General features: G+C 71.3%; 205 protein-coding genes, 1 tRNA gene and 8 pseudogenes (1 of these 214 cut by a window edge). 91 read left to right on the top strand and 123 right to left on the bottom strand.

Going from position 1 to position 226,239, the window contains the following annotated elements; translation table 11 throughout:
* Nucleotides 1–178: the beginning of a sigma-70 family RNA polymerase sigma factor gene (locus tag BLV72_RS20970; RefSeq protein WP_059148800.1), read on the bottom strand. 827 nt of this gene lie to the left of the window's left edge; the window shows 178 of its 1,005 coding nt (coding positions 1–178); it begins with the start codon at nt 176–178; its stop codon lies off the left edge, out of view.
* 373 nt (nt 179–551) lie between these two features.
* On the opposite strand from BLV72_RS20970, the gene BLV72_RS20965 reads away from it, so the two are divergent.
* Together BLV72_RS20965 and BLV72_RS20960 are read left to right on the top strand one after the other, a co-directional pair.
* A complete protein-coding gene (locus BLV72_RS20965) occupies nt 552–968 on the top strand; it encodes a hypothetical protein (protein WP_093464070.1) in 417 nt (138 codons plus the stop codon).
* Nucleotides 969–1,124: 156 nt separating this feature from the next.
* Complete coding sequence (locus BLV72_RS20960; RefSeq protein ID WP_093464068.1) at nt 1,125–2,249, top strand: questin oxidase family protein; 1,125 nt, start codon at nt 1,125–1,127, stop codon at nt 2,247–2,249.
* Nucleotides 2,250–2,319: 70 nt separating this feature from the next.
* Here the strand turns inward: BLV72_RS20960 and BLV72_RS20955 are convergent, their stop codons facing one another.
* Complete coding sequence (locus tag BLV72_RS20955) at nt 2,320–3,102, bottom strand: dioxygenase family protein (RefSeq protein WP_093464067.1); 783 nt, start codon at nt 3,100–3,102, stop codon at nt 2,320–2,322.
* 120 nt (nt 3,103–3,222) lie between these two features.
* Between BLV72_RS20955 and BLV72_RS20950 the strand changes: the two genes are divergently transcribed.
* The gene (locus BLV72_RS20950) at nt 3,223–3,723 is read left to right on the top strand and encodes a MarR family winged helix-turn-helix transcriptional regulator (RefSeq protein WP_093470460.1); all 501 of its coding nucleotides are present in this window, start codon (nt 3,223–3,225) and stop codon (nt 3,721–3,723) included.
* 213 nt (nt 3,724–3,936) lie between these two features.
* Here the strand turns inward: BLV72_RS20950 and BLV72_RS20945 are convergent, their stop codons facing one another.
* Complete coding sequence (locus tag BLV72_RS20945) at nt 3,937–5,445, bottom strand: MFS transporter (RefSeq protein WP_093464065.1); 1,509 nt, start codon at nt 5,443–5,445, stop codon at nt 3,937–3,939.
* A 176-nt stretch (nt 5,446–5,621) separates the two neighbouring features.
* Nucleotides 5,622–6,272: a TetR/AcrR family transcriptional regulator gene (locus tag BLV72_RS20940; RefSeq protein WP_093464063.1), complete on the bottom strand. Its 651-nt coding sequence runs from the start codon at nt 6,270–6,272 to the stop codon at nt 5,622–5,624.
* Between the two features lie 289 nt (nt 6,273–6,561).
* Here BLV72_RS20940 and BLV72_RS20935 point away from each other — a divergent pair.
* A pseudogene (locus BLV72_RS20935) lies at nt 6,562–7,892 on the top strand (M6 family metalloprotease domain-containing protein).
* Here BLV72_RS20935 and BLV72_RS20930 read toward each other — a convergent pair.
* Nucleotides 7,858–8,487 (bottom strand): TetR family transcriptional regulator, encoded by a 630-nt coding sequence (locus tag BLV72_RS20930; protein WP_093464062.1) that lies wholly within the window; start codon nt 8,485–8,487, stop codon nt 7,858–7,860. The pseudogene BLV72_RS20935 and the gene BLV72_RS20930 sit on opposite strands and share 35 nt — an antisense overlap.
* Nucleotides 8,488–8,637: 150 nt before the next feature.
* On the opposite strand from BLV72_RS20930, the gene BLV72_RS48000 reads away from it, so the two are divergent.
* From BLV72_RS48000 to BLV72_RS20865, 13 genes are all read left to right on the top strand, one after another.
* Nucleotides 8,638–8,793 (top strand): hypothetical protein, encoded by a 156-nt coding sequence (locus BLV72_RS48000; protein WP_086709795.1) that lies wholly within the window; start codon nt 8,638–8,640, stop codon nt 8,791–8,793.
* A 5-nt stretch (nt 8,794–8,798) separates the two neighbouring features.
* Entirely contained in the window at nt 8,799–9,077 is a 279-nt protein-coding gene (locus BLV72_RS20920; protein WP_059148808.1) for a DUF4190 domain-containing protein, read from the top strand.
* 96 nt (nt 9,078–9,173) lie between these two features.
* Complete coding sequence (locus BLV72_RS20915; protein WP_093470459.1) at nt 9,174–10,235, top strand: aromatic ring-hydroxylating oxygenase subunit alpha; 1,062 nt, start codon at nt 9,174–9,176, stop codon at nt 10,233–10,235.
* Nucleotides 10,236–10,267: 32 nt separating this feature from the next.
* The gene (locus BLV72_RS20910) at nt 10,268–10,468 is read left to right on the top strand and encodes a hypothetical protein (protein WP_093464060.1); all 201 of its coding nucleotides are present in this window, start codon (nt 10,268–10,270) and stop codon (nt 10,466–10,468) included.
* Entirely contained in the window at nt 10,465–11,436 is a 972-nt protein-coding gene (locus BLV72_RS20905) for a PDR/VanB family oxidoreductase (RefSeq protein ID WP_093464058.1), read from the top strand. Before BLV72_RS20910 ends, BLV72_RS20905 begins: the two co-directional genes overlap by 4 nt.
* Before the next feature lie 152 nt (nt 11,437–11,588).
* Nucleotides 11,589–12,611, top strand: coding sequence for an ABC transporter substrate-binding protein (locus tag BLV72_RS20900; protein ID WP_093464057.1), 1,023 nt, complete (start codon nt 11,589–11,591; stop codon nt 12,609–12,611).
* 61 nt (nt 12,612–12,672) lie between these two features.
* Nucleotides 12,673–13,563, top strand: coding sequence for a siderophore-interacting protein (locus tag BLV72_RS20895; RefSeq protein WP_093464055.1), 891 nt, complete (start codon nt 12,673–12,675; stop codon nt 13,561–13,563).
* Between the two features lie 240 nt (nt 13,564–13,803).
* The gene (locus BLV72_RS20890; protein ID WP_280143013.1) at nt 13,804–15,390 is read left to right on the top strand and encodes a pyridoxal phosphate-dependent decarboxylase family protein; all 1,587 of its coding nucleotides are present in this window, start codon (nt 13,804–13,806) and stop codon (nt 15,388–15,390) included.
* Between the two features lie 26 nt (nt 15,391–15,416).
* Nucleotides 15,417–16,724 (top strand): lysine N(6)-hydroxylase/L-ornithine N(5)-oxygenase family protein, encoded by a 1,308-nt coding sequence (locus BLV72_RS20885; RefSeq protein ID WP_093464053.1) that lies wholly within the window; start codon nt 15,417–15,419, stop codon nt 16,722–16,724.
* Entirely contained in the window at nt 16,721–17,320 is a 600-nt protein-coding gene (locus BLV72_RS20880; protein ID WP_093464051.1) for a GNAT family N-acetyltransferase, read from the top strand. Before BLV72_RS20885 ends, BLV72_RS20880 begins: the two co-directional genes overlap by 4 nt.
* Nucleotides 17,317–19,107: an IucA/IucC family protein gene (locus BLV72_RS20875; RefSeq protein ID WP_093464050.1), complete on the top strand. Its 1,791-nt coding sequence runs from the start codon at nt 17,317–17,319 to the stop codon at nt 19,105–19,107. The genes BLV72_RS20880 and BLV72_RS20875 overlap by 4 nt, the downstream gene beginning before the upstream one ends.
* Before the next feature lie 211 nt (nt 19,108–19,318).
* A tRNA-Arg gene (locus tag BLV72_RS20870) sits at nt 19,319–19,394 on the top strand.
* A 183-nt stretch (nt 19,395–19,577) separates the two neighbouring features.
* Nucleotides 19,578–19,799 (top strand): hypothetical protein, encoded by a 222-nt coding sequence (locus tag BLV72_RS20865; RefSeq protein WP_093464048.1) that lies wholly within the window; start codon nt 19,578–19,580, stop codon nt 19,797–19,799.
* Nucleotides 19,800–20,066: 267 nt separating this feature from the next.
* Here the strand turns inward: BLV72_RS20865 and BLV72_RS20855 are convergent, their stop codons facing one another.
* The gene (locus BLV72_RS20855; RefSeq protein ID WP_093464045.1) at nt 20,067–21,011 is read right to left on the bottom strand and encodes an NAD-dependent epimerase/dehydratase family protein; all 945 of its coding nucleotides are present in this window, start codon (nt 21,009–21,011) and stop codon (nt 20,067–20,069) included.
* Nucleotides 21,012–21,230: 219 nt separating this feature from the next.
* On the opposite strand from BLV72_RS20855, the gene BLV72_RS20850 reads away from it, so the two are divergent.
* Nucleotides 21,231–21,821 (top strand): TetR/AcrR family transcriptional regulator, encoded by a 591-nt coding sequence (locus tag BLV72_RS20850; RefSeq protein ID WP_093470457.1) that lies wholly within the window; start codon nt 21,231–21,233, stop codon nt 21,819–21,821.
* Here the strand turns inward: BLV72_RS20850 and BLV72_RS20845 are convergent.
* Complete coding sequence (locus BLV72_RS20845) at nt 21,784–22,668, bottom strand: helix-turn-helix transcriptional regulator (protein ID WP_093464044.1); 885 nt, start codon at nt 22,666–22,668, stop codon at nt 21,784–21,786. The two genes, BLV72_RS20850 and BLV72_RS20845, sit on opposite strands and share 38 nt — an antisense overlap.
* A 56-nt stretch (nt 22,669–22,724) precedes the next feature.
* Here BLV72_RS20845 and BLV72_RS47995 point away from each other — a divergent pair, with 56 nt between their 5' ends.
* Nucleotides 22,725–22,865 (top strand): hypothetical protein, encoded by a 141-nt coding sequence (locus BLV72_RS47995; protein WP_167746386.1) that lies wholly within the window; start codon nt 22,725–22,727, stop codon nt 22,863–22,865.
* Here the strand turns inward: BLV72_RS47995 and BLV72_RS20840 are convergent.
* Nucleotides 22,862–24,043 carry a 4-hydroxybenzoate 3-monooxygenase gene (locus BLV72_RS20840; RefSeq protein ID WP_093464042.1) on the bottom strand — a complete coding sequence of 394 codons (1,182 nt, stop codon included), beginning with the start codon at nt 24,041–24,043 and terminating at the stop codon, nt 22,862–22,864. The two genes, BLV72_RS47995 and BLV72_RS20840, sit on opposite strands and share 4 nt — an antisense overlap.
* 167 nt (nt 24,044–24,210) lie before the next feature.
* Here BLV72_RS20840 and BLV72_RS20835 point away from each other — a divergent pair, with 167 nt between their 5' ends.
* Nucleotides 24,211–24,765: a TetR/AcrR family transcriptional regulator gene (locus BLV72_RS20835; RefSeq protein ID WP_093464041.1), complete on the top strand. Its 555-nt coding sequence runs from the start codon at nt 24,211–24,213 to the stop codon at nt 24,763–24,765.
* A 508-nt stretch (nt 24,766–25,273) separates the two neighbouring features.
* Nucleotides 25,274–26,707, top strand: a complete 1,434-nt coding sequence (locus BLV72_RS20830) for an FG-GAP and VCBS repeat-containing protein (protein WP_244320886.1) — start codon at nt 25,274–25,276, stop codon at nt 26,705–26,707.
* A gap of 349 nt (nt 26,708–27,056) precedes the next feature.
* Here BLV72_RS20830 and BLV72_RS20825 read toward each other — a convergent pair whose 3' ends face one another.
* Nucleotides 27,057–27,353, bottom strand: a complete 297-nt coding sequence (locus BLV72_RS20825; RefSeq protein ID WP_093464038.1) for a GYD domain-containing protein — start codon at nt 27,351–27,353, stop codon at nt 27,057–27,059.
* Nucleotides 27,354–27,563: 210 nt separating this feature from the next.
* On the opposite strand from BLV72_RS20825, the gene BLV72_RS20820 reads away from it, so the two are divergent.
* Nucleotides 27,564–28,550, top strand: coding sequence for an alpha/beta fold hydrolase (locus BLV72_RS20820; RefSeq protein WP_093464037.1), 987 nt, complete (start codon nt 27,564–27,566; stop codon nt 28,548–28,550).
* A 7-nt stretch (nt 28,551–28,557) separates the two neighbouring features.
* Here BLV72_RS20820 and BLV72_RS20815 read toward each other — a convergent pair whose 3' ends face one another.
* Nucleotides 28,558–29,817 (bottom strand): hypothetical protein, encoded by a 1,260-nt coding sequence (locus BLV72_RS20815; RefSeq protein WP_093464035.1) that lies wholly within the window; start codon nt 29,815–29,817, stop codon nt 28,558–28,560.
* A gap of 139 nt (nt 29,818–29,956) precedes the next feature.
* Nucleotides 29,957–31,603 carry a serine/threonine-protein kinase gene (locus tag BLV72_RS20810; protein WP_167746385.1) on the bottom strand — a complete coding sequence of 549 codons (1,647 nt, stop codon included), beginning with the start codon at nt 31,601–31,603 and terminating at the stop codon, nt 29,957–29,959.
* 188 nt (nt 31,604–31,791) lie between these two features.
* Here BLV72_RS20810 and BLV72_RS20805 point away from each other — a divergent pair, with 188 nt between their 5' ends.
* The 5 genes from BLV72_RS20805 to BLV72_RS20785 all read left to right on the top strand — a co-directional run bounded on the left by BLV72_RS20805 (nt 31,792) and on the right by BLV72_RS20785 (nt 36,286).
* The gene (locus BLV72_RS20805) at nt 31,792–32,721 is read left to right on the top strand and encodes a TetR/AcrR family transcriptional regulator (protein WP_093464032.1); all 930 of its coding nucleotides are present in this window, start codon (nt 31,792–31,794) and stop codon (nt 32,719–32,721) included.
* A gap of 65 nt (nt 32,722–32,786) precedes the next feature.
* Nucleotides 32,787–33,680, top strand: coding sequence for a beta-keto acid cleavage family enzyme (locus tag BLV72_RS20800; protein ID WP_093464031.1), 894 nt, complete (start codon nt 32,787–32,789; stop codon nt 33,678–33,680).
* Between the two features lie 60 nt (nt 33,681–33,740).
* Entirely contained in the window at nt 33,741–34,754 is a 1,014-nt protein-coding gene (locus BLV72_RS20795; protein ID WP_093464029.1) for a 3-hydroxyacyl-CoA dehydrogenase NAD-binding domain-containing protein, read from the top strand.
* A complete protein-coding gene (locus tag BLV72_RS20790) occupies nt 34,751–35,224 on the top strand; it encodes a thioesterase family protein (RefSeq protein ID WP_093464027.1) in 474 nt (157 codons plus the stop codon). The genes BLV72_RS20795 and BLV72_RS20790 overlap by 4 nt, the downstream gene beginning before the upstream one ends.
* 150 nt (nt 35,225–35,374) lie before the next feature.
* Nucleotides 35,375–36,286: a class I SAM-dependent methyltransferase gene (locus BLV72_RS20785; RefSeq protein WP_244320884.1), complete on the top strand. Its 912-nt coding sequence runs from the start codon at nt 35,375–35,377 to the stop codon at nt 36,284–36,286.
* Nucleotides 36,287–36,303: 17 nt separating this feature from the next.
* Here BLV72_RS20785 and BLV72_RS20780 read toward each other — a convergent pair whose 3' ends face one another.
* Both BLV72_RS20780 and BLV72_RS20775 read right to left on the bottom strand, forming a co-directional pair.
* Nucleotides 36,304–36,723, bottom strand: coding sequence for an SRPBCC family protein (locus BLV72_RS20780; protein WP_093464026.1), 420 nt, complete (start codon nt 36,721–36,723; stop codon nt 36,304–36,306).
* Nucleotides 36,720–37,031: an ArsR/SmtB family transcription factor gene (locus tag BLV72_RS20775; RefSeq protein WP_093464024.1), complete on the bottom strand. Its 312-nt coding sequence runs from the start codon at nt 37,029–37,031 to the stop codon at nt 36,720–36,722. The genes BLV72_RS20780 and BLV72_RS20775 overlap by 4 nt, the downstream gene beginning before the upstream one ends.
* A 97-nt stretch (nt 37,032–37,128) precedes the next feature.
* On the opposite strand from BLV72_RS20775, the gene BLV72_RS48805 reads away from it, so the two are divergent.
* Nucleotides 37,129–37,890 carry a recombinase family protein gene (locus tag BLV72_RS48805; protein WP_093464023.1) on the top strand — a complete coding sequence of 254 codons (762 nt, stop codon included), beginning with the start codon at nt 37,129–37,131 and terminating at the stop codon, nt 37,888–37,890.
* 194 nt (nt 37,891–38,084) lie between these two features.
* Here the strand turns inward: BLV72_RS48805 and BLV72_RS20765 are convergent.
* Nucleotides 38,085–38,883, bottom strand: a pseudogene (locus BLV72_RS20765) (IS5 family transposase).
* A 345-nt stretch (nt 38,884–39,228) separates the two neighbouring features.
* Here BLV72_RS20765 and BLV72_RS20760 point away from each other — a divergent pair.
* Nucleotides 39,229–41,046: an IS481 family transposase gene (locus BLV72_RS20760; RefSeq protein ID WP_425288529.1), complete on the top strand. Its 1,818-nt coding sequence runs from the start codon at nt 39,229–39,231 to the stop codon at nt 41,044–41,046.
* Between the two features lie 117 nt (nt 41,047–41,163).
* Here the strand turns inward: BLV72_RS20760 and BLV72_RS20755 are convergent, their stop codons facing one another.
* Nucleotides 41,164–41,943 (bottom strand): helix-turn-helix transcriptional regulator, encoded by a 780-nt coding sequence (locus BLV72_RS20755; protein WP_093470455.1) that lies wholly within the window; start codon nt 41,941–41,943, stop codon nt 41,164–41,166.
* A 381-nt stretch (nt 41,944–42,324) separates the two neighbouring features.
* Here BLV72_RS20755 and BLV72_RS20745 point away from each other — a divergent pair, with 381 nt between their 5' ends.
* Nucleotides 42,325–43,353, top strand: coding sequence for a 1-aminocyclopropane-1-carboxylate deaminase/D-cysteine desulfhydrase (locus BLV72_RS20745; protein ID WP_167746384.1), 1,029 nt, complete (start codon nt 42,325–42,327; stop codon nt 43,351–43,353).
* Here BLV72_RS20745 and BLV72_RS20740 read toward each other — a convergent pair.
* Complete coding sequence (locus tag BLV72_RS20740; protein WP_208905677.1) at nt 43,328–44,266, bottom strand: ATP-dependent DNA ligase; 939 nt, start codon at nt 44,264–44,266, stop codon at nt 43,328–43,330. The genes BLV72_RS20745 and BLV72_RS20740 overlap by 26 nt on opposite strands.
* Nucleotides 44,263–45,219 carry a non-homologous end-joining DNA ligase gene (gene ligD, locus BLV72_RS20735; protein WP_093464020.1) on the bottom strand — a complete coding sequence of 319 codons (957 nt, stop codon included), beginning with the start codon at nt 45,217–45,219 and terminating at the stop codon, nt 44,263–44,265. The genes BLV72_RS20740 and ligD overlap by 4 nt, the downstream gene beginning before the upstream one ends.
* Before the next feature lie 30 nt (nt 45,220–45,249).
* On the opposite strand from ligD, the gene ku reads away from it, so the two are divergent.
* Nucleotides 45,250–46,359, top strand: coding sequence for a non-homologous end joining protein Ku (ku, locus tag BLV72_RS20730; protein ID WP_093464018.1), 1,110 nt, complete (start codon nt 45,250–45,252; stop codon nt 46,357–46,359).
* A gap of 290 nt (nt 46,360–46,649) precedes the next feature.
* Here ku and BLV72_RS20720 read toward each other — a convergent pair whose 3' ends face one another.
* A complete protein-coding gene (locus BLV72_RS20720) occupies nt 46,650–47,477 on the bottom strand; it encodes an NAD(P)H-binding protein (RefSeq protein ID WP_093464015.1) in 828 nt (275 codons plus the stop codon).
* Between the two features lie 135 nt (nt 47,478–47,612).
* Between BLV72_RS20720 and BLV72_RS20715 the strand changes: the two genes are divergently transcribed.
* On the top strand, nt 47,613–48,224 hold the full coding sequence (locus BLV72_RS20715) for a TetR/AcrR family transcriptional regulator (protein ID WP_244320882.1): 612 nt from the start codon (nt 47,613–47,615) through the stop codon (nt 48,222–48,224).
* 10 nt (nt 48,225–48,234) lie between these two features.
* Here the strand turns inward: BLV72_RS20715 and BLV72_RS20710 are convergent.
* Together BLV72_RS20710 and BLV72_RS20705 are read right to left on the bottom strand one after the other, a co-directional pair.
* Nucleotides 48,235–48,519: pseudogene (locus BLV72_RS20710) on the bottom strand (beta-1,6-galactanase); the annotation flags it as partial.
* 200 nt (nt 48,520–48,719) lie between these two features.
* Nucleotides 48,720–49,037, bottom strand: a pseudogene (locus BLV72_RS20705) (helix-turn-helix domain-containing protein); the annotation flags it as partial.
* 215 nt (nt 49,038–49,252) lie between these two features.
* Between BLV72_RS20705 and BLV72_RS20700 the strand changes: the two are divergent.
* Nucleotides 49,253–51,252, top strand: a pseudogene (locus tag BLV72_RS20700) (GTP-binding protein).
* Between the two features lie 6 nt (nt 51,253–51,258).
* Here the strand turns inward: BLV72_RS20700 and BLV72_RS51085 are convergent.
* The gene (locus BLV72_RS51085) at nt 51,259–51,813 is read right to left on the bottom strand and encodes an IPT/TIG domain-containing protein (protein WP_093464014.1); all 555 of its coding nucleotides are present in this window, start codon (nt 51,811–51,813) and stop codon (nt 51,259–51,261) included.
* Nucleotides 51,814–52,052: 239 nt separating this feature from the next.
* Here BLV72_RS51085 and BLV72_RS49980 point away from each other — a divergent pair, with 239 nt between their 5' ends.
* Genes BLV72_RS49980 through BLV72_RS20670 form a run of 4 tightly spaced genes read left to right on the top strand, consistent with a single transcriptional unit; the run spans nt 52,053 to nt 60,043 of the window.
* Nucleotides 52,053–56,300, top strand: coding sequence for a tetratricopeptide repeat protein (locus tag BLV72_RS49980; RefSeq protein WP_244320880.1), 4,248 nt, complete (start codon nt 52,053–52,055; stop codon nt 56,298–56,300).
* Nucleotides 56,301–56,319: 19 nt separating this feature from the next.
* Nucleotides 56,320–57,831 (top strand): VWA domain-containing protein, encoded by a 1,512-nt coding sequence (locus BLV72_RS20680; protein WP_093464012.1) that lies wholly within the window; start codon nt 56,320–56,322, stop codon nt 57,829–57,831.
* On the top strand, nt 57,828–58,760 hold the full coding sequence (locus tag BLV72_RS20675; RefSeq protein ID WP_093464011.1) for a hypothetical protein: 933 nt from the start codon (nt 57,828–57,830) through the stop codon (nt 58,758–58,760). The genes BLV72_RS20680 and BLV72_RS20675 overlap by 4 nt, the downstream gene beginning before the upstream one ends.
* Nucleotides 58,757–60,043 (top strand): ABC transporter substrate-binding protein, encoded by a 1,287-nt coding sequence (locus tag BLV72_RS20670; protein WP_093464010.1) that lies wholly within the window; start codon nt 58,757–58,759, stop codon nt 60,041–60,043. Before BLV72_RS20675 ends, BLV72_RS20670 begins: the two co-directional genes overlap by 4 nt.
* Nucleotides 60,044–60,049: 6 nt before the next feature.
* Here BLV72_RS20670 and BLV72_RS20665 read toward each other — a convergent pair whose 3' ends face one another.
* Both BLV72_RS20665 and BLV72_RS20660 read right to left on the bottom strand, forming a co-directional pair.
* Nucleotides 60,050–61,948, bottom strand: coding sequence for an MFS transporter (locus tag BLV72_RS20665; protein WP_093464009.1), 1,899 nt, complete (start codon nt 61,946–61,948; stop codon nt 60,050–60,052).
* A 201-nt stretch (nt 61,949–62,149) separates the two neighbouring features.
* Nucleotides 62,150–64,666, bottom strand: a complete 2,517-nt coding sequence (locus tag BLV72_RS20660; protein ID WP_093464008.1) for a D-alanyl-D-alanine carboxypeptidase family protein — start codon at nt 64,664–64,666, stop codon at nt 62,150–62,152.
* Nucleotides 64,667–64,921: 255 nt separating this feature from the next.
* Between BLV72_RS20660 and BLV72_RS20655 the strand changes: the two genes are divergently transcribed.
* From BLV72_RS20655 to BLV72_RS20645, 3 genes are all read left to right on the top strand, one after another.
* Complete coding sequence (locus BLV72_RS20655) at nt 64,922–65,671, top strand: GOLPH3/VPS74 family protein (RefSeq protein WP_093464007.1); 750 nt, start codon at nt 64,922–64,924, stop codon at nt 65,669–65,671.
* Between the two features lie 380 nt (nt 65,672–66,051).
* Entirely contained in the window at nt 66,052–66,945 is an 894-nt protein-coding gene (locus BLV72_RS20650) for a helix-turn-helix domain-containing protein (RefSeq protein ID WP_093464005.1), read from the top strand.
* Nucleotides 66,946–67,138: 193 nt separating this feature from the next.
* A complete protein-coding gene (locus tag BLV72_RS20645) occupies nt 67,139–67,348 on the top strand; it encodes a DUF397 domain-containing protein (protein ID WP_059148857.1) in 210 nt (69 codons plus the stop codon).
* A gap of 133 nt (nt 67,349–67,481) precedes the next feature.
* Here BLV72_RS20645 and BLV72_RS20640 read toward each other — a convergent pair whose 3' ends face one another.
* Nucleotides 67,482–68,309 (bottom strand): hypothetical protein, encoded by an 828-nt coding sequence (locus tag BLV72_RS20640; RefSeq protein WP_093464004.1) that lies wholly within the window; start codon nt 68,307–68,309, stop codon nt 67,482–67,484.
* 185 nt (nt 68,310–68,494) lie between these two features.
* On the opposite strand from BLV72_RS20640, the gene BLV72_RS20635 reads away from it, so the two are divergent.
* Nucleotides 68,495–69,277 (top strand): SDR family oxidoreductase, encoded by a 783-nt coding sequence (locus BLV72_RS20635; RefSeq protein WP_093464002.1) that lies wholly within the window; start codon nt 68,495–68,497, stop codon nt 69,275–69,277.
* 313 nt (nt 69,278–69,590) lie between these two features.
* A complete protein-coding gene (locus BLV72_RS20630) occupies nt 69,591–71,162 on the top strand; it encodes a sodium:solute symporter family protein (RefSeq protein ID WP_093464001.1) in 1,572 nt (523 codons plus the stop codon).
* A 36-nt stretch (nt 71,163–71,198) separates the two neighbouring features.
* Here the strand turns inward: BLV72_RS20630 and BLV72_RS20625 are convergent, their stop codons facing one another.
* Nucleotides 71,199–71,795, bottom strand: a complete 597-nt coding sequence (locus tag BLV72_RS20625; RefSeq protein ID WP_093463999.1) for a GNAT family N-acetyltransferase — start codon at nt 71,793–71,795, stop codon at nt 71,199–71,201.
* A gap of 265 nt (nt 71,796–72,060) precedes the next feature.
* Here BLV72_RS20625 and BLV72_RS20620 point away from each other — a divergent pair, with 265 nt between their 5' ends.
* Complete coding sequence (locus BLV72_RS20620) at nt 72,061–73,485, top strand: glycosyltransferase 87 family protein (RefSeq protein WP_093463998.1); 1,425 nt, start codon at nt 72,061–72,063, stop codon at nt 73,483–73,485.
* On the opposite strand, the gene BLV72_RS20615 is transcribed toward BLV72_RS20620, so the two are convergent.
* The 3 genes from BLV72_RS20615 to BLV72_RS20605 form a co-directional block, all read right to left on the bottom strand.
* On the bottom strand, nt 73,470–74,594 hold the full coding sequence (locus tag BLV72_RS20615) for an ADP-ribosylglycohydrolase family protein (protein WP_093463996.1): 1,125 nt from the start codon (nt 74,592–74,594) through the stop codon (nt 73,470–73,472). The genes BLV72_RS20620 and BLV72_RS20615 overlap by 16 nt on opposite strands.
* Before the next feature lie 182 nt (nt 74,595–74,776).
* Nucleotides 74,777–77,791 carry a tetratricopeptide repeat protein gene (locus BLV72_RS20610; protein WP_093463995.1) on the bottom strand — a complete coding sequence of 1,005 codons (3,015 nt, stop codon included), beginning with the start codon at nt 77,789–77,791 and terminating at the stop codon, nt 74,777–74,779.
* Nucleotides 77,792–77,860: 69 nt separating this feature from the next.
* Entirely contained in the window at nt 77,861–80,473 is a 2,613-nt protein-coding gene (locus BLV72_RS20605) for a bifunctional FO biosynthesis protein CofGH (protein ID WP_093463993.1), read from the bottom strand.
* Between the two features lie 323 nt (nt 80,474–80,796).
* Between BLV72_RS20605 and BLV72_RS20600 the strand changes: the two genes are divergently transcribed.
* On the top strand, nt 80,797–82,344 hold the full coding sequence (locus tag BLV72_RS20600; protein WP_093463992.1) for a CehA/McbA family metallohydrolase: 1,548 nt from the start codon (nt 80,797–80,799) through the stop codon (nt 82,342–82,344).
* A gap of 160 nt (nt 82,345–82,504) precedes the next feature.
* On the opposite strand, the gene BLV72_RS20595 is transcribed toward BLV72_RS20600, so the two are convergent.
* Nucleotides 82,505–83,401: an SDR family oxidoreductase gene (locus BLV72_RS20595; protein ID WP_093463990.1), complete on the bottom strand. Its 897-nt coding sequence runs from the start codon at nt 83,399–83,401 to the stop codon at nt 82,505–82,507.
* A gap of 147 nt (nt 83,402–83,548) precedes the next feature.
* Entirely contained in the window at nt 83,549–84,208 is a 660-nt protein-coding gene (locus BLV72_RS20590) for an O-methyltransferase (RefSeq protein WP_093463989.1), read from the bottom strand.
* An 87-nt stretch (nt 84,209–84,295) separates the two neighbouring features.
* Between BLV72_RS20590 and BLV72_RS20585 the strand changes: the two genes are divergently transcribed.
* Complete coding sequence (locus BLV72_RS20585) at nt 84,296–84,946, top strand: TetR/AcrR family transcriptional regulator (RefSeq protein WP_093463987.1); 651 nt, start codon at nt 84,296–84,298, stop codon at nt 84,944–84,946.
* Between the two features lie 60 nt (nt 84,947–85,006).
* Here the strand turns inward: BLV72_RS20585 and BLV72_RS20580 are convergent, their stop codons facing one another.
* The 5 genes from BLV72_RS20580 to BLV72_RS20560 all read right to left on the bottom strand — a co-directional run bounded on the left by BLV72_RS20580 (nt 85,007) and on the right by BLV72_RS20560 (nt 90,505).
* On the bottom strand, nt 85,007–85,750 hold the full coding sequence (locus BLV72_RS20580) for an SDR family oxidoreductase (RefSeq protein WP_093463986.1): 744 nt from the start codon (nt 85,748–85,750) through the stop codon (nt 85,007–85,009).
* 4 nt (nt 85,751–85,754) lie between these two features.
* Nucleotides 85,755–87,497, bottom strand: coding sequence for an N-acyl-D-amino-acid deacylase family protein (locus tag BLV72_RS20575; RefSeq protein ID WP_093463984.1), 1,743 nt, complete (start codon nt 87,495–87,497; stop codon nt 85,755–85,757).
* Between the two features lie 26 nt (nt 87,498–87,523).
* Nucleotides 87,524–88,651, bottom strand: a complete 1,128-nt coding sequence (locus BLV72_RS20570; RefSeq protein ID WP_093463983.1) for an LLM class flavin-dependent oxidoreductase — start codon at nt 88,649–88,651, stop codon at nt 87,524–87,526.
* 113 nt (nt 88,652–88,764) lie between these two features.
* Entirely contained in the window at nt 88,765–89,547 is a 783-nt protein-coding gene (locus BLV72_RS20565) for an SDR family NAD(P)-dependent oxidoreductase (RefSeq protein WP_093463982.1), read from the bottom strand.
* Nucleotides 89,548–89,557: 10 nt separating this feature from the next.
* Nucleotides 89,558–90,505: an LLM class F420-dependent oxidoreductase gene (locus BLV72_RS20560; protein ID WP_093463980.1), complete on the bottom strand. Its 948-nt coding sequence runs from the start codon at nt 90,503–90,505 to the stop codon at nt 89,558–89,560.
* Between the two features lie 212 nt (nt 90,506–90,717).
* On the opposite strand from BLV72_RS20560, the gene BLV72_RS20555 reads away from it, so the two are divergent.
* A complete protein-coding gene (locus BLV72_RS20555) occupies nt 90,718–91,764 on the top strand; it encodes an AraC family transcriptional regulator (RefSeq protein WP_093463979.1) in 1,047 nt (348 codons plus the stop codon).
* Nucleotides 91,765–91,957: 193 nt separating this feature from the next.
* Here the strand turns inward: BLV72_RS20555 and BLV72_RS20550 are convergent, their stop codons facing one another.
* A complete protein-coding gene (locus BLV72_RS20550) occupies nt 91,958–93,184 on the bottom strand; it encodes an amidohydrolase family protein (protein WP_093463977.1) in 1,227 nt (408 codons plus the stop codon).
* Nucleotides 93,185–93,341: 157 nt separating this feature from the next.
* On the opposite strand from BLV72_RS20550, the gene BLV72_RS20545 reads away from it, so the two are divergent.
* From BLV72_RS20545 to BLV72_RS20535, 3 genes are all read left to right on the top strand, one after another.
* Nucleotides 93,342–95,804, top strand: a complete 2,463-nt coding sequence (locus BLV72_RS20545) for an ATP-binding protein (protein ID WP_093463976.1) — start codon at nt 93,342–93,344, stop codon at nt 95,802–95,804.
* 128 nt (nt 95,805–95,932) lie between these two features.
* Nucleotides 95,933–98,857 (top strand): SARP-family global regulator AfsR, encoded by a 2,925-nt coding sequence (gene afsR / locus BLV72_RS20540; protein WP_093463974.1) that lies wholly within the window; start codon nt 95,933–95,935, stop codon nt 98,855–98,857.
* 214 nt (nt 98,858–99,071) lie between these two features.
* Nucleotides 99,072–99,434, top strand: coding sequence for a hypothetical protein (locus BLV72_RS20535; RefSeq protein WP_143059794.1), 363 nt, complete (start codon nt 99,072–99,074; stop codon nt 99,432–99,434).
* A 548-nt stretch (nt 99,435–99,982) separates the two neighbouring features.
* Here BLV72_RS20535 and BLV72_RS20530 read toward each other — a convergent pair.
* Both BLV72_RS20530 and BLV72_RS49975 read right to left on the bottom strand, forming a co-directional pair.
* Complete coding sequence (locus BLV72_RS20530; protein WP_093463971.1) at nt 99,983–101,593, bottom strand: FadD3 family acyl-CoA ligase; 1,611 nt, start codon at nt 101,591–101,593, stop codon at nt 99,983–99,985.
* Nucleotides 101,594–101,654: 61 nt separating this feature from the next.
* Nucleotides 101,655–101,801: a hypothetical protein gene (locus tag BLV72_RS49975; protein ID WP_244320879.1), complete on the bottom strand. Its 147-nt coding sequence runs from the start codon at nt 101,799–101,801 to the stop codon at nt 101,655–101,657.
* On the opposite strand from BLV72_RS49975, the gene BLV72_RS20525 reads away from it, so the two are divergent.
* Genes BLV72_RS20525 through BLV72_RS20515 form a run of 3 tightly spaced genes read left to right on the top strand, consistent with a single transcriptional unit; the run spans nt 101,773 to nt 104,218 of the window.
* A complete protein-coding gene (locus tag BLV72_RS20525; RefSeq protein WP_244320877.1) occupies nt 101,773–102,912 on the top strand; it encodes a lipid-transfer protein in 1,140 nt (379 codons plus the stop codon). The genes BLV72_RS49975 and BLV72_RS20525 overlap by 29 nt on opposite strands.
* 8 nt (nt 102,913–102,920) lie before the next feature.
* Nucleotides 102,921–103,454 carry a Zn-ribbon domain-containing OB-fold protein gene (locus BLV72_RS20520; RefSeq protein ID WP_244320876.1) on the top strand — a complete coding sequence of 178 codons (534 nt, stop codon included), beginning with the start codon at nt 102,921–102,923 and terminating at the stop codon, nt 103,452–103,454.
* On the top strand, nt 103,451–104,218 hold the full coding sequence (locus BLV72_RS20515) for an enoyl-CoA hydratase/isomerase family protein (RefSeq protein WP_093463968.1): 768 nt from the start codon (nt 103,451–103,453) through the stop codon (nt 104,216–104,218). The genes BLV72_RS20520 and BLV72_RS20515 overlap by 4 nt, the downstream gene beginning before the upstream one ends.
* A gap of 29 nt (nt 104,219–104,247) precedes the next feature.
* Here the strand turns inward: BLV72_RS20515 and BLV72_RS20510 are convergent, their stop codons facing one another.
* From BLV72_RS20510 to BLV72_RS20495, 4 genes are all read right to left on the bottom strand, one after another.
* Entirely contained in the window at nt 104,248–104,811 is a 564-nt protein-coding gene (locus BLV72_RS20510; RefSeq protein WP_093463967.1) for a hypothetical protein, read from the bottom strand.
* A gap of 120 nt (nt 104,812–104,931) precedes the next feature.
* Entirely contained in the window at nt 104,932–105,480 is a 549-nt protein-coding gene (locus tag BLV72_RS20505) for a hypothetical protein (protein ID WP_093463965.1), read from the bottom strand.
* A gap of 157 nt (nt 105,481–105,637) precedes the next feature.
* A complete protein-coding gene (gene afsK, locus BLV72_RS20500) occupies nt 105,638–108,277 on the bottom strand; it encodes a protein serine/threonine kinase AfsK (RefSeq protein WP_093463964.1) in 2,640 nt (879 codons plus the stop codon).
* Between the two features lie 230 nt (nt 108,278–108,507).
* Nucleotides 108,508–109,293: a VOC family protein gene (locus tag BLV72_RS20495; RefSeq protein ID WP_093463962.1), complete on the bottom strand. Its 786-nt coding sequence runs from the start codon at nt 109,291–109,293 to the stop codon at nt 108,508–108,510.
* A 398-nt stretch (nt 109,294–109,691) separates the two neighbouring features.
* On the opposite strand from BLV72_RS20495, the gene BLV72_RS20490 reads away from it, so the two are divergent.
* Nucleotides 109,692–110,339, top strand: a complete 648-nt coding sequence (locus tag BLV72_RS20490; protein WP_078643001.1) for a TetR family transcriptional regulator — start codon at nt 109,692–109,694, stop codon at nt 110,337–110,339.
* 313 nt (nt 110,340–110,652) lie between these two features.
* Here the strand turns inward: BLV72_RS20490 and BLV72_RS20485 are convergent, their stop codons facing one another.
* Both BLV72_RS20485 and BLV72_RS20480 read right to left on the bottom strand, forming a co-directional pair.
* On the bottom strand, nt 110,653–111,135 hold the full coding sequence (locus BLV72_RS20485; protein ID WP_093463961.1) for a nitroreductase family deazaflavin-dependent oxidoreductase: 483 nt from the start codon (nt 111,133–111,135) through the stop codon (nt 110,653–110,655).
* Nucleotides 111,135–112,549 (bottom strand): annotated as a pseudogene (locus BLV72_RS20480) (acyl-CoA dehydrogenase family protein). The gene BLV72_RS20485 and the pseudogene BLV72_RS20480 overlap by 1 nt, the downstream one beginning before the upstream one ends.
* A gap of 187 nt (nt 112,550–112,736) precedes the next feature.
* Here BLV72_RS20480 and BLV72_RS51080 point away from each other — a divergent pair.
* The 3 genes from BLV72_RS51080 to BLV72_RS20470 all read left to right on the top strand — a co-directional run bounded on the left by BLV72_RS51080 (nt 112,737) and on the right by BLV72_RS20470 (nt 115,101).
* The gene (locus BLV72_RS51080) at nt 112,737–112,865 is read left to right on the top strand and encodes a hypothetical protein (RefSeq protein WP_014054266.1); all 129 of its coding nucleotides are present in this window, start codon (nt 112,737–112,739) and stop codon (nt 112,863–112,865) included.
* Nucleotides 112,866–113,035: 170 nt separating this feature from the next.
* On the top strand, nt 113,036–114,214 hold the full coding sequence (locus BLV72_RS20475; protein WP_093463959.1) for a thiolase C-terminal domain-containing protein: 1,179 nt from the start codon (nt 113,036–113,038) through the stop codon (nt 114,212–114,214).
* A 182-nt stretch (nt 114,215–114,396) separates the two neighbouring features.
* Nucleotides 114,397–115,101, top strand: a complete 705-nt coding sequence (locus BLV72_RS20470; protein ID WP_093463958.1) for a pyridoxine/pyridoxamine 5'-phosphate oxidase — start codon at nt 114,397–114,399, stop codon at nt 115,099–115,101.
* 129 nt (nt 115,102–115,230) lie between these two features.
* Here the strand turns inward: BLV72_RS20470 and BLV72_RS20465 are convergent, their stop codons facing one another.
* Nucleotides 115,231–115,689 (bottom strand): Zn-ribbon domain-containing OB-fold protein, encoded by a 459-nt coding sequence (locus BLV72_RS20465; protein WP_093463956.1) that lies wholly within the window; start codon nt 115,687–115,689, stop codon nt 115,231–115,233.
* Nucleotides 115,671–116,123, bottom strand: a complete 453-nt coding sequence (locus BLV72_RS20460; RefSeq protein WP_093463955.1) for a DoxX family protein — start codon at nt 116,121–116,123, stop codon at nt 115,671–115,673. Before BLV72_RS20460 ends, BLV72_RS20465 begins: the two co-directional genes overlap by 19 nt.
* A 235-nt stretch (nt 116,124–116,358) precedes the next feature.
* On the opposite strand from BLV72_RS20460, the gene BLV72_RS20455 reads away from it, so the two are divergent.
* The 4 genes from BLV72_RS20455 to BLV72_RS20440 all read left to right on the top strand — a co-directional run bounded on the left by BLV72_RS20455 (nt 116,359) and on the right by BLV72_RS20440 (nt 121,580).
* Nucleotides 116,359–117,513: a flavin-containing monooxygenase gene (locus BLV72_RS20455; RefSeq protein ID WP_093463953.1), complete on the top strand. Its 1,155-nt coding sequence runs from the start codon at nt 116,359–116,361 to the stop codon at nt 117,511–117,513.
* A 257-nt stretch (nt 117,514–117,770) separates the two neighbouring features.
* Entirely contained in the window at nt 117,771–120,020 is a 2,250-nt protein-coding gene (locus BLV72_RS20450; protein WP_093463952.1) for an acetate--CoA ligase family protein, read from the top strand.
* A 3-nt stretch (nt 120,021–120,023) separates the two neighbouring features.
* Nucleotides 120,024–120,851 carry an enoyl-CoA hydratase/isomerase family protein gene (locus BLV72_RS20445; protein ID WP_093463950.1) on the top strand — a complete coding sequence of 276 codons (828 nt, stop codon included), beginning with the start codon at nt 120,024–120,026 and terminating at the stop codon, nt 120,849–120,851.
* Nucleotides 120,852–120,944: 93 nt separating this feature from the next.
* A complete protein-coding gene (locus BLV72_RS20440; RefSeq protein WP_244320874.1) occupies nt 120,945–121,580 on the top strand; it encodes a flavin reductase family protein in 636 nt (211 codons plus the stop codon).
* Nucleotides 121,581–121,686: 106 nt separating this feature from the next.
* On the opposite strand, the gene BLV72_RS20435 is transcribed toward BLV72_RS20440, so the two are convergent.
* Complete coding sequence (locus tag BLV72_RS20435) at nt 121,687–123,075, bottom strand: MFS transporter (protein WP_093463949.1); 1,389 nt, start codon at nt 123,073–123,075, stop codon at nt 121,687–121,689.
* A gap of 58 nt (nt 123,076–123,133) precedes the next feature.
* Between BLV72_RS20435 and BLV72_RS20430 the strand changes: the two genes are divergently transcribed.
* Complete coding sequence (locus BLV72_RS20430; RefSeq protein WP_093463947.1) at nt 123,134–124,156, top strand: GlxA family transcriptional regulator; 1,023 nt, start codon at nt 123,134–123,136, stop codon at nt 124,154–124,156.
* 148 nt (nt 124,157–124,304) lie between these two features.
* On the opposite strand, the gene BLV72_RS20425 is transcribed toward BLV72_RS20430, so the two are convergent.
* The 4 genes from BLV72_RS20425 to BLV72_RS20410 are packed head-to-tail and all read right to left on the bottom strand — an operon-like array spanning nt 124,305 to nt 129,171.
* Nucleotides 124,305–125,354, bottom strand: a complete 1,050-nt coding sequence (locus BLV72_RS20425) for a Zn-dependent alcohol dehydrogenase (RefSeq protein WP_093463946.1) — start codon at nt 125,352–125,354, stop codon at nt 124,305–124,307.
* A 21-nt stretch (nt 125,355–125,375) separates the two neighbouring features.
* The gene (locus tag BLV72_RS20420) at nt 125,376–126,842 is read right to left on the bottom strand and encodes an aldehyde dehydrogenase family protein (RefSeq protein ID WP_093463944.1); all 1,467 of its coding nucleotides are present in this window, start codon (nt 126,840–126,842) and stop codon (nt 125,376–125,378) included.
* Nucleotides 126,839–128,203 carry an acyl-CoA dehydrogenase family protein gene (locus BLV72_RS20415; RefSeq protein WP_093463943.1) on the bottom strand — a complete coding sequence of 455 codons (1,365 nt, stop codon included), beginning with the start codon at nt 128,201–128,203 and terminating at the stop codon, nt 126,839–126,841. Before BLV72_RS20415 ends, BLV72_RS20420 begins: the two co-directional genes overlap by 4 nt.
* 56 nt (nt 128,204–128,259) lie before the next feature.
* Nucleotides 128,260–129,171, bottom strand: a complete 912-nt coding sequence (locus BLV72_RS20410; protein WP_093463941.1) for an SDR family oxidoreductase — start codon at nt 129,169–129,171, stop codon at nt 128,260–128,262.
* A gap of 110 nt (nt 129,172–129,281) precedes the next feature.
* Here BLV72_RS20410 and BLV72_RS20405 point away from each other — a divergent pair, with 110 nt between their 5' ends.
* Nucleotides 129,282–130,208 (top strand): cyclase family protein, encoded by a 927-nt coding sequence (locus tag BLV72_RS20405; RefSeq protein WP_093463940.1) that lies wholly within the window; start codon nt 129,282–129,284, stop codon nt 130,206–130,208.
* 322 nt (nt 130,209–130,530) lie between these two features.
* Here BLV72_RS20405 and BLV72_RS20400 read toward each other — a convergent pair whose 3' ends face one another.
* The 3 genes from BLV72_RS20400 to BLV72_RS20390 form a co-directional block, all read right to left on the bottom strand.
* A complete protein-coding gene (locus BLV72_RS20400) occupies nt 130,531–131,106 on the bottom strand; it encodes an ATP-binding protein (RefSeq protein ID WP_093463938.1) in 576 nt (191 codons plus the stop codon).
* A gap of 465 nt (nt 131,107–131,571) precedes the next feature.
* Nucleotides 131,572–132,627, bottom strand: a complete 1,056-nt coding sequence (locus BLV72_RS20395) for an acyl-CoA dehydrogenase family protein (RefSeq protein ID WP_093470448.1) — start codon at nt 132,625–132,627, stop codon at nt 131,572–131,574.
* Nucleotides 132,628–132,635: 8 nt separating this feature from the next.
* Nucleotides 132,636–133,799, bottom strand: coding sequence for an acyl-CoA dehydrogenase family protein (locus BLV72_RS20390; RefSeq protein WP_093463937.1), 1,164 nt, complete (start codon nt 133,797–133,799; stop codon nt 132,636–132,638).
* A 272-nt stretch (nt 133,800–134,071) separates the two neighbouring features.
* Here BLV72_RS20390 and BLV72_RS20385 point away from each other — a divergent pair, with 272 nt between their 5' ends.
* Nucleotides 134,072–135,670 carry an AMP-binding protein gene (locus tag BLV72_RS20385; protein ID WP_093463935.1) on the top strand — a complete coding sequence of 533 codons (1,599 nt, stop codon included), beginning with the start codon at nt 134,072–134,074 and terminating at the stop codon, nt 135,668–135,670.
* A gap of 45 nt (nt 135,671–135,715) precedes the next feature.
* Here the strand turns inward: BLV72_RS20385 and BLV72_RS20380 are convergent, their stop codons facing one another.
* Together BLV72_RS20380 and BLV72_RS20375 are read right to left on the bottom strand one after the other, a co-directional pair.
* Nucleotides 135,716–138,535 (bottom strand): protein kinase, encoded by a 2,820-nt coding sequence (locus BLV72_RS20380; RefSeq protein WP_093463934.1) that lies wholly within the window; start codon nt 138,533–138,535, stop codon nt 135,716–135,718.
* Nucleotides 138,536–138,692: 157 nt separating this feature from the next.
* Nucleotides 138,693–140,708, bottom strand: coding sequence for a serine/threonine-protein kinase (locus tag BLV72_RS20375; RefSeq protein WP_093463932.1), 2,016 nt, complete (start codon nt 140,706–140,708; stop codon nt 138,693–138,695).
* A gap of 200 nt (nt 140,709–140,908) precedes the next feature.
* Between BLV72_RS20375 and BLV72_RS20370 the strand changes: the two genes are divergently transcribed.
* Nucleotides 140,909–142,066, top strand: a complete 1,158-nt coding sequence (locus BLV72_RS20370) for a serine hydrolase domain-containing protein (RefSeq protein ID WP_244320870.1) — start codon at nt 140,909–140,911, stop codon at nt 142,064–142,066.
* A 124-nt stretch (nt 142,067–142,190) separates the two neighbouring features.
* Here BLV72_RS20370 and BLV72_RS20365 read toward each other — a convergent pair whose 3' ends face one another.
* On the bottom strand, nt 142,191–143,897 hold the full coding sequence (locus tag BLV72_RS20365) for a glycerol-3-phosphate dehydrogenase/oxidase (protein WP_093463929.1): 1,707 nt from the start codon (nt 143,895–143,897) through the stop codon (nt 142,191–142,193).
* Nucleotides 143,898–144,103: 206 nt separating this feature from the next.
* Between BLV72_RS20365 and BLV72_RS20360 the strand changes: the two genes are divergently transcribed.
* Nucleotides 144,104–145,378 (top strand): nucleotide sugar dehydrogenase, encoded by a 1,275-nt coding sequence (locus BLV72_RS20360; protein WP_093463928.1) that lies wholly within the window; start codon nt 144,104–144,106, stop codon nt 145,376–145,378.
* Nucleotides 145,379–145,399: 21 nt separating this feature from the next.
* Here the strand turns inward: BLV72_RS20360 and BLV72_RS20355 are convergent, their stop codons facing one another.
* Both BLV72_RS20355 and BLV72_RS20350 read right to left on the bottom strand, forming a co-directional pair.
* Nucleotides 145,400–147,670: a DUF6049 family protein gene (locus BLV72_RS20355; RefSeq protein ID WP_093470447.1), complete on the bottom strand. Its 2,271-nt coding sequence runs from the start codon at nt 147,668–147,670 to the stop codon at nt 145,400–145,402.
* A 228-nt stretch (nt 147,671–147,898) separates the two neighbouring features.
* On the bottom strand, nt 147,899–149,056 hold the full coding sequence (locus BLV72_RS20350) for a rod shape-determining protein (RefSeq protein ID WP_093463926.1): 1,158 nt from the start codon (nt 149,054–149,056) through the stop codon (nt 147,899–147,901).
* An 89-nt stretch (nt 149,057–149,145) separates the two neighbouring features.
* Here BLV72_RS20350 and BLV72_RS20345 point away from each other — a divergent pair, with 89 nt between their 5' ends.
* Both BLV72_RS20345 and BLV72_RS20340 read left to right on the top strand, forming a co-directional pair.
* Entirely contained in the window at nt 149,146–149,589 is a 444-nt protein-coding gene (locus BLV72_RS20345) for a hypothetical protein (protein ID WP_093463924.1), read from the top strand.
* Between the two features lie 209 nt (nt 149,590–149,798).
* The gene (locus BLV72_RS20340) at nt 149,799–150,482 is read left to right on the top strand and encodes a hypothetical protein (RefSeq protein ID WP_093463923.1); all 684 of its coding nucleotides are present in this window, start codon (nt 149,799–149,801) and stop codon (nt 150,480–150,482) included.
* 100 nt (nt 150,483–150,582) lie between these two features.
* Here the strand turns inward: BLV72_RS20340 and BLV72_RS20335 are convergent, their stop codons facing one another.
* The 4 genes from BLV72_RS20335 to BLV72_RS20320 form a co-directional block, all read right to left on the bottom strand.
* Nucleotides 150,583–151,710 (bottom strand): GuaB3 family IMP dehydrogenase-related protein, encoded by a 1,128-nt coding sequence (locus tag BLV72_RS20335; protein WP_059148916.1) that lies wholly within the window; start codon nt 151,708–151,710, stop codon nt 150,583–150,585.
* Between the two features lie 84 nt (nt 151,711–151,794).
* Entirely contained in the window at nt 151,795–153,297 is a 1,503-nt protein-coding gene (guaB, locus tag BLV72_RS20330) for an IMP dehydrogenase (protein WP_014054235.1), read from the bottom strand.
* Between the two features lie 156 nt (nt 153,298–153,453).
* Nucleotides 153,454–154,065 (bottom strand): sigma-70 family RNA polymerase sigma factor, encoded by a 612-nt coding sequence (locus tag BLV72_RS20325; protein WP_093463921.1) that lies wholly within the window; start codon nt 154,063–154,065, stop codon nt 153,454–153,456.
* Nucleotides 154,066–154,355: 290 nt separating this feature from the next.
* A complete protein-coding gene (locus tag BLV72_RS20320) occupies nt 154,356–154,967 on the bottom strand; it encodes a response regulator transcription factor (RefSeq protein WP_003948568.1) in 612 nt (203 codons plus the stop codon).
* Between the two features lie 408 nt (nt 154,968–155,375).
* Between BLV72_RS20320 and BLV72_RS20315 the strand changes: the two genes are divergently transcribed.
* On the top strand, nt 155,376–155,690 hold the full coding sequence (locus tag BLV72_RS20315) for a WhiB family transcriptional regulator (protein WP_014054233.1): 315 nt from the start codon (nt 155,376–155,378) through the stop codon (nt 155,688–155,690).
* A 70-nt stretch (nt 155,691–155,760) separates the two neighbouring features.
* On the opposite strand, the gene BLV72_RS20310 is transcribed toward BLV72_RS20315, so the two are convergent.
* A complete protein-coding gene (locus tag BLV72_RS20310; protein ID WP_093470446.1) occupies nt 155,761–156,663 on the bottom strand; it encodes a LysR family transcriptional regulator in 903 nt (300 codons plus the stop codon).
* Nucleotides 156,664–156,743: 80 nt separating this feature from the next.
* Here BLV72_RS20310 and BLV72_RS20305 point away from each other — a divergent pair.
* Both BLV72_RS20305 and BLV72_RS20300 read left to right on the top strand, forming a co-directional pair.
* A pseudogene (locus tag BLV72_RS20305) lies at nt 156,744–157,420 on the top strand (MOSC domain-containing protein).
* Nucleotides 157,421–157,504: 84 nt separating this feature from the next.
* On the top strand, nt 157,505–158,278 hold the full coding sequence (locus tag BLV72_RS20300) for an SDR family NAD(P)-dependent oxidoreductase (RefSeq protein ID WP_093463920.1): 774 nt from the start codon (nt 157,505–157,507) through the stop codon (nt 158,276–158,278).
* A 573-nt stretch (nt 158,279–158,851) separates the two neighbouring features.
* Here the strand turns inward: BLV72_RS20300 and groL are convergent.
* The 3 genes from groL to BLV72_RS20285 form a co-directional block, all read right to left on the bottom strand.
* A complete protein-coding gene (gene groL, locus BLV72_RS20295) occupies nt 158,852–160,477 on the bottom strand; it encodes a chaperonin GroEL (protein WP_093463918.1) in 1,626 nt (541 codons plus the stop codon).
* A 91-nt stretch (nt 160,478–160,568) separates the two neighbouring features.
* A complete protein-coding gene (groES, locus tag BLV72_RS20290) occupies nt 160,569–160,877 on the bottom strand; it encodes a co-chaperone GroES (protein ID WP_014054228.1) in 309 nt (102 codons plus the stop codon).
* A gap of 318 nt (nt 160,878–161,195) precedes the next feature.
* The gene (locus tag BLV72_RS20285) at nt 161,196–162,275 is read right to left on the bottom strand and encodes a polysaccharide deacetylase family protein (protein WP_244320869.1); all 1,080 of its coding nucleotides are present in this window, start codon (nt 162,273–162,275) and stop codon (nt 161,196–161,198) included.
* Nucleotides 162,276–162,352: 77 nt separating this feature from the next.
* Here BLV72_RS20285 and BLV72_RS20280 point away from each other — a divergent pair, with 77 nt between their 5' ends.
* Together BLV72_RS20280 and BLV72_RS20275 are read left to right on the top strand one after the other, a co-directional pair.
* On the top strand, nt 162,353–163,534 hold the full coding sequence (locus BLV72_RS20280) for a class I SAM-dependent methyltransferase (RefSeq protein WP_093463915.1): 1,182 nt from the start codon (nt 162,353–162,355) through the stop codon (nt 163,532–163,534).
* 321 nt (nt 163,535–163,855) lie between these two features.
* Complete coding sequence (locus BLV72_RS20275; protein ID WP_093463914.1) at nt 163,856–165,265, top strand: acyltransferase; 1,410 nt, start codon at nt 163,856–163,858, stop codon at nt 165,263–165,265.
* 9 nt (nt 165,266–165,274) lie between these two features.
* On the opposite strand, the gene BLV72_RS20270 is transcribed toward BLV72_RS20275, so the two are convergent.
* Entirely contained in the window at nt 165,275–165,766 is a 492-nt protein-coding gene (locus tag BLV72_RS20270; protein ID WP_093463912.1) for an ATP-binding protein, read from the bottom strand.
* Nucleotides 165,767–165,924: 158 nt separating this feature from the next.
* Between BLV72_RS20270 and BLV72_RS20265 the strand changes: the two genes are divergently transcribed.
* The 4 genes from BLV72_RS20265 to BLV72_RS20250 all read left to right on the top strand — a co-directional run bounded on the left by BLV72_RS20265 (nt 165,925) and on the right by BLV72_RS20250 (nt 168,351).
* Nucleotides 165,925–166,776 (top strand): helix-turn-helix domain-containing protein, encoded by an 852-nt coding sequence (locus BLV72_RS20265; protein ID WP_093463911.1) that lies wholly within the window; start codon nt 165,925–165,927, stop codon nt 166,774–166,776.
* A gap of 10 nt (nt 166,777–166,786) precedes the next feature.
* On the top strand, nt 166,787–166,999 hold the full coding sequence (locus BLV72_RS20260) for a DUF397 domain-containing protein (protein ID WP_093463909.1): 213 nt from the start codon (nt 166,787–166,789) through the stop codon (nt 166,997–166,999).
* Nucleotides 167,000–167,081: 82 nt separating this feature from the next.
* The gene (locus BLV72_RS20255) at nt 167,082–167,918 is read left to right on the top strand and encodes an arylamine N-acetyltransferase family protein (RefSeq protein ID WP_093463908.1); all 837 of its coding nucleotides are present in this window, start codon (nt 167,082–167,084) and stop codon (nt 167,916–167,918) included.
* A 100-nt stretch (nt 167,919–168,018) separates the two neighbouring features.
* Complete coding sequence (locus BLV72_RS20250) at nt 168,019–168,351, top strand: hypothetical protein (protein WP_093463906.1); 333 nt, start codon at nt 168,019–168,021, stop codon at nt 168,349–168,351.
* Here BLV72_RS20250 and BLV72_RS20245 read toward each other — a convergent pair.
* On the bottom strand, nt 168,309–169,019 hold the full coding sequence (locus tag BLV72_RS20245; RefSeq protein ID WP_093463905.1) for a hypothetical protein: 711 nt from the start codon (nt 169,017–169,019) through the stop codon (nt 168,309–168,311). The two genes, BLV72_RS20250 and BLV72_RS20245, sit on opposite strands and share 43 nt — an antisense overlap.
* A 208-nt stretch (nt 169,020–169,227) precedes the next feature.
* On the opposite strand from BLV72_RS20245, the gene BLV72_RS20240 reads away from it, so the two are divergent.
* Nucleotides 169,228–170,085, top strand: coding sequence for a polysaccharide deacetylase family protein (locus BLV72_RS20240; protein WP_093463903.1), 858 nt, complete (start codon nt 169,228–169,230; stop codon nt 170,083–170,085).
* A gap of 16 nt (nt 170,086–170,101) precedes the next feature.
* Here BLV72_RS20240 and BLV72_RS20235 read toward each other — a convergent pair whose 3' ends face one another.
* Nucleotides 170,102–171,280, bottom strand: coding sequence for a sensor histidine kinase (locus BLV72_RS20235; RefSeq protein ID WP_342030668.1), 1,179 nt, complete (start codon nt 171,278–171,280; stop codon nt 170,102–170,104).
* Nucleotides 171,277–172,080, bottom strand: coding sequence for a response regulator transcription factor (locus BLV72_RS20230; RefSeq protein WP_093463900.1), 804 nt, complete (start codon nt 172,078–172,080; stop codon nt 171,277–171,279). Before BLV72_RS20230 ends, BLV72_RS20235 begins: the two co-directional genes overlap by 4 nt.
* A gap of 219 nt (nt 172,081–172,299) precedes the next feature.
* Between BLV72_RS20230 and BLV72_RS20225 the strand changes: the two genes are divergently transcribed.
* The 4 genes from BLV72_RS20225 (at nt 172,300) to BLV72_RS20210 (ending at nt 175,854) form a co-directional block, all read left to right on the top strand.
* The gene (locus BLV72_RS20225; RefSeq protein ID WP_093463899.1) at nt 172,300–172,833 is read left to right on the top strand and encodes a hypothetical protein; all 534 of its coding nucleotides are present in this window, start codon (nt 172,300–172,302) and stop codon (nt 172,831–172,833) included.
* Nucleotides 172,830–173,894: an efflux RND transporter periplasmic adaptor subunit gene (locus tag BLV72_RS20220; RefSeq protein WP_093463897.1), complete on the top strand. Its 1,065-nt coding sequence runs from the start codon at nt 172,830–172,832 to the stop codon at nt 173,892–173,894. The genes BLV72_RS20225 and BLV72_RS20220 overlap by 4 nt, the downstream gene beginning before the upstream one ends.
* A complete protein-coding gene (locus BLV72_RS20215; protein WP_093463896.1) occupies nt 173,891–174,652 on the top strand; it encodes an ABC transporter ATP-binding protein in 762 nt (253 codons plus the stop codon). Before BLV72_RS20220 ends, BLV72_RS20215 begins: the two co-directional genes overlap by 4 nt.
* Nucleotides 174,653–174,714: 62 nt before the next feature.
* Entirely contained in the window at nt 174,715–175,854 is a 1,140-nt protein-coding gene (locus tag BLV72_RS20210) for an ABC transporter permease (protein ID WP_093470445.1), read from the top strand.
* A 27-nt stretch (nt 175,855–175,881) separates the two neighbouring features.
* Here BLV72_RS20210 and BLV72_RS20205 read toward each other — a convergent pair whose 3' ends face one another.
* The gene (locus tag BLV72_RS20205; RefSeq protein ID WP_093470444.1) at nt 175,882–176,787 is read right to left on the bottom strand and encodes an alpha/beta fold hydrolase; all 906 of its coding nucleotides are present in this window, start codon (nt 176,785–176,787) and stop codon (nt 175,882–175,884) included.
* A 94-nt stretch (nt 176,788–176,881) separates the two neighbouring features.
* Here BLV72_RS20205 and BLV72_RS20200 point away from each other — a divergent pair, with 94 nt between their 5' ends.
* Nucleotides 176,882–178,888 carry an AfsR/SARP family transcriptional regulator gene (locus tag BLV72_RS20200; RefSeq protein WP_093463894.1) on the top strand — a complete coding sequence of 669 codons (2,007 nt, stop codon included), beginning with the start codon at nt 176,882–176,884 and terminating at the stop codon, nt 178,886–178,888.
* Nucleotides 178,889–179,146: 258 nt separating this feature from the next.
* Here the strand turns inward: BLV72_RS20200 and BLV72_RS20195 are convergent, their stop codons facing one another.
* From BLV72_RS20195 to tsaB, 4 genes and pseudogenes are all read right to left on the bottom strand, one after another.
* Nucleotides 179,147–179,410, bottom strand: a complete 264-nt coding sequence (locus BLV72_RS20195) for a hypothetical protein (RefSeq protein ID WP_093463893.1) — start codon at nt 179,408–179,410, stop codon at nt 179,147–179,149.
* Entirely contained in the window at nt 179,407–180,513 is a 1,107-nt protein-coding gene (tsaD, locus tag BLV72_RS20190; protein ID WP_093463891.1) for a tRNA (adenosine(37)-N6)-threonylcarbamoyltransferase complex transferase subunit TsaD, read from the bottom strand. The genes BLV72_RS20195 and tsaD overlap by 4 nt, the downstream gene beginning before the upstream one ends.
* A gap of 256 nt (nt 180,514–180,769) precedes the next feature.
* Nucleotides 180,770–181,216: pseudogene (rimI, locus tag BLV72_RS20185) on the bottom strand (ribosomal protein S18-alanine N-acetyltransferase); the annotation flags it as partial.
* A 26-nt stretch (nt 181,217–181,242) separates the two neighbouring features.
* Nucleotides 181,243–181,911, bottom strand: coding sequence for a tRNA (adenosine(37)-N6)-threonylcarbamoyltransferase complex dimerization subunit type 1 TsaB (gene tsaB / locus BLV72_RS20180; protein WP_093463889.1), 669 nt, complete (start codon nt 181,909–181,911; stop codon nt 181,243–181,245).
* A 206-nt stretch (nt 181,912–182,117) separates the two neighbouring features.
* Here tsaB and BLV72_RS20175 point away from each other — a divergent pair, with 206 nt between their 5' ends.
* A complete protein-coding gene (locus tag BLV72_RS20175) occupies nt 182,118–182,657 on the top strand; it encodes a hypothetical protein (protein ID WP_244320868.1) in 540 nt (179 codons plus the stop codon).
* 57 nt (nt 182,658–182,714) lie between these two features.
* On the opposite strand, the gene BLV72_RS20170 is transcribed toward BLV72_RS20175, so the two are convergent.
* From BLV72_RS20170 to alr, 4 genes are all read right to left on the bottom strand, one after another.
* Nucleotides 182,715–182,933, bottom strand: coding sequence for a hypothetical protein (locus tag BLV72_RS20170; RefSeq protein WP_093463887.1), 219 nt, complete (start codon nt 182,931–182,933; stop codon nt 182,715–182,717).
* 188 nt (nt 182,934–183,121) lie between these two features.
* Nucleotides 183,122–183,640: a tRNA (adenosine(37)-N6)-threonylcarbamoyltransferase complex ATPase subunit type 1 TsaE gene (gene tsaE, locus BLV72_RS20165; protein WP_093463886.1), complete on the bottom strand. Its 519-nt coding sequence runs from the start codon at nt 183,638–183,640 to the stop codon at nt 183,122–183,124.
* Between the two features lie 252 nt (nt 183,641–183,892).
* On the bottom strand, nt 183,893–185,137 hold the full coding sequence (locus BLV72_RS20160) for an alpha/beta fold hydrolase (protein ID WP_093463884.1): 1,245 nt from the start codon (nt 185,135–185,137) through the stop codon (nt 183,893–183,895).
* 2 nt (nt 185,138–185,139) lie between these two features.
* Complete coding sequence (gene alr / locus BLV72_RS20155) at nt 185,140–186,294, bottom strand: alanine racemase (protein ID WP_093463883.1); 1,155 nt, start codon at nt 186,292–186,294, stop codon at nt 185,140–185,142.
* An 83-nt stretch (nt 186,295–186,377) separates the two neighbouring features.
* Here alr and BLV72_RS20150 point away from each other — a divergent pair, with 83 nt between their 5' ends.
* The gene (locus BLV72_RS20150; protein ID WP_093463881.1) at nt 186,378–187,862 is read left to right on the top strand and encodes an NAD(P)H-hydrate dehydratase; all 1,485 of its coding nucleotides are present in this window, start codon (nt 186,378–186,380) and stop codon (nt 187,860–187,862) included.
* Between the two features lie 179 nt (nt 187,863–188,041).
* Here BLV72_RS20150 and BLV72_RS20145 read toward each other — a convergent pair whose 3' ends face one another.
* Together BLV72_RS20145 and glmS are read right to left on the bottom strand one after the other, a co-directional pair.
* Nucleotides 188,042–188,410: a holo-ACP synthase gene (locus BLV72_RS20145; RefSeq protein ID WP_059148944.1), complete on the bottom strand. Its 369-nt coding sequence runs from the start codon at nt 188,408–188,410 to the stop codon at nt 188,042–188,044.
* A 16-nt stretch (nt 188,411–188,426) separates the two neighbouring features.
* Nucleotides 188,427–190,274, bottom strand: a complete 1,848-nt coding sequence (glmS, locus tag BLV72_RS20140) for a glutamine--fructose-6-phosphate transaminase (isomerizing) (protein ID WP_093470443.1) — start codon at nt 190,272–190,274, stop codon at nt 188,427–188,429.
* 95 nt (nt 190,275–190,369) lie between these two features.
* Here glmS and coaA point away from each other — a divergent pair, with 95 nt between their 5' ends.
* Together coaA and BLV72_RS20130 are read left to right on the top strand one after the other, a co-directional pair.
* Complete coding sequence (gene coaA, locus BLV72_RS20135) at nt 190,370–191,380, top strand: type I pantothenate kinase (RefSeq protein ID WP_093463879.1); 1,011 nt, start codon at nt 190,370–190,372, stop codon at nt 191,378–191,380.
* 16 nt (nt 191,381–191,396) lie between these two features.
* On the top strand, nt 191,397–192,317 hold the full coding sequence (locus BLV72_RS20130) for a DUF389 domain-containing protein (protein ID WP_093463878.1): 921 nt from the start codon (nt 191,397–191,399) through the stop codon (nt 192,315–192,317).
* 343 nt (nt 192,318–192,660) lie between these two features.
* On the opposite strand, the gene glmM is transcribed toward BLV72_RS20130, so the two are convergent.
* The 3 genes from glmM to rplM all read right to left on the bottom strand — a co-directional run bounded on the left by glmM (nt 192,661) and on the right by rplM (nt 195,148).
* Nucleotides 192,661–194,019 (bottom strand): phosphoglucosamine mutase, encoded by a 1,359-nt coding sequence (glmM, locus tag BLV72_RS20125; protein WP_093463876.1) that lies wholly within the window; start codon nt 194,017–194,019, stop codon nt 192,661–192,663.
* Nucleotides 194,020–194,159: 140 nt separating this feature from the next.
* Nucleotides 194,160–194,663 (bottom strand): 30S ribosomal protein S9, encoded by a 504-nt coding sequence (gene rpsI / locus BLV72_RS20120; protein WP_059148950.1) that lies wholly within the window; start codon nt 194,661–194,663, stop codon nt 194,160–194,162.
* A gap of 41 nt (nt 194,664–194,704) precedes the next feature.
* Entirely contained in the window at nt 194,705–195,148 is a 444-nt protein-coding gene (gene rplM / locus BLV72_RS20115; protein ID WP_059148951.1) for a 50S ribosomal protein L13, read from the bottom strand.
* 359 nt (nt 195,149–195,507) lie between these two features.
* On the opposite strand from rplM, the gene BLV72_RS20110 reads away from it, so the two are divergent.
* Entirely contained in the window at nt 195,508–196,368 is an 861-nt protein-coding gene (locus BLV72_RS20110; RefSeq protein WP_093463875.1) for a hypothetical protein, read from the top strand.
* 76 nt (nt 196,369–196,444) lie between these two features.
* Here the strand turns inward: BLV72_RS20110 and BLV72_RS20105 are convergent, their stop codons facing one another.
* On the bottom strand, nt 196,445–197,200 hold the full coding sequence (locus BLV72_RS20105) for a hypothetical protein (protein ID WP_093463874.1): 756 nt from the start codon (nt 197,198–197,200) through the stop codon (nt 196,445–196,447).
* A gap of 306 nt (nt 197,201–197,506) precedes the next feature.
* Between BLV72_RS20105 and BLV72_RS20100 the strand changes: the two genes are divergently transcribed.
* Both BLV72_RS20100 and BLV72_RS20095 read left to right on the top strand, forming a co-directional pair.
* Nucleotides 197,507–199,591 (top strand): glycosyltransferase family 4 protein, encoded by a 2,085-nt coding sequence (locus tag BLV72_RS20100; protein WP_093463872.1) that lies wholly within the window; start codon nt 197,507–197,509, stop codon nt 199,589–199,591.
* Between the two features lie 98 nt (nt 199,592–199,689).
* Entirely contained in the window at nt 199,690–200,235 is a 546-nt protein-coding gene (locus BLV72_RS20095) for a hypothetical protein (protein WP_093463871.1), read from the top strand.
* Here the strand turns inward: BLV72_RS20095 and BLV72_RS20090 are convergent.
* The 37 genes from BLV72_RS20090 to rpsJ all read right to left on the bottom strand — a co-directional run bounded on the left by BLV72_RS20090 (nt 200,229) and on the right by rpsJ (nt 222,158).
* Nucleotides 200,229–201,434 (bottom strand): PP2C family protein-serine/threonine phosphatase, encoded by a 1,206-nt coding sequence (locus BLV72_RS20090; RefSeq protein WP_093463869.1) that lies wholly within the window; start codon nt 201,432–201,434, stop codon nt 200,229–200,231. The two genes, BLV72_RS20095 and BLV72_RS20090, sit on opposite strands and share 7 nt — an antisense overlap.
* Entirely contained in the window at nt 201,431–202,450 is a 1,020-nt protein-coding gene (locus BLV72_RS20085) for a SpoIIE family protein phosphatase (RefSeq protein ID WP_093463868.1), read from the bottom strand. Before BLV72_RS20085 ends, BLV72_RS20090 begins: the two co-directional genes overlap by 4 nt.
* Nucleotides 202,447–202,875, bottom strand: coding sequence for an anti-sigma regulatory factor (locus BLV72_RS20080; protein WP_167746603.1), 429 nt, complete (start codon nt 202,873–202,875; stop codon nt 202,447–202,449). Before BLV72_RS20080 ends, BLV72_RS20085 begins: the two co-directional genes overlap by 4 nt.
* Nucleotides 202,876–202,909: 34 nt before the next feature.
* A complete protein-coding gene (locus BLV72_RS20075) occupies nt 202,910–203,320 on the bottom strand; it encodes an STAS domain-containing protein (RefSeq protein ID WP_093463866.1) in 411 nt (136 codons plus the stop codon).
* Entirely contained in the window at nt 203,317–204,195 is an 879-nt protein-coding gene (locus BLV72_RS20070; RefSeq protein ID WP_093463865.1) for an STAS domain-containing protein, read from the bottom strand. The genes BLV72_RS20075 and BLV72_RS20070 overlap by 4 nt, the downstream gene beginning before the upstream one ends.
* 174 nt (nt 204,196–204,369) lie before the next feature.
* Nucleotides 204,370–205,236, bottom strand: a complete 867-nt coding sequence (gene truA, locus BLV72_RS20065; RefSeq protein WP_093463863.1) for a tRNA pseudouridine(38-40) synthase TruA — start codon at nt 205,234–205,236, stop codon at nt 204,370–204,372.
* 86 nt (nt 205,237–205,322) lie between these two features.
* The gene (rplQ, locus tag BLV72_RS20060) at nt 205,323–205,865 is read right to left on the bottom strand and encodes a 50S ribosomal protein L17 (protein WP_093463862.1); all 543 of its coding nucleotides are present in this window, start codon (nt 205,863–205,865) and stop codon (nt 205,323–205,325) included.
* 175 nt (nt 205,866–206,040) lie between these two features.
* Nucleotides 206,041–207,063: a DNA-directed RNA polymerase subunit alpha gene (locus BLV72_RS20055; RefSeq protein ID WP_009715858.1), complete on the bottom strand. Its 1,023-nt coding sequence runs from the start codon at nt 207,061–207,063 to the stop codon at nt 206,041–206,043.
* Nucleotides 207,064–207,170: 107 nt separating this feature from the next.
* Nucleotides 207,171–207,797 carry a 30S ribosomal protein S4 gene (rpsD, locus tag BLV72_RS20050; RefSeq protein WP_059148963.1) on the bottom strand — a complete coding sequence of 209 codons (627 nt, stop codon included), beginning with the start codon at nt 207,795–207,797 and terminating at the stop codon, nt 207,171–207,173.
* 28 nt (nt 207,798–207,825) lie between these two features.
* Nucleotides 207,826–208,230 carry a 30S ribosomal protein S11 gene (gene rpsK, locus BLV72_RS20045; RefSeq protein WP_009715860.1) on the bottom strand — a complete coding sequence of 135 codons (405 nt, stop codon included), beginning with the start codon at nt 208,228–208,230 and terminating at the stop codon, nt 207,826–207,828.
* Nucleotides 208,231–208,296: 66 nt separating this feature from the next.
* On the bottom strand, nt 208,297–208,677 hold the full coding sequence (gene rpsM, locus BLV72_RS20040; RefSeq protein WP_014054183.1) for a 30S ribosomal protein S13: 381 nt from the start codon (nt 208,675–208,677) through the stop codon (nt 208,297–208,299).
* Between the two features lie 196 nt (nt 208,678–208,873).
* Complete coding sequence (rpmJ, locus tag BLV72_RS20035) at nt 208,874–208,987, bottom strand: 50S ribosomal protein L36 (RefSeq protein WP_003956441.1); 114 nt, start codon at nt 208,985–208,987, stop codon at nt 208,874–208,876.
* A 27-nt stretch (nt 208,988–209,014) separates the two neighbouring features.
* Complete coding sequence (gene infA / locus BLV72_RS20030) at nt 209,015–209,236, bottom strand: translation initiation factor IF-1 (RefSeq protein ID WP_003956442.1); 222 nt, start codon at nt 209,234–209,236, stop codon at nt 209,015–209,017.
* Between the two features lie 150 nt (nt 209,237–209,386).
* The gene (gene map / locus BLV72_RS20025; protein WP_059148964.1) at nt 209,387–210,223 is read right to left on the bottom strand and encodes a type I methionyl aminopeptidase; all 837 of its coding nucleotides are present in this window, start codon (nt 210,221–210,223) and stop codon (nt 209,387–209,389) included.
* 87 nt (nt 210,224–210,310) lie between these two features.
* Nucleotides 210,311–210,967, bottom strand: a complete 657-nt coding sequence (locus tag BLV72_RS20020) for an adenylate kinase (RefSeq protein ID WP_093463860.1) — start codon at nt 210,965–210,967, stop codon at nt 210,311–210,313.
* The gene (gene secY, locus BLV72_RS20015) at nt 210,967–212,280 is read right to left on the bottom strand and encodes a preprotein translocase subunit SecY (RefSeq protein ID WP_093463859.1); all 1,314 of its coding nucleotides are present in this window, start codon (nt 212,278–212,280) and stop codon (nt 210,967–210,969) included. The genes BLV72_RS20020 and secY overlap by 1 nt, the downstream gene beginning before the upstream one ends.
* A gap of 204 nt (nt 212,281–212,484) precedes the next feature.
* A complete protein-coding gene (gene rplO, locus BLV72_RS20010; protein ID WP_059148967.1) occupies nt 212,485–212,940 on the bottom strand; it encodes a 50S ribosomal protein L15 in 456 nt (151 codons plus the stop codon).
* 1 nt (nt 212,941) lies between these two features.
* Nucleotides 212,942–213,124: a 50S ribosomal protein L30 gene (gene rpmD / locus BLV72_RS20005; RefSeq protein ID WP_009715866.1), complete on the bottom strand. Its 183-nt coding sequence runs from the start codon at nt 213,122–213,124 to the stop codon at nt 212,942–212,944.
* A gap of 2 nt (nt 213,125–213,126) precedes the next feature.
* On the bottom strand, nt 213,127–213,732 hold the full coding sequence (rpsE, locus tag BLV72_RS20000; protein ID WP_093463857.1) for a 30S ribosomal protein S5: 606 nt from the start codon (nt 213,730–213,732) through the stop codon (nt 213,127–213,129).
* Between the two features lie 43 nt (nt 213,733–213,775).
* Complete coding sequence (gene rplR / locus BLV72_RS19995; RefSeq protein WP_059148968.1) at nt 213,776–214,159, bottom strand: 50S ribosomal protein L18; 384 nt, start codon at nt 214,157–214,159, stop codon at nt 213,776–213,778.
* 3 nt (nt 214,160–214,162) lie between these two features.
* Nucleotides 214,163–214,702 (bottom strand): 50S ribosomal protein L6, encoded by a 540-nt coding sequence (gene rplF, locus BLV72_RS19990; protein WP_093463856.1) that lies wholly within the window; start codon nt 214,700–214,702, stop codon nt 214,163–214,165.
* 20 nt (nt 214,703–214,722) lie between these two features.
* A complete protein-coding gene (rpsH, locus tag BLV72_RS19985; RefSeq protein WP_093463854.1) occupies nt 214,723–215,121 on the bottom strand; it encodes a 30S ribosomal protein S8 in 399 nt (132 codons plus the stop codon).
* Nucleotides 215,122–215,329: 208 nt separating this feature from the next.
* Nucleotides 215,330–215,515 (bottom strand): type Z 30S ribosomal protein S14, encoded by a 186-nt coding sequence (locus BLV72_RS19975; protein WP_003948630.1) that lies wholly within the window; start codon nt 215,513–215,515, stop codon nt 215,330–215,332.
* A 3-nt stretch (nt 215,516–215,518) separates the two neighbouring features.
* Nucleotides 215,519–216,079 carry a 50S ribosomal protein L5 gene (gene rplE / locus BLV72_RS19970; protein ID WP_014054174.1) on the bottom strand — a complete coding sequence of 187 codons (561 nt, stop codon included), beginning with the start codon at nt 216,077–216,079 and terminating at the stop codon, nt 215,519–215,521.
* Nucleotides 216,079–216,402, bottom strand: a complete 324-nt coding sequence (gene rplX / locus BLV72_RS19965) for a 50S ribosomal protein L24 (protein ID WP_014054173.1) — start codon at nt 216,400–216,402, stop codon at nt 216,079–216,081. The genes rplE and rplX overlap by 1 nt, the downstream gene beginning before the upstream one ends.
* A gap of 3 nt (nt 216,403–216,405) precedes the next feature.
* The gene (rplN, locus tag BLV72_RS19960; RefSeq protein ID WP_003998823.1) at nt 216,406–216,774 is read right to left on the bottom strand and encodes a 50S ribosomal protein L14; all 369 of its coding nucleotides are present in this window, start codon (nt 216,772–216,774) and stop codon (nt 216,406–216,408) included.
* A 100-nt stretch (nt 216,775–216,874) separates the two neighbouring features.
* Nucleotides 216,875–217,162, bottom strand: coding sequence for a 30S ribosomal protein S17 (gene rpsQ, locus BLV72_RS19955; RefSeq protein ID WP_014054172.1), 288 nt, complete (start codon nt 217,160–217,162; stop codon nt 216,875–216,877).
* Nucleotides 217,162–217,386: a 50S ribosomal protein L29 gene (gene rpmC / locus BLV72_RS19950; protein WP_009715874.1), complete on the bottom strand. Its 225-nt coding sequence runs from the start codon at nt 217,384–217,386 to the stop codon at nt 217,162–217,164. Before rpmC ends, rpsQ begins: the two co-directional genes overlap by 1 nt.
* Nucleotides 217,386–217,805, bottom strand: a complete 420-nt coding sequence (rplP, locus tag BLV72_RS19945; RefSeq protein WP_014054170.1) for a 50S ribosomal protein L16 — start codon at nt 217,803–217,805, stop codon at nt 217,386–217,388. The genes rpmC and rplP overlap by 1 nt, the downstream gene beginning before the upstream one ends.
* Nucleotides 217,806–217,810: 5 nt before the next feature.
* Nucleotides 217,811–218,638 (bottom strand): 30S ribosomal protein S3, encoded by an 828-nt coding sequence (gene rpsC / locus BLV72_RS19940; protein WP_014054169.1) that lies wholly within the window; start codon nt 218,636–218,638, stop codon nt 217,811–217,813.
* Nucleotides 218,638–218,985 (bottom strand): 50S ribosomal protein L22, encoded by a 348-nt coding sequence (rplV, locus tag BLV72_RS19935; RefSeq protein WP_059148970.1) that lies wholly within the window; start codon nt 218,983–218,985, stop codon nt 218,638–218,640. The genes rpsC and rplV overlap by 1 nt, the downstream gene beginning before the upstream one ends.
* Before the next feature lie 40 nt (nt 218,986–219,025).
* Nucleotides 219,026–219,307 (bottom strand): 30S ribosomal protein S19, encoded by a 282-nt coding sequence (rpsS, locus tag BLV72_RS19930; protein ID WP_014178772.1) that lies wholly within the window; start codon nt 219,305–219,307, stop codon nt 219,026–219,028.
* 12 nt (nt 219,308–219,319) lie between these two features.
* Nucleotides 219,320–220,156 carry a 50S ribosomal protein L2 gene (rplB, locus tag BLV72_RS19925; protein ID WP_059148971.1) on the bottom strand — a complete coding sequence of 279 codons (837 nt, stop codon included), beginning with the start codon at nt 220,154–220,156 and terminating at the stop codon, nt 219,320–219,322.
* A gap of 47 nt (nt 220,157–220,203) precedes the next feature.
* Nucleotides 220,204–220,530, bottom strand: coding sequence for a 50S ribosomal protein L23 (gene rplW / locus BLV72_RS19920; protein ID WP_020869260.1), 327 nt, complete (start codon nt 220,528–220,530; stop codon nt 220,204–220,206).
* Nucleotides 220,530–221,183, bottom strand: a complete 654-nt coding sequence (gene rplD, locus BLV72_RS19915) for a 50S ribosomal protein L4 (RefSeq protein ID WP_093463853.1) — start codon at nt 221,181–221,183, stop codon at nt 220,530–220,532. Before rplD ends, rplW begins: the two co-directional genes overlap by 1 nt.
* Before the next feature lie 8 nt (nt 221,184–221,191).
* Nucleotides 221,192–221,836, bottom strand: coding sequence for a 50S ribosomal protein L3 (rplC, locus tag BLV72_RS19910; protein ID WP_093470442.1), 645 nt, complete (start codon nt 221,834–221,836; stop codon nt 221,192–221,194).
* A gap of 13 nt (nt 221,837–221,849) precedes the next feature.
* Complete coding sequence (rpsJ, locus tag BLV72_RS19905) at nt 221,850–222,158, bottom strand: 30S ribosomal protein S10 (RefSeq protein ID WP_003948644.1); 309 nt, start codon at nt 222,156–222,158, stop codon at nt 221,850–221,852.
* Between the two features lie 481 nt (nt 222,159–222,639).
* Between rpsJ and BLV72_RS19900 the strand changes: the two genes are divergently transcribed.
* On the top strand, nt 222,640–223,644 hold the full coding sequence (locus tag BLV72_RS19900; protein WP_093463851.1) for a GNAT family N-acetyltransferase: 1,005 nt from the start codon (nt 222,640–222,642) through the stop codon (nt 223,642–223,644).
* 224 nt (nt 223,645–223,868) lie between these two features.
* Nucleotides 223,869–226,025 (top strand): PIG-L family deacetylase, encoded by a 2,157-nt coding sequence (locus BLV72_RS19895; RefSeq protein ID WP_244320866.1) that lies wholly within the window; start codon nt 223,869–223,871, stop codon nt 226,023–226,025.
* Nucleotides 226,026–226,239 lie beyond the last annotated feature (214 nt).

The following is a 226,239-nucleotide window of genomic DNA, read 5'->3' as shown; positions in this document are numbered from 1 at the left end:
ACTGGGACAGCTCGACCTCCTTCGCCGCGTCCAGCAGCGGGGTACGAGCGATCTCGTCGAGATACATGCCGACCAGGTCGCGATCGGCGATCTCCCCGCCTGAGGCGCGAACGCTGTTGGCCCCATCAGCGCCACCAGCGGCGGCGGACTGATTACGGGCGACGGCACGGGTTGCCATGCGTGCTCCCTTACAGATGGATCGGGCGCGGACTATGGACGGACTCTCCGGTGTCGGGTGCCCCGTCCGAAGGAAACAACGACTGGAATCAGGACAGAATTCCCATCAGGCCCCCACCTTTTTACGATCATGCAGTATCCTGTCCACCCACACGGGGCTCAGCGCACTGCCGAAGCGGCGGGAAGCGCAGGTCAGACCCCCTATGCCGGCGTCTCCTCCGGCTCTCCCGCCCGTCTCTCATCTGTCAAGACGAATCTCGGGGGCTCCCGGTTGCCCGGATGGCCCATCGCGCCGGGTTGCCCTGCCCTCCGCATGGGTGTGCGCTGGAAAGTGACAGGTCAGGGCGGGGACGCGGCGACGAGGAGGTTCGGTCATGAATGCCCCCACAGCCCCGGTGAGCCACCGCCACCATCCACGGCTCCACCTCCCACTGCACCCCTCCGCCTCCTGGGGCATCCCCGTCGTCCTGGCGGTGCTCTTCGGCGGCTGGGTGATGTTCGTGGACCACAATCAAGGCTCCACCATCCCCGCGTCCGCCGTCCTCGGCGTGGTGTCGGCGGTGGTGGTCGGAGCGCTCTGCTACGCCCTCGGCAGGATGACGCCGGGCCTGATCCCGGAGATCCGGGCCGTGCTCTACGGGACGCTCCTGGGCTGTGCGCTCGGCTTTCTGCACGCGGTGAGCGGAGGCTCGGTATACCGGTCCGCGGGGATCGGGCTCGGGGCGGGGCTGGCGATGACAGGCATAGCGTTCTACGTCTTCCACGTACGCGAGGAGCGCCCCCCGCAGTAGCCCGTCAGCCCGCCCTGGCCCTCCGCAGCCCCCGCCCCAGACCTCCGGCTGAGGTCCCCGGGGCCCCCGCCCCGGCCCCGGCTTAGGTCGTTGGTCCCCGCACGCTTCCGTCCCCGGCCCGATTCGGGGCCGCCCCGCCCTCCCTAGCGTGAGGCCATGACAGACGACACGAGTGGAACCCTCGACGAAGCCCTCGAGCGACTGCACGCCTCCGGCCCCGAGCATGAGGGGTGGCTGAGCAATCACGCACCGATGGCCGTCGAGGCGCTGGTGCGTCACGGCCAGGGGCGCACCGTGCACCGGTGGCTGGACCGCTATCGCGACAAGCTGGAGGAGATGCCGAGCTCGTACGCCCGGATCACCGAGGAGAACTGGCGCGAGGCGCTCGGCGATCCACGCCGTCTCGCCGACTGGCCCGCCTACTTCGACCGCGAGCTCGCCGGCCGCCCCTGGCGGGACGTGCTCGCCGTGTGGTGGCCACGGCTGCTGCCGGGCATCGCAGGCGGCGCGACACATCCGGTGATCCGGGTCGGCCACGCCGTACGGACCCTCCTGGACGACCCGGGCACGACGACCGCTCCCCGCACCGCCGAACTGGCCCACGCCCTCGGCTACTGGGCCGCCCGGCACGCCCCGCTGCCGCCGCTCCGGCAGCAGCCGGGCCCCGCCTCGGGGTCTGCGGCCGACGCTCTGGCCGCCGTGGAGCCGGTCGCGGACCAGAGCGGTGGCATACGGGCGCGGCTGGCCCGGCTCACCGCCTTCCCCACCTGGCCGCCCACCCCGCCGCTCGATCAGCCGCCCGCCTCGCAGCCCACCAGCCGGACGACCGCCCCCGACGCCCCCGACGCCCCCGACGCCGCCGACCCGGCGGAGGAGGCGCGCCGGCGGCTGACCGAGCTCGTACGGGCCGCGACCCATCGCTACGCCACCCACGGCCACGGCTCACCGGTCATGCTGGTCCACGCCGCGACCGCGCCCAACGCCGTACTGCGCGTCCTGCCCGCGCTGCCGCGGGAGTTGTGGGCACCGAGTCTGGACGCGGCATGGGCGGCGAGCGCCGCGGTCACGGCGGTGTACGCGCCGCAGGAGCCGCTCCCGGCCGACCGGCTGCCGTCCGCGACGGGCGTCACCCCCGAGGAGGTCTTCGCCCGCGCCGCCGCGCACGGCGATGAGCACGCCATCAAGCTCACCGACACCGCCCTCGACGTCGCTCAGGGCCCCGACGCCCTGGCCCTGGCCGCGGCACTCCACGCCTGCGCGATGATCGACCCGGCGCTCTGAGGCGGGCACGAACCGGTCCGTCCCCGACGAGCCGATCCGTCCAGGCTCACCCCCTCACCGAGCGCCCCACTCACCCGAACTGCAGCGACCGCTTCGCCAACCCCATCCAGAAGCCGTCGATCACGCTCCGCTGGCTGCGCAACTCCGCCTCCGCCGCGCCCAGCGTGACGAACAACGGCGCGAAGTGTTCGGTGCGCGGGTGGGCCAGCCGTCCCGCCGGGGCCGTGTGCTCGAAGTCCAGCAGCGCGTCGATGTCCTGCGCGTCCAGGGCCCGTTGCCCCCAGTCGTCGAACTCGGTCGACCAACTGGGCGGCGTCGGGCCCGTCTGCCGCATCGCGGCCAGGTTGTGGGTGAAGAAGCCGCTGCCGACGATCAGGACGCCCTCGTCGCGCAGCGGCGCGAGCTTCCGCCCGATCTCCATCAGCTTCCGCGGGTCGAGGGTCGGCATCGAGACCTGCAGAACCGGGATGTCAGCCTCCGGATACATTTCGACCAGGGGCACATACGCCCCGTGGTCCAGCCCTCGCTCGGGGATGTCCTGGACCGGTGTACCCGCCGTGCGCAGCGTCTTACGGAGCCGCTCGGCGAGCTCGGGGGCGCCCGGCGCCCCGTACCGCACCTGGTAGTAGTGCTGGGGGAATCCCCAGAAGTCATAGACCAGCGGGACCTGTTGGGTGGCCCCGATCGCCAGGGGCGCCTCCTCCCAGTGAGCGGAGATCATGAGAATGGCCTGGGGCCGGGGCAGGCCCGCGGCCCAGGCGGCGAGTTGTCCGGGCCAGATCGGATCGTCGGCGAGTGGCGGAGCACCATGGCTGAGGTAGAGGGCGGGCATACGCCCGTCGAGCACGGACATGAAGTCTCCTCGGCAGAGCCTGACAAGGTACTTGAAGTCTCAAGCAAGCATTCATCACTGTACCGCACACTTGTTTAAAGTTCAAAAAGTGTTCTCTAGAATGGACGCGTGGACAACGCCATGAAGACCCCCTCAGACACCGACGAACCGCGTTGGCTGACCGATGACGAGCAGCGCAGCTGGCTGGCGTACCGCCACGCACACATGCTTCTGGAGGATCACCTCGACCGGCAGCTGCAGCGGGACGCCGGCATGCCCCACGTCTACTACGGCCTGCTGGTGAAGCTCTCCTGGGCGCCACGCCACCGGATGCGGATGACCGAACTGGCCGAGGCCGCCAAGATCACCCGATCCCGGCTGTCCCATGCCGTCGCGCGCATGGAGAAGGACGGCTGGGTCCGACGCGAGGACTGCCCCGACGACAAGCGCGGGCAGAACGCGGTCCTCACCGACAAGGGGCTCAAGGTGCTGGAGGAGACCGCCCCCGGCCATGTGTCCGCCGTGCGGACGGCCGTCTTCGACCGGCTCACCCCCGAGCAGATCGAGCAGTTCGGCACCATCTGCCGGATCATCGCGGACGGTCTGCAGCCGGAGGGCGCCGACCTGCCCTGGCTGCGCTGACGCCTCCGCCCCCGGCACGCCGAGGACCGACGAACAAAGGACGGACGAGGGACGGACAAAGGACGGACGAGGGACGGACAAAGGACGGACGAGGGACGGACGAAGGACGACCGCAGGACGGACGAAGGCCCCGCTCCCCCGGGATTCTCCCCAGGGGAACGGGGCCTTCTCCTCTGTACGGATGATCTCCGCTGTACGAACTGCCTCAGCGCGTCAGTGCGCCATGACCGGAATGGCGTCCTCCGCCGCTCCTTCATCGGAGCCGGCCACCGCGCCGCCGCCTCCCTGATGTCCGGCGTTGACCATCGTGATGGCGATCACGCCGGCCGCCACCAGGATGCCGACCGCCCACCAGATGGCGGCCGTGTAGCCGTGCACCATCGACTGCAGCTGCAGCGCCGTGCGGGAAGGGGCGCCCGCCGCATGCGACTTGGCGTACGCGGTGGTGGCGCTCGCCGCGATGGTGTTCAGGAGCGCGGTGCCGATGGCGCCGCCCACCTGCTGCGAGGTGTTGACCATCGCCGAGGCGACACCCGCGTCACGCGGCTCGACGCCATGCGTGGCCAGGCTCATCGCCGGCATGAAGGCGGTACCCATGCCGAGGCCGAGCAGCAGGAACCCGGGCAGGATCAGCGCGGGGTACGAGGTGTCCAGGTCGATCTGGGTCAGCAGCAACATGCCCACCGAGGCGACCAGGAAGCCCGGCCCCATCAGCAGCCGCGCCGGGACCCGGGTCATCAGCCGGGCGCCGATCTGCGTCGAGCCGGTGATCATGCCCGCGACCATCGGCAGGAAGGCGAAGCCGGTCCTGACCGGGCTGTACCCCTTGACGACCTGCATGTAGTAGGTGAGGAAGAGGAACAGGCCGAACATGCCGATGATGGCGAGGCCCAGCGAGGCATAGACCCCGCCCCGGTTCCGGTCGGTGACCACGCGCAGCGGCAGCAGCGGCGCCTTCACCCGCGACTCGACGGCCACGAAGGCGATCAGCAGCACGGCCGCGGCGACGAACAGACCGATGGTCAGGCCCGCGGACCAGCCGTCGGACTCGGCGCGGGTGAAGCCGTAGACCAGTGAGACCAGACCCGAGGTGGCCAGGAGCACACCGGGGACGTCCAGCCGGGAGGTGTTGCGGCTCTCCACCGGGTCGCGGATCACGGCGACCGCGCCGATCGCGGCGACGATGGCGAACGGGATGTTCACGAAGAAGGTCCAGCGCCAGTCCATGTACTCGGTGAGCACACCGCCGAGGATCAGACCGACGGCACCGCCACCACCCGCGATGGCACCGAAGACACCGAACGCCTTGGCGCGCTCCTTGGGGTCGGTGAACATCACCGCGAGCAGCGAGAGCGCGGAGGGGGCGAGCAGCGCGCCGAACACACCCTGCAGCGCACGCGCACCCAGCAGCACACCGGTGTTCAGCGCGGCACCGCCGATGGCCGAGGCGGCCGCGAAGCCGGCCAGGCCGACGATGAAGGTCCGCTTACGTCCCCACAGGTCGGCGATCCGGCCGCCGAAGAGCAGCAGTCCACCGAAGGCGAGGGCGTAGGCCGTGATGACCCACTGCCGGTTGCCGTCGGAGATGCCGAGGTCGGCCTGGGCGCTGGGCAGCGCGATGTTCACGATGGTCGCGTCGAGCACGACCATCAGCTGGGCGAGGGCGATGAATATCAGCGCTTTCCAGCGCCGGGGATCCACGAATGGTGCCGTTTCAGGCATGGGTGAGCCTACCTAGCGGTGCAGAGAGTGATAAATGGGACGAGTGGGGCCGACCGAAGTCAGGCCGGCGCAGGGCGTTGGGTAACAGGTAGCGAGAGGCGTCGACGCACGTACGGAAGACTTGTGAACGCGCGCGAAATAAGCGGTGCTCCGGGATCGGCCGGGTGCGATCTATGTCACGGCCGGTGCTGCAGATCCTCCAAGGTCACGGACTTGCCGGGTAGTTCGGAGCGCGCCGGGGCCTGCAATCCGTCCAGGAACAGCTGCAGATGCCGGTGCACAAAGGCGTCGAAGTCCACACAGAAGCTGCCGGGCAGCGGCCGGGTGAGCTGGTTGAGCGCGACCATCAGGTCACCGACACCGATGTCGGTGCGCAGTCGGCCGTCGGCTTTCGCGGCCCCCATCAGGGCCTCGACTCCGGCGGACAGACGGTCGCGGACGGCAATGAGGTCAGGGTGCTCCTTGTCGAGGCCGTCGGAGAGCAGAAGGCACAGCGCGCCGATGCGCTCATCCGCCGCGGCATGGACGAAGCGCCGCAGCGCCGAGAAGGAGTCCGCCTCCTCGGCCATGGCGACTTCGGCCTGGTCGGCGACGCCGGACATCACCGAGAGCGCCACATGGTGGATGAGCTCACGGCGGTCCGTGAAGTGCCGATAGATCGTGGCATTCCCGACCCCTGCCCGTCGAGCGATTTCATCGAGGGGGGTTTGCGCCCCGGATTCGACGATCACCTCGCGGGCGGCCACGACAATGCGCTCCCGATTGCGCAGGGCGTCCGCACGCAGCCGGGGCTGCGCGGACTTCGCGGTCATCGTGTCGGCGGCCATGACAGCACTCCTTTCCGCGTACGGCATCCATGCGTACGGTTCTCCGGCGACTTGGTGGCGACACCAGGCCCCGGCCCAGACGTTCGAGCTTCAACATTTCCGGGGAGTCAGTCCCCGTTTATGCGGTCATCCGGTTAAACGGGGAATCACTCCCCGGAATTTCCGCGTCCGCAGGTGACCTGCCTCACACCTACTCGGCACCCCTCGCCACCCAAACGGAGCAGGTCATTCCCTCACTCGGCGGCACCCCACGAGCGCCCCGGCCCCAGCCGTCACACCGTGGTCGGCAATGGGACAGACGCATGGGACCACCCGCCACCGCATACGAATACGCCGGCCCCGCAGAGGCAGCGCATTCGCCACTGTCGCCGTGCTGACGGTGGCGGTGGTCGCCCCGGCGGCGACTCCGCGCCCCGCGTCCCCCACACCCCCGAGCTGGCCCCGGCGCCCTCCGGACGACCGGCCTTCGGCTCGCTCGCGCCCTGCGCCCTGGTCTCAGGACCGGGGCTGCAGATGTCCGAGGGCATACCCACCGGCCGCGGCTACAGCCGCAGCACCGGCACGGTCCACGCCCTCAACCTCATGATCGACTTCCCGGATGTGCGCGGCCAGGGCACCGCCCGCCAGCGCTTCGAGGAGTTCTTCCCCCAGACCACCCGGTGGTTCGCGCAGAGTTCGTACGGACGGCTGGACTACCGCCCCGAGATGCCGATCACCCACTGGCTGCGGATGCCGCGCTCGTTCCGCGCCTACGGCATCAAGCGCGGCAGCCCCTTCGACCCGGGCTATCGCAGACTGGTGGCCGACATCGCCAAGGCCGCCGACCCCAAGGTGGACTTCCGCCGCTACGACCTGGTGAACGTCCTGGTCACCCCGAACGCCGGGCCGCCGGCCGCGCATGCCGTGCTGTCCGTCACCTACGCCGACAACCAGCAGGCCCCGACCGCCGACGGCGTGCCGCTGGCCAATGTCTCCTTCGTCTACAGCCGCCAGGACGACGGCTCCGGTTCGCTGCGCCGCACCGGCTTCCGCGTCCTGCCCCATGAGAACGGCCATGTCTTCGGGCTGCCCGACCTCTACACCCGGGGCGGCGGCGACAAGGCCGGCCACTGGGATGTGATGTCCGAGGACTGGGGCGCCGGCAACGACCTGCTTGCCTGGCACAAGTGGAAGCTGGGCTGGCTCGGCCCGCGGCAGATCGCCTGCGCCGCCCGCTCCGGGGTCTTCGCGCACGCCCTGTCCCCGCTGAACCGGCCGGAGGGCACCAAGCTGGTCTTTATCCCCGTCTCGCCGTCCACCGGCTACGCGATCGAGGCGCGCGCGAGCGGCGGCAACGACGAGGCCATCTGCAAGCCAGGCGTGCTGATCTCCCGGGTGGACACCGGTGTGGACTCCGGCGGCGGCCCCGTCACCATCATGGACTCCACCCCCCACGGCCGCGGCTGCACCCGGGAGCGCAATGTCCACCCCGGACTCAGCGACGCGGCCTACGCGCCCGGCGAGACCTTCCGCACGGAGACCAACGGCCTGCGGATACGCGTCCGCGTCACCGGCCGGGACGCGGCCGGGGACTTCGGTGTGGAGATCACCCGTCGCGCCAGTGGCGGCGCCCGAGGCTGATCAGCATCAGCTGCTTGCGCGCGGTGTCGGCGACCCGCCGCTCCAGCCGCGGCTGATCCGGCTGCGCCTCCAGGAACGCCGTCGCCGTCATCACCATGTGGTCCACATACAGCTCCGCAAGCATCCGGACATCTTCCGGCGGCCAGCCGTCCGGCGTCAGCCGCGGGGAGAAGTCGGCGGCCACCTCATCGGCGAATCGGTCCAGCTCGGCGGCGATGGCCTCGCGCACCGCACGTACCCCGCCATGCCGCTCACGTGCGATGAAGCGGATATGCGCGGGATAGCGGCGGACATGCTCGGCGACCGCCTCGACGGTGGCGTCGATCCGCTCCTCGTCACCGTCCTGACCTGCGAGTATCGCGCCGATCATATGGTGCAGGCTGCCCAGGGACTCCTCGACCAGCGCGACCCCGAGGTCGCTCAGATCCCGGAAGTGCCGGTAGAAGGCGGCCGGCGCCACTCCCACCACCCGCGTGACCTCACGCAGCCCCAGACTGCTCAGGCTCTGGTCCTCCAGCAGCCCCAACGCCGCGTCCATCAGGGCGCGCCGGGTCTTCTCCTTCTGGGCCTGCCGGACCCCGGACGTGTGACTCATATCATTCAGTAAACAGCTGTTCGCTGAATTTTTCCAGGGGTGGGAGGGGTACTCTAGAACTCAGTGAACAGTTGTGATTCCAACTGTTCACCGAACAACTACCATCCGCACGCCAACCGCATCCCGATCGTCACTTCGAGAGAGGCTCACATGCTCTTCATCGTCGCGGCACTCGCCCTGATGGGAGTTCTTCTGGGGGCGGCGGCGCACACTCCGCTCCCCCTGTTCCTCGCCGCCGCGGGCGCCATCAGCGCCTGGCTGCTGATCTTCTTCATCCGCGAACGCACCGGCCACAAGGGGAGCTGAGACCCATGGCACTCACCGCACCGTCCCGCACCTCACCGGTCCGGGCGCGCAGGGACGCCGACGGCATGGCCGTCGCCTCCTTCGTGCTCGGTCTGATCGGCCTGCTGCTCTTCAACGCGGTCTTCGGGCCCTGCGCGATCGTCCTGGGGACGCTCGCCCTCGCCCGGGAGACCCGCCGCAGGGGCCGGGCGCTGCTCGGACTCGCACTCGGCATCGCCGATGTGGTCGTGCTCATCGTCCTGCTGACGCTGAACCAGTCCGTCTTCTGGCAGTTCGGGAGCTGATCCGCCCGGCAGTTCACCGGTACCGTCCCGCGCGGCCCTTCCACTCAGTGGAAGGGCCGTTGCCCGTACGTGACGGGCGTCACCACGCTGGCACGCATGACCGCCTTCGCGAGAAACCAGTGGTACGTCGCCGCCTACGGCCGCGAGATCGGCCGTGAGCTGCTGGGGCGCACCATCCTGAACGAGCCCATCGCCTTCTACCGCGCCGAGTCCGACGACACGGTCATCGCGCTCGCCGACCGCTGCGTCCACCGCCGCTATCCGCTCACCGCCGGCCGTCTCGACGGCGACACGGTCGTCTGCGGCTACCACGGCTTCACCTACGACACCGGCGGCGCCTGTGTGTTCGTACCGGGCCAAAAGCGCGTCCCGCGCACCGCCCGGGTCCGCTCCTATCCCGTCGTCGAGCAGGACTCGCTGGTGTGGGTGTGGATCGGGGACCCGGCGCTCGCCGATCCCGGCTCGGTGCCGCGCGCGCCCTGGCTGGCCGATCCGCGCTGGACGACCGTGGGCGGCATGGAGCCGATCGACGCCGACTACGGCCTGCTCGTGGACAATCTGCTGGACCTGTCCCACGAGACATATCTGCACAGCGGCTATATCGGCACCCCCGAGGTCGCCGAGACCCCGATCACCACGGAGGTCGACGAGGGCGCGGGCGTCGTACGGGTCAGCCGGCATATGGACGACGCCGAGTGCCCGCCGTTCTACGCCCGTTCCACCGGCATCGACGGCCGCATCACCCGCTGGCAGGACATCGAGTACCACGCGCCCTGTCTCTATCTCCTGCACAGCCGGATCGCCCCGGTCGGGGTGCTGCCGGCGCCGGACGGCTCCGATCCGGACGCCTTCCATGTGGAGATCACCTACGCCATCACCCCGTCCACCGACCACCATGTGTACGACTTCTGGGCCGTCTCACGGGACTTCGCGCAGGACGACGAGGAGGTGACCACCTTCCTCCACGACCTCAACCGGACCGTGGTGCTGCAGGACGTGGCCGCACTCAACTTGCTCCAGAAGGCCCTGGACACCGAGCGCGAGGGCTATCAGGAGCTCAGCATCAACATCGACACCGGCGGTCTGGCCGCGCGCCGCATCCTCGCCCGCCTCGCCGCCGAAGGAGAGCGGACCTCGGCCGTGGCGGCGACGAAATGAGGCGCGAGCAGCGCGCAGCGCCTCCGTTGAGGGTGGCGGGCGACGGGTGGGCGAGCGGCGCGCCCACGGCCGAGGTGTACCGGATCGACTGGCTGCCCGGCACCGATGTGCTGCACGGGGTCTGCCACTGCGGCGCCGAACACGACGCCGAGGACCCGGTCGAGCTGTGGCAGTGGATGCTCGCCCACCCCACCGGGCACCATCCCGCCGGCCACCGTAAGGAGATGACGTGACGAACCCCGGCGGCGAGTACGAGGACACCCTGCTGGTGGCCCGCCGGGAGGAGGTGGCCTCGGACGTGGTGGCGCTCACCCTGCGCCATCCGACGGGCCGCGAACTCCCCGCCTGGGAGCCCGGCGCCCATCTCGATCTCGTCCTCGACCCGGGCCCGACCCGGCAGTACTCGCTGTGCGGCGACCCCGCCGACCGCGCCTCCTGGCGGATCGCGGTGCTCCGCGCACCCGCCGGGCGCGGCGGCTCCGCCCGGGTGCACGACACCCTCACCGAGGGCAGCGCGGTGCGGGTGCGCGGGCCGCGCAACCACTTCGCGCTGCGCCCGGCGGCCCGCTATCTGTTCATCGCGGGCGGCATCGGCATCACGCCCCTCCTCCCCATGACGGCCGCCGCCGAGGCCGCGGGCGCCGACTGGCGGCTGCTGTACGGCGGGCGCACCCGTGCCTCGATGGCCTTCGCGGACCAACTCGCCGCCCGTTACGGCGGCAAGGTGCGCCTGGTGCCGCAGGACGAGGAGGGGCTGCTCGACCTCACGCCGTATCTCGACGCCCCGGCCGACCCCGGCACCCTCGTCTACTGCTGCGGTCCCGAACCGCTGCTCCAGGTCGTTGAGGAGGCGTGCCGCGGGTGGCCGGACGGGGCCCTGCGCACCGAGCGCTTCCAGCCTCGTACGGACGCGGCGGGCGCCGAACCGGCGGTCGGAGCCTTCGAGTTGGTGCTCACTCGCTCCGGGCTGACCCTCACCGTGGAGCCGGGGCGCAGTGTGCTGCGCACGGTCGAGGAGGCGGGGGTACCGGTTTTGTACTCCTGCGAGGAGGGCACGTGTGGGACGTGCGAGACGGATGTCGTCGAAGGAGAGGTGGACCACCACGACTCCGTGCTCACCGACGAGGAGCGGGCCTCGGGCGAGACCATGATGATCTGCGTCTCACGCTGCCGTGGCCGCCGCTTGGTGCTGGACCTGTGAATCCGCCCTGAACCGCCGCGTGAGCCCCTCGATGTGAGGTTCGGAACGACCCCGCCCACTGGACAAACAGGTTGGTTAGGCTAACCTAACTACGTCCTCGGGTTGCCGTCCCGCGAACCACGTCCCCGTATGCATCGAGAGAGAGCACCTTCATGCGCCAGGCCAGAGCACTCCCCCTCTCCCGCCGCGGTCTGCTCGCCGCAGGCGGCGCCCTCGGACTCGGAGCCCTGGTCACCGCCTGTGGCGACAACGGCGGTTCGGGCTCCGGCGGCGATGGCGGCGGCTCCTGGTCGTTCACCGATGACCGTAAGAAGAAGATCAGCCTCGACGGCCGACCCCAGCACATCGTCGCCTACATCGCCGCGGCGGCCGCGCTCTACGACTTCGGCATCGAGAAGCAGATCACCGGCGTCTTCGGGCCGACCACGCTGAAGAACGGCAAGCCGGACGTCCAGGCGGGCGACTTCCCCGTCGACCAGGCCACCTCCCTCGGCAACACCTGGGGCCAGTTCAACGTCGAGAAGTACGCCTCGCTCAGCCCCGATCTGCTGATCACCAACATGTACGACCCGGGCGCGCTCTTCTACATCCCGGACGACAGCAAGAAGAAGATCCTCCAGCTCGCCCCCAGCGCCGCCATCGGCACCGGCCGGGTCTCCATGGTCGAGCCCATCAAGCGCTATGCCGCACTGGCCGAGGCGCTCGGCGCCGACCCGAAGGCCAAGAAGGTCACCGACGCCAAGGCGCGGTTCGAGAAGGCGTCCGAGACGCTGCGCAAAACCGTCAAATCGCACCGGGTCAAGGTGATGGCCTGCTCCGCCAGCGCCGATCTCTTCTATGTCTCCAACCCGAAGGTCAGTGCCGACCTGATCTACTTCAGCGAGCTGGGCGTCGACTTCGTCGTCCCCGAAAAGCCCGACAAGGGCGGCTACTTCGAGAGCCTCAGCTGGGAGAACGCCGACAAGTACGACGCGGATGTGCTCTTCCTCGACAACCGCACCGCGACCCTCCAGCCCGGCGCCCTGACCTCCAAGCCGACCTGGTCCAAGCTCGCCGCGGTCAAGGCCGGTCAGATCACCGCCTGGAGCAGCGAGCCGCGCTTCTCCTACGCCGGCGCCGCCCCGCTCGTCGAATCCCTCACCAAGGCCATCCAGGACGCGAAGAAGCTCAGCTGAACGGTCAGCGCGACCGGCCGGCCCGGCCTCCCCACGGCAAGCGAAGGGAAGACCCCCTGCCATGACCACCGCAGCCACCACGACCGCCCCCGCCACCACCGCCGTTCCGTTCCGATTCTTCGACGCGCGGGTCGTACGGACCCGCCCGCTCGGACCGTCCATGGCACGGATCACCTTCGGCGGCGCCTGTCTGAAGGACTTCACCAGCGGAGGCCGCGACCAGCGCTTCAAACTGTTCCTGCCGCACCCCGGCCAGGCCGCCCCGGTGGTCCCGGTCGAGGCGGGGGAAGGCTGGTTCGCCACCTGGCGGGCGATGGACCCGGCCGAACGCGGCATCATGCGCTCGTACACGGTGCGCCGGCAGCGCCACGACCCGGACGAGATCGACGTGGACTTCGCGCTGCACGACGACAGCGGCCCGGCCGCCCGCTGGGCCGCGCGCGCCGAGGCGGGCGACCGGGTGACCCTGCTGGGCCCGGTCGTGGAGGACAACGGCGGTGTCGACTTCCGGCCGCCGTCCGGCACCGACTGGGTGCTGATCACCGGCGACGAGACCGCGCTGCCCGCCATCGCGGGCATCCTCGAATGGCTGCCCGCAGACCTGCCCGCCAAGGTGTGGCTCGAGGTCCAGCACGCCGAGGACATCCAGGAGCTGCGCACCGCGGCGAAAGCCGAGATCACCTGGCTGGTCCGGGACGCCGTGACCCCCGGCACCCCGCGCTCCGCGCTGCTGCGGAACGCCGTGGGCGCCACCGAACTGCCCTCCGGCACGCCGTACGCCTGGATCGCGGGCGAGGCCGGGACCGTCAAGGAGCTGCGCCGCCATCTGGTGCGCGAACGCGGCTTCGACCGCAAGGCCGTGACCTTCACCGGCTACTGGCGCCTGGGCACCTGTGAGGAACAGCTCGTCGAGGAAGCCGTGTCGGGCACCGGCCCCGCGACCGACGACTGATCCCACGAAAACCGAGCCCCCACAACCGAACCGCCACAGCCGAATCCCCCCGCGGGACCGCGAGACCCACCCCTGGACGACGGGCGGCCGACCGCTCGGCGCACCCCCACGCGCCCTGTCGCCGCGTCCAGCGCCCCCGCACGCCCATCGGGCCGTCAGGCCGTGGGCGGCCGCTCCCCCCACCACCGCATGCCCGCGCCCTCCGCACGCCCGCATGCTCATTTCCAGAAGGGACAGACCGTGAGTTTCCTCGCGCAGACCGCTGAGGACCCGTCGCCGGAGCCGATACCCGGGGCGGCGGATGGCAGGGCCCACCTGTTCAACGGCCGTACGGCGGAACGCTATCGGCGCTCGGTGACCGACGGCGTCGGCCTGGTGGCCTCCACCGTCGCCCGCACCGAGCGCCCCTTCACCGGCGTCACCCCCGCCGAACTCGCCCCCGAGATCTCCGGGATCGACCTGGAGCGGCCGCTCGGCGATCCGGACGCCGCGCTCGAGGAGCTGGAGAGCGTCTACCTCAAGGACGCCGTCTACTTCCACCACCCGCGTTATCTCGCCCACCTCAACTGCCCCGTGGTGATCCCCGCACTGCTGGGCGAGGCCGTCCTCTCCGCCATCAACTCCTCCCTGGACACCTGGGACCAGAGCGCGGGCGGCACCCTCATCGAGCGCCGGCTGATCGACTGGACCACCGAGCGCATCGGCCTCGGCGAGGCCGCGGACGGCATCTTCACCAGCGGCGGCACCCAGTCCAATCTGCAGGCGATGCTGCTCGCCCGCGACGAGGCGTGCACGCTGGTGGAGAAGGAGGCCGCCGCGTCCGGCGAGACGGTCGCCAAATCCGCCATCCTGCCGCGGCTGCGCATCCTCACCTCCCAGGCCGGCCACTTCTCCATCCAGAAGGCCGCCGCCATCCTGGGACTCGGCTACGAGGCCGTCGTCCCGGTCCCCTGCGACCAGGACCGCCGGATGCGGACCGCCGCCCTCGCCCATGAGCTGAACCGCTGCCGTCGCGAGGGCCTGATCGTCATGGCCGTCGTGGCCACCGCGGGCACCACCGACTTCGGCTCCATCGACCCGCTGCCCGAGATCGCCGAGCTGTGCGACCGGCACGGCACCTGGATGCATGTGGACGCCGCGTACGGCTGCGGACTGCTGGCCTCCCCCACCCGCCGCGCGCTGCTCGACGGCATCGAGCGCGCCGACTCGGTGACGGTGGACTACCACAAGTCCTTCTTCCAGCCGGTCAGCTCCAGCGCCGTGCTGGTCCGCGACCGCGCCACGCTCAGCCACGCCACGTACCACGCCGACTATCTCAACCCCGAGCGCAGCGCCCGGAATCTCATCCCCAACCAGGTGGACAAGTCCATCCAGACCACCCGCCGCTTCGACGCGCTCAAGCTGTGGCTGACGCTGCGGATCATGGGCGCGGACGCCGTCGGCGCCCTCTTCGACGAGGTGGTGGACCGGGCCGCCGAGGCATGGGCCCTGCTGGACACCGATCCGCGCTACGAGGTCGTCACCGAGCCCCAGCTGTCCACGCTCGTCTTCCGCTATGTACCGCCGACCGACGGGCCGGGCGACCCGGACCTCGTCGACCGGGCCAATCTGCACGCCCGCGAGGCGCTGGCCGCCTCCGGTGCGGCGGTCGTCGCCGGAACCGTCGTCGACGGCCGTCACCACCTCAAGTTCACCCTGCTCAACCCGGAGACCTCGCTGAGCGACATCGCGTATGTCCTCGACCTCCTCGCCGAGCACGCCGGTCAGTATCTGGCCCTGCACATCGAGCCCGAACTCAGCGGCCCCCGCCACTCGCGCGCCAGTTGAGCCCCTTCACCCCGCCGGAGACCCTCGTGCCCACCCCGCACACCCACGACTTCATCGCGGTCGGGCTCGGCCCCTACAACCTGGGCCTTGCCTGCCTGACCGAGCCGATCGAGGAACTCGACGGGCTGTTCCTGGAGAGCAAGCCCGAGTTCGACTGGCATCCGGGCATGCTGCTGGACGGCGTCACCCTGCAGACCCCGTTCATGGCCGACCTGGTGACGCTGGCCGACCCCACCTCCCCGTACTCCTTCCTCAACTACCTCAAGGAATCCGGGCGGCTGTACTCCTTCTACATCCGCGAGATCTTCTATCCGCTGCGCGCCGAGTACAACGACTACTGCCGCTGGGCCGCCGCGAAGCTCTCGTCCGTCCGCTTCGGCCACGAGGTGACGAGCGTCGAGTACGCCGAGGCCGACGGGCTCTACACGGTGCGCGCCCTGCGTCCCGCCACCGGCGAGACCACCACCCACCGCGCCCGCCATCTGGTGCTGGGCACCGGCACCCCGCCGTTCCTCCCCGAGGTGTGCCGCGGCCTGGACGGCGATCTGGTGCACAACACGGACTACCTGGGGAACAAGGAGGCGCTGCAGTCCAAGGAGTCCATCACCATCGTCGGCAGCGGCCAGAGCGCGGCCGAGATCTACCAGGATCTGCTCGCCGACATCGACACCCACGGCTACCGGCTGAACTGGGTGACCCGCTCCCCGCGCTTCTTCCCGCTGGAGTACACCAAACTCACCCTGGAGATGACCTCGCCCGAGTACGTGGACTACTTCCACGCGCTCCCCGAGGACACCCGCTACCGGCTGGAGGGTGACCAGAAGGGCCTGTTCAAGGGGATCGACGCCGACCTCATCAACGGCATCTACGACCTCCTCTACCAGAAGAGCGTGAGCGGCCCGGTGCCCACACGGCTGCTGACCAACACCGCGCTCACCGACGCGGAGTACGACGATCTGTCCGGCACGTACACCCTGGGGCTGCGCCATGCGGAGCAGGAGCGGGACTTCTCGCTCACCACCCACGGGCTCGTCCTGGCCACCGGCTACCGCTACCAGGTGCCCGCCTTCCTGGACCCGGTACGCGACCGCATCCGCTGGGACGGCCACGGCCGCTTCGACGTCGCCCGCAACTACAGCATCGACACCACCGGGCGTGGCATCTTCCTCCAGAACGGCGCCACCCACGCCCACAGCCTGACCTCCCCGGACCTGGGCATGGGCCCGTACCGCAACTCGTGGATCATCCGCGAGCTGCTGGGGCGGGAGCACTACCCGGTGGAGAAGTCCATCGCCTTCCAGGAGTTCGGCGCACCGGAAGGAGCCATCGCATGACACCGTCGCCGGTTTTCGAGCACACGGACGCCCGCCTGGGCACCTTCACCCTGCGCACCCTGGACCCGGCGGCCGACGCCGGGCTGCTGCACGGCTGGGTGACCCACCCCAAGGCGTCCTACTGGATGATGCAGGGCGCGGACGAGGCGGAGGTCGCCGCCGAGTACCGCCGGATCCACGAGCATCCGCACCATGACGCGTTCATCGGCCTGCACGAGGGGCGCTCGGCGTTCCTGGCCGAGCGCTACGACCCGTCGCGGGTGGAACTCGAGGGGCTCTACCCCGCCCGGCCCGGCGACGTCGGCATGCACTTCCTCTGCGCGCCGACCGACGCCCCGGTGCACGGCTTCACGCTGGCCGTGATCACCGTCGTCATGGAGTTCTGCTTCGCCGATCCGCATGTCCGGCGCGTCGTCGTCGAGCCCGATGTGCGCAACGCGGCGGTGCACGCGCTCAACGCGGCCGTCGGCTTCGAGATCGTCGAGCGGATCGCCAAACCCGAGAAGGACGCCTACCTCAGCGTCTGCACCCGCGAGCGGTTCGAGGCCGCCCGCGCCGCCCTCGCCGCCCGCGCCGTCCAAGGAGTGACCCGATGAGCCCCCGCGACGCCGTCGCCCACCTCACCCCCGATCTGTGGGACCGGGCGGGCCGCCTCCTCATCCGCAAGGCCCTCGCCGAGTTCACCCACGAACGCCTGCTCGCCCCCGAGCTCGGCCCCGACGGCCGCTACGCCGTGACCAGCGACGACGGGGCGGTGACCTACCGCTTCGCCGCCCGGGTGCTCTCCCTGGACCACTGGCTGGTCGAGGCGGACAGCATCACCCGCCACGACCGGACCGGCGCCGACCTCCCGCTGGACGCCCTGGACTTCTTCATCGAGCTGAGCGAGCGGCTGGGCCTGAGCGAGGACGTCCTCCCCGTCTACCTCGAGGAGATCAGCTCCACCCTCTCCGGTACGGCCTTCAAACTGGCCGCCGAGCCGGTGGGCGCCGCCGAGCTGGCCAAATCCGGCTTCCAGGAGATCGAGACGGGGATGACCGAGGGCCACCCCTGCTTCGTCGCCAACAACGGCCGCCTCGGCTTCGGCATCCACGAATACCTCTCGTACGCCCCCGAGACCGCGAGCCCCGTCCACCTGATCTGGCTCGCCGCCCGCCGCGACCGCTCCACCTTCACGGCCTCCGCGGACCTGGACTACGACGCCCTGATCCACTCCGAACTGAGCGAGCAGACCCGGGCCCGCTTCGCGCAGACCCTCACCGACCTCGGCCTGGACCCGGCCGACTACCACCTGCTGCCGGTGCACCCCTGGCAGTGGTGGAACAAGCTGTCGGTCAGCTTCGCGGCCGAGGTCGCCCGGCGGCATCTGGTGTGCCTGGGCCCCGGCGACGACGAATACCTCGCCCAGCAGTCGATCCGCACCTTCTTCAACACCAGCGACCCGTCCAAGCACTATGTGAAAACCGCGCTGTCGGTGCTCAACATGGGCTTCATGCGGGGCCTCTCGGCCGCCTACATGGAGGCGACCCCGGCCATCAACGACTGGCTGGCGTCTCTGATCGCCTCGGACGAGACCTTCCGGTCCAAGGGCTTCTCCATCATCCGGGAACGAGCCGCCATCGGCTACCACCACCGCCAGTACGAGGCCACCACCGCGAAGGGCTCCCCGTACCGCAAAATGCTCGCCGCCCTGTGGCGCGAGAGCCCCGTCCCGACCCTGGAACCCGGCCAGCGCCTGGCCACCATGGCGTCCCTCCTCCATACGGACCCCGACGGCGCCTCCTTCGTCAGCGCCCTCATCGAGGAATCCGGCCTCACCCCCACCACCTGGCTGCGCCGCTACCTGGACGCCTACCTCACCCCGGTGCTGCACAGCTTCTACGCCTACGACCTGGTCTTCATGCCGCACGGCGAGAACGTCATCCTGGTGATCGAGGACGGCGCCGTCCAGCGCGTGATCTTCAAGGACATCGCCGAGGAAATCGCCGTCATGGACCCCACAGCGGTCCTCCCCCCGACCGTCGAACGCATCCGCGTGGACGTCCCCGAAGACAAGAAACTCCTCTCGATCTTCACCGACGTCTTCGACTGCTTCCTCCGCTTCCTCAACGGCATCCTCGTCACCGAGGGCCTCCTGGAGGAGGACACCTTCTGGCAGACGGTCGCCGACTCCGTCCAGTCCTACCAGCGATCCGCCCCCCACCTGGCGGACAAATTCGCCCAGTACGACATGTTCACCGAGGACTTCGCCCTCTCCTGCCTCAACCGCCTCCAGCTCCGAAACAACCGGGAGATGGTCGACCTCCAGGACCCGGCGGGGGCACTCCAACTGATCGGCACGCTGAGGAACCCGATCGCGGGATTGGGTCGAGCGGAGGACTGAGACGGCCGGCGGCGCTTCGGGCCGGGGCTTAGGGTCGGGGCTTCGGGTCCGGGGCTTCGGGTCCGGGGCTTCGGGTCCGGGGCTTCGGGTCCGGGGGCACCCCCGGACCCAAGCCTTCGGCGCCCCGGAGCACCCGAAACGATCCAAGTGCACGACCCGCTACACTGTGGCGGTGCGACGCGGCGGCACCACCATGCCGCCCTGACGCCGGGCCTCCGTAGCTCAGGGGATAGAGCACCGCTCTCCTAAAGCGGGTGTCGCAGGTTCGAATCCTGCCGGGGGCACCAGCCAAAACGCCCCGAGCCGATCATGGCCCGGGGCGTTCGACATCCGCTGGAGAGTCCGCAGGTCAGACCCTTGATCGCCCTACCTCGTCGCCAAAACGGTTGTGACGTCCGGGTCTATGCTGCGCAGAGGAACGTGAACAGCCGCAGCGAACTGGATAGACGTAGGCGCATACTGGAGGGCCAATGACAAAACCTGCTGCATCGAAGCGTCATCTGCCCACCAGCCCCTTCAAGGCTCCGGCCACACCGGCTCCCAAGCACTTCGCCGTGGGCGACCAGGTCACCCACGACATCTACGGCCTCGGCCGGGTGATCGGCGTCGAGGAGGGCATCGCGGCGCTTGTGGATTTCGGCTCGGCGCAAATGCGGATCTTGAGTCCGTACGCCAAGATGACCAAGCTGTAGGGTCCGCCGTGCCCGGTCACGGCACGCCAGGGCCCTTCAGGAACCTGCAACGAAAGAGAGCCCCTCTCATCGATCTCACCTCGCTGTTCTCCGCTCCGGAAGGGCAACCCCGCCGTTCCACTGCAGCAGCATTGCCGCCTCCGACAACCAGCCCGTTCCGGGCCCCGGACTTCGGGGAAGACGAGATCTTCCCGCTCGAGGGTGCACAAGGACCCGTTTCGGGCATGTGTGCGGCGCGTCCCAAGGCGGCTTAGCGCTGAGCCTTGGTCAGGTCTTGTTGCCTGCGCGCAGCCAGGCGATGTAGTCGGCGGCGGCTCGTTCGGTGTCGTATTCGGGCTGGTAGCCGGTGTCTTCCTGGAGGCGGCTGATGTCCAGGACCATGGGCGGTGTGTCGCCTCCCATGGGGAGGTCGACCTGGGCGTCGGGGGCCGCCTTTTTGATCGCTTCGGCGAGCTGGGCGTTGGTCGTGGCGCGGCCGGAGCCGACGTTGTACGTACGGTGGTTCAGCTTGTCCGCGAGCTGGAGGAGGGCGAGGGCGCGGCCGGTGTCCCGCACGTAGTTGAGGTCGATCCCGTCCTCGGCGAAGGCCGGGCGCGCGAGGTGGGAGAGGTCCGGGGCGGTGCCGCGGGCGGCGGCGTGGATGAGGGCGGGGGCGGCGAAGAACGGGTCGGGGTGGCCGAGCGGGCCCCAGGTGCCCGAGATGCGGTAGTTGACGATGTCGATGTCCGTGGTGTCGGCAAGGAAGCCGTTGAGCAGTTCACCGACCTTCTTGAAGGTGGGGATCGAGACGGGTGCGTTCAACGGCAGCGGAGCGTCCTCGCGTAGTGGTCCGTCGTTCTGGACCCCGAAGTAGACGCCGATCGTGCTGGCGACGCCCAGCCGTCGCACGCCCCACTCCCGCGCCGCCTGCGCGATGTTCAGCAGTCCGTCGAGCGACTGTCGCGTCGCCTCGACCGCCGCGTCGGGGGCCGGGGACCAGGGATAGGACGCTGCCATGTGCACGATGCCCGTGATGTCGTGGCGGCGGCCGATCGCGAGCAGGGCGTCGCGATCGGTGATGTCCGCCTGTTCCACCGCCACCCGCTCTCCGGCGAGTAGGGCCGGGAGTTCACGGGTGCGGCGCTGGGCCACGACGCAGTCTTCGCCCTGGTCGAGCAGGGCTCGCACGGTGTGGGAGCCGATGAAGCCGAGACCTCCGGTGACGAGGATCATCGCTTGTCCTTTCCGTTCTGTAGCGGTTCTGTTCTGTAGCGGCCTGATCGTTGGAGGGCTCTTTTACTTGCTCTGCAGCTTCCCCAGCAGGCGGGGGACGGCCTGGTCGCCCGTCCCCCGTGTCTGCCATCATGACTGAACCGGAACGTTGCTCCGCTAACAATACGGAGCGGTGTTCCGCTTTGCAAGGTCGGTCATGGAAGGAGCGCGAGTGCCGTGGTGAACGACAGCGGCCAGAGCGCGGGAAGCTCAGCCGGGTCCAAGCGCAAGGACGCCCGACGCAACCAGCAGACCCTGCTGGACGCGGCCGCCGCGGTCTTCGTCGCCTCGGGCGTGGAAGCACCGGTACGCGACATCGCGGCCGAGGCCGGCGTCGGGATGGGCACGATCTACCGCCACTTCCCCACCCGGGCGGACCTCATCATCGCCGTCTACCGCCACCAGGTCGAAGCCTGCGCCGAGGCGGGCCCGGCCCTGCTCGCCACCAGCCCGACACCGCACGCCGCCCTCGAAGCGTGGGTCGAGCTGTTCGTCGACTTCCTGGTCACCAAGCACGGCCTGGCCGCCGCGATGCAGGCCGACAACACCGGCTTCGAAACGCTGCACGCCTCCTTCGTCGACCGGCTCCTCCCGGTGTGCACCCAGCTCCTCGACGCTGCCGTCGCCTCCGGTGAGATCCGCTCCGGCCTCAACGCCATTCAACTCATGCGCGGCATCGGCAACCTCTGCATCGGTGCCGAGAGCGATCCCCACTACGACGCCCGCCAGCTGGTCAAGCTCCTTGTCGCGGGACTACGCCAACCACGCTGACCGTGTCCCCGGGGCCGTTCGATCCACTCGTCGATCCCTGGACGGCGCGGTCAGAGGGCAGGGCCGGGCCGGGCCGCCAGCCGCCGGGGTGCTCTTCCTCCCCCGCCTCGACGGCGTCGATCACCGCCGGCACCCCGATGTCCCGCAGCCGCTCGGCCCCGGCCGGGGAGATCCGGATCTCCGCCCGCCCCTGCCAGAGCGATTCCCGCAACTGCGCCGTGTGCGCCCGCCAGTACGATGCCAGGTCGAAGTCCGCGGGTGGCACGAACTCCTCGTCGAGTGCCCGGAGGTCCAGGATCTGGCTGATCCGGTAGGTGCGGGGGGTGTCGGCGCCGGCGTGCGCCACCACGTACCAGCGGCCCGCCTTGAGCACGATCCCGTACGGTTCGAGCCGCCGCTCCACGATCTGAGGGGCGTACCAGCGCCGGTAGCGCACGTGGACCGCCCGCCGCTGCCATACCGCCGTCGCGACCGCGGGCAGATGCGGGGCATCGTCCGCCTCTCGGTACCACCCGGGCGCGTCGAGGTGAAACCGCTCGCGGATGCGTCGCGCTTGGCGCCGCAGCTCGGCCGGCAGGGCGGCCTCCAGTTTGAGTTCGGCCGCGGTCAGCACCGAGCCGAGCCCCAGATCGGCCGCGGGCCCCGGCAACCCGGCCAGGAACAATGCCTCGGCCTCATCGGCGGTGAGCCCGGTCAAGCGGGTGCGGTAGCCGTCGACGAGCGCGTAACCGCCGTCGTGGCCCGGCTCTCCATAGATCGGGACGCCGGCGGCGGTCAGCGATTCCACGTCCCGGTAGACCGTACGGACGGACACCTCGCACTCCGCCGCGAGTTCGGCGGCGGTCATCCGGCCGCGATTCTGCAGCAGGAGCGAGCAAGCGCACCGGCACCCTCTTCCCGCCTGTGACCGGCCGTTTCGAGCCGGACGGCACAGGCGTCTTCCACGGCGACGACGAACACCTCGGACGCAAGGTGAAGGTCCGCTTCGTCTGGTCGGAGGTCACCGAGACCACCGCGCACTGGGAGCAGGCGTGCCGGTCCTAGTTCAGCCCGGTGAGGAATTCGCTGAACAGGCGGTTCGCCGATTCGGACGCGTAGAGGCGGTCGAACTCCGCCCGGGCGATCCGGCGCCGGAACGCGCCCTGGTAGGAGGCGTCTCCGGAGTCATGCATCAGGTCGGTGAACCATGCCGCGAATGCCTGGTAGTTCCACACATGCCGCAGGCAGGTCGACGAGTAGGTGTCGAGCAGGCTCGCGTCCTGCTCCTCGGCCTGGCGGATGACGGCCTTCGCGAACACGTCGGCGTCGTGGAGGGCCAGGTTCATTCCCTTCGCACTCATGGGAGGCACAATGTGGGCGGCGTCTCCGAGCAGATACAACCGCCCATGGCTCATCGGGTCGTAGACCACGCTGCGCAGCGGCACCAGCTGCTTGCTGGAGATTTCGCCCCGCGTCTTCACGGGTTCGCCGAAGCGGGTCTCGATCTCTTCCCAGATGCGCTCGTCCGTCCACTCCGCGGTGGAACTCTCCAGCGGACACTGGAGGTAGAAGCGGCTCACCTCGGGGCCGCGCGCGAACTGGCCGGCGAAACCACGGGAATGGATCGCCATCATGGACTGGTGGTTGGCGGGAACCTCGGCCAGGACGGTCAGCCATGCGTACCCGTAGTCGTGCGCGTAGCGGGTGAGATGGCCGCTGGGGATGGTCGCCCGGCTGACACCGCGGTCGCCGTCGCAGCCTGCGATGAAGTCGCAGCCGATCGTCCGTGTCGTACCGGCGCTGTCCCGGTAGCGCACGAGGGGGCGTTCGTCGCCGGAAAAGCTCTCCAGCGAGATGTCGGCGGCCTCGAACCGGAGGTCTCCGCCGTCGCTGACGAACACATCGATGAGGTGGCGAACGAGCACCTGCTGGGGGCAGAAGCGTCCGTCGCCGCCGTCGGCCGAGTACGCGTAGGGGCGCGTCTCGCCGTCGATCCGGAAGTTCAACACCGGCTCGAAGGGGACGCCGTCGAGCACCCTGTCCTCGAGTCCCCACTGTCTGAACATGCGTGCCGCGCGGTGGTCGATGACACCGGCCCGCTGCCGCTGCTCGACGTACGTACGGCTGCGCTTTTCCAGGACGACGCAGTCGATCCCGCTGCGCAGCAGGAAGTTGCCGAGGGCGAGCCCGGCGACTCCCGATCCCACGATCACCACCGTGGTGTTTTCGTCCACTACGGACATGGGTCGTACCCCTTCATTTTCGTGTGAGCGCGCCACGGAGCCGCCACGGAGCCGTTCCCCGGCATGCACGGGCCGCGCCACGGCGCGCCACGAGGGCATATCCTTAAGCGAAGTCGTGACTACGGATCATACGTAGTCTCCACTACGGATCACAAGGAGGAATCGGCATGCGCCGAGACGGGGCCGCCAACCGGGAGCGCGTTCTGCTCGCCGCCGAGCAGGTGTTCGCCGCGAGCGGGGCCGCGGGTTCCACGGAGGAGATCGCCCGGCAGGCGCAGGTCAGCATCGCCACGGTGTTCCGGCACTTCCCGACCAAGCAGGACCTGATCGAGGCCACCGCCGTGCGCTACCTCGAGAAGCTGACCGACGAGGCACGCCGGCTCGCCGATGACACGGACCCCGGCAGGGCGTTCGCGTCCTTGATGCGGACCCTCGTGTCGACCGGGGCCGTCAAGATGACCCTGCTGGATCTGCTGCCTCCCCACAGCGACGACGGCGAAGGCCTGTCCCAGCCGGTCACCGCGGCAGTCGACGCCTTCCGCGGAGCCCTCAGGTCGGCGCTCGAACGCGCCCAGACCGCCGGGGCCGCCCGACCGGATGCCACCGCCGACGACGTATCCGTACTGCTGCGCGCCCTGGCCCATGTGGCGACCCCCGGCGAGGGCGGGGGCGTCGACCGGGCCGTGGGAATCGTCCTCGACGGCCTCGGCGTACCGCGCTGACCCGAACTCGCCCACCGGGCGGGGGCGGTCGGCCGCCGGGCACAGGGAGACGGGCAGCGGTCTTGCGTTCGGATTGCGACGATGTGGTGCGCTGCGCACACGGGGCCCGCCGCTCCCCCACCGGTTCCCACACACGTCGGAGTCACCGGGCGGAAGGTCCCCTCAGATCCCCACGGGGAGGAGCGCCCCGCCGTCGCCCCGCCAGGCCCGCGCCACCGCCCTGCCGGACAGGACGATGCGTCATGCTCAGTTACGGGAGTCGGCGGGGGTGTCCGTACCTCGGGCGCCAAGTGCCGTACGTCACAAGGAAGTTGAGCCGGACGGCGGGAGATCACGGCCCGGTCTCGTTCTTCTTTGGTTGCGCAACCGTTCAGCTTCCAGACAACTCTACTTTGGCGACCCTTCCGTTCCGGCCGCCGGGGGAGACAGGTGGCAGTCGGGGCCCTAGGGCGACCAATGCGTTACTGATGGAGGATTTGTGCGCAATAGAACCCGAGGTGTGGTGGGTGTGGCGGTTGGCGCCGTCGTCACCGCCGCTGTGGCCGCCGGGGCCGGCGCCGTCGTGTCGAACGGCGACGGGACCGACCAGAAGCAGCCCTCCCCCAGGGCTGCCGCGGCAGGAAAGACCACGGGCGACTTCGACGGCGACGGATATGCCGACCTCGGCGTGGGCGCGCCCGACGGCACCGTTTCCGGGAAGTCCAAGTCGGGCTACGTGGGCGTGACCTACGGGGCCCAGAGCGGCGTGGACACCGGTCGGCACGGCACGTTGTCGCAGGCCAGCGCGGGGGTGCCCGGCACCCCGGAGGCCGGGGACCACTTCGGCTCGGCCGTGGTGCGCGGTGACGTGGACGGGGACGGGTACACCGATCTGATCGTGGCCGCGAACTACGAGGCCATCGGCACCGCCAAGCGGGCCGGTTCCGTGACGGTCGTCTTCGGCTCGAAGGACGGTCTGTCCAGCGACGCCATCGCCTTCCACGCGCCGAAGGCCACCGCCTACGCGATGTTCGGCGACACCATGGCCGTGGGCGACTACAACCACGACGGCCGCGATGACATCGCCATCTCCGACGGCACCGAGGTCCAGATCGTCAGCGGCGCGGCGAACCTGCGCGAGACGGCCACCCCGAAGATGTCCAGCGTCACCCCGCCCGGCGGCGGAGCGGGCATCCAGCATCTGTCCTCGGGCGACATCAACGGGGACGGCTTCGCCGACCTGGTCACCGTCGCCTACCAGGACGACCCCGCCGACGAGGGCACGCTCGGTGTGCTGCCCGGTTCGTCCGGCGGGCTGAAGAGCACGTCGCTGGGCGAGGACGTCGCGCTGCCGTTCGCCTCGTACCAGGCCGTGGTGGGTGACATCAACGGCGACGGCAAGGACGACGTCGTCACGGACACCGGCTTCGAGGACGGTCCGGAGGACCAGCGCCTGCGGACGTACCCGGGCACCGCCCAGGGGCTCGACACCGCGAACCCGGTGGACTGGAAGGGCGCGGCGCAGAGCGGCACCGCCTCCCAGCTCACCGACATCAACGGTGACGGCAATGACGACCTCGTCGTCAGCGACACGGCCGCCGAGGCCCCCGGCGGCTACAACGACGCCGGCGCCATCACCGTGCTCAAGGGCACCAAGGACTGGCTGACCGACGCCGGGGCGCAGACGTTCTCCCTCGACACCGAGGGCGTTCCCGGCGAGATGGCGGGCAACGACAAGTTCGGTGACGCCGTCTCGGCGGCCGACTACAACGGCGACGGCAAGCCCGACCTGGCCGTCGGGATCCCGAACCGCACCGAGGGCGCGGGCGCGGTGGCGCTCCTGTACGCGGGCGCCGACGGGATCACCGCCGAGGGTTCCGCCCTCATCGGGCCGGGCGACCTCGGCTCCCCGGCGGCCGATGCCGCCTTCGGCACGGAGCTGTCCGGCCCGGCCACGAAGTAGCACCACGGCACGGAGCACCACCCCGTTGTTGGTTCGATGGCCTGGTCCGGCTCTTCCGAGCCGGGCCGGGCCATCGGCCGCATACGACCAGCCGAACGCGACCATGAATTCATGGTGAGGCGCGGCCGACGGGACATCGTCGTCTCACCGCCGCCCGGCCAAACCTCCCTGGTCAGCAGAGCTTCGGCCGACCGTACGCGGCCGCGCACCGCACACCCCGTCGCACAACCAACCGCAAACCCCGCGAGTCACGGGGCCGGCCGCTCCCCTCTTCCTCGCCGGCACGGCGAGAGCCAGGACCCGTACGCCACCCTGAAGATGTCGCTCGGCGATGGCACGATACTGCCCCTCAGCCCGCGACCTTGGCGATGATGCCCCGCATCTCCTCGCGGCCGAAGGCCCGCAATGTCGTGGTGCGCACATTGCCCAACGCACCGAGCTGCAAGGACGCCGCGGTGGCGGTCTCGTCGTCGGGGGCCTCGATAATGCACACGATGTCGTACGGCCCGTCCGTCCAGTAGATGTCCACCAGCCTCGCCCCGAGCTTGTTCAGTGCCGCGGAGAAGTCCTCGGTGCGCTTCGTGGTGTCCTTGTAGGCGCGGACTCCCTGCTCGGTCCAGTTCAGCAGCGTGATGTAGGTCGCCACGCCCCTCACCTCCCAGGAGAAGAACCCCCTGAGGTCAATTCTGGGAGCGGGGTCCTGACTCCGCACCCCTGGCCCACCGGACGCGGTCGACGGCCACGGTCAGATTTGCCGAACCGGCAACAGGCATGGCCCGCGCCGCCCAGGTCACGGCAGGATCGGACCGTCGGCCGCCACGCAGAGTGCGTGCCCGAGCGCCCCCGGGAGAGAACCATGCCGCAGCCACCCACGACCGACCTCACCCACCGTCTGGTGTCCTCCCCCGCCGGGCGGATCCACTTCGTGGAGCAGGGCACCGGCCCACTGGTGCTGCTCGTCCACGGCTTCCCGGAGTCCTGGTACTCATGGCGCCACCAGCTACCGGCGCTGGCCGCGGCCGGGTACCGGGTGGCCGCCATCGATGTGCGCGGTTACGGGCGCTCGTCCAGGCCCGGGGCGGTGGACGCGTACCGGATGCGGGAGCTGGTGGCGGACAACGTCGCCGTGGTGGAGGCGCTCGGCGAGGAGTCCGCCGTGGTGATCGGTCACGACTGGGGCTCGCCCACCGCCGCCAACTCCGCGCTGCTGCGGCCGGATGTGTTCCGCGCGGTCGGGATGCTGAGCGTGCCGTACGCCCCCCGCGGCGGCCCCAGGCCCAGTGAGGTCTTCGCCGGGATGGGCGGGGAGGAGGAGTTCTACGTCTCCTACTTCCAGGAGCCGGGCCGGGCCGAGACGGAGATCGAACCGGATGTACGCGGCTGGCTCGCGGGCTTTTACGCCGCGCTGTCCGGCGACACCATGCCCGGCCCCGACCTGCCCGACCCGCACTTCCTCACGCGCGGCGCGACGCTGCGCGAGCGCTTCCCCGCCGGGCGGATGCCCGCCTGGCTGAGCGAGCGGGACCTCGATGTCTACGCCGGTGAGTTCGAGCGCACCGGAATGCGCGGGGCGCTGAACCGCTACCGCAACATGGACCGGGACTGGGAGGACCTGGCCGACTTCGACGGTGCGCCCCTCACCCAGCCGTCGCTCTTCATCGGCGGCGCCCTGGACGCGTCCACCACCTGGATGGGCGACGCGATCAAGGCATACCCGACCACGCTGCCCGGGCTCGTCGGCTCGCACATCCTCGAGGACTGCGGCCACTGGATCCAGCAGGAGCGCCCCGAGGAGATCAACAGGCTGCTGGTCGGCTGGCTGAATTCCCTTCCCGCGTCCTAGGACCGTCCTAGGACCCGCGGCGGTCCTGCTGCCGTTGGAGGGCTCGGAAGTCGTCGAAGAAACCGTAGGTGTGGGCCGGTGAGCCGTCGGCCGGGTGCTCGACGGTGCGGTTGGCGTAGAGGCTGTTCAGGAGCCAGGGCTGTTTGTCCGGGCCGAAGTTCTCTGTCATGGCGGCGCCTTGGGTGACTCCGTACGTCGCCACGGCGAGGCGCCCCGTGTCGCGGAAGTGGCCCACCTGGTCCCGCAGGAAGTGCTTGTTGCGCTCGAACCAGGGGCTCATGGCGAGGAAGTCGTGCCACTTCTGCTCCGGGAAGGGGTGCTCGATGGCATCCTTGATCAGCTTCCACACCGGAGTGTCCGACGGAAGGTGGTAGCGGCGGGCGAAACGGGTGGGGATCGTGTCGCTCAGGTGCTGCTTCCAGAGCTGTACCAGGGAGAACTCCGTGACGAGGAATTTCTGGTCGTCGCGGAGGCGGGGAAGGATGTAGTCGAGGTAGGGCTGCACCCGCTCCGGTGCGGCGACGTGGGGGTGGATGTCGACGCCCTCGATCTCCGGCGTGCGGCGCGCGAAGGACATCCAGCGGTCGGTGGCGGCCGTCCGCTTGTCCGGGTCGTCGAGGAAGTTGAGCGCGCCCATGTAGAGGTGGGTCCGGCAGTGCGCGCGGAAGTGCTTCTTCCGGTACGCGATGATGTGCCCTGCGACCGTCTCGTAGAACGTGTTCATCGCGCCCGAACCGCGGTCCTCCGGGAGGCTCTCGATGAAGGGCTCGTTGCCGATGGCCAGGACGTCGACGGTGTCGAGGGCGGTGTGCAACACCCGGTCGACCCGGGCGAGTTCCGCGGTCATGGCCGAGCCGCCCGGTCGGGGGACCGCCCGGTGGTTGTACGGGAACTTCAGCGAGAGCACCGTGCCATAGCCCTGGTGGTGGGCGTCCAGAAGCTCCTCGACGGCGCGCTGCCGGGAGGCGTCGGCCGTGACCTCGGGCATGGGGACGAAGCCCCGGAGCCAGCTCGCGGAGAGGTCCCGCAATTCGGCGAAGGTCACGCTGTCGGGGTCCTCGTTGAAGTTCGCTCCCAGCGCGCCGTCCGGACCCTCGGCCGGACCGTCGGCGGACGCTCTCTCCTCGGAGGCGTGGCTGGACTTGTCGGCGGGGCGTTGTTCGCCCTGTGTGCAGCCCGCGGCCATCAGCGCCCCACCCGTCAGGGCCAGAACACGCCGCCGTGACAGCGGCTTCTTCCTCGTCTCCGTATCCGTATCCGTATTCAAGTGACGTTCCCTGTTCGTGCTGGTTTCCCGGCCCGTACCGGCCGGACTGCCCGGGAGGATACGTCTGCGGGGGCTGCCAGTTGCCCAGGGCACCCACATTTTTCGCGGGGTCGGGTCCCCCGGGTGTGCCGTTGCCCGGTCAGTGGGTGATCTGGACGGTGACGGTGATGGCGCCCCTGTTGTCGTGGAGGCAGCCCTCGCCGTCGTTGATACGGAGTTGGAGGGCGCCCGGGCGGGTTGCCTGGAAGTGCCAGGCGCGGCCCACGGTGTGGGGGTTTCGGGGATTTCCCGGGTAGCGGCCCAGGAGGGCGCCGAAGGGGACGTCGGAGTTCACCTTGCAGTCCGTCCAGGCGAAGCGGAGGGCTTCGTCGTCGACGCGGGTGTGGCCGACCGGGCCGACCAGGGGCAGGTTGGCGGCGTCCACCGTCCAGGTGCCGGAGGTGTAGCGGACGCTCACCTTGTCGCCCTTGCGGACCGGGGTGGTCGTCGCGGACTGCCAGCCGCGTGTCGCGTCCACGGTCACCTTCGTCGTGCTGGTGGCGGGCTGGGGCGCCGCGTCGTCGTCGCTGTCGCTGCCGGACGGGGGGCCGAAGGTGAAGAAGAGCGCGGTGGCGAGGCCCGCCACCGCGAGCGTGACGCCCACCGTCCACCACCAGGTCCGGGCCCGGCCACGGGGCCGAGGGGGTGGCGGCCCGGCCGGGGCGACGAGCGTCGGTTCTCGGTCCAGGTCGGGAGTCCGGGCCGGGGACGAGATCAGCGTCGGGTCCCGGTCGAGGGTGGGGGTGCCGGTTGCGGTGTGGGGCGCGCCTGCGGTGGAGGCCGCGCTCGCCGTCGGGGGCGCGGTCATGGTGGGGGTGTCCGCCAGGTACGCGGAGGTGTCCGCGTCGCCGCCCGGGGTGGGTGCGGGCCCCGGAGCCCGTACGGGCTCCGTGGGCGCGGCCGGGGGCAGCGGGCCCGGGTCGTCCGCGCCGTCCGCGACGCGTTGCAGTGCGGTCCGGAGCGTGGCGGCGGAGGGGCGCTGGGCCGGGGACTTGTTCAGCAGGGCCAGGACGATGGGCCGCAGGGGGCCGACCCGTTCCGGGATGACCGGGTCCGCGAAGGTGACGGCGTGCAGCGCGGCGGCCCCGGTCGGGCGCTGGAAGGGCGGCACGCCGGAGGCCACCGCGGACAGAGTCGCGCCCAGCGACCACAGGTCGGATGGCGGGCCGACCTCCTCCGCGGTCAGCCGCTCGGGAGCCATGTAGCCGATGGAGCCGAGGAGTTCGCCGGTGGTGGTGAGCGACTCGTCGTCTTCCAGGGCGGCGATGCCGAAGTCGGTGAGGACGGCACTGCCGTCGCCACGCAGCAGGATGTTGGCGGGCTTGATGTCGCGGTGCAGCGCCCCGGCGGCGTGCACGGCCTCCAGCGCGCCGAGCAGTTGCAGCCCGAGGGCGGCGGCGTGGCGGGGCGGGAGGGGGCCGGAGTCGGCGATCCGGCGGGCCAGGGAGGGGCCGTCGATCAGCTCCATCACGATCCATAGCCGGTCGTCGTGTTCGACCAGGTCATGGACGCCCACGACGTGGGGGTGGCGGAGCCGGGCGACGGTCCGCGCCTCCCGCTGGGCGCGGCGCAGCCGTCGGTGGTGCTCGTGGTGGTCGCTCGCGACGTGCAGCTCCTTGGCGGCGACCTCGCGCGCCAGCATCTGGTCGTACGCGCGCCAGACCGTGCCCATGCCGCCGCGTCCGAGCCGGTCGCCCAGCTGGTAGCGGCCGGCGATCAGCCGCATGTCGTCCCCGCCCGATGTCACCCGATCTCTCCTGCTCTCACGCCCGGTGAGCATAGTCGGAAGTGTTCGAACACAATTGATCTCAACTGATTCGACAGTCAGTCTGCATCGCAACACGGGGGGCAATTTCCTCACGATTTAAGGAGGAAACGGGCATTCGGCATCCACATTCATTGCGCTTATCTCAACGCATCCGTACGGTGTCGGCCATGCGGCAACAGTTCGAGGTGGCGGAACGCGTGCGCGAGGTGATCGGCAAAGCCGGTTGTACCCAGCGCGAATTCGCCCGGCGGGTCGTGATGGACCCGTCCAAGCTCTCGCGTTCGCTCAGCGGGAGCCGGCGCTTCACCGTGGGCGAGCTGGCGCGGATCGCCGACGCCGGGAACGTGGACGCCGGATGGCTGCTCGGCACCACGGCGACCGGCGGCGCCGCCGACGCGCCGCGGCCGCCCGCCCCGGCCGCGCTCCCCGACAGCGGGCGGCCGCTGCAGATCGTGCGGGAGACGGTGCGGCTCATCGCCGAGCGCGGCTTCCACGCCGTACGCGTCGCCGACATCGCCGCCGCCTGCGACACCAGCACCGCCACCATCCACTACCACTTCCCGGGCCGCGCCGAGCTGCTCGAAGCCGCCGTGCGCTGGTGCATGGACGAGGACACCGCGCGCCGCGCCGCCCGGACCGCCATGGCCGACGACGCGCGCGAGGAGCTGCGGCAGCTGATCGCGCTGCAGGCGCCGTACACCGAGCGGCAGCGGCAGCAGTGGCTGGTGTGGATGGACCTGTGGGCCGAGGCGGCGCGGTCCACGGCCATCGGGCGGCTGCACGCCGACTTCTACCAGCAGTGGCGGCAGACCGTCGCCGAGGTGATCCGGCGCGGGATCGAGCAGGGGGTCTTCCGCGCCGTGGACCCGGAGTTCAGCGCGCTGCGCCTGACCGCGCTGATCGACGGACTCGCCATTCAGGTGCTGGCCACCGCGCCCGGAGAGGGCGGCACGACCGCCGAGGCCATGGACCTCGCCTGCAACGCGTACGTGGACTCCGAATTGACCGTACGCACGACCGCCCGACCGGCCGCACGACCGACCGCACGGCGCTCCGGCGCCGATGAGGCCGGGCCGCCCGACCAGCCCGGACCGTAGGACGGCCGACCGGCGCGGACCGTAGCTCCGCGCCGTTTCGCACCGTAAGAGAGGGAGAGAAGCCCATGCCCATGAACGACAGCGTCATCATCACCTGTGCCCTGACCGGCGCCGGTGACACTGTGGGCCGCAGCCCCCATGTCCCCGTCACCCCCGAGCAGATAGCCCGCTCCGCCGTCGAGGCCGCGGAGGCCGGGGCGGCCGTGGTTCATATCCACGTACGCGACCCCGAGACCGGCGCCCCCGCCCGCGATCCGCGGCTCTATCGCGAGGTCGTGGAGCGGGTCAAGGAGACCGGCACCGACGTCGTCATCAACCTCACCGCGGGCATGGGCGGCGACCTGGTCATCGACCCGGAGCACCCGCTCACCCACCTCCCCGGCACCGACCTGGTCAGCGGCCTGGACCGGCTCCCCCACGTCGAGGATCTGCTCCCCGACATCTGCACCCTGGACTGCGGCTCGCTCAACTTCGGCGACGGCAGCAACCTCTACGTCTCCACCCCCGACATGCTGCGCACCGGCGCCAAGCGCATCCAGGAGCTGGGCGTCCGCCCCGAGCTGGAGATCTTCGACACCGGGCAGCTGTGGTTCGCCAAGCAGCTCCTGGCCGAGGGGCTGCTGGACGACCCGACCGTCTTCCAGCTCTGCATGGGCGTCCCGTGGGGCGCCCCGGCCGAGCCGGGCGTGCTCCAGGCCATGGTCAACATGCTGCCCGAGGGCGCCCAGTGGGCCAGCTTCGCGCTGGGCCGCATGCAGATGCCGTGGGTGGCGCAGTCCATCCTGCTCGGCGGCAACGTACGGGTCGGGCTGGAGGACAACCTCTACCTCAGCCGGGGCGTCAAGGCCACCAACGGCCAGCTCGTCGAGCGCGCGGTCCAGATCACCGAACTGCTGGGCGCGAACGTCGCCACGCCGGACGAGGCCCGGCAGCGGCTCGGCCTCAAGCCCCGCGCGTAATCCCCCCACCAGCTCCCCTCGTCTCGCTCTTCTCCCTCCCCTCACACCCTTAGGACCACCATGCCCTCATCCCCCTGCGCCCCCGAAGAGGTACGCCGCGTCGCCTGCGTCGGCGCCGGAGTCATCGGCGGCGGCTGGGTCGCCCACTTCCTGGCGCGCGGCTACGACGTCACCGCCTGGGACCCGGCCCCCGACGCCGAGGAGAAGCTGCGCCGTCTCGTGGACGCCGCCTGGCCCGCCCTGACCCAGATCGGCCTGGCCGACGGCGCCTCCCCCGACCGGCTGACCGTCACCGCGACCGTCGAGGAGGCGGTGGCCGACGCGCAGTTCGTCCAGGAGAGCGCCCCCGAGAAGCTGGAGCTCAAGCGGTCGCTGCTGGCCCAGCTGGACGCGGCGGCCCCGCCCGGGGTCGTCATCGCGTCCTCCACCTCCGGCTATCCGATGACCGATATGCAGACCGGGGCCGCCGACCCCGGCCGCCTCGTCGTCGGCCACCCCTTCAACCCGCCGTATCTCATACCGCTGGTAGAGGTCGTCGGCGGGGAGAAGACCGACGCCGCGGCGGTCGAGTGGGCCTCGCGCTTCTACAAGGTGGCCGGCAAGTCCGTGATCACCATGGAGCGCGAGCTGCCCGGCTTCATCGCCAACCGGCTCCAGGAGGCGCTGTGGCGGGAGGCGCTGCACATGGTCGCAAGCGGTGAGGCCACGGTGAAGGAGATCGACGACTCGATCACCGAGGGGCCCGGACTGCGGTGGGCGTTCATGGGGCCCTGCCTCACGTTCGCCCTGGCGGGCGGCGAAGGAGGCATGGGACATATGCTCGACCACTTCGGACCCTCGTTGAAGTCTCCGTGGACCCGTCTCGAGGCGCCTGAGCTGGACGACACGCTGCGTGCGGCCATGGTCGACGGCTGTGACGAGGCGGCGGGCAGCCGTACCATCGCGCAGCTCGTCGCGGAGCGGGACCAGGGCGTCATCGACGTCCTGCGGGCGACTGGCCGACTGCCGCGGCAGCGCGCCGAGGGGACGGATGCCATCGCACATACCCCCAGCACCATGGGAGACGAGAAGTGAGCACCACGCTCCCCGACTACCGGCAGACCGTACGTCCCGAGTGGATCGACTACAACGGCCATATGAGCGAGGCGTTCTACGTCCTCGTCTTCGGCCACAGCACCGACGAGATGATGGTGGAGACCGGCCTGGACTCCGCCTACCGCGCCAAGACCGGCTGCTCCCTCTACACCGTGGAGTCGCACATCCGGTATCTGAGCGAGGTCGAGGAGGGCGCCGAACTCACCATCCGTACGCGCGTCATCGGCGTGGACGAGAAGAAGGTGCGGTTCACCCACGAGATGCATGTGGGCGAACCGGTCGGCGCCCCCGTGGCCACCACCGAGCTGCTCGCGCTGCACATCGACCAGAACGAGAGCCACTCGGCTCCCTTCCCCGATGAGATACGGGAGCGGCTGACGGACCTGCTGGAGCAGGCCCCCGGGTGGGCGGGCCGGGCCATCGGCCCGGTTCCGGCCGAGGCGGGTTGAACGACCGCCGTCCCTCCTGAACGCCCCGGCCCCGGCATCGTCCGGGGGCCGGGGCGTTCGCCGTTCCGGATGAGGACCGGGTGAGGTTGAATGGCGGTGGAGGCGGTGGCGGAAACGCCGAGGGACGCGTGTGCGAGGAGTGACGACGCCATGGCGGACGCCGGAGCGGACACCGGACCGGACGCCGGACCCGACGGCAACGGGAACGTGAACGGCAACGGGAGCGGGAACGGCAAGGGTGGTCGGCGCGTCGAGCTGAGCGAGGTGCCCGAGACCTTGCTGTGGAACCTCTATATGCGGGCCGCCGAGGCCCGCCGGGCCCGGACCGTGCTGGAGGACCCCAAGGCCGTGGAGCTGGTCGACCGCATCGACTACCCCTTCGAGGAGACCTTCGGCGCGCCCACCCCGCTGCTGGCCCAGGGCCACGCGCTGCGGGTCCGCACCTTCGACACCGCCGTACGGGCCTTCCTCGACGAGCATCCGGACGGCACGGTCGTCACGCTCGCCGAGGGTCTCGAGACGCAGTTCTGGCGGGTGGACAACGGGCGGGCGCGCTGGCTGTGCGTGGAGCTGCCGGAGACCGCCGAGGTGCGGCGGGCGCTGCTGCCGGACGAGGAGCGGCGGCGCACCCTCGCCCGCTCGGCGCTCGATCTGTCCTGGCGGGACGAGGTCGATCCGGCGCGCGGGGTACTGATCACCGCGCAGGGGCTGCTGATGTATCTGCGGCCGACCGAGGTGAAGGACGTGATAGCGGGTTGCGCCGAGCGGTTCCGGGGCGGGGCGCTGGTCTTCGACGCGGTGCCGCGCTGGTTCAGCGCCCGGACGATGCGCGGCGAGATGCGCACGGCGCAGGGCTATCACCCACCACCCATGCCGTGGGGCATGGACGCGGGCGAGCTGCCGAAGGTGCGGACGGCGCATCCGGCGATCACGGACGTACGCGAGGTGCCGCCGCCGCGCGGGCGCGGCTTCTACTACGGAGCGGTGGCGCCCTTGATGCGGTGGCTGCCCGCGGTGCGGAACCTGCGACCCACGATGACGGCGATAGCGCGCTTCTCGTAACGCTCGCGCCCCACTGGTCAGCCCGCCGCTTCGCCTTCGCCGAGGACCGTCGCGAGGTGCCGGAGGAGCGAGGGCCAGCCGCGGCCCATCCCCTCGATCGCCGACCTGCCCATCGGGGTGTCGAGGTCGAATCCGGCGTGCTCGAGGAAGAGCCGGGTGCCGTTGCCCTCCGGTTCGAGGCGCCAGGTGATGGTGGTGTCGATGGTGGTCCGGGCGAAGCGGTAGCTCAGCAGCCGCTCCGGCTCGACCTCGATCACCTCACAGGGCTGCTCCCCCCACTGCCCCATGTCCAGCGTGAACCGGTGGCCGACCTCCGCCCGCACATCGCCCGCGGCCCACCACCGCGCGTGCAGCCGCGGATCGGTGAGGGCCTTCCACACGGTGGCCGGGGGGTGGGGCAGGAACTGGTCGCAGTGGATGGCATCGGGCTCGGTCATGGGTTCTCCTCGTCGAGGACGTCGCGCAGCGTGCGGAGCCGGGCGCGCCAGTAGTGCTCGAAGGGATGCAGCCACTGCTGCACCTCGGCGAGCGGATCCGGCTCCAGGTGGTAGTACCGCTGCCGCCCCCGCGGCTCCTCCCGTACGAGCCGGGCCTGCCGGAGCACCTGGAGATGTTCCGAGATCGCCGGTCTGCTCAGCTCGAACTCGCCCGCGAGGTCGTTGACGGCGCGGGGGCCGTCCCGGAGGCAGTCGAGCAGCTTGCGGCGCACGGGGTTGGCGAGCGCGCTGAAGACGTCTGTGGGCACGACCGCACGTTACGTCGGAGATTCCCGACGCGTCAACCTTTTCCGACGCGTCGGCCCTCCGTGACCCGGCGGCGAGAATGGACGGGTGAGACGCCCGATGGACACCTCCGGCCCGATACGGCCCCGGCTGCCGTCCCCCGTGTGGGACGTGGCCGACCCATGGCTCGCCGAGCGGGGCGTGGAGCTGCGGCTGAAGCGGGAGGGCCTGACCGTCCGCGAGGTCTGGAAAGAAGAGCTGTCCGCGTTCAAGGCGGGCGTCGTACGAGAGGAATTCGACTCCGCGATAGCGGCCGTGCTCGCTGGTGAAGTACGTCACCTCCTGGTGTGGAAACTGGACCGGCTGAGCCGCCGGGGCATGGGGCAAGTCGGTCAGGTGCTCGACCAATTCGAGGCGGCGGGCGCACGTCTGGTAGCGCATGTTGATGGACTTGACAGCAGCGTTCCGCAGCATCGCGGGTTGTTCGCCTGGCTGGCGGAGCAAGCTCGCTCGGAGTCGTTCAACACATCCACCCGCACGCGCAGAACCAAGGCAAGGGCTGGGCTCATGCCGGTCCACGAGCGCTACACCGACCGCGCCGGACGGGAGCGCTGGCGGGCCACCGGCGAGCCGTTCATCGGCCCGGACAGCAAGCCACTCCGCATCGGTGAGGGCGTGGTCACGGCAGACGAGCGGGCACGCATTCTGGCGGGTCTGCGGTCTCGCACGTCCGAGTCCTTGGCCACCGGGAGGCGCGGTAAGCCGCGAGCCCAGTCATCCTTCCACTGGGTGGGCGAGAAACCACAACCGCTGGAAGTGGACAGGGCGCGCCTCGACGGCATCTTCTACTTCTTACCCGACACGGCAAGGCTGGCCGCGTAGGCACGGTGCCTGAAAGGCGCGCTGTGGGCATGCCGAACGGCCGTAGAGGCTTTGGACGGGAGCTGCCACGGGGCGAGAGACCAGGGGGCCTTACGCTGGCCCGCGAATCGGGCTGGCTCCTCGCCTGCCCGCAATGGCCCGATCGGCCCCTGGTCTTGGAGGCTCGCCCCGTGGTGGCTGTCTAACAGGTCATCTCATTTGGCGAGCCGGCGGTAGCAGATGAGGGTGCAGGCGATGCTGGTGAAGGCCAGGAAGTGGCTGGCTTTGCGCTCGTAGCGTCGGTGGAGGCGTCGGCATCCGGCGAGCCAGGCCATGGTGCGTTCGATGGTCCAGCGGTGCCGGCCCAGCCGCTGGCTGGAGTCCGTCCACTTGCGGGCGATCCGGGGCGTGATGCGTCGGTCGCGTAACCATCGCCGCAGGTGGTTGTAGTCGTAGCCCTTGTCGCCGTGGAGCTTGCCGGGCCTGCGCCGTCGTCGGCCGCGCCGGGAGCGGATCGGCGGTATGCCCTGCACCAACGGGATCAAGGCCTGGCTGTCATGGACGTTGGCACCCGAGACGCCAACGGACAGGGGCAGACCCGTCCGCTCGGTGATCAAGTGGATCTTCGAGCCGTACTTGCCCGGTCCACAAAATTCGGGCCTGTCAGCTCCCCCTTCTCAGGGCCCGCATGTTCGCCGAGTCGATCGCGCAGCGGGACCAGTCCAGCTCGCCGCGGGAACCGAGTTCGTCAAGGACCAGGCGGTGGAGCTTGGCCCACACCCGGGCCTTCGACCACTCCGTGAACCGCCGGTGGGCTGTGGCTCCCGATGGCCCGAACGAAGCGGACGGCAACTGCTGCCACGTACAACCAGACGTCGCGACGAACACGATCGCGGCCAGCACTTCCCGGTCACCATGCCGACGCCGGCCACCGCCTTGCGGACGGGTCGGCGCCTCCGGCACCACCCGCTGGAACAACTCCCACAGCTCATCCGGCACCAGCCGCTCCACGATCCCCACACCGGCAGACTATCGAACAAACCAAATGAGATGACCTGTAAAGCCTCGGATGCCGTCGGCCCCCGCCACGACGCCCTGTCGCGACGGCGGCCGAGGGGCGCAGGGAAGACCGGCCGCCAGGCCGCAGCCCGGCCGGGGCGCCCTGGCCGCCCGGCGCGCCGCAGGCGCGCCCTTGAGTAAGTAAAGAGACTTTAGACGCGCCTTGGCCCAGCCCTCTGTCCGGTCCCGGTAGATGCTTGACAGTTCGGTCCCAGCTGATGGTTGACAGTGGCCGTGATCGGCTTTTCTGTGCGCGTCGTTGCGGCGCGTGGCAGGAGGCCGGGATTGGCGCTGGTGGAGTTGTCGGTTGTCGAGCAGAGATACCGGGCTGTCCTGGCCGTGCTGGCGGGTGCGACGGTGACCGAGGTCGCCGCGTCGCTTGGGGTGTCCCGGCAGACGGTCAGCGGCTGGAAGTCGAGGTATGAGGCTTCGGGGCTGGCCGGGTTGGCGGACCGTTCCCGTAGGCCGGTGTCGTGTCCGCATCAGGCCTCTGCGGAGGTGGAGGCGGCGGTGTGTGAGCTGCGGCGCAAGCACCCGAGGTGGGGTCCGCGGCGGATCGCTCATGTGCTGGAGCGGTCCGGGGCAGTGAGCCCGGTGCCGTCACGAATGACCGTCTATCGGATCCTGGTCCGTCATGGGCTGGTGGAACCTGGAGTCCGGCGCCGGAAGCGGTCGGATTACAAGCGTTGGCAGCGGGACCGTGCGATGCAGTTGTGGCAGATGGACATCGTCGGCGGCGTGATGCTCGTCAACCCGGTCACCGGTGAGCTGACCGAGGCGAAGATCGTGACGGGTGTGGACGATCACTCCCGGTACTGCGTGATCGCCAAGGTGGTCGAGCGGGCGACCGGGCGGGCGGTCTGTGCGGCGTTTGTGGGCGCTCTGCGGGTGTTCGGGGTGCCGGAGGAGGTGCTGACGGACAACGGCAAGCAGTTCACCGACCGGTTCGGGCAGGGCGGTGAGGTGCTGTTCGACCGGATCTGCCGGGAGAACGGGATCGCGCACCGTCTCACCCAGCCGGCCTCGCCGACCACGACGGGCAAGGTTGAGCGGTTCCATCAGACGCTGCGGCGCGAACTCCTGGATGACTGCGGGGCGTTCGAGAGCATCGAGGCGGCTCAGGCGGCACTGGATGCGTGGGTGGAGGAATACAACTGCGTGCGGCCGCATCAGGCGCTGGACATGCAGTCTCCGGGAGACCTGTTCGCCTCGGTTTCCGAGCAGGAGCGGGACGTCCTGGGTCTGAAGATCCCCGGAGTGCTTGCGCTGGTGCCGCAGCAGCGGATACCTCCTGCGGATCCGGTCCCAACCGAAGCGTCGGCTGTTCATGCCGGTCCGCCTGAGGTGGTCCCGGCAGTGGTCCCGGCAGTGGTGCCGGTGGAGCCCGGTGGGCCGGTGGAGTTCGAGCGGGTGGTGCCTGCGAGTGGGAATCTGCAGGTCGCGGGCAAGCAGTTCTGGCTCGGACCGGCCCGCTCAGGACTGACGGTGACCTTCTGGGCCGACACCTCGGTGATCCATCTGCTGATCGCGGGAGCACGGATCAAGAGTGTGCGTTCGCACCTGTCGGTGGCGGATCTGGGACGGTTGGCGGCCCGGGGCGGGCGTCCGGGCGGGCCGGCCCCGCTTCCGGTCGGTGACGGGGTGGCGTTCGAGGTGGACCGGGTGGTGAACAACAGTGGCCTGGTGGGTCTGGGCGGGCACCAGGTGCTGGCGGCGGAGATCCTTGGCGGCCGCCAGGTGGGTATCCGGATTGACGAGGAGACGCTGTCGTTCTTCGATCCGTCCTCGCGGGAGCTGTTGCGGGTGCGGCCCAACCCGCTGCCCCGTGAGGAAGTCCGCAGGCTGCGGGGCCTGCGTCCGGCCGGACCGCCGCCGAGGCCGGGCGTCGAGCCTGTGCGTGTGCAGCGGCGGGTCAGCGCGGTGGGCACCGTCATGGTCTGTCGCCAGGTCGTCTCCCTTGGTCGGCCCTACGCAGGGCAGACCGTGACCGTCCACGTCTCTGACTCCACGATCAGCGTCGAGCTGGACGACCAGGTCCGGGTGATCCAGCGGACGACCGACGTCCCGGTCCGTAACGTGAAAGCGAACAAGCCCCACGGGGCTCCCTACGTTGTCTAGGCCCACCGTCAAGCAACACCTGGGACCAGAACGTCAAGCATCAGCTGGGACCCGACATTGGCCCAGCCCTCTGCCTACCGATCACGGCCGACCCATCGAGCCCCCTGAGCGGACCGGTCACTCCGGCGGGACGCTGTACCGCTCCAGGGTGGCCTTGGAGACCGAGGTGTCCATGAGGCGCAGCTCCCATGGGCCAGTGTTGACGTCAAAGTCCTTGCCGAAGCCGACCCACTTGCCAGCCATGCGGCGACTGGTCGGCTCCACAAGCATCTGAAGCGCGCCGTGGTAGCACGCCCCCTGGTAGTAGCCGCCGGTGGCCGTCTGCTCGGTCCAGGTGCCCGTGACCACGCTCCGGTCAACGGTGAGGTCCAGGGAGAGCGGGGAGTCCGGGTTCGAGGACGCTCCGTTGAGAGACCGTCCCGTCAGACGATTGCCGTGCTGTACGAGCACCACGTAGTGCCTGCCCTCGAAGACGTCCTCGCGCCCTGACGAGTAGTACTCGTACCGGGAAAGCCAGACGCCACTGTAGTTATCCGCCGCCGTCTGCTGGCCCGCCCGGGTGTCGGCGGAGGCGGGAGCCACACCCTCCGCGCTCGGTGTCATGTCATGCCCTCCTGTTCCATCACCATGGACTCTCGCCATGGGCACCTGCGGGGCGAATCCCAACGACTCGATCGGCACCCCTGTGACCCTCTCCAGCGCGCGGATGTAGACCGGCCTCGGCGATCTGCTGATACCGGATTCCCAGCGTTGGACCAGCCGCTTGCTGGCCTCGTTCGGCTCGCCTAATTCGACACCTGCCCGGCGGAGCGCCTTTGCCAAGTCGTCCTGGCTCATCCGCAGGCCGATCCGCACGGCCCGCAGCGCGTCATTCGGTGCGTGTACCTCGGTCGTCATGACGTCCACGCTAGCCCTGAACACCCATGAATGACACCGAAATGACACCCTTTGAGGGACACCCGAGTAGCGCCTTTTCTGTCGTCGCGGCGTCCTGGGCAATGGCGAGACCATCACGACCCAAAGCGACAGAAGAGGCAGATCGTGATGGACAAGGCAGAAAAGGGACAGCGGCTCATGAGCCTGCGGGTGTCCCATGACAGTGGCCAGACCTGGAGCGCCGAGGTGGTGGTCATCAGCAGTGACCCTCTGGCTCCCCTCCTCACCTCGACATGGCCACCTTGCCAGTGCTTACGCTGTGTGACCGGCTCGGGCCCGGCGTCCGTACGGCCCACAGGCGGCACGGCTCAGTAAACGAGGGCCAGCGGTCAGAATGGACAGGTGAGACGCCCGATAGACCTCGCCACCCTGTACCAGCCCTGGCCGCCGTCCCCGTTGCAGGACGTACAGGACGAGTGGCTTGCCCGCCGGGGCGTGGAGCTGCGACTCAAGCGGGATGACCTCATCCACCAGTGGCTTTCCGGCGCCACCGGGGCACACGCACCAGCGGACCTGTACCCTCCGGGCAACAAGTGGCGCAAGCTCACCCCGAATCTGCGCGCGGCCGTCGAGCAGGACCACACCCGGCTGCTCACCTTCGGCGGGGCGTACTCCAACCACATCCGCGCGGTGGCGGCAGCGGGCGCCGCGTACGGGCTGTCGACGGTCGGGGTCATCCGGGGCGACGAACTGGCCGACGCACCGCGCAACTGGTCGCTGGCGCGGGCCGAGGAGCACGGCATGGAGCTGGCCTTCGTCACCCGCTCCGCCTACCGCGAGACGCTGCGCGGCCTGAGCGAGGACGACCCGGGCACGCTGCGGGTGCTGGAGGAGCGGTGGGGGCGCGCCTACGTCCTTCCGGAGGGCGGTACGAACGTCCTGGCGGCGGGCGGGGCGGCGGAGCTCGTGGCGGAGCTGCCCGACCTGGGCTCCCCCGATGTGGTGTGCTGCGCCGTCGGCACGGGCGGCACCCTCGCCGGTATCACGGCCGCGCTCCCGGCCGGTGCGCGGGCGGTGGGGTTCGCCGTTCTGAAGGGGGCGGACGGCTATCTGGAGGGCGAGGTGGCCGAGTTGCACCGGCGCGGGTGGGGGCGGACGTTCGGCAACTGGCGGATCGAGCACGGCTATCACGGGGGCGGGTACGGGCGCGTTCCGGTGGAGTTGGAGGCGTTGGCGGCCCGGTTCGAGGAGCGGCAGGGGGTGCGGGTGGAGCGGCGGTATGTGGCGAAGATGCTGTGGGGTGTGTACGGGCTGGTGGAGCGGGGCGAACTGGCCCCGGGCAGCCGGGTGACGGCGGTGGTCACCGGGCCGCCGGATCCGGAGCCGGGGCGCGCCGCGCGCGAGGTCAGTCGGGGATGCGGAGGCGCATGACCCTCGTCGCCGCGTGGCGGACCGTGCCTTCCTGGCGGACCTCGACCGTCAGGTCCGGGGTGATCGGGCGGTAGGCGATCTCCGCGCCGACCCGGTCCAGGGCGGTGGGGAGTTCGGCGGGCGGGGGCTGGGGGTCGGGCAGATCGCGCAGGGCCGTGCTGAGCTGGGCCCGGACGGCCGTGGCGAGCGGGGCGGAGATCACGGGCACGTCGTCGCCGGGGAGCACCAGCGCCAGGGCGCGCGGGCGCAGGCGGGGGCCGACGACGCCCACGACGACGGCGTCACGCGTCTCCGAATGGCGCACCTTCCGCCAGTGGCGGCCCGGCCGGTAGGGCTGGTCCAGTTCCTTGACGACCAGACCCTCGATACCGATCTCCAGAAGCGACTCGTACCAGGTGGCCGCGAGCTGCGGATCGGTCGTCATCGGCACGGCCTGCAGCGGTGGGCCGAGCGGTTCGAGGAGCGCCATCAGCCGGGCCCGGCGCTGTTCGTACGGAAGCGGCCGCAGATCCTCCTCGCCGATCGCGAGCAGGTCGAAGGCGGCGTAGGAGGCGGGCAGTTCCCGGGCGAGCCTCCCCGCCCGGGACTCGGAGGCGGCGAAGGCGCGCTTCTGGACGGCGGCGAAGTCCGTACGGTTGCCCGACCACACCACCACCTCGCCGTCGAGGACCGTGCCGGGCGGCAGCGGCAGCGCGGCGGCCTCCAGGTCGGGGAAGGCGCGGGTGATGATGCGGCCGGAGCGGGCCTGCATCCTTACGGTGTCCGCCAGCCGGAAGATCAGCAGCCGATGGCCGTCGAACTTGGGCTCGTACGCCAGCCGCCGTCCGGGCGGGGCGGTCGGCAGGGTGGGGACGACGCGGGCCAGCGCCACCTCGACCGGCGGCTGAAGGGGCGGCTCAGGGGACGACGTCATCGGTCGACCGCGTCTTCGTCGTCGGCGTCCTCGTCTCCGTCACTTTCACGGGCACCTCCCGCGCCCGTCGGCAGCGGGCGCGCCTGCCCGGGGTCCAGCAGCGGGGCGAGCAGATCCCCGTGGCGTTCGAGCCGCGCGGGGATGTCGTCGATCAGGAAGGTCAGCGCCGCCGGGGCCCGGCACTCCTCGACCTCCTCCCAGGTGACGGGCGTGGAAACGGCCGGTTCGGGGACGGCGCGGGGGGTGTAGGGGGCGGCGGTGGTCTTCGCGGCCGCGTTCTGGCTGAAGTCCACGTACACCTTCCCCGGCCGCAGCGCGCGGGTCATCTTGCGGATGACCAGGTCCGGCATGGCGTTCGCGGCCTCCAGGGCCAGCCGTCTGGCGTAGGCGGTGACCTGACGGGAGGGGGTCGGCTCCACCGGCACCAGCAGATGCAGCCCCTTGGAGCCACTGGTCTTCGCGTACGCCGTGAGGCCGTCGCCGGCCAGCCGCTCGCGCAGCCATACGGCGACGACGCGGCAGTCCACGATCGTGGCGGGCGGCCCGGGGTCGAGGTCGAAGACGAGCCGGTCGGCGATGCCCATGCCCTGGTCGATCCGCCACATCGGGGCGTGGAGCTCCACCACGAGGTTGGCCGCCCACATCAGCGAGGGCAGGTCCTGGATCAGCACCTGCTCCGCGGTCTCCCCCTTATGGCGGGTGACCTCGGCCGTCGTCACCCAGGAAGGCGTGCCCGGAGGCGGGTTCTTGGTGAAGAACTTCTGGCCGTCGGGGCCGTCCGGGTAACGGAGGAACGCCAGCGGCCGTCCGTGCAGATGGCCGAGGAGCGCGTCCGCGGCCGACGCCAGGTAGTGCAGCAGCTCGCCCTTTGTGGTGCCGGTGGCCGGATGGATGACCTTGTCGAGGTTCCTGAGCGTGATCCGCCGCCCCTCCACCTCCGCGATCGGGGACATACGATAAGAATCTCACGAAAGGGATCAAGCATGCGATCTATCTGGAATGGGAACATTTCCTTCGGTCTGGTGAGCATTCCGATCAAGATCTATCCGGCCACCGAGGACCACTCGATCTCGTTCCGGCAGATCCACACCCGCGACGGCGGCCGCATCCGCTACCGCAAGGTCTGCGAGCTCGAGGACAGTCCGGTCGAGTCGAGCGAGATCGGGCGGGCGTACGAGGACGCGGACGGCGCGCTGGTCCCGATCACCGACGACGACCTCGCGGCCCTTCCGCTGCCCACCACCCACACCCTGGAGATCGAGGCGTTCATCTCCGCCGCCGAGATCGACCCCCTGCAGATGGGCGACGCCTACTACCTGGGCACCACCGGTGCCGCCGGGGCCAAGCCGTACACCCTGCTGCGCGAGGCGCTCAAGCGCAGCGAGAAGGTCGCCATCGCCAAATACGCCCACCGTGGCCGCGAGCGGCTGGGGATGCTCCGCGTCGTGGGCGACACCATCGCGCTGCACCGGCTGCTCTGGCCGGACGAGGTGCGCGAGCCCGCGGGGGTGGCCCCCAAGGAGAAGGTGACCGTCAAGCCGGCCGAACTGGACCTCGCCGACACGCTGATGGAGACGCTCGGCGAGGTCGATCTGAACGATCTGCGCGACGAGTACCACGAGGCGCTGGAGGAGCTGGTGGCGGCGAAGGTGTCCGGCGCCACGCCCGTCGCCGAGCCCGGTGAGCGGCCCGCGGGCGCGCAGGTGGTCGACCTGATGGCGGCGCTGAAGGAGAGCGTCCGCAGCGCCAAGGAGGCCCGGGGGGAGGAGGGTGGGGAGGGTGGGGAGGCCGGGGAGGGCGCGGAGGGCGAGGCCGGGGAAGAGGAGGAGGGGGCGGAGGCGACGGTCCATGAGCTGCGCGGCCGTAAGAAGGCCCCCGCGAAGAAGGCCGCGTCGGCGAAGAAGGCGCCCGCGGGCGAGAAGAAGACGGCGGCGAAGAGGAGCGAGACGAAGGCGGCCAAGGCCGCCAAGTCGGCGGAGGAGCCTGCGGGGAAGGCCGCCGGGAAGAAGCAGACGGGCACGAAGAAGGCCGCGGCCAAGAAGACCACCGCGAAGAAGCAGACAGGCAAGCGCGGCACGCGGACCGCTTCCTGAGGCGGCCCTGGCACCGGCGAGCGCGCACCGCCTGCGCGCCTGCGGCGGGCTGTCCCCTACCCACCCCTTCCCGAACCATGGGGCTCCGCCCCCTGGACCCCGGACGCCCTTCGGGCGTGTCCTCAAACGCCGGACGGGCTGAAATCAGCCCCTCCGGCGCTTGAGCGGCGGGGTCCGGGACACCGGAGCCGACATCAGCCCCTCCGGCGTTTGAGGAGCGGGGTCCGGGGCGGAGCCCCGGTTGTGGGAAGGGGCGGGTAGGGGAAGGCCCGCCGCAGGCGCAACCCCGGTCAGCGGAAGTCGGCCACGTGGTCCTCCACCCACTGCGCGAACGTCCGCCCGGGACGCCCCGTGATGCGCTCCACCTCCGGCGAGACCTCCTGCGGCCGGTCCACCAACCCCGCGAAGACGCGCAGCAGCGAATCCGCCATCTCCGGCGTGAGGAAGTCGCCGACCATCCGCTCCCGCGCCGCCTCGGGCGGGATCTCCTCGTACCGCAGCGGCCGCCCGACGACCTCACCGATGATGCGCACCTGGTCGGCGAAGCTCAGCGACTCGGGTCCGGTCAGCTCGGGCGTCTGGCCGACCAGGTCGTCGGCGAGCAGCGCACGGGCGGCGACCGCGCCCATGTCGGCCTCGTGGATGGCGGCCATCTGCGCCCCGGCGTACGGCCCGTACACCACGTCGCCGGCCTTGATCTGGCCCACCCACTGCAGGGAGTTCGCGGCGAAGCCGCCCGGGCGGACGAACGTCCACTCCAGCCCCGTGGCCTCGACCTCGTCCTCCAGCGCACGGTGGCGGACGCCGATCGGGTTGGTGTGCGGATCGAGGTCCTCCAGGACGGAGGACGAGGAGAGCATCACGATCCGCCGTACGCCGCTCTCCTTGGCCCGCTCCAGGATCTTCTCGGAGCCGACCTGCCAGACCACCGCGGGGTTGAGGAACAGCGCCGTGGCACCGTCCAGGGGCATCTCCTCGGTGCGGGCCGCCCGCACGCCCTTCGGCAGCCGGGCCGCCTCGGGGTCGCGGGTGAGCGCGAGCACCTCGGCGCCCGCGTCGGCCAGCTCCTTCACCACATAACCGCCGACGTTTCCGGTGGCTCCGGTCACCACGAACATGATCAATCTCCTCGCGTGTCCTGCGATGGGTACATCACCGCAGTCAGGTTCATCCAAACGGATGACGATGTCAAACGATTAGATGAGAGCCTGTCGGGAACCCCCGGCTAGCCTGTCCGGGCCGAGGAAGAGGAGATGACGACCATGCAGGGGACGCCCAAGAGGCCCCGTCGCGCCCCCACCCCCGAGGAGCGCAAGCAGTGCCCGGAGCGCTCCCGGCGGCTGCTGATGGAGGCGGCCAGGGACGTGTTCTCCGAGAAGGGGTTCGCGGGCGCCCGCGTCCAGGACATCGCGGACCGGGCGGGCCTCAACAAGCAGCTGATCGCCTACTACTTCGGCGGCAAGGAGGGCCTCTACCAGGAGCTCACCCGCGAGTGGCTGGCGCGCGAGGCGACCTTCAACGACCCCGGGGTCCCCTTCGAGGAGCTGATCGTCCGCTACCTCCGGGAAGCGTTCGACGACCCCCGCGCCATCCGGCTGGCCGTCTGGCGCGGGCTGACCGGCGAGGAGGCGGCGGACGAGCATCCCGAGGACCTGACCGACATCCGGCGCCGGCAGGCCGCGGGCGAGCTGGCGGACGACCTCGACCCGGCCGCCGTGCTGCTGATGTGCTACGCCGTGGTCTCCGCACCCGCCACGATGCCGCACGCCGTCCGCCAGATCTTCGGCATCGATCCGAGCTCGCAGGAATTCCAGGAGCGGTGGGAGGAGCAGCTGCGCCGCATCGTCCGCCACCTGGCGGCGTGAGACCCCCGCCCTACTCCACCACCCCGTCGATCTGGAACGTCTGCACCGAGTTCTCGGCGAACGGAACGCTCAGCCGCTTGCCGTCCAGCGCCGTGTCCCGGCGCGCGGTGTACAGATCGCCGGTGCCCGAGGTGTGGGTCGACCCCGAGCCGGCGTCCAGGATCCGCATCCCGGGGCGGATATGCCGGGTGAACTGGGCGAGCACGTAGTACTTGGTCTGCACGGCGCCCGGCTGGGCGGAGTCCGGGTCGTAGTGGATCAGCGCCCAGCCGGGGCTGGGGTCCATGACCTGCCATTGACATCCACGCCGCCGTGGAGTGCGGCGTCCCCGCCTACCGCGCCGGTGTCGGCTCTGGTTTCGGGTGGGTTCCCGCTTCGCCGCGCTGCGCCGGGATTGGAGATCCTGGTCCTACCTGCGCTCCACGCCGACCGTCCAGCGTCGCGCACCGACTTGGCCAGACGCGTACGGGCGAGACCGTTCACCGCCAGGTTCTCAGGTGGTCCCGCACGCTGCCGTCGGTGCCGCGCTGGTCCATTACGCCAAGCCGGAAAAGCATCCAGATCTCGCAACGATTGCTGGAGGACGACAGCGGACACCTCGCCGAGCCGGACCCGCTCGGGCGTGCGCTTCGCCTCGGTGATAAGCCGCTTCGATAACTCACCGGCCTTCGGGAAGGGCAGCCCCTTCTCACGGGCGGTCTTCCGAGCCCGAAGCGCGTCGTTGCAGACCACCCGCGCGCACCCGAACGCCCGCGCCAACACCGCGCGCTGACCAGCACTCGGATACAGGCGGAAGCGATACCGAAGCTGCACACCGACCACGCTACGCAAGCGGCTCACGAGTATCGACGGGAACGTGTGTTCCAGTCCTCACGCGCCCGTAATTCGGTTGCCTCCGTCCGCCCCCGTGTCCACGATGTCCGGGACCTCACCGCTACGAGCAGGAGCACAGGAGCAACAGATGCGCCGATTCCTCGGAACGACTCAGCGCCCCTACCGGACGACCGTCTTCGAGGACTTCAGCATCCATGCCCAGCTCTCCACGGGTCTCCCGGACCCTCAACATCGGCGTGCTCGCCCATGTCGACGCCGGTAAGACCAGCCTCACCGAGCGGCTGCTCTACGACGCCGGGGTGATCGACCGGCTCGGCAGCGTCGACGCCGGGGACACCCAGACCGACACCGGCGAGATCGAGCGGCAGCGCGGTATCACCGTGCGGACCGCGGTCGCGTCCCTCACCGCCGGGGACACCCAGCTCAACCTGATCGACACCCCCGGCCACTCCGACTTCATCGCCGAGGTCGAACGCGCCCTCGGGGTGCTCGACGGCGCGGTGCTCGTGCTGTCCGCCGTCGAGGGCGTCCAGGCGCAGACCCGGGTGCTGATGAAGACGCTGCGGCGGCTGCGGCTTCCGGTGCTGCTCTTCATCAACAAGATCGACCGGGCGGGCGCCCGCGACGCGGGACTGCTCGCCGATGTCCGGCGCACCCTGGCGCCGCATCTCCTCCCGCTGACGGCGGTACGGGAGCTGGGCACGCGGAACGCGCACGTCCGCTCGCGCTCCCTCGACGATCCGGGGATGCGCACCGAGGCGGCCGAGGTGCTGGCCGAGCTCGATGACGCGATGCTCGCGCGGGTCGTGGACGGTCCGCTCCCCTCGGCCGAGGAGGTGTGGGCCGCGCTGGCGGCCCGTACGGCGGAGGGGCTGGTGCATCCGGTCTTCTTCGGCTCGGCGCTCAGCGGTCAGGGCGTCGAGGCGCTGGTCGAGGGGGTCGCGCGGCTGGTGCCGCCCGCGCCGGGCGGGGCGGAGCCGCGGGGCACGGTCTTCGCCGTGGAGCGCGGCGGTGGCGGCGCCCGGGGTGGCGACGGCCGGACCGGCGGAGGCGGCCGGACCGGCGGCAGCGGTGCCCGGGGCGGCCGTACGGCGTATCTGCGGCTGTTCTCCGGTGAGGTGGCCTTGCGGCAGCGGGTGACGCTGCACCGCCGCGAGCCCGGCGGCGCGCTGACCGAGTACACCGGGCAGATCACCGCGCTGGAGGTCGTGGGCGTGGCGGGGGCCGCGCGGGGGCCGCTGACCGCCGGGAACATCGCGCGGATCAAGGGGCTGCCCGGGGTCCGGGTCGGCGACCGGCTCGGGCCCGTCCGCGACGTCCCGTCGGACCGGCCGCACTTCGCCGCGCCCACCCTCCAGACCCTCGTCCACGCCCGCGAGCCCGGCGCCGCCGCCGCGTCCCGGCTGCACACCGCCCTGCTCGACCTGGCCGACCAGGATCCGCTGATCCACGCGCGGGCGATGCCGGGCGGGGCCACCTCGGTGCTGCTGTACGGCGAGGTGCAGAAGGAGATCATCGCGGCCACGCTGGTCCAGGACTACGGCGTCGAGGCGGAGTTCGAACCGAGCCGTCCCGTGCTCGTCGAGCGCCCCTCGGGGGTGGGCGAGGCCGGTCGTGAGATCGCCCGTTCCGGCCATACCGGGCCGTGGGCCACTGTCGGGCTGCGCGTCGAGCCCACCGCGCGCGGCGCCGGGGCGGTCTTCGACTACGAGACCGAACTGGGCGCGCTGCCCGCGCGTTCCACCACGCGATCGAGGAGACCGTGTACCACACGCTGTTCCACGGCCCCCGGGGACGCTCGGTGACGGACTGCCGGGTCGTCCTCGTCCGCTCCGGGTTCCTCGGCCCGGTGAGCACCGCGGCGGACTTCCGCGACGTCACCCCGGTGGTGCTCGAGGAGGCGCTGGAGCGGGCGGGGTGGCGGGTGTACGAGCCGTACCACGCCTTCGAGCTGGAGCTCCCGCCCGAGACGCTCGCCGCGGTCACCGCCCACCTCGCCGCCGCCGAGGCGGACATCGGAGAGAGCGTGGACGGTGCCACGGGTTGGCTGCTCCGGGGCGAGATCCCGGTCCGCCGGGTGCACGGTTTCGAGCATGTCCTGCCCCGGCTGACGCACGGCGAGGGGGTGTGGTGGTCCCGGCCGTGCGCCGACCGGCCGCTGCGCGCCGGGGCGGCGCGCGAACCGCACGCCTAGGCACCGCTAGATTCCGGGCGCCCCCACCCGGGTGTAGACGAGGCTGTTGCTGGTGCCGCCGGGCGTGGTGACTCGCACGTTCACCGGGCCGGCGGCCCCGGACGGGGCGATGGCGGTGACCCAGGTGTCGGAGACGACGGTGAAGGAGGTGGGTGTGGTGTCGAACAGCACCGTGCTGGTCGTGGTGAGACCGCTGCCGAAGAGCGTGACGGTGGTCCCGGCGTTGCCGCCGAAGCGCACGGCCGTCGCACCGGCGAGATTGGTGCCGGTGATGGTGACGGTCTGGCCACCGGCGGACGATCCCTGACTGGGTGAGATGGGCGTGGCGTAGTCCCTCCTGAGGTGAGCCGAGGTGGAGCCGAAGTGAGCCGAAGTGAGCCGAGGTGCGGGGCATCGAGGTGGACGGGACCGGGCGGGCTGGACCCGCTCGCGCTCACGGATATCCGGTGCGCGACCGCGGGCGTTGGGGCACCCGCCCGGTCCTCCTCGCGGTACGCCTGGCGCCCGGCTCCGGCGAGGACGCGGCGCCCCAGCGCCGAAAGACAACGGCGGGGGTTCCACCGCACACTTTCAGTAATCCATCCGACGTAGCGCGCCACAAGAAGGGTGACGCCACGTCACCCGAATGGCCGGGCGTGCGGGATGGGCCGGGCCGGGCGCCGCACGCGCCCGGCCTGCCATCCCGCTCCGCGCCGTCCCGGCACGCCCCTTTCCGGGCCCGGTCCCACCCCTCACCCGTTCCCGTGACCCATCGGACGGACGGGTCACTTCCGTACCTCCCGGGCGTATGCTCTTGCCACATGGGGGCGGAAATGGGCATTACCGCCGATGAGACCTCCAGCGGGGGCACTTGGCGGGTAAGGATCCGGAGTTCGGCCGGTGGCGTCCTGGGCGCCGGAATCCTTCTGGGCAGCGAGACGGTGCTGACGTGCGCCCATGTGATCCCCGACGACGGGCTCCCGGTGCCCGCCACCGAGGTGCTGGTCGACCTGGTCGAGGTGCCCGACGCCGCACCGGTCCCCGCACGCGTCGCCGACGGCTGCTGGGTGCCCCAGCGCTCCGACGGATGCGGCGATGTGGCGCTGCTGCGGCTGAGCCGGCCGCAGCCCGCCGAGCACGCCGCGCCGCTCTACCGGCTGCCGCCGGTGCTCGGCCGCCCGGTGTGGATGGGCGGCTTCCCCAAGGGGCTCGACAACGGCCACTATCTGCGCGCGAAGACCGCCGGGCGGGTCGGCCCCCGGGCGGAGTGGGTGGGGCTCGACCCCAAGTCGCCCCGGGATGTGGTCCGTAAGGGCTTCAGCGGCGCCGGGGTGGAGGACGAGGCGACCCGGCATGTGATCGGCATGGTCGTCAGCCGGTACGACGACCCTGTCGGCGTCCCCTCCGCCAAGCGCCTCAGCGTCTCCTACATGATCCCGGTGGAGACGATCGTGCGCCATCTGCCGGTGGTCCACCGCTGGTTACGGGGCGACCCCGGGGTGGACCGGCCGCTGGTCTCCCAGTTGACCACCGGCGTCCAGGACATCGGCTTCGCCCAGCGGCTCGCCGTATGGCTGCGCCGGGAGCCCCTCACCGGGCGCCCGGACATCGCGGACGTGGAGACCGTGGTCATCGAGGACGACGACCACGCGCGGTACGAGGCGCTCAGCCGCGCCATCACACTCGCCGACCGCGAGTTGTCGGGCGGCGGCCCGGACGAGGCGGTCTCCGCCGCGCCGCACGGCACCGTACCGCCGCTGGGCAGTGTGGACCTGGCCATCGACGTCACCGGGCGCACCGACACCGAGGTCGCGCTGCGGGTCGCGGACCGGATGGATCTGCGCTCGCCCGGCGACACCTCCCCGCTCAGCCGGGTCCGGGCCAACGCGGTGCCGCTCACCATCGTGGCCGTCGGCGTGGACCGCGCCCGCGATCCGGAGGCGCTGGTCGGCTTCATGAAGCTGCTCGCCGACCGGGGCGGCCGGCTGATGCTGGTCTTCCGCGACCCCCACTCCCGTGGACTGCGCCTGGCCGAGCGGCTGTTCCGCCCCGAGGCGGCCCGGATCGACGGCTGGCTGGACGAGCTCGCCGGGCGGGTGGCCCTCGCCGCCGACCGCGAGCACGAGGCGGCCGAGCGCGGGGCGCGCCGCTCGTCCCTGTCGGACGCCGAGGACGCGACGGCCTTACGGATCAATCTGACCCGGCTGCGCTCCGACCCCGAGCTGCGCTCCCACCGCATCGTCGCCAAGCTGGCCGCGTTCGAGCACACGGTCCGGACGGTCGCCGAGCGGGCCGAGGAGACACTGCGGGTGATCGAGGCCCAGCAGCCCGCGGTCCAGGAGCTGAAGTGGCAGCTGGTGTCGTACACGGCGATGCTCGGGAGCAAGGCCGAATCCGAGCGGGCGGAGCTGATTCCGCTGCACCGCGCCGCGGTGCGGCTGCTGGCCGCGGTGCCCTGTGATCTGCCGGAGGCCCGCCGCGCCGTCGACCGGTTCGTGGCCGCCGTGCACACACCGCCGGAGGGGAGGCGCCATGACGGACGGCAATCGTCCGAACGGCGGTCGTGCGGACCGCAGTCGTACGGGCGGCAATCGTCCGGACAGCGATGGCCCGGACAGCGATCGTCCGCACTGCAATCGCCCGGACTGCCGCGGCGAGGGCCTGGGCCGGATCAACGCCCGGGGTTCTGCACGGAGTGCGGCCGCAGGGCCCTGCCCACCGCTCCCGAGCCCACTCCCCTCCCCGCCCAGGCGCGCACTTCTCCGCCCACCCAGGCGCGGACTCTCCCGCCCACCCGGCCCGGCGAAGCGCTGACGTCCGAGTCCACCGCGACCACGGCCCGCGCCCGCCGCCGCGATGTGGCGCGGAAGTTCACCGTAAGGCCGGCGGGCGAGGATCCGCTGGCCCTGCCCCGGGTTGAACTGCCCTCGCTGCGCGACCTGGTGATGGACGATCCGCATCCCCCCTCGCGCGGCCAGACCTGCGGCTGGGAGGGGTGCGAGGAGATCGTGGGCGCGCCCTACGGCGGGCAGCCCGCGCTCTCCAGGGGCTACTGCCCGCGCTGCCGCCATCCGTTCGACTTCGCCCCGCGGCTCAGCCCCGGAAATCTGCTGGGCGATCAGTACCGGGTGATCGGCTGCGTGGGGTACGGCGGGCTCGGCTGGGTCTATCTCGCCGAGGACACCCAGCTTGACGACCAGCCCGTGGCCATCAAGGGCCTGATCAACAACGAGGACGAGGCGGCCCTGCGGACGGCGGTCGAGGAGCGCCGCTATCTGACCATGCTCGACCACCCCGGCATCGTCCGGATCATCAACTACGTCACCCAGCCCGACCCCCGGGACGGCGCGCTGGCGGGCTACATCGTGATGGAGTTCGTCGGCGGGATGACCCTCGCCCAGATCAAGGACCACATCGCGGACGCGGTGAGGCCGTACGACGGGCCGCGGCTGTACGAGCACATCCTGGCCTACGGCTGTCTGGTGCTGCGCGCGGTGGGCTATCTGCACGGCGAGAAGCTGCTGTACTGCGATCTCAAGCCGAGCAACGTGATGCACTACGAGGACCGGGTCAAGGTGATCGACCTCGGCGCGGTGCGGCGGGTGGGCCAGCGGGACGGCGGGCCGCCCGTGATCACCGAGGCGTTCGCCGCCCCCGAGGTGCTGACCCGGGGCGCCTCGGCCCTCACCGAGCGCCATGACCTCTTCGGGGTCGGCAGGACGCTCGAAGAGCTCTCCGACAAGGCCACCCGGCAGGCGCAGCGGCCGCCGGGCCTGGGCGCCGAGTCCTACCGCCGGGTGCTGGCCCGCGCCACCGCGGCCGACCCGGAGCGGCGGTTCGGGTCGGCCGCGGAGATGTCCGAGCAGCTGTGGGGCGTGCTGCGGGAGATCCACTCGCTGCGGCTGCGCCGGGAGCAGCCGCAGCCGTCCACGCTCTTCGCCCCGACCTCGGCGCTGCTGGACTCCTCGCTGGGCCGGATCCCGGACCTGGAGCGCTGGCTGGACGGGGAGCCGCGTCCGCTGCTGGCGTCCGGGCTGCCCCGCCCCGAGCAGGTGCCGTCCGGGCTGCCGGTGCCGTTCCCGGACGCGGCGGATCCCGGCGCGGCGCTGCTGGGCGTGCCGACCGACAGCGGGCCCCGGCGGCTGATCGAGCAGTTGCACGCCTTCCCCCGCCCCTCCGCCGAGATCCGGCTGCGCACCTGCCGCGCCTATCTGGAGCTGGGCGAACGGGAGGCGGCAGCGCAGGAGTTGGCGATCGCCGTGGAGCTGATCGGCTCGGCCGCCCCGTACGACTGGCGGCTGTCCTGGCACCGCGCCCTGCTGCGGCTGGCGGACGGCGCGGTGGCCGACGCCCGGCGGGAGTTCGACGAGGTCTACAGCGCCCTGCCCGGGGAGTACGCACCCAAGCTGGCGCTGGGCTACTGCGCCGAGCACCTGGGCGACCACGAGGCCGCCAAGCGGTTCTACGAGGCGGTGTGGCAGCGCAACCGCTCGCAGGGCAGCGCCGCGTTCGGGCTGGCCCGGCTCCGGCTCGCGGCGGGCGACCGGGGCGGCGCGGTGGACATCCTCGGCGGGGTGCCGAAGGTCTCCCGCCACTACGACGCCGCGCGGATCGCCATCGTGCGGGTGCTGTCGGGGCGGCTGGGGCACCCGGACGCCCTGCCGACAGCCGAGGATCTGGCGGAGGTGCGCACCCGGCTGCCGCGGCTGTATCTGGACGAGGGGCGGGAGTCCGGCCCGGCCCGCGACCGGCTGACCGCGGAGTCGCTGGAGGTGACGCTGGACTGGGCGGAGCGGCAGTCCGGTGCCGGGGAGCGGAGGGGTGAGCCCGCTGGGCGCGCCCGTTCCCGGCGCTGGGTGCGGAGGGGGCGTGCCGCCGCGGCGGCCGAAGCGCTTCGGAGGGGAACCGAACCCCCGTCGCTGGTGTATGGAGAGTGGGAGGACGAAAGCGCGCTGCGCGCCGAATTGGAGCTGACCCTGCGCCGGCTGGCCCGGCAGGCGGACAGCCCCGAGGCGCTCGGTGCGCTGATCGACCACGCGAACGCCATCAGGCCCGTGACCCGCGTCTGACGTCTGACAGGGGGATCAGATGAACGAGGACCGCAGAGAGCGACAACACGCCCCGGGCCCGGAGGGCGCGGACGGGGGTCCGGCCCTCACCCTGCGGGTGCACCAGAACAAGTACCTCCCCGCCTCCGCGGGCCGCACCGAGATGCACGCCATCGTCAGCGTGCGGGCCCGCGGCCTGGGCCCGGCGGCGGCCCTTACCGCCGCCTCGGAGGTCATCGTCATCGACTGCTCGATGTCGATGAGCTGGCCACCGACGAAGATCGCGGCGGCGCGGCGGGCCACCGCCTCCGCGGTCGGCATACTCCGCGACGGCACCCGTTTCGCGATCGTCGAGGGCACCGAACAGGCCCAGGTCGTCTATCCGTTCACCGGCGGCATGGCGGTCGCGGGGCCCGACACCAAGGCCGCCGCCGCCCGGGTCGCGGCCCGGCTGCCCGCGGTCGGCGGCACCGCGATCGGCTCCTGGCTGGATCTCGCCCGCCGGCTCCATCTGCGGCAGCCCGCCGCGATCCAGCACACCCTGCTGCTCACCGACGGCCGTAATGAACACGACCCGCCCGGCTATCTGGACAAGGTGCTGGACGCCTGCGCCCCGCATTTCACCTGTGACGCACGCGGGATCGGCGACGGCTGGGACGCCACCGAGCTGAAGCGGATCGCGCGCCGGCTGCACGGCAGGGCCGATGCGGTCCTGGAGGACGCCGCGCTGGCCGCCGAGTTCGAGGAGATGGTCTCCGCCTCGATGGCCAAGGCGCTGGCCGGGGTGCGGATCCGGATCCGCACCCGGGCGGGCAGCCGGGTCGGCTTCGTCAAGCAGGTGCACCCCACCCGGGTGGACGTCACCGACGAGGGCGTCCGCCCCGATGAGCGCACCTGGGAGTGGACCACCAAGGCGTGGGGCGACGAGACCCGCGAGTACCAGGTGTCCGTGCTCGCCGATCCGCGGGGCGATCCGGCGGGCGAGGACGTCGAGCTGGCCACCGTGGAGCTGGCGGTGGAGGGCGACACCGCGCTGCCGCCGCCCGAGCCGGAGTCCCTGCTGGTCCAGTGGACGGACGATGTGCTGCTGTCGTCCCGGATCGACCCCCGGCTGGCCCACTACGACGCCGACTCCGAGCTGGGCCACGCCATCACCGCGGGCTGTGACGCCTACGAGGCGGGCGACCGGGAGCGGGCCCGCCGCCAGTGGGGGCGGGCCGTCCAGCTCGCCCATCAGCTCGGCAGCGAGAAGATGCTGACCCGGCTGAGCGGGCTGGTCCACATCGTCGACGCCGCCACCGGCGAGGTGCGGATCCGCGAGCCCATCCGGCCGCTGGACCTCAACTCGGCGATCATCGTGTCGGAGGAGAGCGTCCACTTCATGGGGGTGGAGCGGCCGAGGGCCGCCGCGCCGCCCGCCGCGGATGTCATCTGCCCGGCCTGCGGGCGCCGGTCGCCCGCCACCGCCGAGTTCTGCCAGCAGTGCGACACTCCGCTGGGTGCCGAAGCGGGCGACACTCCGCTGGGCGCCGAACCGGGCGGCGCGACATGAGCGGCACCCGTGCCTTCCTGGTCCGCCGGCTGATCGCCCTGCTGGTGGTCACGGCGGTCGCCGTGACCACGCTGCTGGCCGCGTACTACGGCGTCAGCCGCAACTCCGCGGCGGTGACCGACCGGTCCACCCCGGCGATACTGCAGGTCGCCGCCTCCATCGACGCGCTGAACGCCTCCTACGACGACGCGAAGCGCAGCATCTCGAGCCCCACCGCGGAGTTCGAGGGGCTCAGCGAGGAGTACCGCAACCAGCTCTCCACGGCCAAGCAGAGCCTGGCCCAGGTGTCCAAGAGCACCATCGGGGGCGAGTCGGCGCGCGGGTCGCTGCGCACCACCGCGGCGCTGGTGACGTCCTACGGCGACACCGTCGAGCAGGCGTACGCGAACCGCGACAACGCCACGCTCCGGGATGCCTATCTGGGGTATGCCGACTCGATACTGCGGCATGGCCACAGCGGCATCCTCGACCGCCTGAAGGCGGTGCAGCAGCGGCAGTTCGACGTGCTCGACGACCAGACCTCCTTCGGCTGGCTGCTGACGTTCGCCTGGTGGCTGCTGGTGCCCGGGCTGTTCCTCACGCTGGCGGCGCTGCTGGTGCACACCCAGCGCTTCCTGCGGCACCGCTTCCGCCGACTGGTCAATCCCTGGCTGGCGGCGGCGACCGCGCTGCTCATCGCGCTGCTGCCGCTGGCCGCCTTCACGTATCAGACCCAGGACCGGCTGGAGTCGGCCGGGGCCAGCCTGACCCAACCGGGCATCGGCCACACCGGCGGCCCCACCGCCAGAAAGGTGGCGAGGACGATGCGGAACGCGCACTGGCAGGCCGGTGCGGTCGGCTGGATACCCGTGGGCGGCGCCGTGCTGGCCGCGCTGATCCTGGTCGGTCTGCAGCCGCGTATCGACGAGTACCGGTTCCAGTCCCGATGAGCGCGGCGAAGCGGTCCGGTCAGGCCACGGCCACGGTCCTCGGGCTGTGGATGGTGCTGCTGTGTGTCGTGGGCGCCGGCGATACGAGCGGCTGGCAGTCGCGCGGCAGCGTCAGCGTGCTCGCGTCGTGGACCGGCGCCGAGGGCGAGGCGTTCCGGCACCTGCTGGACACGTTCACCCGGCGCACCGGCATCCATGTCGACTACCAGGGCACCACCGCGCTGCGCGAGGTGCTGTCCTCGGAGGTCGGCTCCGGAACGCCACCCGATATCGCCGTGCTGCCCAGCTCGGGCGAGCTGGCCGCCTACGCCCGCCAGCGCCAGCTGACCCCGCTGGACGGAGTGCTCCCGAGCCAGGAGCGCAAGGCGTACGGGCGGCTGTGGACGCCCCGGCTGAGCGCCGACGGGCCGGTCTACGGCATCGCGGTCAAGGCCGATCTGAAGAGCATCGTGTGGTACGACCACGACCGCCGCCCGGACACGCTGCCCGACCTCGCCGCCGACGGCCGCCAGTGGTGCGTCGGCATGGGCGACGACGCCACCTCCGGCTGGCCCGGCACCGACTGGATCGAGGATCTGCTGCTCCAGCAGCAGGGCAGATCCGTCTACCAGGCATGGGCCACCGGCGGGCTGCCGTGGACGGACCCGCGGGTGAAGCGGGCCTGGGAGAGCTGGGGGTCGCTCTTCGGCAGGGACACCGCGCGCACCGCGCTGACCACCGACTTCCGCGAGGCCGGGAGCAAGCTGTTCAACGCGGACCCGCCGTGCGCACTGGAGCACCAGGGGTCGTTCATCCGCAGCGGCTACCCCCGACCGGACAAGGCGGACTTCACCTTCTCCCGCAGCCTGCTCCCCGATGCCGACCGCGGCTCCACCGCCCGCGAGGTGTCGGGGGACTTCGCCGCGATGTTCCGTGACACCCCGCAGGCACAGAAGCTGATGCGCTATCTGGTCTCGGCCGACGCCCAGCGGACCTGGGGCCGGCAGACCGCCACCAAGAGCACCCACCCGTTCTTCGCCAACCCCGGCGTCCCGCTCGACGCCCAGGGCGACGACACGGTGGACCGGAAGATCGCGGAGACCCTCCGGGACTCGGCCTCGCTGTGCCTGGACGCCTCCGACGCCATGCCCACCCGGATGCGGCTCGCCTTCCAGCGCGCCGCACTGACCTACCTCAGCGACACCACCAGGCCACCGGACGGGCTGCTGCGCAGCCTGGAGAAGGTGCGCCAGAGCCTGCGCCGCGCCCCCGACCAGCCCTGGCTGTCTACGGTCTGCGGCTGAGCGGGCTCACGGCACCATCTCGTCCGGGCAGGGCGTGCCCCGCGGCAGCTGGTACTTGCCCGTTATCCGGTAGACACCGGCCCGGGGGGCGTGCAGCACCGTCCACTCGTCCTCCGGCTGGCCCTCCTCACCGCCCTCGGTCTGCTTGGTGAGGCAGCCCTCGCGGTTGACCGGCAGCTCGTCGTCCTCCCCCTTCGGGGCCCGGACGCTGTGCCCGTCGTTGTCCACCAGACCCAGCCACGGCGAGTACGGGATGCGGATGAGCACCGGGCCCTTGGAGCGGACCGACAGCACCAGCTGGTCGGCGCCCGCGCGCTGCACGGTGGCGGGCGGGTCGGCGATCTGCGTCGGGTCCTTGACCTCGTACAGCTTCCAGTTGGCGTCCGACCAGACCTGGCGCAGATACGGCAGCTCGGTGCCGAGCAGCTTGGCCTCCTGCTCCGCCGCGGTGTCCGGGTCGTCCGCGGGCAGCACCACATAGTGCACCGCCCAGCGCTTGAGCCATTCGTGGTAGCTGGCCGGGGTCAGGGTGTCCTCGCCGTAGAAGATCGGGTTCCGGTCGAGGTCGCGCTGGCGGTTCCAGCCGCGCGCCAGATTGACGTACGGGGCGAGCGCGGAGGACTCGCGGTGGCTGCGCACCGGAACCACCTCGACCCGGCCCCGGTCGGCCTTCTCCCGCTTGAGCCGGTCGACCAACGGCGCCAGCTCACGGGCCCAGGACGCCGAGGGGGTGGTGTGGATGACATCGTCGGCGGTCTTGACCCCCTGCCACACCGTGACGGTCGCGAGCGCCAGCACCAGCACGGTCCAGCGGCGGCCCGCGGGCGTGGAGCGCAGCTCGGCGCGCGGCGGCTTGCGCAGGGCGGGCAGCACGGCGATCAGCACCACCCCACCGAAGATCATGCCGAGGCGGGAGATATTGGTGCCGATCTGGGAGGGAATCACCCAGGTGAGCACCACCCCGAAGCAGTAGAGCCCGGCCCCGACCCGCACCGTCGACCAGGTGCGCGGCACGCACATCAGCACGGCGGCGCCGGTGATGAACGGCAGGATCACCGACCCGATGCCCATCGGCTGCTCACCGGAGAACGGGAACAGCCACGCCGACAGGCCGACCACCAGCGCGGGCGTGACCCCCAGCGCGTACGCGGCGGGCCGCCGCTTGGTCAGCCACAGACCGGCGGCCACGACGCCCACGAACAGGCCGGCCACCGGGCTGGACATGGTCGACAGCGCGGCCAGCAGGGCGGCCAGTATGAATCGTCCGGTTTTGTGGTGCCAGTGCCGGGACCGCCACCTGCGCGGCCAGGCGAAGATCACGGCCACCGCCGCGAGCCCGAACATCGCGCCGAGCCCGAAGGTCACCCGGCCCGAGATGGCGTTGCAGGTCAGCGCGAACGCGCCGTAGAGCGCGGGCCACAACGGCCGCCGCACGGCACGGCTGCGCACCAGCAGCAGCGCGAGCAGCCCGGCGGACAGCGTCCCCGCGATCACCATCGTCGAGCGGACGCCGAGGACCGCCATCAGATAGGGCGAGATGACGCTGTACGAGACCGGGTGCATCCCGCCGTACCAGGCCAGGTTGTACGCCGAGTCCGGATGCTGGAGGGCGAACTCCGCCCAGGCGTCCTGCGCGGCGAGGTCACCGCCGCTGTTCGCCAGCAGCGCCACCCACAGCAGATGCAGCAGCGCGGCGGCGGCCAGCGAGGCGCACACAGGATGGCGCAGGGCCGTCCGGGCGCGCTGGAGCAGCCCGCCGGAAGCGGCCCGGCCGCTCTCACGCTCCGCCTCGGCCGGGCCCGTCGGCTCGTCCGGCCAGCGCTGCGTGGGTACGCGTATTCGTGCGGCGGTGCTCTCCTCCGAGCCCCCGCTTTCATCGGCCCGTGTCGGATCCACGGTGGTCACTGCGGCTCTCCCCGTCTTCCCCCGAGGTCTGCCCCATCGTCCTCAACCCCGCACCGGATCGCTCCGGTTCGCATGCGGCGGGTCCAGGCCGGGGACCCATCGACGCTAGCACGCGCCGACGGCCCCGAACCGCGTCGGGCCCCGGCGGCGTTTCGCGCCGGGGCCGCTCCGCTTGTCCCTTGAACCCACTTCCCCGATGGGTCAGCCGATACGGGTCAGTTTCGCGCCGAAGGACGGCTCGGACAGGTCATCCTGCAGGGCCACCGGCGCGGTGAGCTGTCCGGGGCCCGTGCCCACGGTCACCTCGCCGACGACCGTGCCCGCCTTGGCCGAGTGCGGCACCTTCTTACCGCCGTCGCCGATCTTGATGTCGACCCCCAGACCGGACCAGCCGACCGCCTTCAGATCCTTGGTGGCGACGACCGGCGTGGTGCCGCCGAGCCCGTCGTCGATCTGGCCGACCACATCGCCCTTCTTGATGACGGTGGCCGAGGTGAGGGCGTCCTGCAGGGTGCTGATCAGCTTGTAGCTGTTGGTCTGGGCGAGCTGGAGGCTGGCGTCCAGCGTGGTGGTCGCACGCTGTTCGAGGACGACGCCGAGGATCCGCTGCTTCTTGCCGTCGATCGTCCGCACGGCGCCCCACATCAGCGCACCGCCGGCCGGGGTGGACGAACCGGTCTTGATACCGATCACGCCCGGCTTCACCAGCAGATTGTTGTTGTTGTAGATCCGGTCGTCGAGCCCCGGGATGTCGGTGTTGGGCGTCGCCACGACCGCCCGGAACGCCTCGGACTGCATCGCCGCCTTCGCCAGCTTGAGCTGGTCGGCCGCGGTGGACTTGGTGGACTCCTTCAGACCGCTGGGGTCGGTGTAGGTGGTCTGTTTCATCCCCAGGCCCTCGGCCGCGTCGTTCATCTTCTTCACGAACGCGTCGAGCGACCCGGCGTCCCAGCGGGCGAGCAGCCGGGCGATGTTGTTGCTGGAGTTGATCAGCAGCAGCTGGAGCAGCTGATGCTGGGTGAAGGTCTGCCCCTCCTTGACCTCCGCCCGCGACTCGTCGGCGGACTTGGCCTCCTCGGCCGCCTGCGCGTCGATCGTGATCTTCGGGCCCTGCGCGTCGCCCTTCAGCGGATGGTCCCTGAGCACCACATAGGCCGTCATGACCTTGGTGACGCTGGCGATCGGCACGGGCTTCTGCGCCCCGGAGGTGCCCAGGCTGCCCACGCCCTCGACCTCCGCGGCCGACTGCCCCTGGTCGGGCCACGGCAGGGACAGCTCGCCGCCGCCGAAGCGGTAGGAGGAGTCGGCGGTGAGCTTCAGCGACGGCTCCGGCAGCGGCCGCAGCGCCTGGACGACGCCCAGGATGATCACGAGCAGCGCGGCCAGCGGCGTCCAGATCTTGACCCGGCGCACCGCCGTCCGCATCGGCGTCTCGGGCTTGGGCGGCGTATTGGTCAGCTGCGCCAGCAGGTCGAGCGGCGCGGGCTGCTTGCCGTCCGAGGTCATCGGCGGCAGCGGCTGTTGCCTGGTCCGCTCGGCCTCGGGCACGCCGGCCGGCGGGGCGGCGGGGGCCGACGGCGCGGCGGACGCGGTGGGCGCGGTGGAGGGCTTCGACGGGGCCGGGTCGTCGGGGGACCGCAGTGGTACGAACTTGCTGGTCCGCTCGTTGTCCGACTCGGCGTCGGACGCCTTGGCCTTGGACGTCTTGACCTCGGACGCCTTCTCGGACGTCTTCTTGTCAGCCGGGGGGCTGACCGCCTTGAAGGCGGTGGTCGGCTGGTCGACGCCCTTCTTGCCGTCCTTTCCGGACTTCTCCGGGAGCACGCCGAAGGCGGCCGTCGGGCGGTCGACCGGCTTGTCGGAGGCGTTGTCGTCCGCGTCGGACGCGGCGGCCTTCCCGGACGCGCCCTTGGGCTCGTCCTTCTCGGCCGTCTCCTTCTTGTCCTTGTGCTTGTCCTTGTCCTTGTCCTTGTCCTCGGCCTTGGCGTCGCCGTCCGCCTTGGGCTTGACCGTACGGAAGACGGCCGTGCGCTGATCGACCGACGGCTTCGACGGCTCGTCGCCGTCCTCGTCACCCTCGGTCGCGGCTTCGGCCTCGGACGCATCTTCAGCCGTCGCGTCGGCGCCCGCCTTGGGCTTCACCGTGCGGAAGACGGCAGTCCGCTGATCCACGGACGGCTCCGACGACTCGCCGCCGTCCTCGTCCGCCTCGGTCTCGGCATCGGCCTCGGCCTCGGAGGCACCCTCAGCCTCTACGTCGGCGTCGGCGCCACCGGCACCCTCCGCGTCATCCGCGTCCGCTTCCGGCTCCACGTCCGCCTCGGGCGCATCCCCCTTGGGTGATTCATCCGGCGCACCGGAATCCGCCTCCGGCTCGTCCTTCGCCTCCGACGTCCCGGAACCTTCGCCCCGTTCACCATCGCGAACACCAGAAACCTTTGCATCGTCCCCGTCGGCAGCCGGTGCCTTCGGTTCCGCTTCAGCCTCCGCTTCGGCCCTCGTCCCGGAGGCCGCCTCGGAGGTCACATCGGGATCGCCGGAAGCCGACTGCGGCTCACCGGAACCCGACCGGAGGTCGTCGGACACGACGGCGACCGCCGTCGAGCCCTGGGCCGCCTCCGCTTCGCGCGAGATCGCGAGCCGCGGATCGCTTTCTCCCCTAGCCGTCTCCCCCGACGACTTCTGCTGATCCGACCTGCCGGGGGACTCGCCCGCCACCGATGCCTCCTCGATATGTGTCGCGGGCCGCCCTACGCCCCGTGGCGTCACGTCCCGCAGCCCAAGCTCTACCAGTGTCCTGTGCGTCCGGCATGCGATGGCGCAACGCCACAGCCGGAGAGCGTCCTCAGGTGCCCGCCCACCCGCTAGACGAGAAAGACATACCTACTGGTTCCCACCCAAACCCCCCAGGCACTCTCGACAGACCAATGTGAGAGGGGTCACCCTGTCATTCATCCACGCGGGGAGGCATGGATGGGCAGGAGCCGCAGAACAATTCCGGAGGAGCTTCTGCTGCTCGCTTTGGACCCGACCACGGGTACCACGGCGCAGCCGCAGTCGCTCGACCTGGGTCTTGCCGGGGCACAGCTAGTGGAGCTGGCCCTGGCCGGACGGATAGCCCCTGACGGGGATCGTATCGCCGTGGTGCTGCCACGGCCGACCGGAGATCCGACTCTGGACTCCGCATTGGAGTTGCTGCGCCGACGCGGCAGCCCGGTGCGCGCGGTCCACTGGATCGGCGGGCCCCGGCTGGGGCTGCGCCAGACGTACCTCACGCACCTGGAGCGTTGCGGCATGGTGCATGCCGTGGCCGGCCAGATGTGTGGCGTACTGCCGACGACGCGCTACCAGGCGACGGACACGGCGATCAGCCGGGAGATCAGGAACCGGCTGGACAGCGCGATCCGCACCGGCGTACCGCCGGACCCGCGGACCGCCGCGCTCGCCGCCCTGGCCCACGCGGTCGGACTCGGCAAGCATCTGTATCCCGGGAACGAGGGGCGCTCCTCGCGCTCCAGGCTCCGGGATCTGATCCGGCACGACCCGATGGGCGGTCTCGTGGCGCACGCCGTGATGGACGTGCAGAACGGTGTCGCGGCGCAGCCACGGCGCGCACCGGCCCCGGGCCGACAGGCGGGAACAGGCGCCGCGGCGGAGCCCGCGGCCGGCGTTCCGGCCCAGCCGTCCCGCCGCGGGAGCATGGCCCGCGTCGGAGCGCGCTGAGGCTCCTTCGGGGCACTACCGCACCACCACGTACAACCAGCCCGTCGAACGCACCAGCAGCCCGTCAGCGGGGCGGCGGAGACCGTTCCCGGCACCGTCCGGGGCGGAGCGCCACCGCCCGGCTCCGGGCGGCACCGAGCACCACTCACGCTCCACCGACCGCACCGCAGTCCCCACTGACCCGGTTCGGGAGCCGCTGAAGCGCGCGGGGTGGTGGGACGGCCGTTTTGGACGACCGGCCGTCCCACCGCCCCGCGCGCGCGTTCGTCCACCGTGGTGCGGCCGCCTTTGTGCGGCCATTTCCCAGCGCGCCCCCGTCCGGTAGTGGCAGGCTGCTGAACAGCAGAAATCAGCAGTACGAAGCCGGAGGTGCACGTCCTGTGACATCGAACGTCGGCCCCACTGTCCGGCGACGCCGGTTGGGCCAGGAGCTGCGCAGACTCCGCCAGGAGAAGGGCATGACGGCGGAGGAGGTGGCGGAGGAGCTGATGGTCTCCCAGTCGAAGATCAGCCGACTGGAGAACGGGCGCCGCAGCATCAGCCAGCGCGATGTGCGCGATCTGTGCCGCACCTACAAGGTGGAGGACAAGGCGCTGGTCGATTCCCTGATGCAAATGGCGAAGGAGTCGCGCCAGCAGGGTTGGTGGAACGCCTTCGGCGATGTGCCGTACAGCGTCTACATCGGTTTCGAGACAGATGCGGCGTCCCTGCGGGTCTATGAACCCCAGGTGCTCCCCGGTCTCTTGCAGACACCGGATTACGCGGAGGCGGTGATCAGCGGCGCCCTCCCGGAGGCCCCACAGGACCAGATCGCCCAGCGGGTCCAGGTCCGGCTCCGGCGCCAGGAGCGGATCACCGATCCGCTGGCCCCGCTGCGGCTGTGGGCGGTCGTTGACGAGGCGGCGATGCGCCGGGTGGTCGGCAACTCGAAGATCATGAGCGATCAGCTCGACTACCTGGTCCGGATGAGCCACGAGCCCCATGTGACGGTCCAGGCGCTTCCGTTCGACATGGGGTCGCATCCGGGGATGAGCGGGCAGTTCACCATCCTGGAGTTCTCGGACGAGTCGGACACCAGCGTCGTCTATCTGGAGGGCGTGACCAGCGACCTGTATCTGGAGAAGCTCAGCGATGTGCAGAGCTACAGCATGATGTACGAGCATCTGCGGGCCCAGGCGCTGAACGCGGATCAGAGCCGCCAGTTCATCACCGAGATGGCCCAGGAACACGCCCGCCGGCACCAGGAGGAGGGCAAGGCCGCCCCGGCGGACTGACGCGGGACGGGAACGCTCCGGTGCGAGAGATGAGGGGCGGAAGATACACCTCCGCACCGTGCTGCGGAAGGGGCCACGGGAATATGCCATCCGGTCGAGTGAATGGCCCGCTTTCCAGACGATGTTGCCGAGTAACGTCGGTGACGCCTCCAAACGGGGGCGGGTCTCATCAACAAAAAGCATCGGAGCACTCGTGTCCATTCAGCAGGGAAAGACGAGCATGTGGGTGAAATCCTCGTACTCGGCCGGAAACGGCGCTTGCGTGGAAATCTCCTCCCCGGTCACCAGCGAGATCGCCGTGCGCGATTCCAAGGACCCCCAGGGACCGACGCTCAGCTTCGCCCCCGCATCGTGGTCGGCCTTTGTGTCCGACGTCAGCCGTGGCGCCTTCGACCTCGGCTGATCTACCTGACACCCGGCCGCGGTAGCGCGGTCGGCGGCGCAGGGCCGCAAGCCTGTACCCGAGCCCTCTCGACCGGTCGCCGTCCCTGCCGAGAGGGCTCCAGGCGTTTCCGGCGCATTCCGGTGCCGCCGCTTCAGCGGAGTTCTGCCACGTATTGGTCTGTACCGGGAATCGTCGGAATGAACGGCGCCATGAATTCCACCCGGCCGAGACCGGCATCGGCCACCTCGCCGTCGAGACCGGTGAAACAGCGCTCCCAGCATTCCCGCGGATCGGACTGCAGGAACCAGAGCAGGGTCAGCCGGGTGTCGACCCCCTCGACCTGCTTCACATACGCCATTCGGTCCGAGGGCAGCGGGGTCGGCCGGAAGACCGTGACCATCGCGGCGGGCGAGCCCGCGAGCCGACGCGGCAGATGTCTGGATCGGAGCCACCCGAGCAGTTCCTCCCGCTGCTCCGGGCTCTCGGTCTCGATCACCTCCAGCGCCAGCCCGGCATAGGGGTGGTCCAGCGCGTGGTGGTCGCGCGGACCGGCGGCCCCGTCCCGGTAGACGGTGGCCTCGTGGTCCTGGAAGGCCGTGAAGACATGCGTACGGTCCTGGTAGACCCGCCCGTCCCGGAGCAGCCGCTTGTTGATCCCGACCGTCCACCGCATATGGTCCGCGTAGCGCCCCTCGGTGAGCCAGTAGACGGAGAGATAGCAGCCGGCGGTCACCGGCCGGGCGATCGCCGACTTCTCCGGATAGCGCAGCAGTTGCAGTTCACGGGTGGCGACCCAGCGGCGGCCCGCGTAGATCCACGGCATGGCCATCGCGCCCGCGATGAAGTGGTCGTCCTCGTACCAGCGGTTGTAGGCGTACTCATGACCCGGATGCGGCTCGACCATCGTGATCAGGGCATGCCCCGGGCGCACTCCGTACGGGCCGACGGAGGCCAGTTCCGCGTACGCGTCGCTTGTCATGCCCCCCAGGTTTAGCTGACGTAACGTCAGTTGGGGAGAGGGCTGTCGGCATCAAGTGCGCGGAATCGGACGGCGGCCGCACGGCCGGGAGTGGCCTTCCGCCCGAGCCGGACCGCTGCCGCGCTCTGGCCATCTGCGCGCCGCACCCCTAACCTGACGCGACGCCAGACACGGGAGGTGCCGCCATGCCGCTGCAGGGCAAGACCGTCGTCGTCTCCGGGGTCGGGCCCGGGCTGGGGGCCCGGGTGGTGGCCGCGTGCGTCCGGGACGGGGCGCGGGTGGTGATGGGGGCGCGGACCGAGGAGCGGCTGCCGAAGGTGGCGGAGGAGGTCGATCCGGGCGGTGAGCACACCGCCTGGCGGCCGACCGACATCGCGGACGAGGAGCAGTGCGAGGCCCTCGCCGCGCTCGCCCTGGACCGATTCGGCCGGATCGACGCCGTCGTCCATGTGGCCGCGTTGGACAGCCACTTCGGCGGGCTGGAGGACGCCGACTTCACGTCCTGGGCCAAAGTGGTGGACGTCAATCTCTTCGGGACGCTGCGGATGACCCGCGCCTGCCTGCCCGCGCTCAAACGGAACGGCGGCTCGGTCGTGCTGATCGGCACCCAGTCGTCCTCCGCCGCCCCCACCAAGGTGCGCCAGACCGCGTACGCCGCCTCCAAGGGCGCGCTGACCTCCACCATGTACGCGCTCGCGCGCGAGCTGGGTCCGCATCGGATACGGGTCAACACCGTGCAGCCCGGCTGGATGTGGGGGCCGCCGGTGCGCGCGTATGTGGCCTTCACGGCACAGACCGAAGGGGTGAGCGAGGCCGAGGTGCTGGCCCGGCTCACGGACGCGATGGCCCTGCCCGAACTGGCGACGGACGGGGATGTGGCGGAGGCCGCGGTGTTCCTGGCCTCCGACCGGGCCCGGGCGATCACCGGACAGTCGCTGCTGGTGAACGCCGGTGAGCTGATGCGTTAGCGCGACTCCTGTCCGGCCTTTCGGGATCCCGCTCCCGTACGACCCATCGATCGGTGGGCGTGCGTCTGACGAAGTGCCCGCTCATCGTGGGTTCACGAGCATGCGAACGACAACGCCCCGTCAGGTCAAGAAAGAGTAAATTCGTTCTTCTTTCTGATCTGTGTTCACACTCGTGACCCTTAGAACCCTTGACCGGTCACCCGAACGAGCGGTTCAATCCCGGAAGTACCCCGCTCCCGCTCGGGGGAACCGCCCATGACGAACGTCGCGGCGAAGTGCGCTCCCGTTCATATGGCGGACCCCTGGAGGGGACATGAACAGTCTCGACTGGGTTGTACTGATCGGCTACTTCGGTGTCATGGTCGGCATCGGCCTCTGGTCGCACAAGCGTGTGGACAACGTCAGCGACTTCTTCACGGCCGGCGGCAAGATGCCCTGGTGGCTGTCCGGCATCTCGCACCACATGTCCGGCTACAGCGCGGTGATGTTCACGGGATACGCGGCCATCGCCTATCAATACGGCATCACTTCCTATGTCACCTGGTCCTTCCCGATCGCCATCGGCATCGCGATCGGCGCCAACCTCTTCGCTCCGCGCCTCAACCGGGTGCGCAGCAAGCTGAAGGTGGCCTCACCGCTCGAATACCTGAAGAACCGCTACAACCTCCCCACCCAGCAGGCGCTGGCCTGGTCCGGGGTGCTGTTGAAGATCGTCGACGTGGGCGCCAAGTGGGCGGCCATCGCCACCCTGTTGTCCATCTTCACCGGCGTCTCGCTCAACCAGGGCATCCTGATCACGGGCGTGGTCACCGCCATCTACTGCACCGTGGGCGGGCTGTGGGCCGACGCGCTCACCGAACTCGGCCAGTTCATCATCCAGTTCATCGCGGGCATCGCGATGCTGATCGCGGTGCTCAACGAGCTGGACGGCTTCTCCACCTTCTGGACCGTCTGGGACGACCTCCCCAGCAGCCACCACGAGCCCACCGTCGGCCCGTACACCTTGATCTTCCTGCTGGCCTACCTCTTCATCAAGACCTTCGAGTACAACGGCGGCATGTGGAACCAGGCGCAGCGCTACATGGCGACCGACAGCGCCCACTCCGCCAAGCGCTCGGCCCGCCTGTCGGCCATCCTGTGGTTCGTATGGCCGCTGGTCCTGTTCTTCCCCATGTGGGTCGCGCCCCTGATCATCAAGACGGACAAGCCCGCCGACTCCTACGCCCAGATGGCCGAACATCTGCTGCCGCACGGTCTGCTGGGGCTGGTGATCGTCGGCTTCTTCTCGCACACCATGGCGATGTGTTCCTCGGACGCCAACGCGATCGCGGCGGTGGTGACGCGGGACATCATGCCCGCGATCTTCAAGTCCGTCCGGGAATGGTCCTCCCGCACCGGGTTGCTCGCGGCCCGCTACACCACGCTGCTCTTCCTCGCCCTGTCCATGGCCATCGCCACCCAGGTCAACTCGGACTTCTTCGGCGACATCATCACCGTGGTGATCAAGTGGGTCGCCGGGTTGATGGGGCCGATCGCGATCCCGCTGATGCTGGGCATGCTGCGCGCCTTCCGCAAATCGGGGCCGACGGCGGCGCTGGTCAGCTGGGCGCTCGGACTGGTCGCCTTCTACCTGGTCAACTACCCGATCAACGACGCGATCGACGGAGGCGTGAACCTGGAGTACCAGATCTCCGTCCCGCTCGCGGTCTCGCTCGTGCTCTTCATCGTCGTCGGCTACATCAAGCCGGAGGACACCCCGGAGCGCGATGCCATCCTCGCCTCGCTCAACTCGGATGACGACGGGTCGGGTTCAGCGAGTGCCGCACTGTCGGAGCCCGAGCAGGGCGCGGCCGGCCAGAAGTCGGTCGCGGGCGCCACGGACTGACGCCCTCCGCTCGGCGGCCACGATCCGGGCCGCCGGTCACCTCCCCACGTGGGGTGACCGGCGGCCCGGTTCCGTCTGCGGGTCCGTGCCTGTCGTCAGATCGCGCTGCATGAGGTGGGTGTCGATCCAGCGTCCGTGCTTACGGCCGACACCGGCCAGCGTGCCCGCCGGGGTGAAGCCGAAGCGCCGGTGGAGGGCGGCCGAGGCGTCGCTGCCGGAGTCGGCGATGACCGCGACGACCTGCCGTACGCCCGCCTCGGCGCAGCGGGTGAGCAGGGCGCCGAGCAGCGCGGCCCCCAGCCCCGCGCCGGTCCGGCCGGGGGCGAGGTAGATGGCGTCCTCGGCGGTGTGGCGGTACGCGGGCTTGGGGCGCCAGGGCCCGGCGTAGGCGTATCCGGCGACCGTACGGCGGGTCTCCCCAGGGACCTCCTCGGCGACCTCGGCGACTTCGGCGACCAGGAACGGCAGCCCCCGTTCCGTCAGGTCCGCCAGCCGCCGCGCCCAGTCGTCGACGGTGGGCGGGACCTCCTCGAAGGTGACGACGGTCTCGGTGACGTAATGGCTGAAGATCGCGGCGATGGCGCCCAGGTCGGTGTGGGTCGCATCACGTATGACGGCGGTGGAGGCAGGCACCGGCCCACCTTACGGCGGACGGTCCCGGGGGCGGCCGCCTTACGGCCGGCCCGTCCCCGGCGGCGGGGCGGAAGTGGAACGTGATGCAGGGGTGACGATCGGGAGATCCACGCTGTCCAGGCAATCTCTCCTCCACCTGCCGTCCACATCCGGAACGTACGATGGGCGGTCGTCCGAGCCGACCGCCCCCGACCGCACCATCCCCGGACCCGACTCGTCGACCGCCCTGACCGAGTCGCGGTCCCCAGGGACCTCTGGAGCTCCCGTGACCGCCACACAGACGATCACCGACTCCCGGATCCACCGGGCCCGCGCCCTCGTACTGCGGCGGCCGGTGCTGTGCGCGGCGGTCTTCTGCCTGCTCTCCTTCACCGGGTTCTGGATCGCGCAGCGGGCCGCCCAGGTGTCGATGGTCGATCTGCTGGTCTATCGCGCCGAGGGATGGACCGTACGCAATGCCCAGGATCTGTATGACATGCGGGCGACTCGGCATCATCTCCCCAATACCTATCCGCCGTTCGCGGCCCTGGTCTTCACCCCGCTGACCGTGATGGGCACGGGCGTCCTGCGGACCTTCGGGACGGCCGTCAACCTCGGCCTGATGGTCGCCGTGGCCCATCTGTCGCTGCGGCTGATCGATCTGCCCGCCCGGGTGCCGCGACCGGCCGCCGTCCTGGCCCTGGCCGCCGTCGCGGTGTGGTGTGAGCCGGTCTGGACGACCCTGCGCTACGGGCAGATCAATCTGCTGGTCACGGCGTTGGTGCTGGGGGACCTGACCCGCCGGACGGGCCACCGCTGGGCCGGGGCCGGGACGGGCATCGCCACCGGGATCAAGCTGACCCCGGGGCTCTTCGTGGTCTTCCTGGGGCTCGCCGGGCTGCTCCTCGGCCTGCGTCGGCTGTGGGCGGCCGGGGCGGCCCGGGGGCGAGCCGAGCCCGGCAGCGGACTGCCGCGGCGGCGCTTCTGGAACGACCATCTGCGGCGCGCGGGCGTCGCGACCGCCGCCTTCGCCCTTACGGTCGCGTTCTCGGCCCTGGCACTGCCGCATGACTCCCGGCGCTTCTGGACCGAGGTCCTCTTCGCGACCGACCGCCCCGGCGATGTCGAGGGCGCGGGCAACCAGAACCTCAAGGGCGCGCTCGCCCGTATCCTGCACACCCCCGACCCCGGCATGTGGTGGCTCATGGCGGCCGCGCTGGTGGGCTGTGTGGGCCTGGCCACGGCGGTCGCGGCTCAGCTCACCGACGACAGCCGGCTGCCGAACGCCCCCGCCTGGGCCGCCCTGACCTGCGCCGTGACCGCCCTCATGGTCAGCCCGGTCTCCTGGTCGCACCACTGGGTGTGGGCCGTCCCGATGGTGCTGCTGCTCGCGGTGGAGGCGGCGCGGCGGCGTACGGCGGGCTGGACGGCCTGGACGGTGGTGACCGGGCTGCTGTTCTGCTCCTTCATGGTCTGGTACGCGCCCCACAGCAGGCCGACCCGGGTGGAACTCCACCAGAACCCCGCCCAGATGCTCCTCACCGCCGTCTATCCGCTGATCGGCGTCGCCTTCCTGGGCGTGGCCGCGTATCTGACCCTGCGCGCCATAAGGCGTCCATGGGAGGGGATCGGGACCGTGGGGCGGCAGTTGGCCGCCGCCGGTCCGGATACGGCGCGGCGGCGGCCGGAGCGGACCTACGCGCGCGGGTAACGGGTGAGCCAGGCCGGGGAGGAGCTGCCCGGGCCGTGGAGCGCCGGACCCTGGGTCATCTCCATGGCGAAGTCGTCGGCCAGCTCCAGGATCGTGCCGCGCCCCTCGACCTCCGCCAGCCAGGCGGGCGGCAGCGCCGTCTCGCCGTGCAGCACGCCCAGCAGATTGCCGCAGATGGCCGCCGTGGAGTCGCTGTCCCCGCCGTGGTTGACCGCGAGCAGCAGCCCATGGCGGACGTCCTCGGCGACCAGCGCGCAGTACAGGCCCATCGCCAGGGCCTCCTCACCGGTCCAGCCCTGGCCCAGGGACGCGACGCGCTCGGGGGTCGGCAGGCCCTGCCGTACGGCGCCGAGCGCGTACCGCAGCGCGTTGGTGGTCTCCTCGTGGCCGGGGCGGGTGGCCAGATGGGCGAGGGCGCGCTGGACGGCTCCGTCCAGCGCCTCGCCGCGCGCCAGGCCGTGCACGATGAGGGCGAAGGCACCGGCCGCGAGATAGCCGGTGGGGTGGCCGTGGGTCTGGGCCGCGCACTCGATGGCCAGCTGAAAGACGAGCTGTGGCTCCCAGCCCACCAGCAATCCGAAGGGGGCGGAGCGCATCACGGCGCCGCATCCCTTGGAGTCGGGGTTCTTGGGCGCCTCCAGGGTGCCCATGGTCTCGTCGGCGAGCGCGGTGATACAGGCCCGGCCCGGGGAGCGCTGGGCGTAGAGCCACTCCTCGCGGGCCAGCCAGCCGGCGTCCTTACGGCGCTCATCGGGGCCCCAGTCGCGCTGGGTGGAGTACCAGCGGCGGTGTGCGGAGTGGATGTCGGTGGGCGGATGCCAGGCGCCCGTGTCGCGGCGCACCTGCGCCCGTATCAGCCCGTCCACCGTGAACAGGGTCATCTGGGTGTCGTCGGTGACCCGTCCGCGACCGCCATAGGCGGGCAGGAAGTCCGTCACGCCCTCGGCTCCGTGCGCCGCCCTGATCTCGTCCAGCGAGGCGAACTCGACGGCCGCCCCCAGCGCGTCCCCGATGGCCCCGCCGAGCAGACAGCCGCGCACCCGGCTGCGGAAGTCCTGCTGTTCGGCGCGGCCCCATACGCCGGTCGCTGCGCTGGCGGTTGCGGTCACGACCCATGCCTCTTTTCTTCGCTGCGTGAATGGCCCTGAACTGTCTTTGAACTGTAATGGACACCGAATGATCGCCTCTTGGCCGCCGAGGATTGTGAAGGCGTCATCACCGGGAAGACGACGGATGGACGCATTCCGAAAATGCGAATTCCCTCACCGAATGTCGTATGCGCTCCGGGCCCTTATCCGAGCGCCGACGGGCCGGGCTCCAGGGCCGTGCGAAGCTCGGCGAGCGGCGCGCGGAGGGTGGCGAGCAGGGCGGGATCCGCCCCGGGTATCCGGGCGAGCTCGTCCAGGAAGCGGATGGCGACGTCGACGATCTGCCAGTACGGCCGGGTGGCGGGCAGCTCCGCCACGAGACGCGCCGCCCCGGCCCCGTCCCCGAGGGCGGCCCTGCTGATGATCGGGGCGGCCCCCCGGGCCTGTGCGTCCCATTGGCCGCCGTGCTCCTCCAGGAGCGCTTCGAATGCGGTCCACAGCCCGCGCGCCTCGATGAGACCGGCCGCGTGGGTCACCAGCATCGCGTGCTCGAAGGCGATGTCGAGGTCCTGGCCGTCCAGCGCCGCCGCCCGTTCGATGTCCGTGGCGGCCTCGGCGTACCGGCCCGCCTGGCGGTGGCACCTCGCCCTGGACTCCAGCGCGAGCAGGCTGTCGGGGCGGAGCCCGAGCGCCCGGTCCAGATCGGCGAGGGCGGCCTCGCCGTCGCCCAGGCGCAGCCGCAGGGCACCCCGGTTCGCCAGCGCCCACGCGTTGTCGGGAGAGGCGGAGGCGGCGGCGTCGAAATCCGCCAGGGCTTCGCCGAGCAGACCGATGTGCTCATGCGTCTGCCCTCGACAGACCAGCGCGAACACATACGACGGCTCGATCTCGATGGCCCGGCCGAAGTCCGCCAGCGCCTCCTGGAAGCGGTCCATCATCCGGTATGCCTCGCCGCGCTCGGCGAGCACTGCCTGGTCCTCGGGGTGGGACGCCAGGCACCGGTCGGCCGCCTCGATCGCCTCCGCATAACGGTCCAGATTGCGAAGGGCGTGGACGCGCCCGAACGCGGCGTAGTCGGCACCGAGTTCGAGGGCCCGGTCACAGTCCGCGAGCGCCTCTTCGTGCCGCCCCAGAAAGCGGTAGGTCCTGGCCCGCTCCGCGTAGATCCAGGACCATTCGGGGGTGATCTCCACCGCCCGCCCGAAATCCGCCAGCGCTTTCTCGTAGTCCTCCATGGCGTGGTGGACCTGAGCGCGGGTCCCCACGGTCCATGCGCTCTCATGCAGGTCGAAGGAGCGATCGAGGTCCGCCAGGCTTTCCTCGTACCGCCCGAGAAGGCGATACGTCTCGCCGCGCCGGGCGAGCGGCCAGGGAAAGTCGGGATCCAGTGTCACGGCGCGGTCGAAGCTCTCCAGCGCCTGCTCGTACAGGTCCCTGTCGAGGTACACACCCCCGCGGGCGGCAAGAGCACGCACACAGTCGGGGTCCAGCTCCAGCGCTCGCTCCGCGTCCGCCAGCGCCCCTTCCAGCTCGTTCATGTCGCCGCGCACCATGCCGCGGAGCCCGAGCGCCATGGACATGGCCCGCTCATCCGACCCGACCTCATCCAGCAGCCGCGTCACATTGTCGACCAGGTCGCTCCTCGTGGACTCCGCGAGAAGCCGGTCACCCCAGGCCGCCACCGACCCACTGCCGGAATCCCGGCCCGCCTCCACGAGCATCTGCCTCCAGCGGTGGTCCCACGACGACGACGTGTAGTCGATATACGCGCACACATACGCGCGCAGCTCCTCGCGCAGGGCTTCCTCCGGAGTCGCGCACAGCCGGTGGTAAGCCTCCTCGAGCCGATAGTCCAGCCATCGCTCGTGCTCCCACTTCTCGTCGCCCTCCAGCGTCTCCTCGATCTGCCGCTGCCAGCGCGCGAACGCCTCGGCCAGCCGGAGGTGACGGGCGCGCCAGGCCTGCGGGGACTGGTTGCGCTGGAGCCGCAGCATGGCCGTACGGACGACCTGGTGGTAGCCGCAGCGGCCGGAGCCGTCGGCCACGAACGGGAGTGAACGCAGCCAGCCGTAGAGGTCGGCCGCCTCGTCCTCGACCGCGGCCGCGAAGACGTCCTCGTCCAGGCTCCGGGGCAGGGCCGCGGCCAGGGCGGCGGAGCGGTGGGTCTCGTCGCTCACCCACTTCAGGAAGCGCTCGACGGCGGTGCCGGAGGGGTCGCCCACGGCCTCGGGGGTGGTGGGACGGGCCTCTGCCAGCATGGACACCAGCACGGGCAGCCCTCCGGTGAGCCTCAGGACGACCTCGACCACCTGCTCGTCGACCACGCCCTTGGCGGTGAGGAGCTGCCGGGCCTCCGTCTCGGTGAAGGGGACGAGGGGGAGGTCGGCGACGAGGTCGGCGTAGTCGGCCCAGCAGCGCGGGGCGAGCGTGCCCTGTCCGGCCAGCGTCACCACCGCGTTGGCCGGGAGCGAGCCGTAGCGGCCCTCGAACATCACATCGCGCAGCCACAGGTCGAGCAGCGGACCGGTGCGCTCATAGGTGTCGAAGAACCACGCCATCCAGGGCACGGACGCGGCCACCTCGCCCACGTCCTCGAGGAACGCGGGGGTGAGGGCGTCCAGCGGCGACATCACCAGGTCCACGTCGTCATGGCTGCGGAGGCGGGCGCTGAGCTTGGCCCGCGCGCGGTCGGCGGCCTGGGCGACCCGGTCCGGTTCCGCGGCCCCGGCCAACGCCCCGACGCCCGGCACCATGCCGAGCCCGATCAGCCCCGCCCGGGCGACGAACGCGCTGGACGCCGACGGCCGGGGCTCGCCCGCCGCCTCCTCCGAAGGCTGCGGCGCGGGCTGCTGCGCAGCCGAATCGGCCTCGTGGCGCCGCTGCCGGTAGGTGGCCAGCAGCTTGTCGAAGGACTTCAGCGGATGGCCCTGGTGGGCGAACTGGGCGCTGATGGCCGCCATCACCTCGGGGACACTGTTGACCGACTCGTCCACGGAGGCGGTGAGCGCCCGGTGTTCCCGCGCGGTGTTCTCCAGCTGCCGCAGCAGCGTCGTCTTGCCCACCCCGGCGTCGCCGCGCACATGGAACAGGAAGTGGTGCGCGGCGTCCTCGGGCGGCACCGCGAAGTTCTCCCGGAACGCGGCCAGCTCCTGCCGCCGCCCCACGAACCGGCGCCGCTGCCGGATCAGCTCCCGAATCGTCGGACGCTGCGCTGCCATGGGTGCCCCTTCCCCCCGCTTCCCATGGCAGCGTATCCGCGCGGCGCGCCTGCGAACCCTGAGCCGGGCTCAGTCCCCCAGCACCGGGAGCAGCTCCGGCAGATGGCCGTCCGAGGCGAGGGCCGCGGCCTGGCGCTCCTCGGGGACGGGGCCGTAGGTGGTGGTGCGGGGGCGGGCGGGGCGTCCGGTCAGCTCGGCGATGGCCACCAGGTCCTGGATGGAGCGGTAGGAGCCGTAGGAGGAACCCGCCATACGGGAGATGGTCTCCTCCATAAGGGTGCCGCCCAGGTCGTTGGCGCCGGAGCGGAGCATCTCGGCGGCGCCCTCCGCGCCCAGCTTCACCCAGCTCGTCTGGATATTGGGGATATGGGGGTGGAGCAGGATCCGCGCCATGGCGGTGACGGCCCGGTTGTCGCGGCTGGTGGGGCCGGGGCGGGCGATACCGGCGAGGTAGACGGGGGCGTTGGTGTGGATGAAGGGGAGGGTGACGAATTCGGTGAAGCCGCCCGTCTCCTGCTGGATCTCGGCGAGCAGCCGCAGATGGGCCAACCAGTGGCGGGGCTGGTCCACATGGCCGTACATCATCGTGGACGAGGACCGGACGCCCAGCTCATGCGCCGTCTTGACGACCTCGATCCAGGTGGCCGTCGGCAGCTTGCCCTTGGTGAGGACCCAGCGCACCTCGTCGTCCAGGATCTCGGCCGCCGTGCCGGGGATGGTGTCCAGGCCCGCCTCGCGCGCCGCCGTCAGCCATTCGCGGATGGACATCCCGGTGCGGGTCGCCCCGTTGACGACCTCCATCGGGGAGAAGGCGTGGACATGCACCCCGGGCACGCGCTCCTTGACGGCGCGGGCGATGTCGAAGTACGCGGTGCCGGGCAGGTCGGGGTGGATGCCGCCCTGCATGCAGACCTCCACCGCGCCCACGTCCCACGCCTGCTGGGCGCGGTCGGCGACCTGGTCCAGGGAGAGGGTGTAGGCGTCGGCGTCCGTACGGCGCTGGGCGAAGGCGCAGAAGCGGCAGCCGGTGTAGCAGACATTGGTGAAGTTGATGTTCCGGGTGACGATGTAGGTGACATCGTCACCGACCGCCGCCCGGCGCAGATCGTCGGCGATGCGGCACAGGGCGTCGAGCGCCGGGCCGTCGGCGTGGAACAGGGCCAGCGCCTCGGGGTCGGTCAGCTTGGTCGGGTCGTCGGCGGCCTGGGCCAGCGCGGCCTTGACGTCGCCGTCGATGCGGGAGGGGACCATCCCGGGGGCCGCGGCCTCGCGCAGCGCCTCCCAGTCGCCGTAGACCTCGTCGAAGTCCTTACGGCGGTCACCGGTGCGGCCCTCGGTGTCGATGGTGTGGTGCAGATCGGTGCGGCCGGAGGCGCTGAACGCCTCGTCCGGCTCCTGCCAGGGCAGCCCGGTGGGAGTCGCGTCCTCGCGGGCCAGGCCGGTCGCGGGGTCGGCGAGGGCGGTCACATGCGGCAGCAGCCGGGGGTCCAGCCAGGGCTCGCCGCGCTGGATGTACTCGGGGTAGACCGCGAGCCGTTCGCGCAGGCTGAAGCCGGCGGCGGCGGAGCGCTCGGCCAGCTCGTCCACCTGGGGCCAGGGGCGCTCGGGGTTGACGTGGTCCGGGGTGAGCGGCGAGACGCCGCCCCAGTCGTCGATACCGGCGCCGATGAGCTGCTCGTACTCCGCGTCGACCAGGTTGGGCGGGGCCTGGATGCAGGCGGACGGGCCCAGGATGTGGCGGGCGACGGCGACGGTGGCGACCAGGTCGTCCAGCTCCGCGTCCGGCATGCCCCGCATCGCGGTGTCCGGTTTGGCGCGGAAGTTCTGGATGATGACTTCCTGGATGCCGTGGTACGAGCGGGAGACGCGGCGCAGCGCGAACAGCGACTCCGCCCGCTCCTCCGGTGTCTCGCCGATCCCGATCAGCAGCCCGCTGGTGAACGGGACGGAGCTGCGCCCGGCGTCCTCCAGAACGCGCAGCCGCACCGCCGGTTCCTTGTCGGGCGAGCCGTAGTGGGGGCCGCCGGGCTCGCTCCACAGCCGCTCGGCGGTGGTCTCCAGCATCATGCCCATGGAGGGGGCGACCGGCTTGAGCCGCTGGAAGTCGGTCCAGGTCATCGCGCCCGGGTTGAGGTGGGGCAGGAGGCCGGTCTCCTCCAGGATGCGGATCGCCATGGCGCGTACATACGCGATGGTGTCGTCGTACCCCTCGGCCTCCAGCCATGCACGCGCCTCGGGCCAGCGGTCCTCGGGACGGTCGCCGAGAGTGATCAGCGCTTCCTTGCAGCCCATTTCGGCGCCCCGGCGGGCGATGGCCAGGACCTCGTCGGGCGACATGAACATCCCGTGGCCCGCGCGGCGCAGCTTGCCGGGCACGGTCGCGAAGGTGCAGTAGTGACACTTGTCCCGGCACAGCCGGGTGAGCGGGATGAAGACGCTGCGCGAGTAGGTGATGACCCCGCGGCGGCCGGCCGCCTCCAGGCCCGCGTCGCGGACCTTGGCGGCGGAGGCCATCAGATCCTTCAGGTCGTCACCGCGCGCCTGGAGCAGCACCGCCGCCTCGGCGGTGTCCAGCGCCACGCCGTCGCGGGCGCGCTTGAGCGCACGGCGCATCGCGTTGGCTGTGGGGGCGGCGGAGCCAGTCGGGGCAGCCGGTTCGTTTCCCTGCGCGCTCGTGGTCATCCTCCGAGCATACGAGCGGTGTGTGACACCGCCAGACGGGCCGGGCCTGCGGTTTTGTGGGTCTGATCACGGCTGTCGCGGGCCATGGGCGGGAATAGGACACCGGGAAACGTGCGGGCTACAGACGGCGGGTGCCGACGTCCGCTGCCCGGACGGGACTTGGCGCGGCGGGGGCCGCGGCGCGTGAGGGACGGGATGGGCGCGGGGGATGTACGTTCCCTCGTCGCCATGGAGTTATCCACAGGGCTTTCCGCGCGTGTCACCCACGCGTACAACGGTGTCACGCGGGTGTCGGACGGCACTCTCGACTCTGGGGGTCTCTCATGCAGCGACGCGATGTACTCAGGCTCTCCGCGCTTGCGGGCGCGGCGGGTGTGCTGACACTCGATCCCATGACCTTCACCCAGGCGGAAGCGGCCGGCCCGGCCGACGACCCTGAGCAGACGAAGACCCTCAGCGGCCATCTGCCCACCGGCGCGCCGGACTTCGTCCATGTGCCCGTCGAGGTGCCGCGCGGGGTGCGCGAGATCGCCGTGTCGTACACCTACGACAAGCCGACCGTCCCGGCCGGCACGCAGGGAAACGCCTGCGATATCGGCATCTTCGACGAGCGCGGCACGGAGCTGGGCGGGCGCGGCTTCCGCGGCTGGTCCGGCGGGGCCCGTACGGAGTTCGCCATCAGCGCCGAGGAGGCGACGCCCGGCTATCTGGCCGGGCCGGTGAAGGCGGGCACCTGGCATGTGGTGCTGGGGCCGTACACGGTCGCCCCCCAGGGCCTGGACTACACGGTCACCGTTACGCTGCGGCACGGCGCGCCCGGCACCCCCCGCACGCAGGGGGCACCTCCCGGACGGAGTCTGGGGGCCTATCCGCCGCAGCGGGCGAAGGGCCGGGGCCGCGCCTGGTACCGGGGCGACTCCCATCTGCACACCGTGCACTCCGACGGCAAGCGCACCCCGGCCGAGCTGGTCGCCGCCGCCCGTGCCGCGGGGCTGGACTTCATCACCACCACCGAGCACAACACCACCTCGGCGCATGCCGCGTTCGAGGGTCTGTGGGGCGATGACCTGCTGATCCTCACCGGTGAGGAGATCACCACGCGCAACGGCCATGTGGTCGCCCTCGGCACCGACCCGGGCACCTTCATCGACTGGCGCTACCGCGCCCGGGACAACCGCTTCGGCCAGTTCGCCCGCAAGGTCCGGCAGGCCGGCGGCCTGGTGATCCCGGCCCATCCGCACGGCACCTGTGTCGGCTGCAACTGGAAGTTCGGCTTCAACGAGGCCGACGCGGTCGAGGTGTGGAACGCGGACTTCACCCCGGACGACGAGGTCACGATCTCCGAGTGGGACAACACCCTGGTCGCCGCCTCCCGGGGCGAGGGCCGCTGGCTGCCCGCCGTCGGCCACAGCGACGCCCACCGCGAGCCCCAGGTCGTGGGCCTGCCGCAGACGGTGGTGCTCGCCGACGACCTGTCCCGCACCGCCCTCCAGGAGGGCATCCGGGCCGGCCGGAGCTGGATCGCCGAGTCCTCGAAGATCGACCTCACCTTCGAGGCGGTCGGCGGGCGCGGTAGGCACGCCGGTATCGGCGAGCGCCTGAAGGTCGGCGGCGCGGAGGTGGTGACGGTCCGGCTGAAGGTCTCCGGCGTGGGCCCGGGCTGCTCGGTGCGGTTCATCACCGACCAGGGCCAGCTCTACGGGACGGCGGTCCCCGACTCCGGGACGCTCACGGCCGAATGGCGTACGACGGCGTCCTACGCGGCGTATGTGCGCGCCGAGGTGCGCCACGCCCCCGCGGACGGCGGGGCGTCGGGGATACCGGGCCCGATGGCGGCGATGACGAACCCGATCTGGCTCGGCGAGCACTGACACTGCTTCCGCGAGCACTGACGGCTGCGGCGAACACTGACACTGCTTCCGCGAGCACTGACGGCTGCGGCGAGCAGTGACGGCTTCGGCGGGCGCCGGCGGCTTCCCGGCCGCCGGAGCCGTTCGGGCACCGGCGGCCGCACCGTCCGCCGCCGCTCGGTCAGCGGTAGTAGCAGCCGCTGTCGAGATCCTCGGCGAGGGTGCGGCCGCCGGGTGCCCAGCCGAGCAGCGCGCGGGTGGCGTCACTGCTCGCGGCCATGTCCGCTCCGAAGAACTTGTGCAGCCAGCCGAAGTGCTCACCGGCGCCGTCGGCCGGGACGGAGACGACGGGCAGGCCCAGTCCGCGCCCGATGGCCCCGGCGATGTCGCGGGCCGGGATGCCGGTCTCGGCCGTGGCGTGCAGGATGGTGCCGGCCGGGGCCCGCTTGTCGAGGGCGAGTTGCACGATGCGCCCGGCGTCGCCGCGGTGGATCGCTGCCCAGCGGTTGCTCCCGTCCTCGATATGGGCCGAGACGCCCTTGGCGCGAGCCGTCGCCACCAGCCCGGCGACGAATCCCCGGTCACCATCGCCGTGCACGGTGGGAGCGAAGCGCACCACGACCGTGTTGACGCCCTGCTCCACGAACTGCAGCGCGAGGTTCTCGCCGCCGGCGCGCATCGAATCGATGCCGTGGAACGGGGAGCGGTCCTCCTCCGTGGCCACGCGGCCGGGGGCGAGGGAGGCCAGGCCGGCGGCGAGAAGGAACGGCCGGTGAGAGCCCGCGAGGGCCTCGCCGATGGTCTGGACGGCGCCCCGCTCGGCCCGGTTGTTCACCGCCGGGTTGGCGAAGTCGTGCTTGTTGGCGAGGTGGACGACGGCATCGGCGGCGTCGGCGCCCGCGCGGATGCCGTCGAGGTCGTCGAGGTCACCGCGGAGCACCCGGGCGCCCTTGGCCTCGAGCGCGGCGGCGGAGGCGTCCGAGCGGGCGAGGCCGGTGACCTCGTGCCCGGCGTCGAGCATGTGGTCGACCACGGCCGAGCCGATCCACCCGGTCGCTCCGGTGATGAATACCTGCATGTCACTGCTCTTTCGGAGAGGTCCGCGACGGCGTGCCGCGGACGGATCGTGCCGGCGGCCCGAGCGGGCCGCCGGCGGTCTTCGGGGTCGGCCGGTCTTCGGGGTCGGCCGGTGATCTCCCACCGGCCGACGGGCCGGTCCCCCGGCTCAGAGGCGGCAGCTGATCTCCATGCCGTCCTCGATGGGGAAGGAGACGTTCTGGTAGCCGTTCGCCGGGTCGCGTACGTAGTCGAGATACGGCCGCAGCGGGCCCTCGAGCTGGTCGATGTCGTCGGCCACGACGAGGGTGCCGGGCCGCAGACGCGGTTCGAGCATCCGCAGCACGGGCAGGCACAGGTCCTTCCAGCCATCGAGCAGCAGCAGGTCCACGGAGCCATCGAGGTCGGCGAGGGTCTCCCGGGCATCCCCCTCCAGCACGGTGATCACGTCGTCCAGCCCGGTCTCGGCGAAGGTGCGGCGGGCCGCGGCGATCTTCTCCTTGCTCATCTCCGTGGTGATGACGCGCCCGGTGCCGTTGTCCCGCATGGCGGCGGCCAGATGGAGCGTGGAGATCCCGAAGGACATGCCGAACTCGACCACCGTGGCCGGGCGGATGGCGCGGACCAGGTTGTAGAGCAGCTTCCCGCCCTCGGCGGAGATCGGCATGTAGATCCCGGCGGCGGCGTCGGCGAGCTCCTGCGGGGCCAACGATTCCAGTGCGCCGGGGGGCAGCTGCGCTTGGGCGGTCTCGTCCTGCTCGGCCAGCTCGAACATCCGGCTGAGGGCGGTCTCGACCCGGGGGTCGGCAAGCGTGTGAGTGACTGTCATGAGCTGTAGAGTAGACGCGACGTTGCGTCTTGTCTAGAAGAAACAGAGCCGGGGAGGGTGGTTATCCTGAGATCTCGGGGAGGCGAGATGGCACGCGCGACACAGACCGCCGGGACGAGCGGCACCGGCCGACCGGCACCACGCCACCACGGCAATCGGCACGGGCGCAGCGAGCAGGCCCGGCTGGCGGTGCTGAACGCGGCGGACGATCTGCTGGCCGAGAAGGGTTTCGCGGGCGTCACCATGGAGGGGATCGCCACCCGGGCCGGGGTCGCCAAGCAGACGATCTACCGCTGGTGGAGCACCAAGACCGACGTCCTCATGGACGCCTTCCTCCAGGATGTGGCCGAGGATCTGCCCGTGCGCGACCGCGGTGATCTCGCCCTGGATCTGCGCAGCTATCTGGGCGACCTGGCCGGGTTCCTCAGCGCCTCCGACGCCGGCGCGGTCTTCAAGGCCCTGGTCGCCCAGGCGCAGCACGATCCGGCGTTCGGCCGGGACTTCCGGTCCCGGTACCTCGACGACCAGCGCCGCCGCGACCGCCTCCCACTCGAACGGGCCATGGCGCGCGGGGAGTTGCCGCCCGGTCTGGACCTGACGGCCGAGACCGACCAGCTCACGGGCCCCCTCTACTACCGGGTACTGGTGACCGACGAGCCGGTGGGCCAGGAGTTCACCGACCGGCTCGTGGACGCCTTCCTCCACCGCCACGGCCTGACTCCACCGGCGAACGGCTGACCCCCGGTCCACGCCCAGGAAGGGGCTGACCCCCGCTCCGGGAACGGGGCCCCTGCCCCGTCAGCCCAGGGGCCGCGCCGCGCGGACCCGGCGGCCGCCGTCCACCACCAGGTCCGCGCCGGTGATCCAGGACGCCTCGTCCGAGACCAGCCAGCGGACCGCGCGCGCCACGTCCTCCGGTTCGCCGATCCGGGCCAGCGGGAGCGCCGCGGCGAGCTCGCGTTCGCCGGGCTCCCAGACGAAGCGGGCCATCTCGGTGCGGACCAGGCCCGGGGAGACGGCGTTGACGCGGACCGACGGGGCCAGTTCGGCGGCGAGCTGGCGGGTGAGGCGGAGGAGGGCGGTCTTGGCCGTGCCGTAGGCGCCGACACCCGGGCCGACGCCGTGGGTGCCCTCGGTGCAGATGTTGACGACCGCGCCGCCGTGGTCGCCCATCCAGGACCGCCAGGCCGCCTGGGTCAGCCGCAGCGGGGCCTCCACATTGACCGTGAAGGCCCTGCGCCAGGCGAGCGGGTCCACCGTCATCAGCGGGCCCAGCGGGGCGTTGGTCGCGGCGTTGTTGACCAGGATGTCGAGGCGGCCGAACTCCTCCAGGGTGCGGGCCACCGCCGCCTCCGGGTGCGCCGGGTCCGCCACGTCCCCGGGGCAGGCGACGGCGCGCGGGCCGAGGCGGCGTACGGCCTCGGCCAGTTCCTTCGGGTCCCGCGCCGTGAGGCACACCGCCGCACCGTCCGCCATCAGCGCCTTCGCCACCGCCAGGCCGATACCGCGTGAGGCGCCCGTGATCAGGGCCGCGCGTGCCATCGGCTCAGCCCCTCGTGCTCACCGTCTCCGTGTCCCGGCCCGACCGCAGCACCCGTCCCGGCACCGCGCCGGTGATCTCGTCGTCCCGGATGGTCTCCGTACCGCCCACCCGGACGCTCACGATCCCCATCGCCCGCGAGTCCAGCCGGGGGCTGTCGCCCGGCAGGTCGTGCACCAGCCGCGCCTGACCCGCGTCGATCCGCTCGGGGTCGAAGAGGACCAGGTCGGCGTGGTAGCCCTCGGCGATCCGGCCGCGCTCGCGCAGCCCGAGCAGCCGCGCCGGATCGTCCGTCAGCATCCGCACCGCCCGCTCCAGGCCGACCAGCTTCCGGCCGCGCAGACAGTCCCCGATGAACCGGGTGGTGTACGGGGCGCCGCACATCCGGTCCAGATGGGCCCCCGCGTCCGAGCCGCCCAGCATGACGTCCTCGTGCTCCCAAGTGCGCCGGCGCAGCTCCCAGCTCGCCGGGTCGTTGTCGGTCGGCATGGGCCACAGCACCGTGCGCATCTCGTCGGCGGCGCAGATCTCCACCAGGGCGGCGAAGTCCTCCTGGCCGCGCTCGGCGGCGATGTCGCGGACGACCCGGCCGGTCAGCCCGGCGTTGGCCGCGCTGTAGGTGTCGCCGATGACATACCGCCCGAAGTGGGTGAGCCGGCGGAAGACCCCGGCCTCGGGGCTGCTCGCGCGGCGCAGCATCTCCGCCCGTACGTCCGGGTCGCGGAGCTTCGCGATCCGCTCCGGGATCGGCAGCCCCAGGATGTCGCCCCAGCCCGGGATGAGGTTCAGCGCGCAGAAGGTGCCGAGCGACATGTTCATGGGGGTGAGGATCGGCATGGTGAGGGCGACGATCCTGCCGCCCGCCTTACGGGCCCGTTCACCGGCCTGGAGCTGGCGCGGCACCCGCTCGGGGACGGCCGCGTCGATGGTCAGCACGTTCCAGTTGAGCGGGCGGCCGGCGGCCGCGCTCATCTCCACCAGCAGATCGATCTCCTCGTCGGCGAACTGGTCGAGACAGCCCGCCACGATCGCCTCGATCTGCGTGCCCTCGTGTTCGCCGACGGCCCGGGAGAGCGCCAGGAGCTCCTCGGGTTTGGCGTGGCGGGAGGCGACCGGCTGTCCGTCCCCGTCCGAGTGGGTCGAGGACTGGGTGGTGGACAGCCCCCACGCCCCCGCGTCCATCGCCTCGTGGAAGAGCCGCAGCATCTCCTCCAGCTGCGCGGGCGTGGGCTGTCCGCCGATCGCGTCCTCGCCCATCACATGGCGGCGCAGCGCGCAGTGCCCCACCATGAAGCCCGCGTTGACGGCGATCCGGCCCTCCAGCGCGTCCAGGTACTCGCCGAAGCCGTGCCAGTTCCAGGGCGCGCCCTGCTCCAGCGCCACCAGCGACATGCCCTCGACCCGGCTCATCATCCGCCGGGTGTAGTCGGCGTCGCCGGGCCGGTCGGGGTTGAGCGGGGCGAGGGTGAAACCGCAGTTGCCGCCCGCGACCGTGGTCACGCCGTGGTTCATGGAGGGCGTGGCGTACGGATCCCAGAACAGCTGGGCGTCGTAGTGGGTGTGCGGGTCGACGAACCCGGGCGCCAGGACGAGCCCGGTGGCGTCCTCGGCGGACCGCGCCGGTTCGGTGACGGTCCCGGGCTCGCCGATGGCCACGATCCGGCCGTCCCGGATGCCGACGTCGGCGACGTAGGAGGGCGCGCCGGTGCCGTCCGCCACGGTGGCGCCCTTGATCAGGTGGTCGAGCACGGGTAAATCCCTTCTCGCGTCCGCGGCTACCGGGCCTCGGCGTGGCGGAAGCGGGTCGTGCGGTGCACCGGGTCGGTGTCGATCTTCGGGATGACGTGCTCGCCGATGAGCTTGACCGTGTTCATCGTGTCCTCGTAGCCGATCCCGATCGGCAGCCCGAACGACAGCTGGTCGGCCCCGGCCTGCTCCCACCGCTTGCACTGGCGGAAGACCTCGTCCGGATCGCCGCAGATCATCAGCTCCTCGGCGATGAGGAGTTCGATGATCTCCTCGGTGTACTCCGGCAGCAGCTCGGGCCACTCCGGGATGCCGTCGGGGCGGGGGAAGGTGTCGTGGTAGCGGAAGAGCAGCGACTGCAGATAGTTGAGCCCGCCGCCGACCGCGATCTCCACGGCCTTGGCATGGGTCTCCGCGCAGATCGCGGTGGAGGTGACCATCACGTTGTCGTTGACGAAGCCGCCGACCGGCTCGGCCTCCTTGATCGCGTTCTTGTAGGAGTCGAGGACCCACTCCATGTCGGAGACCTTCTGGATGGAGAAGCCGAGCACGCCGAGGCCCTTCTTGCCGGCCATCGCGTACGACGGCGGCGACCCGGCCGCGTACCACATCGCCGGGTGGGAGCCCCCGTACGGCTTGGGCAGCACCTTGCGCGGCGGCAGCGACCAGTGCTTGCCCGCGAAGCCCTGGTACTCGTCCTGCAGCCACATCTTGGGGAACTCGGCGATCGTCTCTTCCCAGATCTCCTTGGTGGCGTTCATGTCGGTGATCCCCGGGAGGAAGCCGAGGATCTCGTGGCTGCCCGCGCCCCGGCCCGAGCCGAACTCGAACCGGCCGCCGGAGAGGTGGTCGAGCATCGCGACCTTCTCGGCCACCTTGACCGGGTGGTTGACCTGCGGCAGCGGGTTGAAGATCCCGGAGCCCAGGTGGATGCGCTCGGTGGCGTGGGCGAGGTAGCCGAGGTAGACGTCGTTCGCGGAGAGGTGGGAGTACTCCTCCAGGAAGTGGTGCTCGGAGGCCCATGCGTACTTGAAGCCGGACCGGTCGGCCTGGATGACGTACTCGGTCTCCTCGACGAGCGCGTGGTGCTCGGCCTCGGGGTCGGTTCGGCGTCGGCTTTCGGGGACGTATCCCTGCACAAAGAGTCCGAATTCCATGGAGGTTCACCGCCTCAGACGACTCGATCTGACGCATCGTCAGATTTTGATTGACTCTGGCACCGCGGACAGGGGCCGTCAAGGGCCGCAGCCGCGCCGGACCCGGAGGGGTCCTAGAAGACCGAGACGCCGGTCAGCCAGCCGCCGTCGACGACGAACGGCTGGCCCGTCACATACGACGAGTCCTCCGACGACAGGAAGAGCGCCAGCCGCGCCACCTCCTCCGGGCGGCCGATCCGGCCCAGCGGCACCAGCTTGCGGTAGAGCTCGTCGACCGCCGCCGACGCCTCCGCGGCGTCGGCGGCCGGGTCGAGCCGGGCCGGGTTGGTCATGGGGGTGTCGATCGCGCCCGGGCAGATCGCGTTGACCCGGATGCCCTTGTCCGCGAGCTCCATGGCGGCCACCCGCGTCATCCCCACCACCGCCGCCTTCGTCGCGGCGTACGAGGTGAGGAAGGGCATACCGGACAGGGCGACGTACGAGGCGGTGTTCACGATCGTCCCGCCGCCCGCCGCCGCCAGCTCCGGCGCGAGGGTCCGCATCCCCAGGAACGCCCCGACCTGGTTGACCTGGACCACCTCCAGGTACTCGGCGAGCGGGGTGCTGACCAGCTCGTTGAAGCGGAGGATCCCGGCATTGTTGACCAGGCCGTCCACCGCGCCGAAGGCGTCCTTGGCGGCCGCGACGGCGGCGTTCCAGTCGTCCTCCCGGCCCACGTCCAGATGGACGAAGCGGGCACTCTCGCCCAGCTCCTTGGCCAGCGCCTCGCCCGGCTCGTCCAGCACGTCGCAGAGGACCACCCGCGCACCCTCCGCCACGAACAGCCGCGCCTCGTGCTCACCTTGTCCGCGCGCCGCCCCGGTGATGACGACGACCCGCCCGTCCAGCTTGCCCATTCCGTTCTCCCTAGTCATCGAGGTGCGGAGCGACATCGGCGGCGAAGGCCGCCATCTGGTCGGTCAGTTCGGTGTGGTCCCGGCAGCGGAACCGCACCTGGATCTGGTCCACCCCCATCGCGGCGTAGGCGCGCAGGCTCTCGGCCAGCCGCTCCGGCGCACCGGTCAGGGTCCGGCGCCCCACGTCCCAGCCGGGCTCACCCACGTACAGCGGCTCGGTGATCGCGCCGATCTCGGCGGGCTCGTCGATCCCGGCTTCTTCCCGCAGCGCGCGCAGCCGGGCGAGCTGGCCGGGCAGCCGGTCCCGTGGATCGCCCTGCGGCAGCCAGCCGTCACCCCGGATCGCCGCCCGGCGCACCGCCGCGGGCGAGGAGCCGCCGATCCACAGCGGGGGCCGCGGCGTCTGGACCGGGCGCGGGGCCTGCCCCAGACCGCTGAACGCGAACCGCTCCCCTCGGAAGTCGGGGAACTCCTCGGGCCCCAGCGCCGCCTTCAGCGCGTCGACCGTCTCGTCCAGCAGCGCCCCGCGCCGGGCGAAGTCCACCCCGAGCGCCTCGAACTCCTCCCGCACATGCCCGGCCCCGACCCCGAGGATCAGCCGGCCGCCGGAGAGCTGGTCGAGCGTCGCGTACTGCTTGGCGGTCAGCAGCGGATGCCGCAGCGCGGCGACCGCCACATGGCTGAGCAGCCGCACCCGCTCGGTGGCCGCGGCGAGCCAGCCGAGGGTGGCCACCGGGTCGTACCAGACGGTGCCCATCGCGGCGGCCAGCCGCCGCGGGATCGCGACATGGTCACAGACCGCGAGGTAGGCGAAGCCGAGCCGGTCGGCGGCGCGGGCGACCGCGAGGAGCTCGGCCGGGCCGGCCGCCGCCTCCCACGGCTCGGCGTAAAGGGTGGACTGCGACTGGACGGGCAGTTGCATGCCGTAGCTCAACCGGCCCCGGGGCAGGACGCGCATGCCGGGCCTCCTCGTCGGTGGACCGCCATCGTCGTATCGGACGTCGGCCATAGTGATATCTGACGGCCCATCAGACAAGGGGTATGGCGGTCTCGTCCCGCATTGCGAGGCCCTGCTAGCGTACGGACGTTCGGACCTCGGGCCCATCGCCCGCCGCCCCGCTCAGGGGCCACCACGGGGGGCACAGCAAGGGGCACACAGAGGGGCACGTGATGATCGAGACGGTCTTCCGCTGCGAGGATCTGCCCAGAGCGGATCGGTTCGACTTCTGGCGTGAGCAGATGGCACAACTCATGGCGCCGATGGAGATGAGCAGCGACCACACCCGTGACTTCCGGGGAGAGGTGCGCATCCTCGACTTCGGCGCCGCCTCCGTGTGGCCCACCAAGTTCCGTGAGATGAACTTCCGGCGCACCCCCAAGCTCATCCGGCAGTCCGACCCCGAGCTGTACCACTTCTCGTTCATCCTGGAGGGAAACCTCCAGGTCTCCCAGTCCCGCCAGGAGGCCGCGCACAGCGCGCAGGGGCTCTACGTCGTCGACACCTCACGCCCCTTCGACTGCCTGGCCTTCGGCGGCCCTCCCGGAGGCGTGGGCCTGGAGATCCCCAAGGCTCTGATCCCGGTCCCGCACGACCGGATCGACCGGCTGCTCGCCCGGCCCATCCCGGCGCGCGACGGCGTCGGCGCCCTGCTGACCGGGTTCCTCGCCCGGCTGGCCGCGGACCGCGGCTCCTACGGCCCCTCCGACGGGCCGCGGCTGGGGACCGTACTGATCGACCTGGCCGCGGCGCTGCTGGCCCAGGCCGTCGAGGCCGAAGACGCCCTGCCGCCCGAGACCCACCGGCACGCCCTGGCCTTACGGGTACAGAACTTCATCCAGCGGAACCTGTCCGACCCGCGGCTGTCACCGGCCACCATCGCCGCCGCGCACCACATCTCCGTCGGCTATCTGCACCGCCTCTTCCGCGCCCACGACACCACGGTCTCCGCATGGATCCGGCAGCAGCGGCTGGACCGCGTCCGGCGCGACCTCAGCGACCCTGGCCTCCTTGCCGTTCCCATCCACGAACTCGCCGCCCGCTGGGGCTTCACCCACCCCGCCGTCTTCAGCCGCGCCTTCCGCGCCGCGTACGGCATGCCGCCCAGCGACTACCGGCACCTGGCACTGATGTCCCGCGCGCCGGGCGCAACCCCGCGGCGCCCGGTGCGCACGGACTCCCGGCCCTCCGCACCACCCACGGCCCCTGTCACTTCGTAGGGGTGGGTGACGGCGTTGGGAGGGGAAGGGCCGGTGTGCCCCACAGCCTGCCAAAGCGCCCGGGGGGATGTCATTGACCGGCAGTGACCGCTTTCTTGCTCCTGCGTGACCAAGGCGCCACGCAGGCGTGGCGGTCGGCGCCGCTCCCCCGCCCTCGGAGCGGCCCGGCCCCCGCCCCCACGAGGCCCCGGCGCTACTCCCCCGCCCCCGCCCAGAGCCCGTCCGCCGTGAGCCCCAGCAGCTCGATGGCGTTGCCGCGCACGATCCGCTCCACGACGTCCGGCGCCAGATGCCCCATCTGCGCCTCGCCGACCTCGCGCGACGTGGGCCAGGTGGAGTCGGAGTGCGGATAGTCCGTCTCGTACAGCACGTTGCCGACCCCGATCGCGTCGAGGTTGCGCAGCCCGAAGGCGTCGTCGAAGAAGCATCCGTACACATGCTCCGCGAACAGTTCGGACGGCGGCCGCAGCACCTTGTCGGCCACTCCGCCCCAGCCCCGGTTCTCCTCCCACACCACATCGGCGCGCTCGAGGATGTAGGGGATCCAGCCGATCTGGCCCTCCGCGTACATCACCTTGAGGTTCGGGAAGCGCTCGAACTTCCCGCTCATCAGCCAGTCGACCATCGAGAAGCAGCAGTTGGCGAAGGTGATCGTGGAGCCGACCGCGGGGGGCGCGTCCGCGGAGGTCGAGGGCATCCGGGAGGAGGAGCCGATGTGCATCGCGATGACCGTGCCGGTCTCGTCGCACGCGGCGAGAAAGGGGTCCCAGTCGTCGGTGTGGATCGACGGCAGCCCCAGGTTCGGCGGGATCTCCGAGAAGCAGACGGCCCGCACCCCGCGCGCCGCGTTCCGCCGCACCTCGGCGGCGGCCAGCTCGGCGTCCCACAGCGGGACGATGATCAGCGGGATCAGCCGGCCCCGGGCCTCGGGGCCGCACCACTCCTCCACCATCCAGTCGTTGTACGCCCGGACCCCGAGCAGCCCCAGCTCACGGTCGGCGGCCTCGGTGAAGGTCTGCCCGCAGAAGCGGGGGAAGGTCGGGAAGCAGAGCGCCGACTGGACGTGGTTGACGTCCATGTCCGCGAGCCGGTCCGGCACCGAGAAGGAGCCGGGCCGCATCTGCTCATAGGTGATGGCCTCGAGCCTGACCTCGTCCCGGTCGTATCCGACGGCGGTGTCCAGCCGGGTCAGCGGCCGGTGCAGCTCCTCGTACACCCACCAGTCCGCGAGCGGCCCGTCGTCCCCGGGCGCGCCCATCTTCGGGGCGAACCGGCCGCCGATGAAGGTCATCTCCTTCAGCGGCGCCCGGACGATGCGCGGCCCGGTGTCGCGGTACTTCGACGGGAGGCGGTCCCGCCAGACGTGAGGGGGCTCAACCGTGTGGTCGTCCACCGAGATTATCTTCGGGAAGCTCTCCATGACTGCACGGTAGCGCCGATCTGACGGATCGTCAGCTCACTGGACGCCTCCCGCGAGGATCGGGGGATGCCACGGACACGTCGCACTCTTTACTGACGTACGGCCCACGGGCACGGCAGACTGGCCGTACAGCGAGGAAGCGTGTGCGGGGGGCACCATGGTCGGCGACGAGCGCCTGGGGCGGCGGACAGGTTCCACCGGATCCGTACCGGACCGGTCGTGGCGCGGTGACGAGGCGAACCTCACCCTCGGTGAGGACCCTGACCCCGCCCTCGACCGGACGCGGATCGAGCTGGAGTGGGAGAGCGGCTACCGCGCCGATGTCGTCCCCGGGCTCCGGCCGCACGCCGCCCCACAGCCCGCCGCCGCGTTCTCCCGGCCCACCGCCGTGGGCCGCCCGCAACGCCCCCTGGCCGCCGTCACCACCGCCGTTCGCCCCGCGCAACTGCCGGCGGCGGTGGCCGACTTCACCGGCCGCGAGGGCCTCGTACGGGAGCTGAACGACCGGCTGACGCCCGCCTCCGACCGGCCGGCCGCCATCGCCATCGCCGGTATCGGAGGTATCGGCAAGACCGCTCTGGCCGTCCACTTCGCGCACACCGCCCGCCACCACTTCCCCGACGGCCAGCTCTACATCGACCTCGGCGGTGCGGGCTCCTCCCCCGCCGACCCCGAAACCGTGCTCGGCGCCTTCCTGCGCTCGCTCGGCACCCCCGACGCCGCCATCCCCGACGGCACCGAGGAGCGCGCCGCGCTCTACCGCGCCACTCTCGAGGGCCGCCGGGTCCTCATCCTGCTGGACAACGCACGCGACGCGGCCCAGGTCCGGCCGCTGCTCCCGGGCGAGGGCGCACCGGAGTGCGTGGCGCTGATCACCAGCCGCGCCCATATGGCCGACCTGGACCGCGCCCACCTGGTCGACCTGGACGCGATGAGCCCGACCGAGGCGTTCGCCCTCTTCGCGCTGATCGTGGGCGAGGAGCGGGCGATGGTCGAGCGCGCGGCGGTCATGGAGGTGGTGGCGTCCTGCTCCTACCTCCCGCTCGCCATCCGCATCGCGGCCTGTCGGCTCGCCTCCCGCCGCACCTGGACCGTCTCCGTTCTCGCCCGCAAACTCGCCGACGAGCGCCGGCGGCTGGACGAGCTGCGCGCCGGGGATCTGGCGGTCAAGGCGACCTTCGGGCTCGGCTACGGACAGCTCGACCCGGCCCAGGCCCGCGCCTTCCGGCTGCTCGGCCTGGTCGGCGGCCCGGACATCTCCCTGCCGGCCGCGGGCGCGGTGCTCGGCCTCGACGTCGAGGAGACCGCCCGGCTCCTCACCTCCCTCGTGGACATCTCGCTGCTGGAGTCCGCCGTACCGGGGCGCTACCGCTTCCATGACCTCGTACGGCTCTACGCGCGGTCCTGCGCCGAGCGGGAGTCCCAGGCGGCGGCGGAGCGCGAGGAGGCGCTGTCGCGGCTGCTGGACTTCTACCTCGCCACGGCGGCGCGGGTGTACGCCATGGAGCGGCCCGGGGACCGTATGGTCGAGCACCTGGAGCCCACCGGCCATCCCGGGCTGTGCTTCGAGACCTCGAAGGCCGCCCTGGACTGGCTCTTCGCGGAGGGCGACTGCCTGCTCGACTGCGTGCCCCGGTGCACCGGGGAGACCACCCGCCGCCGCGCCGGGGATCTGCTGCTGGGCGCGCTGGACCTCGCCGAGTCCGGGGCCCGGCCGCGGCAGTACGAAACGGTGGCGCGGGCGACCGGCGACGCGGCCCACGCGGCCGGGGACTCCCGTACCGAGGCCCGCGCCCGCTCGGCGCTGGGGCATCTGTACAGCTTCACGGGCCGCTACGCCCAGGCCGAGCGCGAGCTTCGCCTCGCCCTGGAGCTGGACGGCGAGGATCCGGTGATCGCCAGCCGCGCCACCAATCAGCTCGGCATCGTCACCAACGGCCTGGGGCGGTACGACGACGCGGAGCGGTTCCTCGGCCAGGCCCTCGAGGCGTTCCGCGCCGATGCCAACGAGGCCGGTGAGGCGAGCGCCCTGGCCAACCTCTCCCGGCTCCATGTGAGCCGGGGCCGCACCCGGAGCGGGGTGGAACTGGCCGAACAGGGGCTCGCCATCTACCGCAGGCTCGGCGCCCCCTTACGGCTCGCCAACGGGATGTACACCCTCGGCATCGCGCTGACGCGTGCCCACCGTCTGGAAGAGGCGGCCGTTCACCTCACCGAGGCGCTCGACCTGTTCCGCGAAGCCCGTCAGCCGCTGTGGGAAGGGATGGCACATTTCCGGCTGGCCGAAATGCATCTGGCAGCACATCGCCCCACCAAGGCGGTGGCGCATGCCGAACAGTCCCTCGCCCTGGGCGGTCTCGGCGGCGAGTGGCGGCGCTTCTCCTTTCTCACCGTTTTGTCGAAGGCCCTGATGGCGGCCGGGCAGCGCAGCCGGGCCCAGGAGTACTGGAGCCAGGCGCAGGCCCTTCGCGAACAGCTGGGCTCACCCGAGCCCGAGGAGGTGCGCCAGCTGCTGGCGACCTCGGCACCGGACCTTCCGGCGGCCACGGATCCGAATCCCGGCCATCGGGACGCCTTCGGAGTCGGCCCCCCGGTGTCCGAAAGCGGGCCCTGGAACTGACGATCCGTCGGCAAACGGAGGTCTCGAAGTCGGGCGGGCCTTGTGGAGAGGTCCGGCCCCTACTGACGTGAGGGGTATCGGCAAGGCAAACTGGCCCGTGCAACTGGGAGCGGAGGCAGGGGGAGACCATGGCCGGCGAGAAGGAGCGGGCGCAGGAGCAGTCCTTGCGCTTCACCGTGCTCGGTCCGGTACGGGCCTTTCGGGGCGAGGAACAGCTGAGCACCGGATCACCGCAGCAAAGAGCCCTGCTCGCCGCTCTGTTGCTGCGCGGCGGGCGCACCGCCACCGCCCCCGAACTCGTCGACGCCCTGTGGGGCGACGATCCGCCGGACGCCGCGATCGCGGCGCTGCGCACCTACGCCTCCCGGCTGCGCAAGGCCTTCGCCCCGCATTCGGACATCCTGGTCAGCGAATCGGGCGGCTACGCGGTCCAAGTGGGCCTCGGGGCCCTGGACATCGATGTGGCCGAGAGCCTGGCGGCGGAGGCGGAGAAGGCCCGGCACTCGGGCGACCGGCTGCGCGCCCATGAGCTCATCGGCCGGGCGCTGGACCTCTGGGACGGTGAGGCCCTGGCCGGGCTGTCGGGGCCCTATGCCACGACGCAGCGCGCCCGGCTGTCGGAGTGGCAGCTCGTGCTCACCGAGACCAGACTCGATCTCGACCTGGAGCTGGGCCACCACACCGAGGTGGTCTCCGAGCTCACCGCGCTGACCGCCGCCCATCCGCTCCGGGAGCGGCTGCGCGAGCTGCTGATGCTGGCGCTCTACCGCAGCGGCCGGCAGGCCGAGGCCCTGGCGGTGTACAACGACACCCGGCGGCTGCTCGCCGAGGACCTCGGCGTGGACCCCTGCCCGGAGCTGTCCGAGCTGCATCAGCGCATTCTGCAGGCGGATGCCGAGCTGGCGAGCCCGGTGGACGACCGCACGTACGCCGGGCCCAGCTTCGTGCGACCGGCCCAGCTGCCCGCGACGGTCGCGGACTTCACCGGCCGGGTCGCCTTCGTCGAGGAGCTGAGCGATGAGCTCGCCACCGCCGAGGGGCGTGTCATGGCCGTGTCAGCCGTGGCCGGAATCGGTGGGGTCGGCAAGACGACGCTCGCCGTGCACGTCGCCCACGCGGCCCGCGGCCACTTCCCCGACGGCCAGCTCTACGTCGACCTCCAGGGCGCCGGTCCGGTGCCCGCGGAGCCCAACGCGATCCTGGGCGCCTTCCTGCGCGCCCTCGGCACCCCGGACAGCGCGATCCCCGAGGGCGTCCACGAGCGGGCCGCGCTCTACCGCTCGATGCTGGACGGCCGCCGGGTGCTCACGCTGCTCGACAACGCACGCGACGCCGCACAGGTCAGGCCGCTGCTGCCCGGTACGCCGGGCTGCGCCGCGCTGATCACCAGCCGGACCCGGATGGTCGACCTGGAGGGCGCCCACCTGGTCGACCTGGATGTGATGAGCCCCGAGGAGGCCTTGGTCCTCTTCACCCGCATCGTGGGCGCGGAGCGGGTCAGCTCCGAGCGCGACGCGGCCATGGACGTGGTGGCGGCCTGCGGCTTCCTGCCGCTGGCCATCCGGATCGCGGCCTCCCGGCTGGCCTCGCGCCGCACCTGGACCGTCTCCACGCTGGCGCGCAAGCTCGCCAACCAGCGCCGGCGGCTGGACGAGCTGCGGGCGGGCGACCTGGCCGTACGGGCCACCTTCGAGCTGGGCTACGGCCAGTTGGAGCCGCCGCAGGCCCGGGCGTTCCGGCTGCTGGGGCTCGCGGACGGCCCCGACATCTCGCTCGCCGCGGCGGCCGTCGTCCTGCAGCTGGACACCTTCGACGCCGAGGAGCTCCTGGAGTCCCTGGTCGACGCCTCCCTGCTGGAGTCCGCGGCGCCCGGCCGCTACCGCTTCCACGACCTCGTACGGCTCTACGCGCGTGACCGCGCGGAGCGGCACCAGTCGGCCGCGGAACGCGAGGCGGCGCTCTCCCGGCTGCTGAACTTCTACCTCGCCACGGCGGCACGGGTGTACGCCATGGAGCGGCCCGGCGACCGGCTGGGCGACCACCTGGCCCCCGCCGACCACCCCGGCCTGGTCTTCCCGCATCAGGGCGCCGCCTTGGACTGGCTGTTCACCGAGGCGGACTGCCTGCTGGCCTGCGCCCAGCAGGCCGCCTCGGGCACCACCCTGGGCCGGGCGGCGGATCTGCTGCTCGCCGCCATGGACCTGGCCGAATCCGGTGCCAACGCCCCGCGCTACGAGGCCGTCGCCCGCGTCGTCAGCGAGACGGCGCACACGGTCGGCGACACCCGGGCCGAGGGCCGGGCCCGCACCTGCCTGGCCAAGGTGCGCAACCTCACCGGCCGGCTGGAGGAGGCCGACGCCGAGGCGGAGCGCGCCCTGGCCCTGGGCTCCACGGTCGAGGACCACGTGACCATGGGGCGCGCCCTCACCGAGCGCGGCATCATCGCGCACCTCAGCCGCACCCGCTGGGACGACGCGGAGCGGCACTTCCTCCGCGCCATCGACGCCTACCGGGCCGTGGACGACCAGCCCGGCGAGGCCAGCGCGCTGTGCAACCTGTCCCGCGCGTATGTGGAGATGGGCCGGATCGACAGCGCCGTGGATCTGGCCCGGCAGGGCGTGCGGATCTACGGAAGCCTGGGGCGCACCCTGCGCCTGGCCAACGGTAAGTACGCGCTGGGTATCGCCCTGACCGGGTCGGGAAGCCTGACCCACGCGCTGGAGCAGCTCACCGAGGCCCTCGGCCTCTTCCGTGAGCACCGCCAGCCGCTCTGGGAGGGCATGACCCACCAGCGGATGGCCGAGGCGCATCTGTCCATCGGGCGCCCGGCGGAGGCCGCCACCCACGCCGAACAGGCCCTCGCCCTGCGGGGCATCGGGGGCGAGTGGCGCCGCGCCATCGTGCTGACGCTGCTCGGCAAGGCGCTGCTGGAGCTCGGCCAGAACGAGCGCGCGGATGCCTGCTGGCGGGAGGCGCTGTCGATTCACGAGCGGCTGGGAGCACCGGAGGCGGAGGACGTCCGGGGGCTTCTGGCCCCCGCGACCGCGGCATAATCGCGCGTCCCGCCGACCGTTCATCAATCGTTTATCGCCGTCCGGGAGTCTTAGTACCGGTCGACCCGTCCCCGCGGGGGGCAGACGGGTCGGTTGCGAGGTCACACCGTAAGGTGGGCGGCCCTTTTGAGACACCCGTCCGGCGACCCACGGGGGAGTCGCCGGGCGGGTGTCAACGGGCCTCTACCGACCAGAGCATCCGATGGAGTTGATCGTGACAAGCACGGACAAGAAGCCCCAGTCCGACACCTACCGGCCACTGGAGGCCGACCCGGCGACCCTCACACCTCAGGACGAGGGCCACACGCCGGCGCCGCCGCAGGCGGTCACGCTGGGCGAAGGCCACACGCCCGCCCCGCCGCAGCTGAGCACGCAGGGGGAGGGGCACACGCCCGCACCTCCGCAGCTCAGCACCATGGACGAGGGTCACACCCCGGCGCCGCCGCAGCTCAGCACGGAAGGAGAGGGCCACACGCCCGCACCTCCGCAGCTCAGCACCAAGGGCGAGGGTCACACCCCGGCGCCGCCGCAGCTGAGCGCCGAGGGCGAGGGCCACACTCCCTCGGCACCCCAGTAGGCCGCCACGGAACGTCGTTCGTATCCACCAGGTAACCGCGGGGCCGATGTCGATGACGCGGAGGGGACGTCATCGGCGTCGGCCCCTCTGTGCGGGCGCCTCCGGACGATCGGCTCCGCGCACCACCGGGCGGGCCCCCTTTTCGCCAAGCTTCGACCAGTTCCGGCCAGATGGCCGAACACACGTACCCCTCTTTGTTAATTTGCAGTACAAAATAGATAATCACCCCCCGTATCGGAGGAACCGGAATGACTCGTGCCACAAAGGGCATTGCGACCTTGATTATCGCGATAGGTGCCGCGGTCGGAGCCACAAGCCAGACAGCCGCATTCGCAGCTGCAAGCGATAGTCACACCCCTATCGTCGGCGTGGACAGTAGCGAATACGCCACTGCCGCCGCCCCGGCCCCGCAGGGCGAGGGCCATGCCCCCACCAGCCCGCAGTAGGCGCGGCGAGACGACTTACGCAAGCCGGAGGGGCCGGGCGAACATGCCCGGCCCCTTGGTGATGCCCCCGCCCGCGCACGCCTTCGGCGGCGGCCGGGGGTCTTACGAGACCGACCGGCCCGCCCGCAGCTCGGCCTTGAGGACCTTGCCACTGGCGTTGCGCGGCAGCTCGGCCAGGAACACCACCTGCCGCGGCACCTTGTAGTTGGCCATCTCCCGGCGCGACCAGGCGATCAGATCGTCCGCCGTCAGCGTCGAGTCCGGGCGGCGGACCGCGTAGGCCTTGGCCACCTCGCCCAGGCGCGGGTCCGGGACGCCGACGACGGCGACATCGGCCACATCGGGGTGGCGGGCGATGAGTTGCTCGATCTCGGCCGGATAGGCGTTGAAGCCGCCGACGATGAACATGTCCTTGATGCGGTCGGTGATGCGCAGATTGCCCTGCTCGTCCATCACCCCGACATCGCCGGTCCGCAGCCAGCCGTCGGGGGTGATGGTGCGGGACGTGGCGATCGGATCCTCGAAGTAGCCGGGGGTGATGTGGTAGCCGCGGACCCAGACCTCGCCCGGCCGCCCCGGCGGGAGTTCGCGTCCGGAGCGATGGACGATCTTGACCTCGGTGTCCGGAATCGCGCGGCCCGCCGTGCCCGCGATGACCTCGGGCGGATCGCCACGGCGGCACATCGTGACGGTGCCGGACGCCTCCGTCAGGCCGTACGCCGTCAGGACGGTGGCGACCCCGAGCTCCGAGCGCAGCCGTTCCACCAGCTCCAGCGGGACCACGGCGGCGCCGGTGACGACCAGGCGCAGCGTGGACAGGTCGTGGGCGGCGCGGGACGGGTAGTCGAGGAGCGACTGGTGGAGGGTGGGCGGGCCGGGGAGGACGGTGATGCGCTCGGCGGCGATGTTGGCCAGGGCGGTCTCCACACTGAAGACCGGCTGCGGCACCATCGTGGCGCCGCGGCTCAGACAGGCGATGATGCCCGCCTTGTAGCCGAAGGTGTGGAAGAACGGGTTCACGATCAGATAGCGATCGCCCGCCGCCAGCCCCGTAATCTCGCTCCAGGTGTCGAAGACGCGCACGGTCTGGAAGTGCGTGCTCACCACGCCCTTGGGCCGGCCGGTGGTGCCGGAGGTGAAGGTGATGTCGGAGGGGTCCGTGGGGCGCACCGCCTCCGCCCGGGACCGGACCTCCTCCGGCGCTACGGCGTCGCCCAGCGCCAGGAAGTCCTTCCAGGTGCGGAAGTCCTCCGGGCCGTTGTCGGCGAGGACGACCACCTCGCGCAGGTAGGGCAGGCGTGGCAGGGGGCCGTGGCCCACCCCGTCCCCCGCCGCCCGGCGCAGCGACGCCACATACGAGGTGCCCAGGAAGGTGCCGGTGATGAACAGGTGTGAGGCCCGGGTGCGGCGCAGCACATACGCCGCCTCGGCGCCCTTGAAGCGGGTGTTGACCGGGACCAGCACGCCGCCCGCGGTGACCGCGCCGAGCGCCGCCACGATCCAATCGGTGGTGTTGGGCGCCCAGATCGCGGCGCGGTCGCCCGGTTCGAGGCCCGAGGCGACGCACGCGGCCGCGGCCCGTTCGATCCGGGCGCCCAGCTCGGCGTACGAGACCCTGGCGCGGCCCTCGACCACGGCCTCGGCCGGGCCGTATCGCTCGACCGCCGCCCGGATCAGGGCCGGGACGGTGTTCGCCTGTGCCATCCGTTGCATCGGACCGCTCCCCTCCCCGGAACCCGGGACGGACGACCCCACTAGCTGACTACCCGTCAGATTAGCGGTAGCCTTCCCCGCTGTCAGCACCGGTGAACGCGACCACGGAGGCGGCCATGGGGGCGACGAGGACGGCGACGGGAGCGACGGTGGGGTCGACGGGGACGGCGGGGCCGACCTTGAAGGACGCGACGGCGATAGCGGGCATCGGGCAGACCCCCTTCGCCAAACGCCTGCCCGAGTCCGAGAAGACCCTGGCCTGCCGGGCGATCCTGGCCGCGCTCGACGACGCCGGTATCGCCCCGTCCGAGGTGGACGCCTTCGCCTCGTACACCATGGAGGAGACCGACGAGGTCGAGGTCGCCAAGGCCATCGGCGCCGGGGATGTGACCTTCTTCAGCAAGGTCGGCTACGGGGGCGGCGGTTCCTGTGCGACCGTCGCGCATCTGGCCGCCGCGGTCGCCACCGGACAGGCGAGCGTCGGGGTGGCCTGGCGGTCGCGCAAACGCGGCAGCGGGCCGCGCCCCTGGACCAACACCCGGGCGCAGCTGCCCACCCCGGCCCAGTGGACCCGGCCGTACGGACTGCTGCGCCCGGCCGATGAGATCGGGCTGCTGGCCCGGCGCTATATGCATGAGTACGGCGCGACCCGCGATCACTTCTTCAATGTGGCGCTGGCCTGCCGCAACCGGGCCAATCAGAACCCCGCCGCGATCATGTACGACCGCCCGCTGACCCGCGAGATGTATATGACCGCGCGCTGGATCAGCGAACCCCTCTGCCTCTTCGACAACTGCCTGGAGACCGATGGCGCGCTGGCCTGTGTGGTGGTGTCGGCCGAGCGGGCGCGCGACTGCCGGCAACGGCCCGTGTACGTGCACTCCGCCGCCCAGGGGCTGCCCGCCCAGCACCATGGGATGGTCAACTACTGGAACGACGACCCGCTCACCGGCCCCTCCTGGACCGCCGCCCGCCGGCTGTGGAAAACCGCCGACTTCGGGCCGCAGGACGTGGATGTCGCGCAGATCTACGACGCGTTCACCCCGCTGATCCCGCTCTCGCTGGAGGGCTACGGCTTCTGCGCCCGCGGCGAGGGCGCCGCCTTCACCGAGGGGGGCGCGCTGGAGATCGGCGGACGGCTGCCGCTCAACACCGGCGGGGGCGGCCTCAGCGAGGCGTACGTCCACGGCTTCAACCTCATCACCGAGGGGGTCAGACAGCTGCGCGGCACCGGCACCGCCCAGGTCCCCGGCGCCACGACCTGCCTGGTCACGGCGGGTGAAGGGGTTCCCACATCGGCCCTGCTGCTGAGGAGTTGACCGACGTCATGACACGGCTGGACGCGACAACGGACACGACGGCCGACACGACAACGGGCACGACGGCTGACCCGACGACGGCCGCGAGCGGCGGTAGCGAGGGGTCCGACGGGCTGCTGGCGCCCGTGCCCGACGAGGACGGGGCGCCCTTCTTCGCCTACGCGGCGCACGGCGAACTGCGCGTCCAGTGCTGCGCCGACTGCGGCGAACCGCGCTTCCCGCCCCGGCCCTGCTGCCCCCACTGCCAGTCCTTCGACTGCCTGTGGAAAAAGATGAGCGGCCGTGGCCGGATCTGGTCGTACGTGCTGCCCCATCCCCCGCTGTTGCCCGCCTACGCGGAGCAGGCGCCGTACAACGTCGTCCTCGTGGAGCTCGCGGACGCCCCGCGCATCCGGCTGGTGGGCAATCTGGTCGCCACCGCGGACGCCGCGCTGAACTCGGTCCCGCCGGAGCGGATCCGCATCGGCGCGCCCGTGAAGGCCGCCTTCCACGCCACGGACGGCGGGCTCACGGTGGTGCGCTGGCTGCTGGAGCGGCCATGACGGTCCGCACCCGGGTGGAGGAGAGCGGGGTCGCGGTCGTCACCCTCGACCGGCCCGAGCGGCACAACGCCATCGACCTGGAGACGGTCGGCGAACTGACGGCCATATGGCGGCGCCTCCGCCATGACGACGCGGTCCGGGCCGTCGTCCTCACCGGCGCGGGCGGCCGGGCCTTCAGCACCGGCATCGACCGCTCGGTGGAGGTCGCGCAGCCGCCGTCGCCCTACGCGATGGACGATCCGCTGCGCACCGTCGGGCCCAAGGCGAACGACCTGTGGAAGCCGGTGGTCGCGGCGGTGGCCGGGATGGCGTGCGGCGGGGCGTTCTATCTGCTGGGCGAGGCGGAGTTCATCGTCGCCGACGAGACGGCGGCCTTCTTCGATCCGCACACCAGCTATGGGATGGTCAGCGCCTACGAGGCCGTCTATATGGCGCAGCGGATGCCGATGGGCGAGGTCGCGCGGATGGCGCTGATGGGGACCGCGGAACGGCTCTCGGCCCGGCGGGCGTATGAGACGGGCCTGGTCAGCGAGGTGGTCCCGGCCGGTGAGGCCCTTACGGCGGCCATGCGCGCCGCGTCGGTCATCGCGTCGTACCCGACGGAGGCGGTGCAGGGGACCGTAAGGGCGCTATGGGCGGCGAAGGAGGCGGCGCTGGCCCAGGCGCTCGCACAGGCCCCGCAGTTGATCGCGCTGGGCAATCTGCCGCCGGGGCGCCAGGCCGCGCTCTTCGCGGCCCGTACGCCCGGCTTCCGTACGCGGTGAGCCCACCGGCACCGGATCGGCTCGGGGCCTCAGGTGGAGCTCGGGTACTTGAGCGCCGAGGTGACCTTGCAGGTGAAGGAGGTCTGCTCGGTGAGGTAGCGGTAGGAGGTGGCGCTGAGGGTCTGGCTGCTTCCGGACGCCACGGTGACCGACTTGTAGTCGGATCCCAGCAGGCTGCCGCCGCTCTGGTTCTCCCACTCGATGGTGATCGAGTAGTGCATGGACTGCGTCTCGGGGTTCCTGAGGTTGAGGGTGTACTGGAACGAGTGGGTCGACTCGTCGTAGTCGCAGCCGGTGGCGGTGATGTCGTTCGTGCCGTCCGAGTTGTAGGTGGGCGGCGCGGAGTAGGTGTAGGAGGGCGAGGGGGCCCCGTACGACGGCACGTCGAGGTCGGAGGGGACTCCGCTGGGCAGGTCGGTGGGCAGACCGGTGGGAAGGTCGGTGGGGCCGGATGCCGGGTTGTCGCCGCCGCTCCCGCCCGAGACGAACCCGCCGAGGCCGCTGTCGTGGCTTCGGCCCTTCTTTCCGCACCCGGTCAGCGCGATGAGCCCGACCAGGGCGACGGCGAATATCCGCATGGAGCGGCGTTGCATGGCATTACCCCCGTTGAAAAGACACATTCAAGCCAGCCAGGGCTGGTTGACAAGTGCACGCCACCCTAGCAACGGGCTTCGCTACCCCAAAGTCACCTACGAGCGCGCCTGGCCCGGCTCTCAGAGGACGGAGACGACCTCGCACCGCACCACGGTTCCCGACACCGAGGGATCATCGAGTGGCACCTGTACGGTCCTCCACTTCCCCGCGGGGACCCGCACATCGGCACGCCCGGTGGTCAGGGTCGAACCGTCCCGGTCCTGGAAGCTCATGTCGACGAGGTAGGTGTCGGCCGCGCCCGAGCGGTTGCGCACCTTCACGGTCGCCGCCGGATGGCCGCTCTTGTCCTTGCCCGCGCAGACGACGACGGTCGCCTGGGGCGCGTTGGGCGACGTCGTGCCGCTGGACGCGCTGTCGCCGTAGTCGTCATCGTCGTAGTCGCGGTAGCGGGAACCGCCGGAGCCCGAACCGGTGGTGGAGCTCTCGTCGTCGGAGTCCGGGTAACCACCAGAACCGGAACCGGAACCCGAGCCCGACCCCGAGTGGTGCGAGGAGGAGCTGGAACAGCCGCCTCCGCCACCCCCGTGGCCATGGCCGCGCCCCTTGAACCCGGTCAGCGCCACCAGCACCACGGTGAGCACGGCCGCCAGCCGTAGACCACGCCGCATCACAGACCCCGTCCCCCGAAGACCGCGTAGAGAGTTACCCATCGACCTCCCGGCTCCCAGGAGGTCGATGAACGCCCGCAACCGTAGCAGGAATTGTCAGGGACACAGCCCGCGGCCAGCCGCCCCGGCGCATCACCGCGCCCCCGCTGGGGGTCGGTCAGGCCCGGCCGCCCGACGGCCGGGACTGGCCCGTGCCCTTGACCGCGTCCAGCGCGTAGACGCAGCGGTCCTTGCTGCAGGCGTACACCACACCCGCGGCGGCCACCGGGGACCCGGTGATCTCGCCGCCGGTCGCCAGCTTCCAGCGCAACTGTCCGCCCGCCGCGTCCACCGTGTAGAGGCAGTGGTCGGCCGAGCCGAAGTGGACCCGGCCGTCGGCGACCACCGGCGAGCCGATGACCTCGCCGCCCGCCGCGAACCGCCACTTGGGCGTGCCGGTGACCGCGTCGAGCGTGTAGAGCGCGCTGCCGCTGCCCAGATGGACCGAGCCGTCGGCCACCAGCACCGGCTCGGTCGACTGCCGGGCCTCGGTGGCGATACGCCAGCGGTCGCGGCCGTTCGCCGCGTCCAGCGCGTACACCGTGCCCAGATAGTCGGCGATGTAGATGCCGCCGCCGGTCACCGCGGGCCCCGGCGCGTACGCGGGGGCGCACAGGAAAACGGCGGGCGCCTCGAAACGCCACCGCACATCCCCGCGGGCGGCGTCGAGCGCGAGTACCCGCGTCCCCGCCGAGACGTAGACCACCCCGTCGGGCGCCGCCAGCAGACGCAGCGGCACACCGCCGCAGGACGCCGCGTCGCCCACCGGATACGACCAGCGCTCCGCGCCGGTGCGCGCCTCCAGGGCGCGCAGCCGCGCGTCAGCCCACACATACACCGTGCCGTCGTGGACGGCCGGGCCGGACTCGGGCGTCTCGAAGTCGGTCTGCAGGCCCTGCATCTCCCACAGCAGCTCGCCGTTGGCCGCCTCCCACGCCTGGACGCCACCGCCGCGCGTCCCGGTGACGACCGTGCCGCGGTCGACCTTGAGGGAGTAGACCCAGCCGTCGGTCGACAGCCGCCAGCGCTCGGCGCCGTCCTCCGCGTCCAGCGCGTACAGCGTGGGGCCGTCGGAGGCGTGGATCCGGCCGTTCTCCACGGCCATCGCCCACGCCACGTCGCGGGTCTTGAACTGGCGACGACCGGTGGCCACATCCAGCGCGTGCACCTCGAACGAGGTCACATACAGCAGATCGCCGGCCACCGCCGGGGTGCCCCAGACGTCGTTGGACATCCGGAACCGCCACGGGCGCCAGCGGCCGTGCCCGGCTCCTCCGGCCTGCGGCTCGGGCGGCTCGGCCGGCGGGGCGTGGGTCGGCGGCGGGACGGCGGCCGTGCCGTCGCCTCCGTTCAGCCCTCCGGTGGTCACCCCGGCCGGCGGGCGCACCCAGCCGGTCGCGGGCCCGGTGCCGTGCTGCGGCTGCGGATCCCGCCCCTGGTCGGCCCGGAGCCCCGGACCGATCGGCACCTGCGAACCGGGCAGCCGCACCGATCCGTCGGCCCCGGCGGGCGCCGGAGCGGGCGCGGCGGCAGCGGACGGGGCGGCGTGCCGCCCGGGCCCGATGGAGCCCAGCGCGCTCGGCGGGCTCGCGGCCTCCGGCGCGCGCAGACCCCCGCGCGGATCGCCCACGCCCACGGGCTCCCAGCCGCCCGCACCGGCGGGCCCGCCCGCGGCCGCGCCGTGCCGCCCGCCATGACCCTCCGCGGGGCCTCCCGCGGCGGGGGCGTAGGAGGGCGGCGGCGTGGGCGGACGCTCCGGCGGAAGCGGCGCGGACGGCCGGCTGCCGTCGTTGGCGGCGTGCCCGGCGACCCCGGGACGGCCGCCTCCGGACGCGGGCCGGGCGGAGCCGCGCACCTGGTTGCGGCCGCTGCGCTTGCGCTCGATGAGCGCGACGGCGCCGGGCGGCAGCCAGGCCGAGGCCGTACCGCTGTCGTCGGCGTTGGAGGCGAACAGATGCGGGGCGAGCTGGGACTGCAGATCGGCCGGGGACGGCCGCCGCTCGGGCTCCATCTGCATGCACGACTCGATGAGCGGCCGCAGCTCGTCGGGCAGCCCGGCCAGGTCGGGGCCCTCGCGCAGCAGCATGAACACGGTCTCCACCGGGTTGGCGCCGTGGAAGGGCGCGTGCCCGGTGGCCGCGAAGGTCAGGGTCGAGCCGAGCGAGAAGATGTCGCTCGCGCCCGTCACGCTGCGTGAGTCGCGCGCCTGCTCGGGCGACATATAGGCGGGGGTGCCGACCGCGACGTTGGTCATCGTCAGCCGGGTGTTCGAAACACCGGAGGCGATACCGAAGTCGATCACCCGCGGGCCGTCCTCGACGACCAGCACATTGGACGGCTTCAGATCCCGGTGGACCAGGCCCGCGCCATGGATGGACTGCAGCGCCTCGGCCACCCCGGCCGCCAGCCACCGAACCGCCTGGGCCGGCATCGGCCCGCACTCGTTGACGATTTCCTCGAGGGACGGCGCCGGCACATAGGCCGTGGCCAGCCAGGGCACCGCGGCGCGCGGATCGGCGTCCACGACGGCGGCCGTATAGAAGCCGCTGACCGCGCGGGCCGCCTCCACCTCACGGGTGAACCGGACACGGAACAGCTGGTCCTCAGCGAGCTCGGTCCGGACCGTCTTGATCGCGACCCGTCGGCCCGATGCCGAGCGGGCCAGATAGACCAGCCCCATGCCGCCCGCGCCGAGACGGCCGAGCACCTCGAAAGGGCCGATCCGCCTCGGATCGTGCTGCGTCAGCTGCTCCACCACTTGCCTGCCACCTCCCCGTGGGGGCTTGAAAAAATACAGCCCCGTGCAGCGTCTCACCGACAAACCAACCGGCGGCACGCATCCTGCATTCTCTCTGGCGAAGGCGGCGGTTGCGAACCCGGGGGCGAATCGTCGTGTCATCGGGCGATACGGAGCCGGGGACCGTCCGGTTCGACCGAGGATCATCTAAGTGCCCTCAGGCCCGTATCGCCCAGTTCCCCGGCCGGGGTTCAGCCTGCCGTCGAGGTGTCGATGACGGCGAAGGCCGCGCCCTGATTGTCCGCAAGAACCGCGAAACGCCCGTACGGCGTATCTTCGGCGGTCTTGAGAACCCGCCCGCCCAGCCGGTGGGCCGTGCGCAACGTCCGATCGCAATCCGCCACCACAAAGTACGTCAGGAAGTGGGCGGGCAGAACGGTCGGGTACTCCTCGCCGATCACGACGCGTCCGCCGATCGCGTGACGAGGGTCCGGGGGCTCCCCGCGCGGCGTCCACAGGACCAGGTCGGCCGGCGCGCCCTCGGCGGAGGGCTCCATCCCGTATCCGAAGACCGCCCGGTAGAAGGCGTCCACGGCGCGCGGCTGACGGGTGTGGACCTCGGTCCAGCCGTACGAACCGGGCCCGCCGCGCCGCCCGAAGCCGGTGTGGCTGCCCGCCTGCCAGATCCCGAAGACGGCGCCGCCCGGGTCGGCGGCCGTCGCCATGACGCAGAACCGGTCGATCCACACCGGCGGGGTGATCACCCGGCCACCGGCCTCGCGGATCCGGGCGGCGGTCGCGGCGGCGTCCTGGGCGGCGAAGTAGATGTTCCAGACGGTGGGCATCCGGCCGTCCGGCTTGGGGACCAGCCCCGCGACCTCCTTACCGCCGAGGAGGGCACGGGTGTACGAGCCGTAGTCCGTGGCGATCTCCTCAAAGGCCCAGCCGAACAGCTCACCGTAGAAGCGCCGGCCCGCCGCGAGGTCGGACAGCAGCACATCCGCCCAGCAGGGCACGCCTTCCGCGAATGCCGCCATGGCCCGGGTCCTCTCGCGTCCCTCGGTCCTCGGAGCTAGGTCACAGCCCGTTTGGAGATGCTTGGCGCGTGTTTGGAGCCGCTTGGCTCGTTTACCTCACTTGCCACGCTAACGGGGGATCGCCCGGTCTGCTCGCCCCGGAACTCGAAATATTTGGCCAATCCTTTTCGCGCCAAGACGGATCCGACCGCGTCATCCACTGTTGTTATCCACAGCCTGTTGATAACACAATTCACACGTGTGGGTGAGCAGTGATTGAGGGCTTGACGACGGCGGACAGGGGTCGGAATCAGCCATTCCAGCCTGCTCAGCGAGGCACACAAACCCTCTCATCCCGCCCTAACCCCATTTGCACGCAGCCGAATCGCGCTCCGATCACCCCTCGGTAAGCTGACGGCATGACAGGACAAGTACGCACAGTCGACGGGCGGGTGGCCGGTCGTCGCGGGCAGGCGACGCGGCAGAAGCTGCTCGACTGCCTCGGCGAGATGCTCAGCACATCCCCGTATCGAGACGTCAAGGTCATCGATGTCGCACGTAAGGCAGGGACCTCGCCTGCGACGTTCTACCAGTACTTCCCCGATGTGGAGGGTGCCGTCCTCGAGCTCGCTGAGGAGATGGCGAAGGAGGGTGCGAACCTGACCGATCTGGTCGCCGACCGCTCATGGGCGGGCAAGTCCGGCGCGGCGGCGTCGGAGGACCTGGTCGAGGGGTTCCTCTCCTTCTGGCGCAAACACGACGCCATCCTGAGGGTGGTCGATCTGGGCGCCGCCGAGGGCGACAAGCGGTTCTACAAGATCCGCATGAAGATCCTCAATTCCGTCACCAACTCCCTTACGGACGCCGTCAAGGAGCAGCAGGCCAAGGGCCGGATCGACGAGGACCTCAACCCCGGGGCCATCGCGGGCTCGCTGGTCGCGATGCTGGCCGCGGTCGCGGCGCACCAGAAGGGCTTCCAGAGCTGGGGCGTCAAGCAGGCCGACCTGCGGCCGAGCCTGACCTGGCTCGTCCACCTCGGCGTCACCGGGCGCAAACCGCCGAAGTAACGAATCGGCACCCTTCTCCTGCCCCTTCCCTCGGCCTCTCCCTGCCGGCCTCTCGATGCCGGCCGCCCGGCCGAGCCCGCACGTCCTGTCACGCCGCGGCGGATCACTCCCGAGTGATCCGCCGCGGCCTTTTTGCGCCCCGCCGCGGCCGCCAGGACTTTTTTGCGCCCCGCCGCGGCCGCCACCGGCCATGGGGTCGCCGGGGAGGGCCATGGAGGGCCGGGGCCGGCTGGCGGGCGACGGACCGGTCCACAGCGCTCCCATACGGGTCCCTCGGACCGGCTCAGCGCTCCCCGCAGGCCCCGCAGACCGCTCAGTGCTCCTCGGCGCGGTGGAGGCGGAAGAGGCGGATCTCGCGTTCCACCCGCGACTGATAGCTCGCGTACGGCGGCCAGAAGGCGAGGGCCGCTGCCCAGGCCGCCTCGCGCTCGGCGCCCTCCAGCAGCCGTGCCCGGACGGCGATGTCCCGGCCCCGCCAGCTGATCTCCGCTTCCGGGTGCTTCAGGAGGTTCCCGGTCCAGGCCGGATGGCCCGGGCGGCCGAAGTTGCTGCCGATCAGGAGCCAGGTGCCGCCGTCCTCCGGCATACAGGCCAGCGGCGTACGGCGGGGAAGCCCCGACCTCGCGCCGCGCGCGGTAAGGATCACGCCGGGCAGCATCCGCGCGCTCGGCAGCACCTTGCCGCGGGTCAGCCGGTGGACGGTGCGGTCGAAGGCGGGGATGACATGGGGCGCGACCTTGGCGAAGGCGCGGGTCGAGGACACCTTTCGGACCAGCTTCACGCCGTAACCGGCCATCAGACCTTCACCGCCTTCCGCGGCCCGTCACGCCCGTCCCGCCCGTCGGGCCTATCGCGCCTGTCAGATCCATCGTGCCGACTGCGCCCGCCGTATCCACCGTTCCCCTCGCGCCCGTCATGGCCGCCGTAAGGAGCGCGGTCGGCCGCGCCGAAGAGCCCTTCCCGTTCCGCGGCCCGGGCCCGCAGCCGGTGGACGGGGCCGAAGAGCAGCTCGTCGGAGGCGGCCCGCTTGAAGTAGAGATGGGCCTCATGCTCCCAGGTGAAGCCGATGCCGCCGTGCAGCTGCACCGCCTCGGCCGCGGCCGTGCGCTGCGCCTCCAGCGCCTGCGCGAGCGCGAGCCCACCCGCCACCGCGGCGTCCGTGCCTTGCGCACCACCCGGGGCCGCGTCCGTGCCTTCCGCGCCGCCTGGGGCCGCGTCCGCGCCCTCCGCGCCGTCCTGGGCGGCGGCCCAAGCCGCGTAATAGGCCGCCGAACGGGCCGCCTGGACCGCGACGTACACATCCGCCAGCCGGTGCTTGACCGCCTGGAACGAGCCGATCGGGCGGCCGAACTGCTCACGCGCCCGCACATAGTCGACCGTCCGCGCGAGGGCCGCGTCCGCCGCCCCCACGGCCTCGGCGGCGAGCACGGCCGCGGCCGCCGTACCCACTGCCGCCAGCGCCTTCGCCACCCCGTCCCCGCTCCCGCCGTCATCCATCCCCAGCAGCTCGGCGGGTACGTTCCGCAGCTCGATGCGGGCCTGCGGGCGCGTCGCGTCGAGCGCGGTCAGCCGGGTGCGGACCAGCCCGTCCGCCCCCGCCGGTACGAGGAACAGCAGTGTCCGCCCGCGCGTATAGCCCCCGGCGCGGGCGGCGACCAGCAGCAGCTCGGCGCTGTGCCCGTCCAACACCTGCTCCACCTGCCCGTACAGCCGCCACCCCGCACCGCCGTCGCTGTCCGGGCGCGCCTGGACACCCCCGCGCGCCCCCCACCGGCCCACGCGCCGTCCCGTGCTCCTACGAGCCCGAGCGCTTCCGGCAGCGCGCGCCCCGGCACCCCGAGCGCCGCCGTAAGGGCGCCCTCCGCGATACGCGGCAGCAGCTCGGCGCGCTGCGCCTCCGTCCCGACCGCGGCGACCAGGGGCGCGGCGAACACGGCGGTGGCCAGAAGCGGCGACGGCAGCAGCACGCGCCCCGTCTCCTCACAGGCCAGCGCCAGCTCGGTGATCCCGCAGCCGACGCCCCCGTAGGCCGACGGAAGGGCCAGGCCCGGCAGCCCGAGCGTCCGGGCGAGCTGCCGCCACAGGGCCTCGTCGTAGCCGGGCGCGGTCTGGACCGCCGCCTTGACCTCGTTCGGCCCGCACCGCTCCCGCAGGAGTGTGCGCAGCGTACGGCGGATCTCGTCCTGTTCCTCGGTGAACGCGGCGTCCATCGGCGAGCACCTCCGCTTTCTGACGGGCCGTCATACTAGAGACGGGCTCCGGACTTTCCCACCCCTCCGCCGCCCTCCACGGCTAAACTGCCGACACCTCCCCACGTTCCTCCCCACTGGCTCCGCCGGAGCGCAGACCGGCGGTGGCCCTGTCCTCCGGGGCCTGTCGGAGGAGCGAGGAGGGGTGATGGACGATCGGAGCACGCAGGAGACGAGCGACGACCGATGGACCGGCCCTGACAAGTGGCAGGTCATCATTGGAGTGCTGAGCCTTCTGGTGGCGATCGCCGCTTGTGTGGGGCAGTTCCTGCAGTAGCCGGGCGCCTCACGCGTGGTCCGGACGGGGCTTGTGTTCGAGGCGCGAGCACGGCCATACGGGAGAGCGTCCGGACCACCCCCTTCCCCCGACATACGCGCGCGCAGCACCCCATCCACCCCCTTCCACACCCTCTTCCCCTTCCCCTAATCTGATGTACCGTCAGATTCATGTCGCCCGCAGCGCAGCGCGCCCGTAAGGTCGCCGTCGTCGGCGTCTCCCTCTCCGACTGCGGCCGCGTCGACACGGCCACCCCCTACGCCCTCCACGCCCAGGCCGCCCGCCGGGCCCTCGCCGACTCCGGGCTCGACCGGTCGGTCGTCGACGGCTTCGCCTCGGCGGGGCTCGGCACCCTCGCGCCGGTCGAGGTGGCCGAGTATCTGGGGCTGCGGCCGGCCTGGACCGACTCGACGGCCGTCGGCGGCTCCACCTGGGAGGTCATGACGGCGCACGCGGCGGACGCGATCGCCGCCGGGCACGCCCGCGCCGTCCTGCTCGTCTACGGCTCCACCGCCCGCGCCGACATCCGCGCGGGCCGCCGCACCGCGAACCTCTCCTTCGGGGCGCGCGGACCACTGCAGTTCGAGGTCCCGTACGGGCACACGCTGGTCGCCAAGTACGCGATGGCCGCGCGCCGCCATATGCATGAGTACGGGACCACCCTCGAGCAGCTCGCGGACATCGCCGTTCAGGCGCGTATCAACGCCGGGCACAATCCGGACGCGATGTTTCGCGAACCGATCACGGTCGATGACGTCCTGAGCGGCCCGATGATTGCCGACCCCTTCACCAAACTGCACTGCTGCATCCGCTCGGACGGCGGCTGCGCGGTGCTGCTCGCGGCCGAGGAGTACGTACCGGACACGGCGAAACCCCCGGTGTGGGTGCTGGGATCGGGCACGGCCGTCTCGCACACCACCATGTCCGAATGGGACGACTTCACGGTCTCCCCGGCCGCCGCCTCGGGGCGGGCGGCCTTCGCCCGAGCCGGCGTCCGGCCGTCGGATATCGATGTGGCCGAGCTCTATGACGCCTTCACCTATATGACCCTGGTGACCCTCGAGGACCTGGGTTTCTGCGCCAAAGGCGAGGGCGGGCCGTTCGCGGCGAAGGGACGGCTGACGCGGGACGGCGAGCTGCCGACCAATACCGACGGCGGCGGCCTCTCCGCCTGCCACCCGGGGATGCGCGGACTGTTCCTGCTGGTCGAGGCGGTACGGCAGCTGCGCGGGGAGGCCGGGGAGCGGCAGGTCCACAAGGCGGGCGGACGGCTGCCGGAGCTGGCCGTGGCGTCGGGGACGGGGGGCTGGTTCTGCTCAGCGGGCACGGTCGTCCTGGGCCGCGGCTGACCGGGCCACCGTGGGGGCGCGGGACCAGCCCGACGGCCGGGCTCGCGCCGGTCCCGGTTCGGCCCGCGCCAGCCGTACGTACGCCCCCGCTTGCCCCGGCCGTACGTACGCCCCCGCTTGCCCCGGCCGTACGTACGCCCCCGCTTGCCCCGGCCCGCCGCGGGTGATCGGATGGGGAGCCGATGAGCGATGACCAGGGTAATGACCAGAATGAGGCCGAGGCATTCCGCGCGGTGCTGCGCGGCCTGCGCGTACCCCATGCGGGCGATCTGCCGGTCTTCGACCCGGACACGGCCCCGGACGCACCGCTTCCGCTCTTCCGGCGGTGGCTGCGGGAGGCCGCCGAGACGGGGGAACCCGGCCCGCACACCATGACCTTGGCCACCGCGGCCGCCGACCGCCGCCCGTCCCAGCGCACGGTGATGCTGCACGACGCCGATGAGCACGGCTGGCACTTCGGCACCCATCGCACCAGCCGTAAGGGCCGGGAGCTGGCCGAGAACCCGCACGCCTCGCTCGCGTTCCACTGGATGCGGGCGGGCCGTCAGGTGCGCGTCAGCGGGCGGGTCGGCGAGGCCGGGCCGGAGGAGAGCGCGGCCGATCTGCGCGGCCGGTCCCCCGCGGCGCTCGCGGCGGCACTGGCCGGGAGCGGCCGGCAGAGCGAGGTGCTCGGCTCGTACGAGGAGCTGCTACGGGCCTTCGAGGCGGCGTACGAGCGGGCCGAACGCGAGCCGGACGCGACCGCTCCCACCTGGACGCTGTACGTCCTGGAGGCGGACGAGGTCGAGTTCTACCAGGAGGAGGCGCGGCGGCGGCACGTACGGCTCCGCTACCGCCGCGACCCCAGTGAGCGCGGCGGCTGGCGGCGGGAGCTGCTGTGGCCGTAGGGGCGGTACGGCCCTATGGCGGCGACCGTAAGGGTGCGACGAAAAGGCGAACGCGACCGTAAGGCGTGCACCGCTGAACAGTGCGACCGTAAGGCGGCGATGCCGTAACGCGATGCGTGCAGCGGCACGCTAGGCGGGCAGCGGCCGGAAGACGGGGACGGCCGGGGCGGCCCCCTCGGCGGTATCGACCTCCCGGAACGCCACCCGGAGCCGCATCCCGACGCGTGGGCCGCTCTCCGGGGCCTCGATGAGCTCGGTCATCATCCGCGGCCCCTCGGCGAGGTCGACGACGGCGGCGGTGTACGGGACGCGGGCGCCAAATGGCGGCAGGTCATTGCGGTGCACCACGGACCACGTGTAGAGCGTCGCGGCGCCGCTCGCCTCCTCCCAGCTGACGTCCTCGCTCCAGCAGTACGGGCAGAATTCGCGCGGGTAGTGATGGGCCCAGCCGCAGTCGGCGCACCGCCGGATCAGCAGCCGGCCCTCGGCCGCGGCGTCCCAGTAGGGGCGGGTGAAGGCGTCGATCTCGGGCAGGTCGAAGCGCGGGGCGTCCGCGCGCGGCGCCGGGCTCACAGGAACAGCCCCCATGCCTCGTCGAGCGACCAGGTCTGCCAGCTCATGCCGAAGAGCCCGACCACGGAGATCAGCACCATCATCGAGTTCTGCCCCTGCTCCGCCCAGTCGTGGATCATGAGCAGGAAATAGAGCAGATTGAGCACGATCGCGCCGACCAGGGCGATGGGGGTCAGAAAGCCGAGCGTCAGACCGAGACCGAGGGCGAGTTCGGCGTAGACCACGACATACGCCATGACCTTGGGACGGGGTGTGACGACCGCGCCGAAGCCGCTGCGGACGAACGCCCAGCGGTGCTTGTCGGCCACGCCCACCGCCCAGCCGATACCGGTGCCGCGCTCGAACCAGTCCTTCTTGTTCTTGTGCCGCCAGCTCTCGAGCCACCACAGGCCGAGTCCGATGCGCAGTACGGCGAGCCATTCGGCCCCGCTGAGCCCGATCGTCCGCATCGTCCCCCGCCTCTCCCATCCCAACGAATCTGACGGTACGTCAGTTTCACGGCCGGGTGCGGCCCGCGCAAGGGGTCGCACCAGCGGAGCGGGAACCGGCGGGATGCCGACGCGGCGACCGACGGAACGGCGGACCGACAGATACCGGCCGTGACCTGTCCGCAACCCATTCGGAATCACTTTGACCGGATCGCTTTGACCGAAACCCGTCAAATACCCGGCTACGCTCACCCGCATGGCTGACAGCTCCCCCGAGAAGTCCTCACCCGTTTATGTGATCGGCGGTGGACCGGGCGGACTCGCCGCCGCTGCCGCGCTCAGCCACCGCGGGATCCGCGCCGTCGTCCTGGAGAAGTCCGAGGCGGTCGCCACGTCATGGCGCAACCACTACGACCGGCTGCATCTGCACACCACGCGCCGGCTCTCCGCGCTCCCCGGCCTGCCGATCCCCCGGTCCTACGGACGCTGGGTCGGGCGCGACGACGTGGTGCGCTATCTGGAGCGCTACACCGAGCACCACCGGCTGGAGATCGTCACGGGGGTCGAGGTCTCCCGCGTCGACCGGTCGCCCGACAACACGGAGTGGGTGCTGCGCGCCACGGGCGGCCGTGCGCTGTCCTCGCCCGTGGCCGTCGTCGCGACGGGCTTCAACCACACCCCACGGGTGCCGGACTGGCCGGACCGCACCGCCTACACCGGTGAGCTGCTGCACGCCGCCCACTACCGCAACGCCCGCCCCTTCGAGGGCCGCGATGTGCTCGTGGTCGGCGTCGGCAACACGGGCGCGGAGATCGCGGTCGACCTGATCGAGGGCGGCGCGGCCCGGGTGCGGCTTGCGGTCCGCACCGTGCCGCACATCCTGCGCCGCTCGACGGCCGGCTGGCCCGCGCAGGCGACCGGCATCCTGGTGCGCAGGCTGCCGCGGCGCGCGGTGGACCGGGCGGCGCGGGCGATGTGCCGGCTGAGCATGCCGGATCTGACCGAGCACGGTCTGCCCTGGCCCGACACCGGGCTCTACACCCGCGTGCGAGAGGGCGCGATCCCGGTCCAGGACGTGGGGCTGGTCGACGCGGTACGGACGGGGCGGGTGGAGGTGGTCTCGGCGGTCGACTCCTTCGACCTGGACAAGGTGGTCCTCGCCGACGGCTCGCGGATCAGCCCCGAGGTGGTGATCGCCGCGACCGGCTACCGGCGCGGCCTGGAGGAACTGGTCGGCCATCTGGGCGTGCTCGACGACCGAGGCCGCCCCCTCCCCCACGGTCGGCGCACCCTGAAGTCCGCCCCGGGACTGCACTTCACGGGCTATACGAACCCGATCAGCGGGATGCTGCGCGAGCTGGCCATCGACGCCCGGAAGATCGCCAAGACGGTGGCCCGCACGACGGCATGACCGCTGAGCAGGCGAGACCACCAACACAGACAGCCACACGAACGCGACACCATGCACCGCACCGAGGGCGCGCGGCCGGTCACGCCTTCCACCACCCCCGCCGTCACCCTGCGTGTTACCCGCGCCCCGAGCATTCCTGACAGGCCGTCAGTTCAGTAACCTGACTACTGGGTAATGTGACTTGGCGTCAGTTTTGCCGCCGAACCACCCGGTCACCTGCCCGGTTATTGGCCAACGAGCAGGAGTGGCGGATACCGATGCTTGGATCGACCTACGGCACCCTGACCACCAACTCCCGTCATGCCCGCGCCGTCGCCTGCGGGCGGGCCCCCGCCCCCGCCGTGCATGTCTCCAGCAGGGAGACGGCGGACGGGACCGCCGAAGGCGCGGGGGACGTGGACGTCAGCGGGCGCCCGCTGCACTCCGCCGTCCCCGATCTGGACCACTTCTTCCATCCCGAGTCGGTGGCCCTCATCGGCGCCTCCGACGCGGACGGCCGTCCCAACACCGGTATCACCCGCCAGCTCCTGGCCTGGGCCGAACGCGTCGGCGCCCGGCTGCACCCCGTGCATCCCTCCCGTCCCGCCGTCTTCGGCATTCCGTGCGTACCGTCCGTGGCCGCGCTGCCCGAATCCGTCGACCTCGCCGTCCTCCTCGTCCGCGACCCGCTCCCGGTCATCGAGGAACTCGACGGGAGCAAGGTGAAGTTCGCCGTCGCCTTCGCCTCCGGCTTCGCCGAGACCGGCCCCGAGGGCGCCGCCGCGCAGGTCCGGCTGGCCGCCGCGGCCCGCGGCGCCGGGCTGCGGCTGCTCGGCCCCAACACCAATCTCAACGCCTTCGAGAAGTTCCGCGACGACCTCGACGGGCCCGCCATCGCGCTCATCACCCAGTCAGGCCACCAGGGCCGCCCGGTCTTCACCCTCCAGGAACTCGGTATCCGGCTCAGCCACTGGGCCCCGACCGGCAATGAGGCCGATCTGGAGACCGCCGACTTCATCTCCTACTTCGCCACCCGGCCCGAGGTCGGCGCCATCGCCCTGTACGCGGAGGGTCTGAAGGACGGCCGCAGCTTCCTCCTCGCCGCCGACCGGGCCGCCCGCGCCAAGGTGCCCGTCGTCGCCGTGAAGGTCGGCCGCACCGAGACCGGCGCCCGCACGGCCGCCTCCCACACCGGCAAGCTGACCGGCTCGGACGCGGTGGTGGACGCGGCCATGCGGCAGTTCGGCGTGATCCGCGTGGACGGCTTGGACGAGCTGCAGGACACGGCGGCGCTGCTCGCCCGCGCCCGCCCGCCGCTCGCCGAGGGCGTCGTGGTGTATTCGATCTCCGGGGGCACCGGGGCCCACTTCTCCGACCTCGCCACGGCGGCGGGCCTCACCCTGCCCACCCTCTCCGCCGAGAAGCAGACCGAGCTCCACCAGTGGATACCCGGCGATCTCAGCGTCGCCAACCCGGTCGACAACGGCGGCCACCCGGTCGGCGACTGGCGCGGCCGCAAGATCATCGACGCGATCCTGGCCGATCCCGCCGTGGGCGTGCTGATCTGTCCGATCACCGGCCCCTTTCCACCCATGAGCGACAAGCTGGCGCAGGATCTGGTGGAGGCGGCGGAGCAGACGGACAAGCTGGTGTGCGTGGTGTGGGGCTCCCCGGTCGGCACCGAGGACGCCTACCGCACCACCCTGCTGGGCTCTTCCCGGGTGGCCACCTTCCGTACGTTCGCCAACTGCATCACCGCCGTGCGCGCCTATCTGGGGCACCACCGCTTCACCGCCTCGTACCGCTCCCCCTTCGACGACGCCCCGCGCACCCCGTCCCCCTCTCTGCGCAAGGTGCGCGATCTGCTGCGCCCAGGAGGCCGCCTGAGCGAGCACGCGGCGAAACAGCTGCTGCGGGCGTACGGCATCCGGGTGCCGCGCGAGCAGCTGGTGACCAGCGCCGCCGCGGCCGTCCGCGCCGCCGGGCTCGTGGGCTATCCCGTCGTCATGAAGGCATCCGCGCCGCAGCTCGCCCACAAGACCGAGCTGGGGCTGGTCCGGCTGGGGCTGACCTCGGCCAGCCAGGTCCGCGACACCTATCGGGAGCTCACCGACATCGCCCGCTGCGAAGGCGTCGAGCTGGACGGGGTGCTGGTCTGCCAGATGGTCCAGCGCGGGGTGGAGATGGTCGTCGGCATGAGCCACGACTCCCTCTTCGGCCCGACCGTGACCGTGGGTATAGGGGGCGTGCTCGTCGAGGTGTTCCGTGACGCCGCCGTACGCGTCCCCCCGTTCGGCGAGGACCAGGCGCGCGCGATGCTCGCCGAGCTGCGCGGCCGCGCCCTCCTCGACGGTGTGCGCGGCGCTCCCCCGGCCGATGTGGACGCGCTCGTGGAGGTCGTGCTGCGGGTCCAGCGCATGGCCCTGGAGCTCGGGGACCACCTCGCCGAACTCGACGTCAATCCGCTGATGGTGCTGGAACGCGGCCAAGGCGCCGTGGCACTGGACGCGCTGGCGATCTGCCGCTGACCGATGGAGCGTTCCCATGACCTCTCCCTCCCCGAAGAAGCGCTTGACTCTGTTCTACGGCACACCACTGACAACGGCGTTTTGTGGATCACGCTCAACCGCCCCGCCGCGATGAACGCCGTCACCCCCGATCAGCGAGAACACCTGATTTCGCTGCTGGACCGCGCCTCCGCGGACCCGGCCGTCCGGGCCGTCGTGCTGACCGCCACCGGCAAGGGCTTCTGCGCGGGGGCGGATCTGCGCGGCGCACCGGCCGCGGCGGAACGCGTCGCGGGCGATGTCGCCCGGCTGATCCGCGGTGGAGCGCAGCGGCTCATCGCCGCCGTCCTCGACTGCGAGAAGCCGGTGATCGCCGCCGTCAACGGCACCGCGGCCGGGCTCGGCGCCCATCTCGCCCTCGCCTGCGATCTGGTGCTGGCCGCCGAATCGGCCGTCTTCATCGAGGTGTTCATCCGCCGCGGTCTGGTCCCCGACGGGGGCGGTGCGTATCTCCTGCCCCGGCTGATCGGTCCGCAGCGCGCGAAGGAGCTGATGTTCTTCGGCGACGCGCTGCCCGCCGCCGAGGCCGAGCGGCTGGGCCTGGTCAACCGGGTCGTCCCGGACGACGACCTGGCCAAGACCGCCCGCGCCTGGGCCGAGCGCCTCGCGGCCGGCCCGACCCGGGCCCTCGCCCTCACCAAAGCGCTGGTGAACGCGTCCCTGGAGTCGGGGCGCCCGGCCGCGTTCGCAGCCGAGGCGGCGGCGCAGGAGACCAACATGACCACGGCCGATGCTCAGGAGGGCGTGAACGCGTTCATCGAGCGCCGGCCCCCCGTGTACCGAGGCCGCTGAGAGACCCACGCCGTCACACAAGCCAAGCACACCTGCACAAAAGTCAGGAAAGCCAGGAAAGCCATCGGGCAAGTCAAGAAAGGGGGACGGGCCATGATGGGACACGCCGGTATGGCCGCCACCGCCGTCCGCTACCTCCGGGCGGTCGGCTCGCCGACCGCCGCCGTACGCCCCGTCGACCCGCTGCCCCCGCCGGAGCTGCGCTGTGTGCGCGACGATGAGCGGCCCCCGGTCGACCCCGCCGAATTCCGCCGCGTGCTGGGCCATTTCGCGAGCGGGGTCACCGTGATCGCCACCGTCGACGGGACCGGCCCGACCGGCTTCGCCTGCCAGTCCTTCGCCTCACTGTCCCTGGACCCGCCGCTGGTCGCCTTCATGGTCGCCCGCACCTCCACGACCTGGCCGCGCATCGCCCGCGCGGGCGTCTTCTGCGTCAATGTCCTGGGCGCCCACCAGGGCGAGCTGTGCCGCGCCTTCGCGGTCAGCGGCTCCCGGCGCCCCGACAAATTCGCCGGCGTCCGCTACGAACCGTCCCCCGTCACCGGCTCACCGCGTCTCGCGGACGTCCCGGCGTGGATCGACTGCGCGGTCCACGCCGTGCACACGGGCGGCGACCATCTGATCGTGGTGGGCCGCGTCCGGGCCCTGGGGTCGGACGAGTCCGCGGCGCGATCGGGGCCGCTGCTCTTCCACCGCGGCTCGTTCGGGGAGTTCACGGCGCTTCCGTGAGCCGTGACGTGAGCCACTGGGCCTCCCGTAAGGCGCCGTGCGGCCTTCCGTAAGACCGCACGGCTCTCCGTAAGGCCCGCGCATCCTCCCGTAAGACCGCGCGGCCCTAGACCGTCGCCGCCGCGGCCTGCGCATTCGGGCCGCGCCGGATCACCAGTGACATCAGCGCGGCGATCGCGCACAGCGCCCCCGCGCCGTACCAGACCAGGTCGTACGAGCCGAAGGCGTCCCGCGCCATACCGCCCACGAAAGCGACGACCCCGGCTCCCACCTGGTGAGAGGCGAGTACCCAGCCGAAGACGATCGCGCTGTCCTCGCCGTACTGCTCACGGCACAGCGCCATCGTCGGCGGCACGGTGGCGACCCAGTCGAGACCGTAGAAGACGATGAAGAAGATCATCGGCGGATGCACCGCGTCGTCCAGCAGGATCGGCAGGAACATCAAGGAGAGCCCGCGCAGCGCGTAGTACATGGCCAGCAGCCGTCGCGCGTCGAAGCGGTCGGTGAACCAGCCCGAGGCCACCGTCCCGATGATGTCGAAGACGCCGATGACGGCGAGCAGGCTCGCGGCGGCCGTCACCGGCATGCCGTGGTCGTGCGCGGCGGGCACGAAGTGGGTCTTGACGAGGCCGTTCGTCGAGGCGCCACAGATCGCGAAGGTGCCCGCGAGCAGCCAGAAGGTGCCGGTGCGCGAGGCCGAGGTGAGGGCCTTGACGGCCCGCCGGGCGGCGCCGCGCCGGGCTGCGGGCCGCGGGGCGGGCGGCCCGTCGGCGCCGTACGGGGCGAGGCCCACGTCCGAGGGGTAGTCGCGCAGCAGCAGCCAGACGAGGGGGACGATCGCCAGCGCGGCGATCGCGACCGTCATGGCGGCGGGCCGCCAGTCGTGCCGTTCGACGATCCAGGAGAGCAGCGGCAGAAAGATCAGCTGCCCGGAGGCCCCGCCCGCCGTGAGGATGCCGGTGACCAGACCGCGCTGGGCGACGAACCACCGGTTGGTCACGGTCGCGGCGAAGGCCAGCGCCATGGAGCCGCTGCCGAGGCCGACCAGCACGCCCCAGCACAGGATGAGCTGCCAAGGCTCGGTCATGAAGACCGTAAGGCCGCCACCGGTCGCGATGACGGCGAGCGCGGCCGCGATGACCTTACGGATGCCGAAGCGATCCATCAGAGCGGCGGCGAAGGGTGCGGTGAGCCCGTAGAGGGCGAGGTTGACGGAGACCGCGAACCCGATCGTGCCGCGCGACCAGCCGAACTCGTCGTGGAGCGGATCGATGAGCAGACCGGGCAAGGAGGCGAATCCGGCGGCGCCGATGATCGTCACGAAGGCGATGGCGGCGACCGACCAGGCGCGGTGCGGAAGGCGCGGGAGGGCCCGTCGCGGAGGCCGGTCGGGCTGCTTGTCCTGTTCGGGAGCTCCGGAAAGTTCGGTTGTCTGCGTCACCGGACCAGCATTGAGCAGCGGTTCCTCAACGACGAGTGGCCCATGGGACAGCATTCGCTAGGATCGGGCCACGCCCCTGTGGGGGCCATGTCCGAACGACGGGAGGCCGGAAGTGCCCCAATCCCCGCCCCGTGACGCCAACGGGCACCATCGCGTCGTCGTCCTCGCCCTCCCCGGTGTGATCCCCTTCGAGCTGGGCATTCCGTACCGGATCTTCGGCAAGGCCCGCTCCGCCGACGGCCGGCGGCTGTACGAGGTGGTCACCTGCACCGTCGAGCCCGGCCTGGTGCCCACGGACGCCGACTTCCCGATCGCCGTGGAACTCGGCCCGGAGGCCCTCGCCGAGGCCGACACCATCGTGGTGCCCGCCTCGTACGCACTCGGCCCGGTCCGCGAGGAGGGCCGGATGACCGAGCCGCTCGCCTCCGCGCTCGCCCATGCCCGGCCGGACGCTCGTTGGGTGTCCATCTGCACCGGTTCGTTCGTGCTCGCCGCCGCCGGTCTTCTCGACGGCCGACCGGCCACCACCCATTGGGCCAGCGTCGGCCAATTCCAGCGGCTCTTCCCGACGATCAAAGTCGATCCGAATGTGCTGTTCGTGGACGACGGCGATGTGCTCACCTCGGCCGGTGTCGCCTCGGGGATCGACCTGTGTCTGCATCTGGTGCGGCGCGACCACGGCACGGCCGTCGCCAATGACGTCGCCCGGCACAGCCTGGTGCCGCCCCATCGCGACGGCGGCCAGGCCCAGTACATCCCGCGCCCGCTGCCCGAGCCCCAGCAGGCCACCACGACGACGGCGCGCGCCTGGGCACTCGGCCGGCTGGACCGGCCCATCTCGCTGAGGGAGCTGGCCGTCCAGGAGTCGATGAGCGTGCGGACGTTCACCCGCCGCTTCCGCGAGGAGGTCGGCGTCAGCCCGGGCCAGTGGCTGACCCGGCAGCGGGTGGAGCGATCCCGCCATCTCCTGGAGGACACCGATCTGTCGGTGGACCAGGTGGCGCGCGAGGCGGGTTTCGGCTCCCCCGCGTCCCTGCGCCAGCACTTCCAGGCGGCCGTGGGCGTCAGCCCGACCGCCTACCGCCGCACCTTCCGCGCGGGCGCCGAGGCCGACGACCGCGAAGCCGTACGGTGACGGCCAGGCGTACCGGAGGCGGGCCGGACCCGGGCCGGATGCGGAGCCGGGCCCGGACCGGATGCCGAGCCGGACCCGGGCCGGATGCCGAGCCGGATGCCGAGCCGGATGCGGACCGTAAGGCAGACCACAGGCAGGTCGGAGCCCGTCAGAAGGTGAGCACGGCGCGCGCCACCCGGCCGTGGTGGGCGTCGTCGGCGGCCTTGGCGAAGTCCTCCAATGGGTAGGTCCTGCTGACCAGTTCGTCCAGCAGCAGCAACCCCTGCCGGTAGAGATCGGCGTACAGGGCGATATCGGCTTGCGGCCGTGAGGAGCCGTAGCGGCAGCCCAGGATGGATTTGTCCAGATACATGGAGGAGACACGGAAGGCCGCCTCGGCGTCGGCGGGCGGCACGCCGAGCAGCACCGCCTGGCCGTGCCGGTCGAGCAGATCGACGGCCTGACGGATGAGCCGGGTCGAGCCGACGCATTCGAAGGCGTGGTCCGCGCCGGTCGGCAGGATCTCCCGTACGGCGTCGGCGGAGGGGACGAAGTGGGTCGCGCCGAAGCGCCGGGCCAGCGGCTCCTTGACGGGGTTGGAGTCGACAGCGACGACGGGGAACGCCCCGGCGATCCGGGCCCCTTGCAGCACATTGAGCCCGATGCCGCCGCTGCCGATGACGACGACCGACTCACCGCGGTCCACCTTGGCGCGGTTGAGCACGGCGCCGACGCCGGTCAGGACGGCACAGCCGATGAGGGCGGCGGAGACGAGCGGGATCTCCTCGGGGATCCGCACCACCTGGACGGCGGTGACCAGGGTGCGCTCGGCGAAGGCGGAGTTCGAGGCGAAGTTGTACAGCCGCTCGTCTCCGCGGCGGAAGGGGCGGGTCGGCCGGCCGATCGCCGCGCGGCACATGGTGGGGCGGCCCCGGGCACAGTCGGCGCAGGTCCCGCAGTTGGCGAGGGTGGACAGCGCCACATGATCGCCGGGAGCGACATGGGTGACGCCCGGCCCGATCTCCTCGACCACGCCCGCACCCTCGTGGCCGAGGACGACGGGCAGGGGGAAGGGGATGGTGCCGTCGACGACCGACAGATCGCTGTGGCACAGCCCCGCGGCGGCGATGCGCACCAGCACCTCGCCGGGGCCGGGGTCGCGCACCTCCAGGTCCTCGACCACGCGCGGCGCCGTGCCGTCGAAGATGACGCCTCTCATCCTCATCACCCTTCCGGTGCCTCAGGAGACCCAGACCAGCGACTGGAGTTCGCTGTACGCGTGCAGGCCGAACGAGCCGCCGTCGCGGCCGACTCCGCTTTCCTTGAACCCGCCGAACGGCGTCTCGGGGTGGCGCTGGGCGGTGTTGATGCCGACGTTTCCGCTGCGCAGACGGGCGGCGAGGGTCCAGGCACGGCCCGCGTCGGCGCTGAAGACATAGTCGTAGAGGCCGTAGGGGGTGGCGTCGGCGATCCGCACCGCCTCGTCCTCGTCGTCGAAGGGCAGGGCCACGACGACCGGTCCGAACAGCTCCTCCCGCGCGACGGTCATCGCGGGGTCGGCGTCGGCGATGAGGGTGGGGGCGACGTAGAAGCCGGGCTTGCGGGCGGGGCGTTCGCCGCCCACGACGATCCGGGCGCCCTGGTCACGGGCTCCGGAGACATGCGCCTCGACGCGATCGCGCTGCGCGGCGGAGATCAACGGGCCGACGATCGTGGAGTTATCCACAGGGTCCCCGATCTTCAGTGACTCTGCGTAGTGTGTGAGTGCGGCGATGACCTTCTCGTACAGCGATCGATGGACGAGCACACGGGTCGGCGCCGTGCAGATCTGTCCGCTGTGAAAGGAGAAGGTCGAACCGACCGCCCCGACCGCCGACGCGATCGCCCGCTCGTCGGCGTCCCCCAGGACGATGGCCGCGCCCTTGCCCCCCAGCTCCATCAGGGTGCGCTTCATCGACCTCCCCGCGGATTCGGCGATCTTCTTACCCACGGCGGTGGATCCGGTGAAGCTGACCATGTCGACACCGGGGTGCGCGACCAGCGCCTCGCCGGCGGCCGCGCGCGAGCCGGTGACGACATTGAAGGCACCGTCCGGGAGCCCGGCCTCCTTGAGCAGGGGGCCGAGTTCCAGACAGCACAGCGGGTCCTGCGGTGCGGGTTTGGCCACGACCGTATTGCCCATGGCCAGGGCCGGGGCGACCTTGCCCGCGAGATTCGTGAGAGGGAAGTTGTAGGAGGTGATGCAGGCGACGACACCGAGAGGACGGCGGACCGCTGCCGCTCCGATCAGCCCGCCGGGCGCCAGCGGGGTGGCGGCCATGGGCAGCGGGGCGAGCGGCACGGTGTCCGGTTCGAGGGCGCCGCGCGCATAGCGGCGGAAGCGGTCGATCGCCGGGGGCACCTGGAGGGAGGAGGTGACGCGCAGCGTCGCCCCGGTCTCCGCCTGGACGAGGGGCACCAGGTCCGGGGTGTGCTCGGCGAGCAGATCGGCGGCCCTGTCGAGTACGGCGGCGCGCTCCCGGGGGGCGGTGCGCGACCAGCCGTCGTACGCGGCGCGGGCGGCCCGGACGGCGGCGTCCACGTCGGCCGGGTCGGCCTCGGGGGCATGGCCGACGGTCTCCTCGGTGGCGGGGTTGATGACGGGGTAGTGCCCGTTCCCGGGATCCCGCCACGAGCCGCCGATCCAGTGCGCATAGGTCTTCGTCATCGGCGTGATTCCTTGGGGAGGTGAAGTACGCGCTCGGCGATGATGGTGCGCTGGATCTCGTCCGAGCCGCCGTAGATGGTGTCGGCGCGGGAGAAGAGGAAGAGACGCTGGAAGGCGTCGAGTTCGTACGGCCGGCCGGCGGTCCAGCGCGCCGGGCCGAGTGCGGCCGCGGCGCCTCTCACCTGCACGGCCAGCTCGCCGAGCCGCTGGTGCCAGCCGCCCCACAGCAGCTTGGCGACGCTGGGCGCGCCGGGGTCCTGCGGGCCGGGATCGCGTGGGCCGGGGGCCTGGGGGTCCGCGCTCCCCGGGAGGAGGTCATGGGCGGCACCCTTCCGCGGGGCGGGGTCCCGGGCGTCGTTCGGGGCGGAGTGCCGGGCGGCTGAGTCCCGGGCGGGGTTCGGGTTGCGGTTCTGTGCGGCGCCCAGGGTGCGCAGGGCGTTCCAGCGCATGGCCTTGAGCTCGGCCCACTGCCGTACGAGCCGGTCACGCAGGACGGGCTCCTCTGCGGCGCCGGTCTCCAGCGCCAGCCGTACCACCCGGCTCAGCTCCTGGGCGAAGCCGATCTGCTGGACCAGGGTGGAGACCCCGCGCTCCACCGCGAGCAGGCTCATGGCCACGCGCCAGCCGTGGCCCGCGCCGCCGACGAGGTGTTCGGCGCGGGCCACGGCCCCGTCGAAAAACACCTCGTTGAACTCCGCGGTCCCGGTCAGCTGCCGGATCGGCCGCACCTCGATCCGGCCCGGCTGGTCCATCGGCACCAGCAGAAAGGAGAGTCCATGATGGCGCTGTGAGCCCTCCTCGGTGCGCGCCAGCACAAAGCACCAGTCGGCTTCATGGGCGAGGGAGGTCCAGATCTTCTGCCCGGTGATGCGATAGGTGCCCTCGCCCGGGTCGCGGACGGCGCGGGTCCGCAGCCCGGCGAGGTCCGAGCCCGCGTCGGGTTCGCTGTAGCCCTGGCACCACAGCTCCTCGCCATGGGCGATGGGCGGCAGAAAGCGGGCGCGCTGCGCGGAGTCGCCGTGCGCGAGCAGGGTGGGCGCGAGGAGGTTCTCGCCGATATGGCCCAGCCGGCCGGGCGCCCCGGCGCGGGCGTACTCCTCGGCCCAGACGACCTGTTGGGTCAGCGTCGCCGCGCGGTTGCCGTACGCCCCGTCCGTACGGTCCCAGCCCAGGCCGATCCAGCCGCCCGTGCCGAGCTCGCGCTCCCAGGCGCGGCGGGCGGTCATGTTGCCGCGCGCCTCGCCGGGGTGGCCGCCCGGCTCCTGCTTGAGGGCGGCGAACGGTCCGGTGAAGTGCTCGGCGAGCCAGTCGCGCGCTTCGGCGCGGAACCGCTCGTCCTCCGGTCCGAAAGCGAAGTCCACAGCCTCTCCCCTCGTCGGCGCTGCGGTGTTCCCGGCAACCCCTGCCGTTGTCGCGATCAGGCGTTGGGGCGTTGGCCGGTGGCGGCCGCCTGGGCCATGGCCTCCAGCTGGGCCAGCATCGGCATGGGATCGGTGCCGACCGTGCCCGGGAGGAAGTCGGCGATCTTCTCCGGGGTCCAGGCGCCCTCGGCGTATCCGGCGCGCAGCTCACGGGGCTGGGCCCAAACCGCGATCTTGGGGCCCGCGATCGTATAGACCTGGCCGGTGATCCGCTCCGCGCGGGCGCGTTCGCTCAGCAGATAGACGACCAGGGCCGCCACGTCCTCCGGCTCGCCGATCTCCTTGAGCTCCATCGGCACATTGGCGGACATCCGGGTGCGGGCGACCGGTGCGACGCAGTTCGCCGTGACGCCGTACTTGTGCAGCCCCAGCGCGGCGCTGCGCACCAGGGAGATGATCCCGCCCTTGGCGGAGGCGTAGTTGGCCTGGGCGACGCTGCCCTGGTGGTTGCCGCTGGTGAAGCCGATCAGGGTGCCGGAGCGCTGGCGGCGCATCACCGCCGACGCCGCCCGGAAGACCGTGAAGGTGCCCTTGAGATGGGTGGCGACGACCGGGTCCCACTCCTCCTCTGACATGTTGAAGAGCATCCGCTCGCGCAGGATCCCGGCGACGCAGACGACCCCGTCCAGCCGTCCGTACCGGTCGAGCGCGGTGTCCACGATCCGCTGGCCACCGGCCATGGTCGAGACGTCGTCGGCGACCGCGACCGCCGCACCGCCCGACGCCACGATCTCCTTGACCACGGTCTCGGCGACCTCGCTGCTCGGTTCGCCGCCCTCGATCGAGACCCCGTAGTCGTTGACGACGACCTGGGCGCCTTCGGCCGCGCAGGCGAGGGACACCGCTCGTCCGATACCGCGTCCGGCCCCGGTGACGGCGACCACCTTGCCGTCCAAGAAGTTGCCCACGTCGCGTCCCCTCCCGGAGTTTCTGACGGCCCGTTAGATTTTTGAGCAGACGCGGCCCGAGTACAAGCCCTCGCGCACAAACGTCGACCGGGAACGACGAAGGAGATGCCATGCCGCTGCCAGCCGAGTTCCACGAGATCGCCAAGCGCGTCAACAACTGGGGCCGCTGGGGGGCGGCGGACGAGATCGGCACGCTCAACCTGATCACCGATGCCGTGGTCCGGGAGGCCGCCGCGACGATACGGACCGGACGCCGCATCCCGCTCGCGGTGCCGCTGCGACAGGACGGCATCCAGACCGGAATGATCCCCGGGCGGATCAACCCGCTGCATACGATGATCGCCGTCAACTTCGAGATGTTCGGTCCGGGCACCGTGGCGACCAGCGACGACGCCGTGACGATGGGACTCCAGGCCGGTACCCACTGGGACGGGATCACCCACGTCTCGCACTCCGGCAGGATCTACAACGGCCGCCCCGCCGACTCCATCACCCCACATGACCGCGCGGCCTTCAGCGGTATCGAGAAGGCGGGACCCCTCGTCTCGCGCGGGGTGCTCCTCGATGTGGCGCGCGCCCGGGGCGCCGAGCGGCTGCCCGAGGGGCATGCGGTCACTCCCGAAGACCTCGACGCCGCCGAGGAGCTGGCCGGGACGACGGTGCGCCCCGGCGATATCGCCCTCGTCCGCACCGGGCAGATCCAGCGGTATCTGGCGGGCGAGAAGGAGGCATACGCCTACCCCTCACCGGGCCTCTCCCTGCGCACACCGGAGTGGTTCCACGCCCGCGATGTGGCGGCGGTCGCCAACGACACCTTGACCTTCGAGATCTTCCCACCGGAGATCGAGGACCTCTGGATGCCGGTCCACGCCCTCGATCTGGTCGAGATGGGCATGCTCCAGGGCCAGAACTGGAATCTGGAGGAGCTCTCCGATGCCTGCGCCGAGGAGGGGCGCTACGCCTTTCTGCTGTCGGCCGCACCCGAGCCGTTCGTCGGCGGCACGGGCGCACCCGTCGCCCCCGTGGCGATCCTCTGACGCCCATCCCCTGACGCCCATCCCCTGACGCCCGGCCCCGCCGCCGCCTTGGCGTCTCCAACGCGCGCACCGGGCGGCCCACGTCGGGCCCAGAAGGGGACGGCGGGTCGATCTTCTCGGGCGGCGGTGCGCTCATGCGCGCCCCGAGCACGGCACCGCGCACCGCCACCCGACTCCCGACGCTGAGCCCTGGTTCAGCAGCGGGGGCGCGACCCGCACTCGCCAAGGAACGTCACCGTGAGCACAGGGCTCACGAAGACACCACAGCCCTCGGCGTCCCCTCGCGACGAATCGCTGATCCTAGAGTGATCAACCGAACACGTTACGTCAACACCTGGTCTGGACTTTGTCTGGTTCGTCCCATGTGTGACGGCGCATGAGAGGCCGCTCGCCTCTTGGAAAGCGGCTCCTCGCCCTTCGCGCGGTCGATTTCACACCAGATCCGCTTGCCGGAGCCCTCCGGCTGCCAGCCCCATCGGTCGGCGAGGCCGTCGACCAGCTCCAGACCGCGCCCATGGGTGTCCTCCTCATCGGCACAGCGCTGGCGCGGCGCGCGGTCGCTGACGTCGGCGACCTCGACCCGGACCGTTCCCAGACCCGGACCCCGGCTCACGAACGGCCCTGGGGCCCCGCCCCCGCCGACACCGCCGCCGTTCCCGTTCCCGCCGGCCCCGCCGCCCGTCGACTGGGCGGGGAAGAGCATCCGCAGCACGGCCGGACAGCCGGTGTGCACCACGGCGTTGGTGACAAGTTCGGAAATGAGCAGAATCAACGTCTCAGCGAGCGGCTCGTCGGCTCCGATCCCTGATCCGACGAGCCGCGAACGGGCCCACCTACGGGCACGGCTCACCTCCGCCGGATCGGGCCGGACCTCCATCTGCGCCTGAAGCACCTGCACTGCTCACACCATCCGAACCGGCACACACATCGCCTTGTACCTCCAAGAGGTCACGGACCGTGACACTCCCCCAGCTACCGCTGGGAGACTTGCGCGACAGCATGGTTGACGTACAGTCACCCCAACAAGCGCTTCGGTCATATTCCAGCGCCAAGGAGTATGCGTGGGGCATACTGTGCGACACACGTCCTGAGGACTCGAACACCGAAGCTCAGGCGTCGCATACCCCGTGCGAGCGGGGCACGTCGGCATGCCCGGAATCGCCCCATGGGCAACGCCGGGCTTCTTGCACCCCATAAGCGCTCGCACCCCACGGAGAGTACCCGAGCCCGGGCCCGACTCCCCCCTGTGACGAGTCACGCCTAGGAAACAACCTGGTATCAACGCTCGGTCACCTCAGACGCTCTGGGGATCTCCCCAGAGAATGCGACATCCCAACAATTCAGGCGTATCCATCGAGCTCGGCTACAAACATCTTTCAACGGTCGACACGAGCCCGGCGGCAAGTTCCTCCTCCGCCGCCGCCGCACACTGCCACTGACCTGCCCGCACCCAGGCCCGCTTGAGATGCAGATGGACATCCGCCTCCCAGGTGAAGCCCATCCCGCCATGGACTTGCAGACAATCACGGGCATTGTGGACAGCGGCCTCATCGGCGAGCAGCTTGGCGGCCGCGATGTCACCCGGGTCTTCTGTGACCGCCGCCGCATACACCACACTTCTGGATGATTCCGCACGTACCAGCATCTGGGCACACAGATGCTGTACGGCCTGGAAGGCGCCGATCGGCCGGCCGAACTGGGTGCGCCGCTTGGCGTGGTCCACCGCGAGCCCGACCGTTCGGGAGGCGCTGCCGAGCTGTTGTGCCGCGGTCAGCAGCGCCGCCTCGCGGCGCAGCCGGGCGGCGATCCCCGAACGACCCGGCCCCGCCTGGTCCTGCCGGGTTCGGTTCGGCGCCGTCCGGTGCAGCGGGGTGGCCGGGTCAACGGACCGTATCGGCTCCGCCGCACGCGCCACCTCCGCCGCCGGGATCAGCTCGACCGCCGTCGGCCCCAGCGCCAGCACCGCGTCGGCGGAGGCCAGATGCTCCACCGGCGTACGCGCCCCCTCCTCGTCCAGCGCCGTCACCACCGTCTCGCCCTGAACAGCACCTGCCGCCAACCCCGAAAGCCTCGCCTCCAACGACCCCGGCACCGCACCCCCCACCGCCCAAAGCCCCGAAAGCCCCGCCGCCAGTTCCGTCGCGACCAGCGGTCCCGGCAGCAGCGCCCGGCCCGCCTCCTCGAAGGCCAGCACCGCCTCCGGCAGCCCCAGCCCCACCCCGCCCGCCGACTCCGGCACCCGCAGCGCGAAGAGCCCCGCCGCGCCCAGCTCCCGCCACAGCGCCCGGTCCAACTCCGCACCCCGCTCCGCGTCCCCGTCCACCACCGCCCGCAGCCGGGTCCGCGGAAAGCGCCGTTCCAGCAGCTCGCGCATCCCCGCCCGCAGCGCCCGCTGGTCGTCGGTGAGCTGGAAGTCCACGGCCCCGTTCACCGTCCCTTCGGCAGGCCGAGGATCCGCTCGGCCACGATGTTCCGCTGAATCTGCGAGGTCCCCGCCGCGATCGTGTACGAGAGCGACGAGAGCCGGTCCGCGACCCACTCCTGACCGGCGTCCAGCGCGTCCGGCCCCAGCACCTCGGCGGCCGCCTCGTACAGCTCCTGCCGCACCTGCGAGAAGCGCAGTTTGAAGACCGAGCCGCCGACGCCCGGCACCCCGCCGGTGCGCTGTGCCTCGCTCACATTCCACTGGGTGAGCCGCCACAGCGCCGCGCACTCCGCCGCGAGCCGCCCCAACCGGCGCCGCAGCACCGCGTCGTCCCAGCGCCCGTTGGCCTTCGCCGTGCGGGCCAGCGCCTCCAGCACCCGTCGGCAGGCGACCACTTCGCCCACAAAGGCCGTACCGCGCTCGAAGGAGAGGGTCACCATGGTCACCCGCCAGCCGTCGTTCTCCTCCCCGACCCGATGGCCGACCGGCACCCGCACCTCGTCCAGGAACACCTCGGCGAACTCCGCCGTCCCGGCGAGGGTGCGCAGCGGCCGAACCGTCACCCCGGGCGCGTCCATCGGCATCGCCAGCCAGGTGATGCCCCGGTGCTTGGGCGTGTCGGCGTTTATCGGCGCGGTGCGCACCAATAGTTCGCACCAGTCGGCGATCTCGGCGTGCGAGGTCCAGATCTTGCTTCCGCTGACGACATACGTATCGCCGTCCCGCACCGCCCGGGTGCGCAGCGACGCCAGGTCGGAACCGGCGTCCGGTTCGGAGAACCCCTGGCACCAGACCTCGTCCCCACGCAGGATCGGCGGCAGCCAGCGGGCCCGCTGCTCGGGGGTGCCCTCGGCGGCGATGGTGGGGCCCGCGTGCAGCAGTCCGACGAAGCCCGCGCCCACATAGGGCGCACCGGCCCGTTCGGTCTCCTCCAGGAAGATCAGATGCTGGGTGGGCGTCGCGCCCTGGCCGCCCGCGTCCCTGGGCCAGTGCAGCCCGGCATAGCCCGCGTCGTGGAGCATGCGCTGCCAGCCGCAGTCATAGGCGCGGCGCCCGGGCCAGTCGGCCGGATGCGGGCGGTTTGGCAACATGGGCAGGGCGTCGGCGAGCCAGGCGCGCAGCCGGTGCCGGAAGTCCTCCTCATCCTCCGTGAAGGCGAGATCCATCAGCGGCCGACCTCTCTTTCTGATGGGTCGTCAGACAAGGTGGACATCCGCAGGCTAGTCCGCACCCCCTGGACCGACAAGGCGCATGCCCTTACGCTTCCCCCACTATCTGATGGAACGTCAGTTATAGCCCAGCCGGGTCCAACCGGGTCGGGCCGGGTCGGCGCGCGGTTCAGCTACCGGGCTACCGGGCTCCCGGGCTCCCGGGCTCCCGGGCCACGATCACGCGATTCGCCTCGAACGGTTCCGGAAGAGTTCCACGGGAGGCCGGCATGACCGACGTCGCGCAAGAAGCGCATGAGCTCGGCAGTTCGGCGACACTGTGGGAACTGCTCGAACGGCGCGCCGCGCTCACCCCCGACGCCCCCGCCCTGCTGCAGGCCGGCGCCGCCGCCCGCCATGACCGGCGGCTGACCTTCGGCGCCCTGCGCACCCGCGCCGAGCGGACCGCCGCCGGGCTGTACCGGATGGGGATACGCCCCGGCAGCCGGGTCGCCTGGCAGCTGCCCACCCGGATCGAGACGGTCGTGCTGACCATGGCGCTCGCCCGCCTCGGCGCCGTGCAGACCCCGTTGATCCCCTACTACCGCGACCGCGAGGTGCGGTTCGCGCTCCGGGAGTCCGGGGCGCGGTTCTTCGCCGTGCCCGGCCGCTGGCGCGGCTTCGACCACACCGCGATGGCCCGGCGCCTGGCCGCCGAACTGCCCGAACCGCCGCTGGTCTTCGAGGCGTACGACACCCTGCCGGTGGCCGACCCCCAGGCCCTGCGGCTGCCGCCGCCGCCCACCGACGGGCGGGCCGTCCGCTGGATCTACTGGACCTCGGGCACCACCTCCGACCCCAAGGGCGTGCTGCACACCGACCGCAGCCTCATCGCCGCCGGTGCCTGCCTCGCCCACGCGCTGCGGCTCGGCCCGGACGACGTGGGGTCCATGGCCTTCCCGTACGCCCATGTCGCCGGGCCGGACTACACCGTGATGCTGCTGCTGTACGGCTTCCCGGCCGTGCTGCTGGAGCACTTCTCCCTGCCGGAGTCGCTGCCCGCCTACCGGCGGCACGGGGTGACGGTCGCGGGCGGCAGTACCGCCTTCTACTCGATGTTCCTGGCCGAACAGCGCAAGGACCCCTCGCGCAAGCTCATCCCGACCCTGCGGCTCCTCGCGGGCGGCGGCGCGCCCAAACCGCCGGAGCTCTACTACGAGGTCGTACGGGAGCTGGGCTGCACGCTCACCCATGGCTACGGAATGACCGAAGTCCCCATGATCACCATGGGGACGCCGGACGACACGGACGATAACCTCGCCACCACCGAGGGCCGGCCGCCCCGGGAGATGGAGATCCGGGTGGTGGACGGCCAGGTGGGGCTGCGCGGCGAGGCGGTCTGCGCCGGATATCTGGACGACGCCGAGACCCGTAAGGCGTTCGACGCGGACGGCTTCTTCCTTACCGGCGACCTCGGCCATCTCACCGACAGCGGCCATCTGGTGCTGACCGGCCGCGCCAAGGACATCATCATCCGCAAGGGCGAGAACATCTCGGCCAAGGAGATCGAGCAGCTGCTGTACCAGCACCCGGACGTGGGTGATGCGGCGGTGATCGGCCTGCCCGACCCGGCCCGGGGCGAGCTGGTCTGCGCGGTGGTGGAGCAGCCTGCGGGGGCGGAGGCGCTGACGCTCGGCCGGGCGGTGTCGTATCTGCGTGAGGCGGGGCTGTCGGTGCACAAGCTGCCGGAGCGGCTCGAAGTGGTGGACGCCCTGCCGCGCAATGAGACGCTCCGTAAGGTGCTCAAGTACCGGCTGCGGGCGCGGTTCGCGGAGCACGGCGGCGCCCGGGCGGCAGGCGAAGAAGCCCAGGACCGGGACGACGTCTGAGCCCTAGCCGTCGGGCGTGCCGCCCTAGCCGTCGGGCGTGCCGCCCTAGCCGTTGGTCGTGCTGTACGTGGCCGTGGCCTGCTCGAAGTAGCGGTTGACCGCGCCGCGCTCGTCGGACGGGCCGATGACCAGGACCACGTGGTAGCGGCCGTCGATCAGCATCGCGAGATTGCGCGCGTACACGTTCCGCCCGCTGCTGTCGCGCCAGCTGAACGAGCCCTCCGCCATCGCCGTCCGGCCCACGTCGATCCGCCGCAGCCCCGAGGACGAGGCCCAGGAGGAGCCACGGAAGGCGGACAGTTCGGCCTCGCGGTCCTGCTGGTACGCCATCGGGTCGCCGCCGAACTCGGACATCTTGTCCCGTCCGGCCACGACCACCAGCTCGAAGTCGCCGCCGATGTAGCGGATCTGGCCGCGGCCGTTCTCGCCCCGGCGGGTCCAGTCCTCGTGGACGGCGACCTTGAAGCCCTTGGGATCCTTGCGGACGGCGAAGCCCTTCGCCAGTCCGGCCGGGTCGGTGGACTGCGGCTCCTGGTCGCCGGGGTCGGCCGGCTTTCCGGCCTCGCCCTTGTCGCCCTCGCCGTCCGCGGGGTCGTGCGGCGCCGCGCTCGGCGTAGCGGACGAATCCGTACGCCCCTGGCCTTCGTCGTCCTTGGCGCGCGGCATGAACATCATCGCGTAGACCACCGCCGCCGCCAGCGCCAGGAAGATCAGCAGCAACAGCATCCGCCCCAGCCTGCGCGGCTTGCGCTGGGCGGGCACCGGGGCCTGCCGGGTCTCCGTGTTCTCCCGGGGAGGCCGGGGCGGCCGGGGCGGCCGGGGTGCCCGAGTCTCCCGGGGCGCCCGGGCCTCCCTCTTCTCCCGCTTGTCGCGCCGGTGCCGGGCGTGCCCTGCCGCCGCGTCGGCCGCGGCGGCAGGGCGGCGGCCCCGGCCCCTGCGCACCAGCCAGCCCCGCCTGCGGACGATCGGCAGCCGCCGGGGGTCGGACGCCCCGCCCGCGCCGAGCGACGGCACCGTGACCGTGCTGCTGCCGACGTCCGGCTCGGGCGCCGACCGGATCAGGGACCGCAGCCAGCCGCGCAGCTCCTCGAACTCCGGGCGCTCGGTGGGGTCCTGGCGCATCAGCGACTCGACGACGGGGCGCAGCGGACCGCATTCCTCCGCGTACGCGGGCGCCTCGCCGCAGACCATCTGCACCAGCTCGGCGGCGCTCTCCTCCGGGTACGGGGCATGGCCCTGCACCGCGCGGAACAGCAGCGCGCCGAGCGCCCACAGATCGGCGGCGGGGCCGACCGGGGGTGCCAGCCGCCAGTTCTCATGGACCGGTCCCGCCTGCTCGGGTGCCCACCGCTCGGTGACGGCGCCGACCACGACGATGCGGGCCTGGCGGGCCCGTTCGGCGGCGAGCGCGGTGGCGGGGCCGCCGACCGCGGGGCCGCCGGTGTCCCAGGAGCCGCCGCCTTCGGAGGCGGCCGGCTGGGCGCTCTCCTCACGGTCCGGCTGACCGGGCCATCGGGCGCCGCCGGTCTCCGGCTCCGGCTCGGGCGCGGCCGCGGGGGCGGGCTCGGGGGTGTGCGGGGAGCGGGTGGCCGCCTCGACGTTGGCCCGCGCGGCGGCTCGCGCGCCCGCCGCGTAGGCGGCGATGGCGCTGGCCCGCGCGGCCCGGGCGGCCGCGCTCGGCGCGTCGGCACCGGCGCCCCCCGGTTCGCCCTCTCTGCTTCCCGGCTGCCCCGCCCGGCGCGGTCCGGGCAGGCCACCGGCGGCCCCTTGGTCCCGGTAGGGAGCCATGGGCCCGCCAGTGCCCGGACCGAACGTCACCTGATCCCGGTACACCGGGCCGCTGGGGCCGGGCCCCGAACGCGGCTCCGCCGCCCCGTGGTCGCCGTAAGGCGTCCGTGGCTCGGGCAGGACCGCCTCCGTGCCGTGGCCGCCGTGCTCCCGGCCCTCGGCGTCGGGCCGGGAACCCGTCCCCGCCGGTTCATGGCCACCGTAAGGGCCGTCCGGGGGCAGGAAACCTCCGGCGGCACCCTGGTCCCGGTAGTGCGGGCCGCCCTGCGGCCGCGCCTCGTCGCCCTCTCCCGTACGGGCCCCGGGGATGGCGGCGCGCCCTTCGTCTCCTCGCCCGCCCTGGTCCTGGGGCCGGTCCGGCTGATCGCCGGAGCCCGTCGGGCCCTGCGGCAGGGCGGCCGGGGCCTCATCCGGCCGGGGCTCCTCCACGGCGGCGGCTTCGGCCGACGGTGAGGACGCGGGCGCCGGGACGGGGTCGTAGCCGCACAGCGCCTCTTCCGCAGCGCCCGCCGCCAGCCCCATGAGCATCGCGCGGCCGTCGTCGCACAACAGCACCGTACGGGCGGTGATGTTGCGGTGGACCCAGCCATGGGCGTGCAGCGCGCCCAGCGCCGTAAGGATGTCGTTGGCGACCTCGGCGGCACGGTGCGGGGACAGCGTGCCCTCCGCCAGCAGCGCGGCCAGCGGGCGGCCGGAGACCAGTTCGCTGACGATCCACAGGCTTCCGGCCTCCGCGAAGACATGGAAGACCTGGCCGAGCCGCGGATGGTCGGGGATCTGCGCGGCGGACGTCGCCGCTGCGATGGCGCGCCGGACGGCCGGATCTCCGCCGCCCCGGGCCGTACGCCCGGCACCGGCGAAAGTGCCGTTCCGCCCCGAGGGCCCGCCACCGCCCCACCGCGCGTCCTCTTCGACGACTTCGGCGTCGACGACCTCCGGCAGCGGTATCTGCCGCAGATGGACTTCCTGGCCGCTGTAGGTGTCGAAGGCGCGGGTCTCGATGAGTTCGTACTCATCGGCGGGCGGAAGGGGCAGGCGATAGCGGTCGGCCAGCACCCGGCCCGCGTACTCCTCCACGACGCCTCCCCAAGCGCGCGATCAACGCCGCCCTCATCAGCGATCAGCGCAGCGGGAAACCGTCAAATGTGGTCGTTTTTGGCGGGTTCCAGCGGCTGCGCACAGTCTAGGGCCTCTCACGATACGTGCCCGAACGACGCTTCGCCGACAGGAGTGTTCAGTCCGTAATCTTGAAGGTGTCGAAGGCGGTCTGCCGGAGTGTGGCGCACTCCTTGTCGTTCCACTTGCTCGCCTCGCAGGTGATCAGTATGGCGAAGCCATGGCTGCCGTCCGCCTTGAAGCCGCGGTTGAGCACCCGGACCCGCTTGCCATCCTGATCGCGCTCGAACTGCCAGTCCGCGACGGTCGGATAGCCGCGCCAGTCGATCGACTTGATGCCGAGGCCCTTGTAGCCGGCCATGGTGCGCCGGGCGTTGTCCTCGCCCTTGCGCCAGTCCGCCTCCGCGTCCGACCTCGGCGCGTTGGTGAAGTCGATCTGGATACGCGGAATGCTGGACCCGCCGTAGTACTTACGGCTTCCGGCATAGCTCCCGGAGTGGACCGACCAGCCCTCCGGCATGGCCATGCTGAACGGGAAGTCGGAGGACTTCACGGTCTGGTAGCCGTCGGGCAGACCGCCCTTACCGCCGCCGCCCTTGCCCTTACCGCTGTCGTCGCCGCTTCCGCCGCCGCCCTTGCCCGAGTTGTCGTCCGAGCTCTCGGAGGCGTCCGTGCCGGGCTGCGAGCCCGACTTTCCGCCGGAGTCCCCCGCCTTCGGCGACTCGCCCTCCGACTGGCCGGCCTTGTCGGCGCCCTGGTCGTCCTTGGCGCCGCCCGAGGCCCCGGCGGAGGTGGACTTGTCGCCGCCGGAGGAGCCCTTGGCCTTGTCGCCACCGTCTCCGCCGTCGCTCAGGACGACGGCGAGCACGGTGCCCACGATGGCGAGCACCACGACCACCGCGATGATGATCAGCGTGCGCCTGGGGACCACATCGGTGATCGAGGCGCGCGGCGGTGCGGCGGGCCGCGGGGCCGGCGCGCCCTCGGGCGTCGCGGCGGCCGGCTCGGCCTTCGCCGCCGCGCCGGACTTCGCCGCTCCGGACTTCGCGGCCCCGGAAGCACCGGACTTCTCCGCCGACTTCGCCGACTTCGCCGACTTCGCCGGCTCCGCCGCGCTCCCGCTGTCCGCCTTCTTCGTGGCCGCCGCGGCCGCCGCGTTGCGCACGGACTTCAGCGCACCGCGCCTGCGTTCCGAGACGGCCGACTCCTTGGCCTCGGCGTCGGCCTCGTCCTCCATCGGGGCGGGCGGCAGGCTCATCGTGCGGGTCGCGTCGGCGGGGACCTTGGTCTCCTCGGGGGCGCTCACCGCGTGCTCCAGCAGCGCCCGCGCCCCGGCGTCGTCGAGCCGCCGGGCCGGGTCCTTGGTGAGCAGACCGTAGATGACCTCCTCCAGCGGGCCCGCGTTCTTCGGCGGCTCCACCGGCTCGGTCATCACGGCGGTCAATGTCGCTATGGCCGTGCTCTTGTCGTACGGCGGCACACCCTCCACCGCCGCGTACAGCAGCCCGCCCAGCGACCACAGGTCGGCCGGCGGACCCGGCTTCTGGCCGCGGGCCCGCTCCGGGGAGATGTAGGAGGGCGCGCCGACGAGCATGCCGGTCGAGGTCACCGAGGGGTCGCCCTCGACCTGGGCGATGCCGAAGTCGGTGAGGACGACCCGGCCGTCGTCGGAGATCAGCACGTTGGAGGGCTTCACATCGCGGTGCAGGATGCCCGCCTGGTGGGCGGCGCGCAGCACATCGAGGACGGCGAGCCCGACCTCGGCGGCGCGCCGCGGGGTCAGCGGGCCGTCGTCGCGGACGACATCGGCGAGCGAACGCCCCTCGATGAGCTCCATGACGATCCACGGGCGGTCGTCCTCGTCGACCACGTCATAGACGGTGACGGCGCCGTTGCTGCGGATCCGGGCGATCGCCTTCGCCTCGCGCAGCGTGCGGGTGATGAGCCGTCTCTTCTCGTCCTCCTCCACGCTGGACGGGAAGCGCAGCTCCTTGACCGCGACCGTACGGCCGAGGGTCTGGTCACTCGCACGCCAGACCGTGCCCATGCCGCCCTGACCGAGGATCTCCCCGAGCCGGTACCGCCCGGCGAGGAGGCGCCCAGTCGAACCCTGCGTCTTCTCAGCCTCCGACATGCGACCCCTCTGCGAATCTACCCACCCTGAACCCACCCTGGGAGAGCGTCCATTGTCTCTCATCCGCGGACCCGGAACCGCCGGGGGTCCGGGGCGCGGCGTGGCGGCCGCCGCGGTACCTGCGACCATCTGGAGGTACGCAGGAAACGGAGGTCCGTGTCATGCCCATCTCCGCCATACGATGGCACAGGCGGAGCCGTATGCCGACCGCCGTGGCGCTCACGGCCGCCCTCGGACTCGCCCTGTCCGGCTGCGGAACGGCGGCCACGGAAGCGGGCCGGGACGCGGACCCGCGGGCGAGTGCGGGCGCGGGCGGTGGTCATGGCGGCGCCGTGCGCAGCGCCGTACGCCGGCTGGCGGCGCAGGGCGACGCGCCGGGAGCGGCGGTGCTCATCCGCCGGGAGGGCGGGGGCACACGGTTCATCGCGTCGGGGGTCGCGGACGTCCGCACCGGGCGCCGGATCCACCGGAGTGACCACTTCCGGGCGGGCAGCCTCACCAAGACCGTCATCGCGGCGGTGGCCCTGCGGCTGACCGCACAGGGGCGACTCGGCCTGGACGACCCGGTGGAGGAGCACCTTCCCGGCCTGGTGCGCGGCCACGGCAACGACGGCCGGAACATCACGGTTCGTCAGCTTCTGAACCACACCAGCGGGCTGTTCGACTACACCGAGGATCCGGTACTGGCGCGTCAGCTCTCCGCCGCGGCCGACCGCACCCGCACCCCCGCCTCCCTGGTGCGGACCGCCCTCACCCACCGCCCGTACTTCGCGCCCGGGGTGAAATGGCGCTATTCCAACACCAACTACGTGCTGCTGGGCATGGTCGTGCAGCAGGTCACCGGCCGCTCCTACGCGGACGAGGCCCGGCGCGAGGTGCTCGGCCCCCTGCGCCTGCACGGCACCTCCTTCCCCGGCACCCGCACCACCCTCCCGGCCCCGCACGGCCGCGCGTACACACGGGACAGCGGGGCCCGGGGCGACGGCGCCCGACGCGATGTCACCGACCTCAACCCCTCCTACGCGGGGGCCGCGGGCGAGCTGGTCTCCACGCTCGACGATCTGAGCCATCTCCTCTCCGGACTGCTGCGCGGCACGGTCGTGCCCCGGGCCGAGCTGCGGCAGATGCGGGACACCTCCGCCTCCGACGGCCAGTACGGCATGGGTCTTTTCCCGGTGCGGCTGTCGTGCGGGGTGACGCTGTGGGGCCACAACGGCGAGATCAACGGCTCCTACGCGCTGGCCGTGGCCACCCCCGACGGCCGCCACACCCTCGCCTACCGGCTCAACAGCACGGCCGCATCCGGGCTGGCCGCCGAAACGTCTCTCCTCGAGGCCGAGTTCTGCCCTCCCCGGTAAGACACCGATCGCCGGTACGACACCGATCATCGGTACGACACCGATCATCGGTAGTACACCGATCGCCGGCAATTCACCGATCGCCGGTAAGACGCCGATCTCCCACAGCGGGATCACGCGCCTCCTACAGCGGGATGACGTCCGGCGCACCCAGCCTCGCCGCGTCCGCCGTCAGATCGTCCGGCTGACGCTGGGACTCGCGCTCGGCCTCCACCCGCTTCTCGTAGTGCTCGACCTCCCGGTCGGTCTGGTCCTGGCCCCAGCCCAGCACGGGCGCCATCAGCTCGGCCGCCTCGCGGGCGCAGCGCGTACCGCGGTCGAAGGTCTCGATCGAGATGCGGGTGCGGCGGGTGAGGACGTCGTCCAGATGGCGGGCCCCCTCGTGGGAGACGGCGTAGACGATCTCGGCGCGTAGGTAGTCCTCCGCCCCGGCGAGCGGCTTCCCCAGCGACGGGTCGGCCGCGATCAGGTCCAGCACCTCCTGCGCAGCCGAACCGTAGCGGTTGAGCAGATGCTCGATCCGCGCCGCATGCAGCCCGGCCTGCCGGCCGATCCGCTCCCGGGCGTTCCACAGCGCCTTGTAGCCGACGGCGCCGACCAGCGGGATCTCCTCGGTGACGCAGGGCCCGACCCGGCGGTCGAGGCCGTGCACCGCCTCGTCCACGGCGTCCTTGGCCATCACCCGGTACGTGGTGTATTTACCGCCCGCGACCACCACCAGGCCCGGCACCGGATGGGCCACCGTGTGCTCGCGCGAGAGCTTGCTGGTGGCGTCCGACTCCCCGGCCAGCAGCGGGCGCAGCCCGGCGTAGACGCCCTCCACGTCGTCGCGGGTCAGCGGCACCGCGAGGACCTCGTTGACATGCTCCAGCAGATAGTCGATATCGGCGCTGGAGGCGGCCGGATGGGCCTTGTCCAGGTCCCAGTCGGTGTCCGTGGTGCCGACGATCCAGTGCCTACCCCAGGGGATCACGAACAGCACGCTCTTCTCGGTGCGCAGGATCAGCCCGGTCGTGGAGTGGATGCGGTCCTTGGGAACGACCAGGTGGATGCCCTTGGAGGCCCGGACATGGAACTGCCCGCGCTCCCCGATCAGCGCCTGCGTCTCATCCGTCCACACCCCGGTGGCGTTGACCACCTGCCGGGCGCGGACCTCGAACTCACCGCCCTGCTCCAGATCGTGCACCCGGGCGCCGACCACGCGCTCGCCCTCCCTCAGGAAGCCGACCACCCGCGCGCGGTTGGCCACCTGGGCGCCGTATTTCGCCGCCGTGCGCACGAGGGTGGCGACATAGCGCGCGTCGTCCATCTGGGCGTCGTAGTACTGCAGCGCCCCGACCAGCGCGTCCTTCTTGAGGCAGGGGGCGACCTGCAGCGCCCGCCGACGGGACAGATGGCGGTGGGCGGGCAGTCCGCGGCCGTGCCCGGAGGAGATCGACATGGCGTCGTAGAGCGCGACGCCCGATCCCGCGTAGAGCCGCTCCCAGGCCCGGTGCTGCAGCGGATACAGGAACGGCACCGGTTTGACCAGGTGCGGTGCGATCCGCTCCAGCAGCAGTCCGCGCTCCTTGAGCGCCTCGCGCACCAGTGCGAAGTCGAGCATCTCCAGATAGCGCAGTCCGCCGTGGATCAGCTTGCTGGACCGGCTGGAGGTCCCGCAGGCCCAGTCCCGTGACTCGACCAGAGCGGTCTCCAGGCCGCGCGTGGCGGCGTCCAGCGCGGTGCCCGCGCCGACCACTCCACCGCCCACGACCAGCACATCGAGCTCACGGTCCGCCATCCGGGCCAGCGCCTCGCCGCGCTCGGCCGGTCCCAGTGCCGGTGTCTTCACCGCTGCCTCCCGTTGCGATCGACGTCACGCCGCCCTGCCGATTTTCCTGGCTTTCGCTCCTCCGTGCCATGCCGCTGCCGCGCCCACCGCCACGACACCGCGCCAACACCTCCCATCAATACTGAATACGAGTCATATTTCCGCTTAGTCTGTCTGTGGGGGGTTTGCGCCATCCGACATCGTCCCGGGAAGGACGACACGACGTCATGCCCGCAGATCTCGCCGTCATCGGACTCGGTCATCTCGGTATTCCTCTCGCCCAGGCCGCCACCGCCGCCGGTGTCCGTACCGTCGGCTACGACCCCGATCCGCGCGCCGCCGCCGACCTCCGGTCCGGACGGCTGCCCGCCGGCTCGGGCGGTGAGGGCCGGCTGTCCGCCGCCGAGCTGCGCCGGATGGCCTCCCAGGGCTTCCGGATCACCGCCGACCCCGCCGAGCTCGGCCGCGTCCGCACCGCCGTGATCTGCGCCCCGACCCCGCTCGGGGACGACCGCAGACTGGATCTGTCGGCGGTCGGCGAGGCGGCCCGTACGCTCGCGGCGCGGCTGCGTCCGCACACCACCGTTCTGCTGGAATCGACCGTGTACCCCGGCACCACCGAGGAATTCCTCCGTCCGCTTCTCGAGGAGGGATCCGGGCTGCGGGCCGGGCGCGACTTCCACCTCGCCTACTCCCCCTGCCGCCACGACCCGGGCAACCGCGCCCACGGCCCCGCCAACACACCCAAGGTCATCGGCGGCCTCACCCCCGCCTGCACCGAGGCGGCCGCCGCCTTCTACGGCCGCTTCACCGAAAAGGTCGTCCGGGCCCGCGGCACCCGCGAGGCCGAGACCGTCAAGGTCCTGGAGACCAATTACCGGCACGTCAACATCGCCCTGGTCAACGAGATGGCGGTGTACTGCCATGACCTCGGCGTCGATGTGTGGGACGTGGTCCGCTGCGCCGAGACCAAGCCGTTCGGCTTCCAGTCCTTCCGCCCGGGCCCCGGCGTCGGCGGCCACGGCGTGCCGGTCGACCATGGCCATATGGCCGACCAGCAGCGCGGCCTCGGCCTCCCGCTGCGCATGGTGGAGCTCGCGCAGCAGGTCAACGGGCGGATGCCGGGCTATGTCACCCGCCGCTGCACGGCCCTGCTCAACGAGTACGGGAAGTCGGCGCGCGGCGCGCACGTCCTGCTGCTGGGCGTCGGCTACAAGGCCGACGTCGCCGACGCGGAGGGCTCGCCCGCCCGGGAGATCGCCTCCCGGCTGATCGAGCTGGGCGCCCGGCTCAGCTACCACGACCCCTACGTGGCGCGGTGGCGGGTGCTGGGGCGCCAGGTGGAGCGCGCCGACTCGGTGTACGAGGCGGCGGCCGACGCCGACCTGACCGTCCTGCTGCAGCCCCACCGCACGTACGACCTGCAGGGACTCGCGGTGAAGGCCCAGCTGCTGCTGGACACCCGGGGCGCGGGTCCTGCGGGGACGGCGCACCGGCTCTGACCAGCCCCGACCCTCGCTTCGTCAACGCCGCCGCGCACGCCGCGGCCGGAACGCGGCCGCCAGCACGATCAGCGCCGTCCCGCCCAGCACGAAGATCACCGCGCCCGACGGCACCGACCGCACATCCGCCGTGAACGTCATCGGCGCGCCCCAGGGCAGTCCGTCGGCGGTGGTGTAGAGCTGGGCGGTCAGCCGGACCGGGCCGTTCGCGTACGCCTTCACCCGGATCCGCACCGTACGGCTCACCGCCCGTGACGCCCGGACCGGCATCGCGCGGTCCCGGGCGTTCAGCCGCTCGGGGCGGCTGGAGAGGACCCGCAGCTCCACTCCGGTGAGGTCCTGCTGCAGCCCGTTGTCGACGGTGACCGGGATGGTCGCCGAGCCTCCGGCCACCACCACCATGGACTTCGGCACCAGCCGCACCGACGCGATCGAGGCGGTCAGATAGCGGGACACCCCTTGCTGGTACGAGGCGGCGCCCGACGGGTCGGCGCGCCAGGCGGTCGCGACGGAGCGGGCCAGCGCGGCCCGGACGGACGCGGCGGTGGCCCGCGCGTCCGACAGCACCTTGGCCAGGGCGCGCATCCGCCGCCGGTCCCGGACCACCGCCGCGAGCCGGGCGGGCGGCAGCTCGGAGGCGTGCCGGGCCAGCGGATAGCCGTCGAAGCCCCGCAGCCGCCCCGCCGTGGGCTTGCGCAGCGCGGCCGTGAACCCGGCCGGTTCCAGCCACCCCGCCTTCCGGCCCTCGGCCACCACCGTGAGCAGCACCCGGGCGACCGCGAGCGGCATCCGGCGCGGGGGCACCATCACCAGCTCGCGCCGGGCGTACGGCAGCTCCCGCGCGGCCGTCAGCGTCTCGGCCAGCAGCCGCTGCCGCAGCAGCAGCCGGACGGGCTCACCGGCGGCGCCCGCGGCCGGATGGCTCGCGAAGAGCTGGGCGGCGATCGCCGCGTCGTAGCGCAGCGCGGTCGTCCCGCCCTCGAGCGAGACGGCGCCGTCGTCGGTGGCCCCTTCGGAGACCAGCTCACCCTCGGAGGCCACCCCGGCACCGGAGGCGAGCACCGTGTCCAGGCCGAGCTCCTTGGCGTACCGGGCGATCCCGTCGTCCAGCTCACCGCCCGCGGGCCAGCCCACACCGGTGCGCGCGTGGACGCCCAGCGCCCGGTCCACCACGCTCCGGCCGGTGCGGGAGGCCCGGCGCAGCAGCCCGGCGAGCGGGGCGCCGCCGCCGCGGGCGAGCGAGGCCAGATCCGGGTCCGCATACGGCAGCGCGATCACCTCCCGGCCCCGGACCGCCGCACGGAGCGCGGCCAGCCAGTCCGCCGCCGCCTCGCCGCCCTCCCCCTCGGTGGCCTCCTGCGGATCGCTGTCGCCGGGCGTACGGGCCACCCGGTACCCGGCCGCCATGGCCCGCGCCTGGACGATCAGATCCGGATCGAGGACCCAGGTGACCGGCTGCCCCTTGCCCATCTCCACCAGCCGCCGCAGCCGCCCGCCCGGCCCGAAGGCGGCGGTCAGCTCGTCGTCGCGGAAGACCGGCAGCACGCTGTCCTGGGTGCGCAGGGTCAGCGCCTCCATCCGCGGGGCGTCCAGGACCGGCCACAGCACGGTGGTGCGCAGCGGCTCCAGCCGCGTGGCGTCGGGGTACGCGGACAGATGGGTGCGGGTCAGCCCGAGCACGGTCCCGGCACCGGCGCCGCCCTCGCGGACGACGTTCACGGTGAGCGCGTACGCCCCGGCGTCGTCCAGCTCCAGATCGGGGACGGGCACGGTGAGCCGGAAGCCGCGCTCGGCGCCGGTCGGCAGCGCGGCGAGGCGGGCCGTGCGGCCGGCCACCTCGGGGCCGTCGGCCCGGGTCAGGGGCGTGCGGCGGGCCACGGTGGAGAGCGCGCCGCGGGTGTCGAACGCGCCGGACGCCCCGATCCGCACCCCGATATGCGCGGGACCGAGACGCCGCCCGGAGGTATTGGTGACCCGCCCACTGATCCTCAGCTCACCGCCCTGGCGGATCACCGCGGGGGTCAGGGAGGCCAGTTCGACGGACACGGGGTACGAACGCGACGGGCTGTGTGGCGTGGTGGCGCCGTACGCCCGCGACGGGCCCTGAGCTGTGCCGGCGCCGTACGAACGCGACGGGCCCTGCGCCGTGGTGACGTCGTACGTCCCGCGGCCGGGCGCCGGGCCCACGGCCTCGGCGGGCCCGGTGGGCGTCGCCGGTACGGAAGTGATCGCGACCAGGATCGTGGTGACGGCCGCGACGACCGCCCGCCCATACGTCCTGCCGCTCCCCACGACCACCACCTCGACGCCCGCGTCTGCCGTCCGCCCGCGCCGCACGGGACCGACGCGGTGTCACCACCCCACCACGCCGGGGACGATGCCGCACGCTCAAGACCCCCGGCCCGGGGAGGGGCCTTGGGAGACCCCGGCCCCGGGGACCCCTGCGGGGCCCGCCCGGGGCGTCACATCAATACGCGGCGGCCCCAAAGCATCGCCCTCACCCGGCCCGCCCGCGAGACGTCACACCCGCACCGTGTCCGGCCTGCGAGCCCGTGCGTCCATCGCGGTGCGCAGTGAGGCGAAGTCCTCCACACAGCGGCCGGTGCCGATGGCGACACAGTCCAGCGGGTCGTCGGCCACCAGCACGGGGATGTTCAGCTCGCGCCCCAGCCGTACGTCCAGACCGCGCAGCAGGGCCCCGCCGCCGGTCAGCACGATGCCGCGGTCCATGATGTCGCCCGCCAGCTCGGGCGGGGTCTCGTCGAGCGTGGACCGCACCGCCGCGACGATGCTGTCCACCGGCTCGGAGAGCGCGTGCCGCACCTCGTCCGCGGTCAGTTCGAGCACCTTGGGCAGCCCGGTCGCCTGGTCGCGGCCGCGGATGGTGCAGCGGTCCGGCGGCAGCAGCGCCTGGGTGTCCTCGGGGTCCTCGCTCTGGCCCGGGATGAACACCTCGACATTCCGCTCGGGCCGCCGGACGGCCTCCGAGACCCGGGGCACGGACAGCGACCCGGCGGGCGAGGCGGACCCGATGGAGACCTTGATCTCCTCGGCGGTCCGCTCACCGATCGCCAGCGCGTACTGCTTCTTCACATAGGAGGTGATGGCCACGTCCATGGAGTCGCCCGCGGTACGCACCGACCGCGCGGTGACGATGCCGCCCAGCGAGACCACGGCGACCTCCGTCGTACCGCCGCCGATGTCGACGACCATGCAGCCGGTCGGCTCGCTCACCGGCAGCCCCGCCCCGATCGCCGCCGCGATGGGCTCCTCGACCAGATGCACCTGACGCGCCCCGGCCTGGGTCACGGCCTCCATCACCGCGCGCCGCTCCACGCCCGTGATCCCGGAGGGCACGCAGACGACCACCCGGGGACGGGCGAGTCGGCGGCTGCCCATCACCTTCTTGATGAAGTACCGCAGCATGCGCTCGGCGATCTCGAAATCGGCGATCACTCCATCGCGCAGCGGGCGCACGGCGACGATGTTCGTCGGCGTCCGCCCCATGGTCTCCTTGGCCGCCGAACCCACCGACAGCACACTGCCGTCGGCTGTGTTCACTGCCACAACCGACGGCTCATTGAGCACGATGCCCCTGCCCCGTACGTACACCAGTGTGTTGGCGGTGCCGAGGTCGATACCCATGTCACGCCCATTGAACGACTTGTTCTGCGCCATAAGTTGACATTATTGCTTATGCCGGATTCTGTCCCGGCACTGATGTCATTCGCACCACCGTACGGCCATGCCACTGCTACCTTGCGGTCATGATCGCGTCCGGACCCTCCGCAGCTCAGGCCCCACGACCGGCCCGTGGTCTCGCGGCGGGCATCGCGGCGGCACTGCTCGGGGCGCTGGTCTTCGGCTTCATCCAGGGGAAAATCGGCCACCGCGGCCAGGAGGTCGGCTACTGGGCACTGTGCATCGGGCTGTTGACCGGCGCCGCGCTGGGCAAGCTGGGCGGCCGGGCACCGCTGCTGGCGCTCATCGGCATACCGCTCGCGGTGGTCGGCGTCTCGCTGGCGCAACTGCTCGGCGTCGCGGTACTGATGGGGGACGAGAGCTCCTGGCCCACCGCGGACGCCCTGATCGGGCACTTCGGCCTGGTCATGGACCACTGGCGCGATGACATCCTGGGGCGCAACGACATCACCTTCTACGCCGTGGCCGGCGCGGAGAGTTACCTCGTCGCGAAGCGGATCACCGAGTAGCGGCCGACGAAATCCGCATATGCCGGGCCGGCGTGTCTCCGTCCGGTCCCAGCCATGTCACGGACGCCAGACACGACTTGTCTGGTTGTCATGCCTGCCTGTTACTTTTATGGCTCGATAGTTTCCATCCGCGTTCCCGGCCCGCAGCCGCTCATCAACTCAGCTGTCCCGGAACGCGGTCTCAACACCTTCATCCCCGGGGGAATCTCATGAGCCAGAACTGGCAGCAGCCACAGCAGCCCGGTGGCTACCCACAGCAGCCCGGCGGTTACCCGCAGCAGCCCGTCCCGCCCCAGCAGGCCGGTGGCTACGGCACCCCGCAGCCGGGCTACGGCTACCCGCAGGCGCCCCAGCAGCCGCAGCAGCCCCAGCCGCAGTACGGCGGCGGTTTCCCGCCGCCCGCGCCGCCGGTCGGCCGCCCGGGCAACCCGATGCTGGCGGTGGGTGCCGCCATCGTGGCCACTCTCGTCGGCGCGTTCCTCTACGCGTTCCTGCTGAGCGCGATGGCGGACACGGACAAGACCCCGCCGGAGGTCACGCAGTTCGCCTACGCCGGTGTGGTCGTCGGTGCGCTCATCGGTCTGGCGGTCGCCAAGCTGGGCGGCCGCAACACGGGGCTGTGGGTGGTCGGCGCGGTGCTGGCTCTGGCCGCGGTGTTCCTCGGTGAGCTCTACGGCTACGCGATGATCCTGCACGATGTGATGAGCAACTACGCCGACAAGATCGGTGGCGGCGCCAGCAGCCAGGTGCTCTCCTCGAACGAGATCTTCTTCGACCACTTCAGCGACCTGTGGAAGTCGTGGAAGGAAGACTCGGACGCGCTGACCTACATCTTCATGGCGCTCGCGCCGGTCGCCGCGGTCAGCACCGCGTACCGGATCAGCAACCGCTGACCCCACGCGCGACGCGCACACAGCGACACAGGCAAGACAGGGGAAGGCCCCGACCGCGGCGCGGTCGGGGCCTTCCCCTGTGGAACGCTCGGCAGCAGGCTCAGCTCTTGTCGCGGGCCGACGGGGCGACCGTGACCTCGACCCGCTGGAACTCCTTGAGCTCCGAGTAGCCGGTCGTGGCCATGGCCCGGCGCAGCGCACCGAAGAAGTTCATCGAACCGTCGGGGATGGAGGAGGGGCCGAGGAGGATCTCCTCGGTGGAGCCCACCGTGCCCAGGTTCATCCGCTTGCCGCGCGGCACCTCGTCGTGCACGGCCTCCATGCCCCAGTGGTGACCGCGGCCCGGTGCGTCCGTGGCCCGCGCCAGCGGGGAGCCCATCATCACCGCGTCCGCGCCGCAGGCGACGGCCTTGGGCAGATCGCCGCTCCAGCCGACGCCGCCATCGGCGATCACATGCACATAGCGGCCACCGGACTCGTCCATGTAGTCCCGGCGGGCGGCGGCGACATCGGCGACCGCCGTGGCCATCGGCACCTGGATGCCCAGCACATTGCGGGTGGTGTGCGCGGCGCCACCGCCGAAGCCCACCAGCACACCGGCGGCGCCGGTGCGCATCAGATGCAGCGCGGCCGTGTAGGTGGCACAGCCGCCCACGATCACCGGGACGTCCAGCTCATAGATGAACTGCTTGAGGTTGAGCGGCTCGGCGGCGCCGGAGACATGCTCGGCGGAGACCGTGGTCCCGCGGATCACGAAGATGTCGACGCCCGCGTCCACCACGGCCTTGGAGAACTGCGCCGTGCGCTGCGGGGACAGGGCGGCGGCGGTCACCACGCCCGCGTCCCGCACCTCCTTCAGGCGCTGGCCGATCAGCTCCTCCTTGATCGGCTCGGCGTAGATCTCCTGCATCCGGGTGGTCGCGGTGCCCTCGTCCAGCTCGGCGATCTCCGCCAGCAGCGGCTCCGGGTCCTCGTAACGGGTCCAGAGCCCTTCCAGGTTCAGCACCCCGAGGCCGCCGAGCTCACCGATGCGGATCGCGGTGCGGGGCGAGACCACCGAGTCCATCGGCGCGGCCAGGAACGGCAGCTCGAAGCGGTAGGCATCGATCTGCCAGGCGATCGAGACCTCCTTGGGGTCCCGGGTGCGACGACTCGGCACTACGGCGATGTCGTCGAACGCGTACGCCCTGCGGCCGCGCTTGCCGCGCCCGATCTCGATCTCAGTCACGTGGGTGCCTTTCCCTGTTCACGAACAGCCGTCCCAGTATCCCTGCCCGGACCTGCGCAGGGTCGCCCGGGTGAACGGCGCGGGTCAACGGCCGGAGTAGTTCGGCGCCTCGGTGGTCATCTGGATGTCGTGCGGGTGGCTCTCCTTGAGGCCCGCCGAGGTGATCCGCACGAAGCGGCCCTTCTCCTTCAGCTCCGCCACATTGGCCGAGCCGACATAGCCCATCGACGCCCGCAGACCGCCCACGAGCTGGTGCGCGACCGAGGCCAGCGGACCACGGTAGGGCACCTGACCCTCGATGCCCTCGGGGACCAGCTTGTCCTCGGAGAGCACATTGTCCTGGAAGTAGCGGTCCTTGGAGAACGAGCGGGCCTGGCCGCGCGTCTGCATCGCGCCCAGCGAACCCATGCCCCGGTAGGACTTGAACTGCTTGCCGCTGATGAAGACCATCTCGCCCGGCGACTCCTCACAGCCGGCCAGCAGACTGCCCAGCATCACCGTGTCCGCACCGGCGGCGATCGCCTTGGCGATATCGCCCGAGTACTGCAGACCGCCGTCGCCGATCAGCGGCACCCCGGCCGCATGGCAGGCCCGCGCCGCTTCGTAGATCGCCGTCACCTGCGGCACGCCGATGCCCGCGACCACCCGCGTGGTGCAGATGGAGCCCGGGCCGACGCCGACCTTCACCCCGTCCACCCCCGCGTCGATCAGCGCCTGGGCGCCGTCCCGGGTGGCGACATTGCCGCCCACCACATCGACCGAGATATTGGACTTGACCTTGGCGATCATGTCGAGGATGCCCCGGCTGTGGCCGTGCGCGCTGTCCACGACCAGGAAGTCGGCACCGGCCTCCACCAGCGCCTGCGCCCGCTCGTACGCCTCGTCGCCGACGCCGACGGCGGCACCCACGACCAGCCGGCCGCCCGCGTCCTTCGCCGCGTGGGGATACTTCTCGGCCTTCACGAAGTCCTTGACCGTGATCAGGCCCTTGAGCACGCCCGCGTCGTCGACCAGCGGCAGCTTCTCGATCTTGTGACGGCGCAGCAGCTGCATCGCGTCCTCGCCGGAGATCCCCACCTTGCCGGTGACCAGCGGCATCGGGGTCATGACCTCGCGGACCTGACGGCCCCGGTCGACCTCGAAGGCCATGTCACGGTTGGTGACGATGCCGAGCAGCTTGCCCACCGCGTCCGTGACCGGCACACCGCTGATGCGGAACTTCGCGCACAGCGCGTCCGCCTCGTGCAGCGTGGCGTCCGGCCGGACCGTGATCGGGTCGGTGACCATGCCGGACTCGGAGCGCTTGACCAGGTCGACCTGGTTGGCCTGGTCCTCGATGGACAGATTGCGGTGGAGCACGCCCACCCCGCCCTGCCGGGCCATGGCGATGGCCATCCGGGACTCGGTGACCTTGTCCATGGCGGCGGACAGCAGGGGCACATTCACCCGGACATTCCGAGAGACCCTGGACGAGGTGTCGACCGCGTTCGGCAGCACCTCGGAGGCGCCCGGCAGCAGCAGCACGTCGTCGTACGTCAGCCCGAGCATGGCGAACTTCTCAGGCACTCCGTCGACGTTGTCAGTCATGACACCCTTCCAAATGGTCTTGCCCCAGCGCGGACTCCCATGCTAACGGGCTCCCCGAGTGCCTCATTCCGCCCTGTGGACAACTTCTCAGTGAGCTGCTGAATACGGAAGGCACAACGAGGTAACGAGCGGGACCGGGGACCGGCAGCCCTCGGCTCACTGCTCGGCGAGCGCGCGCAGCCTGCTCAGGGCCCGGTGCTGGGCGACCCGCACCGCTCCGGGGGACATGCCGAGCATCTGCCCGGTCTCCTCCGCCGTCAGCCCGACCGCGACCCTCAGCAGCACCAGCTCGCGCTGGTTCTCCGGAAGGTTGGCCAAGAGCTTCTTGGCCCATTCCGCGTCGCTGCTCAGCAGCGCCCGCTCCTCGGGCCCCAGCGAATCGTCCGGCTGCTCCGGCATCTCGTCCGAGGGGACGGCCGTGGAGCCCGGGTGGCGCATGGCGGCCCGCTGCAGATCGGCGACCTTGTGGGAGGCGATGGCCACGACGAACGCCTCGAAGGGCTTTCCGGTGTCGCGGTAGCGCGGCAGCGCGCACAGCACCGCGAGACAGACCTCCTGTGCCAGGTCGTCCACGAAGTGGCGGGCATCACCCGGAAGTCGGGACAGCCTCGTGCGGCAATACCGCAGGGCCAGCGGATGGACCAGGGCCAGCAGGTCATGCGTGGCCTGCTCATCCCCTTCGGCGGCGCGCCCGACGAGGGCGCCGATCGGCCCCGTGCCCCCGGGAGCGCCCTTGGCGGCTCCTGGGTTTTCGTCGTCGCGCGGCATCCATCCATGGTGCCTCGGGCCCGGTGGCTCCGTGGCACCGCGTCCGTAGTTGTGCGCTGAAGCGTTATGAGCAGGTGCGCCGGCTGTCGTCACGTCCTGCGCTCTCCCCTCACGCCCGACCGACTCGTCCCCGAGGAACTCCACACCTTCAAGGATGCGGCATAGCGCGGGGAACTGACACAGGCCACCGCGACAGGGCCCGCCGCGCACGCTCTCGCCCCGCCCGCCACCCGGCGGGCGGGGACCGTAGCGCCCCCGCTGCGCAGCACGTCAGAACGGTCGTGGCCGAGTCAGCGGACCAGGCCCCAGCGGAACCCGAGGGCCACCGCATGGGCCCGGTCGGACGCGCCGAGCTTCTTGAACAGCCGGCGTGCGTGCGTCTTGACCGTGTCCTCGGACAGGAACAGCTCACGGCCGATCTCCGCATTGGAGCGGCCGTGGCTCATGCCCTCGAGCACCTGGATCTCGCGCGCGGTGAGGGTGGGCGCGGCGCCCATCTCGGCCGAGCGCAGCCGGCGCGGGGCCAGCCGCCAGGTGGGGTCGGCGAGCGCCTGCGTCACGGTGGCGCGCAGCTCGGCGCGCGAGGCGTCCTTGTGCAGATAGCCACGGGCGCCGGCGGCCACGGCCAGCGCGACGCCGTCGAGGTCCTCGGCGACCGTGAGCATGATGATCCGGGCGCCCGGGTCGGCGGAGAGCAGCCGCCGCACGGTCTCGACACCGCCGAGACCGGGCATCCGTACGTCCATCAGAATCAGATCCGAGCGGTCGGCGCCCCAGCGGCGGAGGACTTCCTCGCCGTTGGCCGCCGTCGTCACACGCTCGACGCCGGGCACGGTCGCCACCGCACGGCGCAGCGCCTCTCGGGCAAGCGGGGAGTCGTCGCAGACGAGGACGGATGTCATGGCCGCCCTCCGCAGCTGATGCGCGTCACCTTGAGCCTCCAGGCTGGTACATATCGTCACCTGAGCGATTGACAGCCCCGGATATCTGTCCGAGAGCTTTACCCATCAACCGCCTCCGCACTCTCAACGACGGTCACCCGAAAGAGTTACGGGGTTCGGCGGCCACCTTCGACACTCTACGTGAGGGCGCGGACACGGAGCAGCTTCGTCGCACAGGTCGCGTCCTTCGCGTCTCCCCCATAGGACAGCCCCCGAGGCAGTCCCTTCGGTGGCATTTGGCGACCTTGCTTCCAATTTGCCGGTCTGTGTGGCTAGATTCGCAATGAGTCATATTTACATCTACTTACACCGTAGATGTGCGACCCAGGACGCAGCGTCCGCAGCCGATCACATCGAGGAGATAAGGCAATGGCAGATTTCTCCCGTCTTCCCGGCCCGAATGCCGACCTGTGGGACTGGCAGCTCCTGGCCGCGTGTCGCGGGGTCGACAGCTCGCTCTTCTTCCACCCGGAGGGGGAGCGCGGCGCTGCCCGCAGCGCACGCGAAATGTCGGCGAAAGAGGTGTGCATGCGCTGCCCGGTGCGAGCACAGTGCGCCGCGCACGCCCTCGCCGTACGCGAGCCTTACGGAGTGTGGGGCGGACTGACCGAGGACGAGCGCGAGGAGCTCATGGGGCGGGCACGCCACCGCGCGGTCGCCGGCACCGGGGCCCCCGGATCCTGATCGGAGCCCGGTCACAGCCAATCGAAGAAACGTTCCTTCTGCCCCCACCACGTGCCATGGGGCGCAACGCTCACCTGCGGGCCGCCTGCTCCAGCCGGTCCAGCGTCGCCGCCACCGCCGGGACGCGGGCGAGGTCGGGCAGGGTCAGCGCCACCACTTCCCGGCGCACCGCCGGTTCCACCTCCAGCGTCGTGGCGCCCTTGGTCCGTACGGACTCCAGCGCCAGCTCGGGCAGCACCGCGACCCCCAGCCCGGCCCCGACCAGGCCGATGACCGTCGGATAGTCGTCCGTGGCGAAGTCGATCCGCGGCGTGAACCCCTCGGACTCGCACACCTCCACCAGATGCCCCCGGCAGCGCGGGCAGCCCGCGATCCACGGCTCCCCGGCCAGCTCGGCGATTCCCACCGCCCCGGCGCCCGCGAGCTTGTGCCCCTCCGGCACCACGCCCACCAGCCGGTCGTTCAGCAGCGGCCGCAAAACCAGGTCGTCCCACTCACCTGAAGCCTCCTCGCCCATCTGCGGATAGCGGAAGGCCAGCGCGATCTCGCAGTCGCCCGAGCGCAGCATCTCCACCGAGCCCGGCGGCTCGGCCTCCACGAGCGAGACCCGCGTCCCCGGATGCGCCGCGCGCAGCTCGGCGAGCGCCATGGGCACCAGGGTCGAGCTGCCGCTGGGGAAGGACACCAGCCGCACCCGGCCCGCCCGCAGCCCGGCGATCGCCGCGACCTCCTCCTCGGCGGCGGTCAGCCCGGCCAGGATCCCGGTGGCATGCCGCACCAGCGCCCGGCCCGCCTCGGTCAGCCGCATCTCCCGCCCGCTGCGGATCAGCAACGGGGTGCCCGCGGCGCCCTCCAGGGCCTTCATCTGCTGGCTGACGGCGGGCTGGGTGCAGCCCAGCTCACGGGCGGCGGCGGAGAAGGAGCCGGTGGCGGCCACCGCGCGCAGCACCCTGAGATGGCGGGCCTCGATCATGCCTCCGAGCATAAGCGACCCTTGGGGATGGGCCGGGATATGAAGTCGACGCTTTGACCGCCCTGCCTTACGGTGCGGTCATGCTGCATACGCCACGTCCCCCAGCCGTACTCACCGTGAACCTGGGCCGCGCGACGCCGACCGACCACACCGACTGGCCCGCCGGCACCGGTATCGACAAGCGTCCCGTCGAGCGCCCGGTACGGGTCACGGCCCCGGGCCGAAGGGCCAGGGCGCGAGCGGTCTGTCGGGTGACACGGTCTGCGACACCCGCCACCACGGCGGCGACGACCAGGCCGTCTACGCCTACGCCCGGGAGGACCTCGACGTCTGGGAACAGGAGCTGGGCCGCGAGCTGGCCAACGGCGTCTTCGGCGAGAACCTCACCACCAGCGGCATCGACGTCAACGGCGCCCTCGTCGGCGAGCGCTGGCGGGTGGGGAACGAGCTGCTGCTGGAGGTGACCTCACCGCGCATCCCCTGCCGTACGTTCGCGGGATGGCTGGGCGAGCGGGGATGGGTCAAGCGGTTCACCCAGGCCGCCGTCCCGGGGGCGTATCTGCGGGTGCTCGAACCCGGCGAGATCCGCTCGGGCGACCCCGTCGAGATCGTCCACCGGCCCGACCACGAGGTGACGGTCGCCTTCCTCTTCCGCGCCGAGACCACGGAGCGGGAGCTGCTGCCGAGGGTGCTGGCGGCGGGCGACGCACTGCATCCGGAGGCGCGGGAGGCCGCCCTCAAGTACCGGTCCAGCTGACGGAAGTGCTCATTCCGACCCAGATCGCTCGCGGTCCCCGCTCGGCGGTCCGCCGGGGCCTGCCATGGCCGATAACGTGCGCGTATGACGACTGCATTGATTACCGGAACCACCGCGGGCATCGGGGCCGCCTTCGCGGGCCGGCTCGCCGCCGACGGGCACAATCTGGTGCTCGTCGCACGCGACGAGAAGCGGCTGCGGGAGCAGGCGGCGGATCTGCACGACCGGCACGGCGTGGAGGCCGATGTGCTGGTGGCGGACCTGTCCGAGGATGACGGAATCGCTGCGGTCGAAACACGGCTCAGGGACCGCACCCACCCGGTCGATCTGCTCGTCAACAACGCCGGTTTCGGCAACCGCGACCGCTATCTGGAGGTGCCGATCACCGATGAGCTGCGGATGCTGAAGCTGCACTGCGAGGCGGTGCTGCGACTGACCAGCGCGGGCGCCGAAACGATGCGCAGCCGCGGCCGCGGCGGGGTGATCAACGTGGCGTCGATCGCGGCCTTCTTCCCGCGCGGAACGTACGGGGCGAGCAAGGCGTGGGTCGTGCAGTTCACCCAGGGCGCGGCGAAGGACCTGGCGGGCGCGGGCGTACGGCTGATGGCGCTGTGCCCGGGGTTCGTCCGTACGGAGTTCCACGCGCGAGCGGGAATCAAGCAGGACAGCGTCCCGAGCTGGATGTGGCTGGACGCGGACCGGCTGGTCACGGCGGCCCTGAAGGATTTCGCCCGGGGCAAGTCGCTGTCCATCCCGGACCCGCGCTACAAGGCGATGTCGAGCCTGGCCAAGTTGGCTCCGCGCTCGGCCCTCTCCAGCCTCTCCTCCAAGGTCGGCCGCCCGCCGGCGAAGGCGTAGCCCTCACAGGATTGCCCGTGCCCCCGGGCCGCACACGAGACGGACAGGCGCCCTGGGCCACCGGCGGGCAGCCCCGGCCCCGAGGCCCAATAACCGAGTGCGGGCTGTGGGCGCCTCCGGCGGAAAGCCCCCACCCCGCCCCTTCCCGAAACAAGGGGGCTCCGCCCCCTGGCCCCCCGCCGGGGCTCCGCCCCGGACCCCGCTCCTCAAACGCCGGAGGGGCTGAATTCACGGGCTGAACGCCGGAGGGGCTACATTCACGCCCCCGGGACGGAGAGGGGCCCCGGGGCCACCGGGGCGCGGACGCCGACGAGACGGGAGGGGGCGGGGTCGCAGGGGTGGTGTCCTGGACGCTTTCGCATATTTGTGGCGCCAATCCCCGGCCCGCCTCACGTTCCCGGGCACCGGCGCCGTAAATGTGCGGTCCAGGGCGCCGCACCGGAGGCCCCGCCCCCGGCACCCACCACACAACCGACCGCGCACCCCAGCAACCGCCGCGAACAGCGAAGGCGCGGCCGCCCCCAGGGCGGCCGCGCCTTCGGCACAGCAGAGCGACGTGCAAACGCAAGTGCGTCAGTGCGCGTGACCGTGGCCGTGGCCCCCGGCCTCAGCCTCTTCCTCGGCCGGCTTCTCGACCACCAGCGTCTCGGTGGTGAGCAGCAGCGAGGCGATCGACGCCGCGTTCTCCAGCGCGGAGCGGGTGACCTTGACCGGGTCGATGACGCCGGCCTTCACCAGGTCGCCGTACTCCTCGGTGGCCGCGTTGTAGCCGTGGCCCTTCTCGAGCTCGGCGACCTTCGAGGTGATGACGTAGCCCTCGAGACCGGCGTTCTCGGCGATCCAGCGCAGCGGCTCGACCGCGGCGCGGCGGACCACCGCGACACCGGTGGCCTCGTCGCCCTCCAGGCCCAGGCTGTTCTCCAGCACCTTCGCGGCGTGGACCAGCGCGGAGCCACCACCGGAGACGATGCCCTCCTCGACCGCGGCGCGGGTCGCGGAGATGGCGTCCTCCAGACGGTGCTTCTTCTCCTTGAGCTCGACCTCGGTGGCCGCGCCCACGCGGATCACGCACACGCCGCCGGCCAGCTTCGCGAGCCGCTCCTGCAGCTTCTCGCGGTCCCAGTCGGAGTCGGTGGCCTCGATCTCGGCCTTGATCTGGTTGACGCGGCCGGTGACCTCGTCGCTCTTGCCGCCACCGTCGACGATCGTGGTGTCGTCCTTGGTGACGGTCACGCGGCGGGCGGTGCCCAGCACGTCCAGACCGACCTGGTCCAGCTTGAGGCCGACCTCTTCGGCGATGACGGTGCCGCCCGTAAGGGTGGCGATGTCGCCGAGCATGGCCTTACGGCGGTCACCGAAGCCCGGGGCCTTCACCGCGACGGCGTTGAAGGTGCCGCGGATCTTGTTGACGACGAGGGTCGAGAGGGCCTCGCCCTCCACGTCCTCGGCGATGATCAGCAGCGGCTTGCTGGCGTTGGCCTGGATGATCTTCTCCAGGAGCGGCAGCAGGTCCTGGATCGAGGCGATCTTGCCCTGGTGGATCAGGATGTACGGGTCCTCGAGGACGGCCTCCATCCGCTCCTGGTCGGTGACCATGTACGGCGAGAGGTAGCCCTTGTCGAAGGCCATGCCCTCGGTGAAGTCGAGCTCCAGACCGAAGGTGTTGGACTCCTCGACGGTGATGACACCGTCCTTGCCGACCTTGTCCATCGCCTCGGCGATCAGCTCGCCGACCTGCTTGTCCTGCGCGGACAGCGCGGCCACGGCGGCGATGTCGGACTTCTCGTCGATCGGGCGGGCGGTGGCCAGCAGGTCGTCCGAGACGGCCTTGACCGCCGCGTCGATGCCCTTCTTGAGGGCGGCCGGGGAGGCGCCGGCGGCCACGTTCTTCAGGCCCTCGCGGACCAGCGCCTGGGCCAGCACGGTCGCGGTGGTGGTGCCGTCACCCGCGATGTCGTTGGTCTTGGTCGCCACCTCCTTGACGAGCTGGGCGCCCAGGTTCTCGTACGGGTCCTCGACCTCGACCTCGCGGGCGATCGTGACACCGTCGTTGGTGATGGTCGGAGCACCGAACTTCTTGTCGATGACGACGTTGCGACCACGGGGGCCGATCGTCACCTTGACGGTGTCCGCAAGCTTGTTGACGCCGCGCTCGAGGGCGCGACGGGCGTCCTCGTCGAACTTCAGGATCTTCGCCATGAGTTGCGTATGTCCTCTCAAACGAACCGCGCCCCGACCCCGGTTTCAGACGCGGGCACCGGGGCACGGCTCATAGGCAAAACTTCGGTGATTACTTCTCGACGATCGCGAGGACGTCGCGAGCCGAGAGGACGAGGTACTCCTCGCCGCTGTACTTCACCTCGGTGCCGCCGTACTTGCTGTAGAGCACGACGTCACCGACGGAGACGTCGAGCGGAAGGCGCTTGCCGTCCTCGAAGCGGCCCGGGCCCACAGCCAGGACGACGCCCTCCTGGGGCTTTTCCTTGGCGGTGTCCGGAATGACCAGGCCTGAGGCCGTGGTCTGCTCGGCGTCGAGCGGCTGGACCACAATGCGGTCCTCGAGCGGCTTGATGGCAACCTTGGAGCTGGTGGTCGTCACGATCCGACCTCCCCCTTCGGAGATCTCACGGGGTCAACTGTCTGAGGTGGCGACCAGGTGGATCCGTCGTCGCGGGTGCCGGACCTGCCCGTCGCTGTATCCCTTGGCACTCATCGGTCCCGAGTGCCAGCCTCGACATTATGACGCGGTTAGCACTCAGTCAACTAGAGTGCCAAGCGACGTGGTGGCGGCGACCCCCGCTCGCCACCTCATCACCGCCTTACGGCCGCCACGCTCCGGGGCCGCGAGCACGCCGCGCGGCCCCACCTCGCTCCAGAGCCCCAGGCCGTCCGCACAGCAGCCTCCCCCCCGGCGCCGTCACACATAGTCCTCCAGCCGCCCGATCGTGAACCCCTGGGCCTGGATCGCCCGCACCAGCTCCGTGATCCAGTCGGTCATCGACTGCCCCTCGAGCTGCTCCGGCCCCCGGAAGTGCGCGAGGATGATGTCCCCCGGCAGCAGATGGTCGCCGGAGCGGTAGGCCAGCCCGTGGGTCTCCATCTCGGCGCGCCACAGCACCACCGTCCGCGCGCCGCAGAAGCCCGCCGCCCGCAGCGTCGTCTCGTCGTACTCCCCGAACGGGGGACGGAAGAGGCGCGGCTGTTGACCGAAGTGGTTCCACAGGACGTCCCGCTGGCCGCAGATCTCCCGCACCTGGTCGTCGTAGGCCATACCGGCCAGGCTGGGATGGGTGAGGGTGTGGTTCTCCATGGGGTTGCCGAGCCGGCGCAGCTCGTCGAAGTAGTCGTAGTGGTCCCCGATCACGTTGTCGGTCAGGAACCCGGTGAACGGCAGCCCGAGCTCGCGGGCCTGCTCCACGAAGCGCGGGTCCTTCTCGATCCCGTCGTCGATCGTCACGAAGACCACCCGCTGGTCGGTCGGCACTCGCCGCACGACCGGCGGCAGCCCCCACTGCTGCGGCCCCGACCGCCCGAGCGCGGGCTTGACGGCGGGCGGGGCCGGAGGCCGCTCCAGGGGCCGGTCCAGCCCCCAGCGGCGGTAGGCGTCGGAGGCGCCGCCCACCGAGCCCGAGCGCGGCAGCGCGGAGGCCGGGCCGGACGGCCCCGCGGCCGGGGGCGGAGTGGACGCCGAGGCGTCACCGGAGCCCGGTGGCGCATCCGGGAACGCGCCGCCCTGGGCCTCGCCCTCGTACCCCTGCCCCTCGTACCCCGGACCGGACGACGCCGGTGGCCGCGGATCCGGCTCCCGTCCGGACGGCGGCCGCGAGGGCGACGGCGGGTCGTCCAGCCGGGAGGCGAGGGAGGCCGGCGGCATGGGAGCGCCGTGACGGGAGCCGGCGTACGGCTCGGTGGCGGCGCCGAGGGATCCGCAGGCCGTGAGCACGGCTGCCGCGCCGACGAGAACCAGACAGCGAGGAAAACCAGTCTTGATCATCATCACATAAGTGATCTTCGGTCCAGAGGCGTGCATCTGCGCGCCCTACGCGGGCGAATGCGCTCGCGGGAGCGGGGAGAATGGGCCATGTGGACGTTGACGCCTTCGACTCACTGCTCGGCGACGAGGGGCAGGCGCTGCTCTCCGGGCTCCGCGACTACGACCCGGCGAAGGAGCTCGCCACCGCGACGCGGCTGCGCCGCGACCACCCCCCGGCGCTGGTCTCGGCGGCCCTGACCCAGGCCACGCTGCGGCAGCGGGCGGTGGCCAAATTCGGCCCCGAGGACGCGCACCGCATGTACTTCACGCCGAACGGCGTGGAGCAGGCCACCCGCACCTCCGTCGCCACGTACCGCGCCGCCCGCTTCGCGGAGTTCGGCGTCCGCCGCACGGCCGATCTGTGCTGCGGCATCGGCGGCGACGCGATCGCGCTCGCCCGCACCGGGATCTCCGTCCTCGCCGTCGACCGCGACCCGCTGACCTGCGCCGTCGCCCGCGCCAACGCCCAGGCGCTCGGCCTGGCCGAGCTCATCGAGATTCGCTGCGCCGATGTCACCGACATCGACACCCGGTCCTTCGACGCGGTCTTCGTCGACCCGGCCCGGCGCGGCGGCCGGGGCCGCGTGTTCGATCCCGAGGCGTACTCCCCGCCCCTCTCCTGGGCCATCGAGGCCGCCCGCACCACCCCGCGCGCCGCCCTCAAGATCGCCCCCGGCGTGCCGCACGAGGCGGTCCCCGAGGACGCGGAGGCCGAGTGGATCTCGGACCACGGCCAGGTGAAGGAGGCCGTCCTGTGGTTCGGCACCGCCCGCCCCGGGCTGCGCCGCGCCACCCTGCTGCCGAGCGCTCACTCCCTCGTCGGTACCCCGCACCTCCCCGCCCCCGAGCCCGGCCCGGTCGGCCGCTGGCTCTACGAGCCGGACGGGGCCGTCATCCGCGCCCATCTCGTCGCCGATGTCGCGGCCCGCGTCGGCGGCCGGCTGATCGACCCGACGATCGCCTACATCACGACGGACGAGCTGCGCCCGACGCCGTTCGCCACCGCGTACGAGATCACGGATGTGCTGCCGTTCAACCTGAAGCGGCTCAAGGCGCTGCTGCGGGAGCGGGAGGTCGGCATCGCGACCATCAAGAAGCGCGGTTCGGCGGTCGAGCCGGAACAACTCCGCAAGAAGCTCCGGCTCGAGGGCGGGAACGCCTGCACCATCGTGCTGACGCGCTCGAAGGGCTCCCCCACGATGCTTCTGGGGCATCCGGCTTAGGGTCTGCCGTCCAAGGGGGCGCCCGGCCGCGAGCGGCGGCTGGTGCGGTCGATCGCAAGGCGGAGCGTCACCCTCGTACTGGGCGTACTCGGGTGATGCGACAACGCGGCGAGCGGCCGTGCCAGGCGTCGGGAGCAGGGCGCCCCCTTGGACGGCAGGGCCTAACACGGCCACGGCCCGCCGAGAAAGATCGAGGCCGAACGGAAGGTGCGGAATTTCCCTAAACCCCGTTCCAGTTCATGAGGCCGCTCGGGACCGGGGAGTTAGGGTCAACGCGTCGACGCGACAGCGTGTTCGGTCCCGACGAAAGAGCGTGTGAGTATGACGGCATCCGCCACCGAGAGCGGCGCCAAGCGAACGTTCACCGTACGTGCCGGAGAGGCGAGCGGTGACCGCATACGGCTCAGCGTCTACGACATGCTCATCGGCCCGGTCTATACCCCGCGTGCCTTTTTCTACCGGGAGACCCTCGACGGCGAGGCGCTCCGCGCCTCCCTCGCCAGGACATTGCGCACCTTCCCGATCCTTTCCGGCCGGATGAAGAGGGATCCCGACGGCGGCCTCAGTGTGCTCTGCGACGATGGCGGTGTGCGCTTCGTCGAGGCATACGCATCCGAGCCCATGCCGGACTACGGGCCTCGTCACACGGCGAAAAAGGGACTGGAGCGCCATCTCAGTCACGCCATGCCCTTCTGGGTGGTTGACCGCGATACGCCGCTTTTCACGGTGAAGCTCACCCATATGAAGGGCGGGGGCTCCATCCTGGGCCTCACGATGAATCACGCCGTGGCCGACGGGTCCAGCTATATGAGCTTCCTGGAGAGCTGGGTGCGCGAGCACCGGGGCCTCGGATACCCCAAGCCCAGCCACGACCGCAGCGTCATCGACGCGCTCGGCGCCTCGGCCACGGGTGACACCCGTATGGGCGGTGCCCATCTCACGATCATCGGGAGGGGCGAGAAGTCCGCCTTCATCGGCCGCGCCCTGATGGGCAGCCTCGGCAACGTGACGACGGTGACCACCCGTTTCACGGCCGCCGAACTCGCCACCATGAAGGACACCGCGATGGCCGACCTCGCGGGCACGGAGCGGTGGGTGTCGACCAATGACGCGCTGACCGCCCATCTGTGGAAAGTGCTCGGCGAATTGCGTGACCGCCCCGACGCGAGCGAGGAAAGGCTCGGCCTCATCGCCGACTTCCGTTCGTTCGCCGGCGACGCCATACCGGATGACTACTGGGGCAACGCCGTCACCAACACCCGGCCCGGAATGACCGCGGCCGAACTGCGCGCCCGCCCTCTCGGCGAGGTCGCCGCGGCGGTCCGCGCGGGCCATGCCGAAAACACGGAGGAGCGAATCCGCGAGGAAACGGCGTTCCTCTGTGCCGAACGGGATGCGGGACGCTTCAAGCGCGTCATGAACACCATGGGCCTGGACGCGTTCGACAGCACCATCGCGATCAACAACTGGTCGAAGCTCCCCTTCTACCGCATCGACTTCGGGCAGGGCGCCCCGTTCTGGTACGACTTCACCTCGATTCCCATTCCCTGGACCGTGCACATAGCGCCGACCCCCGCCGATCAGAACGGCGCCCGCGATGTGCATATGGCCCTGCCCCGCGCCCAGGTCCGGGCCCTTCAGGAGCCGTCCTGGACGAGCCGGTTCCACCGTTACGCGGAGTCCGGCGAGACATTTCCGCTGACTTTCATGGACGCCAAAGCGAAGCGGTGAGGAAAGCCGTCACCCCGTGAAAGGCCGAGGCTGCTCCTCGGCCTTCTCCTCCTTGCCCGCGAGCTCGAACCAGACCCCTTTCGCATACGTGCCGACCGCGTCCCCCTCCGCCGTCCCCCACGCGTCGGCCAGGGCCGCCACCAGTCCGAGGCCGCGGCCGTGGAGTCGATCGCCCTCGGGGAGGCGTGCGGCGGTGGGGAGTTCGACGGAGGCGTCGTAGACCAGGACGCGGAAGCGGGGCGGCTCGATCACCACGCGCAGCATCAGGGAGTCGCCCTCGGCGTGCAGAAACGCGTTGGTGGCCAGCTCCGAGGTGCACAGCGTCGCCGTGTCGACCAGCTCCTCCTGCCCCACGGAGTTCAGGACGCAGGCCACGAAGTCCCGGCAGACCTTGGGGGACGTCGCATGGCGGCTGCTCTGGAGGGTGTAGACGTACGGATCCCTGGAGGGAACGGGCGGGCGGTGTGGGGGACGGTCGTCGGACTCGTGATCGGAATCCATGGGGCAACTCCCTGTGAGGGGGCCGACAGCGCGCGTACCGTTACGGCGATCAACGCGCAGTAGCGGCAACGGCACCTACGGTAGGGCAGCGGTGCAAACAACTGCTACGGTCCCGTTGAATTTCCCCGACAATTACTCCTTGAGGGTTACGGAGGACCATGCCACCCAGGAGCGTCCCGACCGCGCGCCAAGTCCGGCTCGGTACAGAACTCAGGAGGATGCGCGAAGGCGCGGGTCTCAGCATTCAGGAGGCCGCCGACCGGCTGGGCATCAATCGCACCCACATCACCAACCTGGAGCTCGCGCGCTTCGGCGTGAGCGAGGAGCGGGTCCGGGCCCTCGCCGCCATCTACGCCTGTCCGGACAGCGCGTACGTCGAGGCGCTCGTCGCCATGACCCGGGAACGCAAGGGCGGCTGGTGGGAGGAGTACCGGGGCCATATCGCCACCGGCGGGCTCGACCTGGCCGAGTTGGAGTACTACGCCACGAGCCTGCGCGTGCTCGAAATCATGCATATGCCCGGCCTGTTGCAGACGGAGGAGTACGCGCGTGCGGTGCTCGGCTCCACCGTCCCGCAGTGGTCCGCCACGGACCTGAGACGCAGGCTCTCCCACCGCATGAAGCGCCGCGACATCCTGGACCGGGACGACCCGCCGCCGTGCACCTTCATCATCCACGAGGCGGCGCTGCGCATGCGGTTCGGAACGGGCCTCGTCCTGCGCGCGCAACTGGACAGCCTGCTGGAGTCCTCCGAGCGGAAGAACGTCACCGTGCGCGTGCTGACCTTCGAGGCCGGAGGATTCCATGTGCCCGGGCTCTCGGTCACCTACGCCCTGGGGGCGGTGCCCCAGCTGGACACCGCGCAACTCGACGCCGCCCACGGCCCGGTCTTCCTGGACGCGCAGTCCCAGCTCGTCAACCATCGTGGAGTCCTGGACCGCACCACCGAGGCGGCCCTCTCCGTGGAGGAGTCACGTGATTTCATTCGTGACATCGCTCAACAGACATGAAGGCGTGGAGATGACCGAGGTCAACTGGCAGAAATCCTCCTATTCCAGCGCGGGGGACGGAAACTCCTGCATAGAACTCGCCCTCATAGGCACCACCGTCGCCCTCCGCGAGAGCGACGACCCCCGCACCGTCCTCGCCACGACCCCCGTGAAGCTGGGAGCCCTGCTCCGGTCCATCAAGGCGGGCGAGCTCGATCACCTCGCGGCGGCGCCGAAGGCGTAAAGGACCTACGTCCAGGGGACCAGACGCGGTCCCCACCATGAGCGGAGGCCGGTGCCGGGGCCGCGGCGTTACGGTCGGCAGTATGGAACCGGCCCGCACCGACCTCGATCTTGACGCCTATCTGGCCCGTATCGGCTGGACGGGCGACCGGCGCCCCGCGCCCACCGTGGAGACGCTGCGGGCGGTGCACCGGGCGCACCTGATGTCCATCCCGTTCGAGAACCTCGAGCCCCTCCTCGGCTCGGCCCCCTCCCTCGCCCTCCCCGACCTCGAGGCCAAGCTGGTCCGCAGTCGGCGCGGCGGTTACTGCTACGAGCACAACACGCTGCTGACCGCCGCCCTCACCGCGCTCGGCTTCGGCGTCACCGGCCTCTCCGGCCGGGTCCGGGTCGGAGCGGCGCCCGGAGCGGTCCGTCCGCGCACCCACATGCTGCTGCTGGTCGAGATCCCGGGCGAGGAGCGGCGTTACGTGGCCGATGTGGGCTTCGGCAGCATCGGGAGCCTCCTGGAGGCCGTGCCGCTCGTGGCCGGCACCGAGTTCCACGACGGCACCCGGCGCCATCGCTACGTCCGCGAGCCGCACCCCGGCGGGCTGGAGGACCTGTGGGTGTTCCAGGCGTTCCTCGACGGCTCCTGGCAGGACCAGTACGCCTTCACCCGGGAGCCCTGCCATCCGTCCGACTACGTGGTGATCAACTGGTACGTCGCCACCAGTCCGCGCTCACCCTTCCAGCACAGCCTCTACGTCCAGCGCGCCACCCCGGACCGCCATCTCTCCCTGTCCGGGCGGACCCTCGTCGAGACCGGCTCCGACGGCACCCGTAAGGAGCGCCAACTCGCCGACAGCGATGAGGTGCTGGCCGTCCTCGCCACCGACTTTTGCATCGAATTGCCCCCGGACACGGCCCTGCCGGACTGACCTCCGGCAAGAAACTCCGGGTGACTCTCCACACCGGCCCCGGTCATGGCACGATCATCCCGCGACTGGGCCGATGGGAGGATGGCAGAGACGGTGGAACATGAGTCATGACAAACTGTCCGTATCGGACCAGGATCTGTCGGATCTCATCAAAGACCTTGAGGGAATGCTCAGTTACCTCGAGGAACAGATCGAGCGTCTCGGCCACCTGAAGCAGTCGGTCGACCCGGACGACCACAAGGGGCCCGCCGCCGCCGCGTACAAGAAGCTGGAACGCGACGCCTATATGGACGCCGTGCGGATCAGGCAGCTGCTGACCCGCATCGAGGAGGCGGCCAAGCAGCGCGGGGAGAGCCCGAACGAGCGGTACGAGGAGCTGCGGCACCGCTTTCAGTCACTGCAGAAGCCGTCGTCGCACAAGCCGTCGTCGTAGGGCGAGCCGGGACCGGGCGTGTCCGGAGCGCAGGCATCCCGGCCGCAGCCATCCGGAACGCCGGTGCCGGGGCGGAGTTCGCGGCTGACCAGGCGGTAGTAGTCGATCGCCTTGGCCATGCCGAGCGCCCCGGCGACCGCGAAGACGATGCCGATACCGGCTACGGTGCCGAAGCTCTCCGTGCCGATGTCCGCGAAGACGGCGAACCCGCCCAGCGCCAGCCCGAGGCAGGTCAGCACGATGGACGGGCCCAGCCACAGGAGCGCACCGCCGGAGACGCGCCAGTGCGGCAGCGTCTGGGGGTCACGCTCCAGCTCCGCCCAGTCGCGCAGACACGCGCCCACGAAGACGTCGCGCCGGATGCCGGACGCCACCCCGAGGCTGGAGGGGACCGTGGCGCCCAGGGCGAGACCCAGGAAGATCACGCCCAGCACATGCTCGATGATCTCGCCCTTCACCAGGAACTGGAACCCCGAGACCGCGAGGCTCCACCCCAGAGCGAAGACGAGCGTGGACAGCCACAGCAGCAGCGCCCGATGCGGCGCCAGGTACCACCGCGCCAGCGCTCCCATCGCCCGCGCCCGCTCCTCCAGCAATCCGGCGCGGTCCTTCCACGGCCGCTCGTCCGGGCCGGGCGGCGGTGACGGAAGCTCGATGGGCGGCGTCATGACGTCCTTCCTCATGGCACTCATGGCACTGCTGGCACACACGTCACACGTGGCACTCACAGCACAGCGGGTTACGCCGACGCAGTCTTTCAGCTCGCGTGGTCACTCCTCATGCGAAGCCCCCGCTTGACCTTCTCACTGATGTGAGGGTTTCACGATGCCCATCAAGCGAACCAACCGCCCCACCGCACACCTGAGGTGAGCTCTGATGGACAACCAGCTCTTCGACTACAGCCCCATTGTCGAGCGCGCACCGATCCACTGGCCGGACGGCGCCCGCGTGGCCTTCTACGTCGGGCTGAACGTCGAGCACTACCAGGTCGACCGCCCCTCGACCAGTATCTTCGCCGACACCAGGGCGCTGGCGCCCGACCCGCTGAACTACGGGTGGCGGGACTACGGCCCCCGGGTGGGCATCTGGCGGCTGATCGAGAGCCTGGACCGGCACCAGGTACGGGCGAGTGTGATGCTCAACTCCGATGTCGCCGAGCGCTACCCCCAGATCATCCGGGCCGGCCGCGAGCGGAACTGGGTGTGGGCGGCGCACGGCAAGAACAACTCGATCCTCCAGGCGGACATGTCCCTTGAGGAGGAGCGCGCCTACCTCACCGAGGTGATCGACACCATCGAGGAGGCCACCGGCAGCAGGCCGCGCGGCTGGCTGGGACCGGCGCTGACCGAGACCTTCCGGACCCCGGAGCTCCTGGCCGAGCTGGGGCTGGGGTACGTGCTGGACTGGGCCAACGACGACCAGCCATACCGGCTGAATGTGCCGGGCATGCTGAGCGTGCCGTATTCGATCGAGATCAACGACGTCCAGATGTTCGTGGGCAAGAGCCTCAGCGGGCCGGACTTCGTCCGGATCGTCAAGGACCAGCTCGACCAGCTCTACGCCGACGCGGCCACCAGCGGCCGGGTGATGTCCCTGGTGCTGCATCCGTTCGTGATCAACCAGCCGTTCCGGCACCGGTACGTGGACCAGGCGCTGGAGTACGTCGTGAACCACCCCGGGGTGTGGGTGACGACCAGCGACGAGATCGCCGAGCACTACGCCCGGACGGCGTGAGGGCGGGACGGCGGCCTCAGGGGAAGCAGACCCTGACCGAGAGGCCGCCGCCCGGGTTGGCGTCCGCGGTGGCCTCGGCGCCGTGGGCCCGCGCGATGGACGCGACGATGGACAGCCCGAGTCCGGCGCCCTCCCCGGCGGTGTGCGTGCGCTCGTTCAGCCGGCGGAACGGTTCGAAGAGCCGGTGGACGGTGTCCGCGGGGATCTCCGGGCCCGTGTTGGAAACCTGCAGCACCCGGCCGGCGAGGTGGACGCGGATGCGGCCGCCCCGGTGGTTGTACGCCACCGCGTTGGCGACGAGGTTGCGGACCAGATGGGCGAGCAGGACCGGGTCGCCCGGAACCGTCAGCGGCTCCACCGCGGTCGTGACAGTGATCGCCTTTTCGTGGGCCTCGTCGGAGAATCCGCCGGTGACGACCGCGACCGTCTCGTCCATTGCGACGTCCTCGCGGCGCCGGATGCCCTGGTCGGTGGCGGCGAGCAGGAGAAGCGACTCGATGAGTCTCTCGCTGCTGTCCGCGGCCTTGATCAGCTCGCCCCGGATCCACGCCACGCGTTCGGGGTCGGCGTCGGCCAGGCCGATCTCGGCGGCGGCCCGCTGGACGGCCAGCGGTGTGCGCAGCTCGTGCGCGGCGTTCGCCGCGAACCGCTGCTGGGCCGTCACCAGTTGTTCCAGCCGACCCAGCATCTGGTCGAAGGTGTCGGCCAGCGCCTTGAGTTCCCCGGGCGGCCCCTTGAGGCCGATGCGCTGGTGGAGGTTCTCCCCGGAGAGCTTGCGCGCGGTGGCGGTGATCACACCGACCGGGCGCAGCACCCGGCCCGCCATCCACCAGGCCAGGAAGAGCGAGAGCACCGCGAAGACGCCGAGCGCGATGCCCGAGACGGTCAGCAGGCGGCTGAGGGTGGTGGCGGTGAGGGCCGCCACCGTCCGTGTCCTGGCCGCCTCGCCCGCCTTGTTCGCCGGGAGGACGGTGTACCCGTCGCCCCGGACGGAGCCGGGAGGGATGTCGTCGTCGGAGGTGATCCGCGGCCCGCGCGGCACGGGGGTGATCGCCCTGCCGAGACGTGCGTCCAGGTCGTCCTGGACCAGTACGAAGATGACGCCGGCCAGGACACCTCCGGCCAGCAGCAGGAGCCCGCCGTAGAGGGCGGTGAGGCGGGCCCGCTCCGTCGTGGGCAGCAGTCGGCGCATCATCGGCCGGCCCGCCCGGAATCGCTGGATCCGCTGGATCCGGAGGTGTTCGCGGAGCGGGCTATGTCGGAGCGGGGCAGGTCCGCCGGGCCGGGTGTGTCCGGGGAGCCGGGCGCCTCCGCGGCGTGCTGCCGGGACGGGGCTAAGGCGGCGATGCGGTATCCGGCACCGGGTACGGTCTCGATCACCGGTGGGCCCCCGAGCTTGGTGCGCAGTCGGCTCAAAGTGACGCGCACGGGGTTGGTGTCGTACCCGGCGTTCTCCTCCCACACCTTCTCGATGAGGTCCTCGCCGCTGACGACGGCGCCGTTCGCGCGCATCAGTGTTTCGAGGACGGCGAACTCCTTGCGGGTGAGGGAGAGCGCCGCGCCGTCGCGGTCGGCCTGACGGCGGGCGGTGTCCAGGGTGATCCCGGCACGCTCGATCACCGGCGGCAGCGCGGGCTGGACGCGGCGGCCGAGCGCGAGCACGCGGGCGAGCAGCTCCTCGTAGGCGAACGGCTTGGTGAGGTAGTCGTCGGCGCCGAGGCTCAGGCCCTCCACCCGCTCGGCGACGGTCACCGAGGCGGTGAGCATCAGCACCCGGGTGAGCAGGCCCTTGGCGACCAGGCGGCGGCACACCTCGTCGCCGTGCATACCGGGAAGGTCGCGATCGAGTACGAGGACGTCGTAGTCGCCGAACTGGAGCTTGCGCAGAGCGCTGACTCCATCGAGGGCGACATCGACCGTGATCGCGTCGCGGCGCATGCCCTCGGCGATCATCTCCGCGAGGAACGCGTTGTCTTCCACCACCAGAACACGCATGGCCCCTGTCTACCCGACGGGCGCCTTTCGCCGTTGTTACAGGCGTCCGCGGTGCCGCCCTGCGGCGCCGGGCGAGGCGCCCGTGCGTCTGTAAGAGACCCGTGCGTCTGTAAGAGAAACGAAACAGCCCCATCGCCCACTCTCCGAGCTGTCCGCAATCACGCGGTCGCCGCACGGCACGCAGCACGGGCGGCGACTCGTTCGCGAGGAGAGAGAACCGTGAGAAACCACAGGCTCACCCTGCCCCTGGCGGCCACCGCGGCCGGTCTGGCCCTGTTCGTGACCGGCTGCTCCGGCTCGTCCGACTCCGGCGGGTCCAAGGACTCGTCCTCGTCCGAGAATCCCACCGCTTCGGGCGGGTCCGGCGACTCGGGCTCGGACCCGGCCGCTTTCGACAAGGCCCAGAAGCTGCGTACGTGCCTACGGGGCAAGGGCATCGACGTTCCCGACCTCAAGCCGGGCGAGGACCCGCACTCGGCGACACTCGCGCAACCGGAGGGCACCTCCGCGGACAAGTGGTCCAAGGCGCTCGAGGATTGCGGATCCAGCATGGCCGGGGGCGGCTCCGGCGGCACCGCCGGCCAGCAGGACGCGCTCGACCAGCAGGTCAAGATCGCCGAGTGCGTGCGGGGCAAGGGCTTCGACATGCCCGACCCGAAGCCCGGCCGCAACGGGGCCAACGGCGGCTTCCGGATCCCGAAGGGTGCCGACCCCGATAAGTTCCTCAAGGCCCTCAACGAGTGCGCGGCATGAGGCGGGCCGCCATCATCGCCTCGCTGGTGGCGGTCGCGGCCGTCGTCGGCGGCGGCATCGCCGTGACGGGACTGGCCCAGCCGCGGAAGGACGAATCCGGGGCGCAGCGGTCCCAACTGCCCGCGGCGACAGCCCCCGTCGAGCGCGGCGACCTGACCAGCAGCACCAGCGTCGACGGCACGCTCGGCTACTCCCGGGAACGCAAGCTGAACGCCGGGGCGTCCGGCACCCTCACCTGGGTGACCCGCAGCGGCTCCACCGTGAAGCGGGACGGCCGTCTGTACGCCCTCGGCGGCAAGGACGTACGCCTGATGTACGGAAGCGAGCCGATGTACCGGACGCTGGAGGAAGGCGACACGGGCACCGACGTCAAGCAGCTCAAGGAGAATCTCATCGAGCTCGGGTACGGCGGCGGCCTCGTCGCCGACGACGAGTTCACGGCGGGCACGACCGCGGCCGTCGAGCGCTGGCAGGAGCACCACGGGCTGGCGGAGACCGGCCGGACCGGGCCCGACCAGATCGCCTTCGCGTCCGGCCCGCTGCGGGTGCAGAGCGTGAACGCGTCGGCCGGCGACGTGGCGGCGCCGGGCCAGAAGATCATGACCACCACCGGTTCCGACCGGGTCGTGCGCCTCGAGGTCAAGGTCTCCGAGGCCGCGCTGGCCAAGCCGGACCACAAGGTGCGGGTGGAGCTGCCCGGTGGAACCGTCGCCGACGGGACGGTCTCCTCCGTGGACGAGGTCGCCACGATGGGGGACGACCCGAACGACAAGACCCCGAAGGTCGGCGTCACGGTCACCTTCGACGATCCCGGCGCGGTGGAGGGCGTCGACAAGTCCCCCGCCACCGTCCTGTTCACCGGCCGGACCCGCAAGGACGTGCTCAGCGTTCCGGTCAGCGCTCTGCTGGCCCTGGAGGACGGCTCGTTCGGCGTCCAGGTCGTCGCGGGCGGCAGGGCACGCGAGGTCAAGGTGAGGCTCGGCATGTTCGCTCAGGGCCGGGTCGAGGTCTCCGGCGCCGGACTGCGGGACGGTATGCGCGTCGGGGTGCCCACGACATGACCACCCCTGACGTGACCGTCGGCAACGCTGCCCGGACCGGGCCCGTGGTGCGGCTGACGGGTGTGACCAAGGAGTACCCGGGCGGGGTCGTGGCCCTGCGCGGGGTGGATCTGACCATCGGCCGGGGCGAACTGGTGGCCATCGTCGGCCCGTCGGGGTCGGGCAAGTCGACCCTGCTGCACATCGTGGGCACCCTGGACCGGCCCACGGCCGGTTCGGTCAGCATCGCGGGCCATGACGCGGCCGGGCTCGGCGACCGCGGCCTGTCCGCGCTGCGCGCCCAGCACATCGGCTTCGTCTTCCAGGCGTTCCACCTCGTACCGGGCATGAGCGCGCTAGCCAACGTCGCCGAGGGCCTGCTCTACTCCGGTCTGCCGCGCGCCGAACGCCGCAGGCGCGCAGTGGAGACGCTGGAACGGGTCGGCCTCGGCGACCGGCTGAACCACCGGCCGCATGAGTTGTCCGGCGGTCAAAAGCAGCGCGTCGCCATCGCCCGTGCGGTCGTGGGCGAGCCCGATCTGCTTCTCGCCGACGAGCCGACCGGCGCGCTGGACTCCGCCTCCGGCGAGGCCGTCGTGGAACTCATCCATGAACTCAACAAGGAGGGCGCGACCATCGCGGTCATCACCCACGACACCGAGATCGCCGGCCGGCTGCCCCGGCAGGTGCGAATCCGCGACGGCGACATCGTCCAGGACACCGCTCACGGCCAGGGGCACGCGCATGCCCCCGGCCACGTACCGAGCGAGGCCCGGTGAGGCGGCGGCGGTCGGTACTCACCCCGGCCCGTCTGACACCGCTGGACATCCTGCACACCGGGATGGCCGGGATGCGCAACCGCCCGATGCGCGTCTTGCTGTCCGCTCTCGGTATCGCCATCGGCATCGCGACGATGATCTCGGTGGTGGGCATCTCCGCCTCCAGCAAGGAGGAACTCCTGCGGGAACTCGACAAGCTCGGCACGAACATGCTGGTCGTCACCCCCGGCACGGATCTGCTCAGCCAGAAGGAGGTGCCGATGGCCAAGGACGCGGCCGGCAGGGTGGCCCGGATCGACGGCGTCGAGCAGGTCGGCGCCACCGGCCTGCTGGATCACACCGTCCGCCGGTCGGAGAAGATCGACGACATGATCACCGGCGGTATCTCGGTCCAGAGCGCCACCGAGGACCTGCTGACCACCCTGCGGGGCAGCATGCGCAGCGGCACCTGGCTCAACGCGGCCACCGGCAAGTACCCCTCGGTGGTGCTCGGCGACGTCGCGGCTCGGCGCCTCGGCATCACCGAGCCCGGCCGGCGCGTCTACATCGACAACGAGTACTTCACCGTCCTCGGCATCCTCGACGAACTGCCGTTGACCCCCGAGGTCGCCCGCTCCGCCCTGGTCGGCTGGGAGGTCGGCAAGACGCGACTCGGCTTCGACGGCCGCCCGACCACGATCTACGAGCGCTCCGCCGACGACAGGGTGGAATCGGTCCACGGCCTGATCCCGCGAACGGTCGACCCCCAAACGCCCCACAACGTGGAGGTCACCGACCCGTCATCCGGGCTCCAGGCCAAGGCCGCCGCCGAGGGCGCCTTCAGCAACCTGCTGCTCGGACTCGGCGGAGTGGCCCTCCTGGTCGGCGGAGTCGGCGTCGCCAACACCATGATCATCTCAGTGCTGGAGCGCCGCTACGAGATCGGCCTGCGCCGCTCCATCGGCGCGACCCGAGGTCAGATCCGGGGCCAGTTCGTCACCGAGTCACTGCTGCTGTCCGGACTCGGCGGTCTCGTCGGCATCCTCCTGGGCGCCACCGCCACCGGCGGCTACGCGATCAGCAACGGCATCCCCTGGGTGATCCCGCCGTGGACGATCGGCGGCGGTTTCGGCGCCACGCTCGTCATCGGCACCCTGGCGGGCCTCTACCCAGCTGTCCGCGCCTCCCATCTGTCCCCGACCCTCGCCCTCCACGCGGCCTGATCCTGGCCTGATCCTGGCCTGATCCGCCTAGCGGGAGAGGAGCTCCCGCAGCGCCTTGGCGATGTCGGCGGGCGCCTCCTCGGCCATGAAGTGGCCGTAGCCGACGGTGCGGTGCTCCAGGTCGTCGGCCCAGGCGCGCCACACCGCCGCCGCGTCATAGCCGAGGGCGGCGCCCCAGTCCTGCTGGAGCACGGTGAGCGGCATCGTCAGCCGGCGCCCGGCGTCCCGGTCGGCCCGGTCGTGGTCGACGTCGACACCGGCGGAGGCGCGGTAGTCGGCCACGATCGAGGGGACCGCGGCGCGGCAGGCGTCCAGATAGGCGGTGCGGACCTCGGCGGGGATGGCCCCCGGGTCGCCCGCCCACAGGTCGAGGAAGTGGCCGAAGAAGTCGTCGGGGCGGGCGGCGATCATCCGCTCGGGCAGCCCCGGGGGCTGGGCCATCAGATAGAGGTGGAAGCCGACCGCGGCGGTGGTGCCGCGCATCACGTCCCACATGTCGAGGGTCGGCAGCACGTCCAGGCAGGCGAGATGGGTGATCGCCGCGGGGTGGTCGAGGCCCGCCCGGAAGGCGACCAGGGCACCGCGGTCATGCCCGGCCAGGGCGAAGCGGTCATGGCCGAGGGCGCGGGCCAGGGCGACGACGTCGGCGGCCATGGTGCGCTTGGAGTAGGCGGCGCTGCCGGTGTCGCTGTCGGCATCGGTGTCGGTGTCGGCGGCCGGTTTGTCGCTGGCGCCGTAGCCGCGCAGGTCGGGGCAGATCACGGTGTGGTCGGCCGCGAGATCGGCGGCGACATGCCGCCACATCAGGTGGGTCTGCGGGAAGCCGTGCAGCAGCACGATGGGGCTGCCCGAGCCCGCGACGGCCGCGTTCAGGGACACGCCGTCGGCGACGGGGACGCGCCGGTAGTCGAAGCCGGGGATGAGAAGGCTCATGTTTCCGCCCTTGCTCTGAATGATGGAGGTGACCAGGTGGCTGTCAGCCTGCCGGGTGCGGATGAGCATCCGATCAGCGCGCTACGGTGACCGCATGCGGGTCGGGTTCGGGGTGCTGGGGCCGGTGGTGGCCTGGGACGCCGACGGGCACGCCATCGCGCTGAAGGGGCCACGGCACCGCGCCGTGCTGGCCCGGCTGATCGTCGCCCGCCGGCGCGTCGTACCCGTATCCCGGCTGGTCGACGACCTGTGGACGGAGCCGCCTCCGGCGGCGGTCGGCGCGGTGCGTACGTTCGTGGCCGCGCTGCGCCGCGCGCTGGAGCCGCAGCGCCCGCCCCGCGCCCCGGCCCGGCTGCTGGTCACCGAGGGTCCCGGATACGCGCTGCGCGCCGATGTGGACGCGGTGGACGCCTGGCGCTTCGAACAGGACGTGTCCGCCGCCGCGACCCTGCCGCCGGACGGCGCGCTGCCCCGGCTGGAGGAGGCGCTGAGCCGGTGGCGCGGCCCCGCGTACGCGGAGTTCGCCGACGAGGACTGGGCCCGGGGTGAGCGCTCCCGGCTGGCGGAGCTGCGGCTGCACGCCGTCGAACGGCAGGCGGAGGCCCGCCTGGCACTGGGCCGGGCCGCCGAGGCGGTGCCGGACCTGGAGGCGCATCTGGCCGAGCACCCCTGGCGCGAGGGCGCCTGGCGGGCGCTGGCCCTCGCGCTGTACCGCACCGGCCGCCAGGGCGACGCGCTGGCGGTGCTGCGCCGGGCCCGGACGCTGCTGGTCGAGCAGCTCGGCGTGGACCCGGGCCCGGAACTGCGCCGCCTGGAGACGGACATCCTCGGCCAGGCGCCCCACCTCGACCCCGCCACGGCCCGGAGCGGGGCGGCCGCCCAGGTATGGGCGGAAGCGGCCGCCGCCTACGACCGCACGGTGGCCTCCGGCGCGCGGACCCGTCTGGAGTCCACGGTCGGCCTGCTCCGCGACCTCTCGATGACCGGAGGCGGCGGCCTGCGAATGGCCCGGCAACAGCGCGTGGCGGCGGTCGCGGCGGCGGAGGAACTGGGCGACCCGGAACTGACCGCCCGGGTGATCGGCTCCTACGACGTCCCGGCGATCTGGACCCGCCTGGACGACCCGCAACAGGCGGCGTCGATCGTCGCCGCGGCCGAACGCACGCTGGCCGCGCTCGCGGCCGGTGTTGGGCCGACGACCGGGCACGGGGTTACGGGCGAGGCGGCGCCGCGTCATGAGGCGGTGCGGGCGCGGCTGTTGGCCACGATTGCCGTCGAGTCGCGTGGTGGTCGCTCCGAACGTGGCCGCCAGGCGGCCCGGCAGGCCGAGGAGATCGCCCGGCGGCTGGACGATCCCGCGCTGCTGGCATTCGCCCTCAACGGCGTCTTCATGCAGACCTTCGACCGCGCGGGGCTGGCGCCGCGCCGGGACGCGACCGGGGCCGAGCTGATCGCCCTGTCGGAACGGCACGGCCTGGTCACCTTCGAGGTGCTCGGCCATCTCATCCGGCTCCAGGCCCGCAGCGCGCTCGCGGACTTCGCGTCGGCGGACCGGCACGCGGCCGCCGCCGACCGTCTGGGCGAGCGCCATGAACGGCCACTGGTCAGCGTGTTCACCGAGTGGTACCGGGCACTGCGGCTGGCGGCGACAGGGCGGGCGGCCGAGGCCGAGGCGGCCTACCGGGACGCGGCCACACGGCTGGACGACGCCGGGATGCCCGGCCTGGAGCACGGTCTGCTGCCGCTCGCGCTGCTCTGTCTGCGCGTGGAACAGGGGCGCCCCGCCCCGACCGACGCGGACCTCGACTGGGGGCCGTACGCCCCCTGGGCCCGCCCGCTGGTGCTGCTGGCCCAGGACCACCGCACTGAGGCCGAGGCGGCGCTGCGCGCGGTCCCGGAGCCGCCCCGCGATCTGCTGCTGGAGGCCCTGTGGTGCCTCACCGGCCGGGCGGCCATCGCCGTCGGCGACCGGGAGACGATGGCACGCGCCCGCACCGCGCTGGCCCCGGCAGCGGCGGAACTGGCCGGGGCGGGCAGCGGCCTGCTCACCCTGGGCCCGGTCGCCCGGCACCTGGCCGATCTCACCGATGCCCTCGGGTGAGGAGGGTGAGGGCGGGAGCGGTACGGCCGGGACGGCACGGCCCGGGAAAGCGTTACGGCCGGGCCGCGGGGTACGCCGGGGGCACCGGGTACGGCCGGGGACGGCACAGCCGGGGTGCGCGGTAGGCCCGGAGGCCGCACAGTCAGGGCGCGGGGCACGACCAGGGCGCGCCACACGGCCGGGCGCACCGCACGGCCGGGCCGCGGGGTACGCCGGGGGCACCGGGTACGGCCGGGGACGGCACCGCCAAGGCGCGGCTCAGTTCTCGTCCGTGACCGTCTCGAAGCGCCAGCGGTGCACCGCGCGGCGGGCCAAGTCCTCCCCCGGTTCGGGGAGTTCCGGCAGGCCCGGGGTGTCGTAGGCGCCGTCCCACCAGGTGATGACGAGGACGCGGTCCTCGGGTGCCCGGAGGGTCTCGCGGCGCAGCGGGGGCGGGTCGAGGGGCTGGCGGGTGGCCCAGGCCAGCAGTTCCTCGCCCTTCCCCGCCACGGCGCGGGCTTCCCACATCAACGCGACGGTCATGCGTACAGGTTCTTCCGGCTCAGCTCGTGCACATGGTCATGGGAGTGGGCGTGCCCGTTCGGGTCCGGGACATGCGGATCGGTCACCGGAAGCGAGGAGTCCGCCGACAGGTCCCACGCCGAGGCGGACCGTCCCCGCGTCACCATCTCCGCGCCGAGTGCCGCGACCATCGCCCCGTTGTCCGTGCACAGCTTCGGCCGCGGCACCCGCAGGGTGAGCCCCGCGTCCTCGCAGCGGCGTTCGGCCATGGCCCGCAGCCGGGAGTTGGCGGCGACGCCGCCGCCGATCATCAGATGCTCCACGCCCTCGTCCTTGCAGGCGCGGACGGCCTTACGGGTCAGCACGTCCACCACCGCCTCCTGGAAGGAGGCCGAGACATCGGCGACCGGGACCTCCTCGCCCGCCGCCCGCTTCGCCTCGATCCAGCGGGCGACCGCGGTCTTCAGCCCCGAGAAGGAGAAGTCGTACGCGGCATCCCGCGGACCGGTCAGCCCGCGCGGGAAGGCGATCGCGTCCGGGTCGCCCTCGCGGGCGATGCGGTCGATGACGGGGCCGCCGGGGAAGCCCAGGTTCAGCACCCGGGCGATCTTGTCGAACGCCTCCCCCGCCGCGTCGTCGATGGTCGAGCCGAGCGGGCGGACGTCGGAGGTGATGTCGGGCGCGAGGAGCAGCGAGGAGTGCCCGCCGCTCACCAGCAGCGCCATCGTCGGCTCGGGCAGCGGACCGTGCTCCAGCTGGTCGACGCAGATGTGCGAGGCGAGGTGGTTGACGCCGTAGAGCGGCTTGCCGAGGGCGTAGGCGTACGCCTTGGCGGCCGAGACGCCGACCAGCAGCGCGCCCGCGAGCCCGGGGCCCGCGGTGACGGCGATGCCGTCGAGGTCGGAGGCGGCGACCCCGGCCTCCTTCAGCGCACGCTGGATCGTGGGGACCATCGCCTCCAGATGGGCGCGGCTGGCGACCTCGGGGACGACGCCGCCGAAGCGGGCGTGCTCGTCCACGCTGGAGGCGACGGCGTCGGCGAGGAGGGTGTGGCCGCGGACGATGCCGACGCCGGTCTCGTCGCAGGAGGTCTCGATGCCGAGGACGAGGGGTTCGTCAGCCATGGGTCTCGGTTCCTTGTACTGAGGTCGCGGGATTCGCGGAATTCGCTGTGTGCGCGGGGTTCGCGGCGTTCGCTGTGTGCGCGGGGTTCGCGGCGTTCGCTGTGTGCGCGGGGTTCGCTGTGTGCACGGTGGGGGCGCTGGTCTCGGTGGGCGCACCGGTCTCGGGGGACGCGCCGGCGCCCGGAGACACGCCCGTCTCAGGGGACACACCCGTCTCGCTGTCCGCGGCAGTCGCCATGCCCGCCGTGGTCACACCCGGCGCCGCCGGGTCGGACAGCCGCATAACCAGGGCGTCCACATTGCCGGGCTGGTAGTAGCCCCTGCGTATGCCGATCGGCTCGAAGCCGAAACGTTCGTACAGCCGCTGCGCGCGGGCGTTGTCGACCCGCACCTCCAGCAGCACCTCACGGCATTCGAAGGCGGTGGCGGCCGTAAGGAGGTCGGTGAGGAGGCGGGCGCCGAGGCCGGTGCCCCAGTGGTCGCGGGCGGAGGCGATGGTCTGGACGTCGCCGGTGCGGTCGAAGACGGCGAGCCCGGCGTATCCGACCAGCCGGGGCCCGCTCTCCGCCACCACATAGTGCCGGGTGGCGTCCCGGCCCCGGGCGTGGGCGAGCTCGGACCAGAACATCCCCCGCGACCAGGCGTCCTCGGGGAACAGCTCCTCCTCGAGCTCCATCACCCGGTCCAGGTCCCACCAGCGCATCTCGCGCAGCGTCACGGTCGCGCCGCTCACTTCGGGGTGACCACCTTGTAGTTGGCGGGCACCTTGGCGTCGGGGCGGCGCAGGTACAGGGGCCGGGGCGGCGGCAGCTCCTCGCCGCGCGCCAGCTTCTCGGCGGCGAGCGAGGCGAGCGCCCCGGCCGACTGGTACTCCGGCATCCCGGGCGGTACGTCGGCGAAGGCCGCCGGGTAGAGCAGCGCGCCCGCGCCGACCGCGGGCAGCCCGGCCACCCGCTCTGCGAGATCGGCGGGGTGGTCGACGGCGGGCTCGGTGACGCGGGTCCGGGCGTCGTCGTAGCGCGCCCAGTAGACCTCCTTGCGCCGCGCGTCCGTGGCCACCACGAAGGGGCCGTCCAGACCGGCCGACCCGGCGGCGTACGCGATCCCGTCCAGGGTGCACAGCCCGTGGACGGGCACGCCGAGGACCGAGCCGAAGGTGGCCGCGGTCACCAGGCCCACGCGCAGTCCGGTGTACGGGCCGGGGCCCGCCCCGACGACGATCTCCGTCACCGCGGCCAGCTCGGTGCCCGCCTCTTTCAGCGTCCGGTGCACGGCGGGCAGCAGCAACTCGCCGTGGCGCCGGGCGTCCACGTCCGAGGTCTCGGCGATCACTGCGGAGCCGTCGTGCAGGGCGACGGTCACGGCGGGGGTGGCGGTATCAAGAGCGAGCAACAGCACGAGAACAGCCTACGGCGCGCCGGGAGGTCGTTCTTTCGTACCGACCCTTCGTACCGACGGTGGAACAGCTCGGTCACCGGTCGGCCGGAGCGCCGCGGGGCGGTGGGCGCCGGTGCTACCGTCGCCGTAAGTGTGTACGGGCCGTCAGCGCGTACTGACCTCAGGAGAGGGTTGCCGCCGTGCCAAGGAGCAGTACCGGGCCAGCTGTGGCCGTACTCACCGCCGCCGCGCTGGGCGTCGTCGGGTTCCTCGGCTACCAGGCCGCCGCGACCGCCCCCGACCATCCGACGCAGGCCCGGCCCGGGTCGCACGCCGCCGAGTCCAAGAAGAAGGACAAGGACGACGCGGGGTCGAAGCGGAAGTCCACCGCCCTTCCGGCCGGCTCCGGCACCGGCGTACGGGTGGTCTACGCACTGGGCGACAAGCGGGTCTGGCTGGTCGGTGCCGACGGTAAGGCCACCCACACCTTCCAGGTGGGCCCGAGCCCGGCCAGCCCCGACCCGGGGACCTATTCCGTGACCTCGCGCAACAAGGGCGGGGTCGGATCGGACGGAGTGCAGGTCGAGCACGTCGTCATCTTCCACTCGGAAGGGGGGGTCGTGTTCGGTTTCAGCGCGGCGGTGGACGGGTCGATGCCGGACCCGAACGCGCGCAAGCGGACCGGGGCCGTCCGGGAGAGCCGGGCGGACAGCGCGGCGATGTGGGAGTTCGCCCAGGTGGACACGAAGGTCGTCGTCATCCCGTAGCCCGGTAGTCCGGCCGTCGGTGGTCCCGTAGCGGAGATGACGCGGCCGCGACGGGCGCTATGCCGCGTCGCGCTCCTCGTCGTCCGCCTCGTGCGCGGACTCGGGCTCGGACTCGGCTGACGCGGGCGTCTCGGCGGACGCGGGCGTCTCCTCCTCGGCCGGCCGCGGGGGCGTCGAGACCGCGCTCGCCGCCGCACATGCCGCCAGGAGCTCCGACATCGACGGTGACCGGTCCTCGCGCGGGCCGGTCCCGGCCACGGGGTCGTGGGCCGACATGGATGCCTCCTGAGGGTGCTGGGGCAGTCGAGCGGAGTTAGGCAGACCTAACCCACGCTTTCTCCACCCATGTGACCACGGGCGATGCCCGGAATGCAACAGCATGCCGACGGCTTGTCGGAAACTACCCGGCATCTGCACGCGAGCTCTACCCGGCGACAACCGCACGGCTGGACGGCTGGACGGCGCTACCCCGCGAGCGACGCCAGGTCCTCCCCCGCCCAGCGGGGGCCGACGCCCGTCACCACCACGTCCCGTACGTCGTCCACATCGGCGGCCGTCGTGTCCGTGACCGCCATGTCGCTGCCCACCGTCCGCTGGATCACCACATGCAGCCGGTCCTCCGCCAGCCCCTCCACCTTCCCCTCGCCCCACTCCACGGCCACCACCGAATCCGGCAGGGAGACGTCGAGGTCCAGGTCCTCCATCTCGTCGAGGCCGCCGTTCAGCCGGTACGCGTCGACATGGACCAGCGGCGGACCGTCGCCCAGCGAGGGGTGCACCCGGGCGATCACGAAGGTGGGAGAGGTGACGGCGCCACGAACGCCGAGGCCCTCGCCCAGGCCCCGCGTCAGGGTCGTCTTGCCCGCGCCGAGTTCACCGGTGAGCAGGACCAGATCGCCGGGGCGCAGCAGCTTGGCGAGTCTGCGGCCCAGGTCCCGCATCTGGTCGGGGGAGGTGACGGTGATGCGCGTGCCTACGTCCATCTGTCTCCTAGCGCGAGGGCCACCGGCTTCCGTCGGCGGCCGCATTGCTTCTCCGGCCCATGATATTTTCCCTCTGTCCCGGTAGGGACCGGTTCGGGCTGGACCGCGACCTTCGGGTTGGAAGCCCCCCGCCTTCAGGCGAGGGAGCGGAGTCACACTCGCCGATGGTACGGACCACGGCGACGGGGCGCCTCGCGCCAGGGCTCTACGTGACGGCGCTTCGCACGGCTGCGAAGCGCCGTCACGTAGAGCCTAGCCCCGGGCCGACTCCCCCCAGCCCGTCACGCCCCGCTTCGCCCGGTCGCCCGCCCCGTCCACGGCCCGCGACAACAGCTCGGTCAGATGGCCGTTGACCACCTCGGGATGCTCAAGGATCACCAGATGCCCGGCCTCTTCGAGGATCACCAGCTCAGCGCCGGGAAGCAGCTCGGCGATCGCCTCGCTGTGTTCCATCGGGGTGATCAGGTCCTTGTCGCCCGCGAGCACCAGCACCGGACGCCCGTCGAAGTGCGGCAGCGCGGCCGCCTTGTCGTGGGCGATGAACGCCGGATAGAACTCCGCGACCACATCGATCGGCGTCGCCTCGATCAGCCGCTCGGCGAACCGCGCGACCCCCGGGTCCACGTCCTTCGAGCCGAACGAATAGCGCTTGATCAGCCCCGCGAAGAGATCGGCGGTGGCCCGCCGCCCCCGTTCGACCAGGTCGGCCTGCCAGCCCAGCGCCTTGAGCAGCCCGGGCAGCACCCGCCGCACCGCGTTCACCCCGACCACCGGGAGGCCGAAGCTGACCTCGCCCAGCCGACCCGCCGAGGTGCCGATGAAGGCCGCGCCGATCACGCGCTCGCGCACCAGGTCGGGGTACTGCGCGGCGAGCGCCATCATCGTCATGCCGCCCATGGAGTGGCCGACCAGCACCAGCGGACCCTCGGGCGCGGCCGCGTCTATGACCGCCTTCAGATCGCGGCCGAGCTGGTCGATGCTGATCGCCTCGCCGTCCGCCTGGGCGCAGCCGCGCGCCGAGCGGCCGTGGCAGCGCTGGTCCCAGTAGACGGTGCGGACGACCTCGCGCAGCGCGGAGCGCTGGAAGTGCCAGGAGTCCTGGCCGAGGCAGTAGCCATGGCTGAAGACCATGGTGACGGGGGTGGGGGTGCGGCGCCCGAACCGCCGCTTGCGCCGCGGCGAGGGCGCGGCGGCATTCTCCCGCACCTCTTCGACCTCGTAGTAGAGCTCGGTGCCGTCGTCGGCGACCGCCGTGCCCGGAGTGCCGCGCAGGGTGCCGTACGGGCCCTCGGCGTCCAGTGCGAGGCGGGCCTTGCGCCGTACACCGCGGCCGACCGTCAGCCGCTCCAGCGCGACGCCCGCGGCCGCCCCCGCCGCGAGCACGCCGATCGTGGCTCCCGCGAATCCGGCGCCCCGGCGCCAGCTCACGGCTGTGGCCCCCGCCGCGACTCGTGTCGCCATCTCTGCCGTACTGCCGGCCGTGCTCTCGTCGCCCATGGTCAGTTCCCTGTGCCCCCGTCCTCACCTACATAAACGCGGGGAATCCGGGCCGAGATTCGCGTCACGATCTCATAGGCGATCGAGCCCACGGCACGTGCCCAGTCCTCGGCGGTCGGCTCGCCCCGGTCGCCCGGGCCGAACAGCACCGCCTCGTCCCCCGGGGCGGCGGTGTCCCCGCCCAAGTCCACCACGAACTGGTCCATGGCGACCGTGCCCGCGATGGTCCGCCACTTTCCCGCGACCAGCACCGGGCCGGTGCCCGAGGCGTGGCGCGGAATGCCGTCCCCGTACCCGACGGGCACCAGCGCGAGGGTGGTCTCGCCGGGGGTCACATAGCGGTGCCCGTAGGAGACGCCGTGTCCGCCCGGTACCCGCTTGACGGAGGCGAGCGCGGCGGAGAGCGTCATCACCGGCCGCAGGCCGAAGTCGGCGGCCGCGCCGAGCTCGGGGCTCGGGGAGATGCCGTAGGTGGCGATGCCGGTCCGTACGAGGTCGAAGTGCGACTCGGGCACGGTCAGGGTCGCCGGGGAGTTGGCCAGGTGGCGCACCTCCGGCCGCAGCCCCGCCTGTTCGGCGTGCGCCACCATGTCGCGGAAGACCGACAGCTGGGCGTCGATGGACGGATGGCCCGGCTCGTCCGCGCAGGCGAAGTGGGACCACAGCCCCGTCACCCGAACGGCCCCTTCCGCCTCGGCCGCGCGGGCCTCGTCGACCAGCGCGGGCCAGTCGGCGGGCTGGCAGCCGCTCCGGCCGAGCCCGGTGTCCGCCTTCAGGTGGAGCCGCGCCGTACGGCCGCACGCACGCGCCGCCGCGACGGCCTCGCGCAGCGCCCACAGTCCGCTGGCCGAGACGTCGATGTCCGCCTCGATCGCCTGCCGCCAGGGGCCGCCGGGCGTCCACAGCCAGCACATCAGCCGCCCCGTGTCCCCCGCCGCCCGCAGCGCGAGCGCCTCCTCGGGCGTGGCCGCCCCCAGCCAGCTCGCGCCCGCCTCACGGGCGGCACGCGCGCACGGGACCATGCCGTGGCCATAGGCGTCCGACTTGACCACGGTCATCAGCTCGGCCGTGGGTGCCGCGGCGCGCAGCGCCCTCACGTTGGCCCGTAGGGCGGCCAGATCGACCACGGCACGGGCGCGCATCGGTGTCTCGTCCATCTCCGTCAGTCTCTCAGGCCGATCAGCCCACCGGAGTGTGTGCTTCCACGCACGGAGTGCCCTCTGTTCGGGAGACTAAGAGCATGAGGATTGCCTACAGCGTGGAGACCGTAAGGGCCGCCGAGCGCGAACTGATGGCGCGGCTGCCCGAAGGAGCGCTCATGCAGCGCGCGGCGGCGGGGCTCGCGGCCGCGTGCGCCGATCTGCTGGGCCGGGTGTACGGCTCCCGGGTGGCCCTGCTCGTCGGGAGCGGCGACAACGGCGGTGACGCGCTCTACGCGGGCGCCCGGCTGGCCCGGCGCGGCGCCGGGGTCACGGCGGTGCTGCTCAACCCCGACCGGGCGCATCAGAGCGGGCTCGCCGCGCTGCGGGCCGCCGGCGGGCGCGCGGTGTCGGCCGAGGGCGGCCGGGCCGACGCCGACGGGGGCGAAGCGGCCGCCGATTGGGGCGAGGCGGCCGTGGCCCGCGCCGATCTCGTCATCGACGGCATCGTCGGCATCGGCGGCAAGGGCGGGCTGCGGCCCGACGCGGAGCGGCTGGTCCGGGCGGTGCGCGGCATCGCCGTCGCCGTGGACCTGCCCAGCGGGGTCGATGCCGACACCGGCGAGGTGCGCGGCTCCGCCGTGCGCGCGGACGCCACGATCACCTTCGGCGCGTACAAGCCGGGGCTGCTCATCGACCCCGCCCACACCCACGCGGGCGCCCTGCGGCTGATCGACATCGGCCTGGACGCCCATCTTCCGGCCGACCCCGACGTGGAGGCCCTGCAGCACGAGGACGTGGCGGCGCTGCTGCCCCGGCCCATGCCCGAGAGCGACAAGTACCGGCGCGGCGTGGTGGGCGTCGTCGCGGGCTCCGCCCGCTACCCGGGCGCGGCCGTGCTGGCCGTCTCGGGCGCGCTGCGGGGCGGTGCGGGGGCGGTTCGCTACGTGGGCCCCGCGGCCGACGACGTCATCTCACGCTTCCCCGAGACCCTCGTCCACACCGGGCCCCCGGCCAAGGCGGGCCGCGTCCAGTCGTGGGTCGTCGGCCCCGGCCTCGGCGACGGCGCGGCGGCCAAGCACTCCCTGGACGACGTCCTCGCCTCCGACGTCCCGGTGCTGGTCGACGCCGATGGGCTCCACCTGCTGCCCACCGGGAGCGACCTGCGCAAACGCGAGGCGGCGACCGTCCTGACCCCGCATGCGGGCGAGGCGGCGGCGCTGCTCGGCGTGAGCCGCGAGGAGGTCGAGTCGGGCCGCCTCGCCGCCGTGCGCGCCCTGTCCGAGCGCTACGGCGCGACCGTGCTCCTGAAGGGGTCCACCACGCTGATCGCCGCCGAACACCAGCCGGTGCGCGTCAACCCCACCGGCACCGGCTGGCTGGCCACGGCGGGCAGCGGCGACGTGCTCTCCGGGCTGATCGGCTCCCTGCTCGCCACCGGCCTCCCCGCCCGCGACGCCGCCTCCGTCGGCGCCTACCTCCACGGCCTGGCCGCCCGCCGCGCCACGACCCCGCATGGCGCCCCCATCGCCGCGTACGACGTCTCGACGGCGCTGACGGACACATGGCGGGACGTGCTGGCCTGAGGCTTCCGCGGATTCCGCTGGGTGCGGCTGCCGCCGCGTGGTGGTTGCTGAGGTGCGCCCGCCGTTCGTGGTGGGGACCGGGGGCGGGCCTCCGGCACCCACCACGAACAGCAGGCGCACCACCCACGCACCCGCGCGCAACGACGCAGCCGGACCCGCACCCGCACCCAGCGGAACCCTCACCCCTCCGCGATCACCACCGCCGACGCGACCCCCGCGTCATGGCTCAGAGAGACATGCAGCCCCCGCACCCCCAGCCGCTCCGCGCAGACGGCGATCGTGCCGCGGACGGAGAGGCGGGGGCGGCCGCTGGGTTCGGTGAGGATCTCGGCGTCCGTCCAGCGCAGGCCGCCGGGGGCGCCCAGGGACTTGGCCAGGGCCTCCTTGGCCGCGAAGCGGGCCGCCAGGGAGGCCATGCCACGGCGTTCCCCGCTCGGCAGCCACAGCTCGCGCTCGACGAAGAGCCGGTCCGCCATCCCGGGCGTGCGCTCCAGCGCCTCCGCGAAACGGTCGATACCGGCCACGTCGATGCCCACGCCGACGATCACGCCGTCATCCGTCGGGTCACTCCACGGTCACCGACTTGGCGAGGTTCCTCGGCTGGTCGACCTCGTTGCCGCGCGCCGTGGCCAGCTCGCACGCGAAGACCTGCAGCGGCACCGTCGCGACCAGGGGCTGCAGCAACGTAGGCGTGGCGGGGATCTCGATCAGGTGGTCGGCGTACGGGGCCACCGTCTCGTCGCCGCGCTCGGCGATGACGATCGTGCGGGCGCCGCGCGCCCGGATCTCCTGGATGTTGGAGACGATCTTGTCGTGCAACACGGACCGCCCGCGCGGCGACGGCACGACCACGACGACCGGGACGTCCTGCTCGATCAGCGCGATCGGCCCGTGCTTGAGCTCGCCCGCGGCGAAGCCCTCGGCGTGCATGTAGGCGAGCTCCTTGAGCTTGAGCGCGCCCTCCAGGGCAACCGGGTAGCCCACGTGGCGCCCCAGGAAGAGGACGGTGTTCTTGTCCGCCAGGCTGCGGGCCAGCTCGCGTACCGGCTCCATGGTCTCCAGGACCTGGTCCACCTGGGTCGCGATCTCCGACAGCTCGCGGATCACGGACAGGATCTCGTCGCCCCACTTGGTGCCGCGCACCTGGCCCAGGTAGAGCGCCACCAGGTAGCAGGCCACCAGCTGGGTGAGAAACGCCTTGGTGGAGGCGACGGCGACCTCGGGCCCGGCGTGGGTGTAGAGCACCGCGTCCGACTCGCGCGGGATGGTGGAGCCGTTCGTATTGCAGATGGCCAGTACCTTCGCGCCCTGCTCCCGCGCGTGCCGCAGCGCCATCAGGGTGTCCATGGTCTCGCCGGACTGGGAGATGGCGATCACCAGCGTCCGCTGGTCCAGGATCGGATCGCGGTAGCGGAACTCGCTGGCCAGCTCCGTCTCGCAGGGGATCCGGGTCCAGTGCTCGATGGCGTACTTGGCGATCATGCCCGCGTGGTAGGCCGTGCCGCAGGCGACGATCACGACCTTGCTGACCTCGCGCAGCACCGAGGCCGGGATGCGCACCTCGTCCAGGCAGAGGTTCCCGGCCAGGTCGATCCGGCCGAGCAGGGTGTCCGCGACGGCCTTCGGCTGCTCGGCGATCTCCTTGAGCATGAAGTAGTCGTAGCCGCCCTTCTCGGCGGCGGAGGCGTCCCAGTCCACGTGGTACGGGCGGACCTCGGCCGGCGCCCCCTCGAAGTCGGTGACGACCACACCCTCCCGGCGGGCCTCCACGACCTGGTCCTGGCCCAGCTCGATGGCCTCGCGGGTGTGGGCGATGAAGGCGGCCACATCGGAGGCGAGGAACGCCTCGTCCTCGCCGACGCCGACGACCAGCGGCGAGTTGCGGCGCGCTCCGACCACCACATCGGGCGCGTCCGCGTGCACCGCGACCAGGGTGAAGGCGCCCTCCAGACGGCGGCAGACCTGGCGCATCGCCTCGGCGAGGTCGCCGCAGGACGAGAACGACTCGGCGAGCAGATGCGCCACGACCTCCGTGTCGGTCTCGGAGGCCAGGTCGTGGCCGCGCTCGGCCAGCTCGGCGCGGAGCGCGGCGAAGTTCTCGATGATGCCGTTGTGGACGACCGAGACCCGGCCCGCGTTGTCCAGGTGCGGATGGGCGTTGGCGTCGGTGGGGCCGCCGTGGGTGGCCCAGCGGGTGTGGCCGATGCCGGTACTGCCGGTGGGCAGCGGGCGATCGGCCAGCTCCTTCTCCAGGTTGGCCAGCTTGCCCGCCTTCTTGGCGGCCGCCAGCCCGCCATCGGCCAGCACGGCGACGCCCGCCGAGTCATAGCCGCGGTACTCCAGCCGCTTGAGTCCGGCGAGGACGACATCGAGGGCCGACTGCCCTCCCACATAACCAACGATTCCGCACATGGACGCAGCGTACGGCCCCCGGACCCGGGCCGGGGTGACCGACCCCACGCCTCAACCGCGCTCACTCGGCCGGTCCCTGCCATGACAATGAGGGGGTGATCACGTCAACCGCGCGCGCGGCGCGCACCGTGCGCGGCCCGCAGCGGCGGAGCGGCGAGGCGACCCCGTATGTGGATCTGTCCCGCGCCGAGTGGAGCGCGCTGCGGGACAAGACCCCGCTGCCGCTGACCGCCGAGGAGGTGGAGAAGCTGCGCGGGCTGGGCGACGTCATCGACCTCGAAGAGGTGCGGGACGTCTATCTGCCGCTGTCCCGGCTGCTCAACCTCTATGTGGCCGCCACCGGCAATCTGCGCGGCGCGCTCAACACCTTCCTCGGCGACACCAAGCACGGCAACGGCGCCCAGCCCGGTACGCCCTTCGTCATCGGCGTGGCGGGCAGCGTCGCGGTCGGCAAGTCGACCACCGCCCGGCTGCTCCAGGCGCTGCTGGCCCGCTGGCCCGAGCATCCGCGGGTGGAGCTGATCACCACGGACGGCTTTCTGTACCCCAACGCCGAGCTGCGGCGCCGCGGGCTGATGTCCCGTAAGGGGTTCCCCGAGAGTTACGACCGCAGGGCGCTGACCCGTTTCGTCGCCGATGTGAAGGCGGGCCGGGCGGAGGTGTCGGCGCCGGTCTACTCGCACCTGATCTACGACATCGTGCCGGACGAGCGGCTGACCGTGCACCGCCCCGACATCCTGATCGTCGAGGGGCTCAATGTGCTGCAGCCCGCGCTGCCGGGGAACGACGGGCTGACCCGGGTGGGGCTCGCGGACTTCTTCGACTTCAGCGTGTACGTGGACGCCAGGACCGAGGACATCGAGCGCTGGTACCTGGGCCGCTTCCGGAAGCTGCGGGAGACGGCCTTCCAGGACCCCTCCTCGTACTTCCGCAAGTACACCCAGGTCTCCGAGGAGGAGGCGCTGGACTACGGCCGGATGATCTGGCGCACCATCAACAAGCCCAATCTGAAGCAGAACGTCCAGCCCACGCGGGGCCGGGCGACGCTGGTGCTGCGCAAGGGGCCGGACCACAAGGTCCAGCGGCTGTCCCTGCGCAAGCTGTGAGGAGCGTACGTACGCCATGCTGCACTTGCGGTTGATCGTCCCCGCTGACCGCACCGAGGCGGTGGTGCGCGGCATCGAGAAGACGGTCGGCGCCACCCATCTGGTGGTGCTGCCGGGCGCCGCCCGCGACCCCGCGGGCGACGTCGTCATGTGCGACGTGGCGCGCGAGGCCGGGGACGGTCTGCTGGGCGAGCTGCGCGAGCTGGGTCTTGACGAGACCGGGTCGATCGCGGTGGAGAACATCGACCTCTCGCTGTCCAAGCGCGCCGACAAGGCGGAGGAGGAGGCGCCCGGCGAGGGAGCGGACGCGGTCCTGTGGGAGCAGCTGGCGGACGCCACCCATGAGGAGTCCACGCTCTCGGTCACCTATCTCGCCTTCCTCGTCATCGCGACGATGATCGCGGCATGCGGTGTGGTGCTGGACAACGCGATCCTGATCGTGGGCGCGATGGCGGTGGGCCCGGAGTTCGGGCCGCTGGCGGGGCTGTGCACCGCGCTGGTGCGGCGCGCGCCGCGGCTGGCGGCGCGCTCGGCGATCGCGCTGCTGGTCGGGTTCGCCGCGGCGATGGTGCTGACCACCGGCTTCAGCATCGCGATGGACGCGGTGGGGCTCTTCGGCAGGGACATGCTGGAGCGCGCCCGGCCGAACACGGACTTCATCTGGAAGCCGGACATGTTCTCGTTCGTGGTCGCCGTGCTCGCGGGGATCGCGGGCACGCTCTCGCTGACGTCGGCGAAGTCCGGTGCGCTGGTGGGGGTGGCGATCTCGGTGACGACGGTGCCGGCGGCGGCCAATGCGGCGGTGGCGCTGGGGTATGGGGAGATCGAGCAGATGTGGGGCTCCACGGAGCAGTTGCTGCTGAACCTGGTGGGGATCGTGGTGGCGGGGACGCTGACGTTGGGGATGCAGAAGGTTGTGTGGGGGCGGCGGGGGTAGCCCCGCCCCGCCCCCTTCCCGCTGCGTCGATATGCGGCTCCGCGCGTGGCGGGGCGCCGCCCCGGACCCCGCTCCTCAAGCGCCGGAGGGGCTGGAAAAATCCAGCCCCTCCGGCGCGAGGAAGCGACAGGACGGCCGGCGTGTACCGGCAGCGGGGCCGGGACCGAGGCCACCGCGGTACACGGCGGCGGTCCAGGCGGCCTCGCTGAAGTCCGGTGCGGTTCGGTTGCGCCCAGAAGGGGCGCGGGGCTGTGTCGTTGTGCGGCTCCGCCGCGTGGGCGCGACCAGCCACGACGCGGCCGCGGATGAACGACCGCACCTTGCGCCGCTTCCCGCGGAGCGCCTAGCCCAGGGCCGATTTCACCGCGTCCGCCAGGCGTCCGGCGACCGAGCGGGCCTGTTCGATGTCGGCCGCCTCGACCATGACCCGCACCAGCGGCTCCGTGCCCGACGGGCGGAGGAGTACTCGGCCGGTCTCGCCCAGCTCGCGCTCGGCCTCGGAGACGGCCGCGGCCAGGTCGGCGCTGGAGGCGACGCGCGACTTGTCCACGTCGGGGACGTTGACCAGGACCTGGGGCAGTCGCTCCATGACGGCGGCGAGATCGGCCAGGGTGCGGCCGGTCGCGGCGACGCGGGCCGCCAGCAGCAGACCGGTGAGCGTGCCGTCACCGGTCGTGGCCTGATCGAGGACGATCACATGGCCGGACTGCTCGCCGCCGAGCGCGTAGCCGCGGGTCTTCATCTCCTCCAGCACATAGCGGTCCCCGACCGCCGTCTGGACCAGCTCGACGCCCTCTCGCTTCATGGCCAGCTTGAAGCCGAGGTTGGACATCACGGTGCCGACCACCGCGTCCCCCCGCAGCTCGCCCGCCTCGCGCATGGCCAGGGCGAGGACGGCGAGGATCTGGTCGCCGTCGACCTCGCGGCCGGTCGCGTCCACCGCGAGACAGCGGTCGGCGTCCCCGTCGTGGGCGATGCCGAGGTCGGCGCGGTGTTCCACGACGGCGGCCTGGAGCCGGGCGAGGTGGGTGGAGCCGTAGCCGTCGTTGATGTTGAGGCCGTCCGGGTCGGTGCCGATCGTCACGACCTCGGCCCCGGCCCGCGCGAACGCCTCGGGCGAGACCCGGGCGGCGGCGCCGTGCGCGCCGTCGATGACGACCTTGAGGCCGTCGAGCCGGTTGGGGAGGGCGCCGACCAGGTGGGCCACGTAGGCGTCGAAGCCCTCCTCGTAGGGCCGGACCCGGCCCACCCCGGCGCCCGTCGGCCGGTCCCACGGCTCGCCGGAGGCATGCGAGCGGTAGGTGGTCTCGATACGGTCTTCCAGCTCGTCGGCCAGCTTGTGACCGCCGCGGGCGAAGAACTTGATCCCGTTATCGGGCATCGGGTTGTGGCTCGCGGAGAGCATCACCCCGAGGTCCGCGTCCAGCGCCCCGGTCAGATGCGCGACGGCCGGCGTGGGCAGCACACCGACCCGCAGAACGTCCACTCCGGCGCTGGCCAGCCCCGCCACCACGGCCGCCTCCAGGAACTCCCCGGACGCTCGCGGATCCCGCCCGACCACCGCCACCGGCCGGTGGCCCTCGAAGGTTCCCGCCTCGGCGAGCACATGCGCCGCCGCTACCGACAGGCCGAGCGCCATCTCAGCCGTCAGATCGGCGTTGGCGACGCCGCGCACACCATCCGTACCGAAGAGTCGTCCCACTGGTGTCCTCCGAAGTTACGAGCTGGGGGGCAGAAGCTTGCTTGTAGGTATACGCCCCCTGGTGGCGATAGCCGAACGCCCCGGGGGCACAGGTGGTGCCGCCGGGGCGTTCGGGTGAAGCAGCGGTGCCGCGATGGGCGTCAGCGCTTGCTGTACTGAGGCGCCTTGCGGGCCTTCTTCAGACCGGCCTTCTTACGCTCGGTGGCGCGGTCGTCACGGGTCAGGAAGCCGGCCTTCTTGAGGGGGGCGCGGTTGTTGTCCACGTCCGCCTCGTTCAGCGCGCGGGCGATGCCCAGACGGAGCGCACCGGCCTGGCCGGACACGCCGCCGCCCGCGATGCGGGCGATCACGTCGTAGCGGTCGTCCAGCTCGAGCACCTTGAAGGGCTCGTTGACTTCCTGCTGGTGAACCTTGTTGGGGAAGTACTCCTCGAGAGTACGACCGTTGATCTTCCACTGCCCGCTGCCCGGCACGATGCGGACGCGCGCCACGGCGTTCTTGCGACGCCCGGTGCCGGCGGCCGGCTGCGGGTCACCGAAGCGGGAAGCGAGCGACTCGGAGGTGTACTCCGACTCGACCGTCTCAACGCTCTCGGTGGTGTACTCCTCGACATCGAGGGGGGTCTCGGCGGTGGTCTCGGCCACGATGCTCCTCAGATTCTTTTCGTCGTCAGGGGTGGCCGGGACTACTGCGCGACCTGGGTGATCTCGAACGGGACCGGCTGCTGAGCGGTGTGCGGGTGCTGGTCACCCGAGTACACCTTCAGCTTCGAGAGCATCTGACGGCCCAGGGTGTTCTTGGGGAGCATGCCCTTGATGGCCTTCTCGACGGCCTTCTCCGGGTTCTTCTCCAGCAGCTCGTCGTAGCGGATGGAGCGCAGACCACCCGGGTAGCCGGAGTGGCGGTACGCCATCTTCTGGGTCCGCTTGTTACCGGAGAGGTGCACCTTGTCGGCGTTGATGATGATGACGAAGTCACCAGTGTCGACATGCGGCGCGTACACCGGCTTGTGCTTGCCCCGCAAGAGGGTGGCGGCCTGAGTGGCCAGACGGCCGAGAACAACGTCGGTGGCGTCGATGACGTGCCACTGACGCTGGACGTCGCCGGGCTTGGGGCTGAACGTACGCACGGTCGTAGCCTTCGCTTCTTCAGTGAGTGGGGTCTCCCCGGATCCGCTAGGACCGAGGGGACGGGTCCGGACAAGGCCACCCGGACGATCACGACAGCCTTGGCCGCACCTCGGTGACGCATCCGAGTGCCTGCCGCTGGTCATCGGCCCGGTGGACCGGCGTAACGGCCTCTCACGTGAGAACGAGCAAGCCAATACGCATAACGAACTGGCAGAATACCGGCCCGCCCCACCGCGGGTCAAAACACCCCCGCCCCACCGGGCACCCGCCGGCCGCCCGCACCGGGCCGGGCCACCGGCCGGGCCCGCGCCCCGCCGACGGCTCCCCGGCGTCACCCGGCCGGTCTAAGATGCGCGCCATGAGCTTTGGGCAAGGGGGGCCTTACGGGCCCGGGGGATCTCAGCCGCCTCAGCCGTCGACACCGGACTGGGCGGCGCTCGCCGACCAGTCCGCCCGCGCGGGCCGGCGCCGCAGGCTGCTCTTCATCGGCGGCGGGGTGCTGGCCACCGCCGCCGTCGCCGCGATCGTCGCCACCGCCGTGGTCAGCAGCGGCCACAAGGACAAGAGCGGCGGGGACTCGGCCGGCGGGCTGCCCACCCCCCAGGACCTCCCCAGCGAGTCGGCGACGTCCGAGCCCACCTTCTCCGATGTCGCCCCGCCCGCGCCGCCGAAGCCGCTGGACATCATCTCCAGCGCCCGGCGGGACAAGGCGCCGCTGTCCGCGGCCACCCTCTTCCCGGAGAAGCGCGCCGCGAAGGACGACCGCTCGTACACCAAGGCGGCGTCCGCCTCCACGACGAGCTGCGCCGCCGCCACCCAGGGGGCGCTCGGCTCGGTCCTGACGAACAACGGCTGCCGCAAGCTGCTGCGGGCCACCTTCTCCCGGGACGGCGTCGCGGTGACGGTCGGCGTCGCGGTCTTCGACGGCAAGGCGGCGGCCGAGAAGGCCAAGGACCAGTACAAGCCCAATATCGCCTCGCTGACGGGCGGAGGCGTGCCGGCCTTCTGCCGCCGGACCGCCTGCCAGAGTTCGGCGAACGCGATCGGGCGGTACGCCTACTTCACGATCTCCGGCTATACGTCGGGCAAGGCGGTCACGGCGTCGGACACCGCGGCCCTCCAGGCCGGGCGCGATGTGGCCGACTACACCTTCCGCCGCATCCTGGCCCGCGGCAGCGCCCAGGCATCGGCGGAGGCGGCCGCGACGACCGCCAACTGAGCCACCACCGCCGGCTGAGACGCCGGTCCCGCCGGTCCCCCGCCGGGCGGCGCCCGCCGGGGGGATCGGGGATCGGCTACGACGCGGCGCCCCGCGCGGCCTTCTCCACCTTCGCCACCTGGGCGTCCACCAGCGCGGCCGGGACCTCGGACTTCGTGGGGTCCGAGATGTTCGTCCCGAAGAACACCATGAGCTGCGGACCGGACCGCACCACCGTGAACTTGATGACGGCCTTGTTCTCGCTCGCGTCATGCAGGCTGAAGGCCAGCGCCTCGTCCCCCGCCTTCGGCGCTTCGAGCTGCTCCACCTTCTTGACGTCCGACTTCTCCCCGGAGCCGTCCTTCGCCGCGAACCCGCCCTGGCAGGCGGTCGCCGCCTCGCGCAGGTCCTTGATCGTCTGCTCGGCGTCGCCCGGTCCGTAGGAGGAGACCCGGATCAGGCCGATGCCGCCGATCTTCGCCTTGGAGAGGTCGGTGGCGTAGGAGCGGTGGACGCTGGCCTTGGGCGCCGGGTCGTACTGGGACCCCATCAGCGCGGCCAGCGGCTGGCACTCGGCCTTCCCCGACTTGGCCGACCCGCCCTCGCTGATCTCCTTGTCGGTCATCTTCTGGATTTCGAACCCCTTGAGCTCACCGCTCGCCAGGGTGGCCCGCTCCAGGGCGGACGCGGACAGCGCCTTCGCGGCCGGGGCGGTGCTCGCGGGCTTGTCGTCCTGCTTGGCGCCGTCGGACTTGCCGTCGCCGGAGTCGCTGCCGCATCCGGTCATCAGCCCCAGCGCCGCCACCGCCGCGATGGCCGCGCCTATGGTCCGCTTCGCACCGGACTCGTTCATTTCTCTGTCCACCCCTGGTCGATATCGGGCCCGTACGGCCACCGCACGGACACCCCGCAGACTCCCAGAACACCGGGAGGGTTGTACTCCCTTTCCCGAATGTGGTGGATCCCATATCACCATGCGCATAAGCAACCTTCAGGGCCCAGACCAGTCTTACGGACCGATCGGTCCTTTCTGGCTCCATACCGGCATCACCCCGACCCCAAATCGGCCCAATGCGGCCCGGTTCGGAACCAGCACCCAGCACGGCCTCGGAGGGGAGGGCACGCCGCGGCGGATCGGCTGCGCCGGGCGTACATCACCGTGAAGATTTCTTTCCTGCTCCACAACGCCTATGGCATCGGTGGCACCATCCGGTCGACCTTCAATGTGGCCGGGGCGCTCGCCGCTCACCACACCGTGGAGATCGTCTCCCTGATCCGCACCATCGACGCCCCGAACCTCCCCCTCCACCCCGCCGTACGGCTCAGACCCCTGATCGACCTGCGCCCCCAGGAGGACGGAGCCCGGGCGCGCGACCTCGGCCATCCGCTGCTGTCGCGGCCCAGCACCCACATCCCGGACGCCGAGGCCAGAGGCACCACCAACTTCAACGCCCTCACCGATGAACGCGTCGCCGCCTACCTCGACCGCACCGACGCCGACGTCGTCATCGCCACCCGCCCCGGCCTGGTGATCTACCTCGCCGCGCTCGGCCGCACCGGCCGCTTTCTGCGGATCGGCCAGGAGCACCGCCTCTACGGCACCCACCGCGCCGAGATCCGCGCCGCCTGCGACGCCGCCATACCCCATCTCGACGCGTTCACCTCGGTCTCCGAGGCCGACGCGGCCACCCACCGGGACCGTCTCCCCGGTATCACCACCCGGCTGACCGCCCTGCCCAACGGAGTGCCCGCCACCGGGATCGAGCCCTCCGACGGCCGCGCCAAACTGGTCGTGGCCGCGGGCCGGCTGATCCCGGTCAAGCGCTACGACCTGCTGGTGGCCGCCTGGGAGAAGGTCGCCGCCAAACACCCCGACTGGCGGTTGCGCATCTACGGCCGCGGCCCCCAACTCCCCGCGCTGCGCCGCCAGATCGACGGGCTCGGGCTGGCCGGCCAGATCACCCTGATGGGCGCCCACTCCCCCATCGAGACCGAGTGGGCCAAGGGCGCGATCGCCGCCGTCACCTCCCGCGAGGAGTCCTTCGGCATGACGATCGTCGAGGCGATGCACTGCGGGGTGCCCGTGGTCGCCACCGACTGCCCGCACGGGCCGGGCGAGATCATCACCGACGGCCGGGACGGGCTGCTGGTGCCGCCCGGCGACGCCGACGGGATCGCCAAGGGGCTGCTGACCCTGATCGAGGACGGCGAACTGCGCCGCTCGATGGGCGAGGCGGCCCGTATCTCGGCGCGGCGGTACGCCCCCGAGCGCGTGGCGGCCGCCTACGAGCGGCTCATCGAGGAACTCCACACCGCCCGCGGCGGGGCCCCGGCCCACCGGCGCCGTAGTGTCACGCCCCTGCGGGCCCGGGCGGCCGGGACGCCGCTGACCGTCACCCTCAAGGGCGCGGTCAAGCAGCTCGTCCGCAGGCCGCTGCGGCCCGTCGCGTCCTGCCGGGTCACCGCCGAGGGCAATCTGTCGGTGCTGGTGGAGCCCGCCGAGGTGCGCGGCGGCGAACTCGAACTGACCATCACCCGCCGGAAGAGCGACGAGCCTCCCCTCCGCGTTCCGCTGCTGCCCCCGGCGGGCATCGCGCCGTCCGCGCCCTGGACGGCCACGCTCGACCGCGCGACGCTCGATCTCGCCGAGGGCCGCTGGGATCTGCATGTGGTCCGCCGCTCCGACGGCGTCCGCCGCCGGGTCGGCTGCCGCTTCGCCGAGGGGCGCGGGCTGTTGGACCTGGAGCCGCTGCCCGGCTCGCCCGTCGCCTGGTGGATCCCCTACGCCACGGTCGACGGCTATCTCGCGCTGCGCGCCTGGCGGCGCCCGGTCCATGCCGAGGCCCGGGTGATCCGCATGGACGCCGAGGGGCTCGCCGTCGAAGGCGCCCTGTACGGGGCGCGCTTCGGGCCCGGCGCCGCCCCGACCGCGGTGGCCACCCCGTCCCGCGGCCCGGCCCGCCCGTTCCTCACCGGCGTCACGGCGCTGGACGGCGGCCGGTTCCGCTTCACCGTCCCGTACGAGCGGATCCAGCGGGCCCGTACGGACGACGAGGGCGCCGCGGCCTGGACCCTGACGCTTCATAAGTCCGCCGGATCCGAGACCGCGATCCCGATCGGCCGTATCGTCGGCGACATTGTGGACCGCGACAAAACGGACCTCTTCCCGGTCACCCACGGTGTCCGACCCCACCTCACCCGCACCGGCGACCTCACCATCATCTGCCCCATCACAGACAATTGAGAGACGTGAGTCATCGGTGCGGTGTTTGCCGCGGAGATCACCGGTAACACTCGGTGATACCAGCCTCGAGCGAGGAAAACTCTGCGGAAGGCACAGCGATGTCAACAGTCACGCTCATCATCCTGGTGGCGGCCCTGGCCGCCATGGCCGGCCTTGTGATCGCCCCCTCGGTCCGGCAGGGCCGCAAGGGCGAACTGCCGGTCCGAAGCCTGCCCTCGGAAGCCAGGGAGCAGTACGCGGCGCGGTGGGCGGGCCTGCAGGAGCGATTCGTGGACTCTCCCGGGTGGGCGCTGCGCGAAGCCGACCGGCTGCTGGGCGCCTTGGCCGTCGACCGCGGCTATCCGGCCGAGTCCGACGACAAGCGGATGGACGCGCTGTCCATCCGTCACCCCGGGGAGATCGAGGGCTACCGCCGACTGCACGCCATGGCGGCACAGGTGCACGACAGCGAGGCCGCCCAGACCGCCGATACCGCCACCGAGCGGATGCGGGAGGCGCTGGTCGCGGCGCGGCCCCTGTTCGAGCAACTCGTGCGCGCACAGCCGCACGACGAGCGCCCGCTCCCGCCCCCGGTCCCCCGTCAGCGGGATCTTCAGCAGGGCCGCATCCCGCGGCAGCGCCTCGGCCCGGCCGCCGATCACTGACCGGTGAGCCGCACCGCCAGCGCGAGGGTGTCATCCGGATGCAGGATCACCGTGTGCATATCCTCCGCGATGGCGCCGGGGACCTCCTCGATCGGGCTCTGCAGATGCTTGTGCGCGGCCTCGATCAGGCGCCTCTCGCCCTCGATCGGGTCCCGGCGGCTCTCGGTGAGCCCGTCGGTGTAGAGCAGGAGGAGGTCCCCGGGGGCCAGCCGCTCGGTCAGCGGGGTCTCGCTCCCGGGCAGCGGAAAGCCGATCCCGCGCCCCCGGGCCTCCAGATACCGGGCCGTGCCGTCGCGGCGCAGCAGCAGCGCCGGCGGATGGCTCCCGTTGGCCAGCCACAGCTCACCGGTGACCGGATCGATCCGGGCGAGCAGCACGGTGGCCATCACGGCCCGGTCGAAGGGGTGCAGGATCTCGTCGGTGCGGGCCACGATCGACTGGAGGCGGTGGCCCTCCAGGGCCAGAGTGCGCACCGCGTGGGTGACGTTGAGCGCGCTGCGGGTACTGGTCACCCCATGGCCCAGCGCGTCCACGATGGTGATGTGGACGGTGCCGTCGGGCAGCACGAACCAGTCGTACAGATCCCCGCCGGTCGGCGCGTCGGTGCCGGCCGGCTCGTAGTGCACGGCGAGTTCGAGACCGTCGGCCTTGATGAGCGGCGGGCGCAGCGCGTCCTCCAGCTCCCGCAGGGTCTGGCCGTGCGCGGTGCGCAACTGCTTGTCCCGCTCGTCGAGCTGGACGTAGAGCGCGAGCACCCCGCTGTTGGTCTCCTCGAGTTCGACCTTGAGGCGGCGGTGCTCGGCGGTGAGCGCGTCGGCGGCGGCCAGCACGGCGCGCAACTCCTCCGCGGCCAGGGCCTCCTCGCCGGGCGCCTCCTCGGCGGCCTCCATCGGCGGGCCCGCCGGGAGGCGCCAGACCACCTCGTCCTCGGTCACCGCCTCCGGGGCCATCGGCAGCTCCGCCGCCGGGTCCGTATCGCCCGGCGTCCGCAGCACCACCGTGAGCAGCCCGGCGTCCGGGTCGTACGCCCACTCCAGGACGGCCTGACGCCCGGCGCGCAGCGCCGCCCCGGCGGCCTCGGCGGCGGACAGCACAAGGCGCCCCCGGACCTCCGGGTCCAGGGCGTGCTCCCGGGCCAGCGCCCGAACGGCCCGGCTGAGCCCGGCCGTCGTGGCGCAGGTGAGGTTACTCGTCGTCATGGAAGCCTTAAGGGTGACCTGGCCGCGAGCACCGTGGCGTCGTCGCGGACGCGGCGATGGCCATGGGCGAGTGCGGCGGACAGCAGGGACGGCGGAAGACGGAGCACGGACGGGGGCGGGTCCAGCGCCCAGCGGGCGTCTATACCGTCGCTGTGCAGCACCGCCGTGGCGCCCTGGGACAGCGGGAAGCCGTGGACGCGCGGGGTGGGCATGCCCCAGCCGACGATCCCGGGCTGTCCGGTCAGCCGGTGCGCGATCCCGCCCGGGGTCAGGGCGAGGGCGCGGATGTTGCCGATGCCGCAGTAGTCGGCGCGGTCGGCGTGCAGCCGCAGCAGCCCCACCGCGGCCCCGCGGGTGTGCCGCAGGGCCCGGTTCATCCGGGTCAGCACCTCCGGCAGCGGCCGGTCGGGGTCGGTGTGGAAGGTCCGCAGCGCCGCCTGGGCCGCCTCCTCGGCCGCGCGGCCGTGGCCAAGGCCGTCGAGGACGACCGCGGTACGGGCGGCGTCCGTGTCGACGATCCCGCGGGCGTCGCCACAGCCCTCCTCCCCCTCGGCGGGCAGGCAGATCGCGCCCACCCCCTGCCACTCCGGCCGCTGCTCGCCCGGCGCGGTCAGGCGGGCGCAGGCCCAGGTGCCCGCGCCGGTGCCATCGGCGCTGCGCATGGTGAAGTGGGTCGCCATCCTCTTGACGGCGCCGAGCCCGACCCCGAGCGTGCCGGAGGTGGTGTAGCCATCGGCCAGACAGCGCTCGGGGTCGTGCATACCGGGGCCGCGGTCGGCGGCGATGATCTCCACCCCGTGGCCCAGCGGCAGCGGCTGGACGTAGAGCGTGCCGTCGCTGGCGTGCTTGTCCAGGTTGGTGGCCAGCTCCGAGGCGATCACCGCCGCCTGATCGGGCAGCGCCCCCGGGAGCTCGCACTCCCGGGCCACCGCACGCGCCGTCTCGGCGGCCAGATGCACGGCGCTGTGGTGGTCGACGCGCACCTGGGCGGTGGGCACCGTGAAGGTACGGGTCACCGGGCCGCCCAGCGGATGACGACCACGACGGTGCCCTCGCCCGGCCCGGTGCGCACCGTGAACTCGTCCATCAGCCGCCGGGCGCCGCCCAGCCCGTGGCCCAGGCCCGAGCCGGTGGTGAAGCCGTCGGTGAGCGCCGCGTCGAGGTCCGCGATGCCCGGCCCCTCGTCCTTGACGGTCAGCCGCAGCCCCCGCCGTCCGGAGGGCTCGCGCGGATAGTCGAGGGTGACGGTGCCGCCGCCCCCGTGGACATAGGCGTTACGGGCGAGCTCGCTGGCGGCCGTGACCACACGGGTCTGGTCCACCAGGCCGAAGCCCACCTCGACGGTGGCCGCGCGCACCGCATGGCGGACCGTCAGCAGGTCCTCCTCCGTGCGCACCGGATAGGTGGCCGGCGCGGGCGGGCGCCGGCTCTCCGCCCGCACGGGCCGCTTGGGCCCGTGGGAGGCGAGGGTGGATTCACCGGGCAGTGCCACGTCGGGCCCCTTCCAGGGGCTGCTGGGCCTGACGCCACCCCAGCGCGGCCAACCCCTGCTCCGGATTGAGTGCGGTCTCCACACCGACCAGTTCGATCCCCAGCTCGACCAGGGTGATCGCCACCGGCGGTCGCATCCCGGCCACGATCACCCGGGCCCCCAGCAGCCGGGCCACCGTGGTCAGCTCCATCAGCGTCCGGGCCACGAAGGAATCGATGACCTCCAGCCGGGAGATGTCGATGAGCACCCCACGGGCGCCCTCGGCCGAGATCCGCTCGGTGAGCTCCTCGGTGAAGGCGATGGCGGTCCGATCGTCGAGCTCATTGAGCAGCCCCGTGACCAGGACATCTCCCAGTCGCAGAATCGGAACCCCGGGCGAGCCATGACCGTTCACCGACCATCTCCTTCGTCACCGTCGGGACCGGGCCCGTCGATCATCTTGATCGCGGCGGCCAGCGCGTCGGCCAGCGTCGCCCGCGTGAGGATGGTGGACAGATCGATGCCGAGCTGGGCGATGGTCTGGGCGATCGAGGGGCGGACCCCGCTGATCACGCAGTCCGCGCCCATGAGCCGCACCGCGTTCACGGTCTGCATCAGATGCTGGGCCACGGCGGTGTCCACCGTCGGCACACCCGTGATGTCGATGATCGCGACCAGCGCCTCATGGTCCTGGATGGCCTGGAGCAGATTCTCCATCACCACCTGGGTCCGGGCGGTGTCCAGCGTGCCGATCAGCGGCACCGCCAGGACCTGCCGCCACAGCCGCACCACCGGTGTCGACTGCTCCATCAACTGCTGGCTCTGCCGGCGGATGATCTCCTCCCGGCCCTCGACATACGTCTCGAAGGACAGCGCCCCGGCCACATCCAGCAGCCGGTTCATGAAGACGGCCGAGGCGAACAGCTCCTCGGCGTCCCGGGTGTCCCGCTGCACCGCCTTGAGCAGCGCCTCCTTGAGCGCGAGCACCGCGAGCGAGGTCGCCGTCGGCGTGGCCCCCGCCCGCGCCCGGCGCATGGACAGCCCCACCACGGCCTCGTGCAGCCCCGGGGTGGAGGTCACCACCCGGTCCACCGGCACACCGCTCTGCAGGCCCGGAACCAGCGCCTCGATCAAGGAGTCGGCCTCCTCGCGCAGTTCGGCCTCGCCGATGTCGGTGTCGAGCAGGGCCTGCTCCATCTGCAGCTCGACCCAGCGATCGGCGATTTCCTCGTCGCGTTCCTGAAGAGCCCTGGTCAGGCGCTCTCGTACAGCGGCCTCGCTGGTACTCACGCGGATCCCTTCGCGGTCGGCGACCGTTGTCGGTTGGCAAATTTTATCGATCTTCCGGAGGCCCCGGAAGTCGCATCATGCCGATAGCCCCGCCGCCTTGACCCACTCGCCCAGTCGTCGGCACACGAAACGCGTGGCGAGTACCCAATGATCGGCCGCCCACACCCGCCGATTTCAGCAGCAGCCGGACCCGATCGCCGTCGCGCCCGGCAGGGAGCGCTTGTTGCGGGACTCCCGGTTACGGGCGGCGAGTTGGTCATCGGCCGGATAGCCGACCTCTTCCAGGGTCAGGCCGTGGGGACGGACGACATGGACGGCGGAGTCGCGCACCCCCGCGGAGAGCACCTTGGCGGGCCAGTCCGCGGGACGGTGGCCGTCGCCGACGAAGAGCAGGGCGCCCACCAGCGAACGCACCATGTTGTGGCAGAAGGCGTCCGCCCGCACCGTCGCCGTGATGACCCCGTCCGCCCCGCGCACCCAATCCAGCCGCTGGAGGGTGCGGATGGTGGTGGCGCCGTCGCGCTTCTTGCAGTACGCGGCGAAGTCGTGCTCGCCCAGGAGCCGTTCGGAGGCCGCGTTCATGGCGGCCACGTCCAGCGGCCAGTCATGCCACAGCACATGGCCGCGCAGCAGCGGATCGACCCCGCCGGGATGGTCGGTGACCCGGTAGGCGTAGCGCCGCCAGATCGCGGAGAAGCGGGCGTTGAACCCGGGCGGCGCCTGCTCGACCTTCCGGACCCGTACGTCATGGGGCAGCCGGCCGGCGAGCCGCCGCAGCAGCCTGTCCCGGTGCTCGGCCCACAGCGCCTCGGGCAGATCCACATGCGCCACCTGGCCACGGGCATGGACCCCCGCGTCGGTGCGGCCCGCGACGGTCAGCTCAAAGGTCTCCGAGGAGCGCGTCACCGTCCGCAGCGCGCTCTCCAGCTCGCCCTGCACGGTGCGCCGCTCGCGCTGCTTGGCCCAGCCCGAGAAGTCCTTGCCGTCGTAACTCAGATCCAGCCGGACCCGTACGAAACCGGGGGCCGCCTCGTCACTCACTGGGTCGTTCCTCTCCATGCGGAACGGGCCCGCTCCCAGATTCTGGGGGCGGGCCCGTCCGTGACAACGAAAGCCGTAGCGACGCCTCAGGCGTCCTTCACAGCCTCATCAGCCGCGTCCGCGGCGGGAGCCTCAGTCGCCTCGGCCTCGGCGGCCGGGGCCTCGGTGGCCTCGTCCTTCTTGAGGTTCGCGGCGGCCGTGTCACCGGCAGCGTCCTTGGCGGTGCGCTTGGTGGCGGCCTCGGCCTCGCCGACCGCCTCCTGCTGCACGGTCAGCGCCTCGACCAGCTCGATGACCGCCATCGGGGCGTTGTCGCCACGACGGTTACCGATCTTGGTGATACGGGTGTAGCCACCCGGCCGGTTCTCGTAGCGCGGGCCGATCTCGGTGAAGAGGGTGTGCACGACGCTCTTGTCGCGGATGGTCTGCAGCACCAGACGGCGGTTGTGAAGGTCGCCCTTCTTCGCCTTGGTGACCAGCTTCTCCGCGACCGGGCGCAGGCGGCGGGCCTTCGCCTCGGTGGTGGTGATCCGGCCGTGCTCGAACAGCGCGGTGGCGAGGTTCGCCAGCAGGAGCCGCTCGTGCGCAGCGCTGCCGCCCAGACGGGCGCCCTTGGTGGGCTTCGGCATGGGTGTATCTCCTAGGTGTCTGCACCGGCCGTATCAGGTACCAGTGTCAGTTACCGGCGAGCGGCCGCCCGCCGGAAATTTTCGTCGCCCGCCGTACGGACTCGATCGAGCTCAGCACGATCAAGCCCGTCCGGCGATTGAGGACAGCGCCTCAGCCCCAGCGGCGGGGCAGCGATCAGTACTGCTCGGTCTCCACGAAACCGGCATCCGCGTCGTCGTCCGCCCCGAAGGCGTCCGCCGCGGCGGTCGGGTCGAATCCGGGCGGGCTGTCCTTGAGCGCCAGGCCCATACCGGCCAGCTTCGCCTTGACCTCGTCGATCGACTTGGCGCCGAAGTTCCGGATGTCGAGCAGGTCCGCCTCGGACCGCGCCACGAGCTCACCCACGGAGTGGATGCCCTCGCGCTTGAGGCAGTTGTACGAGCGGACGGTGAGCTCGAGCTCCTCGATCGGCAGCGCCAGATCGGCGGCCAGGGCGGCGTCCGTGGGGGACGGGCCCATGTCGATGCCCTCGGCGTCCACGTTCAGCTCGCGGGCCAGGCCGAACAGCTCGACCAGGGTCTTACCGGCCGACGCCATGGCGTCACGCGGCCGCATGGCCTGCTTGGTCTCGACGTCGACGATCAGCTTGTCGAAGTCGGTGCGCTGCTCGACACGGGTCGCCTCGACCTTGTAGGTGACCTTGAGCACCGGCGAGTAGATCGAGTCGACCGGGATCCGGCCGATCTCCTGGCCGACCTGCTTGTTCTGCACGGCGGAGACGTAACCGCGGCCACGCTCGACCGTGAGCTCCATCTCCAGCTTGCCCTTGCCGTTCAGCGTGGCCAGGACCAGGTCGGGGTTGTGCACCTCGACACCGGCCGGCGGGGCGATGTCGGCGGCGGTGACCAGACCCGGGCCCTGCTTGCGCAGGTACATCACGACCGGCTCGTCGTGCTCCGAGGAGACGACGAGCTGCTTGATGTTGAGGATCAGGTCGGTGACGTCCTCCTTGACGCCCGGCACGGTGGTGAACTCGTGCAGGACCCCGTCGATCCGGATGCTGGTGACGGCCGCACCGGGGATCGAGGAGAGGAGCGTACGACGCAGGGAGTTTCCGAGGGTGTAGCCGAAGCCCGGCTCCAGCGGCTCGATCACGAACCGGGAGCGGAACTCGTCGACGACCTCTTCGGTCAACGAGGGACGCTGAGCGATCAGCATGGGTTTGCCTCCAGTCTTCGGCGCCCGCTATTTGACGCCGAACCCTTCAATGGTACGGGCGGTACGCGCCAAACGGCTCCGTACCGCCCGTATCGTCCAGCGATCTACTACTTGGAGTAGAGCTCGACGATGAGCTGCTCCTGCACCTGGGTGTCGATCACCTGGCGCTCGGGCATGGAGTGCACGAGGATCCGCAGCTGCGACGGAATGGCCTCGAGCCACGCCGGCACCGTGCGCTCGCCCGCCTCGGCCTGAGCCACCTGGAAGGGGGTCAGGGTCCGGGACTTCGTGCGGACCTCGATGATGTCGTTCACGGTGACGCGGGCCGACGGGATGTCGGTCTTGCGGCCGTTCACGTTGATGTGGCCGTGGCGGACCAGCTGACGGGCGTGGTCGCGGGACTTGGCGAAGCCGGCCCGGTAGACCACGTTGTCGAGGCGGGTCTCGAGGATGCGAAGCAAGTTCTCGCCGGTCTTGCCGGACTTCTTGTTCGCCTCCGCGTAGTAGCCACGGAACTGCTTCTCAAGGACGCCGTAGATGCGGGTCGCCTTCTGCTTCTCACGGAGCTGCAGCAGGTACTCGCTGTCCTTGGTGCGCCCGCGACCGTGCTCACCCGGGGGGTAAGGACGGATCTCGATCGGGCACTTCGCGCTCTCGCACTTGCTCCCCTTGAGGAAGAGCTTCTGCTTCTCCCGACGGCAACGCTTGCAGTCGGCCCCGGTGTAACGCGCCATTGTTTTTGTTGTCTCCTACTTCAGCGGGTCAGACGCGCCGACGCTTGGGCGGGCGGCATCCGTTGTGCGGAGTCGGAGTGACGTCCTGGATCGAACCCACCTCCAGGCCGGTGGCCTGGAGCGAGCGGATCGCGGTCTCACGGCCGGAGCCCGGACCCTTGACGAACACGTCGACCTTGCGCATGCCGTGCTCCTGCGCGCGGCGGGCGGCCGACTCGGCGGCCATCTGCGCGGCGAACGGAGTGGACTTGCGCGAGCCCTTGAAGCCGACGTGGCCGGCAGAGGCCCAAGAGATCACATTCCCGGTCGGGTCCGTGATCGAGACGATGGTGTTGTTGAACGTGCTCTTGATGTGAGCGTGCCCGTGGGCGACGTTCTTCTTCTCCTTGCGGCGCACCTTCTTGGCGCCGGCCGTCCTGCTCTTCGGAGGCATTCCTGAAATCTCCCGTGGAGGTGGTCGGTCCTACAGCTCGGACCGCTTGACAGCGTCCGGTGCGGACTACTTCTTGCCCGGCTTCTTCTTACCGGCGATGGCGCGACGCGGGCCCTTGCGGGTGCGGGCGTTGGTGCTGGTGCGCTGGCCGTGGACCGGAAGGCCGCGGCGGTGGCGCAGACCCTGGTAGCAGCCGATCTCGACCTTGCGGCGGATGTCGGCCTGGATCTCGCGACGGAGGTCACCCTCGGTCTTGATGTTGTTGTCCACGTACTCGCGGATCTTGACCAGGTCTTCTTCGCCCAGGTCACGAACGCGGGTGTCCGGGTTCACACCGGTGTTGGCGAGCGTCTGCTGGGCAAGGGTGCGACCGATGCCGAAGACGTAGGTGAGGGCGACCTCGACGCGCTTTTCGCGCGGGAGATCAACGCCTGCGAGGCGTGCCATGAATCTGGCTCCAGATGGTTGTCGGAGGTCTTCCGCAGCACCACTCCCGGCCACCGTTCGCACGGCTATCGGGTCCCCGGCCTCCGACCGGGGGTGTCGTCCCCGCGAGGCGGGAACGGGTGACTGCGTATGTACGCAAAGCTATGACGTCGCGCGAAGATGCTGCGAGTGGTGCAGGATATCCGGCCGGTGTGCGTCAGCCCTGGCGCTGCTTGTGGCGCAGGTTGTCGCAGATGACCATGACCCGGCCGTGGCGGCGGATCACCTTGCACTTGTCGCAGATCTTCTTGACGCTCGGCTTGACCTTCATGGTGTGAGGTTCTCCGGGTCGTGAGATCTACTTGTAGCGGTAGACGATCCGTCCGCGCGTGAGGTCGTACGGAGACAGCTCCACCACGACCCGGTCATCGGGCAGGATGCGGATGTAGTGCATACGCATCTTGCCGCTGATGTGCGCGAGGACCTTGTGACCGTTCTGAAGCTCCACCTTGAACATCGCGTTCGGCAGAGACTCGATCACGGTGCCCTCGATTTCGATGGCGCCTTGCTTCTTGGCCATGTCCTGCTTTCGGGATCGGCTACCTTGATCGGCTCGCCACATGCGGGAGGGCATGCGTGAGCCGACGTGTCAGTCTACGTCAGGGCATCCCGAAACACGAATCCGGGGCATGATGCCCCGGCATCGAGATCTTTATGCCCACGGAGATCGTCAGGCCAGGGGATCGGGCGCGGCCTCCACGCCCAGCTCGGCCAGCTTGGCCTTGCCGCCGTCGACGGCGGTCAGCACCAGCGGGCCCTCCTCGGTCAGCGCGACCGAGTGCTCCCAGTGGCTGGACCAGGTCCCGTCGTCCGTCTTGACGGTCCAGTCGTCGGACAGCACATGCGTCTTCGCGGTGCCCAGGCTCACCATGGGCTCGATCGCGATGCAGAAGCCGGGGCCCAGCCGCGGGCCCTTGCCGCGCTTCTTGGAGACGTAATTCAGCAGATGCGGGTCCATGTGCATCTGGGTGCCGATGCCATGGCCGCCGTAATCCTCGATGATCCCGTACTTGCCGGAGGCCGGGCGAGGCTGGCGGCGGATGTAGCCCTCGATCGCCTTGGAGATGTCGATGAGCCGGTGGCCCTTGCGGACCGCCGCGATCCCGGCCCACATCGACTCCTCGGTCACCCGGCTGAGCTCGTACAGCTCCGGGGCGTGACCGGTGCCCACGAAGGCGGTGAAGGCGGCGTCGCCGTGCCAGCCGTCCACGATCGCGCCCGCGTCGATGGAGATGATGTCGCCGTCCTTGAGGACGGTCTCCTGGTCCGGGATGCCATGCACCACGATGTCGTTCACCGAGGTGCAGATCGTGGCGGGGAAGCCGCCGTAGCCCAGGAAGTTCGACTTGGCGCCGTGGTCGGCGATGACCTTACGGGCGACGTCGTCCAGGTCCTTGGTGGTGGCGCCGGGGACGGCGGCCGCCCGCGTCGCCTCGTGGATGGCGGCGACGACCAGTCCCGCCTCACGCATCTTCGCGATCTGCTCGGGAGTCTTGATCTCCACCATCACTCAGCCTTCCGCGTCCATCAGTTCTGCTCAACAGTACGGCCGCGACACCCCGGGCGGGGCATCGCGGCCGATCAGCTCTGTTCTCTAGGCCGCCTTGGCCGCCAGGGCGTCCATCGCCCGCTGCGTGACCTCGGACACCTTGCCGAGCGCCGAGATCGTCACGACCAGGCCCTTGGCCTTGTAGTAGTCGATGATCGGCTCGGTCTCGCGGTGGTAGACCTCGAGTCGTTTGCGGACCGTCTCCTCGCTGTCGTCCTCGCGCTGGTACAGCTCGCCGCCACAGGCGTCGCACACGCCCGCGGCCTTCGGCGGCTTGTACTCCACATGGAACGTGTGCGAGCTGTCCTGACGGCAGGTACGACGGCCCGCGATGCGCTTGATCACCTCGGACTCGGGGACCTCCAGGTCCAGCACCGCGTCCAGCGAGACACCGCGCTCGCCCAGGTAGGTGTCCAGGGCCTCGGCCTGGATCTGGTTCCTCGGGAACCCGTCCAGCAGGAAGCCCGGCTGTGCGTCCGGCTGGTCCAGCCGGTCCTCCGCCATGCCGATGGTGACCTCGTCCGGTACCAGTTGTCCGGCCCGCATGTACTCCTGCGCCTGCTTGCCGAGGGCGGTGCCCTGGCTGATGTTCGCGCGGAACAGGTCGCCTGTGGAGATATGCGGGATCGACAGCTTCTCGGCAAGGTACGCGGCCTGCGTACCCTTGCCGGCTCCCGGAGGCCCGACGAGGACGATTCGCATCAGCGGAGGAACCCTTCGTAGTGTCGCTGCTGAAGCTGGCTCTCGATCTGCTTCACAGTCTCCAGGCCGACACCCACGATGATCAGGATGCTCGTGCCGCCGAACGGGAAGTTCTGATTGGCGTTGAGCGTCACCAGTGCCACCGTGGGCACCAGGGCGATCAAGCCCAGATAGAGCGCACCGGGCCACGTGATGCGGTTCAGCACGTAGCTCAGATACTCCGCGGTGGGACGACCAGCCCGGATACCCGGGATGAACCCACCATACTTCTTCATGTTGTCGGCAACTTCTTCGGGGTTGAAGCTGATGGCGACATAGAAGAATGCGAAGAAGACGATCAGCAGGAAGTACGTGGCGATGTAGACCGGGTGGTCGCCCTTGACGAAGTTCTGCGAGATCCAGGTCGCCCAGCCGGCCTTCGAATTGGAGAACTGGACGATCAGCGCCGGAATGTACAGCAGCGATGAGGCGAAGATCACGGGGATCACACCCGCCTGGTTCACCTTCATCGGGATGTAGGTGGACGTACCGCCGTACGAGCGACGGCCGATCATGCGCTTGGCGTATTGCACCGGGATCCGGCGCTGGGCCTGCTCGACGAAGACCACCAGGCCGACCATGGCCAGACCACAGAGGATCACCAGGCCGAACTCCAGCCAGCCCCCCATGATCTTGCCCTGCTGCTTGATGCTCCACATCGCGCTCGGGAAACCGGCGGCGATCGAGACGAACATCAGGATCGACATGCCGTTGCCGATGCCGCGGTCGGTGACCAGCTCACCGAGCCACATGATCAGCGCGGTGCCGGCGGTCATCGTGATGACCATCACGGCGGTAGTGAAGATCGAGTCGTCCCGGACGATCTGGCCGCCGACGGGGCAGCTCTGGAAGAGCGAGCCGCTGCGGGCGGTGGCCACCAGGCCGGTGCCCTGCAGAATCGCCAGCGCGATCGTCAGATAGCGGGTGTACTGCGTGATCTTCGACTGCCCGGCCTGACCCTCCTTCTTGAGGGCCTCGAGACGCGGGATCACCACGGTCAGCAGCTGCAGGATGATGCTCGCCGTGATGTACGGCATGATCCCGAGCGCGAAGATGGTGATCTGGAGCAGTGCGCCACCACTGAACATGTTGACCAGGCCGAACAGCCCCTGCTGGCCCTTGGCGAGGTCCATGCACGTCTGGACGTTCTTGTAGTCGATGCCCGGGATCGGGATATGTTGCCCGAGCCTGAAGAGCACGATGATGCCCAGCGTGAACAGCAGCTTCTTGCGCAGGTCGGGCGTCTTGAACGCCCGGGCGAACGCGGTGAGCACGGTGCCTCCTGCGCCCCCCGCGTGCGTGCGCGAGAGGTGACGGTCTTGAGGATCGACGAATACTTATCAGCCAGGACCCGCGCGGAGGCGTACCGCGCGGAAGGTAACAACGCACGCCACCTTACCGGCGACCTGGCCCCGCTTGGAACGACCAACCGGGGATGCCCCGTATCTGGAGCATCCCCGGTCGGGTGTGCACCGTGCTCAGACGAGCTCGGTGACGGTGCCACCGGCAGCGGTGATCTTCTCCTTGGCGGAGCCGGAGACGGCGTCGACCGTCACCTGGAGCGCCACGGAGACCTCACCGGAGCCCAGCACCTTGACGAGCTGGTTCTTGCGCACCGCACCCTTGGCGACCAGATCGGCCACCGTGACCTCGCCACCCTGCGGGTAGAGCGCGGCCAGCTTGTCCAGGTTCACGACCTGGTACTCGGTACGGAACGGGTTCTTGAAGCCCTTGAGCTTCGGGAGCCGCATGTGGAGGGGCATCTGCCCACCCTCGAAGCGCTCCGGAACCTGGTAGCGGGCCTTGGTGCCCTTGGTGCCACGACCAGCGGTCTTACCCTTGGACGCCTCACCACGACCGACACGGGTCTTGGCGGTCTTGGCGCCCGGGGCGGGCCGGAGGTTGTGGACCTTCAGCGGGTTGTTCTCCGCCATCTCAGTCGACCTCCTCGACCGTCACGAGGTGCCGCACGGTGGTCGCCATGCCGCGGAACTCGGGGCGGTCCTCCTTGACAACCACGTCGCCGAGCTTCTTCAGCCCGAGCGAACGCAGGGTGTCGCGGTGGTTCTGCTTGCTGCCGATGTAGGACTTCGTCTGCGTGATCTTCAGGCGGGCCATGCTCACACACCCACCCCGGCACGCGCCCGCAGCAGAGCGGCGGGGGCGACGTCCTCCAGCGGCAGACCACGGCGGGCGGCGATCTCCTCGGGGCGCTGAAGGCCCTGCAGAGCGGCCACCGTGGCGTGCACGATGTTGATCGGGTTCGACGAACCGAGCGACTTGCTGAGCACGTCGTGGATGCCCGCGCACTCCAGCACGGCGCGCACCGGGCCACCGGCGATCACACCGGTACCGGGGGACGCCGGCTTCAGCAGCACGACACCCGCGGCCTGCTCACCCTGGATCGGGTGCGGGATGGTGCCGGCGATCCGGGGGACCTTGAAGAAGTGCTTCTTGGCCTCCTCCACGCCCTTGGCGATCGCGGCCGGCACCTCCTTGGCCTTGCCGTAACCGACACCCACGGTGCCGTCACCGTCGCCCACCACGACCAGCGCGGTGAAGCTGAAGCGACGACCACCCTTCACAACCTTGGCGACGCGGTTGATCGCGACAACACGCTCGACGTAAGCGGTCTTCTCGGCGGCAGCGCCACCGTCCCGCCGGTCCTTCCGGTCCCGCCGCTCGCCGCCACCGGCGCCGCCACCGCGGCGCTGGGGTCCAGCCATTGGATTTACCTCTCTCGTTTCCGCTTTGCGTTGGAACCGGGGCTCAGAACTTCAGCCCGGCCTCGCGGGCGGCGTCCGCCAGAGCGGCAATCCGCCCGGCGTACTTGTTGCCACCACGGTCGAACACGACGGCCTCGATGCCCGCGGCCTTCGCCCGCTCGGCCACCAGCGCGCCGACCTGCTGCGCCTGGGCGCTCTTGTCGCCCTCGGCCGCCCGGATGGCGCTGTCCAGCGTCGACGCCGAGGCCAGCGTGTGGCCCGCGATGTCGTCGATGACCTGCGCCACCATGTGACGGTTGGACCGCGTCACCACGAGGCGAGGACGGACCGGCGTGCCGGAGACCCGCTTGCGGACGCGGATGTGACGCCGCTTGACGGCAGCCGCCTTACGGGCGTTGCCCTTGGCGATCTTCACACCGTATGCCATGGCTTACTTACCAGCCTTTCCGACCTTGCGGCGGATGACCTCGCCCGCGTACTTCACGCCCTTGGCCTTGTACGGGTCGGGCTTGCGCAGCTTGCGGATGTTCGCGGCGACCTCGCCGACCTTCTGCTTGTCGATGCCCTCGACGCTCAGCTTGGTCGGGGACTCCACCTTGAAGGTGATGCCCTCGGGGGCCTCGACCACGATCGGGTGGCTGTAGCCCAGGGCGAACTCCAGGTTGGAGCCCTTGGCCTGGACGCGGTAACCCACACCGCTGATCTCGAGCGCCTTGCTGTAGCCCTCGGTCACGCCGGTGATCATGTTCGCCACCAGCGTGCGGGACAGGCCGTGCAGGGCCTTGTTCTGACGCTCGTCGTTGGGGCGGATGACAACGAGCGTGTTGTCCTCACCCTTGGCGACATCGATCGGCGCGGCGACGGTGTGCGAGAGAGAACCCTTGGGGCCCTTCACGGCGACCGTGCGGCCATCGATGGTGACGTCCACACCAGCGGGAACCTGGATGGGCAGCTTGCCAATGCGCGACATGTGCTTCCTCCGTTCCCTGGTTACCAGACGTAGGCGAGGACTTCCCCACCCACGCCCTTCTTGCCGGCCTGCTTGTCGGTGAGGAGCCCGTGCGACGTGGAGATGATCGCCACGCCCAGGCCGCCGAGCACCTTCGGCAGGTTGGTGGACTTTGCGTAGACCCGCAGGCCCGGCTTCGAAATCCGCTTGATGCCGGCGATCGAGCGCTCGCGGTTCGGGCCGAACTTCAGCTCGAGGGTGAGGTTCTTGCCGACCTCGGCGTCCTCGACCTTCCAGCCGGTGATGTAGCCCTCCTGCTGGAGGATCTCCGCGATATGCGACTTGATCTTGCTGTGGGGCATCTGGACGGAGTCGTGATACGCCGAGTTCGCGTTTCGCAGACGTGTCAGCATGTCTGCGATCGGATCGGTCATGGTCATGATGGCCTTCGGCCTCTCTCGCCGGGGTTTCCTGTATGCGCCATCCCTCTCACCCACTCACGGTGGGCACGGGTGCGGCGCGGGGACCTACGGCGTAGTAAGGATTCTGGGCGGCGAGCGCCCAACCGTTCCACTCTACGGGAGTGGACGGGCGGGGCTCGCCATCCATTTGCTTACCGAGAGCCCGGTATCAACCCGTAAGGGTCGATTACCAGGAGCTCTTGGTCACGCCCGGCAGCTCGCCACGGTGAGCCATCTCACGAAGGCACACGCGGCACAGGCCGAACTTGCGGTAGACGGAGTGCGGACGTCCGCAACGCTGGCAGCGCGTGTATCCACGCACGCCGAACTTGGGCTTGCGGGCGGCCTTGGCAATGAGAGCCTTCTTCGCCACGGCTCACGCCTCCTTGAACGGGAAGCCGAGGTGACGCAGCAGGGCGCGGCCCTCGTCGTCGTTGGTCGCCGTGGTCACCACGGTGATGTCCATACCCCGGACGCGGTCGATCTTGTCCTGGTCGATCTCGTGGAACATGACCTGCTCCGTGAGACCGAAGGTGTAGTTGCCCCGGCCGTCGAACTGCTTCGGCGACAGACCGCGGAAGTCGCGGATGCGCGGCAGCGCGAGCGACACCAGACGGTCCAGGAACTCCCACATGCGGTCACCGCGGAGGGTGACGTGGGCGCCGATCGGCTGGCCCTCACGCAGCTTGAACTGCGCGATGGACTTACGGGCCTTGGTGACGGCGGGCTTCTGGCCGGTGATCGTGGAGAGGTCGCGGATGGCGCCCTCGATCAGCTTGGAGTCGCGGGCGGCGTCGCCCACACCCATGTTGACCACGACCTTGGTCAGACCCGGGATCTGCATGACGTTCTCGTAGGAGAACTGCTCCTGCAGCTTGCCCTGGATCTCTTCGCGGTAGCGCGCCTTGAGGCGCGGTGCAGTGGTGGTGGCAGTCATCAGATGTCCTCACCGGTCCGCTTGGCAACGCGGATCTTGTTGCCCTCGTCGTCGAAGCGGTACCCGACGCGGGTGACGACCTTGTTGCCGTCCTTCTCCACCACGAGCTGCACGTTGCTCACGTGGATCGGGGCTTCGGTCGTCACGATGCCGCCGGTCTTCGAACCACGAGCGGTCTGTCCGGCCTTGGTGTGCTTCTTGACCCGGTTGACACCCTCGACCAGGACACGGTCCTCGCGCGGGAAGGCCGCGATGACCTTGCCCTGCTTGCCCTTGTCCTTACCGGTGATGACCTGGACCAGGTCGCCCTTCTTGATCTTCATCGGTTACAGCACCTCCGGCGCGAGCGAGATGATCTTCATGAACTTCTTCTCGCGCAGCTCACGGCCCACCGGGCCGAAGATACGGGTGCCACGGGGGTCGCCATCGTTCTTGAGGATGACGGCCGCGTTCTCGTCGAAGCGGATGTACGAGCCGTCCGGGCGGCGGCGCTCCTTGACGGTGCGCACGATGACCGCCTTGACGACGTCACCCTTCTTCACGTTGCCACCGGGGATCGCGTCCTTGACGGTGGCGACGATGACGTCACCGATGCCCGCGTAGCGGCGACCGGAGCCACCGAGAACACGGATGCAAAGGATTTCCTTCGCGCCCGTGTTGTCGGCGACGCGCAGTCGCGACTCCTGCTGGATCACGTCTATCTCCTGATCGTCTGCCGGTTCCCGGCAGGGGCTGGATATGTCCAGCCCCTGCCGAGCCTGGCGGAACTGTCCTGCGGACTATTGCCCGCAGGAATTACTTGGCCTTCTCGAGGATCTCGACGACGCGCCAGCGCTTGGTCGCGGACAGCGGCCGGGTCTCCATCAGGAGGACACGGTCGCCGACACCCGCGGCGTTCTGCTCGTCGTGCGCCTTGAGCTTGTTCGTACGGCGGATGACCTTGCCGTACAGCGCGTGCTTGACGCGGTCCTCGACGGCGACGACGACGGTCTTGTCCATCTTGTCGCTGACGACCAGACCCTCACGGGTCTTGCGGAAGCCGCGGTTCTGCGTTGCGTTCTCAGTCACATTCGTCTCGCTCATCAGGCGCTCTCCACCGTCTCGATGCCGAGCTCGCGCTCCCGCATCAGGGTGTAGATCCGGGCGATGTCCTTGCGGACGGCCTTCAGCCGGCCGTGGTTCTCAAGCTGTCCGGTCGCCGCCTGGAAGCGGAGGTTGAACAGCTCTTCCTTGGCCTCACGGAGCTTGCCAACGAGGTCCTCGTTGTTCAGCTCACGCAGCTCGGACGCCTTGGTACCGGCCGCCATCACGACTCACCTGCCTCGCGCCGCACGATCCGGCACTTCATCGGGAGCTTGTGAGCAGCGCGGGTGAGCGCCTCACGCGCAGTCTTCTCGTTCGGGAAGGACAGCTCGAACATCACCCGGCCGGGCTTGACGTTCGCGACCCACCACTCCGGCGAACCCTTACCGGAACCCATGCGGGTCTCGGCAGGCTTCTTCGTCAGCGGACGGTCCGGGTAGATGTTGATCCAGACCTTGCCGCCACGCTTGATGTGGCGGGTCATCGCGATACGAGCGGCCTCGATCTGACGGTTGGTGACGTACGCCGGGGTGACGGCCTGGATGCCGTACTCGCCGAACGCCAGCTCCGTGCCGCCCTTGGCCATGCCGGACCGCTTGGGGTGGTGCTGCTTGCGGTGCTTGACCCTGCGAGGGATCAGCATGTCGGTCAGGCCTCCGTTCCAGTGCTCTCAGCAGCCGGAGCGGCGGTGGCCTCGGCCTTGGGGGCCTCGGCGGGGGCGCTCTGCTGCTGCTGCGGCTTACGGCCACGGCCACCGCGCTCGCCACCACGGCGCTGCGGGCGGTCGCTGCCACCGCGCGACGGGCGGTTGCCGGCGCGGGCGGCGGCGTTCTCGGCACGGACCTCGGCGATGTTCTTCACGTCGCCCTTGTAGATCCACACCTTGACGCCGATGCGGCCGAAGGTGGTCTTGGCCTCGAAGAAGCCGTAGTCGACGTTCGCGCGGAGCGTGTGCAGGGGCACACGGCCCTCGCGGTAGAACTCCGAGCGGGACATCTCGGCGCCGCCGAGACGGCCACCACACTGGATCTTGATGCCCTTGGCACCGGCCTTCATCGAGCTCTGCATCGACTTGCGCATCGCACGACGGAAGGAGACGCGGGAGGAGAGCTGCTCGGCGACGGCCTGGGCCACCAGCTGAGCGTCGACCTCGGGGTTCTTCACCTCGAGGATGTTGAGCTGCACCTGCTTGCCGGTCAGCTTCTCCAGCTCGCCGCGGATACGGTCGGCCTCCGCGCCGCGACGGCCGATGACGATGCCCGGCCGGGCGGTGTGGATGTCGACGCGGACGCGGTCACGGGTGCGCTCGATCTCCACCTTGGAGATGCCCGCGCGCTCCATGCCCTTCGTCATCATCCGGCGGATGGCGACGTCTTCCTTGACGTAGTCCTTGTACAGCTTGTCGGCGTACCAGCGCGACTTGAAGTCGGTGGTGATGCCGAGCCGGAACCCGTGCGGGTTAACCTTCTGGCCCATTACCGGGTTCCTTCCTTGCTGCTGACGACCACGGTGATGTGGCTGGTCCGCTTGCGGATCCGGTAGGCGCGGCCCTGGGCACGCGGACGGAACCGCTTCAGGGTCGGGCCCTCGTCGACGTACGCCTCGGAGATGAAGAGGCTGTCGGCGTCGGTGTGGTCGTAGTTGTGCGCGGCGTTGGCGATGGCGCTGTCCAGCACCTTGCCGACCGGCACGCTCGCGGCCTGCGGGGCGAAACGCAGGACCGCCTGAGCCTCCGTGGCACTCATGCCACGGATGAGGTCCACCACGCGGCGGGCCTTCATGGGCGTGACGCGGATGTACCGCGCCTGGGCCCTGGCTTCCATGGTTGTCCCTTCGGTGTCTGTCATGAGTCTCTTCCGCCGATCAGCGACGACGCGACTTACGGTCGTCCTTCTCGTGGCCGCGGAAGGTGCGGGTCGGCGCGAACTCGCCGAGCTTGTGGCCGACCATCGACTCGGTGACGAACACCGGGACGTGCTTGCGGCCGTCGTGCACCGCGATCGTGTGGCCGAGCATGGCCGGGACGATCATCGAGCGGCGGGACCAGGTCTTGATGACGTTCTTGGTGCCGGCTTCGTTCTGGACATCCACCTTCTTGATCAGGTGGTCGTCGACGAAGGGCCCCTTCTTGAGACTGCGCGGCATCTAAACCCGCTCCTAGCGCTTCTTGTTCGTCTTGCGGCGGCGGACGATGTACTTGTTGCTGGCCTTCTTCGGCGAGCGCGTACGGCCCTCCTTCTGACCCCACGGCGAGACCGGGTGGCGACCACCGGAGGTCTTGCCCTCACCACCACCGTGCGGGTGGTCGACGGGGTTCATGACCACACCACGAACGGTCGGGCGGACGCCCTTCCAGCGCATGCGGCCGGCCTTGCCCCAGTTGATGTTCGACTGCTCGGCGTTGCCGACCTCGCCGACGGTGGCGCGGCAGCGGACGTCGACCAGGCGGATCTCACCGGACGGCATGCGGAGGTGGGCCATGGAGCCCTCCTTCGCCAGCAGCTGCACGGAGGCACCCGCGGAGCGGGCGAACTTCGCGCCGCCGCCGGGCCGCAGCTCGATGGCGTGGAGCGTGGTACCAACCGGGATGTTGCGCAGCGAGAGGTTGTTACCGGGCTTGATGTCGGCGCCGGGGCCGTTCTCGATCCGGTCGCCCTGCGTCAGGCCGCGCGGCGCGAGGATGTAGCGCTTCTCGCCGTCGGCGTAGTGCAGCAGCGCGATGCGCGCGGTGCGGTTGGGGTCGTATTCGATGTGTGCGACCTTCGCCGGGACGCCGTCCTTGTCGTGACGGCGGAAGTCGATCACGCGGTACGCACGCTTGTGACCGCCACCCTGGTGGCGGACCGTGATGCGGCCGGCGTTGTTACGACCACCCTTGCTGTGCAGCGGGCGGACCAGCGACTTCTCCGGCGTGGACCGCGTGATCTCGACGAAGTCGGCGACGCTGGAGCCACGACGGCCCGGGGTCGTCGGCTTGTACTTGCGGATACCCATTTCTCAGTCCTCGGAAGATTCCGGACTTCTGGACGTTCCGATCTCCGTTAGGAGACCGGGCCGCCGAAGATGTCGATGCGGTCGCCCTCGGCGAGGGTCACGATGGCGCGCTTGGTGTCCTTGCGCTTGCCGTACCCGGTGCGGGTGCGCTTGCGCTTGCCCTGCCGGTTGATCGTGTTGACCCCGGTGACCTTGACCGAGAAGACCGCCTCGACGGCCTGCTTGATCTGGGTCTTGTTCGCGCGCGGGTCGACGATGAACGTGTACTTGTTCTCGTCCAGCAGCGCGTAGCTCTTCTCCGAGACCACCGGCTTGACGAGCACGTCGCGGGGGTCGGTGAAGGTCTTGCTGGTGACAGCGGTCGCCTCACTCATCAGGCGGCGCTCCCTTCGGTCTTCTCAGCGGCCTTGGGACCAGCCACGAAGGACTCGAAGGCGGCCTTGGTGAAGACCACGTCGTCGGAGACGAGCACGTCGTACGTGTTCAGCTGGCCCGGCTCCAGGATGTGCACCTGGGGCAGGTTGCGGGCGGACAGCCACGCGGCCTCGTCGCTCCGCTCGGCGACCAGGAGCAGGTTCTTGCGCTCGCTGATCTTGCCCAGCAGGGTCTTCGCGGCCTTGGTGGAGATGTCGCCGTCCACCACGCCGGTCACGACGTGGATCCGCTCGTGGCGCGCCCGGTCGGAGAGGGCACCGCGCAGCGCGGCGGCCTTCATCTTCTTCGGGGTGCGCTGGCTGTAGTCGCGCGGCACGGGACCGTGCACGACGCCACCGCCGGCGAACTGCGGCGCGCGGGTCGAGCCCTGGCGCGCGCGGCCGGTGCCCTTCTGGCGGTAGGGCTTCTTGCCACCGCCTCGGACCTCACCGCGGGTCTTGGTCTTGTGCGTGCCCTGGCGGGCAGCGGCCAGCTGGGCGACGACGACCTGGTGGATCAGCGGAACGCTGACCTGCGCGTCGAAGATCTCCGAGGGGAGCTCGACGGTCCCGGCCTTGTCGCCAGCCGGCGAAAGGATGTCAATGGTGCTCATCGGTTACCTCAGGCCCCCTTGGCCGCGGTACGGACCAGGACGAGGCCGCCGTTCGGACCAGGAACCGCTCCCTTGATCAGGAGCAGGCCCTTCTCCGCGTCAACGGCGTGGACGGTCAGGTTCTGGGTGGTGACCCGCTCATTGCCCATGCGGCCGGCCATGCGCAGGCCCTTGAACACGCGGCCCGGGGTGGCGCAGCCACCGATGGAGCCCGGCGAGCGGTGCTTGCGCTGGGTGCCGTGGCCGGCGCCGAGGCCGCCGAAGCCGTGGCGCTTCATGACACCGGCGGTGCCCTTGCCCTTGCTGGTGCCGGTCACGTCGACCTTGACACCGGACTCGAACACCTCGGCCGTGACTTCCTGGCCGAGCGTGTACTCACCGGCGTCGGTGGTACGCAGCTCCACCAGGTGGCGGCGCGGGGTCACATCGGCCTTGGCGAAGTGGCCCTTGAGGGGCTTGTTCACCTTGCGCGGGTCGATCTCGCCGAAGGCGATCTGGACGGCGCTGTAGCCGTCCGCGTCATCGGTGCGGACCTGGGTCACGACGCAGGGACCGGCCTTGACGACGGTGACCGGGACGACACGGTTGTTCTCGTCCCACACCTGCGTCATGCCGAGCTTCTCGCCCAGGACGCCCTTGATCTGCTTAGCCATCTCGCGCGTCACCTCAGAGCTTGATCTCGATGTCGACGCCCGCCGGCAGGTCGAGACGCATCAGCGAGTCGACGGTCTTCGGCGTGGGGTCGAGGATGTCGATGAGGCGCTTGTGCGTACGCATCTCGAAGTGCTCGCGCGAGTCCTTGTACTTGTGCGGCGACTTGATGACGCAGTACACGTTCTTCTCTGTGGGCAGCGGCACCGGGCCCGCGACCGACGCACCAGTGCGGGTCACCGTCTCGACGATCTTCTTCGCCGAGGAGTCGATGACCTCGTGGTCGTAGGCCTTGAGCCGGATGCGGATCTTCTGTCCCGCCATGGCTACTTCGTAGTCCTGTCTCTCGTAACGCTCTGGGACCCGGCGGCGTTCGCGTCCTCCTCCACCCCACTTCCGACCCACGCGGTCGGGCGTGTCGCAGTCCTTCTCATAAATCTCCACATGGAGATCCCTGGTGAAGGGGGTTGCTGGGGGAGAAAGTCACCCACCGGGTGCCTGGCTGGGGCCCCGCTGACGCTTCCCGGAAGATTCCCGTACTTCCGCCCCTGATCAGGGGCGACGAGTACCGTGGGACTCGCTTCCAGTCCTCCCGGCGAGAGGCGCGCAGCATCGGCACTCAACCGAGCAACCTGGTCAGTGTGCCATAGCGGGCACCGCCGACGCCAATCAGGGAGCGGGGAAGCATACCCCCTACGAGTGAGCACTCAAACCCGCGACCAGCGCTCCCGCGGCCCCCACGCATCCTGGTGCGGCGTACCCGGCCCACGGTAGTTTCGGCGCGCCGAGAAGAGGGGGGATCGGGATGGCCGGTGTGCCGCTGCGGGTGGAGATCTTACGGGCGGGCGAGGAGCACGTGGCGCAGATCGCGCGCCTCGCCGAGTCACGGAGCCTGAACGGGCCGGATGGCGCCCAGGGCCCGGCGGAGGGCGGCTCGACGGAGGGCGGCTTCCTGGTCTCGGCGTACACCGAGGCCGACTACCGCGCCCGGCTGGAGAGCTCCGAGCACTTCTATGTGGCGGTCAAGGGCGGACAGGTGCTGGCGTTCCTGCTGGCCTACAGCTCCGACCAGGTCGAGCCGGACGAATGGCTGAACCGCCGGATCAAGACGGCGCTCGGCAGCTTCCTGGTGATCAAGCAGATCTGTGTGGCCCGGGACGCGGCGCGGACCGGGATCGCCTCGATGCTCTACTACCACGTCCTCGACCAGTGGCACGAGAGCCCGGTGATCGCCGCCGTGGTCAACGATCCGCCCAACGACGCGTCCGCGCGCTTCCACCACAAGCTCGGCTTCCAGGAGCTGACCCGGCTGACCCCGCCGGACGGGCTGCCCCGGGTGGTGTGGGTGTGGCGCAAACCGCGTGAGGCGATGCTGCACGCGCAGTACGGGATCGCGGTGGACCTCTACAAGCACGAGGACAACCTCAACTGGCAGAAGCTGAACAACTTCTTCTACATCACGGCGGGCCTCGCGGCCGCCACCGCCTTCTGCCTCGGCAAGGAGGGCGCGGGAGGCAGCCTCGGCAAGGGGCTTGCGGTGATCATCGCGATCATCGGCATCGGGGTGTCGCTGGGCTTCTCGCTGATGCTGCGCTTCGGCCGTCAGTACCTTCTGGCGCGCAAGGAGGCGGTGATCGAGCTCGAGGAGTACATGGCCTGGCACGGCGGCGAGCGGATCGTCAATCGCCGCACCGACGACCCCGGCTCCGCCTATCTGAAGGTCTCCCCGACCGGCGCGATCATGATGTTGCTGCCCGTGCTGGTGGCGGCCTGCTGGCTCGCGGTGCTCGGGGTGCTGATCGCCGACTGAGCGAACCGGCTCCCCCGTCAGGGGCGCCCGCGTGTCCCGCGCCCCGCGCCCGCGTGTCCCGCGCCCCCGCGCCCGCGTGCCCGCACACCCTCGCAGCGAAAGACGATGTGTCCGGTCTGTGACCGATACCTCCCGGACATCGGACAACCTGTCAAGATCACCGCCCGTCCTTTCACTCGGAGCAGCCGGAGACTACGTGCTGCCGAAGTGACAGGGTCACCAAATTGAACAGTCGATGGACAGTGCGGGGGACGGGCACCACCCGCAGGCAGACGCTGGCCGCGCTGACGGCACTCACCGCCGCCGGAGCGGCCGGGGTCGCCGGAGTCGCCGGTTGCGGCGGTGGGGGCTCGCGCGGTACGGCATCCGTGCCCGCCGCGCCCGCGCGGGCGGGTGCCCCCGGGGCGGCGGAGCCCTTCACCTCGACGGTGGGCGACAAGCAGGCGCTGCTGCTGCAGATCATGGCGCACCCCGACGACGATCTGTACTTCATGAACCCGGACGCCGAGCAGGTGCTGCGCTCCGGCGTCCCGGTGGTGTGCGTGTACGTGACGGCCGGTGAGGCCCGGGGGATCAACCACCAGGCGGGGACGCCGATCCCGCCCGCCGACAAGGCCGCCTACTCCGCCTCCCGCCATCAGGGGCTGCGGCAGGCGTACGCGCGGATGATCGGGCTCAACCAGTTCGCGCCCTGGCAGCAGTCGGTGCTGCGGCTGCCCGGCGGGGTCACCGCGGAGACCAACACCCTTGCCAACGGCGCCCGCAGGGTCCGGCTGATCTTCCTCAACATCGCGATGCTGTCGGAGGGCGGCGTACGGATCCCCGCGCTGTGGAGCACCCCGGGCACGGTGATGAGCACCCTGCCGGCCACCGGCTCCCCCGTGCCGCACCCGAGTTCGTACGGCCATCGGACGTTGGTCGACGTGCTCGCGGAGCTCATGGACCGCTATCGGCCCACGCTGATCCACACGCTGGACCCGGACCCCGACTTCCAGGTGCACGACGCGCTGCACCCCAAGGACAACGATCAGCCGGGGTGCTCGGACCACCGCGACCACACCCCGGTCGCGCTGTTCGCCTGGAAGGCGATCGCCCAGTGGGTGGCCGCGGCGACCCAGCGGGACAAGCACGCCCCGCGCTTCACCACCACCGCGTTCCGCGGCTACTACAACCAGCGCTGGCCGCACAATCTGCCGCCCGCGGTGCTCGCCCGGAAGGCACGGGTCATCAAGTCCTACGGCGGCGCCCCGGAGTGGGACTGCGGCAACGCGGCCGGTTGCGGCGACTACAGCCAGGGCGGGGTGCGCCCGCTGCGGAACCGCAAGGGCTGGATCCGCTCCACCCACTACCGCTACTCCACCACCCTGCCCGCCCCCACCACCGACGCCCAGGGCCGGCTCGTGGCGTACGGCGTGCTCGGCACCCAGGCCGTGCGGTGGCGCGAGACGGCGCCCGGCAGCGGGCGGTTCGGGACGCCGCTGGGGCTCGGCGGCGGACCACTCGCCCCCGCGCTCGCCGCGGTGCGGGACAGCGCGGGGCGTCAGGTGCTGTTCGGCCTGCGGTTCGCGGCGCTGGGCGGCCAAGGCGCGGCCGACCTGCGCGAGATCGTGGTGCTGGAACAGCGCCGCCCGGACGGCCCGTTCCGCGCCTGGACCGGACTCGGCACCCCCGAGACCAGCACCGAACACGGCCGCCGGGTCGGCTGCCCGGCGGCGGTCGCCACCGCCGACGGCCGGGTCCATCTCTTCGTACGGACCGCGGACAAGGGCCTGGCCACCCGCGTACGGGACGGGAGCGGCCACTGGAGTCCCTGGCAGCGGCTCGGCGGCGCCGAGGTCCAGGACGGGCTGACCGCACTGCTGGACGCGGAGGGGCAGGTCCATGTTCTCGCCGCCGGCCGCGACACCGTCCACCACTGGGCCCAGGAGTGGGCCGGTGGCCCGGTCGCGCTGCGCCCGCCGGCCGGTCTGCCGCGCCCCGGCGGGGATCCGCTGGGCGCCGCGGTGGCCCCCGACGGCTCGCTCGCGCTGGTCTACCGCACCCCCGCGGCCACCGTGCCCGCCGTCCACGGCGACGACACCTCGCTCACGGTGCGGCACTTCGAGGGCTACGGGGCGATCGCCGCGCACACCGTGGCCGGACCGTCCGGCCGCAGCGAGGCGAAGACGCTGCTGCTGGCCGGCCGCGACCTGGGTGGGGAGGTCCAGGTCCAGTACGGCACCGGCCCGGACGCCAGGCCCCTGCGCTCCCCCGGCCATCTGATCCCGGTCGGCGCCCCGGCACTGCTGGCGGACGACGGGCACCAGGGCGTCTGCGTGGTGGGCATGGCCCCGGACGCCACCCCCTGGATCTGGCGCCCACGCCCCACGAAACGGGCCTGACGGCCCGACCGACCACCGGGTGGGGCGGGCCGGGGACGCCGCCCCCGGCCCGCGCCCGGCACACACCCCCGCGCGGCCGTGTCCCTGGTACGGCACCTCCGGGCGGGGTGCCTGGTACGACCCGCCCATGGCCTTCCTCCGTACGGCGCCTCCCCGACCCGGCTGCTACCGCGCGCCCATGGCCACCCCCTGCTGCGGGGCCACTCCGGGCGGC

The organism is Streptomyces melanosporofaciens (genome assembly GCF_900105695.1).
In the GTDB taxonomy this organism is placed as follows: Bacteria; Actinomycetota; Actinomycetes; order Streptomycetales; family Streptomycetaceae; genus Streptomyces; species Streptomyces antimycoticus.
This window is presented reverse-complemented; position numbering and strand designations above follow the sequence as displayed.

What these genes read in the sequence shown, in the direction of transcription:
- BLV72_RS20965 (WP_093464070.1), top strand. Translation starts at nt 552, where the DNA reads ATGAATGCCCCCACAGCCCCGGTGAGCCACCGCCACCATCCACGGCTC.
- BLV72_RS20960 (WP_093464068.1), top strand. Translation starts at nt 1,125, where the DNA reads ATGACAGACGACACGAGTGGAACCCTCGACGAAGCCCTCGAGCGACTG.
- BLV72_RS20955 (WP_093464067.1), bottom strand. Translation starts at nt 3,102, where the DNA reads ATGTCCGTGCTCGACGGGCGTATGCCCGCCCTCTACCTCAGCCATGGT.
- BLV72_RS20950 (WP_093470460.1), top strand. Translation starts at nt 3,223, where the DNA reads ATGAAGACCCCCTCAGACACCGACGAACCGCGTTGGCTGACCGATGAC.
- BLV72_RS20945 (WP_093464065.1), bottom strand. Translation starts at nt 5,445, where the DNA reads ATGCCTGAAACGGCACCATTCGTGGATCCCCGGCGCTGGAAAGCGCTG.
- BLV72_RS20940 (WP_093464063.1), bottom strand. Translation starts at nt 6,272, where the DNA reads ATGGCCGCCGACACGATGACCGCGAAGTCCGCGCAGCCCCGGCTGCGT.
- BLV72_RS20930 (WP_093464062.1), bottom strand. Translation starts at nt 8,487, where the DNA reads ATGAGTCACACGTCCGGGGTCCGGCAGGCCCAGAAGGAGAAGACCCGG.
- BLV72_RS48000 (WP_086709795.1), top strand. Translation starts at nt 8,638, where the DNA reads ATGCTCTTCATCGTCGCGGCACTCGCCCTGATGGGAGTTCTTCTGGGG.
- BLV72_RS20920 (WP_059148808.1), top strand. Translation starts at nt 8,799, where the DNA reads ATGGCACTCACCGCACCGTCCCGCACCTCACCGGTCCGGGCGCGCAGG.
- BLV72_RS20915 (WP_093470459.1), top strand. Translation starts at nt 9,174, where the DNA reads ATGACCGCCTTCGCGAGAAACCAGTGGTACGTCGCCGCCTACGGCCGC.
- BLV72_RS20900 (WP_093464057.1), top strand. Translation starts at nt 11,589, where the DNA reads ATGCGCCAGGCCAGAGCACTCCCCCTCTCCCGCCGCGGTCTGCTCGCC.
- BLV72_RS20895 (WP_093464055.1), top strand. Translation starts at nt 12,673, where the DNA reads ATGACCACCGCAGCCACCACGACCGCCCCCGCCACCACCGCCGTTCCG.
- BLV72_RS20880 (WP_093464051.1), top strand. Translation starts at nt 16,721, where the DNA reads ATGACACCGTCGCCGGTTTTCGAGCACACGGACGCCCGCCTGGGCACC.
- BLV72_RS20875 (WP_093464050.1), top strand. Translation starts at nt 17,317, where the DNA reads ATGAGCCCCCGCGACGCCGTCGCCCACCTCACCCCCGATCTGTGGGAC.
- BLV72_RS20865 (WP_093464048.1), top strand. Translation starts at nt 19,578, where the DNA reads ATGACAAAACCTGCTGCATCGAAGCGTCATCTGCCCACCAGCCCCTTC.
- BLV72_RS20855 (WP_093464045.1), bottom strand. Translation starts at nt 21,011, where the DNA reads ATGATCCTCGTCACCGGAGGTCTCGGCTTCATCGGCTCCCACACCGTG.
- BLV72_RS20845 (WP_093464044.1), bottom strand. Translation starts at nt 22,668, where the DNA reads ATGACCGCCGCCGAACTCGCGGCGGAGTGCGAGGTGTCCGTCCGTACG.
- BLV72_RS20840 (WP_093464042.1), bottom strand. Translation starts at nt 24,043, where the DNA reads ATGTCCGTAGTGGACGAAAACACCACGGTGGTGATCGTGGGATCGGGA.
- BLV72_RS20835 (WP_093464041.1), top strand. Translation starts at nt 24,211, where the DNA reads ATGCGCCGAGACGGGGCCGCCAACCGGGAGCGCGTTCTGCTCGCCGCC.
- BLV72_RS20820 (WP_093464037.1), top strand. Translation starts at nt 27,564, where the DNA reads ATGCCGCAGCCACCCACGACCGACCTCACCCACCGTCTGGTGTCCTCC.
- BLV72_RS20805 (WP_093464032.1), top strand. Translation starts at nt 31,792, where the DNA reads ATGCGGCAACAGTTCGAGGTGGCGGAACGCGTGCGCGAGGTGATCGGC.
- BLV72_RS20800 (WP_093464031.1), top strand. Translation starts at nt 32,787, where the DNA reads ATGCCCATGAACGACAGCGTCATCATCACCTGTGCCCTGACCGGCGCC.
- BLV72_RS20795 (WP_093464029.1), top strand. Translation starts at nt 33,741, where the DNA reads ATGCCCTCATCCCCCTGCGCCCCCGAAGAGGTACGCCGCGTCGCCTGC.
- BLV72_RS20785 (WP_244320884.1), top strand. Translation starts at nt 35,375, where the DNA reads ATGGCGGACGCCGGAGCGGACACCGGACCGGACGCCGGACCCGACGGC.
- BLV72_RS20780 (WP_093464026.1), bottom strand. Translation starts at nt 36,723, where the DNA reads ATGACCGAGCCCGATGCCATCCACTGCGACCAGTTCCTGCCCCACCCC.
- BLV72_RS48805 (WP_093464023.1), top strand. Translation starts at nt 37,129, where the DNA reads ATGGACACCTCCGGCCCGATACGGCCCCGGCTGCCGTCCCCCGTGTGG.
- BLV72_RS20755 (WP_093470455.1), bottom strand. Translation starts at nt 41,943, where the DNA reads ATGACGACCGAGGTACACGCACCGAATGACGCGCTGCGGGCCGTGCGG.
- BLV72_RS20740 (WP_208905677.1), bottom strand. Translation starts at nt 44,266, where the DNA reads ATGACGTCGTCCCCTGAGCCGCCCCTTCAGCCGCCGGTCGAGGTGGCG.
- ligD (WP_093464020.1), bottom strand. Translation starts at nt 45,219, where the DNA reads ATGTCCCCGATCGCGGAGGTGGAGGGGCGGCGGATCACGCTCAGGAAC.
- ku (WP_093464018.1), top strand. Translation starts at nt 45,250, where the DNA reads ATGCGATCTATCTGGAATGGGAACATTTCCTTCGGTCTGGTGAGCATT.
- BLV72_RS20720 (WP_093464015.1), bottom strand. Translation starts at nt 47,477, where the DNA reads ATGTTCGTGGTGACCGGAGCCACCGGAAACGTCGGCGGTTATGTGGTG.
- BLV72_RS20715 (WP_244320882.1), top strand. Translation starts at nt 47,613, where the DNA reads ATGACGACCATGCAGGGGACGCCCAAGAGGCCCCGTCGCGCCCCCACC.
- BLV72_RS49980 (WP_244320880.1), top strand. Translation starts at nt 52,053, where the DNA reads ATGGGGGCGGAAATGGGCATTACCGCCGATGAGACCTCCAGCGGGGGC.
- BLV72_RS20680 (WP_093464012.1), top strand. Translation starts at nt 56,320, where the DNA reads ATGAACGAGGACCGCAGAGAGCGACAACACGCCCCGGGCCCGGAGGGC.
- BLV72_RS20675 (WP_093464011.1), top strand. Translation starts at nt 57,828, where the DNA reads ATGAGCGGCACCCGTGCCTTCCTGGTCCGCCGGCTGATCGCCCTGCTG.
- BLV72_RS20670 (WP_093464010.1), top strand. Translation starts at nt 58,757, where the DNA reads ATGAGCGCGGCGAAGCGGTCCGGTCAGGCCACGGCCACGGTCCTCGGG.
- BLV72_RS20655 (WP_093464007.1), top strand. Translation starts at nt 64,922, where the DNA reads ATGGGCAGGAGCCGCAGAACAATTCCGGAGGAGCTTCTGCTGCTCGCT.
- BLV72_RS20640 (WP_093464004.1), bottom strand. Translation starts at nt 68,309, where the DNA reads ATGACAAGCGACGCGTACGCGGAACTGGCCTCCGTCGGCCCGTACGGA.
- BLV72_RS20635 (WP_093464002.1), top strand. Translation starts at nt 68,495, where the DNA reads ATGCCGCTGCAGGGCAAGACCGTCGTCGTCTCCGGGGTCGGGCCCGGG.
- BLV72_RS20630 (WP_093464001.1), top strand. Translation starts at nt 69,591, where the DNA reads ATGAACAGTCTCGACTGGGTTGTACTGATCGGCTACTTCGGTGTCATG.
- BLV72_RS20610 (WP_093463995.1), bottom strand. Translation starts at nt 77,791, where the DNA reads ATGGCAGCGCAGCGTCCGACGATTCGGGAGCTGATCCGGCAGCGGCGC.
- BLV72_RS20605 (WP_093463993.1), bottom strand. Translation starts at nt 80,473, where the DNA reads ATGACCACGAGCGCGCAGGGAAACGAACCGGCTGCCCCGACTGGCTCC.
- BLV72_RS20600 (WP_093463992.1), top strand. Translation starts at nt 80,797, where the DNA reads ATGCAGCGACGCGATGTACTCAGGCTCTCCGCGCTTGCGGGCGCGGCG.
- BLV72_RS20595 (WP_093463990.1), bottom strand. Translation starts at nt 83,401, where the DNA reads ATGCAGGTATTCATCACCGGAGCGACCGGGTGGATCGGCTCGGCCGTG.
- BLV72_RS20590 (WP_093463989.1), bottom strand. Translation starts at nt 84,208, where the DNA reads ATGACAGTCACTCACACGCTTGCCGACCCCCGGGTCGAGACCGCCCTC.
- BLV72_RS20585 (WP_093463987.1), top strand. Translation starts at nt 84,296, where the DNA reads ATGGCACGCGCGACACAGACCGCCGGGACGAGCGGCACCGGCCGACCG.
- BLV72_RS20580 (WP_093463986.1), bottom strand. Translation starts at nt 85,750, where the DNA reads ATGGCACGCGCGGCCCTGATCACGGGCGCCTCACGCGGTATCGGCCTG.
- BLV72_RS20570 (WP_093463983.1), bottom strand. Translation starts at nt 88,651, where the DNA reads ATGGAATTCGGACTCTTTGTGCAGGGATACGTCCCCGAAAGCCGACGC.
- BLV72_RS20565 (WP_093463982.1), bottom strand. Translation starts at nt 89,547, where the DNA reads ATGGGCAAGCTGGACGGGCGGGTCGTCGTCATCACCGGGGCGGCGCGC.
- BLV72_RS20560 (WP_093463980.1), bottom strand. Translation starts at nt 90,505, where the DNA reads ATGCGCGTCCTGCCCCGGGGCCGGTTGAGCTACGGCATGCAACTGCCC.
- BLV72_RS20555 (WP_093463979.1), top strand. Translation starts at nt 90,718, where the DNA reads ATGATCGAGACGGTCTTCCGCTGCGAGGATCTGCCCAGAGCGGATCGG.
- BLV72_RS20550 (WP_093463977.1), bottom strand. Translation starts at nt 93,184, where the DNA reads ATGGAGAGCTTCCCGAAGATAATCTCGGTGGACGACCACACGGTTGAG.
- BLV72_RS20545 (WP_093463976.1), top strand. Translation starts at nt 93,342, where the DNA reads ATGGTCGGCGACGAGCGCCTGGGGCGGCGGACAGGTTCCACCGGATCC.
- afsR (WP_093463974.1), top strand. Translation starts at nt 95,933, where the DNA reads ATGGCCGGCGAGAAGGAGCGGGCGCAGGAGCAGTCCTTGCGCTTCACC.
- BLV72_RS20530 (WP_093463971.1), bottom strand. Translation starts at nt 101,593, where the DNA reads ATGCAACGGATGGCACAGGCGAACACCGTCCCGGCCCTGATCCGGGCG.
- BLV72_RS49975 (WP_244320879.1), bottom strand. Translation starts at nt 101,801, where the DNA reads ATGCCCGCTATCGCCGTCGCGTCCTTCAAGGTCGGCCCCGCCGTCCCC.
- BLV72_RS20520 (WP_244320876.1), top strand. Translation starts at nt 102,921, where the DNA reads ATGACACGGCTGGACGCGACAACGGACACGACGGCCGACACGACAACG.
- BLV72_RS20515 (WP_093463968.1), top strand. Translation starts at nt 103,451, where the DNA reads ATGACGGTCCGCACCCGGGTGGAGGAGAGCGGGGTCGCGGTCGTCACC.
- BLV72_RS20510 (WP_093463967.1), bottom strand. Translation starts at nt 104,811, where the DNA reads ATGCAACGCCGCTCCATGCGGATATTCGCCGTCGCCCTGGTCGGGCTC.
- BLV72_RS20505 (WP_093463965.1), bottom strand. Translation starts at nt 105,480, where the DNA reads ATGCGGCGTGGTCTACGGCTGGCGGCCGTGCTCACCGTGGTGCTGGTG.
- BLV72_RS20495 (WP_093463962.1), bottom strand. Translation starts at nt 109,293, where the DNA reads ATGGCGGCATTCGCGGAAGGCGTGCCCTGCTGGGCGGATGTGCTGCTG.
- BLV72_RS20490 (WP_078643001.1), top strand. Translation starts at nt 109,692, where the DNA reads ATGACAGGACAAGTACGCACAGTCGACGGGCGGGTGGCCGGTCGTCGC.
- BLV72_RS20485 (WP_093463961.1), bottom strand. Translation starts at nt 111,135, where the DNA reads ATGGCCGGTTACGGCGTGAAGCTGGTCCGAAAGGTGTCCTCGACCCGC.
- BLV72_RS51080 (WP_014054266.1), top strand. Translation starts at nt 112,737, where the DNA reads ATGGACGATCGGAGCACGCAGGAGACGAGCGACGACCGATGGACCGGC.
- BLV72_RS20475 (WP_093463959.1), top strand. Translation starts at nt 113,036, where the DNA reads ATGTCGCCCGCAGCGCAGCGCGCCCGTAAGGTCGCCGTCGTCGGCGTC.
- BLV72_RS20470 (WP_093463958.1), top strand. Translation starts at nt 114,397, where the DNA reads ATGAGCGATGACCAGGGTAATGACCAGAATGAGGCCGAGGCATTCCGC.
- BLV72_RS20465 (WP_093463956.1), bottom strand. Translation starts at nt 115,689, where the DNA reads ATGGGGGCTGTTCCTGTGAGCCCGGCGCCGCGCGCGGACGCCCCGCGC.
- BLV72_RS20460 (WP_093463955.1), bottom strand. Translation starts at nt 116,123, where the DNA reads ATGCGGACGATCGGGCTCAGCGGGGCCGAATGGCTCGCCGTACTGCGC.
- BLV72_RS20455 (WP_093463953.1), top strand. Translation starts at nt 116,359, where the DNA reads ATGGCTGACAGCTCCCCCGAGAAGTCCTCACCCGTTTATGTGATCGGC.
- BLV72_RS20450 (WP_093463952.1), top strand. Translation starts at nt 117,771, where the DNA reads ATGCTTGGATCGACCTACGGCACCCTGACCACCAACTCCCGTCATGCC.
- BLV72_RS20445 (WP_093463950.1), top strand. Translation starts at nt 120,024, where the DNA reads ATGGAGCGTTCCCATGACCTCTCCCTCCCCGAAGAAGCGCTTGACTCT.
- BLV72_RS20440 (WP_244320874.1), top strand. Translation starts at nt 120,945, where the DNA reads ATGATGGGACACGCCGGTATGGCCGCCACCGCCGTCCGCTACCTCCGG.
- BLV72_RS20435 (WP_093463949.1), bottom strand. Translation starts at nt 123,075, where the DNA reads ATGCTGTCCCATGGGCCACTCGTCGTTGAGGAACCGCTGCTCAATGCT.
- BLV72_RS20425 (WP_093463946.1), bottom strand. Translation starts at nt 125,354, where the DNA reads ATGAGAGGCGTCATCTTCGACGGCACGGCGCCGCGCGTGGTCGAGGAC.
- BLV72_RS20420 (WP_093463944.1), bottom strand. Translation starts at nt 126,842, where the DNA reads ATGACGAAGACCTATGCGCACTGGATCGGCGGCTCGTGGCGGGATCCC.
- BLV72_RS20405 (WP_093463940.1), top strand. Translation starts at nt 129,282, where the DNA reads ATGCCGCTGCCAGCCGAGTTCCACGAGATCGCCAAGCGCGTCAACAAC.
- BLV72_RS20390 (WP_093463937.1), bottom strand. Translation starts at nt 133,799, where the DNA reads ATGGATCTCGCCTTCACGGAGGATGAGGAGGACTTCCGGCACCGGCTG.
- BLV72_RS20385 (WP_093463935.1), top strand. Translation starts at nt 134,072, where the DNA reads ATGACCGACGTCGCGCAAGAAGCGCATGAGCTCGGCAGTTCGGCGACA.
- BLV72_RS20375 (WP_093463932.1), bottom strand. Translation starts at nt 140,708, where the DNA reads ATGTCGGAGGCTGAGAAGACGCAGGGTTCGACTGGGCGCCTCCTCGCC.
- BLV72_RS20370 (WP_244320870.1), top strand. Translation starts at nt 140,909, where the DNA reads ATGCCGACCGCCGTGGCGCTCACGGCCGCCCTCGGACTCGCCCTGTCC.
- BLV72_RS20360 (WP_093463928.1), top strand. Translation starts at nt 144,104, where the DNA reads ATGCCCGCAGATCTCGCCGTCATCGGACTCGGTCATCTCGGTATTCCT.
- BLV72_RS20350 (WP_093463926.1), bottom strand. Translation starts at nt 149,056, where the DNA reads ATGGCGCAGAACAAGTCGTTCAATGGGCGTGACATGGGTATCGACCTC.
- BLV72_RS20345 (WP_093463924.1), top strand. Translation starts at nt 149,146, where the DNA reads ATGATCGCGTCCGGACCCTCCGCAGCTCAGGCCCCACGACCGGCCCGT.
- BLV72_RS20340 (WP_093463923.1), top strand. Translation starts at nt 149,799, where the DNA reads ATGAGCCAGAACTGGCAGCAGCCACAGCAGCCCGGTGGCTACCCACAG.
- guaB (WP_014054235.1), bottom strand. Translation starts at nt 153,297, where the DNA reads ATGACTGACAACGTCGACGGAGTGCCTGAGAAGTTCGCCATGCTCGGG.
- BLV72_RS20325 (WP_093463921.1), bottom strand. Translation starts at nt 154,065, where the DNA reads ATGCCGCGCGACGACGAAAACCCAGGAGCCGCCAAGGGCGCTCCCGGG.
- BLV72_RS20320 (WP_003948568.1), bottom strand. Translation starts at nt 154,967, where the DNA reads ATGACATCCGTCCTCGTCTGCGACGACTCCCCGCTTGCCCGAGAGGCG.
- BLV72_RS20315 (WP_014054233.1), top strand. Translation starts at nt 155,376, where the DNA reads ATGGCAGATTTCTCCCGTCTTCCCGGCCCGAATGCCGACCTGTGGGAC.
- BLV72_RS20310 (WP_093470446.1), bottom strand. Translation starts at nt 156,663, where the DNA reads ATGATCGAGGCCCGCCATCTCAGGGTGCTGCGCGCGGTGGCCGCCACC.
- BLV72_RS20300 (WP_093463920.1), top strand. Translation starts at nt 157,505, where the DNA reads ATGACGACTGCATTGATTACCGGAACCACCGCGGGCATCGGGGCCGCC.
- groL (WP_093463918.1), bottom strand. Translation starts at nt 160,477, where the DNA reads ATGGCGAAGATCCTGAAGTTCGACGAGGACGCCCGTCGCGCCCTCGAG.
- BLV72_RS20285 (WP_244320869.1), bottom strand. Translation starts at nt 162,275, where the DNA reads ATGATGATCAAGACTGGTTTTCCTCGCTGTCTGGTTCTCGTCGGCGCG.
- BLV72_RS20280 (WP_093463915.1), top strand. Translation starts at nt 162,353, where the DNA reads ATGGGCCATGTGGACGTTGACGCCTTCGACTCACTGCTCGGCGACGAG.
- BLV72_RS20275 (WP_093463914.1), top strand. Translation starts at nt 163,856, where the DNA reads ATGACGGCATCCGCCACCGAGAGCGGCGCCAAGCGAACGTTCACCGTA.
- BLV72_RS20270 (WP_093463912.1), bottom strand. Translation starts at nt 165,766, where the DNA reads ATGGATTCCGATCACGAGTCCGACGACCGTCCCCCACACCGCCCGCCC.
- BLV72_RS20265 (WP_093463911.1), top strand. Translation starts at nt 165,925, where the DNA reads ATGCCACCCAGGAGCGTCCCGACCGCGCGCCAAGTCCGGCTCGGTACA.
- BLV72_RS20260 (WP_093463909.1), top strand. Translation starts at nt 166,787, where the DNA reads ATGACCGAGGTCAACTGGCAGAAATCCTCCTATTCCAGCGCGGGGGAC.
- BLV72_RS20255 (WP_093463908.1), top strand. Translation starts at nt 167,082, where the DNA reads ATGGAACCGGCCCGCACCGACCTCGATCTTGACGCCTATCTGGCCCGT.
- BLV72_RS20250 (WP_093463906.1), top strand. Translation starts at nt 168,019, where the DNA reads ATGAGTCATGACAAACTGTCCGTATCGGACCAGGATCTGTCGGATCTC.
- BLV72_RS20245 (WP_093463905.1), bottom strand. Translation starts at nt 169,019, where the DNA reads ATGACGCCGCCCATCGAGCTTCCGTCACCGCCGCCCGGCCCGGACGAG.
- BLV72_RS20240 (WP_093463903.1), top strand. Translation starts at nt 169,228, where the DNA reads ATGGACAACCAGCTCTTCGACTACAGCCCCATTGTCGAGCGCGCACCG.
- BLV72_RS20235 (WP_342030668.1), bottom strand. Translation starts at nt 171,280, where the DNA reads ATGATGCGCCGACTGCTGCCCACGACGGAGCGGGCCCGCCTCACCGCC.
- BLV72_RS20230 (WP_093463900.1), bottom strand. Translation starts at nt 172,080, where the DNA reads ATGCGTGTTCTGGTGGTGGAAGACAACGCGTTCCTCGCGGAGATGATC.
- BLV72_RS20220 (WP_093463897.1), top strand. Translation starts at nt 172,830, where the DNA reads ATGAGGCGGGCCGCCATCATCGCCTCGCTGGTGGCGGTCGCGGCCGTC.
- BLV72_RS20215 (WP_093463896.1), top strand. Translation starts at nt 173,891, where the DNA reads ATGACCACCCCTGACGTGACCGTCGGCAACGCTGCCCGGACCGGGCCC.
- BLV72_RS20210 (WP_093470445.1), top strand. Translation starts at nt 174,715, where the DNA reads ATGGCCGGGATGCGCAACCGCCCGATGCGCGTCTTGCTGTCCGCTCTC.
- BLV72_RS20205 (WP_093470444.1), bottom strand. Translation starts at nt 176,787, where the DNA reads ATGAGCCTTCTCATCCCCGGCTTCGACTACCGGCGCGTCCCCGTCGCC.
- BLV72_RS20200 (WP_093463894.1), top strand. Translation starts at nt 176,882, where the DNA reads ATGCGGGTCGGGTTCGGGGTGCTGGGGCCGGTGGTGGCCTGGGACGCC.
- BLV72_RS20195 (WP_093463893.1), bottom strand. Translation starts at nt 179,410, where the DNA reads ATGACCGTCGCGTTGATGTGGGAAGCCCGCGCCGTGGCGGGGAAGGGC.
- tsaD (WP_093463891.1), bottom strand. Translation starts at nt 180,513, where the DNA reads ATGGCTGACGAACCCCTCGTCCTCGGCATCGAGACCTCCTGCGACGAG.
- BLV72_RS20170 (WP_093463887.1), bottom strand. Translation starts at nt 182,933, where the DNA reads ATGTCGGCCCACGACCCCGTGGCCGGGACCGGCCCGCGCGAGGACCGG.
- tsaE (WP_093463886.1), bottom strand. Translation starts at nt 183,640, where the DNA reads ATGGACGTAGGCACGCGCATCACCGTCACCTCCCCCGACCAGATGCGG.
- BLV72_RS20160 (WP_093463884.1), bottom strand. Translation starts at nt 185,137, where the DNA reads ATGGGCGACGAGAGCACGGCCGGCAGTACGGCAGAGATGGCGACACGA.
- alr (WP_093463883.1), bottom strand. Translation starts at nt 186,294, where the DNA reads ATGGACGAGACACCGATGCGCGCCCGTGCCGTGGTCGATCTGGCCGCC.
- BLV72_RS20150 (WP_093463881.1), top strand. Translation starts at nt 186,378, where the DNA reads ATGAGGATTGCCTACAGCGTGGAGACCGTAAGGGCCGCCGAGCGCGAA.
- glmS (WP_093470443.1), bottom strand. Translation starts at nt 190,274, where the DNA reads ATGTGCGGAATCGTTGGTTATGTGGGAGGGCAGTCGGCCCTCGATGTC.
- BLV72_RS20130 (WP_093463878.1), top strand. Translation starts at nt 191,397, where the DNA reads ATGCTGCACTTGCGGTTGATCGTCCCCGCTGACCGCACCGAGGCGGTG.
- BLV72_RS20110 (WP_093463875.1), top strand. Translation starts at nt 195,508, where the DNA reads ATGAGCTTTGGGCAAGGGGGGCCTTACGGGCCCGGGGGATCTCAGCCG.
- BLV72_RS20105 (WP_093463874.1), bottom strand. Translation starts at nt 197,200, where the DNA reads ATGAACGAGTCCGGTGCGAAGCGGACCATAGGCGCGGCCATCGCGGCG.
- BLV72_RS20095 (WP_093463871.1), top strand. Translation starts at nt 199,690, where the DNA reads ATGTCAACAGTCACGCTCATCATCCTGGTGGCGGCCCTGGCCGCCATG.
- BLV72_RS20090 (WP_093463869.1), bottom strand. Translation starts at nt 201,434, where the DNA reads ATGACGACGAGTAACCTCACCTGCGCCACGACGGCCGGGCTCAGCCGG.
- rplQ (WP_093463862.1), bottom strand. Translation starts at nt 205,865, where the DNA reads ATGCCGAAGCCCACCAAGGGCGCCCGTCTGGGCGGCAGCGCTGCGCAC.
- BLV72_RS20055 (WP_009715858.1), bottom strand. Translation starts at nt 207,063, where the DNA reads ATGCTGATCGCTCAGCGTCCCTCGTTGACCGAAGAGGTCGTCGACGAG.
- rpsD (WP_059148963.1), bottom strand. Translation starts at nt 207,797, where the DNA reads ATGGCGCGTTACACCGGGGCCGACTGCAAGCGTTGCCGTCGGGAGAAG.
- rpsK (WP_009715860.1), bottom strand. Translation starts at nt 208,230, where the DNA reads ATGCCTCCGAAGAGCAGGACGGCCGGCGCCAAGAAGGTGCGCCGCAAG.
- rpsM (WP_014054183.1), bottom strand. Translation starts at nt 208,677, where the DNA reads ATGGCACGCCTCGCAGGCGTTGATCTCCCGCGCGAAAAGCGCGTCGAG.
- rpmJ (WP_003956441.1), bottom strand. Translation starts at nt 208,987, where the DNA reads ATGAAGGTCAAGCCGAGCGTCAAGAAGATCTGCGACAAGTGCAAGGTG.
- infA (WP_003956442.1), bottom strand. Translation starts at nt 209,236, where the DNA reads ATGGCCAAGAAGCAAGGCGCCATCGAAATCGAGGGCACCGTGATCGAG.
- map (WP_059148964.1), bottom strand. Translation starts at nt 210,223, where the DNA reads ATGGTGGAGATCAAGACTCCCGAGCAGATCGCGAAGATGCGTGAGGCG.
- BLV72_RS20020 (WP_093463860.1), bottom strand. Translation starts at nt 210,967, where the DNA reads ATGCGAATCGTCCTCGTCGGGCCTCCGGGAGCCGGCAAGGGTACGCAG.
- rplO (WP_059148967.1), bottom strand. Translation starts at nt 212,940, where the DNA reads ATGGCGGAGAACAACCCGCTGAAGGTCCACAACCTCCGGCCCGCCCCG.
- rpmD (WP_009715866.1), bottom strand. Translation starts at nt 213,124, where the DNA reads ATGGCCCGCCTGAAGATCACGCAGACGAAGTCCTACATCGGCAGCAAG.
- rpsE (WP_093463857.1), bottom strand. Translation starts at nt 213,732, where the DNA reads ATGGCTGGACCCCAGCGCCGCGGTGGCGGCGCCGGTGGCGGCGAGCGG.
- rplR (WP_059148968.1), bottom strand. Translation starts at nt 214,159, where the DNA reads ATGGCATACGGTGTGAAGATCGCCAAGGGCAACGCCCGTAAGGCGGCT.
- rplF (WP_093463856.1), bottom strand. Translation starts at nt 214,702, where the DNA reads ATGTCGCGCATTGGCAAGCTGCCCATCCAGGTTCCCGCTGGTGTGGAC.
- rpsH (WP_093463854.1), bottom strand. Translation starts at nt 215,121, where the DNA reads ATGACCATGACCGATCCGATCGCAGACATGCTGACACGTCTGCGAAAC.
- rplE (WP_014054174.1), bottom strand. Translation starts at nt 216,079, where the DNA reads ATGACTGCCACCACCACTGCACCGCGCCTCAAGGCGCGCTACCGCGAA.
- rplX (WP_014054173.1), bottom strand. Translation starts at nt 216,402, where the DNA reads ATGAAGATCAAGAAGGGCGACCTGGTCCAGGTCATCACCGGTAAGGAC.
- rpsQ (WP_014054172.1), bottom strand. Translation starts at nt 217,162, where the DNA reads ATGAGCGAGACGAATGTGACTGAGAACGCAACGCAGAACCGCGGCTTC.
- rpmC (WP_009715874.1), bottom strand. Translation starts at nt 217,386, where the DNA reads ATGGCGGCCGGTACCAAGGCGTCCGAGCTGCGTGAGCTGAACAACGAG.
- rplP (WP_014054170.1), bottom strand. Translation starts at nt 217,805, where the DNA reads ATGCTGATCCCTCGCAGGGTCAAGCACCGCAAGCAGCACCACCCCAAG.
- rpsC (WP_014054169.1), bottom strand. Translation starts at nt 218,638, where the DNA reads ATGGGCCAGAAGGTTAACCCGCACGGGTTCCGGCTCGGCATCACCACC.
- rplV (WP_059148970.1), bottom strand. Translation starts at nt 218,985, where the DNA reads ATGGAAGCCAGGGCCCAGGCGCGGTACATCCGCGTCACGCCCATGAAG.
- rpsS (WP_014178772.1), bottom strand. Translation starts at nt 219,307, where the DNA reads ATGCCGCGCAGTCTCAAGAAGGGGCCCTTCGTCGACGACCACCTGATC.
- rplB (WP_059148971.1), bottom strand. Translation starts at nt 220,156, where the DNA reads ATGGGTATCCGCAAGTACAAGCCGACGACCCCGGGCCGTCGTGGCTCC.
- rplW (WP_020869260.1), bottom strand. Translation starts at nt 220,530, where the DNA reads ATGAGTGAGGCGACCGCTGTCACCAGCAAGACCTTCACCGACCCCCGC.
- rplD (WP_093463853.1), bottom strand. Translation starts at nt 221,183, where the DNA reads ATGAGCACCATTGACATCCTTTCGCCGGCTGGCGACAAGGCCGGGACC.
- rplC (WP_093470442.1), bottom strand. Translation starts at nt 221,836, where the DNA reads ATGGCTAAGCAGATCAAGGGCGTCCTGGGCGAGAAGCTCGGCATGACG.
- rpsJ (WP_003948644.1), bottom strand. Translation starts at nt 222,158, where the DNA reads ATGGCGGGACAGAAGATCCGCATCCGGCTCAAGGCCTACGACCACGAG.
- BLV72_RS19900 (WP_093463851.1), top strand. Translation starts at nt 222,640, where the DNA reads ATGGCCGGTGTGCCGCTGCGGGTGGAGATCTTACGGGCGGGCGAGGAG.